Source organism: Pseudoroseicyclus tamaricis (assembly GCF_012070395.1).
GTDB lineage: Bacteria > Pseudomonadota > Alphaproteobacteria > Rhodobacterales > Rhodobacteraceae > Pseudoroseicyclus_A > Pseudoroseicyclus_A tamaricis.
The window spans coordinates 111697-335040 of sequence record NZ_JAAFYS010000002.1; the positions used below are offsets into that span (position 1 = coordinate 111697).

The following is a 223344-nucleotide window of genomic DNA, read 5'->3' on the forward strand; positions in this document are numbered from 1 at the left end:
AACTTCATGCCCGTGCTCGACTGGACGCGCACGGATCTGGCCTGGCCGCTGCCGAGCGGCGCCACCTGCATGCGCTTCGATCATCTCGATTTTGCCGCCTTCGACCTGCACATCCTCGCTCGCCCGGGCGCGCACTACCCCGATGACATCGCCGCCGCCGCCCGCGAGCGCGCGGAGGAGCTGGGGGAGGAGGGGCAGGCCCGCCTGACCCGCGCCATCCTCTTCGGCCTGCCGGGGGAGCCGGAGGGCCTGTCACTGGAGAAGCTGCAGACCGAGCTCGATGCCTATGCCGATCTCGGCGCCGAGGGCCTGCGCGCCCATCTCATCGCCTTCCTCGAGGAGGTGGTGCCGGTAGCCGAGCGCCTCGGCTTGCGGATGTGCTGCCACCCCGACGATCCGCCCTTCGGGCTCCTCGGCCTGCCGCGCGTCATGTCGACGGAGGCCGATTACACCGCCGTGCTCGAGGCGGTCGATAGCCCGGCCAGCGGCATGACCCTCTGCTCCGGCTCGCTCGGCGCGCGGGGGGACAATGACCTGCCCGCGATCATGCGCCGCTGGGGCCATCGCGTGCCCTTCATCCACCTGCGCAACGTGGCGCGGGACGGCACGGAGCTGCCCGGCTCCTTCCACGAGTCGGGGCACCTGACGGGCGATGTCGACATGCTGGCCCTCATCGAGGCCATACTCGCCGAGGAGGCCCGCCGCCACGAGGCCGGCCGGACAGACTGGAACATTCCCTTCCGCCCCGACCACGGGCTCGACATGTCCGACGACGCCCGACGCCGCGCCCAGCCCGGCTACCCGCTCGTCGGTCGCCATGTCGGCCTCGCCGAGCTTCGGGGCGCCATCGCGGCAATGTCTCGGTAAAGCGGGGAGGGGGCGCGAGGCGCCCCTTTAGAAGCATCAGCCAGTGGGGGCTTGGGCGCCCGCCCGCAACGAGCAGGCGCGCCTACCAGTAGGCGGCGCAGTACATGTGCTCGCGCGCCAGCCCTAGCTCCTGCCGGTAGTGGCGACGCATGGCGCGGGCCTCGGCCTGGCTGGCGGCGAACCAGTGGTGCGTCTCGCCCTCCGGTCCTCGCAGGCGCATGGCGGCCTCGACCAGCCCCTCGTCCCGCCCCCGGATCAGCCAGCGCGCTTCGATGGCAGACGCGGTCCGCACCTCCTGCACCGCCCGCCCGTCCGGCGCGACGAGGAGGGCGGTGCCTCGCTGGTCGGGGCGAGCCATCTCCAGCATCCGCAGGATCGCCGGCACCGCCGTCTCGTCGCCGGCCAGCAGCAGTGTCTGCTCCTGCGGCAGCCAGCCGGATCCGGGGCCGGCGAGGCCGACACGCTCGCCGACGGGGCGGGAGAGGCACCAGTCGCAGGTCGGGCTGCCCTCGTGGCGGTAGATGTCCACGAACATGACGCCGGCCTCGGCATCGACATGGCGGGCCGTGTAGGCGGGGTTGAAGGGCGCATCGGGGCCCGAGGGCCAGTCCACCGTGCCGCGGCCCGACATGCGCGGCCAGCGCGGCTCCGTCACGCCGGGGCGCTGGCGATACATGCGGAAATGCATCCCGTCCTTCGTGAAGGGCGTCATGTCGCCGGTCAGCACCATGCGGTGATAGAACGGGTTCAGCGCCCGCATCTCCGCGACCTCGGCGAAGTGGAAGTTGGGCGGCATCTCGCCCGCCAGCGTCTCGCCCGACCAGTCCGGCTCCGCCAGCACCAGATCGAAGCGGCCAAGGTACCAGGCAACGAGGCCACGCATCGTCACAAGGCCGCCGATGTCGCCGCTCTCCACCGCGATGCGCGCCGCCGGACCCTCCAGCTCGATTCTGGCGCGGCCGAGGGACCATGCGGCCTCCAGCCGGCCCGGCGCGGGGCGGGTGAGGCCGAAATCGTCCTCGTCCGCCCGCTCCGCCCAGTAGGCCACGAAGGCCGCAGGATCGCCGATTGTGACGGAGGTGACGCTTTGCAGAACGGTCATGGTGTGCCGACTCCCGAGGGCTCTGTCGCGCTCGGGTTACCCGATCAATTTGGTCGGGAAAAGAGAGCAAACACGACCCGCTTGCAGAGCTGTGGGATTTCGCCACCGCCTCCTGCCAGACGGGCCGCATCCTCGCCCAATGGGTAAGCAGCACCGCTGCGATGAGCGCCGCGGGAGGCGGCTATTCCGGAGAGCTGGCGGCAGACCCCTTACCCCCGACCACGAGAGGGTGCAGCCTCCGTCCCCTCAGCCCTTCACCTTCTGCCCGGCGACATAGGTGGCGCTGACGGCGCGATCGTCGCCCATCATGATTGTGGGAAACACTGCCTCCCAGATATCCTCCGCCCGGCGGGCGCGCTGGGAGATGGCGGGGGTGGAGGCGAGGTCGAGCACGACGAGATCGGCCTCCGCCCCCTCGACCAGCCGGCCGATGCCCGGCTGGTGGAGGAGCCGCGCCGAGCCCTCCGTCGCCAGCCAGAGGAGCTGCGCGGGGTGGAGCGCCGTGCCGCGCAGCTGCGCGATCTCGTAGGCCGCCGCCATCGTGCGCAGCATCGAGAAGCTGGAGCCGCCGCCGGTATCCGTCGCCAGCCCGATCCGCGCGCCCGCCGCCCGCAGGCCCGGCAGGTCGAAGAGGCCGGAGCCGATGAAGGTGTTCGACGTCGGGCAATGGGCGATGCCGGCGCCCGTCTCCACCAGCCGCGCGGTCTCCCGCTCCGTCAGGTGGATGGCGTGGCCGAAGATGGCGCGCTCGCCGATGAGGCCGTGCGCCTCGTAGGTGGCAAGGTAATCCTCGGCGCCGGGGTACATGCCCATGACCCACTCGATCTCGTCGGTCTGCTCGGCGAGGTGGGTCTGCATGAGGCAGTCCGGGTGCTCCGCCCAGAGGGCGCCCAGCGCCTCCAGTTGCGCCTCGGTCGAGGTGGGGGAGAAGCGCGGCGTGATGGCATAGGTGGCGCGGCCCCGCCCGTGCCAGCGGGCGATGAGGGCCTTGGACTCGTCGTAGGCCGACTGCGCCGTGTCGCGCAGCCCGTCCGGCGCCGTCTCCCTGTCCATGCAGGTGCGCCCGCCGGCGACGCGCATGCCGCGCGCGGCGGCGGCGGCGAAGAAGGCATCCACCGAGGCGGGGTGGATGGTGCAGTAGGAGGTGAGCGTCGTCGTGCCGTTGGCGAGGGCGAGATCCAGCGTCGTCGCCGCCACGTCGGAGGCGTAGGCGGGATTGTCGAAGCGCATCTCCTCGGGGAAGGTGTAGCCGTTCAGCCAGTCGATCAGCCGCTTGCCCCATGAGGCGACGATGCCTGTCTGCGGGTAGTGCATGTGCGCATCGACGAAGCCGGGCAGGATCAGCCCCTGCCCGTGATCGGCGATCTGTGCGTCCGGATGCTCGGCCCTGAGCGCCTCCGCCCCGGCGACCGCGATGATGCGCCCGCCCTCGACGAGCACGCCGCCGCGGCTGTCATAGCGGGCCGCCTCCGGCGCGGCGTCGGGGCCGTTCGCGAAGGGGTCGGCGGTGAAGGCGAGGGTCTGACCCAGCAGCAGCAACTTTTCCATGCTGCACTTGTTAGGCTCCCGCGGGGCCGGCGTAAATCTCCGGCGTCCGGGGGCGCGCCATTGCTGCGCCGGGTGCAATCACTATGGTCCGCTGCGACCCAGCCGGAGGGACGAACATGAGCGAGCTGCAGGACCATCCCGTGCCCGACGGCGAGGAGGGCGACGAGTTCGCCCTGCCGCAGAAACTCTTCGACGAGATCCTCGATGCCATCGAGACGGCGGACGCGCCGCGGATCGACGCGATCCTCGAGCCGCTCCATGCGGCCGACATCGCCGACCTCCTGGAACAGCTCGATTTCCGCGACCGCCGCTCGCTCCTCGGCCTCTGGACGGGGATGGACGGCGAGGTGCTCTCCGAGCTCGACGACAACCTGCGCGAGGAGGTCATCAACGAGCTGCCGGCCGACCAGCTGGCCGAGGCGGTGCGCGAGCTGGAATCGGACGACGTGGTCGATCTCGTGGAGGATCTGGAGAGCGCACAGCAGGATGCCGTGCTGCGCGCGCTCGACGCGCCGGGCCGCATCGCGGTGGAGAAGGCGCTCGCCTACCCCGAATATTCCGCCGGCCGCCTCATGCAGGTGGAGATCGTGCGGATGCCGGAGGACTGGAATGTCGGCCAGGCCATCGACTTCATGCGCGGGGAGGAGAACCTGCCCGACCAGTTCTACCACGTGGTGCTGGTCGATGTGCGGCTGAAGCCGAGGGGCTACGTGACGCTCGGCCGCGTCCTCTCCCACCCGCGCGAGATGCCGCTGAAGGACCTCGCGGAGGAGAGCTTCCGCACCTTCCACGTGGAGGACAAGCAGGGCGACGTCGCCTATGCCTTCAACCAGTATCACCTCATCTCCGCCCCCGTGGTGGATGACGAGGAGCGACTGGTCGGCGTGATTACCATCGACGACGCCATGGAGGTGCTCGACGAGGAGGCCGAGGAGGACATCCTGCGCCTCGCCGGGGTGGGCATCGAATCGGAGATCTCCGACTCCACCTGGGGCACGGTGAAGCAGCGCCTGCCGTGGCTGGCGGTGAACCTGCTGACCGCCATCATCGCCTCCGTCGTCATCTCGCTCTTCGACGAGACAATCGCGGCCGTGGTGGCGCTGGCGATCCTCATGCCCATCGTCGCCTCGATGGGCGGCAATGCCGGGACGCAGAGCCTGACGGTGGCGGTGCGGGCCATCGCGACGCGCGACCTCACCGGATCGAACGTCTGGCGGGTGCTCAGGCGCGAGATGATCGTGGGGCTTTTCAACGGGGTGGTCTTCGCGGCGGTGATGGCCGCGGTCGGCATCGTCTGGTTCGGCTCGCCGGCGCTGGGCGGGGTGATCGCGGCGGCCATGGTGATCAACCTCGTGGTGGCGGGGCTGGCGGGGATGGGGATCCCCGTGCTGCTCGACAAGCTGGGCGTCGACCCGGCGCTCGCCTCTGGCACTTTCGTGACGACGGTGACGGACGTAGTGGGCTTCTTCGCCTTCCTAGGGCTGGCGGCCATGGTGCTTCTGTGACCATCGCCGCCGACAAGGACGCCGCCCGCGTTGCCGCCTATGACCGCCGGGCGGAGGCTCAGGCGGCGGCTGGGCCGGGGCAGGGGGCTCGGCTGGCGGAGCTCCTCGCGCGGCACCGGGGCGTGCCGCTGGCCGGCTACCTGCCGATCCGCACGGAGATCGACCCGCTGCCGGCGATGGCGGAGGCCGCCGCCCACGGCCCCGTCGCGGTGCCGATCATCGAGGCGCCGGCGACGCCGCTGCGCTTCGCGCGCTGGGAGCCGGGCATGGCGCTGGTGGAGGGACCCTTCCGCACCCGCCGCCCCGAGGTGATGGACTGGGTTGTGCCCCGGATCCTGATCGTGCCGCTCCTTGCCTTCACCCGCGACGGCTTCCGCCTCGGCTACGGCGGCGGCTTCTACGACCGGACGCTGGCGGCGCTGCGCGCCGAGGCGCCGGTGCTGGCCATCGGCTTCGCCTTCGCCGGTCAGGAGGTGGCGGAGGTGCCGCTGGAGGAGACGGACGAGCCCCTGGACCTGATCGTCACCGAGCGGGAGGTGATCGATACAGCTCCGGGCGGTTATTCAGCGGAGCGCCTGCGGCGCACATGATGCCGGGTAGGGGGGCGACCCCCTCTGCCTTCGGCATTCACCCCCGGTGGCGACGGGTTGCCTCGGCCCCGGGCGCGGGAGGGTGAAAAGCGGGGAGGGGGCTGTCTGCCCCCCGCTGCCGGTGGCAGCCCCCCCGAGGATTTTCGGGACCAAAGACAGGGGGCCCGGGGGCGGGAGGCAGGGCTCAGGTTTCCGCGCGTTCGGCCCAGCCGGCGAAGATGCGCTCCATAGCGACGACGGCGTAATAGAGGACGATGCCGAGGACGGCGAGAGCGATGAGGACGGCGAACATCAAGGGGTAGTTGGAGTTCGTCTGGCCGGAGAGGAACAGGGCGCCGAGGCCGCGGCCATGGGGGGAGACGATCTCCACCAGGTTGGTGCCGATGAAGGCCAGCGTCACGGCGACCTTCAGGGCGCCGAAGAACTCCGGCAGCGTCTTCGGCAGGGCGATCTTCCAGAAGATAGTCATGCGGCTGGCGCCGAGGGCACGCAGGATGTCGCGGTATTCCGGCTCCAGCGTCGACAGGCCAATGGCGACCGAGACGGCGATGGGGAAGAAGGAGATGAGGAAGGCCATCATCACCGTGTTGAAGTTGTGCTGGCCGATGAAAAGGAGCGCCAGCACTGGCACCAGCGTCGCCTTCGGGATGGCGTTGAAGCCGACGAGCAGCGGGTAGAGCCCGTCGCGCACGATGCGGCTGAAGCCCATGACCATGCCGAGGGCGAGGCCGAAGATCACCGCCAGCAAGAGGCCCGCGACCGTGCGCCAGAGCGTCTGCCAGGAGCCGAGGAGGAACAGCTCCCAGAAGCGGGCATAGGCCTCGGGTAGGTCGGAGGGCGAGGCCATGACGTAGTTCGGCCAGCCATTGGCCCAGACCAGCAGCTCCCAGAGCACAAGGAAGATCAGGATGGAGAGGACGGGTACGCCGACCTTGCGCAGGGCGGTGTTCATGCGGCGGCTCCTTCGCCGGGCCCTTCACCCCTCCCCTGGGCGATCTTGATCTGGTCACGCAGGACATGGAGCATCTCGCCCACCTTCGGCGTGTAGAGGATGTCGAGCGGGCGCTCGTCCGGCAGGTCGACGTTCATGACGTATTGCGTCCGCGCCGGGCGGCCGGAGAGGACGACGACCTGGTCGCCGAGATAGACGCTCTCGCGCAGGTCATGGGTGATGAGCACTGCCGTGAAGGGCTCCGCCGCGCGCAGCTGGCGCATCGTCTGCCAGAGATCCTCGCGGGTGAAGTTGTCGAGCGCGCCGAAGGGCTCGTCCATGATCAGCACGTCGGGCTTGTGAACGATGGCGCGGCAGAGCGAGGCGCGCTGGCGCATGCCGCCCGAGAGCTCGGACGGGCGCTTGGCCTCGAAGCCCTCGAGGCCGACCATTGCCAGCAGCTCTTCGGCCCGCGCCACGCGCTCCTTGCGGGGCATGGAGGGGGCGACGATCTCCAAGGGCAGGATGACGTTGTCGAGGATCGAGCGCCATTCCAGCAGCACCGGGTTCTGGAAGGCCATGCCGACGTTCTTGCGGGGGCCGCGGATGGGCGCGCCGTCGAGGCGGACTTCGCCCTTGTCGGGCTTCATCAGGCCCGCCACCAGCCGCGTCAGCGTGGACTTGCCGCAGCCCGAGGGGCCGACGACCGCGCAGAACTCGCCGCGCGGGATGGCGATGTCGAGCCCGTCCAGCACCGGCAGCGGGCCGGAGGGGGTGCGATAGGCGTGGGCAACGCCGCGGATGTCGATGAGATCGCTCATTGGGGGTGGCGCGGGCGAAAGGGCCGCCCGCGCGCCGATCGCTTACTGCAGCATCCGGGCGTCGGCCGCCGGCAGGTAGCTGTCGTCGAAGATCACCGAGGCATCGGGCTCGGACTGGAACTCGTAGACGGATTTCGTCTGCTCGAGCGCGCTGGCGAAGCGCTCGTCATCGACGTCTCCGAAGCCGTTCTCGGTGACCCAGTCGGTCAGCACGTTGTCCTCGACGGAGAGGCCGAGGCGGCGTGTCTCCAGCTCCGCATCCGCGGCCGGGTTGCGCTCCAGCAGCGAGGAGATGGCGGCGTCGGGGTCGTCGATGGCGGCCTGCCAGCCCTGCGCGACGGCGGTGAGGAAGCCGGTGACGGCCTCGGGGTTGGCCTCGGCGAAGTCGGTGTTGACGATGATGGCGTTGCCGTAAAGGTCCACCCCGTAGTCGGCCATGAGCAGCACGACGATATCCTCGGCGTCCACGCCCAGCCGCTCGGTGTTGAGCGTCGAGGTGAAGGAGAAGCCGGTGACCGCGGCGACCTGACCCTCGGCCAGCATCGGCTCACGGGTGGGGAAGCCGACGGGCTCGATGGTGATGGCGTCCATGTCGAGGCCGTTCTCGGCGGCGAAGATCGGGAACTGCGCCCAGGCGCCGTCCGGCGGCGGCGCACCGAGCACCTTGCCTTCGAGGTCCGCCGGCTCGGCGATGCCGAGCGAGGAGCGGCCGACGACGGCGAAGGGGGGCTTGTCGTAGATCATCATGACGGCGGTGACCGGGGCGCCGGGGTTCTGGTCGAGGAAGCGGATGACGGAGTTGATGTCGGCGAAGCCCACCGGGTAGGCGCCGGTGGCGACCTTCGGGATGGCGTCGAGCGAGCCATTGCCCTCGGAGATCGTCACGTCCAGCCCCTGGTCGGCGAAGAAGCCCTCGTCGATGGCGAGCGTGTAGGGCGCGGCCGGGCCCTCGAACTTCCAGTCGAGCGCGAAGGGCATCTCCGTCTGGGCGGAGGCGGCGGAGCCGGCGGCGACGAGCGTGGCGGCGGCGAAGAGGGAGCGGAACATGGGCATCTTCTCGCTGTTACAAATTCCAAGGCAGCCTGCTTGGGCCGCCGCCCGCCATCAACGGCGGGGGCAGGGTGGCCCATTCGCTCGAATTGCTCATATGCGGCGCCGCCCGCATTTTGGGCGCATCGCCTGAACTTTGGGCGTCTTTAGAAGTAAAGCGCGGCGATCACCAGCGAGGCGACGGCGCCCATCAGCACGTTGAGCGGCAGGCCGATGCGCACGAAATCGGAGAACTTGTAGCCGCCGGGGCCGTAGACCAGCATGTTGCACTGGTAGCCGATGGGGGTGGCAAAGCCGAAACTGGCGCCCATCATCACGATGATCATCACCGGCTTGGCGTCGAAGCCCAGCGTCTGCGCGAGGCCGATGGCAACCGGCGTCACCACCACCGCGACGGCGTTGTTGGAGAGCAGCTCCGTGAGGAGGGAGGTGATGGCGAAGATGGCGAAGAGCGTCACTACGGCGGGCAGCCCATCGAGCAGCGGCGCGGCGGCGGTGACGATCAGCTCGACGGCGCCCGAGGCTTCCAGCCCCGCGCCGACGGCGAGCATCCCGAAGAGCATCGCGAGGAGACGGCCGTCGACGTAGGAGAAGGCCTCGTCGGCATCGATGCAGCGGGTCAGCAGCACCACCGCGACGCCGATGAAGGCGAGGATCTCGATCCGCCCCACGCCGATGGCCGAGAAGCCGACGATGGAGGCGAGGACGGCGATGACGATCCACGCGCGGTTGCGGCGAAAGGCCTTCTGCGTCGGGTGGGCGACGTCGACGAGGTTCATCTCCCCCGCGAGGCGCTGAATATCCGCCGGTGCGCCTTCGAGCAGCAGCGTGTCGCCGACCTGCACGACGGTGTCCTCCATCTGCCGGCCGACGTTGCGGTCACGCCGGTGGACGGCGAGGGGGTAGACGCCGAAGCGCCGGCGCAGGCGCAGATCGCCGAGGCGCCGGCCGACCATCTTGCAGTCGGGCGTGATCAGCACCTCCACCGTCGTCGTCTCGACGGCGGAGACCTGGTCGACGCGGCGCAGGTCCTTGTTGCGCTGAAGGGACAGAAGCTCCGTCATCTGCGTGCGCAGCACCACGCGGTCGCCCACCTCCAGCGTCACGCCAGCGAGGTTGCGGCGCAGGGATTCGTCGCCGCGGATCACGTCGATCAGCCGCACGCCCTCGCGCTTGAAGAGCTGCACGCCGAGGACCTCGCGGCCGATGAGGTTCGAGCCCGGCGGGATCACCGCCTCGGTGAAGAAGCGCATGCGGCTGCGGTCTGAGACCATGAGCGCCATGGAATCGCGGGCCGGCAGCAGCGCGTTGCCGAAGAGGCCGAGGTAGAGCAGTCCGGTGATCGCCAGCGGCAGGCCGACGGGCGCCAGCTCGAAGATGTGGAAGGGCTCGACGCCGGAGGCGCGGCCGACGCCGTCTACCACGAGGTTGGTCGAGGTGCCGATGAGTGTGAGCGTTCCGCCCATGATAGACATGTAGGAGAGCGGGATCAGCAGCTTCGACGGCGCGATGTCCAGCTGCTTGGCGAGCTGGATGAAGACGGGCAGCATCACCACCACGATGGGCGTGTTGTTGACGAAGGCCGACAGCGTGACGACGGAGACGGCGATGGCGGCGATGGTCGTCCGCGGCCGGGTCGTCACGCCCCGCGTGGCCAGCTGGGAGAACCAGTCGAGCGCCCCTGTGCGCACCAGCCCGCCGACGATCATGAACATCGCGGCGATGGTCCACGGGGCGGGGTTGGCGAAGACGTCGAAAGCCTGCACCGGGTCGAGGATGCCGAGCACGATCAGCGCCATGGCGCCGGTCAGCGCGACCACCTCGATCGGATATTTCTCGGAGACGAAGGCGACGAACATCGCCAGCATGATGGCGATGGCCAGCACGGCCTCTTCCATCGGCCCGAACTCTACCCCGATCATGGTGCCCCTGCGTTCCCCTCGGCGCCGGAGCATTGCCCGATACCCCCCCGCCGCACAAGTCCGGCGGCGCGGGGCTGTGGCCGGCGGGTCACGCCGGGCCTGTCGCCTCCAGCCGGCCGCCCTGCCGGACGGGGACCGCACGCGTGGCCTTCCCGCTGCGGTCGTCCGTCTCCACGTAGAGGCCGCAGATGGTCGCCTCGCCGAGGGCGGGGGAGAAGCGCTCCTTCGCCATGCCGGTTATGAAGCGGCGCAGCGGCTCGGCCTTCTCCATCCCGATGACGGAGTTGTAGTCGCCGCACATGCCGGCATCGCTGAGATAGGCGGTGCCGCTGGGCAGGATCATCGCGTCGGCCGTCGGCACATGCGTATGCGTGCCAACGACGATGGAGGCGCGGCCATCGCAGAAGTGGCCCATCGCCATCTTCTCGCTCGTCGCCTCGCAATGCATGTCGACGAGGCTCGCCTGCACCAGCCCGCCCATCGGGTGGGCCTTCAGCACCGGCTCGATGGCCGAGAAGGGATCGTCATAGGTGCGCGACATGAAGACCTGCCCCAGCACCTGCGCCACCAGCACCTTCTGCCCGCCGCGCGCGGAGAAGACCTTCGCCCCGCGCCCCGGCGCGCCCTTGGCGAAGTTGATCGGCCGCAGGATGCGCCCGTCCTGCTCGCAGACCTGCAGCATGTCCTTCTGGTCGAAGGCGTGATCCCCGAGGGTGACGACATCCGCCCCCGCCTCGAAGAGCCCCTTGGCATGGGCGCCGTTGAGCCCATGCCCGGAGGAGGCATTCTCGCCGTTGACGACGACGAAATCGAGCCGCCAGTCGTCCCGCAGCTTCGGCAGCCGCTCCGCCACGGCGGCGCGCCCCGCCCGCCCCATGACATCGCCAAGAAAGAGAATGCGCATGGCCCTCTCCTAGGCGGCTCGGCGCGCGGGTGCAATCGGCTCCACCTCGCCCTCCGCGTGCCGACGCTCCCCGGCGCACCTGTCTTTGGTCCCGAAAATCCTCGGGGGGGAGGGGCGGCAAGCGCGGGGGGCAGACAGCCCCCCTCGACACCGGCGACCCCGCTCCCCTTGCCCCCATGCCAGCCGGCGAATATAGAGCCGATCGATCCGCGAAGAAGAGGGCAAGACCCATGGCCGGCCATTCCAAATGGGCGAACATCCAGCATCGCAAGGGGCGGCAGGATGCGGCCCGCTCCAAGCTGTTCTCCAAGTTTTCGAAGGAGATCACCGTCGCCGCCAAGATGGGCGACCCCGATCCCGACAAGAACCCCCGCCTGCGCCTCGCCGTGAAGGAGGCCAAGAGCCAGTCGATGCCGAAGGACGTCATCGACCGCGCCATCAAGAAGGCCATCGGCGGCGATGCCGAGAATTACGAGAGCATCCGCTACGAGGGCTACGGGCCCAACGGCGTGGCGGTCATCGTCGAGGCGCTGACCGACAACCGCAACCGCACCGCCTCCTCCGTGCGCTCCACCTTCGGCAAGAGCGGCGGCAACCTCGGCGAGACGGGCTCCGTCGCCTTCATGTTCGACCGCAAGGGCGAGATCTTCTACAAGCCCGAGGCCGGTGACGCCGACACGATGATGCTGGCCGCCATCGAGGCCGGCGCCGAGGATGTCGAATCTGGCGAGGACGGGCACTACATCTACTGCGCCGATACCGACCTCAACGAGGTCTCGAACGCGCTCGAGGCCGAGCTAGGCGAGAGCGAGACGGCCAAACTCGTCTGGCGGCCGACGACCACCGCGCCGGTGGATCTCGAAGGGCTGCAGAAGCTGATGAAGCTGGTCGAGACGCTCGAAGACGATGACGACGTGCAGAACGTCACCACCAATTTCGAAGCGCCCGACGAGGTGATGGAAGCCTACGAGGCGGCGGAGTAATTGCCTGCGGCCGCCCCTGTCCCGACGGGGGCGTTCATTCCGCCTGAGGCACGGCCGCTGCGCGGCGTTCTCTTCATGGTGCTCTCGGGGCTGAGCTTCGTCTGCATGACCGCCATCGTGAAGACGGTGGGCACCGAGGTGCCCGCCGCCGAGGCGAGCTTCCTGCGCTACATCATGGGCGTGCCGCTGCTTCTGCCGATGCTCGGCGCCGTCCGCCGGGCGAAGCTGACGCCGCGGCTCTGGGCGCTGTTCTCGGCGCGGGCGCTCGTCCATTCCGGCGCCGTGATCCTGTGGTTCTTCGCCATCGCCCGCATCCCGCTCGCCGAGGTGACGGCGATGAATTACCTCAACCCGATCTACGTCACCCTCGGCGCGGCGCTGATCTTCGGCGAACGATTGGCGCTCCGGCGCATCCTCGCGATCGGGGTGGCGCTCATCGGCGTGGTCATCATGCTGCGCCCCGGCTTCCGCGAGCTTGACCCGGGCCATTTCGCGATGCTCGCCGTCTCCGTCTGCTTCGCGGGCAGCTACCTCTTCACCAAGCAGCTGGCGGGGGAGGTGAGCCCGACGGTGATCGTCACCATGCTGTCGCTGCTGGTGCCCATCTGCCTCTTCCCCTTCGCGCTGGTCGACTGGCAGACACCGAGCCTGACGGAACTGGCCTGGTTCGCCGGCACCGCGGTCTTCGCCACGCTTGGCCACTACTTCATGACGGTCGCCTTCGCGGCAGCGCCGATGACCGTCACCCAGCCCGTCACCTTCCTGCAGCTGGTCTGGGCGACAACGCTCGGCTGGCTCGCCTTTGGGGAGAGTATCGACAGCTGGGTCGTCATCGGCGCGCTGCTCATCATGGGTGCCATCGGCTATATGACCTTCCGCGAGGCGCAGCTCAAACGCGCCGCCCGCACCCCGCCGCCCGCGGCGACGCGGCGGTGACCTGCGGCGGGCTCCGGCCTGCTTGACGTTGACGTCATACTCCCTACCAGCAAGAGTGCAGAGCGGAATGAGCAGTGGGAGGTGCCATGGCGCGCATGACCCGGGTGAACCGGTTCACGGTTCCGATCGAGACACGCGAGCGCTTCGTGGAGCATCTTAGGACTATCCGTGACACGCTGCATGAGTGCCCGGCAGCATACAACGTGAGGTTGATGGAGGCCGCCGATGGTGAGCTGGCGCTGATCTACGAGCATGTCGGCCCCGACGGCGCCGCGGAATGCGCCCGCTTCCTCGACAGCCGCCACGTGCCGGAGGAGCGGCACGCCGTGATGCTGACGATGAAGGTCCACATGCAGGTGCGCAGCTATCGCCACATCGGCGGGAGCTCTCCGGGTTAGACCCGGCTGGCCGGGCCCCTTCGCCGGCCGCCTATTCCACCGGGATCACGTCCACCGCCTGGCTGGAGCCATGCGCGCCGGAGAGGCGGATGGCGCCGCGCACGGGGGCGACGTCGGAGTAGTCGCGCCCGATGGCGACCGTCAGATGGTCCCCCCCGACGGCCATGTCGTTGGTCGGGTCGATCTCCACCCAGCCCGTCGCCGCGCCGCACCAGGCGCGCACCCAGGCATGCATGGCATCCGCCCCCTCAAGTCGCGGCTGTCCCTCTGGCGGCTCGGTGCGCAGGAAGCCCGAGACGTAGCCGGCGGGGATGCCGAGCGAGCGGAGCATGGCGATCATGATATGCGTGTAGTCCTGGCAGACGCCGCGGCGGCCCTCGAAAGCCTCCTCGAAGGTGGTGCCGACATGCGTCGCCCCCGCCTCGAACGTCATGTGCCCGTGCAGGGCGCGGCTGACGGCGGCGACGGCTTCCCCCGCGCTGGCGGCATCCGCCGCCGCCTCCGCCGCGAAGGCGGCGATGGCCTTGGGCGCGGCGCCGAGGCGCGGGGAGGGCGGCAGGAAGTGATGGGGCGAGGCGGCGGTGAGCTGCGGCTGGGCGGCGAGCTCGGCGGCCAGACGGGGCAGGGAGGGCGAGGCATCCAGCCGCGCCGCCTGCGCCTGCCGCTCGATCCGGGCGCGCAGGGTGAAGGCCACCTTCGCCAGCGGCGCATCGAAGGCCAGCTCCGTCACCCGGTTGTTGAAGAAGTCCTTGCGCTCCAGCCGCTCGGAAGGGCGGGGGGAGATCTCCAGCCCCGCGGCGATCAGCCTTTGCCCCGGCACGTCTGCCGGGATCATGCGCAGCAGGTGCCGCCCCCCGGTGGCGGGGCTGTCGTAGTTGTAGGCGATGCGCAGCGTCACGTCGTAGAGCATCGGGCTACCGGAAGTAGGCTTCGGCGAGGAGGGTGGAGAGCTGGGCCACCTCCTCGGCGCTGGCGTTGAGGCGCTCCGTCGTCAGCGCCCCCGGCGTCGTGCCCTGCACGGCGGCCTGCGCGTGCAGGAGCGCCCGCTGGAAGGGGCTGAGCTGGCGGTGCCGCTCGGCCCCCGGCAGGTAGCTGACATGCTCGGCCACCTCGGTCAGCTGGAAGGCGACGGCCCGGGGGTTGAGCGCATCGAGCGCCAGCAGGTCGAGCACCGTGGCGCGGGTGGGCGCGGCGGCGTAGCGGCGGCGGTGGCTCATGGTGCTGTCGCCCAGCTCGATGGCGAGGTCCAGCGCGCCGTCCGGCGCCTCCGGGTCGGCAAAGTCGGCCAGCAGGCGGGCAACGGAATGGGCGCGCTCGAGGTCCCGCCCGATGGAGAGGAAGCGCCAGCCGGAGAAGCGGTACATATTCTCGTGCACGAGGCCGGAGAAGGCGGCGATCATGCGTAGCAGGGTCGAGGCGGCACGGACCGTGCCGTCCCCCGGCTCGGCGGCGCTGACCTCGCTGAGCGTGCGCTCCAGATCCGTCAGCGCCAGCCAGCCGTCGAGCGAGAAGCGGTCGCGGACATGGGCGGCCGAGCCGATGGCCGATTGCAGGACGGGCCCCACGGCATCGTCCAGCCCGGCGGAGAGGGAGACGCCGCGCGCCGCCAGATGCGCCTCCAGCGCCGCGAAGAGCGGACCGTCGGCCGCGCCCTGCTCGGCGAGCCGGACGTGCCAGGCGCGCCAGAGCCGCACGATCATCTCGGCGCGCTCGATGTAGCGACCGAGCCAGAAGAGGTTGTCGGCGGCGCGCGAGGGCAGGGCGGAGGGCTGCAGGCGCAGCGGGTCGTCGCCGCTCGCCGGCAGCATCGTCTCCGCCTGCACGGGCTGTTTCGAGACGACCCAGACATCCGCCGCCAGCCCGCCCCGCTGCAGCGCCAGCTCCGCCGGCCGGCTCTCCCGCCCGATGCGGGCATAGCCGCCGGGCATGACCTGCCAGCCGTCCTTCGTGCGGGCGAGGAAGATGCGCAGCGACATCGGCCGGGGCACCAGACGGCCGCCCTCGAAGGCGGGCGTCGTCGACAGGCTCACCGCCTCCTGGCCCACCAGCGCGCCGCCCTGCCGCTCGAGCCAGTCCTCGAAATTGCCCTCGGAGCGCGCCGTCTCCGCCGCCGTCTCGCCGGCATCGAAGAGGGCGCGGGTGGAGAGCGCAGAGGAGACGGTCATTCGCCCGGCATGGCTGCGCACGTAGGCCCGCTCCTCGGCGCCGCCGCACCACCACGTGGCGATGTTGGGCATCCGCAGGGGCCGGCCGTCGATCAGCTCGGAGATGCGGGGCAGGAAGGCGAGCAGCGCCCGCGTCTCCAGCACGCCGGAGCCGAGGGCGTTGACCATGGAGAGGCCGCCGGCGCGGAGCGCGGAGACGAGGCCGGGCGTGCCAATGTGGCTGCGCTCGTCCAGCTCCAGCGGGTCGGCCCAGGTGGCGTCGAGCCGCCGCCAGAGGACGGAGATGGGGCGCAGGCCCGAGACGGTGCGCACCATCAGCTGGCCGCCGCGCACGACCATGTCGTCGCCCTCGAGCAGCGGCACGCCGAGGTAGCGCGCGATATAGGCATGCTCGAAATAGGCGGCGTTGGCGGGCCCGGGCGTCATGATCGCCACCCGCCCCTCGGGCCGTCCCTCGGCGGCGCCGCCCATCTCCATCAGCGCATCGCGGAAGCGGCGGAAGAATCCGGCGAGCCGCTCGACATTGGCGCGGGCGTAATGCTCGGAATAGGCGCGGGCGGTGGCGATGCGGTTCTCCAGCGCGAAACCGGCGCCGGAGGGGGCCTGGCAGCGGTCGCCGAGCACCCACCACGCCCCGCCGGGGCCGCGGCCGATATCGAAGGCGACGTAGTGCAAGTAATGGCCGGAGCGCGGCTGCACGCCGACCATGGGGCGGAGCCACTCGGGGTTGCCCGCGACGAGCGCCGGGGGCAGGTGCCCGCCGGCCACCAGCCGGCCCGGCCCATAGAGATCGGCCATGACCTTCTCCAGCAGGTCGGCCCGCTCGGTGAGGGCGGCGGCGATCTCCTCCCACTCGGCGCGGTCGATCAGCACCGGCATGTGGCTCATCGGCCAGTCGCGGGTGGTGGAGCTTTCCTGCTCGTACTGCCGGTAGAAGACCCCGGCGTCGCTGAGGTAGCGATCCGCCGCCGCGTGGCGCCCCGCCAGCTCCTCCGGCGTCATGGCGGAGAGGGCGGCGATCAGGTCGCCCCAGGCGGCGCGGGGGCGGCCGTCCTCGCCGATCAGCTCGTCAGGGACGCCCTTGAGCGGCTGGTAGCCTTCCAGCAGCGCCCGCCGGCCCGGCGTGGCCCTCGCGTCACGCGTCATGGCTGCCGCTCGCCGCTCCCTCGCGGGCGCGTCTCGCTCCGCGCGCGGGTGCCGGCCTCCTGCCGTTGCGGCGTCGTCTCCGGCATCGTCAACTCCACAGGCCCGGCGGGCGGCGCAGATCCAGCGTCATCGGGAACTCGCCATGCGGGTGCTCCTCCGGCGGCCGGTAGGCCTTGGCGGTGCCGCCATGCGCCTCGAAGCGGGCGAGGCGGCGGGCCTCGGCCTCGTAGGAGTTGACCGGGAAGGTTTCGTAATTGCGCCCGCCGGGGTGGGCGACGTGGTAGGTGCAGCCCGCCAGCGCCCGGCCCGACCAGGTGTCGAAGATGTCGAAGGTCAGCGGCGCATCGACGGGCAGCACCGGGTGCAGCGCCATCGACGGCTGCCACGCCTTAAAGCGCACGCCGCCCACGGCGACGCCGTTGGAGAGGCCGGTCAGCGGCACCGCGCGGCCGTTCACCGCGACGATGTAGCGGGCGGGGTCGGCGCCCGTCAGCTTCACCTGCAGCCGCTCGGTCGAGCTGTCGGTATAGCGCACCGTGCCGCCGATGGCGCCGGTCTCGCCGAGGACATGCCAGGGCTCCAGCGCCTGACGCAACTCGAGGTGGACTCCTTCCGCCTCGATCTCGCCGCAGAAGGGGAAGCGGAACTCGGCCTGGGCCTCGAACCACTCCTCGCGCATCTCGAAGCCGTGCTCGCGCAGGTCGGCCAGCACCTCGCGGAAATCGGCCCAGAGCATCTCGGGCAGCATGAAGCGGTCATGCAGCGCCGTGCCCCAGCGGATGAGCGGGCCGGTGGCCGGCGCATCCCAGAAGCGGGCGATAAGGGCGCGGATGAGGAGCTGCTGGGCGAGGGACATGCGCGGCTCGGGCGGCATCTCGAAGCCGCGGAACTCGACGAGGCCGAGTCGCCCGGTGGGGCCGTCGGGGGAGTAGAGCTTGTCGATGCAGATCTCGGCGCGGTGGGTGTTGCCGGTGACGTCCGTCAGGATGTTGCGCAGCAGGCGGTCGGTCAGCCAGGGCAGGGGGGCCAGCCCCTCTCCCGGGCTCGGCATCTGGTTCAGCGCGATCTCCAGCTCGTAGAGGCTGTCGTGCCGCGCCTCGTCGATCCGCGGCGCCTGGGAGGTCGGCCCGACGAAGAGGCCGGAGAAGAGGTAGGAGAGCGAGGGGTGCCGGTTCCAGTGCAGGATCAGCGAGCGGAGGAGATCCGGCCGGCGCAGGAAGGGCGAATCCTGAGGCGTGACGCCGCCGACCACCACGTGGTTGCCGCCGCCGGTGCCGGTATGCTTGCCGTCGATCATGAACTTGTCGGCGCCGAGGCGGCATTGCCGCGCCTCCTCGTAGACGGCCTCCGTCACCTCGACGCAGCCGGCCCAGTCTTCGGCCGGGTGGATGTTCACCTCCAGCACGCCCGGGTCGGGAGCGACGCGTATGACGTTGATCCGGGGGTCGAAGGGCGGGGCGTAGCCCTCAATATGCACCGGCAGGCCGAGGCGCTCGGCCGCGCCTTCGGCGGCGGCGACGAGCTCCAGGTAATCGTCCACCTTCTCGACCGGGGGCATGAAGACGCAGAGCCGGCCGCCCCGCGGCTCGACCGAGAGGGCGGTGCGGACATGCCCGTCGATGTCAGGGGCGAGCGTCTGGCCCGGCTGCGCCTCCTGCGGCTCGGACGGGGTGAAGCTGGCCACGGGCTGGCCGCGGCGGGCCTGCGCCTCGGCGGGGACGTCGTGATAATCGGGCAGGGGGCCGAGATCCTGCATCGTATCGGCGGGGTTGGTGTAGGGGTAGCGCGAGGCCGGCAGCCACGGCAGGGAGCTGAGCGGAATGCGATAGCCGAGGGCGCTGTCGCCCGGCACGAGGAAGAGCTTGCCGCGCCGGAACTTCCAGACCTCCGACAGCCAGCCGCCGGAGCGCGCCTTCGTCTGCCAGCGCTGGACGGGCAGGACGTAGCCGACCGGCTCCGTCAGGCCACGCTCGAAGACCTTCGCCATGCGGTGGCGCTCTTCGGGGTTCTCCAGCTTGCTGTTCTCGGGCGTGACGTTGGCCGGCAGCTCGGCTTCCTTGAGCAGCCAGTGCGCCGGGTCCTCGTAGGCGGCGGCGATCGTCTCATCCGGCACGCCGAGCTCTTCGGCGATGGCAGCGGTGAGGCGGCCGGCGTCATCGGGGGTGACCTCGCGGGCCTCCGTCTCCTCGGCGATGAGATCGGGGTTGCGCCAGATCGGCACGCCGTCCTTTCGCCAGTAGAGGCTGAACGTCCAGCGTGGCAGCGTCTCGCCCGGGTACCACTTGCCCTGCCCGTAGTGGAGGAAGCCGCCGGGCGCAAAGCGGGCCTGCAGGCGGCGGATCAGCTGGTCCGCCGCGGCCCGCTTGTCGGGGCCGGTGGCATCCTCGTTCCACTGCGGGCTCTCGAAATCGTCGATGGAGACGAAGGTCGGCTCGCCGCCCATCGTCAGCCGCACGTCGCCGTCCTTCAGCGCCGCGTCGACCTTGCGGCCGAGCGTGTCGAGCGCCGCCCAGCTCTCCTCCGAGAAGGGCTTGGTGATGCGCGGGTGCTCGGCGACGCGGTCGACCGTCATGTCGAAGGCGAAGTCCACCTCCGCCGCCGTCGCCATGCCGGAGATGGGCGCGGCGTTGCGGTAATGCGGCGTCGCGGCCAGCGGGATGTGGCTCTCGCCGGTCAGCAGACCGGAGGTCGGGTCGAGACCCACCCAGCCGGCGCCGGGCAGGTAGACCTCCGCCCAGGCGTGCAGGTCGGTGAAGTCATGATCCGTCCCCGAGGGGCCGTCGAGCGCCTCGACGTCGGGCTTCAGCTGGATGAGGTAGCCGGAGACGAAGCGCGCCGCGAAGCCGAGCTGGCGCAGGATCTGCACCAGCAGCCAGGAGCTGTCGCGGCAGGAGCCGGTGCCCCGCTCCAGCGTCTCCTCCGGCGTCTGCACGCCGGGCTCCATGCGGATGACGTAGCCGACGTGGTTGGCGACCAGCTGGTTGAGCTCGACGATGAAGTCGGTGACCGGGCGCTTGCGCCGGTCGACCCGCTTCATGAAATCGCGCAGCAGCGGCCCGGATTTCTCGGGGCGGCGGTAGATCACCAGGTCGGGCGCGATGTCGGCGTGGTAGTTGAAGGGGAAGTCCTTCGCGTCGTCTTCCACGAAGAAGTCGAAGGGGTTGTAGACGGACATATCCGCCACCAGCCCCACCTCGATGCGGAACTCGCGTACCGGCTCGGGGAAGACGAAGCGCGCCTGCCAGTTGCCGTAGGGATCCTGCTGGTGATTGACGAAGTGGTCCTCTGGCGTGACCTTCAGGCTGTGCGAGATCACCCGCGTGCGGCTGTGCGGGGCCGGGCGCAGACGGATGATCTGCGGGCCCAGCGTCACCGGCCGGTCGTACTTGTAGTGGGTCAGGTGGGTGATCGCCGCCTTGATCGCCATGAAATTCGTCCTCGCCTTGCTGCCCCTTACGTTCCACGGCTGGCCGCCGGGCACAAACCCCGGCGGGGCCGCCCGGGCGGATCGGCGGCCAAGCGTTGCCGCGCTGCCGGTTTTTGCGGCTCAGACGGCGGGCTCGCCGCCCAGCCGTTCCCACAGCGCCAGCTCTCGCGCGCCCTTCTTCTTCAGCCGCGCCACCATGCCCGCCTTCAGCGACAGGTCCATCCGCGGGGAGACATTGGCGGGAGGCACCTCGATCCGCTGGCCGAGCCGCTCCTCGAGGAAGGCGTGGAGGCGGTCCATCTCGTCGTAGCGGAAGAGGTGGTCGACGGCGACGTCCTCGCCATCGTTGACCATGTCCCACTGGGTGCCGACGTCGGCCGGGGGCGGGCGTTTCTCCCGGCACCAGGCATCGACGAAGTCGTCGAAGCTCATCCCGGCGGTGGAATTCGGCCGCTCCGGCGGCTGGCGGTAGCGATACCACGAGCCGAGGCACGAGAGCGGCTCGCGGATGACGGCAACCGTCTCCGGCGGGGGAATGTCGCTGACCTTGAGGAGCGGCAGGATACGGCGGCGGTAGCGGTAGAGCGTCATGTGCTTGAGCCGCGGCGGGTTGCGCAGCAGCATGTCGGCGCGGGGGCCGAGCGCCGCCTCCAGCGCCGTCGTCCCCGTCTTCGGCACCGCGAGGATCGCCAACCCCGCCCCGGTGAACACCATCATTTCGCTCACGCTCCCGAAGCGCGCGGTTCAAGCCCGCACGCCATTAACCTATTTTATTCTTGCTTCGTTCTCCATTTGGTCTCATAAAGTGGAGAACACCCGGTGAACACGTTGGGCAATTGCCGGGGGTAGGGCAACATGATTTAAGGGAACAGGGCAATGGCGGCAGCGGAAATTCTTTCGATGAACGACAAGCGCAGCGCGGACAAGCAGAAGGCCCTCGACTCGGCCCTGGCGCAGATCGAGCGGCAGTTCGGCAAGGGCTCCATCATGAAGATGGGGGGCGACAACGCGATGCGCGACATCGAGGCGACCTCCACGGGGTCTCTCGGTCTCGACATCGCGCTGGGCATCGGCGGCCTGCCGAAGGGCCGCATCATCGAGATCTACGGGCCGGAAAGCTCCGGCAAGACGACGCTCACCCTCCACGTGGTGGCCGAAGAGCAGAAGAAAGGCGGCGTCTGCGCCTTTGTCGACGCCGAGCACGCGCTCGACCCGCAATATGCCAAGAAGCTGGGCGTCGATCTCGACGAGCTTCTGATCTCCCAGCCCGACACGGGCGAGCAGGCGCTGGAGATCGTGGATACGCTGGTGCGCTCCGGCGCCGTCAGCATGGTGGTGGTCGACTCGGTCGCCGCGCTGACCCCGAAGTCGGAGCTGGAAGGCGACATGGGCGACAGCTCGGTCGGCGTCCATGCCCGCCTGATGAGCCAGGCGATGCGCAAGCTGACCGGCTCCATCTCCCGCTCCAACTGCATGGTCGTCTTCATCAACCAGATCCGGATGAAGATCGGCGTCATGTTCGGCTCCCCGGAGACGACGACGGGCGGCAACGCGCTGAAGTTCTACTCCTCCGTCCGCCTCGACATCCGCCGCATCGGCTCCGTCAAGGACCGCGACGAGGTGGTGGGCAACACGACGCGCGTGAAGGTGGTGAAGAACAAGGTCGCCCCGCCGTTCAAGCAGGTCGAGTTCGACATCATGTACGGCGAGGGCATCTCCAAGACGGGCGAGCTGATCGACCTCGGCGTGAAGGCCGGTGTCGTCAACAAGTCCGGAGCGTGGTTCTCCTACGGCGACGAGCGGATCGGGCAGGGGCGTGAGAACGCCAAGACCTTCCTGAAGGAAAACCCCGACATCGCCTTCGCCATCGAAGACAAGATCCGCGCCGCCCACGGGCTGGAGTTCGGCGCCGGCGAGGAGGACGACACCGCCATCCTGGAGGATTGACGTCCTTCGGGCGGCGCAGTGAGCGGGGCAACCCGCTCCCCCGCTGGATGGGTCTAGGTGCAGATGGGACTGGTTATCGCCCCCACGCTCCCGGGCGAAGTAGACCAAGAGAAGAGCGGCCAATGGGCCGCTCTTTTTCTTTCCCGGGGTGAGGCTGTGCTCAGCTCCGGCCGGCGGGGCTCAGCACCGGCTGCCCGGGCCTTAGCCCTCCGGCCGCCGCCCGGGCGCCGAATTCCATATGGAATTCGTCTGCGGAAACCATATGGTTTCCGCCCCCTCAGCGGTCCGGGTTCACCGACATGGGCGTCTGCCCGCCCGGCGGCAGGCCGAACCAGCCGCGCACCAGGTCCAGCCAGATCCCGTAGGGCCGCCCCAGCGCCAGCATCATGACCGCCGCACCGAGCGCGCCGCGCCAGAGCTCCGCCCCCTCGGCGCCGCCGGCCCAGATGATCGCCACGTAGATCGGCACCTGGAAGGTGAGGAGCGAGGCCGTGTCCCACACCAGCTTCGAGCCTCGGCCCTCCCCGGCCCGCCGCATCACCAGCCCGCGCCACAGCCCGTAGGGCCGCGCCGTCAGCACCATCAGCGGGGCGCCGATGAGCCGCGCCGTCAGGACCTCGTCCCAGCCCATGCCGACGAAGAACCGCTCGTTGAGCACGCCGGTCAGCGTGAAGAACACCACCAGCGCCGCAGTGTCGGCTATGAAGTCTCTCACGACATCCCTCGCTCTCTGCCTCCCGGACATCAGGTAGACAGGCCGGGGGCGCAAGGCTAAACCGCATTCCGATCACCAGGACGGACCCGCCATGACCAGCCTTGCCGACATTCGCTCCACGTTTCTCGACTTCTACGCCCGCCAGGGCCACGAGCGTGTCGCCGCCTCGCCGTTGGTGCCGCGCAACGACCCGACGCTGCTGTTCACCAACTCCGGCATGGTGCAGTTCAAGAACGTCTTCACCGGCGTCGAGCACCGCCCCTATTCCCGCGCCACGACGAGCCAGAAATGCCTGCGCGCCGGCGGCAAGCACAACGATCTCGACAATGTCGGCTACACCGCCCGGCACCACACCTTCTTCGAGATGCTCGGCAACTTCTCCTTTCAGGACTACTTCAAGGAGCAGGCGATCCCCTATGCCTGGGAGCTGCTGACGAAGGATTTCGGCCTCAACAAGGAAAAGCTACTCGTCACCGTCTACCACACCGACGACGAGGCGGCGGAGATCTGGAAGAAGGTCGCCGGCCTGCCGGACGAGAAGATCATCCGTATCCCGACCGACGACAACTTCTGGATGATGGGCCCCACCGGCCCCTGCGGCCCCTCGTCGGAGATCTTCTACGATCATGGCGAGCACATCTGGGGCGGCCCCCCCGGCTCCCCCGAGGAGGACGGCGACCGCTTCATCGAGATCTGGAACCTCGTCTTCATGCAGTTCGAGCAGTTCGAGGACGGCACCCGCCGCCCGCTCGACGCGCCCTCCATCGACACCGGCATGGGGCTGGAGCGGATCGGCGCGCTCCTGCAGGGCAAGCACGACAATTACGACACCGACCTGATGCGCGCCCTGATCGAGGCCAGCGCCAATGCTACCTCCGCCGATCCCGACGGGCCCGGGAAGGTGCATCACCGGGTCATCGCCGACCACCTGCGCGCCATGTCCTTCCTCATCGCCGAGGGCGTGCTGCCCTCCAACGAGGGGCGCGGCTATGTGCTCCGCCGGATCATGCGCCGTGCCATGCGCCACGCGCACCTGCTCGGCGCGAAGGACCCGGTCATGTACCGCCTCGTCCCCGCGCTCGAGGCCGAGATGGGCGCCGCCTATCCGGAGCTCGGGCAGGCCCGCGCCCTGATCACCGAGACGCTAAAGTCGGAGGAGGAGCGCTTCCGCCAGACGCTCGACCGCGGCCTGAAGCTGCTGGACGATGAGCTGGCAGGCCTGCCCGAGGGCGCCGAGCTGCCGGGCGAAGCCGCCTTCAAGCTCTACGATACCTACGGCTTCCCGCTCGACCTCACGCAGGACGCGCTGCGCGAAAAGGGCCGCAGCGTCGAGACCGCCGGCTTCGATGCCGCCATGGCCGAGCAGAAGGCCAAGGCGCGCGCCTCGTGGTCCGGCTCCGGCGAGGCGGCGGAGGAGGGCATCTGGTTCGACCTCGCCGACAAGCACGGCACGACCGACTTCCTCGGCTACGATACCGAGGTGGCGGAGGGGCAGATCCTCGCTCTCGTCGGCGACGGGGCGGCGATGGTCGATTCCGCCGATCAGGGCGCCGAGGTGCGCGTGGTGCTCAACCAGACGCCCTTCTACGCCGAATCCGGCGGGCAGGTCGGCGACAGCGGCGTCCTCAATACGGAGACGGGCACCGTCACCATCACCGATTGCCGCAAGCTCGCGGGCGTCTTCGTCCATATCGGGCGGGTCAGCGAGGGCCGCGTCGAGCGTGGGCAGGGGGCGGAGCTGCGGGTGGATCACGCGCGACGCACGATGATCCGCGCCAACCACTCCGCCACGCACCTGCTCAACGAGGCGCTGCGACAGGCGCTCGGTGATCACGTCGCGCAGCGCGGCTCGCTCAACGCGCCCGACCGGCTGCGCTTCGACTTCTCCCACAACAAGGCGCTCAGCCGGGAGGAGATCGCGCGCATCGAGGGCGAGGTGAACGAGATGATCCGCCAGAACTCGGCGGTGGAGACGCGGATCATGACGCCGGACGATGCCCGCGGCATGGGGGCCCAGGCGCTCTTCGGCGAGAAGTATGGTGACGAGGTGCGTGTTGTCTCCATGGGCCTCGGGCCGACCGGCAAGGGCCCGAAGGGCGACACCTACTCAATCGAGCTCTGCGGCGGCACGCATGTGGGCCGCACCGGCGATATCGGCCTTTTCGCGCTCCTCTCCGACAGCGCCTCCTCCTCCGGCGTCCGCCGGATCGAGGCGCTGACGGGCGAGGCGGCTTTGGCGGAGCTGCGGCGCCGCGACATGGCGCTGGCGGAGATCGAGACGGCGTTGAAGACCGGCGGCGAGGATGTCGCCGCTCGCGTGAAGGCGCTGATCGAGGAGCGCCGCTCGCTCGCCAACGAGGTCGCGCAGCTGCGCCGCGAGCTGGCTATGTCCGGCGGCGGCGAGGGCACGAAGGCCCGCGAAATCAACGGTGTGAAGCTCGTCGCCCAGGTGCTGACCGGCGTCACCGGGAAGGACCTGCCCTCAATCATCGACGGCATGAAGGGCGAGCTGGGCTCCGGCGCCGTCCTGCTGATCGCCGAGAGCGGCGGCAAGGCGGCGGTGGCGGCGGGCGTGACGGATGATCTCACGGCGCGGCTCTCGGCGGTGGACCTGTTGAAGACCGCCGTGGCGGAGCTGGGCGGCAAGGGCGGCGGTGGCCGGCCCGACCTCGCCCAAGGGGGCGCCGCGAGCGCCGCAAATGCCGAGGGCGCCTTTGCCGCGGCCGAGAAACTGATTGGAGACCTGGCATGAGCGCACTCTGGATTGCCCATGTGAAAGTGACGAACGCCGAATCCTACGGCCGCTATGCCGAGCTGGCGACGGGCGCCATCGAGGGCCATGGCGGCCAGTTCCTCGTCCGCGGCGGCAAGTACGAGCAGCTGGAGGGGGAGGACCACCCGCGCAACGTGGTGGCCCGCTTCCCCTCGCTGCAGGCGGCGCATGATTGCTACAACTCGCCCGAGTATCAGAAGGCGCTCGAGTTCGCGAAGGGCGCGGCCGACCGCTCCGTCGTGATTGTCGAAGAGGTCTCCTAGAGCCCGGCGAGGAAATCGAGGGTGCGGCTGAGGCAAAGCTCCGCCTCCGCCGCGCCGAAGTCCTCCAGCGCCGGGTCGAGGGAGTAGTGGCCGACGCCGTCATAGCGGTAGAGGTCGAGCTCGTAGTCGCCCATGCTGGCTACCCAGTCGGCGAAGTAGCCCTCGTCATCGAACGGGTCGGGGCGGGCGATATGGGCCTGCACCGGCAGCCCCTTCGGCAGTCCAGGCGCCGGGTCGGCGCTGCCGGCGAAGAGGATGGCCCCGGAGATATCTGGCCGCTCGCCCCATGAGGCGCTGACCTGCCCGGCACCCATCGAGACCCCCGACAAGACGGCGCCCTGCGGCGCGTTCAGGATCGCCTCGCGGGCCATGGCCTGCGCGCTCTCCTTGAGCTCCCCCCAGAGGGTGAACCCGTCCTCGTAACTCTCCGCGCTCCGCCCGCCATAAAGGTCGGGCAGGGTGACGCCATGACCGGCCGCCTCCCACCGCGCGGCGATGGAGCGTTCGACGGGCCGAAGGCCGAGAATGGAATGGATGAGAACAATCTGCGCCATTTGGTAACCTCTTGGTAACCGAATGGCGAGAACATTAGGCGAACATGGGCCGGCGTCAAGCCGGCCCGGGCGCGGGTGCCTCAGCTGGCGGCGCGGCTCTGCCGCTTGCGCTCATGCGGGTCGAGGAAGCGCTTGCGCAGGCGGATGGAATTCGGCGTGACCTCCACCAGCTCGTCATCGTCGATATAGGCGATGGCCTGCTCCAGCGTCATGATGACCGGCGTCGTCAGGCGCACGGCCTCGTCGGTGCCGGAGGCGCGGACGTTGGTGAGCTGCTTGCCCTTGAGCGGGTTCACGTCGAGGTCGTTCTCGCGGCTGTGCTCACCGATAATCATGCCCTCGTAGACGGCATCCTGCGGCTCGATGAACATCTTGCCGCGATCCTCCAGCTTCCACAGCGAGTAGGCCACGGCCGTGCCGCCGCCCATGGAGATCAGCACGCCCTGCCGGCGGCCCTGGATCGGGCCCCGGTGCGGCGTCCAGCCGTGGAAAATGCGGTTGAGCACGCCCGAGCCGCGCGTGTCGGTCAGGAACTCGCCGTGATAGCCGATGAGGCCGCGCGACGGCACATGCGCGATGATGCGCGTCTTGCCGGCGCCGGCGGGCTTCATCTCCACCAGATCGCCCTTGCGCTGGCCCGTCAGCTTTTCCACGACCGCGCCGGTATATTCGTCATCGACGTCGATGGTGACTTCCTCGACCGGCTCCATCGTCTGGCCGTCTTCCTGACGGAAGATCACCTGCGGGCGGGAGATCGACAGCTCGAACCCCTCGCGGCGCATGTTCTCGATCAGAACGCCCATCTGAAGCTCGCCGCGGCCGGAGACCTCGAAGGCCTCGCCGCCGGGCGTCTCGCCGATCTTGATGGCGACGTTGGATTCCGCCTCCTTCATCAGGCGGTCGCGGATGACGCGGCTCTGCACCTTCTTGCCGTCACGCCCCGCCAGCGGCGAATCGTTGATGCCGAAGGTGACGGTGATGGTCGGCGGATCGATGGGCTGCGAGGGGATCGCATCCTCGACCTCCAGCGCGCAGATCGTGTCGGCCACGGTGGCCTTCGTCATGCCGGCGAGGGTGACGATATCGCCCGCCACCGCCTCGTCGATCGGCTGCTGGCCGAGGCCGCGGAAGGCGAGGATCTTGCTGACGCGGAACTGCTCGATCTTGTCGCCCTTGCGGGAGAGCGCCTTGACGGTCTCGCCCGCCTTCAGACGGCCGGATTCGACGCGGCCGGTCAGGATGCGGCCCATGAAGGGGTCGGCGGAGAGCGTCGTCGCCAGCATCGAGAAGGGCTCGGTGTCGCGCGACTGCTGCTTCGGCGGCTCGACATGGTCGATGATCAGCTTGAACAGCGCCTCGAGATCCTTGCGGGGGCCGTCCAGCTCCGTATCCGCCCAGCCGGCGCGGCCGGAGGCGTAGAGATGCGGGAAATCGAGCTGCTCGTCGGTCGCGCCGAGGTTGGCGAAGAGATCGAAGCACTCGTCCAGCGCCCGGTCCGGCTCCGCATCGGCCTTGTCGACCTTGTTGAGCACGACGATTGGCTTCAGCCCCAGCGCCAGCGCCTTGGAGGTGACGAATTTCGTCTGCGGCATCGGCCCTTCGGCCGCGTCGACCAGCAGGACGACGCCGTCGACCATGGAGAGAATCCGCTCCACCTCGCCGCCGAAGTCGGCGTGGCCGGGGGTGTCGACGATGTTGATGCGCGTGCCGCTGTGCTCGACGCTCGTGCACTTGGCGAGGATGGTGATCCCCCGCTCGCGCTCGATGTCGTTGGAATCCATGGCACGTTCGGTCGTCGCCTGGTTCTCGCGGTAGGTGCCGGATTGCTTGAGAAGCTCGTCCACCAGCGTCGTTTTGCCGTGGTCAACGTGCGCGATAATCGCGATATTGCGAAGGTCCATGTCCGTGCCTCGAAGGGGGAGTTGCGGCGCGCTTACAATGCAGCCGCAGAAAAGGCCAGCCCCAACGGGCCGGCAGCGTTCATGGCTGATGTAGGCACCTGGCGCGCGGGCGCAAGGGGCGTCAGCGCACCACGTACCAGTCGCGCCGGTGATTGAAGGCGATCACCGCGTTCAGCACCAGCGCCCCCAGCAGCGACCACAGCACCCGCTCGGCGGGGAAGAGGAAGAAGGCGACGAGGAAGATCACCGCGTCGACGATCAGCTGCACGTGCCCGGCGCGGAAGCCCGTCGTGTCCTGGATCAGCACGGCGATGACGCCGAGTCCACCGAGCGAGCCCTTGTGGCGGAAGATCGCCAGCAGCCCCAGCCCGGTCATCGCCCCGAAGAGGACGGCCCCGAAGGCCGGGCTGACATCGCCGAGGTGAAACCAGCCGGGGATGAGGTCGGCCAGTACAGAGAGCGCCGCCACGCAGCCGATGCTTTTCAGCGTGAACTCCAGCCCCATCCGCCGCCAGGCGATCCAGTAGAAGGGCAGGTTGACGAGGAAGAACACGACGCCGAACGACCACCCCGTCAGGTAGGAGATGATGACGGCGATCCCCGCCGTCTGCCCGGTGATCAGCCCGAGATGGGTGAGGATCACCAGCCCCGAGGCGGCGAGCAGCACCCCCATGGCCAGCCCCTGCGCATCCTCCAGGGGCGTGTGGCGGGGCGCGTCGGCGGGGAGGAAGGGGACAGCAGCGGGCATGCGGGCGATGGTATCCGACCGGGCGGCGCCGTCCAGAGGCGACGTGCCTCCCGCTTTCTTTTCAAGGGCCTCCCGGTGGGCCGGCGCAGCCGATGCAGGCAGACGGGCCCCTCCCGCCTCCGCTCGGCGAGACGCGCCCGCAAGGGAGCGGCGAGCGCCGCCCACTCAGTCGTGGCTATGCGTGAGCTTCGGCACGTCATCGGCCCCCGCCGAGCCGCGCCCGGAGAGCGACGGGTTCTGCATGAAGAAGCGGTGGCAGGAGAAGGCCCGCCCGTCCTCCGGCTGCTCCGCCCGCACGAAGGTGCCATCGGGCCGCATCACCCAGCTTTGCGCCACGTCGGCGAGGTTGGCGGCCATGATCTGGTCCATGATCTGCGCGCGCACCGTCGGGTTGAGCACCTCCACCAGCGATTCCACCCGGCGGTTGAGGTTCCGCCCCATCCAGTCGGCGGAGGAGAAGAACACCCGCGCCCGCGCCGAGGGCAGCCCCCGCCCGCCGCCGAAGCAGACGATGCGGCTGTGCTCCAGGAACCGCCCGATGATGCTCTTGACCCTGATCCGCTCCGACAGCCCCTCGATCCCTGGCCTGAGCCCGCAGATGCCGCGGATGACGAGATCCACCTCCACCCCCGCTTGGCTGGCGGCGTAGAGCGCGTCGATCACCTCCGGCTCGATCAGCGCGTTCATCTTCGCCCAGATCTGCGCCGGCCGGCCGGCGCGGGCGTGGCTCGCCTCCGCCTCGATGAGGTCGATCAGCGTCTCCTTCATGCCCAGCGGCGAGAGCGAGATGTTCTCCAGCCCCTGTGGCTCGGCATAGCCGCCGACATAGTTGAAGACCTTCGCCGCATCGCGCCCCAGCCCCTCGTCGCAGGTGAAGAGGGAGAGGTCGGTGTAGATGCGCGCCGTGATCGGGTGGTAATTGCCCGTCCCCCAGTGGGAATAGGTGACCAGCCGGTCGCCCTCGCGCCGCACCACGAGGCTGATCTTGGCGTGCGTCTTCAGCTGCGTGAAGCCGTAGACGACATGCGCCCCGGCCCGCTCCAGCCGGCGCGACTGGCGGATGTTGGCCGCCTCGTCGAAGCGCGCCTTCAGCTCCACCAGCGCCGTCACCGACTTGCCGTCTTCCGCCGCCTCGCAGAGCGCCTCGACGATGGGCGAGTTGCGCGAGGTCCGGTAGAGCGTCTGCTTGATCGCCACCACGTCGGGGTCGCGCGCCGCCTGCTGCAGGAAGCGGATGACGCTGTCGAACGTCTCGTAGGGGTGGTGGAGCAGCATGTCCTTCTGGCGGATCGCGGCGAACATGTCGCCGTCGTGATCCTGCACCCGCTCGGGGATGCGCGGTGTGAAGGGCGGCCAGAGCAGCTCGGGCCGGGCATCATTGACCAGCTCGGTGAGGTCGGCGATGCCGATGACCCCCTCGACGTCGATCACCTCCGCCTCCTGGATGGGCAGCTCCTCCATGATCATCGCCTTCAGCGCCCGCGGCGCGCCGGCGGAGATCTTCATCCGCACGACCTCACCCCGGCGGCGGCGCTTCAGCGCCACCTCGAACTCGCGGACGAGATCCTCCGCCTCCTCCTCGACCTCGAGGTCGCTGTCGCGGAGGACACGGAAGGCGCAGTGGCCGCGCATCTTGTGGCCGGGGAACATGACCTCGATGTGCAGGAGGAGCAGCTCTTCCAGCGGCAGGTAGCGCTGGCGCGTCTCCCCCTCCGCCTCCTCCAGCCGCACGAAGCGGTCGATCTGGCCGGGCACGGGCAGCAGGACGCGCAGCGGCCGCCGGTCCTGCTTGCGCTCCAGCTCCACCGCGAGGGCGAGGCCCTCGTTGGGGATGAAGGGGAAGGGGTGGGCCGGGTCGATGGCCAGCGGCGACACGACGGGGAAGACCTGAGCCATGAAGCGCCGGGCGAGGAAGGGCATGTCGCTCTCCTGCACCTCGTCGCGGGTGAGGAGGTGGATGCCTTCCGCCTCCATCTGCGCCGTCAGGCTGCGGAAGACCTCCTGCTGGCGATCCATCAGCGCGCGGGCGTCGTCATCGATCAGCCGCAGCTGCTCGGCCGGAGTCAGCCCGTCCACCGCCGGCGCGGCGGTGCCGGCCTGGGCCAGCTCGCGCAGGCCGGCGACCCGAACGGTGTAGAACTCGTCGAGGTTGGTGGCGGAGATCGACAGGAAGCGCAGCCGCTCCATCAGCGGCACCCGATCGTTCTCCGCCTCCGACAGCACGCGCCAGTTGAAGCCCAGCCAGCTCAGCTCGCGGTTGAAGAACCGGTGGGGGCCGGTGATGTCACCCTCCGGCGGCGCCGGAGGCGGGAATGGGGTGTCGAGGAAATTTGCCTGCATGGCGCCATTCCTCGGGCCTCGGCCGCGGCTTGTCCAGAGTGCAGGCTGAGGCATGAGGCCGGAAGGGGCTCCGCGCGGCGGCAGGGCAGGGGGCGCGGTCCCCCACATCAGGCGAGGATTGCTGGCGGGGCCCTCGAGGAGCGCGGAGGAGGGCCGGGCGGTAAAAGCCCGGCCCCCGGGCCTCAGGGGGCGATCCAGTCGACGCCGGGCATGGCGGCGATCTTGGTGCAGTCGGCCTCGTAGGCCGAGGTGAGCTCGGCCGCGAGGGCATTGTCGATGCCCGGCAGGTCGACCTCCTCCACCACCTCCTCCTCGACGGCGTACTTGTCGAGGAAGGCGGCGATCACGCGGCGCCGCTGGGCGGTGCCGGTGATGTTGCGCTGCGCCAGATAGGTCCGGAAGCGGCCCATCCCGTCCTCGGTCATGATCGTCTCCATCAGGTCGTACTCGCCCGCGAAGGCGGCATCGGGCGTGCCGGCCATCCGGCGCAGGATGTCGCCCCAGATCAGCGGCGTGTCCTCGTTCGCCCAGAGGACGAGCTGCGCGCGGGGCAGCGCCTCGTGCAGGCGGGCGACGAGATCCGACCAGCGGACCTGCCGCGGGTCCGTCCCGCCCATGAAATCGAGGAAGGCCATGCCGCTCGACTGGGCATAGACATCGGGGATGAAGCTCGCCGGGTTGCGCAGGCCGAGGAAGATGGTGATCTCGTCGCCCGCGAAGATCTGCCCCAGCGCCTTCGCCCGCGTGCCGGCCATGGCGTAGAGCTGGCCCTCCTCGAAGACCCGGTTGGGCGGGCAGAGGAAGGAGGGGTTGGAGAGCACCAGCCGCTCGGCGATGCGCCCGTCGAGCACCGCGTCGAGCAGCAGATCGCGCGTGCCCTCCTTCGGCTCGGCCTCCCCCAGCCCCTCCAGCGTGTCGCGGAAGAGCTTGCGGTAGCGGCCTTGCCCCGGCACGGCGACGTTGTGCTCGGCGAGCATCGAGGCGTCGCGCAGCAGACAGCGCAGAAGGCGCTCATTGTCGGTGCAATGTGCGCCGATGTGGAAGACGATATGCATGTGTGCTTGCCTGTTCCTGCCGGCCTTCGGGCGATGGCCCCCGCCCGCCATGCCAGCCTCGCTGGCGGCGGCGATCATAGGAGCGGCTTTCTTTACAGGCAAACCGGTTTCGGCTAGCGCCTCGCCCATGCCAGACAGCATCGCTCCCGCCGCAGCTCCCGTGGCCGGCCCCCGCCGGCGGTGGGGCGGTCTCTGGACGCCGGGCGCGCTTCTGGTCGCGGCGCTGGTGCTGGGGCCGGTCGTCTCCGTCCTCTGGCTGGCGGCGCATCCGCAGGAGAATATCTGGCCGCACCTCCTCTCCACCACGCTGCCGCGCTACCTTGCCAACACGCTGGTGCTGGTCGCCGGTGTCGGGCTGCTGACGGCGGCGGTGGGGACGGGGGCTGCGTGGCTCGTGACCTTCTACCGCTTCCCCGGTCGGCGCTGGCTGCAATGGGCGCTGCTGATGCCTCTGGCGGTGCCCGCCTATCTCGGCGCCTACGCGCTGGTCGACTTCCTCGAATATGCCGGGCCGGTGCAGCGGGGGCTCAGGGCGCTCTTCGGCTGGCAGAGCCCGCGGGACTACTGGTTCCCCGAAATCCGCACGCGCGGGGCGGCGATCCTTGTCCTTTCCGTGGCGCTCTACCCTTACGTCTACATCCTCGCCCGCGCCGCCTTCCGCGAGCAGTCGGGCGCCACGTTCGAGGTGGCGCGCGCACTCGGCGCCGGCGCCTGGGGGCGGCTCATGCGTGTCGGCCTGCCGCTGGCGCGGCCCGCCGTCGCCGCCGGCGTGGCGGTGGTGGGGATGGAGGTGGTCAACGATTTCGGCACGGTGGATTTCTTCGCCGTGCAGACGCTGACAACGGGCATCTTCTCCGTCTGGCTACAGGCGGGGAACCTCGGCGGCGCGGCGCAGATCGCTACCCTGTCGCTGGGCCTCATCGTGATGCTGGTGGTGCTGGAGAAGCTCTCCCGTGCCCGCGCCCGCACCTTCGGCGCCGCCCGCGCCTTCCGCCCGGTGGAGCCGGAGCGTCTGGCCGGCTGGCGGGGCTGGGGGGCGGCGGCGCTCTGCCTCGCGCCGATGCTGGCGGGCTTCGCGCTGCCGGTGGGGGTGCTCCTCTCCCACGCGCTGGGGACGGAAGCCTGGGCGGCGGCGGGGCTGGGGGAGGCGCTCTGGCACTCGCTGGCGACGGGCGGGCTGGCGGCGGTGATCACGGTGAGCGCCGGGCTCTTCATCGTCTACGCCGCGCGCCTCTCGGGCCGGCGCCTGCCGGTGCTGCTGCTTCCTGTCACGGCCATCGGCTACGCCGCCCCCGGCGCCGTGCTGGCGCTCGGCATCCTCTTCCCGCTGGCGGGGTTCGACAACTGGCTCGCCGACCGCTGGCTGGCGCTGACGGGGAGGGATCCGGGCCTGCTCCTCACCGGCTCCGCCGCCGCGCTGGTCTTCGCCTATTCGGTGCGCTTCTTCGCCATCGCGCAGGGCGCGGCGGACGCGGCGATCGCCCGCGTGCCACCCTCGCTGCCCATGGCCGCCCGGGCGCTGGGGCGGACCAAGGGACAGGTGCTGCGCAGCGTGCACCTGCCGCTGATCAGCGCCTCGATGGGCTCGGCGCTGCTGCTGGTCTTCGTCGACTGCGTGAAGGAGCTGCCGGCGACGCTGCTCCTGCGCCCCTTCTCCTACGAGACGCTCGCCACCCGCGCCCACGCCAAGGCCAGCCTGGAGGACATCGGCGGCGCCGCCGCCCCGGGGCTGATCCTGACGGCGGTGGGGCTGGTGGCCGTGGCCCTGCTGGCGCGGGCGCAGCGGGAGTGACCTGAAGACTTGCGCGGCGCAAGTCGCGCGGCTAGGGGAGGGCAGGCGCCCCTATAGCTCAGCTGGTAGAGCATCTGATTTGTAATCAGAGGGTCGGGAGTTCGAGTCTCTCTGGGGGCACCACCACGTCCGCGCCTTGCCGGTCCTCCAGCCACCCTTCGATGACCGTACCGATCCGCCCCCTAGCCCGTCGCGCAGGGGAAGAGCGGGATCACGCCATCGCCGAGGTGGTTGAAGCCGGCGAGCAGTGCCCGCGTCTGCTCCGCCGGTTGGGGACGGCTGAAGAGGTAGCCCTGCGCCTCGTGACAGCCGAGGCCGCGCAGCAGCTTGGCTTGGAAGTGCGTCTCCACGCCCTCCGCAATGATCTGGATGCCGAGCGAATCCGCCAGCCAGACGACCGACCGGATGATCGAGTTGCTCTCGCCGATGGCCTCGTTATCCGGCGACAGGTCGTCCACGAAGGCGCGGTCGATCTTGATCTTGTCGAAGGGAAAGCTGCGCAGGTAGTTCAGCGAGGAATAGCCGGTGCCGAAATCGTCCATCGAGATGGAGATGCCGAGGTTCCGCAGCCGGTGAAGCGTCTCGATATTCGCCGCCGCTTCCTCCAGCAGCACCGTCTCCGTGATCTCCAGCTGAAGCCGTTGCGCCGGCAGCCCCGTCTTCTTCAGGCAGTCGGAGACCGTCTGGACGAGCGTGTCGGAGGCGAATTGCTTCGGCGAGAGGTTGACGGAGACGGAGACGTCATCCGGCCACTGCATTGCCTGGCGGCAGGCCTCGTACAGCACCCACGGCCCGATCTCGGCAATCGCGCCGGTGCTCTCGGCAACCGGGATGAACTCGGCGGGCGAGATCCGGCCCCGCTCGGGATGCTGCCAACGCAGCAGCGCCTCGAAGCCGCTAATGCGCGAGGTCGTCAGGTCCACGAAGGGCTGGTACTCGACAAAGAGCTCCCCCCGCTCGCCGGCGCCGACCAGATCGCGCTTGAGCTCCTGCTGCTCGCGCACGCGCTCGCCCATCGAGCACTCGTACATGGAGCAGATGCCGCGCCCCGCCGCCTTCGCCTGGTAGAGCGCTATATCGGCGTCGCGGATCACGGAATGGACCTCCGCCCCCGGCTCGGAGACAACCACAAGTCCGGCGCTGGCGCCGATGGTGACCTGCTCGCCGTCGATCTCGAAGGTCGGGCGCAGGGCGGCGAGCACGCGGTCGGCCAAAGCCCTTGCGTCCTCCTCGCCCTTCGTTTCCGCGATGATGGCGAACTCGTCGCCGCCGAGGCGCGCGACGATATCGCCCGATTTGACGTTCTCGCTCAGCCGCGCGGCCACCTTGCGCAGCAGCTCGTCGCCGAGCGGGTGGCCGAAGGAATCGTTGACCGTCTTGAACTCGTCGAGATCGATGATGAGGAAGGCCGTCCGCTTCTCCGGCTTGAAGGTGGCCAGCGCCCGGCCGAGCTGCTCGTGCAGGACGGAGCGGTTGGTGAGGCCGGTCAGCGGGTCATGGCGGGCGAGGTAGAGCAACTGCTCCTGCGAGCGGTGGCTCTCCGTCACGTCCCTGAGGAAGACCGAGAGGCCGTCAGCCGAGGGGTAGGCATTGCCGCTGAGCCAGATCGCGTAGTCCTCGAGAAATTCCTCGAACTCGACGGGCTTCTGCCGCGCGAGAGCCTTTTCGAGCGGCGCCCTCAGCTGGCTGCCCGGATGGCCGGGGAAGGCGTCGGCGAGGGTCAGGCCGATGAGGTCGCGCCCCTTGCCGATGACCTCCCGGGCCTGCGGGTTGAGGAAGGTGATCTTCAGATCCCTGTCGAAGGTGACGACGCTCTCGGTGGTGCTGGCGAGGACGTTGGCGAGGCGGCGGGCCGCGTCCTCCGCCTCTGTCCGTGCGCCTTCGAGCTCCTCGCGCGCCCGCTGCGCATCGGTATCGTCACGCGAGATGACGAGCAGGCGGTCGGGGCCGCCGTCAGGCCCGGCGATGGGGGAGACGGTGACGTGCCACCAGGTGAGGTCCTCGCCGGCCATGAAGCTGCCGGTGAAGGTGCTGGTCTTCCCCGTCCGCGCCACCTTCAGCGACGCGCAGAGCTTCGGGGCGAGCTCCGCCGGCCAGATCAGCTCCCAGCTTTCTCCGTAGCGGGAGGCGGCGTCGCCGAGCTTCATCTCGGCGATGCTGCGCTCGTTCATGAAGCGCACCGAGCCGTCGAGATCGAAGACCTGGATGCTGTTGGGGCTGTTGTCGAGGATGCCGCGGGAGAGTTCCTCGCTGGCCTGCAGCGCCGCCTCGTTCAGCTTGCGGTCCTGCACGTCGTCGAGCGTGCCGTACCAGCGAATGATCTCTCCTTTCTCGTTCCGGCGGGGAGCGGCGCGGCACCTGAACCAGCGGTACTCGCCCGTCGGCTGACGCAGGCGATACTCGACATCGCCGGGCTCGCCGGTTTGCAGGCTGGCATTCCAGGAGACGAGCGTGGGCGACAGATCGTCGGGGTGGACCGCTCTCGTCCATCCCGTGCCGAGGGATGCCTCAAGGTCCATCCCCGTGGCATCGACCCAGCGGGGGCCGGCTTCGAGGATGTTTCCGGCCGCATCGGATGTCCACGCGATCTGCGGACTCAGCTCGACGGCGTAGCGATAATGCTCCTCGCTCTCGATCAGTGCCTCCTGCATGGCGCGCTGCGCGGTGATGTCCTGCGCCGCGCCATAGGCGCTGAAGGGGCGGCCCTGCTTGTCGAGCATGCGCTGGCCGCTGATCCAGCAGACGCGCTCCTCGCCGGCCGCCGAATTGATGCGAAACTCCAGATGCTCGGCGGGTCCGCCCTCCAGCATCCGGCTGAGGAAGAGGCGCAAGCGCCGCCGCTCCTCCGGGCTGAGCATCTCCAGCAGGTTCGGCAGCGTCAGCCGCGTGTCATGATCCTCGCCGAGCAGCTCGTGGAGGACGTCGGAGAGGACGAGCCGGTCGCTCCCCACGTCGTAATGCCAGTATCCCAGCTTTCCGATCCGCTGCGCGGCCTGGAACATCTGCTCGCGCATGGCGAGGTTTCGCCGCTGCGTCTCGATATGATTCACGAGGATCGTCAGGAAGCCGAGCGCCGGGACGGCAATCAGCAGCGCGGCGGTGGCGAGGAGGAGAACGTCGCCGTTATCGAGAACCGATTCCACGGCGGGAAGGGTCTCGAACGCAAGAAGGCCGGCGAGAGCCAGCGACGTCACGAGGCCCGCCACCACGAGTATTGCAGCAGCGGCCTTCAGGGCCATCCGGCCCGTGCCAAACACAGAACTCATCATGACCATCCTCAAGCACGACAGGCTCCATCGGTGCCGGCCTCTGTGCGTCCCGATTGCGGCGAGACAAGGGCAGAAAAGCAATGCCTTATCGAAACAGGCACGCCGATTACCACCTAGGACGGCCTTTCCCGCAATCCATTACCGCATCAACTATTAAGAAGAGGACCAGAATGGGCGCCGTCGCGGCGATATCCATTCCCATCGCCGGCCAAGTCGCGGGCGTTTCGGCATAATTCGCAGGGGGGCCTTCTCGATTCGGCGGCAGCGAGTAGTCCTGCAAGACGCAGCGTCTCGACTACGCCTCCCGCCACTCTCCCGGCGCCAGCCCCTCGACGGACCAGTCGCCGAGCCGCCAGCGCACGAGCCGCAGGACGGGAAAGCCGATCGCGGCGCACATGCGGCGGACCTGCCGGTTGCGGCCCTCGGTCAGCTCGATCTGCAGCCAACGGTCGGGCACCGACTTGCGGAAGCGCACAGGCGGGTCGCGCTCCCACAGGGCAGGGGGCTCGATGAGCCGGCAGGGGGCGGGGCGGCAGGGGCCGTCCTTCAGTGCGATGCCGCGGCGGAGCGGCTCCAGGTCCGCTTCTTCCGGCGCGCCCTCGACCTGCGCGAGGTAGCGCTTGGCGGTCTTGTGGCGGGGCGACGAGAGCTGTGCCTGCAGCGCGCCGTCATCGGTGAGCACCATCAGCCCCTCGGAGTCGCGGTCGAGCCGGCCGGCGGGATAGACGCTGGGGACGTCGATGAAGGCCGACAGGGTCGGGCGGGGCGAGGGGCTCTTCACGTCGGTGAATTGCGAGAGCACCCCGAACGGCTTGTTGAAGAGGATCACCCGCGCCATGCTCGCCATATGCCCCGGCGCCTTGCCGGGTGCAACTTGCGGCCCTCTCGGATGGGTGGGTGGATGGGCGGTCTCATGCAGATCAGGCAGGCGCGTCCGGGGGATGAGGCGCCGATGGCGCGCCTTCGCGATGCGATCGACCGCGCCCGGGGAGAAGGGCGCCCGAACGCACCGGCGCGACTGCGCCGCTTTTATATAGATCATGGGGATCGGCTATCCTGTGTCGTCGCGGAGGAGGCGGGTGGCCTGCTCGGTTTCCAGTCACTGAAGCGGGTTCGCGAGGGGAATGAGTATGACGTGCCAGGGGGCTGGGGCGTGATCGGGACCTACGTGGCGCCAGGCGCGTGGCGGCGAGGGATCGGCCGGGCGTTGTTCGCTGCGAATCTGGCAGCGGCCGAGGGCGTCTCCCTCGCCGTGATCGATGCCACGGTCGGCGCAAAAAATGCTTTGGGGATAGGGTTCTACACGGCCATTGGGTTCCGGCCATGGCGCGTCGTGCCGGGGGCGGTGGGACTGCGGTTCGACCTGTGACACCGGTCTTCCGAGACCCTCCCCAAAAAACTTTCCGCAGGCCCAAAAAATCGCTTGATCCGAATCCGGTTTGGCCCCAAATGCCCGCTCAGGACGCCAACGCACGCGCCTCTGGCCACGACTGGACCCCGGGTTGCCCGGAGCCACTCCAAGCACGCGTTTATGCAGCGACGGTAACGTCTCCTTTGGAACCTGGGGGTTTTCCCCCGTCTGTCGGAGATGACCGATGAACATGCATGTCGCGGGCGCGGTTGCGCCTTCCTTTGATGTCGCCAATCGTCTGGAGGCCTTCGCCGCCGACTTCGAATGCGATCATCCCACGCTCATCCTCGACATCGACCGGGTCGAGGAGCAGTACCGTGGGCTGAAGGCCGGCCTCGGCCGCGCCCACATCCACTACGCCGTGAAGGCCAACCCGCAGCGCGAAGTGCTCGAGCGGCTCATCGCCCTCGGCTCGCACTTCGACGCCGCCTCGAAAGGCGAGGTTGAGCTCTGCCTGTCGCTCGGCGCGCAGCCGCACCAGGTCTCCTTCGGCAACACCGTCAAGCGCGCCCGCGACATCGCCTGGGCGCATGAGCATGGCATCACGCTCTTCGCCGTCGACTCTGCCGAGGAGATCGAAAAGGTCGCCGAGAACGCGCCGGGCGCGGAAGTCTACGTCCGTCTCATCGTCGAGATGTCCCCCGGCGACTGGCCGCTGTCGCGCAAGTTCGGCTGCGACCACGACATGGCGCTGGAGCTGCTGGACCATGCCCGTGAGCATGGCCTGAAGCCCGTCGGCTTCTCCTTCCACGTCGGGTCCCAGACCCGTCGGGCGGAGATGTGGGAGCCCGTGCTGAAGGTCTTCTCCCGCACCTGGGCTGCGGCGCTCGAGAACGGGCACGACCTCAGCCTCCTCAACATCGGCGGCGGCTTCCCGGCCTTCTACGGCGAGCCGATCGAGGCCCCCGCGGCCTACGCGGCCGGCGTGATGGAGCTGGTGGAGAGCTACTTCCCGAACGTGCCCCGCGTGATGGCGGAGCCGGGCCGCGGCATGGTCGCCGAGGCCGGCGTCATCGTCGCCGAGGTCATGCTCGTCTCCCGCAAGTCCGACCGCGACATGCACCGCTGGGTCTACCTCTCTATCGGCCGCTTCTCCGGCCTGGCCGAAGCCGAGGGCGAGGCGATCCGCTACCAGTTCCTGACCGAGAAGGATGGTGAGGCCATGGGCCCCTGCATCCTCGCCGGCCCGTCCTGCGACAGCGCCGACGTGCTCTACGAAAAGCGCCCGGTCATGCTGCCGACGAGCCTGAAGTCCGGCGACAAGGTGCTGATCCGCAACTGCGGCGCCTACACGACGACCTACTCGTCGGTCTGCTTCAACGGCTTCCCGCCGCTGGGCGTCCACATCCTGTGATCGGGCTCTGATCGGTTAGCGGCATACTTCGGTATGCCGCTAATCGATTGAGTTCGAGAAAATATTCTTCTGACATGCGCGGCGGGCGCCTAATCTGCCGCGCATCTCTCATCCCCTGCCATTGCAAGATCATCCCAATCGCGCCGCGCTCGCTGCCGAGCTGCAAGCGCGGCCCTTCCCGCTCGCGGCCTCGCCGGGGTTGGCGATCTACCTTGCCCTCATGGTTTTACGCGCTGGGGATCGTGGGGTATCTCGCGGCGCCCGTGGCGGAGGAAGCCGGTCTGCCGAAGCCGCTCGTCATGTCGGGGCTGTTGCCTCTGGTCGTGGGCGCCGTCTGGCTGAGCATCCGGCAGATCCGCCGACGGTTGGAGAGCTGACGGCAGAGGTTATGGCTTTGCGACGTCGCTTGGCCTAAGACGCGGCGAGAGCCACTGAGGGAGAAGAGGCATGGCCTTCGTGTTCGAGCCGCCGGCGCAGCCGTCCCTCGCCATCGAGAACGTCGGGGAGCGCTTCCCCGTGCGCCGGATCTTCTGCGTCGGGCGCAACTACGCCGCCCATGCCGCCGAGATGGGCAGTGAGGTCGACCGCGAGGCGCCCTTCTACTTCACCAAGTCCGCCCACGCGCTCCTGCCCGAGGGGGAAGACTTGCCGTACCCGCCCGGCACGAAAGACCTGCACCACGAGGTGGAGCTGGTCGTGGCGCTCGGGGAGGGCGGGGCGATCTTCGGACATGCCGTGGGGCTCGACATGACCCGGCGGGACCTGCAGGACGCCGCCAAGGCCGCCCGCCGTCCGTGGGCCACGGGCAAGGATTTCGAGGGCTCCGCCATCATCGGCGCCATCACCCCCGGGCCACTGGAGGGGGACCGCATCGCGCTGAAGGTCAACGGCGAGACCCGCCAGGAAGGGCCGCTGGAGCTGATGGTCTGGGACGTGCCGTCGCTCATGGACCACCTCGCCACGCTCTACACGCTTCAAGCCGGCGACCTCATCATGACGGGCACGCCGGCCGGCGTCGGCCCCGTCGGGCCGGGCGACGTGCTGGAGGCCGAGGTGCCGGGGCTGGCGCCGCTCAGGGTGACCATTGCGACAGGATCATCAGGGAGGATGACATGACTTACCACGTGACGGCGCTTGCCGCCGCCCTCGCCCTCACGGGTAGCGCCGCGGCCGCGCAGGAGGTGACGCTGCGGCTGCACCAGTTCCTGCCAGAGACCTCCGCCGTGCCCGCCAACATCCTGCAGGACTGGATCGACGGGGTGGAGGAGGCCTCGGACGGGCGCATCGAGGTGCAGCACTTCCCCTCCATGCAGCTCGGCGGCACCCCGCCCGAGCTGGTGGACCAGGTGCAGGACGGCGTGGCCGACATCATCTGGACGCTGCCGGGCTACACCCCCGGCCGCTTCCCTTCCCTGGAGGTGATGGAGCTGCCCTTCTTCGTCGAGGATGCCGGCCCCGCCTCCCGCGCGCTCTGGCGGCTGGCGGAGGAGCGGGGGCTCTTCGAGAGCGAGCTGGCGGGGATGAAGGTGCTGGGCCTATGGGTCCACGGGCCGGGGACGATCCACGCCGATGCCGCGGTGCATGAGCCGGCGGACCTCGAGGGGCTGAGCATGCGGGCGCCGACGCGCACGGTGACAACGCTGCTGAGCACGCTCGGTGCCAACGCGGTGGGGATGCCGGTCCCCTCCGTGCCCGAGGCGGTGCAGCGCGGTGTCATCGACGGCGCCGTGATCCCGTGGGAGGTGACGACCTCCATCCACATGGCCGAGCTGGTGGACCATCACACCGAGTTCGAGGGCCCCTATCTCTACGCCGCGACCTTCCTCTTCGCCATGAACGAGGGCGCCTACGACGCGCTGCCCGAAGACCTGCAGGCGGTGATCGACGCCCATTCCGGGCTCGACTTCTCCGGCGAGGCGGGGGCGACACAGCTGGCGCTCGACGCGCCGGGGCGAGAGCTGGCGGTGGAGGCCGGCAACGAGATCCACACCGTCTCCGGCGAGGAGCTGGCCCAGTGGCACGAGGCCGCGGCGCCGGTGGTGGAAGACTGGGTGGCGCAGATGGACGACGCGGGCCGCGACGGCGCCGGCCTGCTGGAGGATGCCCGCCGCCTGATCGCCGACGAAACCGGCGAATAAGGGACTGGGGGCGTTGGCCGAGCGTCAGACCGGGGCGGCGCCGGTGGCCGCCGCCGCGGGCGGCGCGGGGCCGGGGCCCGAGCGCGGGCCCGTGCGAGGGCCGGTCAGTGGCCCCGTGCGGCTGGCCGAGGCGCTGGCGCGCGCCATGGCGCTGGCGGGGGGCGGCCTGCTCGTCGCCCTCGGCCTCTTCATTTGCGTCTCCGTCACCGGCCGGGCGCTCGGCAACCTCGGCGGCGCCGGCTGGATGCCGGAGGAGCTCGGGGCTTGGCTCGGCCGCTTCGGCCAGATCCGCGGCGATTACGAGTTGGTGGAGATGGGCGCGGCGATCTGCGTCTTCGCCTTCCTGCCCTTCGCCGACGTCGCCGGCGCCCATGCGCGGGTCGAGGTCTTCACCGAGCGGATGCGCGGCCGCCTCTGGCTGGAGCGGGGCTGGGCGCTGCTCATGGCGCTGGCGCTGACGCTCATCGCCTGGCGGCTCGGGGTGGGGACGCTGGACAAGCTCGGCAACGGGCAGACGAGCTTCATCTTCGCCGTGCCGCTCTGGATCCCCTATGCCGCCAGTTTCGTGCTGGCCGTGCTCGGCGCGCTTATCTCGTGGGTGCGGCTCGCGGGGCGGGCCACGTGAGCGATCTGGCGCTCGGCTACCTGTCGCTGCCGCTCCTGCTGGGGCTCATCTTCCTGCGCCTGCCGATCGGGCTGGCGATGGCGGCCTGCGGCTTCTTCGGCCTCTGGGTCGCCACCGGCAGCCCCGACATCGCGCTGGCGCGGCTGAAGAGCGAGACCTACTCGACCTTCTCCAATTACAACCTGACCGTGGTGCCCATGTTCCTGCTGATGGGGCAGCTCGCGGCGCTCTCGGGCCTCTCCCGCTCGCTCTTCGACGGGGCGGCGGCGTTCCTCGGCCACCGGCGGGGCGGGCTGGCGCTGGCGGCCATCGGCGCCTCGGCGGGGTTCGGGGCGATCTGCGGCTCCTCGCTGGCGACGGCGGCGACGATGGGGCGGATCGCGCTGCCGGAGCTGCGGCGGCAGGGCTACCCCGGCGGGCTTTCCACCGCCGTGCTGGCGGCGGGCGGCACGCTCGGCATCCTCATCCCGCCCTCCGTCATCCTCGTCATCTACGCGATGCTGACGGAGGCGAACGTCGGCGAGCTCTTCCTCGCCGCCCTCGTGCCCGGGCTGCTGGCGGCGGTGCTCTACATGGGCGCCGCCCGCCTCTCCATCCGCGGCGGTGAGGGGGTGCTGCCTCGCCGCTCCTGGGCGGAGCGTCTCGGCGCCCTCGGCGGGCTCTGGCAGGTGGCGCTGCTCTTCGTCCTCGTGGTCGGCGGTATCTATGGCGGCCTCTTCACGCCGACGGAGGCGGCGGCGGTGGGGGCCATCGTCACCGGGATCTTCGCCCTCGTCTCCGGCCGGCTCACTTGGGCGGCGGTGGCGGACGCGCTGCGCGAGACGGCGGCGGTGAGCGCGATGATCTACCTCATCGTCTTCGGCGCTGGTTTCTACAACGGCTTCCTCGCGCTCGCGCGGCTGCCCCAGCACCTCGCGGAGGTCGTCAGCGGCGCCGGGCTGGCGCCGCTGGTCATCCTCGCGCTGATCCTGCTGCTCTACCTCCTGCTCGGCTGCGTGATGGATTCGCTCTCCATGATCCTGCTGACCATTCCAGTCTTCTGGCCGCTGCTGCTGCAGCTGGACCTTGGGCTGGACGCAGGCAGCCTCGCCATCTGGTTCGGCATCCTCACCCTCTCCGTCGTCGAGATCGGGCTGATCACGCCGCCGGTGGGGCTGAACCTATTCATCATCAACCGGCTGGACCCGACGGTGCCGTTGACGGCCACCTGGCGGGCCATGGTGCCCTTCCTGGCGGCGGACCTGGCCCGGGTGGCGCTGCTCTTCGCGCTGCCGGTGCTGTCGCTCTTCCTGATCGGCTGAGGAGGGGGCTATTTGCTGTAGCGCTCCAGCGCCACGGGGATGGTGGTGTTGGGGGGCTCGCCGTCGAAGTGGTTGGAGGTGATGACGGCCGTCGTCACCTCCGGCAGGTAGAGGTAGCTCAGCTCCATCCCGCCCTCGTCGCCCCAGTCGTAGCGGATGTGGGCCCGCACGGCCTCGTAGCTGCAGCCGGAGAGGTCGAGCGGCGGGGCGTCGCTGTAGCGGATCGTCACCGTCTCGTCCCGGGTGGCGCCGTCGGCAAAGACGTTGGTCGTCGGCCCTTCCCAGGTGATGCCGGGGAGCGGGTCGGGGAGGAGGGCCGGGTCCGTCTTGAAGATCACCTGCAGCTCGGAGCCGGGGGCGAAGCCGCCGCCGGTCGCGGCCTCGCCCTCCTCGACGAAATAGATGCCGCGGTGGGCGCGGAAGAGCATCGGGGTGCTGCCGTCGGAATATTCCTCGCGGATGGTGAGGTAGCCGTCGTTCATCCGGCGCATCAGCGTGGTGTCACCGTTCTCGAAGCGGGCGACGATGCCGCGCGTCAGGTCGGCATCCGTCAGGCACTCGGCGGCCGCGGGGGCGGCGAGGGCCAGGGTGGCGGCGATGGCGGCGGCGGCGAAAACGGGTCTGGTCATGAAAATACTCCTCGTGCCGCGCCATCATGGCGGCGCCGGCGGAGACTGCCAACCTCTCGCCCGACCTAGCGGCTGTTGGCCGCGGCGATGAGGCGGGTGGCGAAATAGCCGAGGCCGCCGCCGAGGACGAGCCAGAAGGGCGAGCCCTCGCTGACGACGGCCAGCAGGACCGCGGCGATGAGCAGGCAGAGGATGAAGGCGAGGAGCCGTTTCTCACCGGGGTGGAACACCACCCGCCCGCGCGCGGCGCGCACCAATGGCTCGGCCAGCGGCTCCTCCGCGTGCGGTGTCAGAAAGCCCGCGACGAGCCCGAACAGAAATGCCAGCATGCCTCTTACCCCCCGGGTGGCTGCGCCCCGGGGCATCATGCCAGCGCGGCGGGAGGGATCAAGTCCTATGGTCAAGGCGGGCGGGCGGCTGTATGCGCGGGGGCCATGAAGCCCCGGCCCGATACACTGACCCTCCGCCAGCCCGACGACTGGCACCTTCACCTGCGCGACGGGGCCATGCTGGCCGCCGTGGCGCCGCAGAGCGCCCGCCATTTCGGCCGGGCGATCATCATGCCCAACCTCGTGCCGCCCGTGGTGACAGGCGACGACGCGGCCGCCTACCGGCAGCGCATCCTCGCAGCACTGCCCGAGGGCAGCCGCTTCCGGCCGCTGATGACGCTCTACCTCACTGAGGCGTCCGACCCCGAGGATGTGGCCCGCGCCCATGCCTCCGGCCTCGCCACGGCGGTGAAGCTCTACCCCGCCGGCGCCACCACCAACTCCGCCTCCGGCGTCCGCGACATCGACAAGGTACGCCCGGTGCTGGAGCGGATGGCCGAGATCGGCATGCCGCTTTGCATACACGGCGAGGTGACGGATCCGGCCATCGACATCTTCGACCGTGAGGCGGTCTTCATCGACAAGGTGCTGAAACCGCTCCGCAAGAAGATCCCCGATCTGAAGATCGTCATGGAGCATGTGACGACGCAGACGGCGGTGGATTACGTGCGCGATTCCAGCCGCAACCTTGCGGCGACGATCACCACGCATCACCTGATCATCAACCGCAACGCCATCCTCGCCGGCGGCATCCGGCCGCATTACTACTGCCTGCCGGTCGCCAAGCGCGAGAGCCACCGCCTCGCGCTGGTGGAGGCGGCCGTCTCCGGCGACCGACGCTTCTTCCTCGGCACCGACAGCGCGCCGCATAGCGACCCGGCCAAGCTGCAGCCCTGCGGCTGCGCCGGCATCTTCACGGCGCCGGTGACGCTCTCCTGCCTCGCCGAGGTGTTCGAGGCGGTGCGCAAGCTCGACAAGCTGGAGGCCTTCGCCTCCCTCAACGGGCCGCGCTTCTACGGCCTGCCGCCCAACGAGGCGCGCGTCACGCTGCGCCGGGGCGCGCCGCTGGAGCTGCCCGAAGCGATCCAGACGGGGGAGGGGCCGGTGACGCTCTTCGACCCCGGCTTCCCCCTGCACTGGCATGTCGAGACGGAGGCGCCATGATTCCCGCCAGCTTTCCCCCGAAGGACGAGATCGCCCGGCTCACCGCCGGCATGCTGCTCGACATCGGGGCGGTGAACTTCAACGCCGCGGAGCCCTTCACGCTCGCCTCCGGCAAGCAGGCGCCGACCTACGTGAACTGCCGGCAGATCGTCTCCTTCCCGCGGGTGCGCTCGCTGTTGATGGATTTCCTCGCGATGACCATCGTGCGCGAGGCGGGGGCGGAGACGTTTCATAACATCGCCGGCGGCGAGACGGCGGGCATCCCCTTCGCGGCCTTCGTGGCCGAGCGGCTGGCGCTGCCGATGACCTACGTGCGCAAGAAGCCGAAGGGCTACGGCCTCAACGCCCGCATCGAGGGGAAGATGACGCCGGAGCAGAACGTGCTGCTGGTGGAGGACCTGACGACCGACGGGGGCTCCAAGGTCTCCTTCGTGGAGGCGATCCGGCAGACGGGGGCGAGCTGCAACTGGACGGCGGTGGTCTTCTACTACGGCATCTTCGAGGGCGTGACGGAAGCGCTGGCGGAGCACCAGATCCAGCTTCTCCACCTGACGACGTGGTGGGATGTGCTGGCAGTGGCCCGCGAGCGCGGCACGTTCGATGCCGGAGAGCTGACGGAGGTTGAGCGGTTCCTGCGCGACCCGAAAGGGTGGCAGGCGGCGCGAGGGTAGGAGGGGGCCACCCCGCCGGCGGTCGCCGCGAAGCGGTGGGTTGAAAACCCAACCTGCGCGGGCCTCCGTAGGGTGGGTTTGCAACCCACCATCCGGCCCTCCACCGGGTGCTTCCCTCTGGAGCGCAGGGCGAGCGCCGGCCCGTGGAGTGGCGCCCCATGGCCCCGCGGCGCCCTTTATGGCTCCACCACCTCCCCGCTCCGGGCGACGCGCTGCCGTCGCCGGAGCGCCAGCCCGTGGGGACGGGCCGGCGCTCGCCCTGCCCCTGCGGCGCGTACCGGGCGGGGGAGGAGCGGAGGCCGCGCGCCGCCTCGTTAATGGTCTCGCCGGGCGTTAACGCCGCCCGACACGCCCTGCCGCACAAACGGGCGGAGACCCGCCGGCCCTCCATCCCCCGCTCCCCGCATCCGGTGCCCATCTCGCCAAGCGCCACAAGATCTGCTAGGCTCCGGGTTATCCACAGCTCATCCACCACTTATACATTTTGCCTCTCCGACCCGCCGTCCGTTAAGACGACAGTCACCGCCGGGCGCGAGGCAGACAATCAGCGCGAAGGGTGGAATCGGGGGCAGCGATGAATGAAGTGACGGCAGTCCGTCCGCAGGCAGGCGCCGGGGACAGCGAAGAGAGCGTTCCGCACTCCATCGAGGCGGAGCGGCATGTCCTCGGCGCCATCCTCACCAACAATGCGCTGCATGACGGGATCTCCACGATCCTTAAGGCGGAGCATTTCTACGAGCCGGTGCACGGGCGCATCTACGACATTGCCGGCCAGCGCATCGCCCGCGGCGCGCTCGCCTCACCGGTAACGCTCAAGGCGTTTCTGGAGGAGGACGAGGGCCTCAAGCTCCTCGGTGGCGCCCGCTATCTCGTTCAGCTCGCCGGCAGCGCCATCTCCTCCTTCGCGGCGCGCGATTACGCGCAGATGATTTACGACATGTCCCTGCGGCGGGAGCTGATGTCCCTCGGGCAGGACATCTCCGCCAAGGCCGGCAAGGTGGACATCGCCTCCGAGCCGACGGAGCAGATCGTCGAGGCCGAAGCGGCGCTCTACCGTCTCGCCGAGCAGGGGGGGACGGAGCAGGGCTTCAAGTCCTTCCTGCGTTCCGCCACCGAGGCGGTGCAGGTCGCCGCCGCCGCCTACCAGCGCGACGGGGGCCTCGCCGGCATCTCCACCGGGCTGGTCGACCTCGACCGCAAGCTCGGCGGGCTCCACAAGTCCGACCTTCTGATCCTCGCCGGCCGCCCCGCCATGGGGAAGACATCGCTGGCGGTGAACATCGCCTTCAACGTCGCGCGCGCCTACCGCAAGGGCCAGCGCCCGGACGGGACGGAGGGGGCGGTGAACGGGGGTGTCGTCGGCCTCTTCTCCCTCGAGATGGCGGCCGACCAGCTCGCTGCCCGTATCCTTTCCGACGCCGCCGAGGTGCCGAGCGAGCTGATCCGCAAGGGCGAGCTGAACGAGGCCGAGTTTCGCCGCTTCGTCGATGCGGCGAAGGAGTTCGAGGCGGCGCCGCTCTTCATCGACGACACGCCCGCCATCACCATTGCCCAGCTCTCCGCCCGGGCGCGGCGGCTGAAGCGGACGCACGGGCTCGACGTCATCATCGTCGACTACCTGCAGCTGCTCAGCGGCGCGGGGCGCAGCGACAACCGGGTCAACGAGATCTCCGAGATCACGCGGGGCCTCAAGGCCATCGCCAAGGAGCTGCACATCCCGGTCATCGCCCTCTCCCAGCTCTCCCGCCAGGTGGAGAGCCGCGAGGACAAGCGGCCGCAGCTCAGCGACCTGCGGGAATCCGGCTCGATCGAGCAGGACGCCGACGTGGTGATGTTCGTCTTCCGCGAGGAATACTACAAGGAGCGGGAGAAGCCCTCCGAGAGCGAGCTGGAGAAGATGGCCGCGTGGCAGGACACCATGTCCCGCATCCACGGCAAGGCCGAGCTCATCATCGGCAAGCAGCGCCACGGGCCCATCGGGACGGTGGAACTCAGCTTCGACGGCCGCTTCACCCGCTTCGGCAACCTCGCCAAGGAATGGCAGCAGGGGCAGGTGGAAGGCGGGTTCGAGTAGAGGCCGGTGGGGGCGGCGCCGGGCTGAAGCCCGGGCTGCTGGCGCATCTAGCCGGGCGCGTTGCGGTACGTCTGAGTTCTTCCCCCGCCCGGTGCGCGCCAAAGGCGCAGGGCGAGCGCCTGCCCGTCCCGGCGGGCTGGCGCTCTGTCTGAGCTTGGTGCAACGCTCCGGCCCGGGGAGGGGCTTGGCGGGCATAATGAGCACCGCGGCGAGATCGGAGCGCCACCCCATGGGCAGGCGCTCGCCCTGCTCCTGTGGTGCCTTTTGAACCGCCTACGCCGCCTCGTGCGCCGTCAGATCCTCGAGCACCCGCTTGTAATACCCCGCATCCCGCGTCGTCACGCCGTGGCGGGCGAGGGCGGCGAGGCGGCGGCGGTGGGCGGGGGCTTCCAGTCGGCGCGAGAGGGCTCGCAGCCAGGAGGGGTCGCTCCGGCGGACGCGCCAGAGGCGGGCGAAGCTCGCCTGGGTCAGCGTGCCGGCCATCGCCTCCTCGATCATCGGCTCGAGGATGCCGAGCCGCAGCAATGTCGCCTCCAGCCCCGCGCCGGCATAACGCGCCCGCAGCGGCAGCGCCGCTTCGCAGCGGAAGAGCGCGGCATGGGCGGCATCGGCGCCGAGGAGCGGATCGTGCAAAATGTAGGCCCGCCGCGCCGCCTCGATCATGTCGGGCGCGAAGCCGTAGCGGGAGGTGAAGTCGAGCCGCCGCGCTGAGACATGCCGCCTGTCCCACCCGGCAACCCCGGGTGTCAGCGTCGCCACCGGACGCACCGCCAGCACCCGCGCGCCCGGCGCCGCCAGGGAATAGGCGGCGGCCGCGTGGCCGCCGGCATGGGCGCCGTAGAAGAGCACCCGGTCGAAATCCTCAAGGAAGCCGTCGTCGCAGATCCGGTCGAAGTAGCCCCAGAGGCGCGGATCGCGGTACCACGTCTCGCCCTCGGCGAGGATCGCGAGGTGAGACCAGCCGGCGCGGGCGGCGAGGCGGTAGCCGAAGGGCAGGGCGCCCGGCGCAGAGCGCGCCGCGTCAAAGCTGGAGAAGGTGATCAGCAGGTCGCGGCCATTGTCGGAGAAGAGCGCCGCATGCTCGCGCCCGATCGGCTCGTAGTGCCCCTGCGCCTCGCCCAGCCGCGCAAGCTCCGCCCGCCACGCCTCTGCCGGTAGCTCGGCGAGGGAGAGGTCGGGGCTGGGGATCTCGTCGTAGTCCGGCATCGTGGCTCGTTGGCAGCGGCGTGGGGCGGCCGGAACGGCAGGCGCCCGACGCCCGCACCATGCCATTCATTCTCATTTTAGCAAAGTCTTAGAGATGGAAACACCGCGTTCTCACCCGCCCCGGAACGGCGGGGAGCGCGGGTAGGATTTTCCCGACCCGGCAGCCTTCGAGGTTGACTCAATTTGTCGCGGGGGAAGATTAGGGGCTTGTTAACACGGTGCCGGTTTTATGGGCGCCATCAGGAGGAAGTACATTATGATCAAGAGATTCTGTGCCGCCATGATCGCGGCTCTGGCGCTGAGTGGTGGCACGGCGATGGCCTGCCCCGACTGGTCTGCGGCGCCCCATTTCGGCGATATCAGCCTCAGCGCCGGCTTCCTGCCGGACCCTCATGTCCGCAATGTCACCGCCGGCGGCACGCAGCTGCTCACCAATTGCGGCTTCAACCTGCCCGGCTACGTGACATCGCGCCCCGACTTCGATCTCTACTGGAGCGGGAGTTCGTCCATGTTGACGATCACCGTGACCTCCGGGGCCGATGCGGTTCTCCTCGTCAACGCGCCCGACCAGCAGTTCTATTACGACGACGATACCGTGGGCACAAACCCGTCCATCACCTTCTACAACCCGCAGCCCGGTCTCTACGACATCTGGATCGGCTCCTACGACGGCTCGCGCCGGAACCCCGCCCAGCTGATCTTCACCGAGATGCAATAGCACCCCCGCAGCGGCGACCCGATCACGGCTCAGTTCGGGATTGGCGGCGCTCCGGCGCCGCCATAGGCTCGGCCCGTTACAATGCCGAGGCCGCCCATGGACAACATCGCCGCCACCGCGCTCGACTGGCACCGCGCCGGACAGGGCGCTGTGCTGGCCACGGTCATGGAGAGCTGGAGCTCCGCCCCCACCCGCGCCGGCGCCACGATGGCGGTGAGCGGCAGCGGGGAGACCTGCGGCGCCCTCGCCGGCGGCAGCGTCGAGGCCGACGTCGTCCCCGCCGCCCTTGCCGCCCTCTCGGCGGGGGAGGCCCGCACCCTCTCGCTCCAGGTCAGCGACGAGCGCGCCCGCGCGGCGCGTCTTGCCTGCGGGGGCAGCATCCGCGTCCTGCTCCAGCCCGTCGGCAGCGCCCTGCCGGAGCCGCTCCTCGCGAAGCTCGCCGCTGCCACCACCGACCGCCGCCCCGTGGCGCTCGTCACGCCACCGGAGGGCGCCCCGCGCCTCGCCACCCCGGAGGATTTCCCCGAGCGCTTTCGCACCGGCCGGTCGGGGGCGGAAAAGGAGACGGGCGCCTTCGTCGCCCTCCATGTGCCACCCCTGCGGCTGATCGTCGTCGGCGCCGGGCAGATCGCCGAGGCGCTGGTGCCCATGGCCCGCGCCTGCGACATGGCCCCCCTCGTGCTCGACCCGCGCCCCGGCTTCGCCGCCGCCTTCCACGCCGCGCCCGCCTCCGCCGATCCCGTCGAGGAGGCCATCGCCGCCGCCGCGCCCGATGCGCGCACCGCCGTGGTGACCCTCACCCATGACCACCCGGTCGACGATGCCGGCCTGCGGGCCGCGCTCGCCTCGCCCGCGTTCTACATCGGCGCCCTCGGCTCGCGCCGCACCCATGCCGCCCGTCTGGAGCGGCTCGCCGCCGCCGGCATCCCGGGGGACACCGCCGCCCGCATCCATGCGCCCGTCGGCCTCGACATCGGCGCCGTTACCCCGGCGGAGATCGCCGCCTCCATCCTCGCCCAGATGATCGCCGCCCTCCGCCGCCCCTGATCTCGCCGCCTTCCTGCGCCTCTCGCCACCCGAGCCCCCGGGTTGACCCATCGGCTCCCGGCACCCAAGGTCCCCCCGAAATCCAACCCCGGGAGGCCCCCCATGTTCAAAGCACTCCTCGTCGAGAAGACGGACGACACCCCCCGCGCCTCGGTGCAGGAGCTGGACGAGTCCCGCCTGCCGGAGGGCGACGTCACCGTCGCCGTCGAGTACTCGACGCTCAACTACAAGGACGGCCTGTGCATCGGCCCCGGCGCTGGGCTCGTGCGCACTTACCCGCACGTGCCGGGCATCGACTTCGCCGGCACCGTCGAGGCCTCTGACGATCCGCGGTATGCCCCCGGCGACAAGGTGGTGCTCACCGGCTGGGGTGTCGGCGAGACGCATTGGGGCGGCTACGCCACCCGGGCCCGCGTCAAGGCCGACTGGCTGGTGCCGCTGCCCGAGGGGCTGACGCCCCGGCAGGCGATGGCGCTCGGCACCGCCGGCTTCACCGCCATGCTGGCGGTGCTGGAGATGGAGTCGCAGGGGTTGGTGCCGGGGCAGGGGCCGGTGCTCGTCACCGGTGCGTCGGGGGGCGTCGGCTCCGTCGCCGTCTCGCTGCTCTCGGCTCTCGGCTACGAGGTCGCCGCCGTCACTGGCCGGCTGGAGCAGGAGGGGTACCTGCGGGGCCTCGGCGCCAGCCGCATCGTGGCGCGGGCGGATCTGGCGGAGCCGACGGAGCGCCCGCTGGAGAAGGCCGTCTGGTCCGGCGCCATCGACAACGTCGCCGGCCCGATGCTCGGCCGCCTTCTCGGGCAGATGCTTCCCGGCGCCACCGTCGCCTCCGTCGGCCTCGCCGCCGGCGCCGCCTTCCCGGGGCAGGTGACGCCCTTCCTGCTGCGGGGCGTAAAGCTGCACGGCATCAACTCCGTCTACCAGCCCTACGAGGCGCGCATGGAGGCGTGGTCCCGCATTGCCAAGGAGCTGCCACTGGAGCGGTTGGAGGAGATGATCGTTCCGGCGACGCTGGAGGATCTGCCGCGCCTCGGCGCCGACATCCTCAAGGGGCAGGTGCGGGGCAGGGTGGTCGTCGACCTCTCCGCCTGACGGGCCCTCGCCGCGCCCCCCGCCGTGGGGCGCGGCAAAAATACGACAGCCACATGTCGCTTTCATTTCCTTCGCCGCGCAGGCGTGTCACACTTGCGCGAGCGGCGCGGTAGGGCTGGGTTCAGCGCCAGAACCGCGCCAAAATCAGAAGGAAGGCCCCGCAGAGGGCCAGTCAAGGGAAGGGAGTAGCATGTTCACCCATATCATGGTGCCCGTTGACCTCGCCCATACGGGCGCGCTCGAACGGGCGCTCGCCGTCTCCGCCGATCTGGCAAAGCAGCATGGCGCCACCGTCACGTATGTCGCCGTTCACGCCGCGACGCCCGGCGCGGTGGCGCATACGCCGGAGGAGTTCTCGGAGAAGCTCGCCGCCTTCGCGGCCGGGCAGGGCAGCGCCCATGGCGTCACGGCGCAATCCCATGACGTCGTCAGCCACGACCCCTCCGTCGATCTCGATGACAAGCTGATGGCCGCCGCCGACGAGATCGGCGCCGACCTCATCGTTATGGCCAGCCATGTGCCGGGCCTTGCCGATCATCTCTGGCCGTCGAACGGCGGCAAGATCGCGCGTCACTTCAAGCGGTCCGTCTTCGTCGTGCGCGGCGAATGATGGCGGGCGCGGGCCTCGTCCTGCCGGGCAGGAGAGGCGGACAGAACAGGAAGGAAGCGACATGACCGACGAGAGTGCCAATCAGGGCATACCGGCACCGGAGGGTGCCTCGGACATCATCGAGACCGATTACGAGATCGGGCAGGACAATATCGAGACGAAGATCGGCCCCTTCGGGCTGGACATCCACAACCCGGTCTTCCTGATCTCGGGGATCTCCATCGTCCTCTTCGTCTTCTACACGCTGGCCCTGCCGGAGCAGGCGGGCGGCGTCTTCACGTGGCTCTTCAATTTCGTCACGCAGCAGTTCGACTGGTTCTTCCTGTCGGCGGGCAACATCTTCGTGCTCTTCTGCCTGCTGCTGATCGTCACGCCGGTCGGCAAGGTGCGCCTCGGCGGCGCGGCGGCGACGCCCGATTACGGCTATGCCGGCTGGTTCGCGATGCTCTTCGCCGCCGGCATGGGCATCGGCCTGATGTTCTACGGCGTCTCAGAGCCGATGAGCCACTTCGGCACCTCCCTTGGCGGCATCGCCGTCGGCGAGGACGGGATGCGCACTGACTGGGCGCCCCTTGGCGGGGCCGAGGGTGACGTCGAGGCGGCCGAGCGGCTGGCCTTCGCGGCGACGATCTTCCACTGGGGCCTGCACCCCTGGGCGATCTACGCGGTGGTGGCGCTGGCGCTGGCGCTCTTCACGTACAACAAGGGGCTGCCGCTGACGATCCGCTCCGCCTTCTACCCGATCCTCGGGGATCGAGTCTGGGGCTGGTGGGGCCACCTGATCGACACGCTGGCCGTTTTCGCGACGCTCTTCGGCCTCGCGACCTCGCTCGGATTCGGGGCGACGCAGGCCAACGCGGGCCTCAACGAGCTCTTCGGCATCCCGGTGGGGCCGACGACAGAGGTGCTGCTCATCTCCGGCATCACCGCCATCGCGCTCATCTCGGTGCTGCGCGGGCTCGACGGGGGGGTGAAGATCCTCTCGGAGATCAACATGGGGCTGGCCTTCGTGCTGCTGCTCTTCGTGCTGCTGGTCGGCCCGACGGTGGCGATCCTCACCGGCTTCGTGGAATATCTCGGCGCCTACCTGCAGTACCTGCCGGCGCTGGCGAACCCGATCGGCCGCGAGGACGTGAACTTCGAGCAGGGCTGGACGAGCTTCTACTGGGCCTGGTGGATCTCCTGGTCACCGTTCGTGGGCATGTTCATCGCCCGCGTCAGCCGCGGCCGGACGGTGCGCGAGTTCATCATCTGCGTGCTGCTGATCCCCAGCCTCGTCTGCGTCCTGTGGATGAGCGTCTTCGGTGGCGCGGCGGTCGAGCAGGTGGTGGCCGACGGCTACACGGCGGCGCAGGATGCCCCGCTGGAGCTGAAGCTCTTCAAGATGCTGGCGGAGCTGCCGCTTGCCGGTCTCACCTCGCTGATCGGCATCATTCTGGTGATCGTCTTCTTCGTCACCTCGTCGGACTCCGGTTCCCTCGTGATCGACACGATCACCGCCGGCGGGAAGGTCGATGCGCCGGTGCCGCAGCGGGTGTTCTGGTGCATCTTCGAGGGCGCCGTGGCCATCGTGCTGCTGCTCTCGGCGGGCGGCCTCGCCTCGCTGCAGAGCATGGTGATCTCCACGGGCCTGCCCTTCACCATCGTGCTGCTGATCATGTGCTGGGCCATCTGGCGCGGCCTGCGGGCAGAACGGAACGCCTGAGGCGAGAGCCCTGACTGAGCTTGAAAGCGCCCGCCCCCCCGGCGGGCGCTTTTTCTTTGCCTGCCGCCTCCCGGAGCCGCCGAAATCAAGTGCCTTGCCCGGAGCTGCATCCCGCCCGGTACACGCCAAAGGCGCAGGGCGAGCGCCTGCCCGTCCCACGGGCTGGCGCTCTGATTGAGCTTGGCGCTCAGCGGGCCGCGGGGAGGGGCTGTGCAGGCATAAAGCGCTTCGCGGGACCGTCGGAGCGCCACACCACGGGCAGGCACTCGCCCTGCGCCTGCAAACCTCGCGCCAGTTGGAAACGCCCACCGGTCGAAGACCCCCGCGCCGTCGTACGCCACGCCCCTCAGACCAAGCCCCCCCGGCGAGCCACCCTCTCCCATCGCCCCCCTGTCTTTGGTCCCAAAAATCCCGGGGGTCCGGGGGCTGGCCCCCGGTCCCGCCCTCTCCACCCCCTCCCTCGGCCCGCCCGCATTGACTCTCCGCCCGCCCCCGGGCCTCCTCCCGCCGACAGCGCCAAGGGAGCACCAGATGACACTCGACGCCGCATGGGTCCGCGCCCAGTTTCCCGCCTTTTCCGAGCCCTCGCTCCAAGGCTGGGCCTTCTTCGAGAATGCCGGCGGCTCCTATGCCTGCGCGCCCGTCATCGACCGGCTCACGCGGTTCTACCGGGAACGCAAGCTGCAGCCCTATGCGCCCTATCCCGCCTCCGAGGCGGCGGGGGCGGAGATGGACGAGGCGCGCAGCCGGCTGGCGGCGATGCTCGGCGTTCAGACGCAGGAGCTCTCCTTCGGCCCCTCCACCAGCCAGAACAGCTACGTGCTCGCCCAGGCGGTGTGCGGCTGGCTCTCCCCCGGCGACGCCATCGTGGTGTCGGACCAGGACCATGAGGCCAATGCCGGCGTCTGGCGCCGCCTTGCAGAGGCAGGGATCGAGGTGCGCGAATGGCGGCTCGACCCCGAGACCCACTCCCTTCAGGCCGACTCCCTGCCGCCGCTCCTCGACGGGGCGAAGCTGCTCTGCTTCCCGCATTGCTCCAACGTCGTCGGCGAGATCAACGATGTCGCCGCGATCTGCGCGCTCGCGCGGGAGGCGGGGGTGCGGACAGTGGTGGACGGTGTCTCCTACGCGCCGCACGGGCTGCCGGATGTGGGGGCGCTCGGCGCCGACGTCTACCTCTTCTCGGCCTACAAGACCTACGGTCCGCACCAGGGCTTGATGGTGATCCGCGAGAGCTTCGGCGCGGAACTCCCCGGCCAGGCTCACTTTTTCAACAACGACACCCTCTACAAGCGCTTCACCCCGGCGGGGCCCGACCATGCGCAGGTCGCCGCCTCCGCCGGCATCGCCGATTACCTCGAGGCTCTCTCCGCCCAGCATTCCGGGCCCGCCACCGGCGCCCCGGCAGCGCGGCATGCGCATGACGTGATGCGGGCGCGGGAGGTGGAGCTGCTGGCGCCGCTTCTAGAGTACCTCTCCGCCCGCAATGACCTGCGCCTTCTCGGCCCCCGCCGGGCGGAGGCGCGGGCGCCGACCGTGGCCGTCTCGCTCCGCGAACCGGCGGAGCCGGTGGCGGCGCGGCTGGCGGCGCACAAGGTGATGGCCGGGGGCGGGGACTTCTATGCCCGCCGCCCCCTCGGCGCGCTCGGCATCGACCCGGAGGTGGGCGTCCTGCGCCTCTCCTTCACCCATTACACCACGCCGGCGGAGATCGAGCAGCTCATTGCCGCACTTGATGCCGAGCTGTGACGGCTTGCTACGGTCTTGGAATGGGGGCAAAATCCGCGCCGGGACCAAGGGGAGGGGATGGGAGCGGGCGAGGCTTCCGGAAGTGTCGCCGGCCCCCGCAAGACGAGGAGTGAGGGAATGCTGACCAGTACCGAGGGGCAACCCGATCTGCCGCGCTACTTCGCCCCGGCCTTCGCCCGCATGAAGGAGGGGCTGGTCGCCGGCTCCTGCACCATTCGCCTGCCCGACGGGCGCTGCTTCCAGCTGGAGGGGGCTAACCCCGGCCGCCATGCCGAGATCACCATCCACAACGACGAGCTCTTCGCGCGGCTGATCCGCGAAGGCGATCTCGGCTTCTGCGAGGCCTACATGGATGGCTGGTGGTCGACGCCCGACCTGCAGAACTTCATGGATTTCATCCACGAGTCGGGGGACGAGGTCTTCGATGGCTTCTCCGCCCGCTCGCTGCCGGCGCTCTACGAGCGGCTGCGCTTCTGGCTGCAATCCAACACCAAGCGGCAGGCGAAGAAGAACATCGCCGCCCATTACGACCTCGGCAACGAGTTCTACCGCCTTTGGCTCGACGAGACGATGACCTACTCCTCGGCGATCTTCGACGAGAGCACGCAGAGCCTCGAGAGCGCGCAGCGCGCCAAGTATGCCTCGCTCGTCGACCAGATGGGCGCGCAGCCCGGGGACCACGTGCTGGAGATCGGCTGCGGCTGGGGCGGTTTCGCCGAATATGCCGCGGCGGAGCGGGGGCTGCGGGTGACGGGGCTCACCATTTCCCGCGCGCAGCTGGCCCATGCACAAGCGCGGATGCAGGTGGCCGGCCTCGCCGACCGGGTGACGCTGAAGCTGCAGGATTACCGTGACGAGGCGGGGGTCTACGACGGCATCGCCTCCATCGAGATGTTCGAGGCGGTGGGCGAGCGCTACTGGCCGACCTACTGGAGCACGGTGCGCGAGCGGCTGAAGCCGGGCGCCAAGGGCACCTTCCAGATCATCACCATCGAGGATCGCCGGTGGGAGGCCTATCGCCGCTCCGTCGACTTCATCCAGAAGTACATCTTCCCGGGCGGCATGCTGCCCAGCCCCTCGGCCTTGCGGGACGAGATCGCGCGCGCGGGGCTCAACGTCTCGGGCGCCATCACCTTCGGGCAGAGCTACAACCAGACGCTGCGGCTGTGGTACGACAGCTTCACCGCCCGCTGGGACGAGATTGCAACGCTCGGCTTCGACGAGCGCTTCCGACGGCTTTGGAGCTTCTATCTCACCGGCTGCGCGGCCACATTCCGAACCGGAAACTGCGACGTGACACAGATGACGGTCAGCCGCCCCGCCTGAGGGAGGCGCCGGGACGGGCCACGCGCACAGGCGGAGCGGGGACGGGACCAGAGGGATGCCCACGGCGGCCAAGTTGGTATCGGCACTCATGTTCGCCGGGTTGGCGCTCATCGTCGCCACCTCCATCGTGCCGCTCTATCCCCCCGGCGTCATCGGCCCCAACTTCGGCTGGTGGAACGCCGCCCTCGCCGTCGTCATCGGCTGGCTGGTGCTGGGGCGGCAGGCCGGGCACGGCTACGTCACCGCCATCGGCATCGGGCTGACCACGTCTGCTGCGCTGGCGCTGTGGTCGCTGTTCCTCTTCTCCTTCGCGCAGATGATCGACCGCTCCTTCCAGAAGGTCTACGACGGGCCGACGGAGGCGCTGGTCGACGTCTTCCGCTACATGTGGGAGAACCTGCAGGCCGTCGCGGTTCAGGAGGTGCTTCTGACGCTGGCGATCGGCGGTGCGGTGATCGGCGTGGTGGTCGAATACGTCTCGCACAGGGCGCGCTGAGGCCCGCCCGGACTGGCCCCGACACACCCCCCCACCAACACTCCCCACGAAACGGAGCGACATGAGCGATCTCTTTCTTTACGGCACGCTGCGCGATGCGGCGCTCTTTGACGCGGTGGCCGGCGAGGGGCCGGGGACGACACGCCCGGCCACGCTGCCCGGCTGGGCGGCCGAGCGGGCGGAGGGCGTCGACCTGCCGGTGCTGGTGGAGCGGGCGGGCGCCGAGGTGGAGGGGGTGCTCGCCGAGGGATTGTCGGAGGCGCAGCGCGCCCGGCTCGACGCCTACGAGTTGCCCTGGGGCTACAGCCTCGGCACCGTCGAGGTGGAGGCGGGGCAGGGGCCCCGGCGTGCCGAGGTCTACCTGCCCCCGGCCGACCAGCTCTCCAGTGGCGAGGCGTGGAGCCTTGCTCACTGGCAGGAGGGCGACGGCCCCCGGTCGCGGCTGGCGGCAGGGGAGATTGAGCGGAACGATCCGCGCCTGAGCCCCGAGGAGCTGCGCGCCCAGTGGCGGATGATGGAGGTGCGGGCCGATGCGCGCCTGCGCGCCGCCGCCGGCGGCCCGGCGACCGTCCGCCACGCCCCGGCGGAGGGGGATTTCTCCGTTCGCCCGACGCGGCCGCTCACCGGCGGCTTCTTCAAGTTCGCCGGGCTGGAGCTGGAGCATCGCCGCTTCGACGGTGGCCGGGAGACCCAGATCCCCCGCGAGGTCTTCACCGGCGTCGACGCCGCCCTCGTCCTGCCGTGGGATCCGGAGACCCGCCTCGTCCTGATGGTCGAGCAGTTCCGCCCGGGCCCCGCCTGGCGGGGCGATCCCAACCCCTGGGTGCTGGAGCCTGTCGCCGGCATCATCGACCCCGGCGAGACACCGGAGGCGTCGGCCCGCCGCGAGGCGGTGGAGGAGGCGGGCATCACCATCGGCAAGATGGAGAAGGCGTTCGGCTACTACTGCTCCCCCGGCACCAACACCGATTTCTTCCATTGCTTCCTCGGCGAGACGCGGCTGGAAAAAGAAGACGTCTGGTACGGCGGTCTGGACGAAGAGGGGGAAGATATCCGCGTCCATGTCATGTCTCTGGAACGGGCGCTCGGGCTGCTCGCGACGGGGGAGATCAACGTCGGCCCGCTTGTCGCCCTGCTTCTGGCCCTGCAACAGCGCACCGCTTGAACCCGGGGCGTCCGAAGCCTAGACCATTAGGCGATCAAAAAGGGCCGCCAACATGAATATTCACGCCGATCTCGCCCACTCGGTGGGCAACACCCCGCTGATCCGCCTGCAAGCCGCCTCCGAGGCGACGGGCTGCGAGATCCTGGGCAAGGCGGAGTTCATGAACCCCGGCCAGTCCGTGAAGGACCGCGCCGCCCTCTACATCATCGAGGATGCCGTGCGCCGCGGCGCGCTGCGCCCTGGCGGCACCATCGTCGAGGGGACGGCCGGCAACACCGGCATCGGCCTTGCGCTCGTCGGCGCCTCGATGGGCTTCAAGACCGTCATCGTCATCCCCGAGACGCAGAGCCAGGAAAAGAAGGACATGATCCGTCTGGCCGGCGCGCAGCTCGTGCAGGTGCCGGCGGTCCCCTACAAGAACCCCAACAACTACGTCCGCTACTCCGAGCGGCTCGCTGCCGAGCTCGCCAAGAGCGAGCCGAACGGCGCCATCTGGGCCAATCAGTTCGACAACACGGCGAACCGCGACGCCCACATCCACGGCACGGGGCCGGAGATCTGGGCGCAGACGGACGGCAAGGTCGACGGCTTCGTCGCCGCCGTCGGCACCGGCGGCACGCTGGCCGGCGTCGGCCTCGCGCTGCAGCCCAAGGGCGTCAAGGTGGCTTTGGCCGATCCCGGCGGGTCGGCGATCTACTCGCTTTATACCGAGGGCGAGGCGAAAGCCGAGGGCACCTCCATCACCGAGGGCATCGGGCAGGGGCGCATCACGGCCAACCTAGAAGGCTTCCGCCCCGACTTCGCCTACAAGATCTCCGACGAGGAGGCCTTGCCCATCGTCTTCGATCTTCTGCAGCACGAGGGGCTCTGCCTCGGCGGCTCGTCGGGCATCAACATCGCCGGCGCCATGCATCTGGCGCGCGAGCTGGGGCCGGGGCACACCATCGTCACCATCCTGTGCGACTACGGCACGCGCTACCAGTCGAAGCTCTTCAACCCCGACTTCCTGCGCAGCAAGAACCTGCCGCTGCCGGGCTGGCTCGAACGGGGGCCGGAATCCATTCCGGGCGTCTTCGAGGACGTGTGAGACGCCTCGCCGCAGGCCGGCGCGCCGGCAGCCTCCTCGCGGGGCTCGTCCTTCTCGTCCTGACACTGCTGGCGCCGCCTCTGGCGGCGCAGGGCCTCGGCACGCTGATCCCCGGCGCCTCCGCCCCGGAGGAGGAAGCGCCGGCGGAGCCAGTGAGCCCGGCGCCGCAGGTCGGCGCCAGCGAGAGCGATGCCCGCGCCGGCCCGCCGGCCCCCGACGCGCGCATCGATGCCGAAGACCTGCAGGCGTGGGAGCGGATCGCCTCCCGCGCCGCCTCCCTCTCCGAGGGCGGATCGGCGAGCGACTTCGCGCTCCGCCAGCTGCGCCGTGAGCTGACCGCCTGGCGCGACCGTTTTCTCGCCGAGCAGACGCTGAACGCCGGCCGCCTCGCCACCATCGACGCGCAGATCGCGGCGCTGGGGCCGGAGGACGCGGATGTCGGCCCCCAGATCGCCGCCCTGCGCGCGCAGCTGCTGGACGAGCGGCGGCGCCTTGCCGCGCCTCGCCTCATCGCCGCGGCCCGTCTGGCGCAGGCCTCCGGCCTTCTCTCCGAGATCGACGCGCTTGCCGGTGTCCGGCAGGCCGAGCAGCTCTTCGCCCGCGGCCGCAGCCCGCTCAACCCCGCCCTCTGGCCCGCCGCCGCGGCGGGGCTGGCGGACGGGGTGCAGGCGGTGACCTCCGAGATCGGCGCGCGGCTGACCAACCCGGCCCGCTGGCAGGAGCTGGGGGACCGGGCCGGAGGACTGGGCCTCGCCCTCCTCGTGGCGCTGCTCTTCCTCTTCCCGACGCGCCACTGGCTGGAGCGGCTCGGCCCGGCGCGGCTGGAGCGCCCGCGCGCCCGGCTCGGCCGGGCGCTGATCGGCTTCGCGCAGCTGCTCCTGCCCATCCTCGGACTGTTGCTCCTTGCCGCCATCCTCGACCAGAGCGGGCTCTTCGGGAACCGCTCCGAAGAGTTGATCGTGCGCATCCCGCAGGCCGGCATCAGCATTATCGCCGCCAACTGGCTGGCCAAGGAGATCTTCGGCCACGGCCCCGCCACCGGCGCCGGCATGGACGAGGCGCAGCGCCACCGAGCTGCCCGCCTCGCCGGCTGGCTGGGCTGGCTCCTCGCCCTCTCGCTCGTCCTGCGTGCCTTCCTGCCCGCGGTGGAGATGGATGGCGAGGTGGCCGCGGTGCTGCGATACCCCATCCACCTGGCGCTGGCGCTGGTGCTCTTCCAGCTCGGCCGGTCCATGTCCGCCGCGCCGGTGGTGGACGAGGAATGGGGCTCGAGCGCCTACCGGCAGGGGCTCCTGCGCTTCCTCGGGCAGGCGGCGATGGCGGCGGCCGTGATCGGCGCCGTGCTCGCCACAGGCGGCTATGCCAACGCCGCCCAGTCGGTCCTCGGCCCGACGATCCTGACGCTGGCGCTGATCGGCTTCGTGGTGCTGCTGCAGCGCCTCGTCGGCGATCTCTACGCCACCCTCGTCGCCGGCGGGGAGGAGACGGGCGACGGCTCCGGCCCGCTCCTGCCCGTGCTCATCGCGCTGATCCTCGCGCTCCTCGCCGTGCCGGTGCTGGCGCTCATCTGGGGCGCGCGGGTGGAGGACCTGATGGACCTCTGGGTGCGCTTCCGCGAGGGCTACACGCTCGGCGAGAGCCGCATCTCGCCGACCGACTTCCTGATCTTCCTGCTCCTCTTCGCCATCGGCTATGCGCTCACCCGGCTCTTCCAGTCGACGCTGCGCGCCGCCGTGCTGCCGCGCACGAGGCTCGATGTCGGGGCGCGCAATGCCATCGTCTCCGGCGTCGGCTACGTGGGCATCTTCCTCGCGGCGCTGATCGCCATCGTCGCAGTGGGGGTGGACCTGTCCTCCCTCGCCATCGTCGCCGGGGCGCTGACGGTCGGTGTCGGCTTCGGCCTGCAGACCATCGTCTCCAACTTCGTCTCCGGCATCATCCTGCTGATCGAGCGGCCGATCTCGGAGGGGGACTGGATCGAGGCGGGCGACCAGATGGGGATCGTGCGCGCCATCTCCGTCCGCTCCACGCGGATCGAGACGTTCGACCGCCGCGACGTCATAATCCCCAACGCCGATCTCGTGGCGGGGCAGGTGACGAACTGGACGCGGGGCAATGCCGTGGGCCGGTTGATCGTGAAGGTCGGCGTCGCCTATGCCGCCGACGCCGGCCGCGTCGACGCTATCCTGCGCGAGATCGCCGAGGCGCAGCCGCAGGTCATCCTCACCCCGCCGCCCCAGATCCTCTTCATGGGCTTCGGGGCCTCGTCGCTCGACTTCGAGATCCGGGTGATCCTGCGCGAGATCGGCACGATCCTGGAGGTGCAGAACAACCTGCACCACGCCATCCACGCCCGCTTCAGGGAAGAGGGGATCGAGATCCCCTTCACCCAGGCCGACCTCTGGCTGCGCAACCCCGAGGTGCTTCCCGGGAATGCGGGGGCGGCGCAGGAGGCAGGGGAAGAGACGCGGTAGGGGGCGGTGCCCGTTCCGTGGGCGTCCGTCGGGGTCGGTTTCCCCCTGCGGTCCTTGGGAGCGGGCGTGGCGGCTGCACCTGGAGCACCTCTGCCCGACCGCCGCCGCTGTTTCCCCCGCGCGGAATCAAGGCCGCAGGCCGCCGCGCGAGCGCCGGCCCGTCCCCGCGGGCTGGCGCTCTGGCTGGTCTTGGTGCCTCGCTCAGAGCGGGGAGGGGCCTGGTTGGCATAAAGCGCTCAGCGGCCAGGTTTGAGCGCCACCCCACGGGCCGGCGTGAGAAGGCAGCCCTGGTTGCGGGAGCAGCAGTGCGTCAAATCACGTCTGTCGTCTGTCGTCTGTCTTCGCAACGGCAACGCGGGGCCGAGCCTAGGGTCTCGCGCGTTTCTCTTGCAACAATTCTTACTGCCGCCATTTGCCGGGCGGGGCGCCAAGCCGTTTGACCTCATATCAGCTCAATAGGAGCTGCAGCCATTCCCGTCCCGCCGCGCCTTGAATTTTCGCCCCGAGCCTGCGAGACGTCGCCCCCATCTTGCGGCACCCCTCCGGCTGTCGCGCTCCGCTGGTGGCTCCGATGCATGTAGGCGACAAACCACAGGTTCTGGACGCGTCCCGCCTCTCCGTCGCCCCCATGATGGACTGGACGGACCGGCATTGCCGCTTCTTCCACCGGCAGCTGTCCTCCCGCGTGCTCCTCTATACGGAGATGGTCACCGCTGACGCCGTCATCCATGGCGACCGCGAGCGGCTGACCGGCTTTCACCCGGCCGAGCAGCCCGTGGCCCTGCAGCTCGGCGGCTCCGAGCCGGCGAAGCTGGGGCAGGCGGCGCGCATAGGCGCCGAGCGGGGCTACCCGGAGATCAACCTCAACTGCGGCTGCCCGTCGGACCGCGTGCAATCCGGCGCCTTCGGCGCGGTGCTGATGACATCGCCGGATCTCGTCGCCGATTGCGCGGCGGAGATGATCGCCGCCGCCCCCGGCGCCGAGATCACCGTCAAGTGCCGCATCGGCGTCGACGAGCAGGAGCCGCGCGAGGTGCTGCCGGACTTCCTCGCCAAGGTCTCCGCGGCCGGCGTCACCCGCTTCACCATTCATGCCCGCAAGGCGTGGCTGCAGGGCCTCAGCCCCAAGGAGAACCGCGACGTCCCGCCGCTCGACTACGCTCTGGTGGACGAGATGAAGGCCGCCTTCCCGGGGCTCCACCTCTCCCTCAACGGTGGCATCGCCTCGCTGGCGGAGGCCGAGGCGGCGCTCGACCGGGGGCTCGACGGCGTCATGATCGGCCGCGCCGCGTATCACAACCCGGCGGAGATCCTCGCCCCCGCGGACCCGGCGATCTGGGGCACCGGGCAGGCGGTGGACCCGTCCGACGCTGTCCGCGCGATGCTCCCCTACATCGAGGCGCATCTCTCCGCCGGCGGCCGCCTGCATCAGGTGACGCGCCACATGCTCGGCGCCTTCCAGGGCCGCCCCGGCGCCCGCGCCTGGCGGCGGATGCTCTCCGAAGGCGCCTCGCGGGAGGGTGCCGGGCCCGAGCTGGTCGAGGCGGCGCTGGCCAGGATCGCGCCCGAGCCGGCCCACGCCTGACGGCAGCCCCTTGGGGCCCGCTGTCTTTGGCCCCAAAAATCCTCGGGGGGCTCCGGGGGGCAGACAGCCCCTTGGTCCCGTCCTCTCCACCCATGCACCGACACCCCATCTGGACCTCCCTGCTCCAACCCGCTTAATGGGGCCGCAACACCGGGGGTACGGGCATGGATATCGGGCTTCTCTTCGCGATGGGCGCGCTGCTGCTCGCCATCGGCGCCTTTGCGGGCCTGCTCGCCGGGCTCCTCGGCGTCGGCGGCGGCATCGTGCTGGTGCCGGCGTTCTTCTATGCCTTCTCTGCGCTCGGCTACGAGTCGGAGGTGCTGATGCAGGTCTGCCTCGCCACCTCGCTCGCCACGATCATCGTCACCTCGATCCGCTCCGTCCTGTCGCACAACAAGCGCGGCGCGGTGGACTGGGGCGTGCTGCGCGGCTGGGCGCCCGGCATCGTCATCGGGGCGCTCGTTGGCGTCTTCGTCGCCACGGCGCTGCGCACGGCGGCGCTGCAGGCGATCTTCGGCATCCTCGCGATGATCGTCGCCGCCTACATGGTCTTCGGCCGGTCGAGCTGGCGGCTGGGGCCGCAGATGCCCACCGGCCCGGCCCGCTGGGCGCTGTCGCCGGGCATCGGGTTCCTGTCGGTGCTCATGGGCATCGGCGGCGGCTCCTTCGGGGTGCCGGTGATGTCACTCTACGGCATGGCCATCCACCGCGCCGTCGCCACCGCCGCCGGCTTCGGCGTGCTGATCGCCGTGCCCTCCGTCGCCGTCTTCCTGCTGACGCCGCTGCCGGCGGAGGTGACGCCGCCCTGGACGATCGGCGCCGTCAACCTCGTCGCCTTCGCCCTCGTCATCGCCATGACGCTGATCACCGCCCCGATGGGCGCGGCGCTGGCGCACCGGACGGACGCGGCCCGCCTCAAGCGCATCTTCGGCCTCTTCCTCTTCCTCGTCGCCGCCAACATGCTGCGAAAGGCCGCCGGCTTCTGACGGCGCCCCTTGCGCGGCGCCCGTGCGGGCCGCAGAGTCCCGCCCGAGCAGGAGGGCAGGGCGATGTTGAAGGTACTCTACCTGGCGGGCGGCGTGGCGGGGGCCATCGGCCTGTCGCAATTCCCCGAATTCTCCCAGCAATACCTGCAGCGCCTCGCCGGGCAGGTGGACGCGCTGACCGTCGTTGTCGCCGATTTCGACGACTCGGCGGTCGAGGCGGGCCTCACCCGGGACGAGGCCATGGCCCAGTACGCCGGCACACCCTTCCTCGACGAGCGGCATGAGGACATGGCAGCAACCTTCGCGCGGCTCGACCGCCTCTCCGCCAACCTCGCCCTCCTGCGCGCCGCCACGCCGTTGGAGCGGCTGGCGATGCCGCACCGCTTCGCCGACCGGGAGCTCCTGGAAGATACCTTCGCCGACTATGCCCCCGCCGTGCCCACCACCACCGCCGGCGCCATCTCCGCCGGGATCGGCTACGCGCTCGGCTGGCTGCTCCTCGCCGGGCTCGTGACGCTGATCCTCTGGCCCGTCCGCCGGATGCGGGGCGCCTCCTCCTCCCGCCAGCGCGCCTGATCCCGCGGTCTTCCCCCGGGGGGCAGTGCCGCCCTCGCGCAGGAGCCGCTTGGCACCCCCCGCCGGGGCGACTAACCTGCGCCGACTTCAACGGGAGGACGACATGAAGGCACTGATCACCTGGGGCGGCTGGCCGGGGCACGAGCCCGACAAGGTCGCCGAACTCTTCCGCGGCATGCTGGCCGAGGCCGGCGCGGAGGTGGAGGTGACGGACAGCCTCACCTGTTTCGACGACGGCGAGGCCTTGCGCGGGCTCGACCTGATCGTCCCGGTCTGGACGATGTCGGACCTCTCCAAGGAGGCGGCGCAGAACGTCTCCGAGGCCGTGGCGCGCGGCACCGGCCTCGCGGGATGCCACGGCGGCATGTGCGATGCCTTCCGCTCCAACGTGCTCTGGCAGTTCATGACCGGCGGCAACTGGGTCGCCCATCCCGGCGGCGACGGCGTGCGCTACCGGGTGCGGATGACCGGCGCCCATGAGCTGACGGAGGGGATCGAGGATTTCGACGTCGAATCAGAGCAGTACTACCTGCACACTGATCCGGCGAACCATGTCCTCGCCGTCACCGACTTCCCGACCGTCAACTGGTACCACGCCGCCAACGGGCCGGTGGAGATGCCGGTGGCCTGGGTGAAGGCCTGGGGGCATGGCCGCGTCTACTACAACGCGCTCGGCCACAAGGCCTCGGTCGTCGCGGACGGGCCGGCGCGGGAGATGCTGCGGCGCGGGCTTCTCTGGGCCGCGGCCGGAAAGCAGGCGTCGGCGGGCGACGTCTCCGACTGGCAGGTGCCCGGAAACCACTACTGACGGGGCCGCCCGGGCGGCGGAAACCATATGGTTTCCGCTCCCGATTTCCATATGGAAATCGGCGCCCGGGGGTCACCGGCGCGCCCTCTGGGCTGGGGGCACGCGGGCCGCAGCCGGGCACGGAAATCGCGCGATTTCCGTGCCGATTTTCGCGCGAAAATCGTGGCCTAGCGGTTGCCGGAGCTGTCGAACTTCGCCGCTTCTTCCGCCGCCCGGCGGATGGCGTTCGATTTGTGCACCGTCTCCATGTACTCGGCCTCGGGGTCGCTGTCGTAGACGACGCCGCCGCCGGCCTGGATGTAGAGCACCTTGTCCTTCAGGATCGCCGTGCGCAGCGCGATGCACATGTCCATGTCGCCATTGGCGCTGAAGTAGCCCACGCCGCCGCCGTAGACGCCGCGCTTCTCGGGCTCCAGCTCGTCGATGATCTCCATCGCCCGCACCTTCGGCGCGCCGCTGACCGTCCCCGCCGGCATGCCGGCGAAGAAGGCCGAGAGCGCATCCTGGTCGTCGGCCAGCTCGCCCACGACGTTGGAGACGATGTGCATCACGTGGGAGTAGCGCTCGACGATGAACTCCTCCGTCGGCCGCACCGTGCCGATCTTCGCGACCCGGCCGACGTCATTGCGGCCGAGGTCGAGCAGCATCAGGTGCTCCGCCAGCTCCTTCTCGTCGCCCATCAGGCTCTGCTCGTTGGCCTTGTCGGCTTCGGGCGTCGCGCCGCGGGGGCGGGTGCCGGCGATGGGGCGGATCGTCACCTCCCGCCCGAAGACCCGCACCAGGATCTCCGGGGAGGCGCCGATCACCTGAAAGCCGCCGAAGTGGAAGTAGAACATGAAGGGCGAAGGGTTGGTGCGCCGCAGGCTCCGGTAGAGCGCGAAGGGCGGCTCGCGAAACTCCTGCGCCCAGCGCTGTGAGGGCACGACCTGGAAGATGTCACCGGCGCGGATGTAGTCCTTCGCCTTCTCCACAGCGGCCTTGTAGGCATCCGGCGTGAAGTTGCTCTGCGGCTCCTCCGCCGGTGCGGCCTCCGCCCAGGTGCGGCTCTCGGAGGCGACGGGCCGGTCGAGGGCGGCGCGGGCATCGGCCACGCGTTCGGCGGCCTGCGCATAAGCGGCGCGGGCGTTCAGGCCCGAGTTCGCCCAGGCGGGTGCCACGAGGATGACGTCGCCCTTCACCCCGTCGAGCACGGCGATGACGGAGGGGCGCAGCATCAGCGCGTCGGGCAGGCCGAGCGGGTCGGGGTTCACGTCCGGCAGGCGCTCCACCAGCCGGATCATGTCGTAGCCGAGGTAGCCGAAGAGCCCGGCGGAGGCGGCGGGCAGGCCCTCCGGCAGGTCGATGCGGCTTTCGGCAAGCACGGCGCGGAGCGCCGTCAGCGGGTCCTCCGCCATCTCCTCGAAGGCCGTCTCGTCATAGCGGGCGGCGCGGTTGATGCGGGCCGTCTCGCCCCGGCACTCCCAGACGAGATCGGGGTTCATCCCGATCATCGAGTAGCGCCCCCGCACCTCGCCGCCGGTGACGCTTTCCAGCAGGAAGGCATTCTTGCCGGCGCCGTTCAGGCGCAGCATCAGCGAGACCGGCGTGTCGAGGTCGGCCGGCAGCCGCATCCAGACAACCTGGTTCTCCCCCTGATCGAATCCGCGGGAGAAGGCGTCGAAGGCGGGCTCTAGCATGGCGAGGTCACTGGACGGAGCTGTTGAGGGAGGCGATGGCGGCCTGGTCGATGGTCACCTCGGTGCGCATCTGCACCGTGTTGTTGAAGATGGTGCTGACATCCTGCGCCAGCGAGGCCTGCATCCGCTCGGTCACGCTGGCGACCTCGGCCTCGTAGGCCTCGCCGCTGCCCTCCGGGCGCTCGATGCGGTCGAGCCGCAGGATGACGACGCCGCTGTCGGAGGCGAGCGGCTCGACGCCGCCCTCCGGCATGGCGAAGAGCGTGTCGACGAAGCCCTCGGGCGCCTCGGCGAGGAAGTCGCGCCGGGTCAGCCCCGCCGTCGTCTCGGCGGCGAGGCCGGCCTCGGCGAAGCTGGCCCCGGCGAGGATCTGCCCGGCCTTTTCGCCGGCGATCTGCGCGAGAGCATCGGCGCGCTGCGCCTGCGTCCAGTCGGTGGCGACCTGCGCGGCCATCTCGTCGAAGGGCCGCAGCTCCGGCTCCAGCACCTCCACGAGGTCGAGCGCGAAGAGCCCGCCATCCTCCAGCTCGCGGATCTCGGGGTAATCCCCTTCGCTCGCGGAGGCAGCGGCGGTGCGGAAGCTCTCGTAGGCGGCGATGCCCTCGGTGCTGCCGGGGAACCAGAGGATCTCCTCCTCCTCCATGGCGGAGTTGGCGGCCAGATCGGCGATCGTGGCGCCGCCGGCGACGAGGTCGCTCAGGCGCTCTCGCTCCTGGTCGATGACGCGGGCGGCGCGGGAGATGGCGAGCTCGTCGCGCAGGTCCGGCATCGCCTCCTCGAAGGTCGTCTCCTGCGCGCCCAGCACAGCGTTGAGGCGGAAGAGGGCGGGGCCAAGGCTCGTCTCCACCGGGCCGACGACATCGCCGGTGTTCGCCGCGAAGACAGGCTCCCCGGCGGCGCCCAGCTGCTCCTGCCCGACATCGCCGAGATCGACGTCCGACAGGCCGAGCCCGCGGGCGGAGACCTCTTCCTCAAAGGTCGTGGAGCCCTCGTCGATGCGGGCGCGGGCGGCGGTGGCGGCCTCCTCGTTGGGGAAGACGAGCCGCTCGACGAGCCGCCGCTCGGGCAGCACGAACTGGTCGATGCGCTGGTCGTAAAGCTCGCGCAGCGCCGCCTCGTCGACCTCAACCTCGTCCGAGATCATGGCGGGCGTCAGCCAGGCGACGGCGAGGCGCCGCCGCTCCGGCCAAGAGTAGCGGTCGGGGTGAGCGTCGTAGTAACTGCGCAGCTCCTCCTCCCCCGGCGCCGGAATGCTGACGCTGTCGGCCGGCACGGTGGCCCACGTGGCGGTGCGCCGCTCCAGGAGCCAGTCGGCGACGCGGGTGCCATAGGTCTGCGGCGGGGCGATGCCGCCATAGACGGCGGCCTGCAGGAGGGTGCGGGACATGTCGTCGCGCAGGCTCTCCTCGAAGGCCTCCTCGTCGAGATTGTTGCGGGCGAGCACGTCGCGATAGGCCTCGCGGTCGAAGCTGCCGGAGAGGTTCTGGAAGGCGGGCACTGCGCGCACCTCCTCCGCCACCCGGTCATCGGGGGCGGAGATGCCGAGCGTGGCGGCCTCGTTGTCGAGCACCCGCTGGGTGACGACCTGCCCGAGCACCGCCTGATCGAGGCCGAGCTGCTGGGCCTGCGCCATGGAAATGTTCGTGCCGAACTGGGCGGAGAGGCTCTGCAGCTGCTCCTGCAGGGCGGCGGTGTAATCCGCCACCGTGATCGGCTTGTCCCCGGCCATGCCGACGCGGCTGGTCCGGCTGGAGAAGCTGGCGCCCCCGAACCCCATGAGACCCACGATGAGCAGGCCGAGGATGATGTAGAGCGCGATATTGCTGCTCTTGCGCTTCGCCATGGCTGGCTCCCTTGCCCGACAGCGCCCCTCCCGGCGCGGCCCGCCATGCATAGGCAAGGGTGGGAGAGGCTGCAAGCGAGGAGAGGGCCGGGATCAACCGGTTGTGGGTCGGAGGGGGCAGGGGCCTTGCCTGCCGTGGGGAGCGGTGGCCATTCCGTCGCCAGCGCCGCGCACCCTAGATCGCCCCGGCAGCCTCTCCGCTAGGCCGCGAACCCCTCCAGCCGGTCGAACAGCACCCCCACCCCCGGCACGTCGAGGTTGGCGAAGGCAATCCGCAGCTGCCGCCGCGCATCCGGGTGGCCCTCCGGCATGAACATCGTCCCCGGCAGCAGCAGCACGCCCGCCTCCTGCGCCAGCCGCTTCGCCAGTGCATCGGAGGCCAGCTCGAACGGGTGCTCCACGTAGGCGAAGTAGGCGCCGCAGCCGAGGAGCGCCCATCCCTTCGCCGCCAGCCGCGGGAAGCCGTCCACGATCGCCTGCCGGCGCGCCAGCACCTCCAGCCGCTCGCCGGCGAGCCAGGGGGCGAGGTTGCGCATCCCCCAGAGCGCGGCCTTCTGGCCGAGCTGGGCGGGGCAGATGGTGACGGTGTCGAGATATTTCTCGACCTCCGCCAGCAGCCGGGCCGAGGCGATCATCGCCCCCACCCGGTGCCCCGTCAGCCGGTAGGCCTTGGAGAAGGAGTAGAGGTGGACGAGCACGTCCGGCCAGTCCGGCCCGGCAAAGAGGTCATGCGGCGCCCCTTCGCCTGAATGGAAGTCGCGGTAGGTCTCGTCGACGATCAGCCGCAGCCCGTGCTCCTTGGCGAGCTCGAAGAAGCGCCGCATCACCTCCGGCGGATATTCCACGCCCGAAGGGTTGTTCGGCGTCACCAGCACGATGGCGCGGGTGCGCTCCGTGATCAGCGCCGCCGCCTCCTCCGGGTCGGGGATCAGGCCCGGGCCTGGGCCGAGCGGCACCGTGCGGATGCCGGCCATGTCGTTGGCCATCTTGTGGTTGAAGTACCAGGGCAGGGGCAGGATCACCTCGTCCCCCTCGCCGCAGAGCGCGGCCATGGCGGCGGTATAGGCCTCGTTGCAGCCCGAGGTGATGGCGACCTGCGCCGGCGCGATGCGCCCGCCGTAGCGGTTGGCGCTCTGGATGGCGACCTCGGCGCGCAGCTCCTCCAGCCCCAACACCGGCCCGTAGAGATGCGAGGAGGGATCGGTCAGCACGAACTCCGCCATCGCCTCCAGCATCGGCGGCGGCGGCGGCGCGACGGGCGCCGCCTGCGAGACGTTGATCAGCGGCGGCTCCTCGGGGCGCCCCTCGACCCAGCGGCGCGCCTCCATGACCGGCGGCGCGAAGGTCTGGGCCGTGCGGGCGGTGGACATCTGGAGCTTCCTTCCGATTTGTGCGCCGGGAGGATGCGGCGCCCGCCCGCCCCCGTCAATCGGCCGCGCCTCCCTCACCCCACGCCCCGTCTCACCGAGCCGCGCGCCGCTTGACCCCGCGCGCCCTGTCTTTGGTGCCAAACATCCCGGGGCCGCCATTGGTGCGCCATTGGTCCGAGCGACAATGGCGATAGGCTGGCCCCCGGTCCCGCCATATCGACCCGCTCCACCGCTCGCTTCCTCGCGCCTATACCGCCGCCGGGGGTCCGGGGGGCGCCTCCCGGCCCCTCAACCCGTGCACCCAGCTTGCCCCCGCGGCGCCACCGTTCCAGTCTGCCCCGACATGGGACCAGTCAAGAGAACCCCGATGAGAGAGGCCGAGATCCTCGCCACCCTCGTGGCCTTCCCCACCGTGACGGACGGGCCGAACGGCGATCTCATCGACTGGGTCTCCGCCCACCTCGCGGATGCCGGCTTCGCCGTCACCCGCATCGCTGCCTCCGCCCCCGGTCGCTCCGGCCTGCTGGCGAAGCTTGGCGCGGGGGAGGGAGGCCTCCTGCTCTCTGCCCATAGCGATGTCGTCCCGCCCGGGGCGGGCTGGTCCACCGATCCCTTCACGCTGACCGAGCGGGGCGGACGGCTGCAGGGGCGGGGGGCGACGGACATGAAGGGATTTCTGGCCTGCGCGCTGGCCCTCGCCGAGCGGCTGAAGAACAGCCCGCCCGCCGCCCCAGTCTCCCTCGCCCTGTCGTGGGACGAGGAGATCGGCTGCCGGGGGATCGCGGAGATGATCGGGCAGGTCGTCCCCGTGCTGGGCCGGCCGGAGCTGGTGGTGGTGGGCGAGCCGACGGGGATGCGGCTGTGCACCGGGCACAAGGGCAAGAACGCCTACCTCGCCACGGCGACGGGGGAGGCGGCGCATTCCTCCCGCGCGCCTTATCACCGCAACGCGCTCCACGGCGCGGCCGAGCTGGTGCTTGCACTGCGGGATGCGCAGGCGCGGCTGCTCGCCGATGGGGCCCGCGACGACGCCTACGATCCGCCCGTCTCGACCATCCATGCCGGCACGCTCCATGGCGGCACGGCGCTCAACATCGTCCCCGACAGGGCCGAGGTGGCGTTCGAGATCCGCCACCTCGCCGCCGAGACGCCTGAGGCGCTGCTCGCGACCATCCCGCTGCCGGAGGGCGTGGAGGTGGCGCCCCTCGGTGCCTATCCCGGCCTCGCCGCCGATGCCTCCGCTCCCGCCATCAAGCGGCTGGCGGGGATGCTGGACGATCCGGCGCCGATCACCGTCTCCTACGGAACGGAAGCCGGGTTCTTCGCCGCCGAGGGGCTCAACACCGTCGTCTGCGGCCCGGGTGACATGGCCGATGCGCACCGGGCGGACGAGAGCATCTCGGCGGCCGATCTGGCCCGTTGCTCGGTGCTTCTGGCGCGTCTTGCGGGGGCGGGCTGAGGCGGGCGAGGGAACTCCCCGGCGGTTGACGCATTGGCTCCCGAAGGCGTGATCGCCCAGACTCAGCCCCGAGGAGCAGCTCGACCATGGCCAACATACTTGATTCCGACCCGAACTCGACCCGCGCGAAGATCCTAGCCAAAACGGATCCAGACGAGTTCGGTTGGGCCGTGAAGTTCATGCGTGCCGGCTATGCCGGGCGCGGGCTCGTCTACCTCGTGGTGGCCGGCTTCGGCTTCTGGTCCGTCGTCCAGGGCGGCGAGGCAGAAGGCACGCAGGACGTGATGGAGCGGCTCGACGGCGGCTGGAGCACGTTCATCCTGCTCCTCATCGCCCTCGGCATGTTCGCCTATTTCATCTGGCGGATCGTCGATGCGATCTGGGATCTCGAGGCCTACGGCTCCGGCGGCAAGGGCATCGTCGCCCGCCTCGGCATGTGCGTGACCGGCCTCGCCCACCTCGGCATCGGCGTGCTGGCTGTGACGGCGCTGATCTCCAGCGCCGGCTCCTCAGGCTCGGGCAGCGGCTCCGGCTCTTCGGGCATCCTCAGCGACATCATGGCGGCGCCGGGCGGCCGCTGGGCTGTCGGCATCGCGGGCCTGCTGACCATCGCAGCCGGCGTCTACTACATCGTGAAAGCGGTGAAGGAGAAATACCGTGAGCACCTGCGGGCCAACCGCTTTACCATGGACTTCAACTGGGCGCTGAAGGCGGGCGTGGCGGCGCAGGGCGTCGTTGTCGGCATCATCGGCCTGCTGATCACGCTGGCGGCGCTCCAGCATGACCCGAGCCAGGCCGGCGGCGTCGGCTCCGCCTTCGACTGGCTCTATGCGCAGCCCTACGGGCGCGTGCTGGTCGGCCTCCTCTGCCTCGGCCTTCTCGGCTTCTCGCTCTTCTGCTTCGTCAACGCGGCCTACCGCATCGTGCCGAAGGCGGCGGACGAGAACATCGAGAGCGTGGCGATCCGCGCCCGCTCCAAGGCCAAGCAGATGACGTCGTAACTGGTGGCCTAACTGGCGGTGACGGGGGCCCTCAGGCCTCCGTCTCCACCTCCGGCAGATGGGCGAAGGCGTTCGTGAGCGCCTCGCTCCACATCTCGGAGATCGCGAGGTAGGTCTCGTCATCCGCCTCGATGCGGCGGATGTCGGTGGGGCGGAAAGAGCCGTTCTCGTAGAGCTGCATGTCCAGCGGAAGGCCAACCGAGAGGTTGGCCTTTATCGTTGAATCGAAGCTCACGTAGAGCAGCTTGGCGGCCTCGGAGAAGGTCATCTCCGGCCGGAAGGTGCGCACGAGGATCGGCCGGCCGTACTTGACCTCTCCGATCTGGAACCACGGCGTGTCCTCGCCGGCCTCGATGAAGTTCCCCTCCGGATAGATCAGGAAGAGCCGCGGCTCGGAGCCGCGGATCTGCCCGCCGACGATGAGCGTGGCGTTGAAGGCGGCATCCGCCCGCTGGCCGGTCTCGGCATGTTCCGCAATCACATCCTTCAGGAGGTTGCCGATCATCCGCGCCACCTGGAACATCGAGGGCATGGAGAGGATGGAGGGCGCCCGGTCCGCCGGGGCCTTCATCCGCTCCTCGAGGTGGGAGACGACCGATTGCGTCGTCGCGAGGTTGCCGGCGGCGAGCAGGGTGACGGCGCAGGCCTCCCCATCGGACCAGGAATACATCTTCCGGAAGGTGGAGATGTTGTCGAGCCCGGCGTTGGTACGGGTATCCGACATGAACACCAGCCCCCGGTCGAGCCGGAGTGCCACGCAATATGTCATTGGATGCCGCCTGACTTTGCCGGGGGTCGCCCGGCGTTACTGTTGCTGCACCTCGACATGGACGGTGAGTCGTTCGCCGCCCGCGCCATGGCGCATGCCAGATACAGGCGCCGCCTCGCCATAGTCCAGCCCGGTCGCGACGCGTACGTAGCGCGTGTCGGGGCACTGGTCGTTGGCGGGGTCGAAGCCGACCCAGCCGAGCCCCTCGACATGCGCCTCGGCCCAGGCATGGGCGGCGTCCTGCTCGGAATTGTCTTCCATGAAGAGATAGCCCGAGCAGTAACGCGCCGGGATCTTCAGCGCCCGGCAGGCGGAAATGAAGACATGCGCCATGTCCTGGCAGACGCCGGTGCCGGCGGCGAGGGCATCCTCCGCCGTCCATGTCACCAGCGACTGGCCGGGCTGGAAGTTCAGGGCATTGTGCACGGCGGTGTTGAGCGCGTGCAGCCGGTCGAGTTCCCCCGCCACGTCGCCGATCTGCGCGGCGAGATGGCGCACGCCGTTGCCGGCGCGGGTGAGGGGGGTGGAGCGCAGGAACATCCACAGGGGCATGAAGCCCCCATGAGCGCCGATGACGCCATGCGTCTCGGTCATCTCGACCTCGCCCGAGCAGCGCACCTCGATGACGTCGGTCCCCGGCTCGAAGGAGATCAGGTCCACCCGGTTGCGGTGGCTGTCCTCGAACCACAGCTCGCGCTTGCCGCCGCTCACCTGCGTCTCCCAGCCGAGGATCGTCTGGCTGGCCATGCTCTTCGGCGTCAGGCGCAGCTGCTGGAGCGCGTAGTTCACCGGCTCCTCGTAATCGTAGCGGGTGATATGCTCGATCTTCAGGCGCATGGGGTTACTCATGGAACCGGTAGTCGCTTTCGATCTGGGCGCCGAGGCGGAAGGCGCGGCCTAGGAAATCCTGGATGAACTCGTGCAGCCCCGTCTCGACCACCTGGTCGACATTGCTGCCGGCGGTGCAGCCGCAGAGCTCCCCGGCGAGGCCGTGGGAGCGGTGCGTCTCGCCGTAGTCCTTCTCGAGGTAGGCGAGGTTGTCGACGAGCTTGCCGGCGCAGAAGGCCAGCGAGCGGGGCATGCGCGTGTCGAAGATCAGGAAGTGGGCGATCTCGCGCGGGCGCACATCCTGCCCGTAGGTCATCCGGTAGGCGCCCTCGGCGGAGACGGAGCGCAGGATGCTCTCCCACTGCACGTTGTCGAGGTTGGAGCCGACGGCGAGGGCGGAGGGCAGCAGGACGTAGTACTTCACGTCGAGGATGCGCGCCGTCGAGTCGGCCCGCTCGATGAAGGTGCCGATGCGGGCGAAGTCGTAGGCGTCGTTGCGTAGCATCGTGCCGTGCATGGCGCCCCGCACGAAGGCGGCACGCTGGCGCACGAGGGCGAGCACGGCGGGCAGGTCCCTCTCCGGCACGCGGCGGGCGAGGGCGCCCTTGAGGGTCATCCACGCCTGGTTCACCGCCTCCCACACCTCGCGGGTGATGGCGGTGCGCACCATGCGGGCGTTCTGCCGCGCCTGCGAGACGACGGACATCACCGAGGAAGGGTTGTCCGGGTCGCGCAGCATCCAGTCGACGGCGAGCTCGCGCGTGACCTCGCCGTATTTCTGGATGTAGCCCTCGTCGCAGGCGGCGGTCTGAAGGATCGAGAGCCATTCGTCCTCATGCGCCGAGCGGGTCAGCGCGATGCGCTGGCCGGCCTCGACGAGGCGAGAGGCGTTTTCGGAACGTTCGAGGTAGCGCGACATCCAGTAGAGGCCGCCGGCGGTCTTGCCCAGCATGCGTGTTATTCCTCTAGCACCCAGGTATCCTTGGTGCCGCCTCCCTGGCTGGAATTGACGACGAGCGAGCCCTTCTTCAGCGCCACGCGCGTCAGCCCGCCGGGGGTGATCGTCACCCCCTCGGGCGAGACGAGCACGTAGGGCCGCAGGTCGACATGTCGCGGCGCCAGCCCCGCCTTGGTGAGGATCGGCACCGTGGAGAGCGACAGCGTCGGCTGGGCGATGTAATTCTCCGGCTTGGCGAGGAGCTTGTCGCGGAAGGCCGCGATCTCCTTCTTGCTCGCCGTGGGGCCGATGAGCATGCCGTAGCCGCCGGAGCCGTGGACTTCCTTCACCACGATGTCGGCGAGGTTGTCGAGCACGTAGGCCAGCGCGTCGGGCTCGCCGCAGCGCCATGTCGGCACGTTCTGCAGGATGGCCTTCTCGCCGGTGTAGAATTCCACGATATCCGGCATGTAGGAGTAGATCGCCTTGTCGTCGGCGACGCCGGTGCCGGGGGCGTTGGCAATGGTGATGCCGCCCGAGCGGAAGACATCGAAGATGCCGGGGATACCCAACGTCGAGTCGGGGCGGAAGTTCAGCGGGTCGAGGAAGTCGTCATCCACCCGGCGGTAGAGCACGTCGATGGCCTTGTAGCCGCGCGTCGTGCGCATGCAGACGCGGCCGTCGACGACGCGCAGGTCGTGCCCCTCCACCAGCTCCACGCCCATCTTGTCGGCGAGGAAGGCGTGCTCGTAATAGGCGGAGTTGTAGATGCCGGGCGTCAGCACCGCGACGACCGGGTTGCTGTCGGCCCCGGCAGGGGCGGAAGCGCAGAGTGAGCGGTGCAGGTTCTTGGGGTAGGTCGAGACCGGCTGCACCCGGTTCTGGCTGAAGAGCTCGGGGAACATCTGCAGCATCGTCTCGCGGTTCTCCAGCATGTAGGAGACACCGGAGGGCGTGCGGGCATTGTCTTCGAGCACATAGAAATCGTCATCGCCGGTGCGGACGAGATCGACGCCGACGATATGGGTGTAGACACCGCCCGGCGGCGTCACCCCGATCATCTGCGGCAGGAAGGCGGCGTTCTGCGCCACCATCTCGATCGGCAGGCGGCCGGCGCGGATGATCTCTTGGCGATGATAGATGTCATGCAGGAAGGCGTTGATCGCCCGCACCCGCTGCTCGATCCCTCGGGAGAGCTTGGACCATTCGCGGCCCGAGATGATGCGGGGGATGATGTCGAACGGGATCAGCCGCTCGTCAGCCTCGGCGCGCCCGTAGACGTTGAAGGTGATGCCGGTGAGGCGGAAGATCTCCTCCGCCTCCCGCTGCTTCTTCTTCAGGCGCGCAGGATCCTCGCCCTGAATCCAGGTGTCGAGGTTCTGGTAAGGGGGGCGGGTGAAGGCCTGGCTCTGGGCCATGTCGCCCATGCTCTGCGTCTGAGCCGTGCCCCACATCTCATCGTAGCCGGATGGGTTGTTCATGCCTTCACCTTAGAGATGTCTCTATTCCCCTTACAACCGCTGCAGAGGCGCGGGCGCGCCGAATTTTTTGCCGTGGTGCAAAAGTTAATCGCGTAGTCGCCGTCCCTGGTTCCCCGACGCTGCGGCAATCGCACCGGCCGTCAGAGCGGGGTGATGCCCTCCAGCGGCGGCAGCGGCGACGGCTGGGTCACCAGTTCGGGCCGCCGCCGCTCGTAGAAGGCGTTGCCGCCGGCCGTCAGCACGTAGTGCATGTTGTTGTAGCCGGCCCGGTAGGACGCGGCGTGGAAGAACTGCGCGTTGCCCACCAGCGGGTGCCGCTCGCCGCGCAGGACGGCGGCCGCCGCCTCGCGCACCAGCGGCATCGAGCGGTCGTTCATCTTGCTGGACATGATCCCAGGGGCGAACTGGTTCTTCTGCGAGACGACATCGCAGACGCTGTCGGGGTAGGCATCGGATTCCACGCGGTTCATGACCACGCTGCCGACGGCGATCATCCCGTCGCGGCTGGAGCGGATGGATTCGAAATACATCGCCCGCTCCATGCACTCCTGCTCGCTATGGCCGCGGAAGAATCCGCAGCCGGCCATCAAGGAGAGGCCGGCGATTGCCACGGCCAGGCGCAGCCTCACCTTGCGATGCGTCATGATGGATCCTGCTGCTCGCGGGGACTTCGCCCCTTTGAAAAAGGAGCCTACCAGCTTCGCGGGGTGTTTCAATCGCCGTGCGCGGGGGCTTGAGCTGGAATGACACATCCAGTATTCATGAAGTATGGATTCGAGAGTCGTGGACAAGCTGACCGCCCTTGCGCATGCCCAGCGGCTGGCGCTCTTCCGGCTGCTCATGCGCCGCTACCCCGATGCCGTCCCGGCCGGGGAGCTGGCGGCGGCACTGGGCGTCGCGCAGAACACCCTCTCGAACTACCTGTCATCGCTCCGTAACGCCGGTCTGATAGCCCAATCTCGCGCTGGTCGCTCGCTGCTCTACCGCATCGACATGGCCGAGGCCGCCGGGCTGATGGGGTACCTCTTTTCCGATTGCTGCCGCGGCCGGCCGGAGCTCTGCCCCCCGATCCCCCGGCCCATGCATCGAGGAAGCGCGGCCATGAATGACCGCAAGTACAACGTCCTCTTCATCTGCACCGGCAATTCCGCCCGCTCGATCTTCGGCGAGTCGCTCCTGCGCCACGAGGCGGGGGATCGCTTCAATGCCTATTCCGCCGGGACCCACCCCTATTCGCAGCTCAACCCGTTCGCGGTCGAGATGCTGCAGGGCAAGGGGCACGACATCTCCCCCCTGCGCGCCAAGACCATCGCCGAGTTTCAGGGGGAGGGCGCGCCGGTGATGGATTTCGTCTTCACCGTCTGTGACGCCGCCGCCAACGAGGACTGCCCCGCCTGGCCCGGCCAGCCGATCAGCGCCCATTGGGGGCTGCCCGATCCGGTGAAGGCCACGGGCACCGACGCGGAGAAGAAGCTGGCCTTCCAGCAGGCCTATGCCGCGCTGCGCAACCGCATCCTCGCCTTCACGGCGCTGCCCATCGACAGCCTCAGCCGCAGCTCGCTGCAAAAGCGCGTGGACGAGATCGCTCAGGACATGGAGACCCAATGACCACCTATGCCCTCAACGGCCTCGGCCGCATCGGCAAGCTCGCCCTCCGCCCGCTGCTGGAGAGCGGCGCCGAGATCGCCTGGATCAACGACGCCGTCGGCGATGCCGCGATGCAGGCCCACCTGCTGGAGTTCGACAGCGTCCACGGCCGCTGGCCGGCGTCCTTCTCGGCGGACGGCGAGAGCCTGAGCATCGACGGCCGCCGCCTGCCGGTGCATGGCGCCCGGGCCATCGGGGATCTGCCGCTCGACGGGGTGGACGTGGTGCTCGACTGCACCGGCGCCTTCAAGAGCGAGGCGGCGCTGGCGCCGTACTTCGAGGCGGGGGTGCAAAAGGTGGTCGTCAGCGCGCCGGTGAAGGACGGAGGGGCGGCGAACATCGTCTATGGCGTCAACGAGGGCAGCTACGATCCCGCCGCCCACCGCATCGTAACGGCGGCGAGCTGCACGACGAACTGCCTCGCCCCGGTGGTGAAGGTCATCCACGAGGGGATCGGCATCCGCCATGGCTCCATCACCACGATCCACGACGTCACCAACACGCAGACCATCGTCGACCGCCCGGCGAAGGACCTGCGGCGGGCCCGCTCGGCGCTGAACTCGCTGATCCCCACGACCACCGGCTCCGCGACCGCGATCACGCTGATCTATCCAGAGCTCAAGGGCCGGCTGAACGGCCATGCCGTGCGCGTGCCACTGCTCAACGCCTCGCTGACCGACTGCGTCTTCGAGGTGGCGCGGGAGACGAGCGTGGAGGAGGTCAACGCCCTCTTCGCCGCCGCCGCCGAGGGGCCGCTGAAGGGCATCCTCGGCTACGAGGCGCGGCCGCTGGTCTCCGCCGATTACGTCAACGACACCCGCTCTTCCATCGTCGACGCGCTCTCGACCATGGTCGTCGCCGGGACGCAGGTGAAGGTCTACGCGTGGTACGATAACGAGATGGGCTACGCGCACCGGCTGGTGGACGTGGCGAGGATGGTCGGGGGCAGCCTGTGACCGAGCGCCGGGAGGGGCTGGCGGCCTACATCGCGGTGACGGCGGCCTACTGGGCCTTCATGCTCACCGATGGCGCGCTCAGGATGCTGGTGCTGCTGCATTTCCACACCCTCGGCTTCTCGCCGGTGCAGCTGGCCTATCTCTTCATCCTCTACGAGATCGCTGGCATCGTCACGAACCTCTCCGCCGGCTGGATCGCGGCGCGTTTCGGGCTGACCTCGACGCTTTATGCCGGCCTCGCCATCCAGGTCGCGGCACTGCTGGCGCTCTCGGCGCTCGATCCCGGCTGGGCGCTCTGGCCCTCCGTCTTCTTCGTGATGGCGGTGCAGGGGGCGAGTGGGGTGGCCAAGGACCTCTCGAAGATGAGCGCCAAGAGCGCCGTGAAGCTGCTGGCGCCGACGGGGCAGGGCGGGCTCTTCCGCTGGGTGGCGGTGCTGACCGGATCGAAGAACGCCGTGAAGGGCGTGGGCTTCCTGCTCGGGGCGGCGCTCTTGGGGCTGATCGGCTTCGTGCCCTCGGTGCTGGCCATGGCGGCGGCGCTGGCGGTGATCCTCGCCGCGGTGCTCTGGAAGATGCCCGCCGGCCTGCCGCGCGGGCGCAAGGGGACGAAATTCGCCGAGGTCTTCTCGAAGGACCACAACATCAACTGGCTCTCCGCCGCGCGGCTCTTCCTCTTCGGCGCGCGGGACGTCTGGTTCGTCGTCGGCATCCCGATCTACTTCTACGCGGTGCTGTCGGACGGGACGGAGGCGGGCGACCGCGCCGCCTTCTTCCTCATCGGCAGCTTCATGGCGCTCTGGACGATCCTCTACGGCGCCGCGCAGGCCTCCGCCCCGCGCCTCCTGCGCGCCGCCAGCCGGCCGGAAGCGGAGCTGATCGGCGAGGCGCGGCGCTGGGCGGGGTTGCTCTTCGCGGTGCCGGCACTGCTGGCGCTGGCGGTCTGGCTCGCTGGCGCCCCGGCCCCCTGGCTGACGGTGACGCTCGTCGCCGGGCTGCTGCTCTTCGGGGGCATCTTCGCGGTGAACTCCTCGCTGCACTCCTACCTGATCCTCGCCTTCTCGACCTCCGAGCGGGTGACGATGGACGTGGGCTTCTACTACATGGCCAATGCCGCCGGGCGCCTCCTCGGGACACTGCTCTCGGGCCTGTCCTACCAGCTCGGCGGGCTCCCGGCCTGTCTCGGCACGGCGGCGCTGCTCGTCGCGCTCAGCTGGCTCGGCGCCGGGCGGCTGGACTCGGGCCGCCGAGCCGGGGTGCCCGCATGAGCCTCTTCGAGCGCTATCTCAGCCTCTGGATCGCCCTCGCCATGGCCGCGGGGATCGCCATCGGCACGCTCGCGCCCGGGCTCGTTGGCGCCGTGGCGGGGGCAGAGGTCGCCTCGATCAACCTCGTCGTGGCGGTGCTGATCTGGGCGATGGTCTACCCGATGATGGTGGGCGTCGATTTCGGCGCCGTCGCCGGCGTCGCTCGCCAGCCGAAGGGCCTGCTTGTAACGCTGGCCGTCAACTGGCTGATCAAGCCCTTCACCATGGCGGCGCTGGCGGTGCTGTTCTTCGAGCATGTCTTCGCCCCCTGGATCGCGCCGGAGGATGCGGCGCAGTACATCGCCGGGCTCATCCTGCTGGGGGCGGCGCCCTGCACGGCGATGGTCTTCGTCTGGTCGCAGCTCACGAAGGGGGATGCGACCTACACGCTCGTGCAGGTCTCGGTGAACGACCTGATCATGGTCATCGTCTTCGCCCCCATCGTCGCGCTGCTCCTCGGCGTGACGGAGATCGCGGTGCCGTGGCAGACGCTGGTGCTGGCGACGGTGCTCTACGTGGCGCTGCCGCTGGCGGCGGGGCTGGTCACCCGGCGCTGGCTCGGCGGGCCGGCGGCGGTGGAGGCCTTCTCGGCCCGCGCCAAGCCGTGGTCGGTGGCGGGGCTGGTCGCGACGGTGCTGATCCTCTTCGGCCTGCAGGGGGAGGTGATCCTTGAGCGCCCGGGCGTGATCGTGCTGATCGCGGTGCCGATCCTGATCCAGAGCTACGGCATCTTCGCGCTGGCCTACGCGGCGGCCTGGGTGCTGAAGGTGCCGCACCGCATCGCCGCGCCCTGCGCGCTGATCGGCACGTCGAACTTCTTCGAGCTGGCGGTGGCCGTCGCCATCAGCCTTTTCGGCCTGAACTCCGGCGCCGCGCTGGCGACGGTGGTGGGCGTGCTGGTGGAGGTGCCGGTGATGCTCTCGCTCGTGGCCTTCGCCAACCGGACGCGGGCGCGCTTCGCCCCGGGCTGAGGCCCGGGGGCCGGGGCCACCTCAGCCGAGGCTGACGCCCTTGCGGCCTGCCAGATCGGTGAAGAACTGCCACGCCACCCGGCCGGAGCGGGCACCGCGCGTCGCCTGCCACTCGATGGCCTCCGCGCGCAGCTCCTCCTCCGGGACGTCCACCCCGTAGGCCGCGCAGTAGCCGGCGATGATGGCGAGGAAGGTGTCCTGATCGGTCGGGTGGAAGCCGAGCCAGAGGCCGAAGCGGTCCGACAGCGACACCTTCTCCTCCACCGCCTCGGCGGGGTTGATGGCCGTGGAGCGCTCGTTCTCGATCATGTCGCGCGGCATCAGGTGGCGGCGGTTGGAGGTGGCGTAGAGCACCACGTTGTCCGGCCGCCCCTCGATCCCGCCGTCGAGGACGGCCTTGAGGGATTTGTAATGCGCATCGTCCTGCGTGAAGGACAGATCGTCGCAAAAGAGGATGAAGCGCTCGGGCGCCCGGCGCAGGTAAGCAAGCAGCCGGCCGATGGAGGGCAGGTCCTCGCGCTGGATCTCCACCAGCTTCAGCCGGGGGAACTCCTCCAGCAGCGCGCCATGGGCCGCCTTGACGAGGCTCGACTTGCCCATGCCGCGCGCCCCCCAGAGGAGCGCGTTGTTGGCGGGCAGGCCGGCGGCGAACTGGCGGGTGTTGGCCAGCAGCGTGTCTCGCGCGCGGTCGATGCCCTTCAGGAGGGGCAGGTCGATCCGGTTGATCTGGCGCACCGGCACCAGCGCTTCCGGCTGGGCGCGCCAGACGAAGCCGGCGGCGGCGGTGAAGTCAGGATCGGCGGCGGGGGGCGGGGCGAGGCGCTCCAGCGCCTCGGCGATCCGCATCAGGGTCTCGTCGCTCACGCCTTGGGATCCGCCTTGTCGTCATCCTCGGGCTCGTCGTCGCCGGGGATGTCGAAGAGGCTCTCGTCCTCGCCGATCACGCCCTCCGCGCGGGCCTCCTCGTCCTTCTTCTTCTCGACGCGGGCGACAAGGAAGATGGAGATCTCGTAGAGGCCGTAGACGACCACGAAGAGGATGATCTGCGTCACCACATCCGGCGGCGTCACCAGCGCGGCGACGACGAGGATGCCGACGACGGCATACTTCCGCGTGCCCCGCAGCCCGCGGGAGGAGGCGAGGCCGGCCTTGCCCATCAGCGTCAGCAGCACGGGCAGCTGGAAGCAGATGCCGAAGGCGACGATCATCTTCAGCGTGATGTCGAGGCTCTCGTTGACCTTGCCCTGAAAGACGATGTCGATTCCGCTCTCGCGCACCGTCTCCACGCCGCCGTTGAAATAGGCGGCGATGACCGAGGGCACGTCGGCGAAGCCGAGGAAGAAGTTCATCGCCAGCGGCACGACGACGTATTGCGCGAAGGCGGCGCCGAGCAGGAAGAGCGCGGGCGAGGCGATGAGGAACGGCAGGAAGGCATTCTTCTCGCTGCGGTAGAGCCCGGGCGCCACGAACCGCCAGAGCTGGTAGGCGATGACGGGGAAGCCGAGCATCAGCCCGCCGACGACGGAGATGCGCACGAGGGTGAAGAAGTACTCCTGCGGCGCGGTGTACTGCATCACCGGGTTCTCGTTGCCGAGCTGCCGCATGGTGTGCTCGATCGGCACGAGCAGGAAGTCGAGGATCTGCCCCGCCACGGTGAAGCAGAGCACCATGCCCACCACGAAGGCGAGCACGGAGTAGATGAGGCGGGTGCGCAGCTCGGCCAGATGCTCGATGAGCGGGGCGGAGCTGTCCTCGATGTCGTCGGCGTTGGTCACGATCTGCTTTCGGCGGGGGGCGGCGTCTCGTCAGCCGGCTCGGAGGCGGCGGAGGTCTCCGCGGAGGTCTCGGGGGCGGCGGCGGGCTTCGGCTGGGCGCCGTCGCCATTTTTCTCGGCCGCCGTGCCGTGCGTGCCCGGCTTCGGGCGGGCGGTCTTGCGGGCGGGCTTCTTGGCGGCGACGGGCTTGGCCTCGGCAACCGGCTTCGGCTCCGCCGGCGCCTTGGTCTTGGCGGCGCGGGTGGTCTTGGCCTTCACCTTGGGTTCGGCAGAGTCCGACTTGGCCTCCGACGTCTTGCTCGCCGTCTTCTTCGGGGCAGCCTTCTTCGGCGCGGCCTTCTTGGGAGCAGCCGTCTTCGGCGCCGTCTTTCTGGCCGCAGGCTTGCTGGCCGTCGTCGGCGTCTCCGGCGCCTCGGCCTCGATGGCGGGGCCTTTCGGGGCCTCCATCTCCGGCACGGGGGTCGATGCAGCGGCGGGGGGCGGGGCGGCCTCCTCCGGTTCCGGCTCGTCGGCGAGCTCCGTCTCGTCGGGCTCCAGCGCCGCGGCCTCGCGGGCCTTGCGCTCCTCGGCCTTCCTGGCGGCCGTCTCGCGGATCTTCGCGGCCTGTTCCTTGCGCTCGCGGCTCAGCCGTTCCGTCTCGCCGCCGGACTTGAAGCTCTGGCCGAGCTTCTTGGTGGCGAACTGCGTCGGGCGGGCGGCGGCCTCGATGGTCTTGGAGATGTCCCGCACACCCGATTCGTCGGCCGCGGCCTCCATGGCGCGGGTGAAATCGCGGGCCATGGCCCGAGCCTTGCCCGTGACCTGCCCGATGGTGCGGAACATGCCGGGAAGATCCTTCGGGCCGACGACGATCAACGCCACGACGCCGATCACCATGAGCTCGGACCAGCCGATGTCTAACATAAGGTACCTGCCGAAGCTGGAGGAATGCCCGCCGGGGCGGGCCGCGCCTGACCGGAGCCTCAGGCTTCCTTCTTGTCGCCCTCGGGCGTGATGTCATGGGCGTGGTCGTGATCGGAGGAGGCGTCCTCGATCTCACGCTTGGAATCGTCCACGCCGCGCTTGAAGGCGGTGATGCCCTTGCCGACTTCGCCCATCAGCGAGGAGATCTTGCCGCGGCCGAAGAGCACCAGCACCACCACGGCGATGAGCAGAAGGCCCGGAAGGCCGATATTGTTGAGCATGTTGCGTCTCCCTATCCGGCCGCCGCCTCGGGCGTGCCGCTCTCGTCGAGGCTTTTATCTAAAGGCCGGGGCAGGGCGGAGGAAGCGGGAAAGGCTGGCGCCCGTCGCATTTTCTGTCAAAAACCTGTCAGGAGCGATGGGGGCGAGATGCGACGCAAGGACAGGCTGTTCCGTCTGATGCAGCTTCTGAAGGGCGGCCGGGTGAGGCGGGCGGAGGATCTGGCCGAGGCGCTGGGTGTCAGCGTTCGGACGATCTACCGGGACATGGACGTGCTGATCGACAGCGGCGTGCCGATCGAAGGGGCGCGCGGCCTCGGCTACCGCGCGACGGAGGAGGTCGCCCTGCCGCCGATGCTGCTGACGCTGACGGAGCTGGAGGCGCTGCACCTGGGGCTCGCGGCGGTGGGCGCGGGCGCGGACGAGGAGCTGAAGGCCGCCGTCCGCAGCCTCTCCGCCAAGCTCGACGCCGCCCTGCCGGAGGATCGGCAGACGACTCCGGCGGGCTTCGGCTTCTCGCTGCACCCCTTCGCGGGGGCGGGGCAGGCCTACGCCTGGCTCCCCCAGATCCGCGCCGCGCTCCGCGCCCGCCAGAAGTTGCGGCTGGCGCCCGAGGAGGGGGCGGAGGCGGAGACGCTGCGGCCCCTGAAGCTGGAATACTGGGGCCGCGTCTGGGTGCTGACCGGCTGGGCGGAGGAGGCGGAGGCGTTCCGCCAGGTCCGCGTCGACCGCATCGCCGAGCTGCGCCTGCTGCCGGAGCTCTTCGTGGAGGAGGAGGGCCGGCGGCTGGTGGATTTCGAGGAGTGAGAGGGCGGGGCGGGCGGTGGGTTGGAACCCCACCTTACGCACGGGCGATCCGTAGGGTGGGTTTGTAACCCACCTGTGCGCCACGCCGCCGCTCTTCCCCCGCCCGGTACGCGTCAAAGGCGCAGGGCGAGCGCCTGCCCGTCCCGGCGGGCTGGCGCTCTGGTAGGGCTTGGTGCTTCGCCCGGAGCGGGGAGGGGTTTGGCTGGCATAATGCGCACTGCTCGATCGTCGGAGCGCCACCCCATGGGCAGGCGCTCGCCCTGCGCCTGCAGATGGCGGTGAGGGGCGGTTGGCGGAGCGGTGGGTTGGAAACCCACCCTACGGGGCGCAGCGCTTGTCTTTGGTGTCGTGGCTCCGGATCGGAGCGTCTTTCCTAGGCTGTCGTTGGCTCCTCGCCGGGATACAAGCCCGCTCTTCGTCTCGACCCAGTCGCCGCTCTTCCCCCGCCCGGGGCGCGCCAAAGGCGCAGGGCGAGCGCCTGCCCGTCCCGGCGGGCTGGCGCTCTGGCTGAGCTAGGTGCTTCGCTCGGGCCGGGGAGGGGCGTGGCATGCATAAAGCGCACCGGAGGCGCCGTCGGGGCGCCACCCCACGAGCAGGCGCCCGCCCTGCGCCTGCGGGCGGTGCGCGCCGGCGCGGTGGGGCGGAGGCCCGTCCGCTGCCGACCCGCCCCTTGCTCTCGGCGGCCCGCCGCAATAGGCCAAGAGCCGTGGGGAGGGATGCGCATGCGCCTCAACGAGATCCGCTATGACAACGCCTTGCCGATCGACGGCTACGGGCCCGGCTTCTGGCGGGTCGGGGGGAACGTGATCGAGGGGCACGCGCTGATCCTGCCCTCCGGCGCCGGGCCGTGGGAGGGGCTGGAGGCGATGGAGCCGATCCTTGCCGCCGCCGACATCCTCGACGTGCTCTTCGTCGGCACCGGAGAGACGATGGCCTACCTGCCGCAGACCTTCCGGACGCGAATGGAGGCGGCCGGGATCGCCGCCGAGCCCATGGCCTCCCCCGCCGCGGCGCGCACCTACAACATCCTGCTCAGCGAAGGCCGGCGCGTCGGCGCGGCGCTGCTGGCGGTCTGAGCCGCGTGACGGGTTCTGCGCCGCGCCCCATGACGGGCCCCGTGCTGCGCGTCGCCGGCCTCTGCGTCGCCCGGGGCGGGCGGCGGCTGGTGGAGGGGGTGAGCTTCGATCTCGCCCCCGGCCACGCCCTCATCCTTCGCGGGCCGAACGGCATCGGCAAGACGACGCTCCTGCGCACGCTCGCCGGCCTGCAGCCGCCGGAGGCGGGAGAGATCACCGGGGCGGAGGAGGCGGCCTATGCTTCCCATGCCGACGGGGTGAAGGCGGCGCTCACCGTCACCGAGAACCTCGCCTTCTGGGCGGAGCTCTACGGGCGGGAGCTGGACAGCGCCGTCCTCACCACCTTCGATCTGGCCGGCCTCGCCGAGCGTCCGGCCGGCACGCTCTCCTCCGGGCAGCGGCGGCGCCTCGGCCTTGCCCGGATGGCGGCGATCGGCCGGCGGCTGCTGCTGCTCGATGAGCCGACCGTCTCGCTCGACGCCGCCTCCGTCGCCCGCTTCGGCCACTGGCTGGCGGAGGCGCATCTCGGCGGCGGGGGCATGGCGGTGATCGCGACGCATATCGACCTCGGCCTCGAGGCGCCGGCGCTGGACCTCTCCGCCTTCCGCGCCTCCGCCGAGGCCGCCCCGGCCGGCGGTGACGAGGCCTTCCTGTGAGGGCGCTGCTCCTTCGTGACCTGCGCCTCGCGGTGCGCGCCGGCGGCGGTTTCGGGCTGGGGCTGGCGTTCTTCCTCATCGTCGTGGTGCTGGTGCCCTTCGGCCTCGGCCCCGACCGGGCGCTGCTCTCCTCCATCGCGCCGGGGATGCTCTGGGTCGCGGCGCTCCTCGCCGCGCTGCTGACGCTCGACCGGCTCTTCGCGCTCGACCATGAGGACGGCGCGCTGCCGCTCCTCGCCACCGCGCCCCTGCCGTTGGAGGGGCTCGTCGCCGCCAAGGCCGCCGCGCACTGGCTGACGACGGGCCTGCCGCTGACGCTGGCGGCACCGCTCCTCGGGCCGCTCCTCGCGCTGCCGCCCGGCGCCTGGCCGTGGCTCCTCGCCTCGCTGGCGATCGGCACGCCGGCGCTGTCGCTCATCGGCACCTTCGGAGCGGCGCTGACTATCGGCATCCGCCGGGGCGGGCTGCTGCTCTCCCTCATCGTGCTGCCGCTCTATGTGCCGACGCTGATCTTCGGGGCGGAGATGGCCCGCCGCGGCGCCGCCGGCCTGCCTATCGGCGCCGCGCTCCCCATGCTCGCCGCCCTTACGCTCGGCTGCCTCGCCCTGCTTCCCTTCGCCGCAGCCGCGGCTCTGCGCGTCAACCTCCGGTGAGGTCGGATGGACGGGGCGCCGGCCAGCGGATAAGGAAACGGACATGTCGCTCTGGGAATATGCCAACCCGAAGAAGTTCACCGAGACGGTGACGCCGCTCATCCCTTGGGTGCTGGGTCTGGCCGCGATCTGCCTCGTCGCCTCGCTGATCTGGGGCGTCTTCTTCACGCCGGAGGATTACCGGCAGGGGGCGACCGTCAAGATCATCTACCTGCACGTGCCGAGCGCGCTGATGGCGATCAATGCCTGGTTCATGATGCTGGTCGCCTCGCTGATCTGGCTGGTCCGCCGCCACCACGTCAGCGCGCTGGCCGCCAAGGCGGCGGCGCCGGTGGGCATGGTGATGGTGCTGATCGCCATCGCCACCGGGGCGATCTGGGGCAAGCCGATGTGGGGCACCTACTGGGCGTGGGACCCGCGGCTGACCTCCTTCCTCATCCTCTTCCTCTTTTACCTCGGCTACATGGCGCTCTGGGCGGCAGTGGACGATGCCGACACGGCGGCGGACCTGACAAGCGTGCTCTGCATCGTCGGCTCCGTCTTTGCGGTGCTGTCTCGCTACGCGGTGCTCTTCTGGAACCAGGGGCTCCACCAGGGCGCCTCGCTCAGCCTCGATGCCGAGGAGCATGTGGCGGATGTCTTCTACTACCCGCTCCTCGTCTCCATCGCCGGCTTCGTGCTGCTCTTCCTCGGCCTCGTGCTGCTGCGCACCCGCTCGGAGATCGCCCTCCGCCGGGCCGCGGCGCTCGACCGGCGAGCCGAGGCGCGGGCGGCCGCGACGACGGGAGAGCCGGCATGACCGGGCTGCTGGGCGACTACGCGGGCGAGGTCATCTCCGCCTATATCGTCTCACTGGCGCTGATCGGCGGGCTGGTCTGGCTGTCGGCCCTGCAGGCGCGGCGGGCGAGGAAGCAGCTCAAGCGCGCGGAGTCGCGGCATGGCTAGGGTCTCGCCTCTGGTCGTGCTGCCGCCGGTCATCTTCGCCGCCGTGGCGGGGCTGTTCCTCGGCGGCATGTTCCGCGGCTCCGACGATCTGCCCTCGCAGTTCATCGGCCAGCCGGCGCCGCCGCTGCCGGAGGCGAGCCTGCCAGGCAAGGCGCCGCTGACGGACGAGATGCTGCGCTCCGGCGAGGTGACGCTGGTCAACTTCTGGGCCTCCTGGTGCCCGCCCTGCCGCGCCGAGCACCCGGTGCTGAAGGAGCTGGCGGCCGAGGGCTACCGCGTCGCCGGCGTCAACTTCCGCGACGAGGAGGGGGCGGCGCTAGGATATCTCGAGGATGAGGGCGACCCCTTCCTCGGCTCCGCCTTCGACCCGCAGGGGCGCACGGCGGTGGACTGGGGCGTGACCGCGCCGCCGGAGACCTTCATCGTCGATGGCGACGGCACGGTCCTTTACCGCTATGTCGGCCCGCTGGTGGGCAGCCAGTACGAGCAGCAGTTCCTGCCCGCGTTGGCCGAGGCGATGGGCGAGGACCTCACGCGATAGGCTGCGGCCGGGGGCGGAAACCATATGGTTTCCGTCTTCGATTTCCATATGGAAATCGGCGCCCTGCGGGGCTGGTGGGCCAGGTTGATCACCCGGTGCTCGGGCTGCCGCCGGGCAACGGAAATCGCGCGATTTCCGTGCACGAATTCCGCGCGGAATTCGTCCCCGCTCAGTCCGCCGGTTCGAGCCGGATGATCCCCGTCGCCGCGGCGCGGGCGAGGCCGGCGTCCAGCGACATCGGGATGTACTCGCCCCGGCGCCAGAGGTCGCCCAGATCGTCGTAATGGCGGCTGAGGGGGTGGCCGGACTGGCCGGTGGAGATGACGAAGACCGAGGAATCGGGGTCGGCGAAATCGTAGACGCCCCGGTAGGCGGCGGCATGGACATTGGCGAAGGGGTGCTCGCCCGTGCCCGGCGTCAGGCCCCGGTTGAGGGTGAAGTCGCCGCCCGAGGTCGACTGGCGGATGTTCACGAACCACGACAGGATCGGCACGTTGCCCATCACCTGGTGGTCGTGCCGCGCCACGTGCGCGTCGCCCCAGCGCAGGGACTGCAGGTCCTGCCCGTAATGTTCGCCGATCCAGACCAGCGCATCGTCCAGCGCCATGCGGGAGAGGTCGGTGCAGCTTTCCACCGGCGCCGATTGCTGGACGTCGCACCAGACGGCGGCGCCGCCGATGTCGCGGAAGACCCGCTCGATGAAGAGCGGCTCCACATGCGGGAACTCGGCGGCGAAGGGGCCGAGCTCGTCCTCGATCAGACGGTTCTGAAGCGCCCGGAGCCAGGCGGCGTAGATCAGCGGCTCGGGCAGATGCTCGTTCATCTCACCGTTCCACTCCGCCAGCAGCGCCAGCGCCTCCTGCCGCTGCCGCTCCGGCGTGCCGTCCGGCGCCGCCTCGCCGGTGAACCACAGGTCCGCCCCGATCAGCGGCAGGAGGTTCCGTGCCGCCTGGCTGATCGTGTCGAGCTGCGCCTCGATGAAGCTGTCGCGGGTATGGACCTCGCGCTCCTGCATCAGGAACTCCCAGCGCTGCACGCGCTGCGTGTCGCCCCAGTGGAAGGCGAGGTGCTCGGGGAAGGGGCGGTCGGTGATCTTGTTGTTGGTGTTGCCGAGGATGCCGCCGGCGGGATCGTTGAAGGAGGGGTTCTCCCCATAGGGGAAGGTGCCCTGCCAGCGGTTCTCCTCTATGTAGCCGAGGGTGGGCAGGCGCCCGCGGCTCTGGTGATCCGCATCGCGCCGGGGCAGGACGCCGGCGACCTGCAGGGCGATGTTGTTGCGATCCGCCAGCGTCACGGTCGTGGGCGGGGCGACGAAGCGGGAGAGGGCGCGCTGGCCCTCCTCGACCGAATGGGCGCGCATGAGGTCGAGCCCGGCGGCGACGGAGGTGTCCTCCCGGCTCAGGCCCGTCCAGTTGGCGGTGGTGACATGGCCCGGCGGGCGGATGTAGGGCAGGCCGAACTGCTCGGGCGGCAGCACCGGCCCGTTGGCGGACCATTGCAGGTTGATGGTCACGGGCGCGGCGCCCGCGACGTTGATGATCGTCTCGCGCTGGACGAACTCCTCCCAGCCGTCGGGGCCGCGGTACTGGTCGGCGTTGGCGGGGTTCACCTCCTCCTGGTAGAGGTCGACGTCGTCGACATAGGTGGTGGTGATCCCCCAGCCGAGGTCCGCCGAGCGGCCGGTGAGGATGTTCGGCATCCCCGGGACCGTCGCCCCGATGACACCGCCCGACTGCAGCTCCAGCTGGGCGAGGTACCAGATGGAGGGCGCCGTCAGCCCCAGGTGCGGGTCGTTGGCCAGCAGCGTCGAGCCGGTGGCCGAGCGGCTGACCGACGCCGCCCAGGCGTTGGAGGCGCCGCCGAGCGACGGCGGGTTGATGGGCGAGAGCGGCCCGTATTCGGGGTGATCCGCCTCGGCGAAGCTGGTCGCGGGCGCGTTCGGAACAAGGGCGGCATATTCCGGCAAGGCGGCGAGGCCGGCGCCGGGGGTGGCGGGCATCAGGTCCTCCACCCGCTCGGACGGCAGGGCGAGCGAGAGGCGGGCGCGCAGCACCTCGTCCTGGAAGTTGGTGGTCAGCTGCAGGGCCATGATCTTGGCGATGGCCAGCGAATCCGCCGGCTGCCAGGGGGCGATGGCGTGGTTGAAGAGCCACATCTCCGGCGCCCCGCGCCCGCGCGCGCCGGCATTCACCTCGGTGATCCACGCGTTGACGCCGGCGGCATAGGCTTCCAGCGCCGAGAGGGCGTATTCGTCCTGCACGGCGACGGAGGCGGTGGCGGCGCCGTAGATATCCAGCCGGCGCAGCAGCACGTCGGTGGAGAGGGTGCGCGCCCCGAAAAGCTCGCTCAGCCGCCCCTGCGCGGTGCGGCGCAGCGTGAGCATCTGCCAGAAGCGATCCTGCGCATGGGCGAAGCCGAGCGCGTAGTAGACGTCGTCATCCGTGGCGCCGAAGATATGCGGCACGTCGGCATTGTCGCGCACGATCTCCACCGGGGCGCTGATCCCGGCGACCTCGAAGGTGCCCGAGTAATCGGGCAGCGAGCGGGAGGCGAAGTAGTAGACGAGGGCGACGGCGCCGAGCGACAGAACAACGAGCCCGACCGCGATGCGGAAGAGCCAGCGAAATGCGGTGCCCATGCTATGTCCCCTTGCGCTCCTGCCACCGGGGGGCGGATTGACGCGCCGGCCCCGGCTTCTAGGGTCAGCTACCAAATCTCTCGGGCAGAAGGAATGTGGAGATGGCCAAACTGGCGTTTCTGGGATTGGGCGTGATGGGCTTTCCCATGGCCGGGCATCTGGTGGCGGCGGGGCACGAGGTGACCGTCTACAACCGCACGCCCGCCAAGGCGGAAGCCTGGCTCGATGCCCATGGCGGACGCAGCGCCGCCACCCCACAGGAGGCGGCGGCGGGGGCGGAGTTCGTCATGGCCTGCGTCGGCAATGACGATGACCTGCGGGCCGTCTGCCTTGGCGAGACCGGCGCCTTTGCCGGCATGGGCAAGGGGGCGGTGTTCGTCGATCACACCACCGTCTCGCCGGGTGTGACCCGCGAGCTGGCGGCGCACGCTGGCGAGGCGGGTCTCGGCTACGTCGACGCCCCCGTCTCCGGCGGGCAGGCGGGGGCGGAGAAGGGGCAGCTCTCCGTCATGTGCGGCGGGGCAGAAGCCGATTACGCCGCCGCCGAGCCGGTGATCGCCGCCTATGCCAAGATCTGCCGGCGCATCGGCGAGGTCGGCGCCGGTCAGGTGACCAAGGCCGCCAACCAGATCGCCATCGCCGGGCTCGTGCAGGGGCTGAGCGAGGCGCTGCATTTCGCCGAGAAGGCGGGGCTCGACGGGCGCGCGGTGGTCGAGGTCATCTCGCAGGGCGCCGCCGGCTCCTGGCAGATGGAGAACCGCTACGAGACCATGCTGGACGACGCCTTCGAGCATGGCTTCGCGGTGGACTGGATGCGCAAGGACCTCGCCATCTGCCTGAAGACCGCCGATGAGACGGGCGCCTCGCTCCCGGTCACGGCGCTCGTCGACCAGTTCTACAAGGACGTGCAGAAGATGGGCGGCGGGCGGTGGGACACCTCCTCGCTCTTCAAGCGGCTGAGGAGGATCGACGGCGACTGACCGGGCGCCCGGGCGGGGAGGCGGAAACCATATGGTTTCCTTGCACGATTTCCATATGGAAATCGGTCCTCCGCGGTGACGGCAGCGCGGGACGTCTGGGCTGGGAGGGGGGCTGTCTGCCCCCCGCCGCCGGTCGCGGCCCCCCCCGAGGATTTTTCGGGACCAAAGACGGGAGGCCTTAGCGCTCGGGGAGGAGGCCCCGCGGGCTGAAGCGCAGGACGAGGAGGAGGACGACGCCCATCGTCAGCAGGCGCATGTGGGCGGCGGCGTCCTGCAGGTGGCCGCGCAGCCACGAGCCCTCCGACATGCCCGAGGTGATGACATCCATCAGCCACAGGCCCATCGGCTCGACCATCACCCAGAGCCACCAGATCAGCAGGCCGCCGAGGACGGACCCGAAATTGTTGCCCGAGCCGCCGACGATCACCATCACCCAGACGAGGAAGGTGTAGCGCAGCGGCTGGTAGGTGCCGGGGGTCAGCTGGCCGTCCAGCGTCGTCATCATCGCGCCGGCGATGCCGATGACGGCGCTGCCCAGGATGAAGACCTGCAGATGGCGGCGGGTGACATCCTTGCCCATCGCCTCCGCCGCGACCTCGTTGTCGCGGATGGCGCGCATCATGCGCCCCCAGGGCGAGGCGAGGGCGAGCTGGGCGAGGATGAGCAGCACCGCCAGCACCACAACGAAGAGCCCGGCATAGGCGAGCTTCACGGTGAGCGAGGAGGCGGTGATGGCATCGATCCCCCAGCTCGCGGCGCGCTCGAGGAAGACCGGATCCTGCTGCAGATCCACCTCGTAGGGCACGGGGCGGGGCAGGCCGGCGACGTTCTTGACGCCGCGGGCCAGCCAGTCCTCGTTCTTCAGGACGGCGATGATGATCTCGGCGATGCCGAGCGTGGCAATGGCGAGATAGTCGGAGCGCAGGCCGAGGGCCGTCTTGCCGATGGCCCAGGCGGCACCGGCGGCGAGGACGCCGCCGAGCGGCCAGGCGAAGATGATCGGCAGGCCGAGCCCGCCGAGATAGCCGGTCGAGGCGGGGTTCACCGCCTCCACCCGCTCCACGGCGCCGTCGAAGACCCAGCGGTAGAGGAAGAAGCCGGCGAGCAGGTAGGCTAGCAGGATCAGGCCGGACGACTTGCCCTTCGGCAGCCGCCGCCAGAGCGCGATGGGCCCGGCGATGATCGCCGCCCCCAGCGCCAGCGCCCCGATCAGGCGGGCGCCCCCGGCGCTCCACGCCTCGGCCACGGGCGGCACGGAGGTGAGCACGGCGGCCAGCCCGCCGAGCGCCACGAAGCCCATGACGCCAATGTTGAAGAGCCCCGCGAAGCCCCATTGCAGGTTCACCCCCAGCGCCATGATCGCCGAGACGAGCCCGTAGTTGAGGATGGTGAACGTCACGCTCCACCCCTGCGTCAGGCCGGTGACGAGGAGGAGCAGCGCCATCAGCGCGTAAAGGATCAGGCCGCGCGTCATACCGACTGCCCCCTAAAGAGGCCCGTGGGGCGGAAGAGAAGGACGATGATCAGGATCGCGAAGGAGACGGCGAACTTGTAATCCGTCGACATGAGTTGGACGAGGCCGTCCGGCTCCAGCGCCTCGGGCGCCATGTAGCCCAGCACCTTCTTCCAGGCATAGGTGATCATCACCTCCGAGAAGGCGATGACGAAGCCGCCCGCGATGGCGCCGATGGGGCTACCGAGGCCGCCGACGATGGCAGAGGCGAAGATCGGCAGGAGGAGCTGGAAGTAGGTGAAGGCCTTGAAGCTCTTGTCGAGCCCGTAGAGCACGCCCGCCGTGGTGGCGAGCGCGGCGACGATGATCCAGGTGATGGCGACGACCCGCTCGGGGTTGATGCCGGAGAGGAGCGCCAGATCCTCGTTGTCGGAATAGGCGCGCATCGACTTGCCGGTGCGGGTGCGGTTGAGGAACCAGAAGAGCAGGGCGACCGCGATGGCGGCGGTGACCAGCGTGATCACCGTCGTGGTGCGGACCGCGAGGCCTTCCTCCAGCCCCGTCATGTCGCGGAAGTCGCGGGCATTGATGATGAAGCGCTCGCCGTCGGCGAAGCCGATGTCATCCACGCCGATGACGAAGCGGACGATGCCGTTCATCACGAACATCACCCCCATGGAGACGATGACGAGGATCACCGGCGCCGCGCGTTGCTTGCGGTAGAAGGCGTAGATCGTGCGGTCTGTCAAAAGCAGGAACAGCGCCGTGCCGAGGATGCCGAAGGGCAGGGCGAGCAGGGCGGTGGGCAGCACGCCGAAGGAGACGCCCATGCCCTGCAGGCCCCAGGTGGAGAGGATGGTGATCATCGTCCCGAAGGCCATCGTGTCGCCATGCGCGAAGTTGGAGAAGCGCAGGATGCCGTAGATCAGCGTCACCCCGAGCGCGCCGAGGGCGAGCTGCGCCCCGTAGGCGAGCGCCGGGATCAGCACGAAGTTGGAGAGCGCGACGATCGCGTTCAACGGGTCCAAGGGGCGACCTTTCTGCTGAGAGGACGACGGGCGATCACTGCGTCACCGCGCAGGTCATGAAGGCAACCGAGGCATCGGCGCGCGCCGTATCGAGAATGTGCCATAGAAGACTGGTTTCACTGGAGATCAACAGCGTATGGCGGTCGTCGCCATCGGCCCAGAGGAACGGCCCGAAGCTGCTGTCCGCCCACATCTCGGCAATCTCGCCGGCCCATTCGATGCGGTACATCCCGCCGCCATCGGCCTCCGTCTCCTCGGGGAGGAGCGTGAAGGTCACATCATCGCTGCCCGGGGCGCAGGCGCCCGTGTCACCGCAGCGCTGGGTGATCGTGCAGTCGAAGACCTGCCGCGCGCCCTCGGCATGGGCCGGGGCCGCGAGGAGGAGCAGGGCGAAGAGGGGGACGGGTTTCACTGGGGCCTCCATGGCTCACACATGCCGGCGAAGGCGATGACGAGAGGCGCCTTGGTGGCCGGGGCGTCATCGTCGTAATCGATCTGCCAGAGAGCCTCGCCACCCGCGCCGATCGTCATCGTCTCCGTCGCCGGCGTGGTGTGGAAGACGAGGATGTCGGCGCCGCCCGTCGTGCTGCGGGTGCCATCCCATTCGCCGCTGCCGACGACGCGGATGCGCGCGGTCTTGTCGGAGGCGGCGATGATCACCTGCCACTCCGCCGGCTCCACGCCGCCATCCTGGAAGTACGCCTGCTCGAAGAGGCAGGTGCGCTGGTCGGCGGCGGCGGCGACGCCGGCGGCGAGGAGGGCGGGCACGAGCGGGATCAGGATGCGCATCATCGTCCTCCCAGGAAGGTGCGGCGCACCTCTTCGTTGGCCAGAAGCTCCTCGCCGGTGCCCTCGTAGGCGTTGGCGCCCTGGACGAGCACGTAGCCCTTGTGAGCGATCTCAAGGGCTTGCCGGGCGTTCTGCTCCACCATCAGGATGGTAATGCCGGTGCGGGCGATCTCGATGATGCGGTCGAAGAGCTCGTCCATCACGATGGGCGAGACGCCGGCTGTCGGCTCGTCGAGCATCAGCACCTTGGGCTGGGTCATCAGCGCGCGGCCGACGGCGACCTGCTGGCGCTGGCCGCCGGAGAGCTCGCCCGCGGCCTGTCGGCGCTTGTCCTTGAGGATCGGGAAGAGGTCATAGACCTGCGCCATCGTCCCCTTGATGTCGTCACGGCGCAGGAACGCGCCCATCTCGAGGTTCTCCTCCACCGACATGGAGGTGAAGACGTTCTGCGTCTGCGGCACGAAGGCCATGCCCTTGGCGACCCGGTCCTGCGGGGAGAGGCCGGTGATGTCGTCGCCGTCGATCTTCACGGCGCCCTCGCGGAGCTTGAGCATCCCGAAGATGGCCTTCATCGCCGTCGACTTGCCGGCGCCGTTGGGGCCGACGATCACCGCGATCTGGCCCGCCTCGGCGGCGATGGTGCAGGAATGGAGGATATCCGCCCCGCGACCGTAACCGCCGGTCATCGCCTCACCGATCAGGAAGGGCGCCGAGGCGTCTCGGGGCGTGCCCCGCGGCTCCGAGCGCTGGGGCGGCGCGGTGAGCCGGTCGCTGGACTTTGTGATCGAGCGGTCCTTGTTACCGCGGCTGCCATAATCGCTCATCGGGCATCCTCCGCCGGGCGGAACAGGGCCGCGAAGGCCTGCTGCGCGTCAAGTAGGCCGTCCGTCGGCTCCGGGCCGGGCTGCCAGGCGAGGAGCTGGATGGCCTCGTCTTCCGTCATCACCAGCGTGTTGACGAAGCCCAGCGTGCCGCCGGGGCCCTGCGGCATGCGGTAGGCGAGGGTGGTCGAGGGGTGGCCGAGCGTCTCGCCCTCCAGCGCCCGGCGGAAGCCGAGGATCTCCTCGTCGATACCGGCGCCCGTCTCTGCCGTCTCCACGACGAGGCGCACGAAGTCCTCCAGCGTCACGCCGCGGCTGAGGCCGGCCGTCTCCGCCATCAGGCCGAAGGTGATGTCGCTGCCGCCGGTGGGCCGCCAGACGCCGGTGAAGGCGGTGCCGGCCGGGTCCATCGCCGTCAGGCTCTCGGGCGCGCCGCAGAAGGCGAGCGTCTCGGTGACGGGGGCGCAGGGGCCCTCGGTGATCTCGGGAGCGGCGGCGCGCGCGGCCGGTGCCTCCTCCACCAGCGGGCGCCAGGAGCCGTCGGAAAGGAGCTCGACGTCCTGCCCCTCGATCACGGCGGTGCCGATGACTTCGGGGGCGTCCTGCGCGGCGGCGGGCAGGGCAAGGCAGAGGCTCGCCGCGGCGATGAGCAGCCTCATGCGGCCCCCTTGTTCTTCAGCCCGCGGCCCAGGTAGGCCTCGATGACCGCCTCGTTCTCGAGGATCTCGCTGGAGGTGCCGGTGGCCAGCACCTTGCCCTCGGCCATGACGATGACCGGATCGCAGAGGCGCGAGATGAAATCCATGTCGTGCTCGATGATGCAGAAGGTGTAGCCGCGCTCGGCGTTCAGCCGCTGGATGGCGTCGCCGATGGTGCCGAGGAGCGTGCGGTTCACGCCGGCGCCGACCTCGTCGAGGAAGACGATCTTGGCGTCGACCATCATGGTGCGGCCGAGCTCCAGCAGCTTCTTCTGGCCGCCGGAGAGGTTGCCGGCCTTTTCGTCCGTCAGGTGAGAGATGGTCAGGAAGTCGAGGACTTCCCTCGCTTTTTCCGCCAGAGCCTTCTCTTCGGCGCGGATGCGTCCGCGGTGGACCCAGGCGCTCCAGATGCTCTCACCCGTCTGCGAGCCGGGGACCATCATCAGGTTTTCCAGCACCGACATCGAGGAGAACTCGTGGGCGATCTGGAAGGTGCGCAGGAGCCCCTTGTGGAAGAGGTCATGCGGCGGCAGGCCGGTGATCTCCTCGCCATCCATGAAGACGGCGCCGGAGGTCGGCGGCAGGCGCCCGGCGATGACGTTGAACAGCGTGGTCTTGCCGGCGCCGTTCGGCCCGATGAGGCCCGTGATGGAGCCTTCGGCGATCTCCAGCGAGGCGCCGTCGACGGCATGGAAGCCGCCAAAATGCTTGTGCAGGTTGTCGACCCTGATCAACGCCCGTCCCCTCAGGCTTGCCCGTTCGGGCTTGTTGTTGGTGGCCGGGCCCGCGCGGCGGCGGGCCCGGCGATCGTCAGATCAGCGGAACTGCACTGTCTCGATGGTGCCGTCCTGGATCTCGATCTCGCGGTAGTTGCCGGCGCTCTCGCCGGGGCCGATCAGCTCGACGGCGGTGGCGCCGACGTAGTCGATGTCCTCGCCCGCGGCGATCAGCTCCAGCGCCTTGCCAAGCTCGCCCGGCAGGATCGGTTCGCCCGGGGCGTTGGCCAGATCCATGATGACGGCGGAGACCTCGGCGCTGTCGGTGCTGCCGGCCTTCTCCATGCCCAGCATGATCAGCGCGGCGGCGTCGTAGCTTTCCGGCGCGAAGGCCGAAGTGCCGTCGAAGCCGGCAGCGGTCGCCATCTCCTGGAAGATCTCGGCGCCCTGGCTGTCAGTGCCCGGGTACTGGCCGAAGGAGCCGTCGAGGCCGGAGCCGATATCGTCGACGAGCTGCTGGCCGACCATGCCGTCGGGCAGGACGAAGGTGTCGAAGGCGCCCGAGTCGAGGCTGGACTGGATGATGCCCTTGCCACCCTGGTCGGTGTAGCCAGCGACGACGAGCACCTCACCGCCCGCGGCGGCCAGCGAGGCGACCTCGGCAGAGTAGTCGGCCTTGCCGTCCTCATGCGCGGCGTTGATCGTGACCGTGCCGCCCATCTCGGTGAAGGCCGCCTCGAAGCTGTCGGCGAGGCCCTTGCCGTAGTCGTTGTTCGTGTAGGTCAGCGCCACTTCGGAGATGCCGCGATCCATCAGGATCTCGCTCATCACCACGCCCTGGCGGGCGTCGGAGGGGGCGGTGCGGAAGAAGAGGCCGTCATCCTCGGCCGTGGACAGGCCAGGGGAGGTGGCCGACGGCGAGATCATCAGGATGCCGTTGGGGCGCGCGACGTTCTGCAGGATGGCGCCGGTGACGCCCGAGCAGTCGGCGCCCATGATGGCGGCAATGCCGTCGGAGGTGACGAGGCGCTCGGCGGCGGCCGTGGCGGCGGCGCTGTCGATGCAGGTGTCGTCGGCGCGCACGCCTTCATAGGTGTTCATGGCGGAGCCGGTAGCGTTCATCTCTTCGATGGCGGCTTCGGCGCCCGCGGCCATGGCCGGGGTGATCGATTCCAGCGGCCCGGTGAAGCCGAGGATGATGCCGATCTTGACGTCTTCCGCCGAGGCAGCCCCGGCCAGCAGCGCCGCGCCGGCCGTGGCGAGCATGAGCTTTTTCATTTGTGTCTCCCTGTCATGGACTTTCGGTCCTGCGGGGAGGCTAGACTGGCAATTTTGGAAATGAAAGGTGGTTGCCGCGCAAGACGCGGCGTCTGAGGGCATTTGCCCATCCCTTGGGCGCGGGAGACACGCCCCCGGAGCGCGCAGCCTGGGCAGATGTCTAGGCACGCGGCGGTTCGAAGGCGAGGCGGAGGAGATTGCGCAGCACCAGCACCTGCGTCGCCAGCACCCGCCGCTCGCCCAGCGCCTTGGCCATGACGATGCCGCCTTCCAGAACGGTGTTCACCGTGTCGGCGAGGTCCGCCATCTCCACCGAGGTGCGGGGCGGGTAGCTCTCCGCCAGCTCCTCGAAGACGGCGATGAAACGGTCACGCCAGGCGGCGACGGCGCGGCGGTTGGCCTCGCGCACGTCGGAACTGAAGAGCCTGTCCTGGAAGGCCGCGGTGGCGACGATGCAGCCGGGATAGTCGCGCTCGACGTTCTCCACCGTCTCCGCCAGCAGCTTCATGGCGATGAGCACGCGCTGCAGCGGGTCGTCGGACAGCTCGGCGGCGCGGGCGAAGATGCCGTCCAGCATCTCGCGCTCCTCGTCGGCATGCTGGTCGATCAGCGCGACGGCGAGGGCGTTCTTGTCGGGGAAATGGTAGAAGAAGCCGGAGCGAGTGAGCTCCGCGCCGGCGACGATCTCGTCGATCGAGGTCGCGTCGAAGCCCTTCCAGAGAACGGCCTCGCGCGCGACGGAAAGGATTCTCGCCCGGGTCTCGACCCCCCTGGCCATGGCCCCCGTGCCCCCAGCTACTGGACTGCCGGTACAGTGAAAAGCTCGACGCGCAAGGCTCTGATTTTACGGGGGAAGCGCCATCTGAACCTTCCGTACCAGAGCTCGACTAGCTCGGGCGGCGCCGGACGCGGCATAGGGGCGGCGCTTTCAGATGACAGGAGAATTTATCATGACCAAGTCCGATCACCTCTCGAAACTGCTCGCTGCGACGCGCCCCTGGCTGGCCGATGGCGGGCTTGAGACCTCGATGATCTATCACGAGGGGTTCGACCTTCCGGGCTTCGCGGCCTACCCGCTGCTGGACGATGCGCGGGGGCGTGCGGCGCTGACGCGCTACTATGCCGGCTACGTCGACCTCGCCGCCCGGGCAGGCACCGGCTTTTTCTGCGACACCGCCACCTGGCGCGCCAATTCCGCCTGGATGGCGCGGCTGGGCCACAGCGACGTGGCCGGCGTGAACACGCGCGCCGTCGCCTTCGCGCAGGAGCTGCGGGACGCCTACGAGACGCCGCTCATGCCGGTGCTCATCAACGGCGCCGTCGGCCCCTCCGGCGATGGCTACGTCATCGAGGAGGCGCTGAGTGCGCCTGCCGCCGAAGAGGTGCATTCCGCGCAGGTGCAGGCGCTCGCCGAGGCTGGCGTGGATCTCGTCACCGCGGTGACGATGACCTATCCGTCCGAGGCCATTGGCGTCGTGCGCGCCGCGCAGGCGGCGGGAGTGCCGGTCGCCGTCTCCTTCACGGTGGAGACGGACGGGCGGCTGCCGAACGGGCAGGGCATCGGCGGGGCCATCGCCGAGGTCGATATCTCGACGGACGGCGCGCCGGTCTACTACATGGTGAACTGCGCCCACCCCGATCACTTCTCCTCTGCTCTCTCGGGCGGCTGGCTGAAGCGGATCGGCGGGCTCCGGGCCAACGCCTCACGGATGAGCCATGCCGAGCTCGACGTCTCGGAGGTGCTCGATGACGGCGATCCTGCCGAATACGGGCGGCTGCACGCGGCGATGATGCCGCTCCTGCCGAACCTCAAGGTCCTGGGCGGCTGCTGCGGCACCGACCACCGCCATCTCGGCGCCGTCGGGGCCTGCTGCCTGTCGGCCGAGGCGGCCTGATCCAGAGACAGCGAGACCGGGGCGGGCGCCGCGGGGCGCCCGCCCTTTGCTTTCGTATCAGACGGGCCGCGAGGCCCGATTTCCAAGGAATTTTCAGATGACCAGAGAGATGTTCTTCTTCACCGCCCTCATCAGCGGCAGCGTCGCGCTCGCGGGGACCACGGCGCGCGCCGAGCCCTGCACCTTCGCGGATCCCGCCCATATCGACGGCCACTCGCCCGGCCAGCAGCCGGTGGCGGAGACGCCTCGGACCACAGGCGTCAAAGCCCGTCTGACGTTCCGCGACGTGGCCCATATCGACGGGCACAGCGACATGGCGGAGGCGCGGGCCGCCTGTGCTGCCCTCGGACCGGAGGCCCGGGCGTGGTGCACGGTCGCACTCGGCAAAGGCTCGTGACCGGCGCAAGGGCAGGCTCCTGAGCCTGCCCGGCGCCCCCTCAGACGGAGAGGCGCGCCGCGTGGCTGCCACGCTCGCGGTAGGGCGTCGTGTCGTAATGCGCGCGGTAGCACTTGGAGAAGTGCGAGGGCGAGGTGAAGCCGCAGGCGAGCGCCACGTTGATCACGCTCATATCCGTCTGCATCAGCAGGTTCCGCGCCTTCTGCAGGCGCAGCTCCATGTAGTAGCGCTTTGGGCTCTTCGAGAGGTAACGGCGGAAGAGCCGCTCCAGCTGGCGGGTCGACATGCCGACCTCCGCCGCGAGGGCGGCGGGGGAGATCGGATCCTCGATCGCCTGCTCCATCCGCTGGATGACGCGGGAGAGCTTGGGGTGGCGCACGCCGATGCGGGTGGGAATCGACAGACGCTGCGTATCCTGGTCCGTGCGGATGGCGGAGTAGATGAGCTGGTCGGCGACCGCGTTGGCGAGATCCTCGCCATGGTGATCGGCGATGAGCTTGAGCATCAGGTCGATGGAGGCGGTGCCGCCGGCGGTCGTGATCCGGTTGCCGTCGACCACGAAGACGCTCTTGGTGAGCGTGACGTCCTCGAACTCCTCCGCGAAGCTGTCCTGGTTCTCCCAGTGGATCGTGGCGCGCTTGCCGTCGAGCAGGCCGGCCCGGGCCAGCGTGTAGGAGGCGGTGCACAAGCCCCCCATCGTCACGCCCCGCCGCGCCTCGCGCCGAAGCCAGGAGAGGACCTTCTTGGTCGTCGCCAACTGCACGTCGATCCCGCCGCAGAGCAGGACGATGTCGTCGCGGGCCAGCTCGGCCAGATCGCTATCGAGGCGGAACTCGGTGCCGGCCGAGCAGCGCGCGAACTCACCGCCCTCGCCGGCCAGCGACCAGGAGTAGAGCTGGCGGCCGGCCATGCGGTTGGCGATGCGCAGGGCTTCGACCGCGCAGGAGAAGCAGAGCATGGTGAAATTGTCGAGCAGCACGAAGACGAAGCGGCGGGGCCGCTCCGGCGCGTTCTCGATCTCGACGATCTGTGGTTCGATATGCGTGATGGTCATGCGGGCCAAACCGGGTTTTGAGAGCCTCAGCAGGTTTGCCCCGCCGCCGCAAGGGCAATCGAACGCGACATGCGCAGGTCGCTTTTCTCTGCCGCCTTCGGTGGCGGTCTGGGGATGGCGCGAGCTTTCGGGCCGGGGAGGGGGCTGTCTGCCCTCCACTGCCCTTGGCAGCCCCCCGAGGATTTGGGGGACCAAAGACGGGGCAGGGCGGGCCTTGCCGCGCTGCAGCGGGGGTTTCCCTTGGCCTGAGGGCGCGGCGCCGCTATACGAGCGCCCTGCGGCGCGCGCCAGGACAGCGCGACATGACAGACGGCCGCACGGATGGAGGACGAGATGAGCAATTGGACGAAATCGGATTGGCGGCAGAAGCCTCGGGTGCAGATGCCCGATTATACCGATGCGGCGGCCCTCGGGGCTGTCGAGGCCAAGCTCTCCTCCTATCCCCCGCTCGTCTTTGCCGGCGAGGCGCGGCGGCTGAAGACGGCGCTTGCCGCCGCCCAGCGGGGCGAGGCCTTCCTGCTGCAGGGCGGCGACTGCGCCGAGAGCTTTGCCGAGTTTTCCGCCGACGGCATTCGCGACACGTTCAAGGTCATGCTTTCCATGGCCATGGTGCTGACCTACGGCGCCAAGGTGCCGGTGGTGAAGGTGGGCCGCATGGCGGGCCAGATGGCCAAGCCGCGCTCGGCGCCGACCGAGGTGGTGAGCGGGCAGGAGCTGCCCTCCTACCGCGGTGACATCATCAACGGCTTCGAGTTCACGCCCGAGGCGCGCATCCCAGACCCGCGGCGCATGGAGCAGGCCTACCTGCAGGCGGCGGCGACGCTGAACCTGCTGCGCGCCTTCTCCACCGGCGGCTATGCCGACGTGCACAAGGTGCATGCCTGGACGCTCGGCTTCGTGGAATCGCCCGAGGCGGAGAAGTACCGCGACATGGCGAACCGCATCTCCGACACGCTGGACTTCATGGCCGCCGCCGGTGTCGGCGCCGAGGCCCGGCACGCGATGGAGACGGTGGATTTCTACACCTCCCACGAGGCGCTGCTGCTCGAGTACGAAGAGGCGCTCTGCCGGCTCGATTCGACCTCCGGCAAGTGGCTCGCCGGCTCCGGCCACATGCTGTGGATCGGCGACCGGACGCGCCAGCCCGATGGCGCCCACGTGGAGTTCTGCCGCGGCGTGCAGAACCCGATCGGCCTGAAGTGCGGCCCGTCGATGACCACCGGCCACCTCAAGGCGCTGATCGCCAAGCTGAACCCGGCCAACGAGGAGGGGCGGCTGACGCTGATCTCCCGCTTCGGCGCCGGCAATGTCGGCGAGCATCTGCCGCGCCTGATCCGCGCGGTGGAGGAAGAGGGCGCCAAGGTCACCTGGGTCTGCGACGCGATGCATGGCAACACCATCAAGTCCGCCTCCGGCTACAAGACGCGGCCCTTCGAGTCGGTGCTGCGCGAGGTGCGCGAGTTCTTCGCCGTCCATGCCGCGGAGGGGACGATCCCCGGCGGCGTGCATTTTGAGATGACGGGCCGCGACGTGACCGAGTGCACCGGCGGCGTCCGCGCCGTGACGGACGAGGATCTGTCGGACCGCTACCACACGGCCTGCGATCCCCGGCTCAACGCCTCCCAGGCGCTGGAGCTGGCGTTCCTCGTCTCCGAGGAGCTGGTCAGCCGCCGCAGCGCCATCCAGGAGGCGGCCGCCGCCTCCTGAGCCTCGCGCCGGAAATCGCTTGCAGGGAAGGGGCCTTTCGGGGCCCCTTTCTTCTTGTCCGGATTGGAGGTCGTCATGGGCGAGGCACCCGCACTGGAGGGGCGCTGCATCTGCGGCGGGGCCGGCTGGTGGCTGGCCGAGCGGCCGCAGGACGCGACCACCTGCAACTGCACCTTCTGCCGCCGCTTCGGCGTCATGATGGCCTATGCCGAAGACGGGCCGGGCGGGACGATCACCGGGGAGACGCGGCTCTACCTGTGGGGGCCGAGGGCGATCGCCCTCCATCTCTGCCCGACCTGCGGGTCCTACCTGGGCTGGACGGAGGTGGCACGCGGCGGGCCGCGGCGCTTCGCCGCCAACCTCCGGCTTGCGCTCGATCCTGACTCGGTGGCGGACATCCCGGTGCAGCCCTTCGAGGGGCTGGTCAGCTTCGAGGACCTGCCGAAGCGCGGCCAGTGCCTCGCGGATCTCTGGGCATGAGCGCCGCTGTGGAGGGGAGCTGCCATTGCGGCGCCGTCCGCTGGCATTGGGCCGGTGCGCCGGAGAGCGCGACGGCCTGCAATTGCGGGCTCTGCCGCCGCGCCGCCGCGCTCTGGGCCTACGGGTGGGAGGGGGAGGCGATCACGGTGTCGGGGCCGACGCGGAGCTTTCTGCGCGGCGACCGGGAGATCGAGTTCCACCATTGCCCCACCTGCGGCGGGCTCGCCTACTGGCGGGCCGTGGCGGTGCAGCCGGACGGGCGACGGCGGATGGCGGTGAACCTGCGGATGGCGGAGCCGGAGGCGGTGGCGGATCTGCCGGTCCGCCATGTCGATATGCTCCGCGGCGAGGTGCCGGGATACGTCAAAGGCCGGGTGGCCGATCTCTGGTTCTGAGAGGGGATCGGCGCGGGGCGGAGGTCACCTCCGCCCCGCGCCGCCCAAGGTGCCGCCGGCGCGCGCCCCCGCGCCCGGAACGGGCCGCTGCCCCGGCCCCGGCACCAAGAGTCCGCGCCTATTGCCCGCCGGAGACGAGCCGCAGCTGCGGGCGCCCCTCGCGAAGGGGGCGCTGGTGCGGCGGCTGGGCGGCGACGGCATCCTCCGCGCGCACGAGGCGCGGCGTGAAGGCCTGCCGCATCGCCGGCTCCCAGCGCAGCGATTCCGCCGGGCCGATGGCGAGCCGCCGCGGGCTGCGCCCGGCCGGCGTGTCGAGCACGAGAGCCCCCAGCGCCCGCGTCGTCTCCCCCGCCTCGTCTGAGAGGGGCAGGAGCAGCAGGCGCCCGTTGGCCTTCGGCCGGCCGATGGAGCGGGTCGAATGGACGGGGATGTCCACAAGGGCCGGCACGCTCCACAGCTGGTTGAGCCACATGCGCAGGGCGCCCCGCGCTTCCGGCAGGAAGAAGGCGGAGATGGGCATCCCCCGCGCCTCCATCCCCAGCTCGGCCTGCAGGGCGTGCCCGGCCACCCGCATCCGGCCGATGCCGGGCGCCACCTTCTCGAGGATGAAGGCATGGGGGAGGGCATCGTCGATGCGGTTGGGGTCGATCTCGCCGCGGGCGGGGAGCTTCTGTGGACGGGCAAGGCTGCGCCAGTACCGCTCGAGCCGCACCAGCGGGCCCGTTGCCTCGGCCAGATCACCCATGTTGCTGTCGCCTGCCATAACCGACTCCGTCTTTCTCAAACTTCTTGGGCCGATCCTAGTCGGTTTGATGAAAATTGTTTTCAATAAAGTTACGAAACGGTTAATTCGTGCCGGTCTTGCTCAGACTTTCCCAATCTTCTAACCGGGACGGACCATTCACCAGCGAAGGGCGCCCATGATCGCCTCGATGACCGGATTCGCCAGCCGCCCGGGCCGCGCCAGCGAGGACGCCCGCGGCCGGGGCGGCGCAGGGGAGTGGTCGTGGGAGATGCGGGCCGTCAATGGCCGCGGGCTCGACCTGCGGCTGCGCCTGCCGGAGGGGATCGACGGGTTGGAGGCGCGGCTGCGCGCGGCGCTGACCGGCGCCGTAACGCGCGGAAACGTCTCCCTCACGCTTCGCCTCGGTCACGGGGCCGGTGACGGCGCCATGGAGGTTGACGAGGCGGCGCTGGAAGCGGTGCTGGCGCAGGTGCAGGCGGTGCGCGCCCGGGCGGAACGCGTCGGCCTCGCGCTCGGCCCCGTCTCTCCCGCCGATCTCCTCGCCCAGCGCGGTGTCCTCCGCTCGCCCACGCCCGCCTCGGCCCGGCCGCTGCTGGAGCCGCTGATGGCGGATTTCGGGGCGTTGCTGGCGGAGTTCCTCGCCATGCGAGCCCGCGAAGGGGCGGCGCTGGCGGAGCTGATCTCCGCCCAGCTGACCCGGATCGAGGCGCTGGTGGCCGATGCCGGTGCCGCCGCTGCCGCCCGCGCCCAGACGGCGCGCGAGACGCTGAAGGCACAGGTGGCGCGGGTGCTGGAGGAGACGCCGGTCGACCCGCAGCGGCTGGCGCAGGAGCTGGCGCTCCTCGCCGTGAAGGGCGACGTGACGGAGGAGCTGGACAGGCTGACCGCCCATGTCACCGCCGCGCGGGAGCTGCTGGCGGAGGGCGGCGCCGTGGGGCGGAGGCTGGACTTCCTCGCGCAGGAGTTCAACCGGGAGGCGAACACGCTCTGCGCCAAGTCCGGCGATGCGGCGCTCACGCGCATCGGGCTGGACCTCAAGGCTCTGATCGACCAGATGCGCGAGCAGATTCAGAATGTGGAATAGGACGTAGATGGCCGACCTGACGCGCGGCGCCCGGCGGGGCCTGCTGATCATCCTCTCCTCCCCCTCCGGGGCCGGCAAGAGCTCCCTCGCCCGGGCGCTGAGGGAATGGGATCCGACGATCCGCTTCTCCGTCTCCGCCACGACGCGCGCGCCGCGCACGGGCGAGCAGGACGGGCGGGAATATCACTTCGTCAGCCACGAGGATTTCGAGGCGATGGTGGCGCGGGGCGAGATGCTCGAGCACGCCCGCGTCTTCGGCAACCTCTACGGCACGCCCCGCGCGCCGGTGGAGGCGGCGATGGCGGCCGGGCAGGACACGCTCTTCGACATCGACTGGCAGGGCGGCCAGCAGATCAAGGAATCGGCGCTCGGCCACGACGTCGTCTCGCTCTTCATCCTGCCGCCTTCCATCGAGGCGCTGGAGACGCGCCTGCGGGCGCGGGGGCAGGACAGCGAGGAGGTGATCCGCGCGCGGATGGAGAAGAGCCTGGCGGAGATCAGCCACTGGGCGGAATATGACCACGTGCTGGTCAACGACGACCTGGCAACCTGCGCCGAGCAGGTGAAGACCATCGTCGCCGCCGAGCGGCTGCGCCGGGGCCGGCAGCCGTGGCTGCGCGATTTCGTCCGCGCTCTCGGCGAGGAGAAGGAGGAACGGGCATGATCTACGATCTGGGCAGCCGCAAGCCGGTGGTCGACAGCTCCGCCTGGGTGGCGCCGGGCGCGCATGTCATAGGCGCGGTGGTGCTGGGGGCGGATGCCTCCGTCTGGTTCGGCGCGGCGCTGCGGGGCGACAACGAGGCGATCATCGTCGGCGCCGGCACGAACATCCAGGAGAACGCCGTCCTGCACACCGACATGGGTTTCCCGCTGACCATCGCCCATGGCTGCACCATCGGCCACCGGGCGATGCTGCATGGCTGCACGATCGGCGAGAACTCCCTGATCGGCATGGGGGCGACGGTGCTCAACGGCGCCAGGATCGGCCGCAACTGCCTGATCGGCGCCGCGGCTCTGGTGACCGAACGCACGGAGATCCCCGACGGCAGCCTCGTCATCGGCGCGCCCGGCAAGGTCGTCCGCACGCTGACGGAGGCGGAGATCGAGGGGCTGCGCGTCTCGGCCCGCCACTACCAGGAGAATGCCCGCCGCTTCGGCCTGGAGCTGACCGCCTGGGAATAGGCCCCGGGCAGGGCGGCCTCGCCTGCGGCGTGCGCCCGCCCGCCCGGGGATCCCCGGCGGCGATGGGGCGGACGTGTTGGAGGGTGGCTGGTGGAGGAGGGGGGCTGTCTGCCCCCCGCTGGCTGCGCCAGCCCCCCCAAGGATTTTTCGGACCAAAGACAGGGGCGGCGGGTTGGGCGGGTGGCGCGTAAGCGGCCGGCTTTTTCAAGGGCGGTGACTTGGGGGCGGGGGGTCGGCATGGTGGAGGGGCCAGGGCTTCGGGGCGCTGGGGAGAGACGGGGGCGGTATGGCTGTATTCGTGGCCTTGTTGCGCGGCGTGAATGTCGGCGGCGTGAAGGTGGAGATGGCGCGGCTGAGGGCGCTGGCCGAGGGGCTCGGCTGGGGCGACGTGCGCAGCTACATCGCCTCGGGCAACGTCGTGTTTTCCGCAGAGGGTGACCCGGCAGAGCTGGCGAAGGCGCTGGAGGCGGCCATCGCGGCGGAGTTCGGGCGGGCTGTGCCGGTGCTGGTGCTGACCGCTGGCGAAATGCGGAAGGTGGCCCAGAACTGCCCCTTCGAGGTTGAGAGCGGCAACAAGGTGCATTGCTTCTTCTGCTGGGAGACGCCGCGGATCGACGAGGCGCGCTACCGCGAGCTGAAGCGGGAGAGCGAGGCGCTGCAGGTCGTCGGCCGCCATGTCTGGATGCTGCATCCCGAGGGGATGGCGGGCAGCCGGCTCGGCGAGCGGATCGGCCGCGTCGTCGAGGGAACGGAGCTGACCGGGCGCAACCTCAATACCGTTCGCAAGCTCGCCGGAATGGTGGACGCGGGCGCGGGGGCGTGATAGGCGGGGCCCATGAAGAGCATCTGCATCATCTGCTGCATTATTTCCTGCTGACAATCGTCGCGGGCCGCTCTTTCACACCCTGATCGTCTGAGATAGCCACCCCGCGACCCCTCGCGCGAGGCCGCCATGACGACACTCCACTTCTGGAACAGCAAGAGCCGGGCGAAGGAGCCGTTCGCCCCGATCCGCGAGGATGATGTGCGCATCTATCTCTGCGGGCCGACGGTCTATGACCGCGCGCATCTCGGCAATGCCCGGCCGGTGGTCACCTTCGACCTGCTCTTCCGGCTGCTCCGCCATGTCTACGGCGAGGGTGCGGTGAGCTATGCGCGCAACTTCACCGACGTCGATGACAAGATCAACGCCCGCGCGCAGGAGCGGGCGGAGGAGACCGGCGAGAGCGTGCAGGAGGCCATCGGCGCGATCACCGAGGAGACCATCGGCTGGTATCACGACGACATGGAGGCGCTGGGCACGCTCCGCCCGACGCACGAGCCGCGGGCAACGGGGCACGTGGGCGAGATGATCGCGATGATCGAGGGTCTGATCGAGACGGGTCATGCCTACGAGGCGGAGGGGCACGTGCTCTTCTCCGTGGGGTCCTACCCGGAGTATGGCGCCCTCTCCGGCCGCTCGGTGGATGACATGATCGCCGGGGCGCGGGTCGAGGTGGCGCCCTACAAGCGCGACCCTATGGACTTTGTCCTCTGGAAGCCGTCGGACGAGTCGCTGCCGGGCTGGGAGAGCCCATGGGGGCGCGGTCGCCCCGGCTGGCATATCGAGTGCTCGGCGATGAGCGACGCGCTCTTCGGGCCGAGCTTCGACATCCATGGCGGCGGCACGGACCTGACCTTCCCGCACCACGAGAACGAGCTGGCGCAGAGCATGTGCGCCCATCCCGAGGGGGAGTTCGCGCGCGTCTGGCTGCACAACGAGATGCTGCAGGTCGAGGGGCGGAAGATGTCCAAGAGCCTGGGCAACTTCTTCACCATCCGCGATTTGCTGGACAAGGGCGTGCCGGGCGAGGTGATCCGCTTCGTGCTGCTCTCCACGCATTACCGCAAGCCGATGGACTGGACGGAGACGAAGCGGGAGGAGGCCGAGGGCACCCTGCGTGACTGGCGTCGGCTGGTCGCCGGAGCTGAGCCGGGGGCGCCCGACGCGCAGGTGCTGGCGGCGCTGGGCGACGATCTCAACACCGCCGGCGCCATTGCCCGGCTGCACGAGCTGGCGCGGGCCGGGGAGGCCGGGGCGCTGCTGGGATCGGCGCAGCTGATGGGGCTGCTGACGGACGAGCTCGCCGGCTGGGAGGGCGCCGGGGATGCCGGCGCGAAGATCGAGGCGCTGCTCGAGGAGCGGCATGCGGCGCGCAAAGCCAAGGACTTCGCGCGGGCGGACGAGATCCGGGCGCTGCTGACCGAGGCGGGCGTCGAGGTGATGGACCGGCCGGACGGGGCGGACTGGGCGCCCGGGCCGGGGTTCGATGCGGGGAAGTTGGTATGAGTCCTTTTGCAATAGAGGGGGGCTCTGCCCCCCGTCGCCCCGAGGGGCGACTCCCCCCGCGGTATTTTTGGCCAGATGAAACGGGGGCCGTGCGCTCCGGGGAGGCGGTGCGATGAGCGAGCGGCTTTATCTTTACGACACCACGCTGCGCGACGGGGCGCAGACCCAAGGGGTGCAGTTTTCCACAGCCGAGAAGCTGAGGATTGCGGCGGCGCTCGACAGGCTCGGCATCGACCAGATCGAGGGCGGCTGGCCGGGCGCCAACCCGACCGACAGCGCCTTCTTCGATGAGGTGGAGCCGGGGCGCGCCGTGGTGACGGCTTTCGGCATGACCAAGCGCGCCGGGCGCTCCGCCGAGAACGACGACGTGCTGGCGGCGGTGATGAATGCCGGCACCGCCTCCGTCTGTCTCGTGGGCAAGACGCATGATTTCCACGTTACCACCGCGCTCGGCATCACGTTGGAGGAGAACGTGGAGAACATCTCCGCCTCCATCGCCCATCTCGTGGCGAGCGGGCGGGAGGCGCTGTTCGACGCCGAGCACTTCTTCGACGGCTTCAAGCAGAACCGGGCCTATGCGCTGGAGTGCGTGCTGGCCGCCTACGAGGCCGGGGCACGCTGGGTGGTGCTCTGCGACACCAACGGTGGCACTCTGCCGGGGGAGATCGCGGGGATCGTGCGCGAGGTGATCGCGGCCGGCATCCCGGGAGATCACTTGGGCATCCATTGCCATGACGACACGGGGCAGGCCGTCGCCGGCTCCCTCGCGGCCGTCGATGCCGGCGTGCGGCAGGTGCAGGGCACGCTCAACGGGCTCGGCGAGCGCTGCGGCAATGCCAACCTGACGACGCTGATCCCGACGTTGCTGCTGAAGGAGCCCTACGCCAGCGCATACGAGACCGGCGTGACGCTGGAGGCGCTGCGCGGCCTGCGGCGGGTGAGCCGGATGCTCGACGACATCCTCAACCGGGTGCCGCAGAAGCAGGCGCCCTACGTCGGCGCCTCGGCCTTTGCACACAAGGCGGGGCTCCATGCCTCCGCCATCGCCAAGGACCCGCGGACCTACGAGCATATCGAGCCGGAGGTGGTCGGTAACGCGCGCATCGTGCCGATGTCGAACCAGGCGGGGCAGTCGAACCTTCGCGCCCGGCTCGCGGAGGCGGGGATCGAGGTGGAGAAGGGCGATGCGGCACTGCCGCTGATCCTCGACAAGGTGAAGGAGCGCGAATCGCGCGGCTACGCCTATGACACCGCGCAGGCCAGCTTCGAGCTTCTGGCGCTGGAGGAGCTGGGGCCGGCCTCCCGCTTCTTCGAGCTGGAGCGCTACCGGGTGATCTCCGAACGCCGGCGGAACGCGCGTGGCGAGGTGGTCATCGTCTCGGAAGCGGTGGTGACGATTGCCATCGGGGGCGAGCGCATCACTTCCTTCTACGAGAACCCCTATGGCGACGAGATGCAGGATGCCGGCCCGGTCAACGCGCTCTGGAACGCGCTGGCCAAGGACCTCGGCCGCTATCAGGCGCTGGTGGACGACATGCGCCTCGTCGACTTCAAGGTGCGAATCACCGGGGCGGGGACGGAGGCCGTCACCCGCGTCATCATCGACAGCGAGGACAGCGAGCAGCGGCGCTGGTCGACCGTTGGTGTCTCCGCCAACATAGTGGACGCCTCCGTGGAGGCGCTGGTGGATGCCGTGCGCTGGAAACTGATGCAGGGGCAGGCGGCGGGCGCTGCGGCCGGCGAGGCGGCGGAATGAACGGCGCCTTCTTCGCCGTCCACTCGGGCCTGGAGCGCGAGGGACCGGGCGAGCCGGCGGACGTGGCGCGGGCGGCCGAGGTGCTGGGCCTCGCGCGGGACGCCCGCATCCTCGACGCCGGCTGCGGGCCCGGGGCGGACATCGCGGCGCTGCTGGAGGCGGCGCCCGAGGGCCACGTCACCGCCCGCGATACCCACGCCCCCTTCGTGGCGCGGGTGAGCGAGGCCTGGGCGGGCGACCCGCGCGTCGCCGCCGAGGTCGCCTCGATGACGGAGCCGGGCGGGCCGTTCGACCTGATCTGGTCTGCCGGCGCGCTCTACAATCTCGGCCTGCGCGACGGGCTCGGCGCGCTGCGGGAGCTGGTGGCGGAGGGCGGCGCCATCGCCTTCTCCCACCCCTGCCTCTTCGAGCCGGACCCGAACTTCGACCCCGCCGAGATGTGGGGCGACGAGCCGGTGGGCACCAAGAGCGACATCGCCGACGCCGTCGCCGCGACGGGCTGGGAGTCGCTGGAGACGTGGCGCCTCTCCGATGCCGCCTGGGAGCGCTACTACCAGCCGCTGGAGGCCCGCTGCGACGCGCTGGAGCGGGAGGCCTCCGACGACCTCCTCGCCGCCATCGGCGCGTCCCGGGCGGAAATCGCGGCCTGGCGGCGCTGGCGGCGGCAGACAGGCTACCTCCTCACCGTGGCGCGCGCGGCATGAGCCTGCAGGCCTGCGCAGAAACCGTGAAGGCCGGCGACGCCGACCGCTTCCTCGCCGCCATGTCGGTGCCGCCGGAGGCGCGGGCGGTGCTCTTCCCGCTCTATGCGCTGAACGTCGAGCTCAGCCGCGGCGCCTGGGGCACCTCGGAGCCGATGATCGCCGCGATCCGACTGACATGGTGGCGCGAGGCGCTGGAGGAGATCGAGAAGGGCAAGGTGCGCCAGCACGAGGTGGTGCAGCCGCTCGCCGAGCTGATGGGGCGCACCCCCATCACCGCCGCGCTCCTCACCCCGCTGGTCGAGGCGCGGATGACCGAGGCCAACCGCGAGCCGATGGAAAGCCGGGCGGCGCTGGAGGCGCATCTCGACGCCACCGCCGGCACGCTGGCCTGGGCCTCTGCCCTGGGAATGGGCGCCCGGCCCGAGCAGGAGGCGCCGGTGCGCCTCGCCGCGCGGGCCGGGGGGCTGGCCAACTGGTTCCTCGCCGTGCCGGCGCTCCGCGCCGCGGGGATGGAGCCCCTGCCGGAGCCGCCGGGAATTGTCGCGCCCGTCGGGCTGGAATGGCTGGCGCGGGCGCGGCAGGCGGACCTCTCGGGCGTCGCCCCGGCGCTGCGCGCCCATTGGCAGGCTCGCGCCATCCTCACCCGGGCGACGAAGGCGCCGGAGCGGGTGGAGGAGGGGCGGCTGGAGGGCTCTCCCTTCGCCAAGCGCCTGTCTCTGATCGCGAAATCCGCCAGCGGCGGCTGGTAGGCGCCTCCCGTCTCGGGTCGCCTCAGGCCGTCTTCGGCCGCATCGCCAGCCAGATGAGCGCCCCGCCGGCCAGCGTCAGCAGCGGGATCATGGCAAGGTTCACCGCGTTCCACCCCTGCACGACGTCGCCGCCGGAGCAGTTCATCAAGCCGCCCGAGGCGAGGCTCGCCAGCGTCACGCAGCCGAAGACGATGGCATCGTTCAGCCCCTGCACGCGGCCGCGCTCTTCGGGCGCATGGTGCGCGGCGAGCATGGTCGTGGCGCCGATGAAGCCGAAGTTCCAGCCGAGGCCGAGGAGGACGAGGGCGCCGAAGAAGTTCTCCAGCTCCACCCCCGCGAGGCCAACGACGCCGGCGCCGGCGAGCAGCGCCAGCCCGATGCCCATAATCCGCGCCGTGCCGAAGCGGGCGATCAGATGGCCGGTGAAGAAGGAGGGGGCGAACATGGCGAGCACGTGGGCGGAGACGACATCCGCCGCGTTGCCACGCGTGAAGCCGCAGCCGACGACGGCGAGGGGCGTCGACGTCATCACGAGGTTCATCAGCGCGTAGGAGACCATGGCGACGATGATGGCGACGAGGATCGGCGGCGAGCTGAGGAGCTCTCGCACGTTGCGCCCGCGCGGTGCGCCCGGCACCGGGGCGTGGGCGGGCAGGTCGAGAAACCAGACGAGGCCGAGGCCGACGAGGTTGATCGCGGCTGCGGCGAGGTAGGTGCCGATGAAGGGGATCGCCGTCGCCTCCGCCGTCACCTTCACCAGCTGCGGGCCGACGAGCGCCGCCACAAGCCCGCCGGCCATGACGTAGGAGATGGCGCGGGGGCGGAACGCCTCGGAGGCGCGGTCGGTCGCGGCAAAGCGGAAGAATCCCTGCGCGGACATGTAGATGCCGGTCAGGTAGCTGCCGACGAGCAGCAGCCCGAAGGAGCCGAGTGAGATGCCCCAGGCGGCGACGAGCGCGCCGATGGCGCCGCCGAGGCAGCCGATCATGAAGCCGGCGCGGCGCCCGGCCTTCGCCATGAAGGGCGAGATCCACGGCGCCGTGGTCATCGAGCCGAAGACGATGAGCGAGATGGGCAGCGTGGCGAGGCAGGCGTTCGGTGCCAGCATCTGCCCGGCGAGCCCGCCGATGGTGAAGATCATCGGCATCTGCGCGCCGATCAGCGCCTGCGCCGCCACCAGTACGGCGACATTGCGCCGCGCGGCCCGGTCGTTGATCTGGGGGTCGATCGTCTCGGTCATGAAGCTGCGGTAGCGGCAGCAGCAGCCGGGGGCAAGCGCCGGTCGATCAGGTGCGCGAAGGAGCCGCAGACCCGGCCCGCGCGCAGCCCCATCGGGGGCAGGACGGTGCCTTCGGCGTCGGTGGCCTCGAAGAGCGGCATTCCCTTTTCGTAGAGGGTGGTTGCGTAGTGAAACTCATGCGCCGCCCAGTCGCCGGCCATCGGCCCGGCGCCGGCGCGCACCTCCCGGTAGCCCAGATGCAGCCGGCGCTCGGCAAAGGACGTCTCAAGCCGCAGGAGCCCCACCATGGCGTGGCGGAGCCCCTCGGCATCGACGAGCCCGTCACCGAGGGTCATGTATCCTCCACATTCCCCATAAATATCAGATGTTTCTGCAGCATTCCTCAAGCTATTAATAAACTTCGGCGCTCCCGCCAGCCGCCCCGCATGTAGCTCCGGGTACCCGCCCGGCAGGAAGACGACATCCGCCGCCGGCACCGCCTCGTCCGCCAGCGGTGAGAAGAAGGCCAGCTCCGCCCCCGCCGCCCGCCAGTCTTCCAGCACATGCGGATAGGCGAAGGCGAAGGCCTCGTCCCGCGCCACGGCGATCCGCTGGCCCGGCGGCGTCAGCCGCGGCGCCTCTCCCGGAACCAGCTCCTCCGCAAGTGCCTCCAGCGCCGAAAGGTCCACCGCCGCCGACACCGCATCGGCGGCGCGCTCCAGGAACGCCTCGAGATCCGGCCGCTCCCCCGCCTGTACCAGCCCCAGATGCCGGGAGGGATGCGCCAGTCCTGTGTCCCTTCGCAGTGCCCCCAGCACCGGCACACCCAGCGGCGCCAACGCCCCACGCAGCATCCGCTCGTGTCGGTCCGAGCCGACGCGGTTCAAGATCACTCCCGTAACCCGTACCCCCGGATCGAACCCCGCGAAGCCGCTCACCAGCGCCGCCACCGAGCCGGCCATCCGCCCGGCATCCACCACCAGCACCACAGGCGCACCCAGCACCTTCGCCAGCTCCGCCGCCGATCCGCGCCCCTCCGGCGGCGCCCCGTCGAAGAGCCCCATGGCCCCCTCGATCACCAGGAGCCCGCCGCCCCCGGCGCGGGCCCTCAGCCGCCCCGGCGCCATCGCCCAGGCATCGAGGTTCCCGCAGGCCCGCCCCGTCGCCGCCGCGTGGAACGCCGGGTCGATGTAATCCGGCCCGGATTTCGCCCCCCGCACCTCCACGCCCGCCCGCGCCAGCGCCCTCAGCATTCCCAGCGTCACGGTCGTCTTGCCCGCGCCTGAGGAGGGCGCCGCGATCAGCAGCCCGCGCGTCACCAGCTCTCGCTTTTCTCGAAATATCCCGGGGGGAGGCGAAGCCGGGGGGCAGCGCCCCCCTCCGCCCGCGCAGCTCTCACGACCCCAGCCAATTCAGCACGGCCCGCTTCTCCACCACGCGTCCCACGCAGATGATCGCCGGCGGCGCGAGGCCCGAGGCGGCCAGATCTGCCTCCAAAGCCCCCAGCGTCGTCTCCAGCACCCGCTGCTCCGGCAGCGTCGCGTCGCAGACCACCGCCACGGGTTCCTCCGCCGGGCGCCCGGCCGAGAGTAGCGCGCCGGCGATCTGGCCGACATGCTTCATGCCCATGTAGATCACCAGCACCTCGGAGGCGCGCGAGATCGCCTCCCAGTCGAGCTTGTGGGGCGCGGCAGCGCTCTGGTCATGGCCGGTGATGAAGGTGACGGACTGGTTGACGTCCCGGTGCGTCACCGGGATGCCGGCATAGGCCAGCCCGCCGATCCCCGCCGAGATGCCGGGGATGATGCGCATGGGGATGCCGGCAGCCTTCAGCGCCGCGCCTTCCTCGCCGCCGCGGCCGAAGACGAAGGGGTCGCCGCCCTTCAGCCGCAAGACCCGCTTTCCGGCCTGCGCCAGCTCCACCAGCCGCAGCGAGATGTCGGTCTGTTTCGCGGAAGGCTTGCCGCCCCGCTTGCCGGCATGGATCAGCTCGGCCTGCGGCGCGAAGCTCAGGATCTCCGGCCCCACCAGCGCGTCATGGACGACGACATCGGCCTGCCGCAGCCCGTTGAGGGCGTGCAGCGTCAGCAGGCCCGCGTCGCCGGGGCCCGCGCCGCAGAGCCAGACCCAGCCGGGCAGGAAATCTGGCCAGTGATGCGAAGGCAGGTCCATGCCGCGCTATATCGCGCCGATCGCGGCGCTTTTGAAGCCCCGGCGGCGGCGCTCCGCCCTGCAGAGACGACATGGCGCCCGGGGCCGGCGGCGCTTATGCTCCTTTCCATGAGCGAGCCCCCCCTCCGCCGTGGCTGGACGACCGGCGCCTGCGCCACCGCGGCGACGAAGGCGGCGCTCGCGCGCCTCTGGGGCGGCAGCTTCCCGCAGGAGGTCTCCATCCTGCTGCCGAAGGGCGAGCGCCCGGTCTTCCCGCTCGCTCACATGGCGGCGGGCGAGGGCTGGGCGGAGGCGGGCATCGTCAAGGATGCCGGAGACGACCCCGACGTGACCCACGGCGCGCTGATCATCGCCCGGGTGAGCGCCAGCCCGGGCGGCGTCACCTTCCACGCCGGCGAGGGGGTCGGCATCGTCACCAAGCCGGGCCTGCCGATCCCGCCGGGGGAGGCGGCGATCAACCCGGTGCCGCGCAAGATGATGGAGGAGGTGGTGGCCGATATGGCGGCCGAGCACGCCGCGACGCCGGACATCGCCATCACCGTCTCCGTCCCCGGCGGGGAGGAGATCGCGCTGAAGACGTGGAACCCCCGCCTCGGCATCGCCGGCGGGCTCTCCATCCTCGGCACCACCGGCGTCGTGCGCCCCTTCTCCTGCGCCGCCTGGATCGCCTCGATCCACCGGGGGGTGGACGTGGCGCGCGCCACCGGTGCCGCCCATGTCGCCGGCTGCACCGGGGCGACGAGCGAGCGGATCGTGCAGGCGCGACTCGGCCTGCCCGACCACGCCATGCTCGACATGGGGGATTTCGCCGGCGGTCTCCTCAAGTACCTCCGCCGCCACCCCGTCCCCCGGCTGACGATCGGCGGCGGCGTCGGCAAGCTGGCCAAGCTGGCGCAGGGCGCGGTGGACCTACACTCCTCCCGCTCGCAGGCGGACATGGGCCTCTTGGCGGAGTGGGCCGGAGATGCGTCCCTCGCCGGCGCCAACAGCGTGCTGGAGGCGGTCACCCGCGCCGGCCCGCCGCTGGCGGAGGCCATCGCCACCCGCGCCCGCGCGCAGGCGGAGGCGATGCTGCAGGGCGCGCCGGTGGCGGTGGACATCGTCGTCATCGACCGGGCCGGCAATGTGCTGGCGACGGCATGATCCTGCTCCTGGCCGGCACGGCGGAGGCGCGGGTGCTCGCCGGCCTCCTGCAGGCGGAGGGCCTGCCCGCGCTGGCCTCCTTCGCCGGCGCCACGGCGGCGCCCGGGGGTCTCGGCCTCCCCACCCGCACCGGCGGTTTCGGCGGCGAGGCGGGCTTTCTCGCCACCCTCCGCGAGGCCGGCATCACCGCAGTCATCGACGCCACGCACCCCTTCGCCGCCCGTATCGGCCCGCGCACCCGCCGCCTCTGCGCCGGGGCAGGGGTGCCCTACCTGCGCCTGCTGCGCCCCGGCTGGTCCCCCGGCCCGGGTGACGACTGGCGCGTCATCGACAGCCCCGAGGAGGCGATGGACCACATCCCGCCCGGCGCCACCATCTGGCTCTCCGTCGGCCCCCGGGCGCTGCCCTCCTTCGCCGCGCTCGCCCCGCACCGCCTGCTGGTGCGCCGGATCGACCCCACGCCGGAGCCCTTCCCCTTCCCGAACGGCCGCTGGATCATCGGCCGCCCCTCGCCGGACCCGTCGGCGGAGGCTGCCCTGATGCAGGCCCACGGCGTCACCCACCTCGTCACGAAGGATTCCGGCGGCGCGGGCGGCGCCGGCAAACTGGCCGCCGCCCGGGCCCTGTCCCTGCCGGTGATCCTGCTCCGCCGCCCGCCGGCCGGCCCGCATGTCAGGGCGCCCGCCGAGGCGCTCGCCTGGGCGCTGCGCGAGGCGCGCCCGCAAGGGAGCGACGAGCCATGAGCCGCATCGACAGCGAAGACGACCTCCGCGCCGGCATCGCTGCCCTCTCTGCCCGCGAGCCCCGCTTCGCCGCCGTCCATGCCCTCACCGGCGATCCGCCGCTCCGCCGCCGGCCGCGCGGCTTTGCGACTCTGCTGCACATCATCAACGGGCAGATGATTTCCACCGCCGCCGCCGATGCCATCTGGTCCCGAATCAAGGCCGCCGGCCTCCATGACCCCACCGCCATCGCCGCCGCGGAGGAGGCGCTCCTCCTCTCCCACGGCTTCTCCCGGGCCAAGGCCCGCTCGGCCCGCGCCATCGCCGCGGCCGCCCCCGATTTCGAGGCGATGGCCCGCCTGCCGGACGACGAGCTCCTCCGCGCCCTCACCGCTCTCCCCGGCGTCGGCCCGTGGACGGCGGAGCTCTACGCCCTCACCGCCGAGGGCCGGGCGGACGTGCTGCCCGCCGGCGACCTCGCCATGCAGGAGGCGGCGCGCCTTCTCTTCGATCTGCCATCCCGCCCCGATGCGAAGGCCCTCCGCCATCTCGCCGAGAGCTGGTCGCCCTGGCGTGCGGTTGCGGCGCGGCTCCTCTGGTCCTATTACCTTCACCACAAGGGCAGGGCGGGGATCTCATGACACGAGGCTTGCGGACGGAGCGGGTCGAGCCCCGCAGCGGCGAGATGCGCTCGGCGCTCATCTTCCTGCACGGCTACGGCGCCAGCGGCGCCGATCTCATCTCGCTCTCCGAGCCGATGGCCGAGCACATGCCCGACACGCTCTTCCTCGCCCCCGACGCGCCGGAGGCCTGCGCCGCCGCGCCCATGGGGCTGCAATGGTTCCCGATTCCCTGGATCGACGGCTCCTCCGAGCTGGAGGCGCAGGAGGGGCTCCTGCGCGCCGCCGCCGACCTCAACGCCTTCCTCGACGGCGTCATGGTGGAGGAGGACCTGCTGCCCGAACAGGTCGCCGTGCTCGGCTTCAGTCAGGGCACGATGATGGCGCTCCACGTCCTGCCCCGGCGGGACGATCCGGTCGCCGCGCTCGCCGCCTTCTCCGGCCGCCTGCTGGAGCCGGAGCTGCTGACCGACGAGGTGGTCAGCCGCCCGCCGATCCTGCTCGTCCACGGCGATGCCGACGAGGTGGTCCCGCCGCAGTCTCTCCCGGCCGCCGCCGAGGCGCTGCAGGAGGCAGGGTGGAGCGAGGTCTTCGCCCATGTCGACAAGGGGATGGGCCACGGCATCGCCCCCGAGGGCCTCTCCGTCGCGCTGGCCTTCCTGCGCGAGCGGCTCGGCTACCGCGGCGGAGATTGACACCCGCGGGCCGGAGCGGGCCGCCGGGGGGCAGGTCCCTCGCCGCAGCTCGTTAAAATTTGCATGAATTGTCGCGCTCCCGCCCGTATTCCGCCTCGACAGGGGCGGCCGCATGGTGAGTTTGGCGTCAGGAGTTACGAGTGACATGCTGGACAGACTGGTCGATCTGATCGCGCCGCGCCGCCGCGCCGATTTCATCCTGCGCGCGGCGAGCGTGATGGTGGTGGTCAATGCCGTCAACGTCGCGGTCAACGTCTGGGTGAAGGGGATGGAGAGCGTGCCGCCGCTCGAATACCTCGTCGCCAGCACCGTCGCCTTCCCCTTCATCATTCTCGCGCTCGCGCTGCTGCAGCGCCAGCGGCGCCTGCAGGAACAGCTCGCCGCGCTGGCGATGACGGACATGCTCACCGGTCTGCCCAACCGCCGCGGCTTCGAGGCGGCGGCGGCGCGCACCCCGCCGGCGGCGGTGATCGTCGCCGACATCGACCACTTCAAGCGCATCAATGACAGCTTCGGCCATGCCGCCGGCGATTCCGGGCTGCGGCAGGTCTCCGAGCGGCTGCGCACCTCTCTGAGGCCGGGCGAGTTCGTGGCGCGCATCGGCGGCGAGGAGTTCGGCATCCTCATCACCGCCGACGAGGAGGAGCGTGTCGCCGCAATCGCCGCGCGCCTCGTCAATCCCTTCTCGCTCGACCTCGGGGGCGACCTGCCGGGGCCGGAGCTGACCCTCTCCTGCGGGGTCGCCTACGCGCGGGACGGTGATGAGGTGTGCAAGCTGGTCAATTCGGCCGACCGGGCGCTCTACCGTGCCAAGTCCGCCGGCCGCGCCCGCCTCGTCGTCGACGGAGAGCCGGAGCCCATCCGGCCCATGGCCATCGTCTGCTAGACCGCAAGACACCGTAAAGGCCTTTGGGGCATCCTGCCCCGGGCGCTATGCTGATCCGCACCTGACCTGCAACGCCACGCTCAGGAGACCGGGGTGACGAAACTGATACGCATCCTCGCGCCACAGAGCCGGCTGGGGTTTGTCATGAGGCTCCTTGCGCTGCTGGCCGCGATCGTCGCGTTGAACCTGCTCGTGGACCTCTCCATCACGGGGCTCGACGGCTACAACCTCTACGGCGACGTGCTGCTGCCGGTCCTTGTCGCGACGCCCTTCACCGTGCTGGCGCTCCTGCTGGTGCAGCATCTCGTGCGCCTGCAATCCAGCCTCGCCGAGCTGGCGGGGACGGACATGCTGACGGGCCTGCCCAACCGCCGCCAGTTCTTCGCGCTGGCGGAGGGCGAGGGGGAGCTGCAGGGCACGCTGATCCTCATCGACATCGACCACTTCAAGCGCATCAACGACACCTACGGCCACCAGGTGGGGGACCTCTGTCTGGGCGCCGTCGGCCGCCACCTGCGCGCCACGGTGCGCGAGCGCGATCTCGTGGCGCGGATCGGCGGCGAGGAGTTCGCCGTCTACCTCACCGGCGCCGGGATGGAGATGGCGGAGCGGATTGGCCACCGCGTCATCGCCGAGCTGCCGGTGGAGACGGATCTGGCGGCCGGCATCGTCCTCACCGCCTCCGCCGGCGCGGCGGAGAGCTGGCCGGGCGCCACCCTGTCGGAGCTGATGAGCGCCGCCGACGGGGCCCTCTACCGCGCCAAGGCAGAGGGCCGCGCCCGGCTCGTCTTCGCCGTCGCGCCGGGGCCCGCCCCGGGGTGACGCCGCAGGGGCCGCGATCTGCGCCAGCGCCTGTCATCCGGGCGACATATCGCCATGGCAAGGCAGGTCCCATGCCCCGCATCATGTTGGGCTTGCGCGGAAAGAGGCGCCAGATATAGTCCCACTGACGGGCCGCGACGCCCCCCGGCGGAGTGAGCGCAGTCAGGCGGTCAGAAGGGGTGCGTGACATGGATGTGGAGTTCAGAACCAACTTCGTCCGCAGCCCCGGCGCGCTGAAGCAGCATCCCGCGCTCGTCCTCAATGCCGATTATCGCCCGCTGAGCTACTACCCCCTTTCCCTCTGGCCGTGGCAGGAGGCGGTGAAGGCGGTGTGGCTCGACAGGGTCGATATCGTCGCCGAGTACGATGAGAGGGTTCGAAGTCCGTCGACCTCGCTCAAGATCCCCTCGGTCGTCGTTTTGAAAGATTACGTCAAACCCCAGAAGCGCGTGGCTTTCACGCGCTTCAATCTTTTTCTGAGGGACGAATTTCGCTGCCAGTACTGCGGCAGCCGGGGCGACCTGACCTTTGACCACGTCGTGCCCCGCGCCCGCGGCGGCGTGACGAGCTGGGAGAACGTCGTCGCCGCCTGCGGCAGCTGCAACCTGCGCAAGGGCTCCAAGAGCCTGCGCCAGAGCGGCATGGGCCTGCGCAAGCCCCCGCGCCAGCCGGGCGCGGAAGAGCTGCGCAACCAGGGCCGCAAGTTCCCGCCGGGGCACCTGCACGAGAGCTGGCTGGATTTCCTCTATTGGGATGCCGAGCTGGAGGCCTGAGGGCCGTCTGGACCTCATTCGCTCCGCTGCCGCTCCTTCCCACCGCGCGGAATCAAGGCCGCAGGCCGGCGCGCGAGCGCCGGCCCGTCCCCACGGGCTGGCGCTCTGGTGAAGGCAGCGCCTAGCCCACCGCCGGGAAGGGTGTGGCGGCATAAAGCACACCAGCGGCGCCACAGGAGCGCCACCCCACGGGCCGGCGTGAGACGTGGGCGCATGTTGCAGGCCAGGGCTGCCCTACTCCCTAAACCAGTATCGCCTCCACCATCTCGATGGCACGGCGCACTGGCGGGTCGTGGCGGGCCTCGTGGTGGGTGACGAGCCATTCGTCATGGCCGATCTCGGCGATCTCGTCCGACTGGCGCTGCAGCCCCGGCTCACCATCGCCCACGAAGCACGGCAGCACGATCCGCCCCATCCCCGCCAGCGCCAGATCGAGCCCCAGCGGGATGTCGGAGACGGAGGTCAGGATCTCGCCGCCATGGTTCGCCTTCACCCAGCGGTCCGACGGCGTGGTCGCCGTGCCCTCCGGCAGGGCGATGAAGCCGGGCACATCGGCCGAGGCCGCATAGACCGCGTAACCCACTCGCCGCGTGACCTTTCCGGCCAGCCAGCTCTGCTCAGGCCTGCGGTTGCGGATGCCGATATCCGCCTCGCGCCGGGCGATATCCACCCGCGCGTTCGAGGCCAGCAGCTCCGGCACCCAGCCCGCCCCCGCGCTCCAGCGCCCCGCGAGACCCCGCGCCACGTACCGCGCCGTCCATGAGCCGGCGGTGATGCGCACGCGAGGGGCGGGGCTCTCCGCCGCGGCCCAGCGGTCGAGCCTCTGGGCCGCGTCGCGGAGCGCCGCCGCCTCCTCCAGAAGCGCCCGCCCCTCGGCGGTGAGCGCATAACCGCGCTTGCCGCGCACGAAGAGGCGGCGGGAGAGGGCCCGCTCCAGCGCCGTCATCCGGCGCGAGAGTGTGGCGAGGCTCGTGCCGGTGCTCCGCGAGGCCCCCGCGAGGCCGCCGGCATCCGCGACGGCCACGAAGAGGCGCAGGTCGTCAAGCGAGTATCGTTCCATTCCTGCAAGTCCTGTTGCGGCATTCGCGGCTGATAACGTGTCGCCAGGCTGGCTAGCTTCCCCCTCATCCTATCAAAAATGAGAGGGCCCGCCATGACCATCCTTCCCGTCACCATCCCGAAGCCGCCCACCAACGACCCGCTCACGGAGCGGGAGATCATCGAACGCCGCATCGCCCGCGAGCGTCGCAACGCCGGCCGCCGCCGCAGGATTGGGCTCTATCGCCGGCTTCGGCGCCTCATATCGGGGCAGAGGGCGCGGCCACGGGTTGAAATCCACCTCCCGAAGGGCCAGTGCTAGACGGGCAGGGACGTCGCCCGTATCAGGGCCCCGCTAGCGCTAACGAAGCGTTGCCCGAGGCCGCCGGCCCGGGCCGCGCGCACGCCCGGAGTTCGCATGGTATCTCGCGTCATTCCCGTCGACCCGTTCGACCTCGTCATCTTCGGCGGCACGGGCGATCTCGCCCGCCGCAAGATCCTTCCCGGCCTCTTCCGCCGCTTCCGCGCCGGGACCATGCCCGAGGAATCGCGCATCATCGGCTCCGCCCGCTCCGAGCATACGGACGAGGAGTACCGGCAGATCGTCTCTGACGCGATTGCCGAGTTCGGCGGCGACGAGAAGGACGACAAGACCAACCTCGACGCCTTCCTCGGCCGGCTGCACTACGTGCGCGTCGATGCCGCCGGCGACGAGGGGTGGGAGGATCTCTCCGCCCTGATGCGCGACGGCGTCATCCGGGCCTTCTACTTCTCCGTCGGCCCGTCGCTCTTCGGCGCGCTGGCCGAACGGCTGCACCGCCACGGCGTGGCGGATGATGACAGCCGCATCGTGGTGGAGAAGCCGTTCGGGCGGGATCTCGCCTCGGCCCGCGAGCTCAACGAGACGCTGCGCAGCCATTTCGACGAGCACCAGATCTACCGGATCGACCATTATCTCGGCAAGGAGACGGTGCAGAACCTGATGGCGATCCGCTTCGGGAACGTCCTCTTCGAGCCGCTGTGGAACAACCACTATATCGACCACATCCAGATCACCGTCGCCGAGACGGTGGGCGTGGAGGGGCGCGGCGCCTATTACGACAAGTCCGGCGCCATGCGGGACATGGTGCAGAACCACCTGATGCAGCTGCTCTGCCTCATCGCCATGGAGCCGCCGGCGATGTACGAGGCCGACGCGGTGCGCGACGAGAAGCTCAAGGTCATCCGCGCCCTGCAGCCGGTGGATTACCACCATCTCGTCCGTGGCCAGTACGACCAGGGCACCGAGGGCGAGCCGGGCTACCGCGAGGATGCCGGTGATCCGCGCAGCTTCACCGAGAGCTTCGTGGCGCTGCGCTGCCATATCAACAACTGGCGGTGGGCCGGCGTGCCCTTCTACCTGCGCACCGGCAAGAAGCTGAAGGCGCGCACCTCCGAGATCGCCGTCGTCTTCCAGGATCTCGGCCATTCGATCTTCGAGGGCGACGAGAAGCGCCACCGCAACATCCTCGTCATCCGCCTGCAGCCCAACGAGGGGATCGACCTGCAGGTGACCATCAAGGAGCCGGGGCCGGGGGGGATGCGCCTGATCGACGTGCCGCTGGACATGACCTTCGCCGATGCCCTTGGGCCGGAGGCCGAGGACGTCCCCGACGCCTACGAGCGGCTGATCATGGATGTCTTCCGCGGCAACCAGACGCTCTTCATGCGCGGCGACGAGGTCGAGGCCGCCTGGGCCTGGACCGATCCGATCATCGCCGGGTGGGAGGCGCGGGGCGACGTGCCCAAGCTCTACGAGCCCGGCACCGCCGGCCCCGACGATTCCGCCATGCTGCTGCATCGCGACAACCGTCGCTGGCGCGACATCAAGGCCTGAAGACATGGAACTCGTGACCTATCCCGACGTCGAGATCATGATGATCTCTCTTGCCGACCGGCTGGCCAGCGAGCTGCGCCGCGGGCTGGAGCAGAATGACCGCGTCTCTGTCGCCGTGCCCGGCGGCACCACCCCCGGGCCGGCCTTCGATGCGCTGTCGGATACCCAGCTCGACTGGGGGCGCGTCGACGTGATGCTTACCGACGAGCGCTGGGTGGGCGAGGATTCGCCCCGTTCGAACACAAGGCTGCTGCGCAAGCGGCTGCTGACGGGCCGGGCCGCGGCGGCCAACCTCGTGCAGCTGCGCGCCGATACCGAGACACCGGAGGAGGGGCTGCCCGCCCTGATCGAGGCGGTTGAGGCGGCGCTGCCGCTCACCTCCGTCGTGCTCGGCATGGGTGAGGACATGCACACCGCCTCCATCTTCCCCGGCGCCGACCGGCTGGAGGAGGCGCTGCACGGCAAGGCGACGCTGCTGCCGATGCGCGCGCCGGGCGCGCCGGAGCCGCGGATCACGCTGACCGCCCGGGTGCTGAACGACGCGATGAACCGGCACATCCTCATCCGCGGCGCCGCCAAGCGCGAGGCGCTGGAGAAGGCGCGCCACATGAGCGCGGACGAGGCGCCTGTGGCGGCGATCCTTCGCGGAACCGTCGTCCACTGGGCCGAAGACTGAGCCGGCGGAGAGGGCCGGATCGCGGCCGGGCCTCCCGCCCACCCACCCCGGCCCGCCCGCGATCCGGCGCGCGAGGCCACGAGCGAACAGGAGAGACCCCATGTGGGATGAACTGAAGGCCCATCACGAGGCGGTCGCCGGGCGGCGGATCGAGAGACTGTTCGGGGCCGACGAGGCCCGGGCGGAGACCTTCTCCCTCACCGCGCTGGACATGCTCTTTGATTACTCGAAGACCAACATCGACGCCGCCGGCCTCGGCCTGCTGATCGACCTTCTGGACAAGGCGAAGGTCGCCGAGCGGCGCGACGCCATGTTCTCCGGCGCGAAGATCAACGAGACCGAAGGGCGGGCGGTGCTGCACACCGCGCTGCGCAACCTCGACGGCGACGCGGTGATTGTGGACGGGCAGGACGTCATACCCGGCGTCCACGAGGTGCTCTCGCGCATGGAGGCCTTCGCGGGTGATGTCCGCTCCGGCGCCTATGCGGGGCAGGGCGGCAAGATCACCGATGTCGTCAACATCGGCATCGGCGGCTCCGACCTCGGCCCCGCCATGGGCTACCGCGCCCTGTCGCCTTATGCCGACGGCCCGCGCTGCCACTTCGTCTCCAACGTCGACCCCGGCGACATCGCCGAGGTGCTGCGCGCCTGCGATCCGGCAACGACGCTGGTCATCGTCGCCTCCAAGACCTTCACGACCATCGAGACGATGACCAACGCCCGCACCGCCCGCGCCTGGATGGGCGAGACGGTGAGCGAGCCGGCGGCGCAGTTCGCCGCGCTCTCCTCGGCCGTCGACAAGACGTCGGACTTCGGCATCGACCCCGCCCGCGTCTTCGGCTTCGAGGACTGGGTCGGCGGCCGCTATTCCATGTGGGGGCCGATCGGCCTCAGCCTGATGATCGCCATCGGGCCCGAGGCCTTCCGCGCCTTCCTGCGCGGCGGGCAGGCGATGGACCGGCACTTCCGCGCCGCCGAGTGGCACGAGAACATGCCGGCGCTCCTCGCGCTCGTCGGCATCTGGCACAACCAGATCTGCGGCCACGCCACGCGGGCCGTCCTGCCCTATGACAACCGTCTTGGCCGGCTGCCGGCCTACCTGCAGCAGCTGGAGATGGAATCGAACGGCAAGAGCGTCGGCATGGACGGCAAGCCGCTGACGACCGACAGCGGCCCCATCGTCTGGGGCGAGCCGGGCACCAACGGCCAGCACGCCTTCTACCAGCTCATCCACCAGGGCACCCGCGTCGTGCCGGCTGAGTTCCTCATCGCCGCCGAGGGCCACGAGGAGGAGCTGCACCATCAGCACCAGCTTCTGGTGGCCAACTGCCTCGCCCAGTCCGAGGCGCTGATGAAGGGCCGCACGCTGGACGAGGCGCGCGAGAAGGTTGCGGCCAAGTTCGAGGGCGACGAGCTGGAGCGTCAGGCCGCCCACCGCGTCTTCCCCGGCAACCGCCCCTCCACCACGCTCGCCTACCCGAAGCTGACGCCGGAGATGCTGGGCCAGATCGTGGCGCTCTACGAGCACCGGGTGTTCGTGGAAGGCACCATCCTCGGCATCAACTCCTACGACCAGTGGGGCGTGGAGCTGGGCAAGGAGCTTGCGACAGCCCTGCAGCCCATCGTCGAGGGCAAGGAAGAGCCGGCGGGCAAGGATGGCTCGACGGCCGGGCTCGTCACTTTCCTGCGCAAGAACGGTACCTGACCGGGGCCCTTCATCTGGCCCCAAATATGCCGGGGGCCCCGGGGGTCGGGCCCCTGGTCCCGTACTCTCAATTCTCGAACCGCCAGCGAAATGCAAAGAGGGGCGCCGACATCCCGGCGCCCCCCTCGCTTTTCGTCAAATATCCCGGGGGGTGCGGGGGGCAGCGCCCCCCGCCTGTCGGCGCTCAGGCGGCGGCCTGCCCGCCGGAGGGGCGAGCCCGCTCCCAGACGGAGTTGGGGAAGGGCACCAGCACCTTCTTGTCCTCGTCCCAGAGCTTCAGCGTGAAGCAGTAGAGCGCCTCGCGCGGCTCGATCGTCGGCAGGTGGAACTGCTCGCGCGCCGCGAGGTGGCACTTGCGCAGGCGGTAGGAGGGGACGTTGGCGTTGAAGTGGTGGATGTCGTGATAGGCGATGTTCGCCGTGGCGATATCCCACCAATGGCCGAAATCGAGCGCTGAGGAGCCCTTCAGCGCGGCGATGCGCGGCTTCAGCGTCGGCTTGCGGTCCCAGTAGGTGTGCTCGAAATTGTGCTGCAGGTAGACCTGCGCGACGCCGAGCACCGCCGCCACCACCACCGTCATCCCGTAGACGGCAAGGCCGGTCCAGCCGCTCACCCACCAGATGAAGCCGAGCCAGATCGCCAGCCCGAGGTTCTGCACCATCACGCCCTTCCAGCCGACCTTCATGGTGTTCTTGGGCCAGCGGTAGCGGAGGGCATAGGTGAGCGTGCCGCCGATGGGCAGCAGGAAGAGCGGGTTGCGGAGCGTGCGGTAGGCGATCCGCTTGAGGGGGCCGGCCTCCTCCCACTCGCGCACGGTCATCGTGTAGATCTCGCCGGTATCGCGCATGTCGAGGTTGCCAAGGTGCGCGTGGTGGCGATTGTGGTTGTACTGCATGGCCCGGTAGGGCGTCAGCGTGAAAAAGCTCAGCGCGATGCCGGCGATGTCGTTTTGCCGGCGCGTCTCGAAGAGCGTGTAATGGCCGCAGTCATGCTCCAGCACGTAGAGGCGGACGGCGGCGAAGGCGTTGACGACGACTATTGCCGCCACCAGCCACCACGCCCCCTCCAGCGCCGCCCAGACGGCGGCGAAGAAGGTCGCGAAATAAGCGATGAGGTTGCCGAAGTAGGAGAGGGCGGCGATGCGATTGTCCCGCTCGCACCATTGCCGCGTGAATTCGCGGAGGGCGCGCTCCTGGGCTTCCTGAACGTCGGTCATGGGTCTGTCCTCGGGCCTTTCGGCGAAAGGTTAATCGAGGCCGGAGGGGGAATGCAATTCCTTGCCCGGCGGCAAGGCGCGCTGCCCTGATCAGTCTGGAAAGGGGAGTGGAGCGGGTAGCGGGAATCGAACCCGCGCGTTCAGCTTGGGAAGCTGACAGGCTACCATTACATCATACCCGCCGCAGGAGCGTGGACTACGCCGGGCGCGGGGCGCCGTCAAGAATGTCCGTGCGGCGTGGCGGGCAGGGTGGGCCTCCGCCCGGCCCCTCAGCCCCGGCGGCGCCGCCGTCCGCCGCCCTCGCCGCCGCCGCCCCCGGCGTTGAAGTTGACGTTCGGCAGGCTCGCCACGGTGGCGAGGTTGGGGAAGGGGTCCACCGCGTGGGGAATCGCGTTGGCGTTCACGAAATGCTCCTGGAAGCGCGGGGCGATGGCCGTCTCGACCTTGACGATCTTGCGCGCCAGCGCCTCGATCTCCGCCCGGGCGGAGACGTTGCAGAGCGCGATCCGCGCGCCCGTGCCGGCGGCGTTCCCGGCGGAGGTGACCTTCTCCAGCGGCGCATCGGGGATCATGCCGAGCACCATCGCGTGCTTGGGCGAGATATGCGCCCCGAAGGCCCCCGCGAGCACCACCTTGTCCACTTTCTCCACCCCGCGCTCGTCCATCAGCAGCCGGGCGCCGGCATAAAGCGCGCTCTTGGCCAGCTGGATGGCGCGGATGTCGCCCTGCGTGACCAGCACCCTCGCGCCGCCCTCGGCACTGCCGTCATGAATCAGGTAGCCATGCGTGCGCCCCTGCGGCTCGGACCGCGCCGTCCCCGTCGCCTCGGCGGAGCCGATGAGCCCGCGCGCGTCGAGGAGGCCGGCCATCCGCATCTCCGCCACAGCCTCGATGATGCCCGAGCCGCAGATGCCGGTGACGCCGGTGGCGGCCACAGCCTCGGTGAAGCCCGGATCGTCGGACCAGAGGTCGCAGCCGATCACCTTGAACCGCGGCTCCTTGGTCTGCGCGTCGATCTCCACCCGCTCGATGGCGCCGGGCGCGGCGCGCTGGCCGGAGGAGATCTGCGCCCCCTCGAAGGCGGGCCCGGTGGGGGAAGAGCAGGCGAGGACGCCGTCCTTGTCGCCGAGCAGGATCTCGGCATTGGTGCCGACGTCGACGATCAGAGTCAGCTCCTCCGCCCGGTCCGGCCGCTCGGCCAGCGCCACGCCGGCGGCATCGGCGCCCACGTGGCCGGCGATGCAGGGCAGCAGGAACAGCCGCGCCGCCTCCGCCATGCCGGTCAGCCCCAGCTCGGCAGCGTCGAGCGAGAGCGACTCGGAGGTGGCGAGCGCGAAGGGCGCCTGGCCGAGCTCCACCGGGTCGATGCCGAGGAGCAGGTGGTGCATCACCGGGTTGCAGACGATCACCGCCTCGAGGATGTCGCGCGGGGTGATCCCCGCCTCCTCCGCCAGCGAGGCCGCGAGCTCGGAGAGCGCGGCACGCACGACGCGGGTCATCTCGGCGGCGCCGCCTTCGTTCATCATCGAGTAGGAGACGCGGGACATCAGATCCTCGCCGAAGCGGATCTGCGGATTCATGACGCCGACGGAGGCCTTGACGGAGCCGTCCCGCAGGTCGGTCAGGTGCGCGGCGATGGTGGTGGAGCCGAGGTCGATGGCGAGGCCGTAGAGCCGCCCTTCGTAGAAGCCGGGCCAGATGTCGAGGATGCGGTGCGCCTCGTCCCGGTGCCCCTTGTGGAGCGCCACGGTCACCGCCCAGCCGCCCTTCCGCAGCGCCGGCTGCAGGCGCGCCATGAGGGGCAGGGGGGCCGTGACACGCTCGACGCCCCATTCGCGCTGCAGCGCCTCTACGAGGCGCTGAAAGTCGCCCGAGGGCTCGTGCATGTCCGGCTCAGGGACCTCGACATAGGCGAGCTTCGTCGCCGGGTCCATGACGATGGCGCGCGCGTCGGCTGCCTTGCGGACCACCTGCCGGTGGACCTGGCTCTCCGGCGGCACGTCGATGACCATGTCGCCCTGTACCTCGGCCTGGCAGCCGAGCCGGCGGCCGGGCTTCAGCCCGCGCACCCGGTCATAGCGCTCCTCCACGGCGTTGATCCCGGAGAGCGCGCCCTCACGCGCCGTCAGGCCGAGCTTGGGGAAATCGCCGAAGCTGGGGCTCACCTGACACTTGGAGCAGATGCCCCGCCCGCCGCAGACGGAATCGAGGTCCACCCCCAGCTGCCGGGCCGCCGCCAGCACCTTCGTGCCGGCCGGCACCCGCCCCCGCTTGCCGGAGGGCATGAAGACGACGAGGGGGTCCTGGGACATGACGTTCTCCTGCTGCGCGCCTCTCACTAAGCACCGGCGCGCCGGCCCGCAATCGCCCGCCAGCGGCACCCCGCCTGCCGATCCCGTCAGGAACACCGGCCCGCCCCTCGCTTTTCCCGAAGTATCCTCGGGGGGGCTGGCGGAGCCAGCCGGGGGGCAGACTGCCCCCCTCCGCCGCCGCCCATCGAAGCGCCATCTTCCATTCCCCGCCCCCCGCACCTACCTTCCCACCCATGCGAGGCATGGGCCGGCTCCAGAAAACAGACGCCAACCTCTCCGGGCAGCCCGTCGACGGCTGGGCGGTGATCCGCCGTGTCATCCCCTATCTCTGGCCGAAGGGCGAGACGGAGGTGCGCGTGCGCGTCGTCGCCTCGCTCGCCATGATCCTGCTCTACAAGCTGATCAGTGTCGCCACGCCCCTCGTCTACAAGCTGGCGGTCGACACGCTCTCCGGCGACGCGACCTCCACCGGCATGCTCGTCGCCTGGGGCGCGGTGGGGCTGACGGTGGCCTACGGGCTCGCCCGGCTCTTCACGAGCGGTTTCCAGCAGGTGCGCGACGTGATTTTCGCCAAGGTTGGCCAAAGGGCGCTGCGCCTGCTGGCGCTGGAGACGTTCCAGCACATCCACCAGCTGTCGCTGCGCTACCACATCACCCGCCGCACCGGCGGCCTCTCCCGCGTCATCGAGCGGGGGACGAAGGGGGTGGAGTTCCTGCTGCGCTTCGTCCTCTTCTCCATCGGCCCGCTCATCCTCGAGCTGATCATGATCGCCGTGGTGCTGGCTGTCCTGTTCGACGCGTGGTTCCTTGCCGTCGTCGCCGTGGTCATTGCGCTCTACACCGCCTTCACCTTCAAGGTGACGGAGCTGCGCGTGAAGATCCGCAAGGAGATGAACGACCAGGACACCGACGCGAACCAGAAGGCGATCGACTCGCTCCTCAACTTCGAGACGGTGAAATACTTCTCCGCCGAGGCGCGGGAGGCCGGTCGCTACAACATCGCGATGCAGGCCTATGCCAGGGCCGCGGTGCGCACGCAGCAATCGCTCGCCTTTCTCAACTTCGGGCAGAGCTTCCTCATCACCGCCGGGCTCGTCGTCGTCATGGTCATGGCCGCCATCGGCGTGCAGCGGGGCGACATGACGGTCGGCGATTTCGTCGCCGTCAATTCCTACATGCTGCAGATCACCATGCCGCTGAACTTCCTCGGCACCGTCTACCGGGAGATCCGGCAGGCGCTGATCGACATGGCCGACATGTTCGGCCTGCTCGACCAGCCGCCGGAAGTGAAGGACAAGCCCGGCGCCCCGGCGCTGCAGGTCCGCCAGGGTGTCCTGCGGTTTGAGGATGTTGAGTTCGGCTACGGGGATGGGCGGCAGATCCTCAAGGGTGTCTCCTTCGAGGTGCCGGCCGGCGGCACGCTCGCCATCGTCGGCGCCACGGGGGCGGGCAAGAGCACCATTGGGCGGCTGCTCTTCCGCTTCTATGACGTCACCGGCGGGCGGATCACCATCGACGGGCAGGATCTGCGCGAGGTCACGCAGCAGAGCCTCCACGAGGCCATTGGCGTGGTGCCGCAGGACACGGTGCTCTTCAACGACACCATCCGCTACAACATCGCCTATGGCCGCGAGGGCGCCAGCCAGCACGACATCGAGACGGTCGCCCGCGCCGCCTCCATCCACCGCTTCATCGAGAGCCTGCCGGAGGGCTACGACACGCAGGTGGGCGAGCGGGGGCTGAAGCTCTCCGGCGGCGAGAAGCAGCGGGTGGGCATCGCTCGAACCCTCCTGAAGAACCCGCCGATCCTGCTGCTCGACGAGGCGACCAGCGCGCTCGACACCGGAACGGAGCGGGAGATCCAGGGAGAGCTGAAGGCGATGGGGCACGGCCGCACCGTCATCTCCATCGCGCACCGCCTCTCCACCATCGCCGATGCCGACCAGATCATCGTGCTGGATGAGGGCGAGATCGCCGAGGCGGGCACCCATGCCGACCTTCTGGACAGAAGCGGGCTCTACAACGCGCTCTGGAGCCGGCAGGCGCAGGACGTCGGCTCACTGGCGGCGGAGTAGGGGGGCGGGGCCTCATCCAGAGCTTCAGCCGGGGCCTCAGGTCGTGATCTGCAGGCCGGCGGCGTAGATGATATGCGGCCGGTCGAAGCGCAGCTGGTAGAGCTGCATCGCTTGCTCCGCCTCGCGGGTGATGAACGTCCCCTCCACCAGCCGCGCCGCGGGGATGGCGGCGCCGGGATTGCCGAAGATCGCCTCCGCCCGCCAATCGCGCAGATGCACCAGCGTGCCGGCGCCGAGCAGCACGTCGGCTTCGGGCCGAAAATGGCCGAGGGAGCCGGCGCGGATGCAAACGGGCGCGTGCGTCAGCTCGGTCATCGAGACCTCCTTCAGCCGGGCCATGCCGCTGTCGAAGGTGATGATCCGCGAGCCGGGCGCGAGGGTCTCGATAGGGGCCTCGCCGTCCAGAGTCAGCACGAGCGCCCCCGCGGGCAGCCCCGCAGCGTCGTCGCCTTGCGCGACGTGCATCGCTTCGCTCCGGCTCGTGGCCTGGCGCATCGGCTCCCCATCCATGGACGCTGCGCCATCTTTGCCCTGAATGTGGCGAATTTTGGGGCGGCGGCCGGCCGGCCCCCGTGCCTTTTGGCTCGCATCCCTCCCGGGCCTTTGCTAGATCGTTTGAGGTTTCGGCCGGGCGACGCCCGGCCCGGGACAGGCGGGTGTGGCGGAACCGGTAGACGCACCAGATTTAGGTTCTGGCGCCGCAAGGCGTGGGGGTTCAAGTCCCTCCACCCGCACCAACCCCGAAAGACAGGGAAATTTCTGCTTTTATGCGGCTGCTCAGGCCGGGTGCCACCCCAAGTTTCGCAATTTGTTTCGCACATTCACGTTCTGGACTTGCTCTGTTCTGAGGCAGCTTCTGTTCTCGGGCAGCCTTGACGGTCGTTACCTCACTCTGGAAGAACCGTTCGGTCGATATCGGCCCCTAGCGGCCCTTCGAGACTCGGGTGGAGCTTTCCGCGCTTGGTCCACAGCGGAAGTTCGTCCGTCAGTCGGCGATACCCGCCGCCAATCAGCGAGTGCCGTGGGACGCTTCTCGCGGCGTGGCGCTATGAAGCTTGGGCAATCTCCTTCGGCCCATCTGGCGTATCGTGAAAAGGCGTCAGAACGAGGTGCGGCAGCCCGTCCGATGTCGCCTCCATTGTCCGCCCGTCCGCCAACAGGACGCCGCGCAGGCGCCGTCGGACCACCGGCACCCGGGCGAAGCGCGAGACGTCGAGCGGCGCGTCGAGCTGGATGGCGAGCCGAGTTCCCGCCTCCTCGGCCGCGGCCCCCACCACCGTCCCGATGAAGGGCCGGTCGAGATAGCGGCCTGCGACCCGGTCGCCGGGCCGCAGGCCCGCCGGGTCCACCGCCTCGGGCAGCGCCGCGAGGCGGGCACGGTGAGCGTTCCAGTCCCGGGCACCGGCGGCATGGGCGACTTGCTCCAGTGCCTCGGAATGGGTCACCAGCGTGCCGGCCTCGGCGAGGCGCACGCGCAGCGCACGCGCCGCCGTCTTGGCCGCTTCGATCGCCGCCGCGCTCATGCCGGCACCAGCGCGGGGCGCCGCGACACGACGAGGAAAGCAAGCCCTGCCAGAAGGAGGCTCGCCGCCGGCCAAGCCAGCCAGATCGCCTCCGGGCCGACCACCGAGGCGAAGGCGACGATCCCCATTGGCAGCACCAGAAAGGGCCTTGCCAGGGTCAGCACCGCCGCCTCCGCCGCTCGGCCTTGCGCCTGGAGCCACATCGCAGCCGCCAGAACCGGCGGAACCAGCGACCAGGCGGCGACGGTGAGGCGCAGCTGGCGCACGGCCTCGGCCACCACCGCCGGCTCGGCCACGAACAGGCGCACCAGCGGCACGGGGGCAAGCTGGACCGCCGCCTCCACCATCAAGCCCCAGCCCAGGGCGGCCAAGAGCGCGATGTGCAGGGCGGCGCGCACGCGATCCTGGCGGCCGGCCCCGGCATTGCGCCCGGCGACCGTCTGCACCGCGAGTCCAATCGCCATTGCCGGCAGGAAGGCAAGTGCCAGCAGGCGGTTCACCACGCCATAGGCAGCCAGCGGCTCTGCCGTGCCGCCGATCACGGCGAGGACGACGGCCGAGACCAGCGCCATGCCGACGAAGGAAAGGCTCACCGGCAGGCCCAGCGCCACGATCCGCGGAGCCAGTGCCAGAACGGCCCGTGCGCCGGCCGGCCGGGCGCATCCGCGCACCCGGATCGCGAGGACCAGGGCCAGCGCCTGCGCCGCCACAGTCGCAACTGCCGAGCCGGCGACGCCCCAGCCGAGACCGGCGACGAACCACAGATCCAACGTCCCGTTCGCGGCCGTCGCCGCCAGCATGATGCCGGCCACCGCACCCGCGCGGCCCTCCGTCCGCGCCGCGTCGCCCCACGCGGCGCCGAGGAGCTGCACCGGCAGGCCGACAGAGGTGATCCAGAGGTAGTCCCAGGCCATCCGACCGATCGGATCGTGGGGCAGCAGCGCGGCCCCGCCGAGGATAAGGAGCCCGGCCGCCACCACGCCCAGCGCCAGCGCCAGCGTCTGGGCCGCGGCGAAGACAGCCCGGGATTGCCTGACGTCACCGCCTCCCAGCGCCCGGCCCATCAGGCTCGCCGCACCGGCGCCGGCCAGCGTCGACAATGCCACCGCAACCATCGCCGCCGGAAAGACCATCGCCACGGCCGCAACGGCTTCGGCGCCGACCACACGGCCGAGGATGGCGGCGTCGATCACGCCGTGCAGGCCGGACAGGGTGAGGACCGCGGCCATGGGCACCGCGGTGGTTAGGAACACGCGCCCCACGGGGCGGTCGAGAAAGGGGTCTTCGGTCGACGGGATAGGGCCCGACATGACACATCGCTCCGCTCTGGCGGTCCTGTCGAGACGGGGGCCTGCATTGCCCATCAGTGGACCGCGCCAGAAAGGATATCGCGATGTCGTCAGGCCGGCTTCACCAAGGCTTGCGCCCGCAGGCGGCAGGTGCCGGCAACCTGCGAGCCCGCTACACCCACGCCGGCCGCCGCGTCAAGCGCGACAAGCCGCGCAACGAGGGTGGCAGGCCACGGACGAGCCGGAGATCGCGGTCAGCTTCGTGCCGATGCCAGCCCGGATGTGCCCGACTGGGCAAGGTGCGGGGTGGCCATCAAAGCTGCCATTGGCGCGGCCACGAAGCGTTCCGTTCCCGATGAAGGTCCGCTCTGCGGAGCTTCGTGCCGTTCGCTGCGGCCGCCTGATTTACACTCCACTCGCAAAGGCCTTCGGCAGGATGGTCGCGCATGGGACGTTTACCGCGTCTCGCATGAATGCCCGACTTGCCACTGTCGTTGGAAAGCCGTCAGCTTCGTAGTCTTTTGGTCGCAGTCTGCCGCCGAAGGTCGTGAAGATGCGCTTCCACGGCGGGGTCCGTGGTGAGCGACAGCGCCATCCCGAGGCTCGCGTCGGCCTCCTCTGCCTGGCCTGCGAGCGTGGCGACGCGCGCGCGGGCGACAAAGAAGGGTTGGTGCCGCGCCACACGGTCCGCAGCCAGGGCGTCGAGTCCGGTGAGCGCGCGTGCCGCGTCGCCTCGTTCGGCCATCACCACCGCCTGGTCGATGCGAGCGCCGATACCATCGGTGTGACCGACGAGAAGATCGTAGAGCGTGGCCAGCGCGTCGAGGTTCAGCCGCCCGGTCATCGGGCGTTGGACATGCACCGACTGGATTGCGGCCTCGCACTGGAACCGCCCAAAGCGCGCCGTTTGCGCGGCGCGGATCAGGAGCCCCTCGGCCTCCATGATCATGCTTCGGTCCCATAGTCGGGTATCCTGCCGGTCGAGCGGCACGAACGCGCCCGCCTTATCGCGTCTGGCCGCACGGCGGGATGAGCAGTAGATCATGAGGGCGAGGAGGCCCTTGGGCTCAGGCTCCTGAGGCATCAGGGCAACGATGAGCCGGGCGAGCCAGATTGCCTCGTTTGTCAGGGATTCGGGCGCTTCGGGACGCTCAAGGTCGTCCCAGCCCCGGCCGAAGGCCGCGTAGACCGCGTCGAGCACGGCGCCGAGCCGCTCCTCGAGGTCCGCCGGCTCCGGCAGTTCGAACCTGAGCCCGGCATCGCGAATGCGTGCCTTGGCGCGGACGAGCCGCTGGGACATTGCGGCAGGTTCCACGAGGAAGGCCTGCGCGATGCGCGCCGCATCGATCCCCAGGACGGCCTGGAGCATGAGGGGCGTGCGCGCCGCCGGGGCGATCGCGGGGTGCGCACAGACGAAGAGAAGTCGCAGGCGGGGGTCGGGGAGGTCGTCACCGCTGTCATCGGGAAGAGCGCGCAACGCGATCTCGGGCTCGGCCGAGCGGCGCACATGACCCGCGCGGGCGGCGTTCTTCAGGCGGTTGCGGGCGGCGGTGAGAAGCCACGCCTCCGGGTTTGCGGGCACCCCCCGCCGCGGCCCGGCAGAAAGCGCGGAAACCAGAGGCTCCGACAGCGCGTCCTCGGCGGCCGCGATGTCGCGCGAGCGGTGCGCGAGGATCGCCAGGAGCTTGCCGTAGCTGGCCCGGGCCGCCTCCTCGGCGATCCGGGCCGTGTCAGAGCTGTCAGGGCCCGCGCTCACGAGGGCGGCGCGGGCATCGGCAGGATCGGGCGCACCTCCACCGAGGCCGAGTGCGCAGAGGGCGCCTGAGCCGCCCAGTCGAGTGCGGCATCGAGATCCGGGGCCTCGATCACGAAATAGCCGCCGAGCTGCTCCTTGGTTTCGGCAAAGGGGCCGTCTTCCACCCGGCGTTTGCCGTCTCGGATACGCAACGTGGTCGCCATCGCAGGCCCCTGGAGACCATCTCCCTTCACGATGACGCCGGCCTGCGCCATGGCGCCGATGAAGGCATTCCAGCCGCCCCAGTATTCCTGCGCCTGGTCGGGGTCGGCCCGGCGGGCGAAATCCTCAGGCGTCTCGTTGAGAATCAGCATGAACTGCATGTGTCTTCTCCTCGTTGTGTGAATTAGCACAGCCCGGTGTCAGGTACGCGCATCAGGATGGCGGCTCGTCGCGAAAAGCGCGGCTGCGACAGCGACGACGAAGGTGATGATGACGATCTGCGGCGCGCCGATGGCAGCGAAGACTCCGTGGATGGCATCGCCGACCCAGAGCGCGACATAGGCCAAGAGCGAGGCGGCGAGCACCGGCTGCGCCAGCGCGTGCCGGAAGAGGAGAAGGACGCTCCCCAGGAGACCGCTGACGACCCCGATGCCGAAGGCGAACGTCATCCAGCCTGGATAACCCATCATTACATCGGCCTGTTCGGGCGTGAGCCCCGCGGCCAAAAGGCTCTCGGCCGTCGCGGTGGTGGAGCCGACAAATTGGGCAACTCCGAAGAGGTTCCAAGCCACTCCGCCAACTGCGGCGACCGAGAGCCAAAGCGGGGCGTGCAAGGCACGCGGGGAAAGGGAAAGGGCGGGCATCGGTATCTCCTTGCGTTCAGAAAGGACGCCGGAATGGCGGCTTCTGACGCAATGACACCTTGGCTCGGACAATTTCGACAAACTGGGTGAATTTCTCTCACCCAGATGCCTGCGGCTCCTATTCGATGCGTCGCACCAAGGTCGCGCAGACATAATGGATGACGTGCAACCTGCGCGGTGCACCTGCTCGGGCACATTGAGCGTCGCACTGAAAGAAACCGTGCTCGGAGCGACTGCCGCAAGCCAGAAAGCAAAGTCAGGTCTCGACATGTCTGGACAAGACAACATCGAAGAAGCGATCGGCCCATGCACCATCGAAATCAGGGCGTGGAACGCTCCGCACTCATCCCGGCTGGAACAACTCCACGAGCATCCCCTCGTTGTCGCGGATGAAGGCGAAGCGCGCTCCGCTGCCGTCGGGAACGTCGCGGGGCGGGGCGACGATCTCCACCTGCCGGTCCCGCAGTTCGGCGACCGCCGCGTTGAGATCGGCCACGGCCAGCGCCAGATGCCCGATCCCGCCGATCCGGAGGTTCGTGTCGGGGCGGCGCCGGTCGTCGCTCATTGGCGCGGCCGCCTCGTCCTGGAAGAGCTCGATCCGGATGTCCCCGCGACCGATGAAGGCCGCCCGCACGCCGGGCCAGCCGTAGGTGGAGAGCAGCTCGAAACCGAGCGTCTCGCGATACCAGGCGATGCTTGCGTCGAGGTCGCTCACGGTGGCGCCTACATGGTGAAGGCCGGAGAGGGCGATGGTCTGTGTCATGTCTTCGATTTCCGTGTTGATGAGTTTGTCCGTCAATGGACGTTGGATGATCGCTCTCCGGGCACTGGACGTGGTCGAGCGATTGCCGCCACGAATGGTGGCATCAAGGCTTCCGATCCGCCGGACCGCCCGCGACCTCCTCAGAGCGCCGCTGAGGCCAGCACGTCCCGCATCGGCACCGGGTCGCGGCCGAGAAGGCGGGTGAGCGTCGGGTCGGTGGCGGCGAAGTCGCCGTCGCGGGCGGCGCGAAAGGTTCCCAGGAGCATCTCGGCGTAGATCTTCGGGATCCCGGCGGAGATCCTCTCGTTCACCCAGTCCTCGTCGGAGAGGACGGTGTGGCGCACCTCGTGCCCGAGGACCTCGGAGGCCATCGCGGCGATCTCGGCCATCGTCACAGCCGCGGTTGCGGTCAGGGGCGGAGTGATACCGTCCCACTCCCCGTCCGATGCCAGGATCGCGGCGTCCGCCTCGGCAAGGTCCGCCCGCGCGGTCCAGCTCACCGGCCCGTCCGCGGGCACCCGCAGCTCGCCGCTCTTCAGTCCATCGCCGATCATGTGCAGGCAGCTTTCGGCATAGAAGCCGTGGCGAAGAGAGGTGAAGGACACGCCGCTGGCCTCGAGATCCCGCTCGGTCTCCCAGTGCTGCGCAGCCGGCGAGAAGGACGAACCCGGCCGCGCGCCCATGTGGCTGGTATAGAGAATGCGCCCTGCGCTTGCGGCCCTGGCCGCATCGATCGCGGCGCGATGCAGGGCGCGTGCCTCGTCGCCGAGCTTGTCGGCCGATACGATCAGGACCTGCGCCCCGCCGGCGAACGCAGCTTGAAGGGTTTCGGGCTTTGCGAAGTCGCCGTGACGGACTTCGACACCGAGATCGGCGAGGCCGGCGGCCTTTCCCGGATCGCGCACGCTGCCGACGATCTGCCCGACCGGTCGGCGGGTCGAGAGAAAGCGGACAATGTCCTTTCCGAGATGTCCGGTCGCGCCTGTGACGATAAGCATATCGGTCTCCTCTGAGCAGTGCGGCGGGCTGGTCCATCCAGCGCCGCCGTGACAGGGATCTGGCTGTTCTTGATGCCGGTGACTACAGGTCAGATTTCGAATATGGTGTTCTCCATGCAGAACAGCGGCTCCCTCGACGACCTCGCGATCTTCCACACCGTCGTCCGCGAGGGGGGCTTTCGCGCCGCCTCAAGGCGGCTCGGCCTCGCGCCCTCGAAGATCAGCACCACGGTCGCGCGGATGGAGGCGGCCTTGGGCGTGCCGCTCCTGCGGCGGACGACGCGCAGCGTCTCGACCACCGATGCCGGCCGCGCGCTGGCGGACCGGATCGGTCCCCTTCTCGCCGGGCTCGACGCCGCCCGCGCCGAGGCGGCGGAGGGCGCGGACCGGGTGCGCGGGCGTCTCAGGCTGAACGTGCCCGGGGCCGTCATGCCCGACGTGCTGCCGCCGATCCTCGCCGCGTTCCACGCCCGCCACCCGGAGGTGGAGGTCGAGATCATGGTCGAGAACGGCGTCGTCGACATCGTGGCCGCAGGCTGCGATGCCGGCATCCGCTACGACGAGATCCTGGCGCAGGACATGGTGTCGGTGCCTCTGGGCCCGCGCACGCAGCAAATCGCACTCGCCGCCGCGCCGGACTACCTTCTGGCACGCGGCACGCCGGCGGCGCCGCGGGATCTGACCGAACACCAGGCGATCCGCTACCGCCTCCCGGCCGGCCCGCTCCTGCCCTGGCAGCTCGTGGAGGATGGCAGGACGATCACGGTCGAGCCGATCCCGCGCCTGATCCTCGGCGTGAACGCCATCGACACCGGCCTGAGCTTTGCCCGCGCCGGCATCGGCATCATCGCGACCTTTCGCAGCTGGCTGGAGCGGGACTTCGCGGCCGGCACGTTGATCCCGGTTTTGCCGGACCGCTGGCCCACCCGCACCGGTCCTCGCCTCTATTACCCAAGCCGTCACGCCCCTAGGCCCCTGCGCGCTTTCATCGAGATCTGTCGTTCAGAGACAGTTCCGTCAGGCACCTTGGGATACCAAAACCAAGCCTAGTACTCCGCCTGGCAGGTCTTCCGGGGACGCCGAGCGCCTCACCCGGCGCCCTGACATTTCCAGCATCGAGGGTCTCACGCGTGGACGCCCGCCGCAGATCTGCGGCGGGCGTCCGGTCGCTCCGATGGGCCCGGCAGGGGGCGCGCGTGCCCGCCAAGGGGCGGAGACGAGTGCCGGCCGGGGTGCGAGTGTCAGGCCCCGGTCTCGCCGAGGACCTCTTCGCCGACGTCGTAGCTGGCCACGTCGTAGATCAGCATGTCGCCCGAGCCGTCGGCGTAGTCGCCGCTGCCGACGGTGCCGCTCACGGCGACGTTGAGCATGGGAAAGAGCTGCCCGCCGTCATCGAGCATGTTGCGCTGGCAGCCGACCTCGGCGCCGTCGATGAACCAGTAGATCAGGTCCGGCGTCATGAGGCTGGCATACTCCACCACACCCGCGACATCCGCGTCGATCCGGATCGTCGAGACGGCCTCGCGGTAGTTCTTGCCGCGCGGGCCGGCGTGCTGCCCGAAGCTGGTCATCTCGCCGATGGGCCAGTCGGTGCCCCAGTTGAACTGCTCCATGATGTCGTTCTCCGGCGGCCACTGCCCGCGGCCCTCGTCGTCACAGCCGATCATCCAGAAGGCCGGCCAGGAGTGCTTGCGGTTCGGCGTCTTGACGCGCGCCGTCCAGAGGCCGGTCGCGCCCCGCCACTCCGGCATGTGCCGGGCGTTCAGCATGGCGGCCTGGTAGTGGAAGGTCTGGCCATCGTAGGTCACCGGGGCCGGCAGCTTGCGGCTGCGCAGGCGCACGAACGGGCCAGTGGCATCCTCGCCCCTGGTGATCGGATCCACCGCGCCGGGGCAGGAGTCGTCCATGTAGAGGCCGCGTTCCTTGTTGTCGCTCTGCGTGCGGCCATGGGGCAGGCGGCTCTCCCACACGGCGGTGCCGTCCGCGGCCACCCCGTTCGGCGCATGCGCCATCGTCTGCGGATCGAGGCGCGCGCGCGGCGTCACGCCGCTGACGTCGAAGCAATAGGCGCCGCGGTGAATCGGCAGCTCCGCCGGCAGCTCGTTGACGGCGCCGTCCTCGAACCTGACCTTCACCCAGACGTCGGTCTCGCTGGCGAAGCCGCGCGGCTTGAGGATCACGTGAAAGGAATTGCCCGCCGCGCGCCCGCCGGTGTGGACGTTCACCTTAATGTAGTGACGGCGGTCGTCCCCGGGGCGCCAGACCGGCCTGGGATCGGGAAAGAAGGCCTGCTGGGACGGCCAGTCGCCGACGTTGATGCCGCCGCCGGAGATGTTCTTCACGCCATGGCCGAGGTAGCAGGTCGCGTCGATGTCGCGGTCGGTGTCGACGGGGATGTAGACGATGGCCTGCCCGGGCGGGGCGAGAACGATGTCCGGCGCGAGCAGCTTCGGCTTCTGGAGCCGTTCCCACGGCAGGACCTCTGGCGCGTCCAGCACGACGGGCTCGAAGGCCGGGGGCTCGTCGCGCGTCATTACCTCGAGCTTCGTTCCAAGCTCGGACACCCGGGCGATGCGCAGCCCGTCCTCGACCGGTTGGCCGTTACTCTCGTAGACAATCTTCATCACTGGTACTCCTTGACAGACCTGCCGGCCGATCGGGGGCGCCCGGGCCGAACAGCCGCTGCCGCCCGCCTGACCTCGCCTTCCAACCGCGCCGATCCGGTGAGGCGGAGGTCTAGGCACCGGGGGTCCACGAACTCCTAGGGGTGCGTCCCGGGGAAGAGGTGCGAGGCAACACTGGAGCCCATGCCCCTCGGGTGGTCGGCGCGAGGCTCCGTCGCGCTCAGGGGGGAGCCCCGTGAGAGGAGCGCCCGGAGCGGCCGGGGCCTTGTCCGCAAGGTCGAAAGCGGCCGAACGGGGGCTTGGGCTGGACCTTCGGGCCAGACTCGGGTAGCCGCCATCGACGACGCGGGCGGGGTTTCGCACGGATCCCCTTCGTTCACGCTATGTCTGGCGGAGTTTTCGGGCTAGAAGCCTGTCGCTGGCGCAGCTGCGTGACCTCGGGGGTTCCGGCGCCGCAAGGGCTTGGGGGGCAGGTCCCTCCACCCGCACGATGGATTGGAGTAGAAGGACGGACCATGCAAGTCACCGAAACGCTCAACGACGGGCTGAAGCGCGGCTATCAGATCACCCTGACCGCCTCCGAGCTTGACGAGAAAGTGTTGGGCAAGCTCAAGGAAGCGCAGCCCGAGATCCAGATGAAGGGCTTCCGCAAGGGCAAGGTGCCGATCGCGCTTCTGCGCAAGCAGTTCGGCCCCCGCCTGATGGGCGAGGCGATGCAGGAGAGCATCGACGGCGCCCTGAGCGAGCACCTCGAGAAGAGCGGCGACCGCCCGGCCATGCAGCCCGACGTCAAGATGACGAACGAGGACTGGAAGGAAGGCGACGACGTCGAGGTCACCGTGGCCTACGAGACGCTGCCCGAAGTGCCGGACGTCGATTTCTCCAAGATCAAGGTCGAGCGGCTCGTGGTCGAGGCCGACGAGGCCGGCATCCAGGAGACGCTGGAGAGCCTCGCCGGCTCCGCCCAGAACTTCGAGGATCGTCGCAAGGGCTCCAAGGCCAAGGACGGCGACCAGGTGGTCATCGACTTCACCGGCCGCGTGGACGGCGAGGAGTTCGAGGGCGGCGCGGCGGAGGATTACCCGCTCGTGCTCGGCTCCAACTCCTTCATCCCCGGCTTCGAGGAGCAGCTGGTCGGCGTGAAGGCCGAGGAGGAGAAGGACGTCACCGTCACCTTCCCCGAAGATTACCAGGCCGAGCACCTTGCCGGCAAAGAGGCCGTCTTCTCCGTCACCGTCAAGGCGGTGAAGGAGCCGAAGCCGGCGGAGATCGACGACGAGCTGGCCAAGAAGTATGGCGCCGATGACCTCGAGGCCCTGAAGACGCAGGTGCGCGAGCGCCTCGAATCCGAGTACAATGGTGCCGGCCGCGCCGTCGCCAAGCGGGCGCTGCTCGACGAGCTGGACAAGGCGGTCGAGTTCGACCTGCCGCCGAGCCTGGTGGATGCCGAGGCCAGCCAGATCGCCCACCAGCTCTGGCACGAGGACAACCCGGAGCACCAGGGCCACAACCACGGGGACATCGAGGTGACCGACGAGCACAAGAAGCTCGCCGTGCGCCGCGTCAAACTTGGGCTGCTGCTGGCCGAGATCGGCCAGAAGGCCGAAGTGAAGGTCACCGACAGCGAGCTGACCCAGGCGATCCTCAACCAGGCGCGCCAGTACCCGGGGCAGGAACGTCAGTTCTTCGAATACGTCCAGCAGAACTCCGGCGCCCGCCAGCAGATCCAGGCGCCGATCTTCGAGGACAAGGTGGTGGACCACATCTTCACCGAGGCCGACGTGACCGAGAAGACCGTCACCAAGGAAGAGCTGCAGACGGCCGTCGAGAAGCTCGACGACGACATCTGAGGCGGAGTGCCTTGGCAGATATGGGGGCCGGGAGGGGAAACCTTCCCGGCCCTTTTTTGCGTTTGGGGGCTTTGCTCTCCGGCCCTGCCGGGCCGGCTCGCGGAGCGCGAGAGTTCGGGGCGCGCGCGGGCGGAGAGGGCGGGACCCGGGGGTTTTCCACCCCCGGACCCCCGGAGAGGTATTTGAAAAAGGGCGAGAGCAAGGGGGGGTGGGGGCGGAGGCCCCCACGAAAAAGCGGGAGCCCGGGGGCGGCAGCCCCCGCGGCGTCAGGCGCCGGCGACCCGCCAGATGACGTTGCCCACGTCGTCGGCCATCAGCAGCGACTTGCCGTCCGCGCCCACCTGCACGCCCACGGGGCGGCCGTAGGAGAACTTCTCGTCCTCCGAGAGAAAGCCGGTGAGGATGTCCCGCGGCGGGCCGGAGGGGCGACTGCCCTCGAAGGGCACGAAGATGAGCTTGTAGCCGGATAGGGTCGCGCGGTTCCACGAGCCGTGCTGGCCGATGGCCATGCCGGCGCCGAAGCCGGGCAGGGTGCCGTCGGGGACCCAGGTCAGCCCGAGGGAGGCGGTGTGGCCGCCGAGCGCGTAGTCCGGCTGGCGGGCGGTGGCGACGAGCTGGGCGTTCTGGGGGACGCGGTCATCGACGATCTGCCCCCAGTAGCTGTAGGGCCAGCCGTAGAAGCCGCCGTCCTCGACGCGGGTGAGGTAGTCGGGCGGGGTCTCGTCGCCGAGCCCGTCCCGCTCGTTCACCACCGTCCAGAGCGAGCCGTCGGGGGCGAAGGCGGTGCCGACGGGATTGCGCAGGCCGGAGGCGAAGATGCGCTGCGCACCGGAGGCGAGGTCGATCTCGTGGATGGCGGCGCGGCCTTCCTCCGCCGCCATGCCGTCATCGCCGATGTTGGAGAGCGAGCCGACGCCGGCATAGAGCTTCGTGCCATCGGGGGAGAGGATGAGCGACCGCGTCCAGTGGCCGCCGGGCTTGAAGTTGGCGACGGGGCGGCCGGGGCCTGTGAGGGAGGTGGCGCCGTCCGCATAGTCGAAGGCGATGACCCCGTCGGTGTTGCCGACGTAGAAGGTGCCGTCCTTCAGGGCCATGCCGAAGGGCTGGTTCAGCCCGGTGAGGAAGTCGTGCCGATCGGCCGCGACGCCATCCGTCAGGCCGCGGAAGAGCGTGATGCGGTTGGCGGAGACGCCCATGGCGCCGGCGCGGCCCATCGTCACCTTCGCCGCGTAGTCGAAGGCGGAGGTGGGCTTGCCGCGGGGCGGGATCGCCTCGGCCACCAGCACGTCGCCGTTCGGGAGCACATGGATCCAGCGGGGGTGCTTGAGGTCGCGCGCGAAGGGCGTGACGGTGAGGCCCGGCGCCGGGGTGGGGCGGTGATCGCCCTGCCAGCCCTTGGCCGTCGGCATCTTCAGCGTCATCACCTTCTGGGCGCGCGCCTCGGGGATCTGCGGGGCGCCGCCCATGGCGGCCGGGCCCTCGTGGGCCGAGAAGCGGCGCATCATGATGGCGCCGGCCCCGACGGCGGCGACGACGCGGGCGGCAATGCTGTTGAGGCTCATGGCGGTCCCTTCCTGGCAGACCGGCGGAGCATCGCCCGGCAAGGCGCGGAAGGGAAGGGCGGGGCGTGATTTAGATGAAAGGCGGAGGCGGAAACCACGTGGTCTCCGCCTCCCCTTGTTGCTTGGTCCGGTTCAGAACTGGATGCGGTAGCGGCCGAAACCCTCCGGAGTCGTCTCCTCCGTCGGCTCGATGGTGACGCCCGGCACGCCCTCGGCATAATCGGCGCCGGCGGGGCCGGTGTCGAAGAGCACCGAGGTGCCCTCGGCCATCGGCGCGAAGGACCAGTTGCCGTCGGCGGAGGGGCTGATCGTGCCCTGGTCGACGATGTAGCGGACGATCACGTCGCGGTTGGTGTCCGGCCCCTCGAAGATGATCGTCGAGCCGTCGGCGCCGGGGAAGGAGCCGCCGCCGGAGGCGCGATAGTTGTTCGTCGCCACGACGAACTCCTGCGCCGGGTCGATCGGGGCGCCGTCGTATTCCAGATTGACGATGCGGTTGGCCTCCGGGTTCACGACCACGCCCTCACGGTCGAACTTCGAGGGCTGCGAGAGGTCGATCTGGTAGGTCACCCCGTCGATCACGTCGAAGTTGTAGGAGGGGAAGTCGGGGTTCAGGAGAACCTGACCTTCCTCACCGGGGGTGATCTGGTTGAACATGCCCGCCGAGCGCTCCAGCCAGTCCTTCACCTCGGCGCCGGTGATCTTCACCGCGCGGACGGTGTTGGGGTAGAGGTAGAGGTCCGCCACGTTCTTGATGGCGACGGGACCGGCGGGGACGTCGGTGTAGTACTCCGCGCCGCCACGGCCACCGGCCTTGAAGGGGGCGGCGGCGGAGAGCATGGGCAGGCCGGCATACTCCGTCCCGGCGAGCTGCTGCTCGAGGTACCACATCTGCGCGTTGGAGACGATCTGCACGGAAGGATCGTCGGCCACGAGGGCGAAGTAGGAGTGCAGCGGCGCGTCGGTGTCGCCGACGGCGCGGCGGATGTACTCCAGCGTTTCCTCGTGCTCCTGCTCGACCGCCTCCAGCACCGGCTCGAAGCTCTCAACGGTGGGGACGATGTCGCCGTCTTCGTTGCGCATCGAGATGGGGCGCACCTCGACGCTGCTGCCGGCGATGCGCCAGGTGTTGCCGTCCCGCTCCAGCATCAGGTCGACGAGGCCCATGTGGCTGCCCCAGAAGCCGGCCATGACGCCGGGCTTGCCGGAGATGGTGCCGGCCTCGACATCCACGCCCGGCCACTCGGCGTAGTCGGGGCCCGGGAAGACGAGGTGGGAGTGGCCGGTCATGATGGCGTCGATACCGTCCAGCTCGGCAAGCGGGATGGCGGCGTTCTCCATCATCTCCTCCCACTCAGGCGCGCCGATGCCGCTATGGGCGAGGGCGACGATGATCTCGGCGCCTTCTTCGCGCATCTTGGGGATGTAGGCCTCGGCCGTCTTGACGATGTCGCGCACCTCGACCTCGCCCTCGAGGTGGCCGCGGTCCCAGCGCATGATTTGCGGGGGGACGAAGCCGATGAGGCCGATGCGGATCGGGAAGGTCTCTCCCGAGCCATCGGTGATCTCGCGGTCGAGGATCACGTAAGGAGGGATCAGCGTCTCGTCCTCGGTCGGGGTGGCGCCCATGGAGGTGACGACGTTGGCCGTCACGATCGGGAAGTTGGCGCCGGCGACGGAGCTCATCAGGAAGGGCAGGCCGTAGTTGAACTCGTGGTTGCCGAGCGTGGCGGCGTCGAAGCCGAGCGTGTTCATCGCCTTCATGATCGGGTGGACGGTGTCCCCCTCCATGCCCTTCTCGTAGGCCATGTAGTCGCCCATCGGGTTGCCCTGCAGGAAGTCGCCGTTGTCGACCAGCAGCGAGTTGGTCGATTCGGCGCGCACCGCCTCGATCAGGCTGGCCGTGCGGGCGAGGCCGGCCGTGTCGATGGGCCGGTCGGCGTAGTAATCGTAGGGGTAGATGTGCATGTGGATGTCGGTCGTCTCCATCAGGCGCAGGTGCGCCTGTCCCGCTTGGGCGCGGGCGGAGAAGGGGTGCAGCGCGGCGAGGCTGGCGGTGCCGGCGATGAAGCCGCGGCGTGTCAGGCGGATGGGCATGGGGGTGTCTCCCTGTTGGTCTTCTTGACGGGCCATGCCGTACGGCGCCCGCATGACAACTTTACCGCGCCTTCGGTCATCGCGCGACTTGACGTTACGAAGGCCCGCGCATATTGCGCGCGCCTTTCGGCAAGGCGGCAGGAGGTGCATGATGAATGCGCAAGAGGTGACTCTCGGCATCGATTTCGGGACATCGAACTCCGCCGCCGGCGTCATCCGCGGCGGCAAGGCGCACCTGATCGAGGTGGAGCCGGGGGAGACGACGCTGCCGACCGCGTTCTTCTTCGATTTCGACCGGCGCGAGACGCTCATCGGCCACGCCGCCGGCGCGGCGCTGATCGAGGGGCGCGAGGGGCGCTATATGCGGGCGCTGAAGCGGGTGCTGGGCACCAGCCTCATGCATGAGAAGCGGCAGATCCTGAACGAGCGGCTGACCTTCGTGGAGATCATCGGCCGCTTCCTTGAGCGCCTCCGCCTCGCCGCGGAGGCGGAGCTGGGCGTGGAGGTGCGCCGCGTCCTCTCCGGCCGGCCTGTGCACTTCCATGAGAGCGACCCGGCCCGAGACGACAAGGCGGAGGCGGACCTGCGCCTCGCCTACGAGGCTGCGGGGTTCTCGGAGGTCTCCTTCATGGCCGAGCCGGAGGCGGCGGCCATCGCCGGAGGCCCACCGGAGCGGGGGCTGGGGCTGGTCGTCGACATCGGCGGCGGCACCTCGGACTTCTCGCTCTATGAGGCGGGGCAGGGCGGGGTGACGATCCTCGCCAATCACGGCGTGCGCATCGGTGGCACGGATTTCGACCGCGCGGTGAGCTTCGAGCGGGTCATGCCGCTCCTCGGCCGGGGCGGTATGCTGCGGCGGGAGATGGGCGAGGGGCTGCTGGAGGCACCGACGGCCATCTATGCCGACCTTGCCACGTGGGAGAAGATCCCCTTCCTTTACACGCCGCAGAGCAAGCGCATGGTCAAGGACATGCGGGTGCTGGCGGAGGCGCCACGCCCCTTCGAGCGGCTGGAGGAGGTGCTGGAGAGCGAGCTCGGCCACGACATCGCCTTTGCCGTCGAGGCTGGCAAGATCGCCGCCAACGGCGAGGCGGGCCAAGGCGCGGCGGAGCTCGGCTTCATCGAGCCGGGGCTGGCGGCGGGGATCGACGCGGCTGCGCTCGGCGAGATCCTCGCCCCCTTCGCGGCACAGATCGGCGAGGCGGCAGCTGAGACGCTGCGGATGGCCGGCGTCGGGCCAGAGGCGGTGACGCGCGTCACCTATGTCGGCGGTTCGTCGCTGCTGGCGCAGGTGAGCGAGACGATGCGGGAAGCGCTGCCGGAGGCGGAGCACGTCTTCAGCGAGGTCTTTACCGCCGTCGCCGAAGGCCTCGCCATCGCCGCCGACCGCCGGGACTGAGCGGGCGCTATCCGCCCAAGAGGCGGCCGCCTCGCGGCGGCTCAGACGACCTGCGTCTGTCCGTCCGCCGGGTTGCCGAGGGGGGCGTCGAGCGTCATCACCAAGCCCTTGGGGCGGTAATCGACATGCACCTTGCCGCCGAAGGAGCGGGGCAGCACCTCGCCGATGATGCGGCTGCCGAAGCCCTTTGATGTGGGCGGGGTAACGGCGGGGCCGCCACTCTCGCGCCACTCGAAATGCAGGACGGGGCCGGTTTCCTCCCGCGCCACCTCCCATGAGACGTCCACCGCGCCGCCATCGACGCCGAGCGCGCCGTACTTGATGGAGTTGGTGGCCAGCTCGTGCAGGGCGAGGCTCATCGTCGTCACCTGGTCCTGCCCGATGACGACCTCCGCGCCGGTGAGGCGGATCCGCTGGAAGACATCGTCGAAGGGCAGGAGCGCCTGACGCGCGACCGTCTCGACGGTGCCGAGGGAGGACCTGTCCTCCATCAGCATGTCCTGCGCACGGGTCAGGGCGCCGATGCGCTTTTGCAGCTCGACGCGGATCTCCTCGGCCGGGCGGTTGCCACGGACGGTCTGGCTGACGAGGGCGGAGACGAGGCCGTAGGCGTTGCGCGAGCGGTGCACCAGCTCGCGGTTGCGCAGGGTCGCCAGTGCCTCCGCCTTCACCTTGGAGGTGGTCTCGATGACGGTGTTCAGCATCCCCTTAACGTCGCCGTTCTCGTCGCAGATGGGGCTGTAGCAGAAGGTGAAATAGGCCGTCTCCATCGTGCCGTTCCTGTCGGTCTCGATGGGAAAGTCCTCGACGAAGGTGGGCTCTCCGGCCATCGCGGCCTCGGCGATGGGGGCGATGGAATGCGCCGTCTCCTTCCAGACCTCGAGGAGGGGCTGGCCGAGGGAGGGATGTTTGCGGGCGAGGAGCGGCACGAAGGCGTCGTTGTAGACCGTCGTCAGCTCATCGCCCCAGCCGATGCACTTGGGAAAGGCGGAGTTGATCATGGTCGACACCGCGATCTTTAAGACCGGCGGCCAGCTGCTGATCGGGCCGAGGGGCGTAGCGCCCCAGTCATGGCCGGCGATGGCGGCCGCCATGGCGCCGTTGGCACGCAGGAACGGCGGATGGATCGGAGTCAGACTGTCCACGAAAGGGGGCCTTTTCGGGTGGCGCAACGACAGTTGCGCTCAGGAGGCTTGACGCCAAGGCCGGAACGATGACCCGAACGCATATGTCACTTGACACTCTTAACCAATAACGAACGTCGTGTCGAGAATTCCCGGGGCCTGCGCGGGAATCTGCGCAAGCTGCCGGGGGCAGGAGGCCCGCCCCCGCCAAAGGCAAAGGCCGCGCTCCGATGTGGAGCGCGGCCTCGCCTGCACCTGGAACCCCGGGGTGCTTACTCTTCTTCGCCCGTCTGGGCGGGCTGGCTGTCGCGCGGGTCGCCGTACTCGTCGTCGGACCCGGCAGAGCCGATGTCGTCGAACAGTTCGGCGATCTCGAACTCGGCGGCGGCTTCTTCCTCGGCGGCAAGCTCCTGGATGGATTTGCCGGAGGCCTGAAGCTCGGCCTCTTCGGGCGAGCGGGCGACGTTGAGCTTGATCGAGACCTCGACCTCGGGGTGCAGCACCACGGTGACGGTGTGCAGGCCCAGCTCCTTGATCGGCGCCGTCAGCGCGACCTGGCGCTTGTCGACGGTGTAGCCGGCCGCGGTGGCAGCCTCGGCGGCGTCACGCGGGGTGACGGAGCCGTAGAGCGCACCGCCATCGGAGGCGGAGCGGATGATGACGAAGGCTTCGCCATCGAGCTTCTTGCCGAGCGCTTCGGCTTCCTTGCGGGTCTCGAGGTTCTGGGCCTCGAGCTGCGCCTTCTGCTCGTCGAAGCGGGCGAGGTTCTCGGGGTTGGCGCGCAGCGCCTTGCCCTGGGGGAGAAGGTAATTGCGGGCGTAGCCCTCTTTCACCTTCACCACTTCGCCCATCTGGCCGAGCTTGGCGACGCGTTCCAGAAGAATGATGTCCATGCCCTGCTCCTTACTTCACGGCGTAGGGGAGCAGCGCCAGGAACCGGGCGCGCTTGATCGCCTGGGCGAGCTTGCGCTGGTTCTTGGCGCCGACGGCGGTGATCCGGGAGGGGACGATCTTGCCCCGCTCGGAGATGTAACGCTGCAGAAGACGCGTGTCCTTGTAGTCGATGACGGGGGCGTTCTCACCCTCGAACGGATCGGTCTTGCGGCGGCGGAAAAACGGTTTGGCGGCCATGTGTCAGGCTCCTTTCACACAGATCAGCGGCGTTCGCGGCGGTCGCCGCGGTCACGGTCGTCACGCTTTTGCATCTGCACCGAGGGACCTTCCTCGTGGGCGTCGACCTTGATCGTCAGAACGCGCATGACGTCGTCATGCAGCCGCATCAGGCGCTCCATCTCCTGCACGGCGTTGGCCGGGCTGTCGGTGCGCATGTAGGCGTAGTGGCCCTTGCGGTTCTTGTTGATCTTGTAGGCCATCGTCTTGATGCCCCAGTACTCGGTCTCGATGACCTTGCCGCCATTGTCGGACAGCACGGTCCCGAAATGCTCGACGAGGCCCTCGGCCTGCGCGTTGGACAGGTCCTGACGCGCGATAAAGACATGCTCGTAAAAAGGCATGACTCTCCACTTCTCTGATTTCGGCGCATTTCAAAGGGGGGCCTTGAACCTTCCGCGGGCCACCCCACGAGAGACTGCGCGGTTTGCAACATCTCGCGGAAGGAATGGCGCCTTATAACGACGTGGCCGGCGCTGGCAAGGCCGGGGGGCGCGGCCCCTGGGGATGCCTGAGACGTTGCGGCAGATTCCCCGCCCTGACCACGGCGCTGCCCGCTTTCGGCCCGAATTCATCGGGAAACCTTCAGGCAACCACGAATAAGCGACGAGACGAGTACATGACCGCGTTCCCGAACACCCCCGCCGCCCCGGGCCGCCGCAGCCAATCCGCCCGGCGGGTTGCGCCGGCCGACCACCGGGTGGAGGAGGCATACTGGGGCTATGTCGTGCGCCCGCTGGCGCCTCTGTCGCGGCTCACGGCGGTGATGCAGGTCGCGGCGACGGCGGGCGGCGTGGTGGCGCTGGCCTTGACGGCCGGTCTCTGGCTGGTGCCGCTCCATGACGACAGCGTCACACTTCTCGCCTTCCGCCTCGCCGCGTCGCTGGTGCTGGCGGCGGCGGGGACGCTCCTGCTCTGGGTCGGCAATCGCGGCACGCGGCGCGAGCTGCAGGTGGATATCGCCATGGGCGAGGTGCGCGAGGTGGTGCGCAACCGCTCCGGCCTGCCGACGCTGCTCGGCCGCCATGCCTTCAACGCGGTGGGCGGGGTGTTCCTCGCGCGGGGGCCCGATGGGCGGCGCGGCCGCGCGAGCCTCGTGATCCGGCTCGGCAACAGCCCGCAGATCGTCACCGTCGCCAGCGGCCCGGAGGAAGCGCTGCTGCCCCTGCGCGACCGTCTGGGGCAGGACCTGATGATCCGCCCCCGCACCCCGGCGCCGGAGCCGGACGCCCCGCAGAGCCGGCGCTCGCGCCTGCCGCCGCTGGCCGAACCGGCGCTCTGAGCCGGCGGGGGGCCGCCACCCCCAGTCAACGCCAACCCTCGGCCACCGCTCCCTCCGGCGGTGGCCCTTTCTTGCCCGCCGCCATGGCATCGGGTAAGGGGCGCGGACGTATCGACAGGGAGGAACCTCATGCGCGCGTTCGTCTTTCCAGGGCAGGGCGCCCAGGCCATTGGCATGGGCCGGGCTCTCGCGGAGGCCTATCCGGCCGCCCGGGCCGTCTTCGACGAGGTGGACGACGTGCTGGGGGAGCGGCTCTCCGCCCTCATCTGGGAGGGCGAGGCCGAGACGCTGACCCTCACCCGCAACGCCCAGCCGGCGCTGATGGCGACCTCCATGGCCGCCTTTCGCGCGCTGGAGGCGGAAGGCGCCGGCATTGAGGCCGCGAGCTTCGTCGCCGGCCACTCGCTCGGCGAATATTCCGCGCTCTGCGCAGCCGGGGCGCTGAGCCTCGGCGATACCGCCCGGCTCCTGCGCATCCGCGGCGATGCCATGCAGGCCGCGGTGCCCGAGGGCGAGGGGGCCATGGCTGCCATCGTCGGCCTCGATTTCGAGACGGTGGCAAAGATCGTCGCCGATGCCTCAGAGGCCGGCGCCGTCTGCGAGGCAGCCAACGACAATGACCCGACGCAGGTCGTCATCTCCGGCCACAAGGCGGCCGTCGAGCGGGCGATGGAGCTCTGCAAGGAGGGCGGGGCGCGCCGGGCGCTGCCGCTGCCCGTCTCCGCGCCCTTCCACTCTTCGCTGATGTCCCCCGCGGCCGAGCGCATGGCCGCGGCGCTGGCGGAGGTCACCCTTAACGCCCCCGCCGTGCCGGTGGTGGCCAATGTCACCGCCCGGCCGGTGAGCGACCCGGCCGAGATCCGCGAGCTGCTGGTGGCCCAGGTCACCGGCTCCGTCCGCTGGCGCGAGAGCGTGGCGTGGATGGCCGAGGCCGGCGTGACGGAGAGCTGGGAGATCGGCTCGGGCCGGGCGCTGACCGGCATGATCCGCCGTATAGCGAAAGAGATGGAGACGCGCACCATCGGCACGCCCGAAGAGGCAGCCGCGGCGGCGCAGAGCCTGACAGAGAAAGGAACGGCCGATGTTTGATCTCACCGGCAAGGCGGCGCTGGTCACCGGCGCCTCGGGCGGCATCGGTGCCGCCATCGCCCGCGCCCTGCACGGCGCCGGCGCCACAATCGGCCTCTCCGGCACCCGCGAGGCGCCGCTTCAGGCGCTGGCGGAGGAGCTGGGCGAGCGGGCGCATGTGCTGCCCTGCAACCTCTCCGACCCCGCCGCCGTCGCCGCGCTGCCCAAGCAGGCGGTAGAGGCGATGGGCGCCGTCGACATCCTCGTCAACAACGCCGGCATCACGCGCGACAACATCTTCATGCGCATGAGCGACGACGAGTGGAACGACGTGCTGGAGGTGAACCTCAACGCCGCCGTCCGCCTCTGCAGGGGCGTCACGCGCGGCATGATGAAGGCCCGCTGGGGGCGCATCGTCAACGTTTCCTCCGTCGTCGGCGTCATGGGCAATCCAGGGCAGACCAATTACGCCGCCGCCAAGGCCGGCATGATCGGCTTCGGCAAGTCGCTGGCCTACGAGGTGGCGAGCCGCGGGATCACGGTGAATGCCGTGGCGCCGGGCTTCATCACCTCGCCCATGACCGACAAGCTGAGCGAGGAGCAGCAGGGCGCTATCCTCACCCAGGTGCCGCTGGCGCGCATGGGCTCGGCCGAAGAAGTGGCGGCGGCGGTGCTCTACCTCGCCAGCCCGGAAGCGGGCTACGTCACGGGCAGCGTGCTGCACGTGAACGGCGGCATGGCGATGCTCTGATAGCGCTCGCGGAGGGCGCGGATTGGCCGCAGGGAAAGCGTTTGCCTGCCCCTGAAACTCTGCTATAGGCCGACGAGATTTGCCGGAGCGGCCGCCCGTCGCTCCGCAGGGGAAGCCCTTTGAGGGCTGTCGAAACGGCCCGGCAAGGGCTATAGAGCAGGGCGATAGCCCAAAGAGAATGAGGGATTGATATGAGCGACGTCGCTGACCGCGTGCGCAAGATTGTTGTGGAGCACCTCGGTGTCGAAGAAGACAAGGTGACCGAGAATGCGTCCTTCATCGACGATCTCGGCGCCGACAGCCTCGACACCGTCGAGCTGGTCATGGCCTTCGAGGAAGAGTTCGGCATCGAGATCCCGGACGACGCCGCCGAAACCATCCAGACCTTCGGCGACGCGGTGAAATTCATCGAGGGCGCGCAGTAAGCACGCCCCCGTGGTAGCGATTGGTCGCGGCGCCCTTTCGGGCGCCGCTTTTGCGTTTGGGGGTGAGTTGGCGGTCCGCTTGTAGCGATGTGATCCAGTCTGAGTTACCGCAGGTTCCACGGTGCATTTGGGTCCCCGTTGCCACAAGCGCTCCCCTCGCACGCCGGCCCGTGGGGTGGCGCCGCACCATGGCCGCCGGCGCGCTTTATGCCAGCAGAACCCCTCCCGGATCCGAGCGACGCACCGAGCCCAGCCAGAGCGCCAGCCCGCGGGGACGGGCCGGCGCTCGCGCGGCGGCCTGCGGCCTCGATTCCGCGCGGGGGAAGAGCGGCGGCCGGGTCTCCGGAGCCCCCGCCCCGAGCGAGACCCCGTAGGGTGGGTTTCCAACCCACCATCCCCCGACCGCCACAAGCGCCACACTCTCACGCCGGCCCGTGGGGTGGCGCTGCAACGGTCGTGCGGCGCGCTTTATGCCAGAAAAACTCCTCGTCGCGTGGAGCTGAGCACCAAGCCCAACCAGAGCGCCAGCCCGCGGGGACGGGCCGGCGCTCGCGCGGCGGCCTGCGGCCTTGATTCCGCGCAGGGGGACAGAGCAGCGGCGGTGAGCGCCTCTTGCCTCCGCTGTGCCGCCGGAGCGGGCCTCGCCAGCTCATCGGAACATCCGGCCGCCCAACGCCCGGCACCTGGCCGCCCGAAGAACCCGCCACAAGCATCCAGATGCCGCCGAGCCGGGCCGGAGGCGGCCACCGCCTCTTGCCCCTCCATTTCGCCCTGCGGTAGAGGTCGCCCAACGAAAGAGGTGGGAGAAAGCAGATGCGTCGTGTCGTGGTTACCGGGCTTGGCCTTGTCACACCGCTCGCCGATGGCGTCGAGCCGAGCTGGGAGCGCCTGCTCGCCGGCCAGTCCGGCGCCGGGCCGATCACCCGCTTCGATGCCTCTGGCGTCACCACGAAGTATGCCTGCGAGGTTCCCCGCGGCGACGGCTCCGATGCCACCTTCAACGCCGATACCTACATGGCCCCGAAGGACCAGCGGAAGGTCGACGACTTCATCCTCTTCGGCATGGCCGCCGCCCAGCAGGCGGTGCAGGATTCCGGCTGGATGCCCGAGGACGAGGAGGACCGCCTGCGCACCGGCGTGCTCATCGGCTCCGGCATCGGCGGGCTGAACTGGATCGCCGAGACGGCCGTCCTCATCAAGGAGAAGGGGGCGCGCCGCGTCTCGCCCTTCTTCATCCCTGGCTCGCTGATCAACCTGATCTCCGGCCAGGTCTCCATTCGCTACGGCTTCAAGGGGCCGAACCACTCCGTCGTCACCGCCTGTTCCACCGGCGCCCACGCCATCGGCGACGCGGCGACGATGATCAAGCTTGGCCGGGCCGACGTGATGGTCGCCGGCGGCGCCGAGGCGGCGATCTGCGAGATCGGCATCGCCGGCTTCAACGCCTGCAAGGCCCTCTCCACCAAGCGCGAGGACGACCCGCAGGCCGCCTCCCGCCCGTGGGACGCCGACCGTGACGGCTTCGTCATGGGCGAGGGGGCCGGCATGGTGATCCTCGAGGAATACGAGCATGCCAAGGCGCGCGGCGCCAAGATCTATGCCGAGGTGCTGGGCTACGGCATGTCGGGAGATGCCTACCACATCACCGCGCCCTCCGAGGATGGCGACGGCGGCGAGCGCTCCATGAAGGCGGCGCTGGCCGATGCGGGGCTGGAGCCGGCGCAGATCGACTACATCAACGCCCACGGCACCTCGACGATGGCCGATGTCATCGAGCTCGGCGCCGTCGAGCGGCTGCTGGGCGAGGCCAAGCGCAAGGTGACCATGTCCTCCACCAAGTCGATGACCGGCCACCTCCTCGGCGCAGCCGGCGCTATCGAGGCGATCTTCTCCATCCTCGCCATCCGCGACCAGGTCTGCCCGCCGACGATCAACCTCGACGATGTCGCGGTGGAGACGGAGGTGGACCTTGCCCCCAATGCCAAGGTGGAGCGTGAGGTGACCTACGCGCTCTCCAACTCCTTCGGCTTCGGCGGCACCAACGCGAGCGTGATCTTCGGGAAAACCGCCTGATGTGGAAGGCCATCGCGTCGAACGCGCTGACGCTCTTCATCGTCATCCTCTTCCTCGTCGCCGGCGTCATCTCCTGGGGCGCCAAGCAGTATCGCGACGAGGGCCCGCTGGAGACCGCGATCTGCCTGAGGGTGCCCTCGGGCAGCAACATGCGGCTGGTCAGTGAGGATCTGGCCGGGCAGGGGGCGATCACCTCCGCCTCCATCTACCGGATCGGCGCCGATTACACCGAGCTGGAGGATCAGCTGAAGGCCGGCGCCTTCCTCATCCCCGCCGGCGCGACGATGGAGGAGATCCTCGACATCGTCACCCGCGGCGGCCAGTCCACCTGCGGCACGGAGATCGTCTACCGCGTCGGCCTCACCGGCCTCCTCGCCGAAGTGCGTGAGCTGGACCCCGAGACCAACCGCTTCGAGGAGCTGGTGGAATGGGACCCGGCGGTGGAGCCCGAGGCGCCGGAGGATTACACCCGCGTCCGCGAGGCCGCCGACACCCGCTACCGCGTCGTCCTGCCCGAGGGCCTGACCTCCTGGCAGGTGGTGCAGGGGCTGAACGCGGTGGAGATCCTCGCCGAGCCGGTGGAAGACATCCCGCCGGAGGGCATGCTCGCCCCCGACAGCTACGAGGTGCAGCCCGGAACGACTGTCGCCTCCATCCTCCAGCGGATGCAGAGCGCTCAGGCTGCCATCCTCGCCGCCGCCTGGGCGGAGCGGGAGGAGGGGCTGCCGCTGGCGAGCCCGGAGGAGGCGCTGATCCTCGCTTCCATCGTCGAGAAGGAGACGGGCCTCGCCGAGGAACGCCCGCTCGTCGCCTCCGTCTTCGAGAACCGGCTGATCCAGGGCATGCGCCTGCAGACGGACCCGACGGTGATCTACGGCGTCACCGAGGGGCGCGGTGTCCTCGGCCGCGGGCTGAGGCAGAGCGAGCTAAGGGGCGAGACGCCCTACAACACCTACGTCATCGACGGGTTGCCGCCGACGCCCATCGCCAACCCCGGCCGCGCCTCCATCCAGGCGACATTGAACCCGGCCGACAGCGACTACATCTTCTTCGTCGCCGATGGCACGGGCGGCCACGCCTTCGCCGAGACGCTGGCCGAGCATAACGAGAATGTCGCCCGCTGGCGGCAGATCGAGGCCGAGGCGGCCGAATGATGGTGAATGGGCGGTAAGCGAACCCGCCCGCACCTCACCGCGCAACACGTTGACTTTTCGGCGTTTTTGCGCGATATATGCCAGCACAACAAGAAGCAGACGGGGGCCGGAGACGGCCCCTTTTTCATTGAGGTTGGCCCCGGCCCAGGCCGGGATGCGAGGCAAATCCCATGCATGACGGAACACCCCCGGCGCTGGTGCCGGAGGGCGGCCTTCAGGCGGAGACGGCGCGCACGCTCAAGACATTGATCAAGACGCGCCAGCAGCTCGAAGCGGCTGTCGACAAGATGGACCCGGACGAGGACGACGCGGCGGCGAAGGAGATCGCCGCGCTCGGTCGTAAACTGGCAGAGGCCCTGGCCTACGCCTACGAAACGGAGAGACGGTACAATGAGTGGGTTGCAAAGCAGGCTGGAGACGGCACCGCCGGAGAGCTCGATCTCGCCGATATCCGCACTCAGGTCGGCTGCCGGCTGGCTCGCCTCCGGTCCTGCTGCACGGGCGGATGAGTTCCTGGACTCGCTGACCGAGCCGGAGCTGAGGGCGCTGCCGTGGCTCTTCGAGTTCTGGGCGATGGAGCATCAGGCGGAGGAGGCGACGGCGCGCTCGGCGCTGCAGGTGCTGATGCTCGCCCACGGCTTCGACGCGGTGGAGCGGGACGGGGCGCTCGCCTTCATCTCCCGCACGGGAACGGGGGGCGTGACGCTCGACCCGGTCAGCTTCGTCGTCGACCCCGAGGCGGAGGCGACGCGGGAGGATACGCGGGCGGCGGAGGCCGAGAAGGTCGGCCGCGTGCGGCTGAGCTACATCGAGGGCGAAGGCGACTACCAGCCGGGCGCGGCGGAGGCGGTGTTCGCCGACGACCCCTCGCTGATGGTTTCCGAGTCCGAGGTGCCGCTGGCGCTGACCCGGGGCGAGGCCCGCAACATGGCCGAGCGCTGGCTGGCCGAGGCGCGGCTGACGCGCGAGAGCGTCAGCTTCGCCCTGCCGCCCTCTGCCGGAGCCCTCGCGCCGGGGGATATCGTGCGCCTCGGCGAGCGCCGCTTTCGGCTCGACCGGCTGGAGGATGTCGGCTTCCTGCGCGCAGAAGCGGTGCGGGTGGAGCCGGAGAGCTACCTCGGGCAGGAGGCGGCGGACGAGCTGCCAGGCTCGGCCCCGGTGGTGGCGCCGGTGCCGGTGGAGGCGATCGTCATGGACCTGCCGCTCCTCACCGGCGCCGAGATCCCCCACGCCCCGCATGTCGCCGCCACCGCAAGGCCCTGGCCGGGAGACGTGGCGGTCTACGCCGCCAATGACGGCAAGAGCTTTGGTGCCCCCCTGATGCTGCCGAAGGCGGCGACGGTGGGGCAGCTGCTCTCTCCGCTGGCGGAGGGGGAGCCGGCGCGGTGGGACAGGGGGCCGGCGCTCCGGGTCAAGCTGGTCTCCGGCTCGCTCCTCTCGGTGACGGAGGAGGCGCTGCTGCAGGGCGCGAACCTCGCCGCCATCGGCAACGGCTCCGGCGGCGACTGGGAGGTGATCCAGTTGCGCGATGCCGAGCTGGTCGGCCCGCGCACCTGGGACCTGTCGCTGCGGCTGCGCGGGCAGGCGGGCAGCGCGGTGCAGGTGTGGGACGAGGGGGCGCTCTTCGTGCTGCTGAACGGGCGGGCCAGGCAGATGGACCTGCTGCAGGATCTGTGGGGCCTGCCGCGCACCTATCGCTGGGGGCCCGCGAGCCAGCCGCTGGGCCACGCCAGCTACCGCGAGACAGACGTGTCTGTCTTCGGCGTCGGCCTGCGCCCCTATGCCCCCTGCCACCTCCGCGCCGGGCCGGAGGCGGGCGGCACCGCCTTCACCTGGCTCCGCCGGACCCGCATCGAGGGCGACGGCTGGGAGCAGGAGGAGGTGCCGCTCGGCGAGGCCTACGAGCGCTATCGCCTGCGCGTGCGGCTCCTCTCCGGCGGTGACCCGGTGCGGGTGGTGGAGGTGACGGAGCCGGCGTGGACCTATCCTGCCGCCGCGCAGGCGGAGGACGGGGCGGCGGCGGGCTACCAGCTGGAGGTGCAGCAGCGCTCCGACCGCTGGGGCTGGGGCGCAGTTGCCAAGCTGCGGATGCCCTGATGCGGCCGGTCACCATCACCGATCTGGACCTTGCCGCCCGTGCCCTGCTCGCCGCGCCGCCCGAGGCGCGGCCGGCGCTCGCCGCCACGATGCTGGCGGAGGCGGATATCGCGGATCGCTACCGCAAGCGCCTCGGCCGCCTGCACGCCTACGGCGGCGGCAGCCTCACCCATGCGGCCCTCCTCCGCCCGCGCGCGCCGGGGCCGGGGCTCGACGACGGGCCCTATCTGGGCGCGGTCGCGACGCTCCTCAGCGCCATCGCGGCCCGGCGGACCCATCGGTCTTCCTGATGACCCCGATCACGGGTTTCTGCTTGTCCCAAGGGGTCGCCCCTCCTAAGTCTTTCCAAAGACCAGCCAGGAGCGGCCCCATGCCCAAGCTTCAGCCCAAGCTCGCCGAGATCGACCCGGTGTGGAGCCGTATTCGCGACGAGGCGCAGACCGCCATCGCGGACGAGCCGCTCCTCGGCGGGATGATTCACACCTCGATCCTGCACCATGCGACGCTGGAGCGGGCGCTTTCGCATCGCATCGCCCTGAAGCTCGCCAATGGCGAGATGGGCGAGCAGATCCTGCGCGAGATCGTCGAGGAGGCCTACGAGGCCGAGCCCGATCTCGCCGCCAGCGCCCGCGCCGATATCGCCGCCGTCTACGAGCGGGACCCGGCGTGCCACAGGCTCCTGCAGCCGCTGCTCTACTTCAAGGGGTTTCAGGCCGTGCAGGCCTACCGGATCGGCCACTGGCTCTTCAGCCAGGGCCGGCAGGACCTCGCCTTCTTCATCCAGATGCGCACGTCGGAGGCCTTCGGCGTCGACATCCACCCGGCCGCCCGCATCGGGCGCGGCATCATGATCGACCATGCCCATTCCATCGTCATCGGTGAGACGGCGGTGGTGGGCGACAATTGCTCCATGCTCCACTCGGTGACGCTCGGCGGCACCGGGAAGGACACGGAGGATCGTCATCCCAAGATCGGCAATGGCGTGCTGATCGGCGCCGGGGCGCATGTGCTGGGCAATATCCACGTGGGCAATTGCAGCCGCATCGCCGCGGGCTCGGTGGTGCTGCACGACGTGCCGCCCTGCAAGACCGTTGCCGGCGTGCCCGCGAAGATCGTCGGCGAGGCAGGCTGCGACCAGCCGTCTGTGGCGATGAACCAGCTTCTCGGGCGCTGAGGCCCGGACGGGCGCCGGTCAGCCGGCGTCCTCCACCTTCCCGAACCAGCTTGCCAGCATCAGCCCCATCGACAGCGCGCCGAGGCCGAACGCCAGCGCGTCAGCGGGAGACGTGAGGTCCAGCGGGCCGGGCAGGGCGAGGAGCAGCCAGGCCACCACGGCATTGGCCGCGCCCCAGCCGACATTGACCATCGGGCGAGAGAGGCCGCGTCCGGGCGGCTTGGCGAAGGGCGAGGGAAAGGGGCGGCCCTGCACCCCGGCGACGAAATGCGGGATGGCATTGACGGCGAACATGCCGCCGAAGAGGTGGGCGAGTGTTATCAGCAGCTTTGGCGCCTCCACTTTTGGCCTCCCTCAAGCGTGGCGCCGGCCGGGGCGCCGTGCAAGCGCCCCGATTGTGGTCGTGGTGCCTTCGGCTCAGGCGACGGTGGGCTCGATCACCAGCGAGTTGCGCGTGGCGTCGGAGTAGGGGCAGACATGGTGCGCGCCGGCGACCAGATCCTGCGCCGTCTCCTCGTCGATCCCCGGCAGGTGGGCGGCGATCTTCACGTCGAGGCCGAAGCCCTTGTCCTCGCGCGGGCCGATGCCGACGGTGACCGTCACCGTGGCGTCCTCGGGCACCGTCACCTTCTTGCTGCGGGCATAGGCCTTCAGCGCGCCGAGGAAGCAGGCCGCGTAGCCGGTGGCGAAGAGCTGCTCGGGGTTCACGCCCTCGCCGCCGGAGCCGCCCATCTCGGTCGGGGTGACCAGTTTGACGTCGAGCGCGCCATCGGCGGTGGCGGAGCGGCCGTCGCGGCCGCCCGTGGCGGTGGCGGAAGTGGAATAGACTACTTTGCTGGCAGGCATCTGTCGGCTCCTTGTTGCGTGTCGTTGAAATTTAGGTAGTGCGCGATAGAAATTTCGCAAGCTTGCGATTGCATCGCGTGCGACTTATTTCTGTGGCAGGCGGCGACAGGAGATCTCGATGCCCCGCGAACCCAATCTCGACGCGCTGGTCTGCTTCGACATCTACTCAGCGAACCTGGCGATCGGGCGGCTCTACAAGCCGCTCCTGGAGCCGCTCGGCCTGACCTATCCGCAATACCTCGTCCTCAAGGTGCTCTGGGAGACGGATGCGCAGAGCCTCGGCACCATCGGCCGGCGGCTGGGGCTGGAGAGCTCGACGCTGACGCCGCTGGTCAAGCGGCTGGAGGCGCGGGGGCTGGTGACGCGGCTGCGCGACACTGGCGACGAGCGGCGCGTGGTGGTGAGCCTGGCGGAGGCCGGCCGGGTGCTGGAGGCGCGGACGGAGGGCTTCGCCCGCTGCCTGATCGAGGGGACGGGGATGAGCGTCGCGGAGATGGAACAGATCCACCGGCTCATGCGCAAGCTGACGGCCGGGACGGTCCAGCAGGCGTGAAGCCCGGGGTAGGGGCCGGCGCCAAGGGGCTGGCGCCGGCGAAAGGCATGACTCAGGCGAGCATGACCATCGGGTTCTCGAGGTTCTCGACGATGGCCTTCAGCAGCTCCGCCCCCAGCGCGCCGTCGATGACGCGGTGATCGACGGAGAGCGTGACGCTCATCACCGTGGCGACCGTCAGCTCACCATCCGCGCCGACCACCGGCTTCTTCACCCCGGCGCCGACCGCGAGGATCGCACCATGCGGCGGGTTGATGACAGCGTCGAAGTTGTCGATGCCGTACATGCCGAGGTTGGAGACGGCGAAGCTGCCGCCCTGGTACTCGTGCGGGGCGAGCTTCTTGTCGCGGGCCCGGGTGGCGAGATCCTTCATCTCCGCCGAGAGGGCGGAGAGCGACTTCTGGTGCGCGTCCTTCAGGACGGGCGTGAAGAGCCCGCCCTCGACGGCGACAGCCACGGCGACGTCGGAGGGGGTGAGCTGCAGGATGCGGTCACCGGCCCAGACGGCATTGGCCTTCGGCACCTGCTGGAGGGCGAGGGCGCAGGCCTTGATGATGAAGTCGTTGACGGAGAGCTTGACGCCCCGGCCTTCCAGCTGGGCGTTGAGCTGGCTGCGGAATTTCATCAGCGCGTCGAGCTTGATGTCCCGCCGCAGGTAGAAGTGCGGGATGGTCTGCTTCGCCTCGGTCAGACGCTGCGCGATGGTGCGGCGCATCCCGTCGAGCTTGATCTCCTGCGTCTCGCGGCCCTCGTACATCTTGAGGATCGCATCGGAGCTCGCACCGGCCGGAGCCGCGGGGGCGACGGGCGCCTTGTCGGCGGCCTTGCCCTCGGGCTTGGGCGCCTCGGAGGCAGGGGCGGCGGCCTTGCCGGGCTCGGCATTCTCGACATCCGCCTTGACGATGCGGCCGCGGGGACCGGAGCCCTTGATCTGGGAGAGGTCGAGGCCCTTGTCGGCGGCGATGCGGCGGGCGAGGGGGGAGGCGAAGATGCGCTCGCCGTCGTTGGCGCTGTCCTTCTGCGCGGGGGCGGCCTGCTCGCCGCTCCCTTGCGGGGGCGTCTCGCTCTTCACGGCGCCGTCCTTCTGGCTGCCGTCGCGGCCATAGCCCTCTGCGGGGTCGGCGGCGTCCTGCTTGTCTTCGGGCGGCGTCTCCTTCGGCGCGGAGGAGGTCTCGCCGATATCGTCGGCGCTCTCGCCCTCCGCGAGGAGCACGGCGATGGGCTGGTTGACCTTCACGCCCTCGGAGCCTTCGGAGACCAGGATCTTGCCGATCACGCCTTCATCGACGGCCTCGAACTCCATCGTGGCCTTGTCGGTTTCGATCTCCGCCAGAAGGTCGCCGGAGGAGACGGTGTCGCCCTCCTTGACGAGCCACTTGGCGAGCGTGCCTTCCTCCATCGTGGGGGAGAGAGCGGGCATCAGGATTTCGGTGGGCATCAATCGACCTCCTCGACCAGCACGCGCCCCCAGGGCTCGTGGACGAAACCGCCGTTCATCTTGGCGGTGTAGGCTTGCAGGATTTGCGGCAGGTGCGCCTCGATCCAGGCGAGGCGATCCCCGACGGGCTCGCCTGCCTCGGCATCGATCAGCGCGTCGGGGATGACGATACGATAGCGCTCGCCGACATCCTCGCCGCGGATGACATGGGCCTCGCGGGCCGCATCGTAGATCACGTCATTCGGCATCAGCGGTAGGTCACGTCGTGGACGGCCTTGATAACCTCGTCGGCGGTGATCAGCGCCAGCTTCTCGAGGTTCGCCGCGTAGGGCATCGGAACGTCTTTCCCGGTGCAGGAGATGACCGGCGCGTCGAGGTAGTCGAAGGCCTGCTGCATGATCTGGCTGCCGATGTAGGAGCCGACGGAGGGCTGGGGCCAGCCTTCCTCCACCGTCACGCAGCGGTTGGTCTTCTTGACGCTCTCCAGCACCGTGGGAAGATCCATCGGGCGGAGGGTGCGCAGGTCGATCACCTCGGCGTCGATGCCGTCTTCTGCCAGCTTTTCAGCGGCTTCGAGCGCGTATTGCATCCCGATGCCGAAGCTGACGATTGTGACGTCGGAGCCCTCGCGAGCGATGCGGGCCTTGCCGAAGGGGACGGTGAAATCGTCCATCACCGGCACGTCGAAGCTGCGGCCGTAGAGGATCTCGTTCTCGAGGAAGATCACCGGGTTCGGGTCACGGATCGCGCTCTTCAGCAGCCCCTTGGCGTCGGCGGCGGTATAGGGGATCGCCACCTTGAGGCCGGGGATCTGCATGTACCAGGCCGAGTAATCCTGGCTGTGCTGGGCGGCCACACGGGCGGCGGCGCCGTTGGGGCCGCGGAAGACGATGGGGCAGCCCATCTGCCCGCCGGACATGTAGAGCGTCTTGGCGGCGGAGTTCACGATCTGGTCCATCGCCTGCATGGCGAAGTTGAAGGTCATGAACTCGACGATGGGTTTCAGCCCCCCGAAGGCCGCGCCGACGCCGATGCCGGCGAAGCCATGCTCGGTGATCGGCGTGTCGATCACGCGCTTGGCGCCGAACTCGTCGAGCAGGCCTTGGGTGATCTTGTAGGCGCCCTGGTACTCGGCAACCTCCTCACCCATGACGAAGACGTTCTCGTCGCCGCGCATCTCTTCGGCCATCGCGTCGCGTAGGGCCTCGCGCACGGTGGTGGACTTCACCTCCGTCCCCTCGGGCCAGTCGGGGGAGCGGTCGGGCTTGGCCGGCTGGGCGGCGGGAGACGCGGCGACGGGCGCGTCGGTGGGGACCTCGGCGTCTTCCTTCGTCTCTTCCTTGACCTCGGTCTTGACCTCTTCGCCGCCGGAGGAGCTGGCGGTGTCGATATCGTCGGCGCTCTCGCCCTCTTCGAGGAGGACGGCGATGGCGGTGTTCACCTTTACGCCCTCGGTGCCTTCCTCGATGAGGATCTTGCCGATGGTGCCTTCATCGACGGCCTCGAACTCCATCGTGGCCTTGTCCGTCTCGATCTCGGCGAGGATGTCACCGGAAGAGACGGTGTCGCCCTCCTTGACCATCCACTTGGCCAGCGTGCCCTCCTCCATCGTCGGGGAGAGGGCGGGCATCAGAATCTCGGTCGCCATTTAAACCGCCTCCCCCTGCGGGATGTCCTTGGAATAGATGTCCGTCCACAGCTCGTCGAGCTCCGGCTCGGGGCTGTCCTTCGCGAATTCGGCGGACTCGTTGATGATGTCCTTGATCTCCTTGTCCACCGCTTTCAGATCCTCCTCGGAGGCGTGCTTGCCGGTTAGCAGCAGCTGGCGGACATTCTCGATCGGGTCGCGCTCTTCGCGCATCTTCTGCACCTCGTCGCGGGTGCGGTATTTCGCAGGGTCGGACATGGAGTGGCCGCGGTAGCGATAGGTCTTCATCTCGAGGATGTAGGGGCCGTTGCCTCCGCGGCAGTACTCGACCGCCTTCTTGCCGGCGGCCTGCACGGCGAGCACGTCCATCCCGTCGACCTCTTCTCCTTCGATGCCGTAGGCGGCACCGCGCTGCCAGTAGGTCGGCGACTTGGTGGAGCGCTTGGTGGAGGTGCCCATGGCGTACTGGTTGTTCTCGATCACGAAGACGACGGGCAGGTCCCAGAGCTCGGCCATGTTGTAGGTCTCGTAGACCTGGCCCTGGTTGGCTGCGCCGTCGCCGAAATAGACGAAGGTGACGCGGTCGTTGCCGAGATACTTGTCGGCGAGCGCGAGGCCGGCGCCGATCGGCACCTGGGCCGCGACGATGCCGTGGCCGCCGTAGAAATGCTTCTCGCGGCTGAACATGTGCATGCTGCCGCCCTTGCCCTTGGAATAGCCGCCCTCGCGGCCCGTGAGCTCGGCCATGACACCCTTCGGGTCCATCCCGCAGGCGAGCATGTGGCCGTGGTCACGGTAGCTGGTGACCCGCTTGTCCCCCTCTTCGGCGGCGGCCTCGAGGCCGACGACCACGGCCTCCTGGCCGATGTAGAGGTGACAGAAGCCGCCGATGAGGCCCATGCCGTAGAGCTGGCCGGCCTTTTCCTCGAAGCGGCGGATGAGAAGCATCTCGCGGTAGTGGTGCAATAGCTCCTCGGCGGAGACGTTGGGCTTGGCCGCGGCCTTGCGTGTCGCCATGAGACCTCCTCGGGCGTGCGGGGCGTAGTTAAGATAGTTTAACGTTGAACAATAGACTAGCAGAGCTGAAAGCGGGCTGCATCCCCCAAAAGAGCTAGGCTGCCATGCACCCCCGGCAACCGGGAACCTCGCCCGCCCGGCGCCTCTTCACAAGGCATGCAGACACAGATTCTCCTCTCCCTCCTCGCCGCCGGCCTCTTCTCCGCTGTGCACCTCGCCGCGCCGGCGCTCTACCGGCTGGGGCACGTGCCGCGGGCGTGGTGGGTCTCCGCCGCCGGGGGCGTGGCGGTGGCTTACGTCTTCCTGCACCTGATCCCCGATCTCGCGTCGCACGAGGAAGCGCTGATGGAGGCGGAGAGCCGGGGAGAGCTCGTCTACGTGCTGGCGCTCGCCGGGCTCGCCGCCTTTTACGGGCTGGAGCGGCGGGTGCGCCGGGCGCGGCCGGAGGGCGGGGCCGATCCGGCGAGCCGGGATGCGGCCTTCTGGATCCATATCGGCTCCTTCAGCCTCTACAACATGCTGATTGGCTATCTGCTGCTGCACCGGGAGGAGGATACCCTGTCCTCCCTGCTGATGTATGTCGGCGCCATCGGGCTGCACTTCGTCACCGCCGATATCGGCCTGCGGCACGATCACCGGCGGCTCTACGACGGCGTCGGCCGCTGGCTGCTGGTCGGCGGGGTGCTGGCCGGGGCGCTGCTGGGGCTGGTGGCGGAGCTGCCCGAGCAGGCGATCATCGCGCTCTCCTCCTTCCTCGCCGGGGGGATCGTGCTCAACACGCTGAAGGAGGAGCTGCCGGAGAACCGCGAGAGCCGCTTCGCCCCCTTCGCGCTCGGCGCCGCCGGCTACGGAGCGATCCTGCTGCTGCTCTCGTCAGGCTGATGGCCTCGAGATCGACCGGCGCTTGACCGGCGGCGCGCGGGGGAGGATAGGGGCGCCATGGCTCTGTGGTATCGCCTCACGCTGCTTCTCGCCGCGGTCGCCTTCGCGGCCGCGAGCCTCGGCGCGGCGGAGCGCATGGCGCCGGAGGATCCGGCGCTGGCCGCCTACGTGGCGGCCGGGGGCGACCTCGCCGATATCTGCGGCGACGTCTCCGGCGGCCATGCCAGCCATTGCCCCATCTGCCACGGCCTGCCCGATGCCCCCGGCTGCCGTTTCGACCCCGCCGAGCGGCGGGTCGCGCTGCTGCCGCTTTGGCCGGGCGCCATGGCCGAGCTCGGCCTCGCGCCGCAGCGGGGCCACCCGAACCTCTCCGCCCGGGCGCCTCCGGCCCGCGCCTGACCGGACCTTTTCCCATTCCAGCCGGCCGGCTCCGCCCGGCCCGTTCCAGACCTATCGCATCGCGCGCGGGCAAGGCCCCTGCGGTGCACCTAGGGAGGCTCACATGCCCAACGTCACCCGCTCTTCGGCGGCCCTCGTCGCCCTGATTCTCGGCCTCGCCAGCCAGGCCAGCGCCCATGTCACCCTCGCGCTGCCCGAAGCCCCCGCCGGCAGCCCCTACATGGCCACCTTCCGCGTGCCGCATGGCTGCGAGGGCGCCGCCACCGACACGCTGCGCGTGACGCTGCCCGAAGGCTTCTATGCCGCGAAACCCATGCCTAAGGCCGGCTGGTCGCTGGAGATCGTCTCCGGCGCCTACGAGGAAAGCTTCTCCAACCACGGCACCGAGATGACCGAAGGGCCGCGGCAGATCGTCTGGTCCGGCGGGCAGCTGGAGGATGCGTGGTACGACGAGTTCACCGTGCGGGGCACCATCGGCCCCAGCGTTGAGCCCGGCACCGTCCTCTCCTTCGAGGCCGTGCAGACCTGCGGCGATGCCGTCGAGGAGTGGACGGGCGAGATGGCCCCCTCCGTCACCGTAACCCCGGCGACGGCCGGTGACGGCCATGGAGACCATGCGGAGGCCGCGGGCGAGTGGCAGGCGGGCGATCTGACGCTCACCGGCGCCTTCTCACGCGCGACGCTGCCGAACGCACCCGTGGGCGGCGGCTTCCTGACCATTGCTAATGACGGGGCGGAGGATGACCGGCTGGTCGCGGCCGCCTCTCCTGTCGCCGGGCGGACCGAGATCCACGAGATGCTCATGGACGGCGACGTGATGCGCATGCGCGAGCTGGAGGACGGCCTGCCCATCCCGGCGGGAGAGAGCGTGTCGCTGGAGCCGGGGGGCATTCACCTCATGCTCATGGAGCTGGGCGACCCTCTCGTCGAGGGCACGCAGGTGCCGATGACGCTGACCTTCCAGCAGGCCGGCGAGGTGGAGATCCTGCTCGACGTCGGCGCCATCAATGCCCGGACCGCTGGCGGTGACATGGATCACTCAGGCATGGACCACGGCGACATGGATCACGCACACAGCGATGAGGAGGCCACGGAATGACCACGCGCACGTTGAACATCCTGCTCTGGGCGGCTGTGGCGGTGGCCCTGCTCGCCGGCGGCAGCGCCTGGTACCTGCTGAGCCGGGGGAGCGATCTGCCGGTGGCCGGCACTCTCGGACAGGGCGATTACGCCCTGACAACCACCGACGGCGCCCCCTTCACGGAGGAGGTGCTCGCCTCCGGCCAGCCCTCCGCCGTGTTCTTCGGCTTCACCCATTGCCCGGATGTCTGCCCGACGACGCTCGGCGACATCCTCACCTGGCAGGAGGAGCTGGGCGACGAGGCGGAGGACCTGCGGGTCTACTTCGTCACCGTCGATCCCGAGCGGGACGACCCGGAGGTGCTGGGCGACTACGTCTCCTGGGTGCCGGGCGTCGCCGGCGTCACCGGCCCGCGCGCGGAGATCGACAAGGCCACCCGCGCCTTCGGCGTCTACGCCTCTCGCGTGCCGCTGGAGGGCGGCGACTACACGATGGACCACTCCGCCTACGTGCTGCTCTTCGACGGGAACGGCAACTTCGTGGAGCCGATCACCTACCAGGAGCCGCTGGAGAGCGCGCTGCGCAAGCTGCGCCGGGCCATCGGGGCCTGAGGGGAGACGGGCCTGAGGGAAAACCGGGCGGCGGCGGGTCAGCCGCCGCTGCCGCTCCGGGCCGCCTTTTCCGCGCGCCATTCTGCCAGCGGGAAGAGGCGGTCGTAGGCCCAGTTGAAGGCCAGCGCGTATAGCAGGTAGAAGGCGGCGAAGGAGATATCCATCAGGAACGCCTGCCAGAGCGAGATGCCGAGGTACCAGGCGATGAAGGGCATCAGCACCGCCAGCAGGCCGATCTCGAAGAGGATGGCATGGGCGACGCGCAGGCGCCCCGTCTTCAGTGTCGTGCCGCTCCGCCGTTTCATGATCCGGTCGAAGACCTCGTTGAACACCACGTTCCAGCCCATGGCGATTAGCGCGCTGACGATGCCGACGACGCCGATCTCGTGCATCGGCTGATCGAAGGCGAGGGCGCCGAGCGGCACCACAAGGATCAGGGCGATGATCTCGAAGCTCAGGGCGTGACGCAGCCGGTCGAGGGGCGTGCGCATGGCAACCTCCAAAGGGGGTGGCCGGGCCGTCCCGGCGGAATGCGAAAGGTGAGGCCGTTCTCGGGGGCGGGCTATCGCAGCTTCGCGGGGGCCGGGCAAGGGCGGCCCGTCAAAGGCAGTCTGGGGCGAGGCGTCAGCGGATGATGATCTCGTCGTTACGGATCAGGCCGAGCACGTCGCGGGCCTGCTGGTCGAGCAGGTCGAGATCGAGATAGCTGTCGGAGAGGCGGCGGGTGAGGTTCTCCATCCGCGCCACCTCGGCGGTGAGCTCGTCCAGCTCGGTGCGCAGGCTGCGCTCCTCCGCCTCGACTTCCGCGCGGCGGAAGAGGCCGTAGTCCCCCTGCACGGCGGCGAACATGAAGTAGGCGCCGAGGAGGACCATCGCGGAGATGTAGAAAAGGGGCGCCAGCGGCGGGCGGCTCATGCGGACCATGTCTGCTCGTCTCGATCGGGCGCCTCTTGGCGGGCGCGGGTGGAGGCAGCATCGCAGACGGGGCGCGGAGGGCAAGGGGGCAGGGGTGCCGCAGGCGCGGGCGCGGCGGATTTGCCATAGGGGAAGGCATCGAACCGGGCTGCATCAGGGCGCCGTTTCACTTGGCTCGAGCTAATCCCCCGCCCGGTGCGCGCCAAAGGCGCAGGGCGAGCGCCTGCCCGTCCCGCGGGCTGGCGCTCTGGTGAAGCTTGGTGCCTCGCTCAGGGCGGGGAGGGGTTTGGCGGGCATAAAGCGCTTTAGCGGGGCCGTTGCAGCGCCACCCCCCGGGCAGGCGCTTGCCCTGCGCCTGCGGACGGAGTGCGGGCTGAGAGGGGAAGGTGGGTTGGAAACCCGGCCTATGGGGGGCGTCGATGCCGGGCGCCGTTGCACCCGGCTCGAGCTTTGTCCCCCGCCCGGTACGCGCCAAAGGCGCAGGGCGAGCGCCTGCCCGTCCCGGCGGGCTGGCGCTCTGGTGAGGCCTGGTGCTCCGCTCGGTGCGGGGAGGGGCGTGGCTGGCATAAAGTGCGCCGCAGGACCGTAGTGGCGCCACCCCACGGGCAGACGCTCGCCCTGCGCCGGCGAGGGGGCGCCCGGCGCAGTGGGGGAAGGTGGGTTGAAACCCACCCTACGAGCACCGCTTTGGCTGGCAGGGGCGGGGGAGGACCCCGCCCCACGGCCGTCAGTCGTTGCCGAGGTAGATGTCGACCATCTGGTCGAGGAGGCGCATGGCCTCGTCGCGGGGGCGCTGGAAGCAGTTGCGGCCGATGATGGAGCCGTTGCCGCCGCCGTCGCGGATGGCGCGCGCATCGTCGAGCACCGAATCGCCGCCCTTCTTGGCGCCGCCCGAGAAGATGATGATCCGCCGGCCGTTGAAGGCCGACTTCACGCAGTCCGCCACGCGCGCGGCCTGGGTGGAGATGTCGATGCCCTCGTCCTCGTAGACGGCCTTGGCCGCCCCGAGCTCCAGGTGGTCCGTCGAGAGCTTCACTTTGATGATGTGCGCCCCGAGCATCGCCGCGATGTGGGTCGCGTAGGCACCGATGTCGATTGCCGTCTCGCCGTCCTTGGAGATGGCCTCGCCGCGGGGGTAGGACCAGATGACCGTCGCGATCCCGACCGACGCCGCCTCGCGGCGCATCTCAGCGATCTCCTCGAACATGCCGAGCGCCATGTCGGAGCCGGGATAGATGGTGAAGCCGATGGCCGCGCAGCCGAGGCGGAGCGCGTCGTCCACCGTCGCCGTGATCGCCTGATCCTTGCCGGCGGTGCCGGACATCAGCGAGTTGGCGGAGTTCACCTTCAGGATCGTCGGGATCTGCCCGGCGAAGGTGTCCGCCCCCGCCTCCAGCGGCCCGAGCGGGGCGGCATAGGCCGAGAGCCCGGCGTCGATGGCCAGCTGGTAGTGGTAATGCGGGTCATAGGCCGGCGGGTTGGGGGCGAAGGAGCGGGCGGGCCCGTGCTCGAACCCCTGGTCCACCGGCAGGATGATCAGCTTGCCGGTGCCGCCGAGCCGCCCCTGCATCAGGATCCGGGCGAGGTTGCCCTTCACGCCGGGGGTCTCCCCCTCGTACTTGGCCAGGATATCTCGCACGATCTGGGTCATCGCCATCAGGTCAGTCCTCCTTGTTGCAACAAGGGGATAGAGGGCCGGGCGGGGCGGTTCAATTATGTTAACGCCACCAGCCCCCCGGCCATCTGCAGATGGCTCAGCCGAGCGCCGCCACACCGGGCAGAGCCTTGCCCTCCATCCATTCGAGGAAGGCCCCGCCGGCGGTGGAGACGTAGGTGAACTCCTCCGCCGCCCCCGCCTGATTGAGCGCCGAGACGGTGTCGCCCCCGCCGGCGACGGAGACGAGCCCGTCGTTCACAGTCAGCTTGCCGGCGATCTGCGCCGCCGACTTGGTGGCGCTGTCGAAGGGCGGGATCTCGAAGGCGCCGAGCGGGCCGTTCCAGATCAGCGTCTGCGAGCGGCCGAGGGCGGTGGCGATGGCGGCGACGGCGATGGGGCCGGCGTCGAGGATCATCATGTCATCGGGGACGGAATCGGCATGGACGATCTTGCTCGGCGCGTTGGCCTTGAACTCCGTCGCCACGACGACGTCCTCCGGCAGGAGGATCTTGCAGCCGGTCGTCTCCGCCTTGGCCATGATCTCCCGCGCCGTGCCGAGAAGATCGTGCTCGCAGAGCGACTTGCCGACGCCGTGCCCCTTCGCCGCGAGGAAGGTGTTGGCCATGCCGCCGCCGATGACCAGCGTGTCGACCTTCGCGACGAGGTTGAGCAGCAGGTCGAGCTTGGTGGAGACCTTGGCGCCCCCCACCAGCGCCATCACCGGGCGCGCCGGGTTGCCGAGCGCCTTCTCCAGCGCCGTCAGCTCTTCGGCCATCAGCCGGCCGGCGCAGGCGGGGAGCAGGCGGGCCAGCGCCTCGGTGGAGGCGTGGGCTCGGTGGGCTGCCGAGAAGGCGTCATTGCAGTAGACATCGCCCAACTTGGCCATCTGCTGCGCCAGCTCGGGATCGTTTTTCTCCTCTCCCGCATGGAACCGGGTGTTCTCCAGCAGAAGCACCTCGCCGTCGCGCAGCTCGGCCGCGGCTTTCTCCGCCTCCGGCCCCACGCAATCGGGGGCGAAGCGCACCTGCACGCCGAGCGCCTTCTCCAGCACCGGGCGGACGCGCTTCAGCGACATCTCCTCCACCACCTTGCCCTTGGGGCGCCCGTAGTGTGCGAGGAGGATCGGTTTGCCGCCCCGCGCCAGAATATCCTTCACCGTCGGGACGATACGGTCGATCCGCGTCGTGTCCGTCACCCGGCCGTCCTCCATCGGGACGTTGATGTCCACGCGCGTCAGCACGCGCTTGCCCTTGAGATCCATGTCGTCAAGCGATGTCCATGCCATGCCGGCCTCCCGCATTCGTGTCTGCCTTGTGGTGGCCCCCCCCGCTGATGGCGTCAAGCGCGCCTTGGCATTCGGGGCCATCCCGCATAGCGTCCGCGCCGAATGAGAGAGGAGTGGCCCATGGCCGATTTCAAGGACCCCGAGAACACCATCCTGATGGAGCTGAAGGGCGGCGTGGTCGCCATCGAGCTGCTGCCGGATGTGGCGCCGCAGCACGTGGCGCGCATGAAGGAGCTGGCCCGCGCCGGCGCCTATGACAACGTCGCCTTCCACCGCGTGATCGAGGGCTTCATGGCGCAGACGGGCGATGTCGCCCATGGCAACATGGAGAAGGACTTCAACATCAACATGGCCGGCCGCGGCGGCTCCGACCTGCCCGACCTGCCGGCGGAATTCTCCGGCGTGCCGCATGATCGCGGCACCCTCGGCGCGGCGCGCTCTGCCAGCCCCGACAGCGCCAACTCGCAGTTCTTCATCAACTTTTCCGACAACCACTTCCTCAACCGGCAGTACACCGTCTACGGCCGCGTCATCGAGGGGATGGAGCATGTCGATGCCATCACCCGGGGCGAGCCGCCTGCCAGCCCCGACCGCATGATCTCCGTCAAGGTGGCCGCAGATGCGTAACCTCGTTCTCTCCTCCATCCTGGCGCTCGCCGCCTCTCCCGCGCTGGCCGTCGGCCTCGACATCGACGTCGAGGGCGAAGCGAATGGCACTATCCATATCGAGCTCTTCGAGGATACCGCCCCCGCCCATGTCGAGCGTCTGACGATGCTGGCCGAGCAGGGCGCCTATGACGACGTGGTCTTCCACCGCGTCATCGAGGGCTTCATGGCGCAGACGGGTGACGTCGAGTACGGGCGCATGGGCGGCGACATGTCGATGGCCGGCATGGGCGGCTCGGACATGGCCGACCTGCCCGCCGAGTTCTCCGACGAGCGCAGCTTCCAGCGCGGCACCGTCGGCATGGCCCGCAGCCAGAGCCCGGACAGCGCCAATTCGCAGTTCTTCATCATGTTCGAACCGGCGCCGCATCTCGACGGGCAGTACACCATCGTCGGCGAGGTGACGGAGGGTCTGGATGTGCTCGACGCCATCAAGCGCGGCGAGGGGCCGAACGGCGCCGTCATCGGCCAGCCGGACGTCATGGCGGACGTGACGGTCACCGAGTGACGATGGCCTGAGCAAAGGGCACCGCCGCGTGAAGAAGGATCACATCGACACCTTCGGCGCGGCGGCGCTCATCGGCTTCTCGCTGCTCCTGGCGGTCAACCAGGTGGTGACGAAGCTGACCTACACGGGCATCCAGCCGGTATTCTTCGCCGGCATCCGCTCGCTCGGCGCGGCGCTCTGCATCTGGGCGTTCTTTCGCCTGCGGGGGAGGCCCATCGCGCTGGGGAGGGGGCGCGTTGCGTGGGCTGGGGCGATCTGCGGCGTCGTCTTCGCGGTCGAGTTCCTCGCGCTCTTCCTGGCGCTGGATCTGACGAACGTCACCCGCACCTCGATCCTCTTCTATTCCATGCCGGTCTGGACGCTGCTGGCTGGCCATTTCATCCTGCGGACCGAGCGCATCTCCGGCTCCGCCGCGCTGGGGCTGCTCGCCGCGATGGCGGGCGTGGCGCTGGCGCTGGCCGAGCGCGGCGGGCAGGCGGCGAGCCTCGCCGGGGATCTCTGCGCCGTTGGCGCCGGCATGGGCTGGGCGGCGACGCTGCTGATCGCCAAGCACTCGGCCCTCCGCGAGCTGCGCCCCGAGGGGCAGCTTTTATGGCAGGTGGCCGTTTCCGCGCCGATCCTGCTGCTGCTGGCGCCGCTCTTCGGCCCGCTGATCCGGGACTTCGCGCCGATCCACCTCGCCGGGATCGGCTTTCAGATCGTCGTGGTGGTGAGCTTCGGCTTCATCTTCTGGCTCTGGCTGCTCTCCATCTACCCCGCGGGCGGGGTGGCGAGTTTCTCCTTCCTTGCGCCGGTCTTCTCCGTCGGGCTGGGATGGCTGGTGCTGGGCGAGAGGCTCACCTGGCGGCTCTTCGCGGCGCTGGCGCTGGTGGCGCTCGGGATCGTGCTGATCAACCGGCGCAGGCCCGTGCCGCCGCCGGACGCCTAGGGCGGAAACCATATGGTTTCCGCCTTCGATTTCCATATGGAAATCGGCACCTAGAGTCGGGCGAGGCGCTCCGTCAGCAGCTCGAAGAACCCGTCCGCATCGACGTCACCGAGGAAGAGCGCGTTCTTCTTGCGATCCGTCACGCCCCACCAGTCGGCGACGGTCATGCCGCGGGTCAGCTCGCTGAGGGTCTCGATCTCCACGTTGACCTCGCGGCCGGAGAAGAGCTCGGGCTTCAGCAGCCAGGCGATCACGCAAGGGTCATGCAGCGGCGCGCCGGCGGAGCCGTATTTGGCCACGTCGAACCGCTCGAAGAAGTCTGTCCAGGCCGCCACCGTCTCGCCGACCTTGCCGAGCCCCCGGAAGCGGTCGATCCGCGCCTTCGTTGTCAGCACCTTGTGGGTGACATCGAGCGGCAGCACGGTGATCGGGATGCCGGAGGCGAAGACCGCCGCCGCCGCCTCGGGATCGACATAGATGTTGAACTCGGCGGCGGGCGTGATGTTGCCCACCTCGAAATAGGCGCCGCCCATCAGCACGATGGCGGCGATCTTTTGGGCGATGTCAGGGGCGCGCTCGAGCGCGGTGCCGATGTTGGTGAGAGGGCCGAGGGGGCAGAGCGTGATCTCCCCCGGCGCGGCCCGCACCGCCTCGATGATGGCATCGACGGCGTGGCCCTCGGCGAGCGGCATCCGCGGCTCGACGATCTCCACCCCGTCGAGGCCGGTGCCGCCATGCACATGCTCGGCGGTGAGGAGGGGGCGGGACATCGGCGCGTCGCAGCCGGCATGGACGGGGACGTCGGGTCGCCCGGCCAGTTCGCAGACGATGCGGGCGTTGCGCTGGGTCAGGGCGAGCGGGACGTTGCCGGCGACGGCGGTGATGGCGACCACCTCCAGCTCCGGCGAGGCGAGGGCGAGGAGGATGGCGACGGCGTCGTCCTGGCCCGGGTCTGTGTCGATGATGATCTTGCGTGCCATGGGGCCTCCTGCGCTTCGGGCGGGAGGTAACCAGAGCGGCGCGGGGATGGCCAGCGGGTCGGGGCGAAGAGGGCAGGGGCTGTGGGCGCCTTGTCGGCCTCAACCTGGCGCGGTGCTCTCACACCGGCCCGTAGGGTGGCGCTGCAACGGTGTTGCGGCGCGCTTTATGCCAGCCGCGCCCCTCTCCAGCCCCCCCGCTAAGCACCAAGCTCAGCCAGAGCGCCAGCCCGCCGGGACGGGCCGGCGCTCGCGCGGCGCCTGCGGCTTGATTCCGCGCGGGGGAAGGAGCGGGGACCTTGGTCTCCGGAGCCCTCGCCCCGAGCGAGCCCCGTAGGGTGGGTTTCCAACCCACCTTCCCCGGACCGCCACAAGCGATGGCCTCGCAAGCCGGCCCGTGGGGTGGCGCCGCCACATGGCCTCCGAAGCGCTTTATGCCGGCCAAGTCCCTCCCCGCCCCGAGCGAAACACCAAGCTCAGCCAGAGCGCCAGCCCGCCGGGACGGGCCGGCGCTCGCGCGGCGGCCTGCGGCCTTGATTCCGCGCGAGGGGGAAGAGTGGCGGCGTGGGGCGAGGGGCAGACTGAGTGGACCCGCCCAAGGAAGCAGGGCCCATCGGAAGACCAGCGGGCGAGCCCCGACGGTCCCTTGCCCCCTCCGCCCCTCAGCCCTGACCGCGCGCCAACGCAGCCACGCCGGTGCGGGCCAGCTCCTTCAGGCCGAGGGGGCGCATGAGCTCGGCGAAGGCGTCGATCTTCTCCGGCGTCCCGGTCACCTCGAACACGAAGCTCTCCAGCGTCGAATCCACCACGTTGGCGCGGAAGATCTCCGCCAGCCGCAGCGCCTCGATCCGCTTGTCGCCGCTGCCGCGCACCTTGAAGAGCGCCAGCTCGCGCTCGACGGACTGCGCCTCGACCGTCAGGTCGATCACCTCCTGCACCGGCACGATCCGGCCCAGCTGGGCCTTGATCTGCTCGACGATGTGATCGGTGCCCGAGGTGACGATGGTGATGCGCGAGGTATGCCCCTCGTGATCCACCTCGGCGACCGTCAGGCTGTCGATGTTATAGCCGCGGCCGGAGAAGAGCCCGATGACCCGGGCGAGGACGCCCGGCACGTTCTCCACCAGCACCGCCAGCGTGTGCTTCTGGATCGTCTCGTCCGACGTATCGCGAAGGTTGTAGACGGAGTGGCTGGAGGAGCCTTTTTCAATCTTGAGGGCGTTCATGCAGTCGGACCTTTGGTGCGAGTATCCGCCCCGGCCAGTGGGCTCGGGGCTGTGAGGGTCATCCGGGCGTCGGGACAAGGCGTGGGCGGGGGAGCCGGGCGCGCCCCCCCTCAGGAGCGCGTGCCCGGCCCGCCCCGTCACACCAGCGCGCCGCCTTCGACGAAGGCATCCTTCTCGGCGGCGAGGAGCATCTCGTTATGCGCCTTGCCGGAAGGGATCATGGGGAAGCAGTTCTCGTGCTTCTCCACCAGGCAGTCGAAGACCACCGGCCCGTCGTGATTGATCATCTCCATGATCGCGTCGTCGAGATCCGCCGGATCCTTGCACTGGATGCCCTTAGCGCCGAAGGCCTCTGCCAGCTTCACGAAATCGGGCAGCGATTCCGACCAGCTGTGCGAGTAGCGCTCGCCGTGCAGCAGCTCCTGCCACTGGCGGACCATGCCGAGCCGCTCGTTGTTGAGGATGAACTGCTTCACCGGCGCGCGGAACTGCATGGCGGTCCCCAGCTCCTGCATGTTCATCAGCCAGCTCGCCTCGCCGGCGACGTTGATGACGAGGCTCTCGGGGTGGGCCACCTGCACGCCGATGGAGGCGGGGAAGCCGTAGCCCATGGTGCCGAGGCCGCCGGAGGTCATCCAGCGGTTCGGCGCCTCGAAGCCGAGGAACTGCGCGGCCCACATCTGGTGCTGGCCGACCTCGGTGGTGATGTAGCGGTCACGATCCTTCGTCAGCGCCTCGAGCCGCTGCAGGGCGTATTGCGGTTTGATGACCGAGGTGGAGTTCTCGTAGGTCAGGCAGTCCGAGCGCTTCCACGCCTCGATCTGCCGCCACCAGCCGGCCAGCCCGTCGCGCGAGGTCTTGCGGCCGCGCGACTTCCAGATCGTCAGCAGATCCTCCAGCACGTGGGCGACATCGCCGATGATCGGGATGTCGACGCGGATGATCTTGTTGATCGAGGAGGCGTCGATATCGATATGGGCCTTCAGCGAGCCGGGGGAGAAGGCATCGGTGCGCCCCGTGATCCGGTCGTCGAAGCGGGCGCCGATGCAGATCATCAGGTCGCACCCGTGCATGGCCATGTTGGCCTCGTAGAGCCCGTGCATCCCCAGCATCCCCAGCCAGTGCTTGCCGGAGGCGGGGTAGGCGCCGAGGCCCATCAGCGTCGACGTGATGGGGAAGCCGGTCGAATCCACCAGCTCGCGCAGCAGCTGGCTCGCCTGGGGGCCGGAGTTGATGACCCCGCCGCCGGTATAGAAGACCGGCCGCTCGGCCGCCTCCATCGCCGCGACGAGCGTCTCGATCGCCTCGCGGTCCCCCTTCACCTTGGGCTGGTAACGGGGGCGCAGGTCCTCGCGCCCCGTGTAGGTGCCGGTGGCGAACTGCACGTCCTTGGGGATGTCGATCAGCACCGGGCCGGGGCGGCCGTGGGTGGCGACGTGGAAGCCCTCGTGGATGGTCTTCGCCAGCGTCTCGGGCGTCTTCACCAGGTAATTGTGCTTGGTGCAGGGCCGCGTGATGCCGACCGTGTCGGCCTCCTGGAAGCCGTCGGTGCCGATCATGAAGGTGGCGACCTGGCCGGAGAGGACGATGATCGGGATCGAATCCATCAGCGCGTCCGTCAGCCCGGTCACAGCGTTCGTGGCGCCGGGGCCGGAGGTGACGAGGGCGACCCCGGGCTTGCCGGTGGAGCGGGCATAGCCCTCGGCGGCATGCACAGCGGCCTGCTCGTGGCGGACGAGGATGTGGCGGATGTCGTTCTGCTGGAAGATCTCGTCATAGATGGGCAGAACGGCGCCCCCCGGATAGCCGAATACGGTGTCGACGCCCTGATCCCTCAGCGCTTCGACGACCATTCTGGCTCCGGTCATTTCCCTAGACATGTGCCTCGTCCTTTTCTCGGGCTGTCGCATCGTTCGGTCTGGATAACGTGGTTATGGAAACAAAAAACCCCCGGCGGGGACCGGGGGCGCATGGGATCGGATCTGGGCGTGCCTTTACGGCCCCATGCGCCTTTCTCCGATAAGTACGACGATCGACATCAAACTCTCCAGACTTCTGAGGGGACCATAGGAGCGGGATTCGGGGCGGTCAACCGCAAAAGACGACATATTCGGCATACCGGCGGCCTGCGGGCGCAACTTTCTATAATCTGAAGCTGCCTTCCCGCAAGTTTCCGCCGCCAGGGCCTCTCTCACCCCTTCGCGGTCGCCCGCCCGGCGGCGAGCGGCACCACCGCGACGAGGAGGGTGAGCATCCAGAACGCCGCCGGCAGCGACGTGGCATGGGAGACGAAGCCGATGGCCGCCGGCCCGAGGAGGACGCCGGCATAGCCCGCCGTCGTCACCGCGGCGACGGCGAGGCCGGAGGGCATCGACGTCTGCCGCCCGGCGAGGGAGAAGACGACGGGCACCAGATTCGCGGCACCGAGGCCGATCAGCACGAAGCCGAGGAAGGCCACCGCCGGCCACGGCGCGAGGAGGAGCAGCGCCAGCCCGCCCATGGCGACGAGCCCGCCGCCGATCAGCACCTTGCGCTGGCCCAGCGCCGCGACGACCCGGTCTCCCGTCAGGCGGCCCGCCGTCATCGCGAGGTTGAAGAGCATGAAGCCCAGCCCCGCCCGCTCGACGGAGGCGATGCCCCGCTCGACGGAGAGGAGCGCGCCCCAGTCGAGCATGGCGCCCTCGACGAGGAACATGATGGCCGCCAGCAGCGCCAGCAGCAGCACCAGCCCGCGCGGCAGCGCGAAGGGCAGGGGCTCGCCCCCCTCGGCCCGGATCAGCCGCGGCGCGGCAAGTGCCATGGCGGCGAGGGTGAGCAGGCCCCCGGCGACGAGGCAGAAGGTCGGGCCGGCGCCGAGCGCGAGCAGGCCGGTGACGCCGCCGGCACCGACGAAGCCGCCGACCGAGAACAGGGCGTGAAAGCCCGACATGAGCGGCACGTCGGCGCGCTTCTCCACCTCGACCGCATGGACGTTCATCGACACGTCGAGCGTGCCGAGCGAGGCGCCGAGCAGGAAGATGACGACGCCGAGGAGCAGCGCCGTCGGCGCCAGCGCGAGGAGCGGCAGCATCAGGGCAAGGCCGAAGCCGCCGAGCAGGATCATCGGGCGCGCCCCGTGCCGGGCGGAGACCCAGCCGGTGATCGGCATGGCGATGACAGAGCCGATGCCGAGGCAGAGGAGCAGGAGGCCCAGCTCCGCTTCGCTGGCGCCGATCCGCTCCTTGGCGAAGGGGATGATGGGCGCCCAGCACGCCATGGCGAAGCCGCCGGCGAAGAAGGAGAGGCGCGTTGCGAGGCGCGGGCCGGCTGTCCCGTCTGCGATGTCGGTCATGTCTGTCTTTCAGCTGCGGGGTGGGGCGGCGCGCAGCGGGTCTGGCGCGCCGGTGGAGGCGAGGGCGGCGAGCTGCTCCGCCGGGGCGTCGTGCTCGAGGATCAGGTGCGTCAGCGCCCGCGCGGCGCCGAATGGGAAGGGCGCGCGGGTGCCGAGCTTGTCGGAGGTCATCATCAGCGCGGTCGCGCCGCTGGCGGTCAGCAGCGCCTGCTTCATGTCGCTGTCCGCCCGGTCGAATCCGGCGAGCGTGCCGTCGGGGCTGAGAGCACAGGCGCCGAGCAGGCAGAGGTCGATGGCATAGCGCGGCAGCTCCGCCAGCGCCCGCCCGTCGACGCAGCCGCCGATGGACGGATCGACGGCGCCGCCGAGGAGAAAGAGGGAGATGTCCTGCCGGCTGGAGAGTGCAGTGGCGGCGGGAAGCGAGTTGGTGACGACCCGCAGGCCGCTTCCCTGCGGCAGGTGGGCGGCGAGATGCGACGCGAGCCGGGCGGTGGTGCTGCCGCAATCGAGGAAGATGGTCTGTCCGGGCTGCACCAGTTCCGCCGCCCGCGCCGCCAGCGCCGCCTTGGCGGCCGGCTGCTCCTCGGCACGCGAGGCCAGAGGCGCGCCGGCGGGAGAGAGGGGCAGGGCGCCGCCGTAGACACGCTCGCACAGCCCCTCGGCAGCGAGGGCGCGCAGGTCACGCCGGATGGCATCCTCCGAGACTCCGAATTCGCGCGCCAGCTCGCCCGAGGAGACGGGCTGGCCCTGGCGAAGGCGGCCGGCGATCTCGTGGCGGCGTGAAAGGGGAAGGGAATCGTGCATGAACGTGCATTATCAGGCACGAATGGGGGAGCTCAAGCGGTATTCTGCGAAGAACTCGGGGTAGGGCGGCGGGAGGGGGAACGCCAGCGGGGCAAAATGAAAGCGGTGGGCTGGTGCGCTGGTCTCCCTCGTCGAGACGACCGGCGACATCACGAACAACCCTAATGGGACGGACAGGATATTCCCCGGCAAGCCGACGCGCTCCTGGCCCAGCCAGTCACGGCTGCGCATCCTCGGCGGAATGGAGACAGGGACGAGGCTGACGGAGGAGGAGATTTGCGGCCGATGCGACAGGCTGGCGGCGCCGCGGGGCGAGATCCTGAACGAGGCCCGCGGGCTCTGCTCAGCCTCCGCTAGAGCTTCCGCTCAGCGGCGCCGCGGCGCCGGCTGGGCGTCAGGCAGCTGGATGCGCGCCACCTGCTCGGCGATGGGCGCGACGGAGAGGGGGTGCGTCTCGGCGCTGTGCTCCTCGGGGTCACGCAGCAGCTGCCAGCGGCCCCGGGAATAGACCTCGAGACCCTTGTAGCGGGCCTTGTAGCCCATCTTCGGCGAGCCGGGCACCCAGTAGCCGAGGTAGACGTAGGGCAGCCCCATGTCCCGCGCGATCTCGACATGATCGAGGATCATGTAGTTGCCGAGCGAGTCCGCCTCGAAGTCGGGATCGAAGAAGGAATAGACCATCGACAGCCCGTCATCGAGCAGGTCCGTCAGGCAGGCGGCGCGCAGCGGCTCGCCGTCGGCGGCATATTCGATGAGGCGCGAGCGGATCGGCGTCTCCTCGATCATGGCGGAGAACTCGAAGACGTCCATGTCCGCCATGCCGCCATCGGCGTGGCGCGAGTCGAGGTACTTGCGAAAGAGCTCGTACTGGGCGTCCGTCGCCCAGGGCGAGGTCGCCCGGCGGCGCAGCGGCGCGTTGCGCTTGAGGACACGCTTCTGGCTCTTGGAGGGCGCGAAATCCGAGACGCGGATGCGCGCCGAGAGGCAGGCGGAGCAATCGGCGCAGGTCGGCCGGTAGAGGACGTTCTGAGAGCGGCGGAAGCCCTGCTTGGAGAGCGCGTCGTTGAGCTTCTCCGCCTCCTCGCCCTGCAGGGCGGTGAACAGCTTCCGCTCCATCCGGCCCGCGAGGTACGGGCAGGGCTGCGGAGCCGTCACGTAGAACTGGGGAGCGATGGGGAGGGAGTGGCGCATGTCGGCGGAGGAGAGGACTCGGGAGAGGGTGAACGTCGCCGGAGAGCCTAGCAACCGTGCTGCCCGGCGCCAAGCCCGTCCGACCCGACCATTTTCGGGGGGGCAATGTGTCGCTTGTCTTTGGGTGAGGTCCCCTTCCAAGGGATAGATCGGAAGGCGAATGGTGGAGGCATCCCCATGCTCGGTCCCCGTAGTGTGAGGTTCTACCCCCCCACCGCGTGACATCTCCGCCTTCCCTCGCCCGGTACGCGCCAAAGGCGCAGGGCCAGCGCCTGCCCGTCCCGGCGGGCTGGCGCTCTGGTGAAGCTGGGTGCTCCGCTTGGGCCGGGGAGGGGTGTGGCTGGCATAAAGCGCGCAGCTGGGCCGTAAATGCGCCACCCCACGGGCAGGCGCTCGCCCTGCGCTGGCGGTCGGTGTGCTTTGGGGAGGGCGGGGAAGTGGGTTGGAAACCCACCCCACGGGCTCCGGCGGGCGCTGGCTCTCCAACTGCGGGGGGAGCCGCGGGGGTCGGGGGGCACCGACGCCGGGGCGCCGGTACCCCCTGCCGCAATCACACCGGGCGGTTGATGGCGGCGGTGCCGAGGAGGTGGTCCGTCAGCCCCTGACGGCGGTCGGTGATGAGCATCAGCGCCACCGAGATCAGCTGCAGGGGCGCCATGGCGACCGAGACGGTGTAGCCCAGCGTGTGCAGGAAGGCGGAGCCGCCGCCCATCTTGCCGCCGTCGGCCTCGCGCAGCTGGATGCCCCAGAAGGCCATGCCGGGTGTCGCCGAGAAGGCGGCGATGGTGCCCCAGCGGTAGAGGAAGGAGACGGTCAGCCAGAGCGCCCCGAAGAAGAACACGCCGACGAAGGCGGTGAAGGGCAGCGCCAGGCATGTCAGCAGGAAGGTCGCCACGCCGTCGCCGATCCAGGCGAGCAGCCGCCGGCCGGGAACGCCGGCGTAGAAGTCGGGGCGGCGCTCCGGGTCGGGCAGGGCGGAGGCGAAGGCGTAGGATTGATCGGTCATGTCATCTGTCCGGGGTGGGGCGGCGGGCCCGGTCTTCGGGCCGCGCCGGGTGTCATCGATGGCTCAGGCGCCGTGCGGCTGGTTGCCGGACCATTGCCCTGCCTGCCAGCCGGGATCGCGCGCCGGCTCCTCGGTGGTCACGGGGCCGGTCACTGGGGCGGTCACGGGGCCCGCGACCTCCTCGGCATCCTCCACCTCGGCCGTGTGCGCCACGCGGGGCGCCTGCGGCTCGGGAGGCACGGCGATCACCTCTCCGTCACGGGCGGCCGGGGGCTGCGGCGCGGCGGCCGGCTGCGAGGGCTGCCGGCGCGGCGCGATCAGCGCCATGGGAGAGGCGGCGGCCCGACGCTGGGCGGCGGCACGCTCGGCGCGGCGCTCCATGAAGTTGTCGAACTCCGACTGGTCCTTGGAGGCGCGCAGGCGAGCGAGGAAATCCTCGAAGGCGCGCTGCTCCTCCTCCAGCCGGCGCATCATGTCGGCCTTGTAGGCATCGAAGCTTGCGTTGCCGCTGGGGCGCCCGGTCGAGCCGCGGGCCCAGTCGTCGGTCTCCGCCTCGGGGGCGACGTCCGCCACACCGGGGGCGCGGGAGCTGGCCCCTTGGCTGGCACCCACGGCGAGCCCGTTGAAGCCCTGCCAGATGAGCGCGCCGGCGAGCACCAGCCCGGCCAGGGCCTCATGCGCGAAACCGACGGAGATGGCGACGATGGCGTAGCCGGTGAAGAAGATCAGCGACAGCACGCGGAGCGCAAACTCCCGGTGCGGCCCGTAGAGCCCGCCGTTGAAGCCTTTCCAGGCGACGAGCAGCCCCAGCGCGAGGCCGGCGGGCCAGAAGGCGACGAAGGCCAGCACCGTGGCGACGATGGCAAAGGCCGTGAAGAAGATGATGGAGAGGACCTTCAGGGGGAAGGCCCCCTCGAACTCGGCCTCGTCAGGGGTGTGCTTGCGTCGCGACATGGGGAAATGCTCCAAAAAATGTCGGGGTGAGGGAACGCGGGCCGGCGCTGTGGCCGGCCCGCTCCTGGCTCAGTAATTCTGGCCTTGCGAGCCCTGGTCGTAGCCGCCGTCCTGCGGGGGCTGATAGGCTTGGCCCTGGTTCTGGTTCTGCCCCTGGGCGGACTGGCCGTTGCGGGCGCGGTCGCTCATGAACTGGTCGAACTCGGACTTGTCCTTGGCTTCACGCAGACGCTCGAGGAACTCCTCGAAGGCGCGCTGCTCGTCCTCGAGGCGCCGCAGCATGTCCTGCTTGTAGGCGTCGAAGGCGGAGTTGCCGGACGGGCGCATTGCGGCCCGGGCGGCGGACATCGAAGAGGTACGGCCGCGGTTGCAGGATTTGTTGAACATGCGCTTGCTCCAGATCATGTAGGCGAGAACGGCCAGGCCGACGGGCCAGAAGAAGACGAACCCTAGGACCATGACGGCGATCCAAGCGCCCTTGCCCTTGTCGTCGAGCCAGGCTTCCGCCTTGCGGAACCAGCTCAGATGCGTGCCCTCGGATTGGCGGGGCGGGGTGATATCGATCGAACTCATGTGTCGCTCCTCGCGTTTGCTGTAGATGTAAATCGCTTTCACATCTGGGATATGGGAACGCACGGGGCCCGGTCAAGACGCGATGTGAATGTTTTTCACATATGGGAGGAGGGGCCCGGTTTTCCCCCCTCTCGCGCGCCAAGGCGCTCGCGGAGCCCGATCAGGCTACGCCCGGCCTGCCCCTGCGGCAAGCGGCTAGGTGAAGTCGCCGGGCACGGCGCCGGAGAGGCGCAGGAGGTCGTCGGGCGCAATGGGGAAGATGTGCCGCGGCGTGCCGGCGGCGGCCCAGACCTCTTCGAACTCCGCCAGGCGCGGGTCGAAGAAGGCGTTGACGGCGGAGAGGTGGCCGACGGGCGAGACGCCGCCGATGGCGAAGCCGGTCTGAGCCCGCACCTCCTCCCCGCTCGCCCGCCGCAGCGGCTCCCCGGCGAGACCGGCGGCCTTCTCGGCGCTCACCCGGTTGCCGCCGGCGGTGAGGAAGAGATAGACGGCGCCGCTTTCCTCCCCCGCGAAGATGATCGACTTGGCGATCTGGTCGAGATGGCAGCCGGCGGCCTCGGCCGCCTGCTCCGCCGTCCGCGCCTCGCCCACCTCCACCGGGCGGCCGGGCAGACCGGCCTCTTCGAGGATGGCGGTGACGCGCTTGAGGCTCTTGCTCATGGGATTCTCCGTGGGTTTGCGGGGAGGGTCGCGCGTTTGGTTGGCGGAGGGAAGGTGGAGTGGGCGAGACCGGGGGCCAGCCCCCGGACCCCCGAGGTATTTCGGGCCAGATGAAAAGGGGGCGTGGGAGAGGTCGGGGTGGACGGCGAGACTTGGCTTGCCCCCCGCCTTCGCATGCGGAGGATCGCGATATGGTTCTCGATGGCTTTCTCAAACTGGAGCGGCAGGTGTGGGAGGCCCTGGTGGCCGGGGATGCGGCCGCCGATGCGGCGCTGCTGGCGGAGGAGTTTCTGGGGGTCTATTCCTCCGGCTTCTCGGACAGGGCGGGGCATGCGGCGCAGCTTGAGGGCGGGCCGAGCGTTGCGGACTACCGGCTCAGCGAGGCGCGGCTGATGGAGCTGGGGCCGGGGCGGGTGCTTCTGGCCTATCTCGCGACCTTCCGAAAGGTGGGCGAGGCGCGCGAGGAGGCGATGTATGTCTCCTCGATCTGGGAGGAGCGCGGCGGGACGTGGCTGAACGTCTTCAGCCAGGACAGCAGCACCGCCGATCCCGCGCCGGTCTGAGGGCAGCTGGGCGCGCAGCCGGCGCGGCTTGACCCTGCCGGCCCCGCCCGCGCAGAAAGGCCGCCATGAACCTCTCCGACAGATTGACCCGTACGCCCCGCCCCTTCGATCCCGACCGGGGCGCGGAGGTGCTGGAGGCGCTGCCGGGCCTTCCGCCTGAGCTGCGAGAGCTGGTCGCCGGGGCGGCCGGGTGCAGCCCCTACCTGCACGGGCTGATCCGGCGGGAGGCGGCGTGGCTCGTCGAGGCCGTGGAGGCGCCCGAGGCGGCGCTGGAGGCGGTGCTGAACGGCGTGCCGGAGGTGGCGCCGGAGGCACTCTCCGCGGGTCTGCGGCAGGCCAAGCGGCGGCTGGCGCTGATGGTGGCGCTGGCCGATCTCGGCGGCGTCTGGGCGCTGGAGGAAGTGACGGGCTGGCTGACGCGCCTCGCCGACGCGGCCTGCGAGGCGGCGCTGGCGGCGGAGGTGGCGCGGGCCGTGCGGCGCGGCAAGCTGCCCGCCAGCGCGGCGGAGCGCAGGGGCGGCGGGCTGACGCTCTTCGCCATGGGCAAGATGGGGGCCGGGGAGCTCAACTACTCCTCCGACATCGACCTCATCGCGCTCTTCGACGAGACCGCCCTGCCGGAGGCCGACTTCGACGAGGCGCGCGCCGGGCTCGTCCGCATCACGCGGGCGGCGGCGAAGATGCTCGGCGAGATGACGGCGGAGGGCTACGTCTTCCGCACCGACCTGCGGCTGCGGCCTGATGCCTCGGTGATGCCGGTCGCGCTGTCGATGGGCGCCGCCGAGCAATATTACGAGAGCGTCGGCCGCTCGTGGGAGCGCGCCGCCTGGATCAAGGCGCGCCCGGCGGCGGGGGACCGGGAGGCGGGCGAGCGCTTCATCGAGACGCTGCGGCCCTTCATCTGGCGCCGGCACCTCGATTTCGCCGCCATCGAGGATGCCCATGACATCCGCCAGCGCATCCGCGACCACAAGGGCCTCGGCGGGCCGCTGACGCTGGAGGAGCATGACGTCAAGCTGGGGCAGGGCGGCATCCGGGAGATCGAGTTCTACGTGCAGACCCGCCAGCTCATTGCCGGCGGGCGCGACCCGTCACTCCGCGTGCGCGGCACCGTCGAGGGGCTGGGCCGGCTGGTCGCCGCCGGCTGGATCCCGCAGGAGACGGCGGAGCGGCTGGCGGCACATTACCGGGCGCACCGGGAGGTCGAGCACCGGCTGCAGATGCTCCACGACACGCAGACGCACGCGCTGCCCGGCTCCGCCGAGGGCTTCGCGCGGCTGGCGGCCTTCATGGGCCGCGAGGTGGGGGAGCTGCGGGCGGAGCTGGAGGCGCGCTGCCGCGAGGTCTCCGAGCTGACGGAGGGGTTCTTCGCGCCGGGCGCCACGCCGCCGCCGCCGCCGTTGCCCGACTACGCGCGGGAGATCGTGGCGCGCTGGCCCTCCTACCCGGCGCTGCGCTCGCCGCGCGCCGGGCAGATCTTCCGCCGCCTGCAGCCGGAGCTTCTGGCGGCGCTGGCAGGTGCCGCCCACCCGCAGGAGGCGCTGGGCTCCTTCGATGCCTTTCTCAACGGCTTGCCGGCTGGGGTGCAGCTCTTCTCGCTCTTCGATTCCAACCCCGAGCTGACGCATCTGATCGCCGATATCGCCGGCACCGCGCCGGCGCTGTCACGCTACCTCTCCGCCAATGCCGGAGTGCTCGACGCCGTGATCGGCGGCAGCTTCTTCGCGCCCTGGCCGGGGGCGGCGGGGCTGACGGAGCTGTTCTCCGCCACCTTGGCGCGGGGGGCCGACTACGAGACGGTGCTCGACCGGGCGCGGGTGCTGGCGAAGGAATGGCACTTCCGCGTCGGCGTCCACCACCTGCGCGGGCTGGTGACGGCCGAGGAGGCGGGGGCGCAATATGCCGACATCGCCGAGGCGAGCCTCTCCGCGCTCTGGCCGCACGTGGTGGCGGAGTTCGCCGCCAAGCATGGGAGCCCGCCGGGGCGGGGGGCGATGGCGCTGGGGATGGGCAGCCTCGGGGCAGGGCGGCTGAATGCCGGATCGGACCTCGACCTGATCGTCATCTACGACGCGGCCGGGGTGGAGGAATCGGAGGGCAGGCGCCCGCTGCCGGCGCGAACCTTCTACGCCCGCCTCGCCCAGGCGCTGGTAACGGCGATGACGGCGCCGACGGCGGAGGGCAAGCTCTATGAGATCGACATGCGCCTTCGCCCCTCCGGCCGGCAGGGGCCGGTGGCGACGGCGCTCTCGGCCTACAAGGCCTATCAGGCGGAGGAGGCCTGGGTCTGGGAGCATCTGGCGCTCACCCGCGCCCGTGCGGTGGCCGGGGAGGCGGAGCTCGGCGCAGAGATCGAGGCCTTCCGCGAGGCGCTGCTGGGCCGGCAGGCGGATTCCGCCGGCATCGCCCGGGAGGTCGCCGAAATGCGCGCGCGGATCGCCGCGGCCAGGGGCGCCGGGGCGCTGTGGGACGCCAAGACGGGCCCCGGCCGGCTCCTCGACATCGAACTGGCGGCGCAGATGCTGGGCCTGATGGCGGGCTCGGCGGAGCGGACGACGGCGGGCCAGCTGGAGGCCGGGCAGGCGGCCGGGCTGATCGAGCCGGGCGAGGCGGAGGTGCTGGAGAGTGCCCACCGCCTCTTCTGGCGCCTGCAGGCGACGGGGCGGCTCCTTACCGGGGGCCGGCCGGAGCCGGAGGAGCTGGGCGAGGGCGGGCGGCGGATGCTGCTGCGCGAGACGGCGGAAGATGCTATGGAGGATCTGGAGGCGACGATGCGGGCCCGCGGCGCGGCCGCGGCGGAGATCATCGACGCCCTGATCGCCCGGGCGGGCCAGACATGAGAGGACAGGCGCATGGCTGAGACGGCACAGAACGATCCGCAGGGTCTGATCCGGGAATCCTACCGGATCGAGGGGATCACCATCGAGCAATGCCGCTCGATCTTCTTCGACTGGGCGATGTCCCTGCCCGAAGGGGCCGAGGCGCGCCGCGTCATCCCGGGGCTGCTGGAGCAATACGGCGACGAGGGCCACCCGATGACGGCGGTGCTTCGCGACGGCCTCGAAGCCCCGCCGGAGCCGAAGCGCCGCGGTGGCCGCTCGGCCCGGGTCGAGTAGGGGGTCACTTCCCCCGGGGCCACGTAGGGTGGGTTTCCAACCCACCTCCCCCTCTCCACCGGGCGCACCCCTCTCACGCGCAGGGCGAGCGCCGGCCCGTGGGGTGGCGCTCCGACGGTGGAGCTGCGCACTTTATGGTGCAATCACCTCCCCGCTCCGGGCGGAGCACCTGGCTCAACCAGAGCGCCAGCCCGCGGGACGGGCCGGCGCTCGCCCTGCGCCTTTGGCGCGCACCGGGCGGGGGAGAAGCTCGGGCCGGTCACCTCCGTATGGCGAAGGTGGGTTACAAACCCACCCTACGAGACGGAACCTACGGCGCCCGTAACCCTACCGGGAGAGCGCCGCCGCTTCGGCCGCGAGCGCCTCGATCCCCGCCCAGTCCTCGGCGGCGATCATGTCCTTCGGGGCCACCCAGGAGCCGCCGACGCAGAGCGTGTTGGGGAGCGCCAGGTAGTCGGGCGCGTTCTTCAGGCTCACCCCGCCCGTCGGGCAGAAGCGGATCTGCGGCAGCGGCGAGGCGAAGGAGCCCAGCGCCTTGGCGCCGCCCGCGGCCTCGGCCGGGAAGAACTTCATCGTCTTGTAGCCGCGCTCCAGCAGCGCCATCGCCTCGCTCGCCGTGGCGGCGCCGGGCAGGAGCGGCAGGTCGTTGGCCTCGCAGGCCTCCAGCAGCCGCTTCGTGGCGCCCGGGGAGACGCCGAAGCTGGCGCCCGCCTCCTTGGCCTTCTCGACATCCTCGGCCGTCAGCAGCGTGCCGGCGCCGACGACGCCTCCGTCGACCTTGGCCATCTCGGCGATGGCCTCCAGCGCGGCGGGGGTGCGCAGCGTCACCTCCAGCGCCGGCAGGCCGCCGGCGATCAGCGCGCGGGCGAGGCCCTCGGCTTTCGAGGCATCGTCGAGCACCAGCACCGGCACCACGGGGGCGAGCTGGCAGGTGCGGGCGGTGAGTTCGGAGGCGTGTTCGGGGGTCATCAGGATATCCTCAGAGAAGGGAGCAGGCGCCGGTCGTGGCGAGCCCGGCATTGCGGCGGAACACCTCGAAGAGCTCGCGCCCGAGGCCGGTCTGGTTGGCGGAGAGGTCCGGCTCGGCCGGGCTGCGCCCCGTCAGGTCGGCCAGCACCTCCAGCGTTCCGGTCGAGGTGTCGAGGCGCATCGGGTCGCCGTCTTGGATCAGCCCGATCGGGCCGCCATCGGCCGCCTCGGGCGAGACATGTATCGCCGCCGGCACCTTGCCGGAGGCGCCGGACATGCGCCCGTCCGTCACCAGTGCCATCTTCAGCCCCCGGTCCTGCAGGACGGAGAGCGTCGGCGTCAGCGAGTGCAACTCGGGCATGCCGTTCGCCTTCGGCCCCTGAAAGCGGACGACGACGATGGTGTCCTCGGTGAACTCCCCGGCGCGGAAGGCGGCCTTGACGCTCTCCTGGTCGTGGAAGACCCGCGCCTTCGCCTCGATCACCCGCCGCTCCGGCGCCACGGCGGAGACCTTGATGACTGCCCGGCCGATATTGCCCTCCAGCTGCACCAGCCCGCCCGTCTTGGCGAAGGGGTCGGAGACCGGCCGCAGGATCTTGTCGTTGTGGCTGACGCCCTCGCCCGGCTCGTAGGTCAGCCGGCCGTCCTTCAGCTTCGGCTCCTCGGTGTAGCGGGAGAGGCCGGTGCCGGCGACCGTCTCGACCTCCTCATGGAGGAGGCCTTCCTCCAGCAGATCGCCGATCATGTACTGTAGCCCGCCCGCGGCATGGAAGTGGTTCACGTCCGCCAGACCGTTGGGATAGACCTTCGCCATCAGCGGCGTGATCGCCGAGATGTCGGCGAAGTCCTGCAGGTCGAGGATCACCCCGGCCGCCCGCGCCATCGCCGGCAGATGGAGGACGAGGTTGGTCGACCCGCCCGTCGCCATCAGCCCGACGATGCCGTTCACGAAGGCCCGCTCGTCGAGGATGTGCCCCACCGGGCGGTAGTCGTTGCCCAGCGCCGTGATCTCGGCGGCCCGCGCCACGCCGGCGACCGTCAGCGCCTCGCGGAGCGGGGTATTCGGGTTGACGAAGCTGGCGCCCGGCATGTGCAGGCCCATGAACTCCATCAGCATCTGGTTGGTGTTGGCCGTGCCGTAGAAGGTGCAGGTGCCCGGCCCGTGGTAGGAGGCCATCTCGGCGGCCATCAGCTCCTCCCGCGTCGCCTCGCCGGAGGCATAGCGGTTGCGCACCGCCGCCTTCTCGTCGTTCGGCAGGCCGGAGGTCATGGGGCCGGCGGGGATGAAGACGCCGGGGATATGCCCGAAGGAGGCGGCGGCGATGATCAGCCCGGGGACGATCTTGTCGCAGACGCCGAGGTAGAGCGCGGCGTCGTAGGTGTTGTGGCTGAGGCCGACGGCCGCGGCCATGGCGATGACATCGCGCGAGAAGAGCGACATCTCCATCCCCGTCTGCCCCTGCGTGACGCCGTCACACATCGCCGGCACCCCGGCGGAGACCTGCGCCGTCGCCCCCACCTTGCGGGCCGCCTCGCGGATCACCTGCGGGAAGGTCTCGAACGGCTGGTGCGCCGAGAGCATGTCGTTGTAGCTGGTGATGATGCCGAGGTTCGGCGCCCGCCCATCGGCGAGGCTCTCCTTGTCATCGCCCATCGCGGCATAGGCATGAGCCTGGTTGCCGCAGGCGAGGTGGCCGCGGTTCGGCCCCTGGGCGCGGGCGGCCTCCAGCCGGGCGAGGTAGGCGCCGCGCGGCCCTTCGGAGCGGGCGCGGATACGTTCGGTGATGTCCGTGAGTTTCGGATGGAGCGGCATGGGGCTTGTCCTTTCCGAGGAAGAGATGCGTCGGGCGGATCCCTAGCAAATGACGTTAGCGCTAACAAGGCGCTCAGGCTTTCGCGCCCGCCAGTGGCGGGGTAGGAGGGCGCATCATGGAAGATCTTACATCTGTCTACCCTACCGTCCGGCTGATGCCCAAGGCGGAAGCGCGCGCCATCCGCCACGGGTTCCCCTGGGTCTATGGCAATGAGCTGGTTCTCGACCGGCGGACGAAAAATCTGGCACCCGGCAGCTTCGCGGTGCTGGAGGATGCCAACCGCACGCCGATGGGCGTGGTGACGGTGAACCCCGAAAGCCGCATCGCCGCCCGGATGATGGACATGGACCCGGCCGCCGAGATCGGACCCGCCTGGCTGCGCGAGCGGCTGGCGGTGGCGCTGGCCCACCGGGCGCGGCTCTACGAGGCGCCCTTCTACCGGCTCGTCCATGCCGAGGCCGACCGCCTCCCCGGCCTGATCGTCGACCGTTTCGGCGACATCGCCGTCATGCAGCCCAACGCCGCCTGGACGGAGACGATGGCGGAAGAGATCGCCGCGGCCCTGGTGGAGATCGCCGGCGTCACCACGGTGATCAAGAACGGCACCTCGCGCGGCCGTGCGCTGGAGGGGCTGGCGGAGGAGACGGCGGTGCTCGTCGGCACCGCGCCGGCCGCGCCCGTCCCCGTGCCGATGAACGGCGCCACCTATCTCGCCGACCTGATGGAGGGGCAGAAGACTGGCCTCTTCTACGACCAGCGGCCCAACCATGCCTTCGCCGCCGGGCTGGCGCGGGGCGGCCGGGTGCTCGACGTCTTCGCCCATGTCGGCGGCTTCTCCCTCGCGGCGCTCGCCGCCGGGGCCGAGGCGGCGCTCGCGGTGGACTCCTCCGCCCCCGCGCTGGCGCTGGCGGGGCAGGGGGCCGAGGCCTCCGGCACCGCAGCCCGCTTCGCGAGCCGCCAGGGCGAGGCCTTTGCGGTGATGGAGGCGCTGGCGGCCGAGGGCGAGCGCTTCGACCTCGTCGTCTGCGATCCGCCCGCCTTCGCGCCCAATAAGGCGGCGCTCGACAAGGGCCTGCGCGCCTACGAGCGGGTCGCCCGGCTCGCGGCGCCGCTGGTGGCCGAGGGCGGGTATCTCTGCTGCTGCTCCTGCTCCCATGCCGCCGATCTGGCCAACTTCCGCGCCGCCACCGCGCGCGGCATCGGCAAGGCCGGCCGGCGCGGGCAGCTGATCCATACCGGTTTCGCGGGGCCGGATCATCCGCAGCTCCCACAGCTGGCGGAGAGCGGCTACCTGAAATCCGTGGTCTTCCGGCTCTAGATGGTGCGCGCCGTCCTCGACGCCTGCGTCCTCTATCCGACGGTCATGCAGCGCATGCTGCTCGGCGCCGCCCGCGCCGGGCTCTACGAGCCGCGCTGGTCGCCCCGGATCGAGGAGGAATGGGCCCGCGCCGCCGCCCGCAAGGGGCAGGAGGCCGCCGCCCGCGGCGAGATCGCCCTCGCCGCCGCCGCCTTCCCGCGCGCCCGCGTCAGCTGGCCGCCGGAGCTGGAGCGCCGCCTCTGGCTGCCCGACCCGGCGGACGTGCATGTCCTCGCCGCCGCCATCGCCAGCTCGTCGGATGTCATCGTCACCTCCAACGCCAAGGACTTCCCGCGCAACGTCCTCGCCGACGAGGGCCTCTCCCGCGCCGACCCCGACGCGCTGCTCCTCGGCTTCCACGAGGCCTCGCCGGAGCCGATGCGTGCCGTCGCCGAGGAGGTCCTCGCCGAGGCCCGCCGCCTCTCGGGCCAGGAGTGGCAGATGCGCGCGCTCATGAAAAAGGCGCGTCTCCCCCGTCTCGGCAAGGTACTGACCTAGCCGCCGGGGCCCACCGCCCCCCTGTCTTTGGTCCAGAAAATCCCGGAGGGCTCCGGGGGGCTGGCCCCCCGGTCCCTCAATCTCAGCTCTCGCGACACTCGGCCTTGTCAGCCCCGCCGGTTCAGCCCAACCGGCTCAGCCCCGGTGGATCCAGCCCCCGCCGAACACCCGCGTGCCCTCGCCGGCGTAGAAGACGCAGGCCTGCCCCGGGCTCACGCCCTCCTCGGCGAGTGCCAGCTCCACCTCCGCCTCGCGCGGCCCGGTCGGGCGGACGATGGCGTCCACCGGTGCCTTGGTGGAGCGCACGCGCACCCGCAGGTGATACTCGGCCTCATCGGTGAAGGCGCCGTCACCGAGCCAGTTCACCTCCTTCACCGGGATGCGCCGCACCGCGAGCATGTCCCGCGAGCCGACGACCACCTGCCGGCTGTCGACATCCAGCCGGACGACGTAGAGCGGCTCCGACAGGCCGCCGATGCCCAGCCCGCGCCGCTGGCCGATCGTGTAGTGGATCACGCCCTCATGCGTGCCCAGCACCCGCCCGTCGGCATGGACGATCTCTCCCGGCTGCGCCGCCCCGGGGCGGATCTTCTCGATCAGCTTGGCGTAATCGCCGTCGGGCACGAAGCAGATGTCCTGGCTGTCAGGCTTGTCGGCGACGCCGAGCCCGTAGCGCTGCGCCAGCGCCCGCGTCTCCGCCTTGCTCTTGAGGTGGCCCAGCGGGAAGCGCAGGTAGGCCAGCTGCTCCTTCGTCGTCGAGAAGAGGAAGTAGCTCTGGTCGCGCGCCTCGTCGGCGGCCATGTGCAGCTCCGGCCCCGCCGGCCCGTCGAGGCGGCGGATGTAATGGCCGGTGGCCATGCAGTCGGCCTCGAGGTCCTTCGCCGTGCCAAGCAGATCCTGGAACTTCACACGTTCGTTACAGCGGATGCAGGGCACGGGCGTGGCCCCGCCAAGGTAGCTCTCGGCGAACTCGTCGATCACCGCCTCGCGGAACATGTTCTCGTAATCGAGCACGTAATGCGGAAAGCCCATCGCCTCGGCGACCCGGCGGGCATCGTGGATGTCCCGCCCGGCGCAGCAGGCGCCCTTCTTGGCCAGCGCGGCGCCGTGATCGTAAAGCTGCAGCGTCACGCCGACGACGTCGAACCCCTCCTCGGCCAGCTGGGCGGCGACGACGGAGCTGTCGACGCCGCCGGACATGGCGACGACCACGCGGGTGCGGGCAGGGGCGCGGGCGAAGCCCAGCGCGTTGGGGGCGGTATCAAGCGGCATTTCGGAATCCTTGGCAATGGCCCGGAATATAGGAAAATCCTCTTTATCTACAAGCGCACCATTTACGACCCGTTAACGCTCTTTCGACGAATGTCCGCCCTGCAAACGATCCACGGAGGGGTGAGATATGTATTTGCGCAAGGTGGACGGCCCCCGCGCCGTCCAGCTGCCGGATGGCAGCTATCTGTCGCGGGCGGATCTGCCGCCGCCCGACACGCGGCGCTGGGTGGCGTCGCGCAAGGCTGCGGTCGTCAAGGCGGTCAAGCACGGCCTCATCGGAAGGGAGACGGCGATGGAGACGTACGCCCTCTCGGACGACGAGTTCGAAAGCTGGGTCCGCGCCGTCGAGGTCCATGGCGAGGCGGCGCTGAAGGCGACTGCCCTCAAGCGGTATCGACAGGCTTAAAAGGTCGACCTGTGGCGGTTCTTTCGGTAACGTAGGGTTAACCATATACGGTTTACTCTCCTCGTGCTGCTGAAGGAACGGAGGGCTGCATGCGCGTGTTACTAGTTGAGGACGATCCTACCACGTCCAAGTCTATCGAGTTGATGCTGACCCACGCCAACCTCAACGTCTATGCGACCGACATGGGCGAAGAGGGGATCGATCTGGCGAAGTTGTACGACTACGACCTGATCCTCTTGGATCTGAACCTGCCGGACATGACCGGGCACGAGGTTCTTCGCCAGTTGCGCGTGTCCCGCGTGGACACGCCCATTCTGGTGCTCACGGGCGACGATGCGACTGAAAGCAAACTGAAAAGTTTCGGCTTCGGCGCGGATGACTACCTGACCAAGCCCTTCCACCGTGAAGAGCTGATCGCGCGCATCCACGCCATCATCCGCCGCTCCAAGGGGCATGCGCAGTCGATCATCAAGACCGGCCGCATCACGGTGAACCTCGATGCCAAGACGGTCGATGTCGACGGCAGCCCGGTGCACCTGACCGGCAAGGAGTACCAGATGTTCGAGCTGCTCTCTCTGCGCAAGGGCACCACCCTGACGAAGGAGATGTTCCTGAATCACCTCTACGGCGGCATGGACGAGCCGGAGCTGAAGATCATCGACGTCTTCATCTGCAAGTTGCGGAAGAAGCTCTCCCAGGCCACCGGCGGCGAGAACCATATCGAGACGGTCTGGGGCCGCGGCTACGTGCTGCGCGATCCCGATCCGGCCAACGCCGGCGAGACGCAGCTGGCCGTCGGCGCCTGATCCGCGGCGCCGGGCGCGCTCTGCACATCCCTCGGGGCCCCATGTGCAGACGCGCCCGCGCCCGCCGAGACGCACCGGAAGGTGCGGCGAGGGCCACCGCCACGGGCCGGCCACCCTCAGCAGCGCGAGTCTGGACGGCCCGCCGGCCCCGGCCTAGACCTTCCCCGGAAGGGGCCATTCCTGGCCGGACGTCGGAGGGATCATGACGAAGGCGGAGGCAGGCGCTGAGGACTGGCCGGGGCGCGAGACGCCGCAACTCCCGGTCGCGGATCTCTCGGCCGACCAGGCCGCCGAAGAGCTCGCCCGCCTCGCCGATCTCCTCGGCCAGGCCAACGCCGCCTATCACGGCGCCGACGACCCGGTCATAGACGACGCCGCCTATGATCGTCTCAAGCGCCGCAACGCCGAGATCGAGGACGCCTTCCCCGAGCTCAAGCGCACCGATTCCCCCACCGAACAGGTGGGCGCCGCCCCGGCGGAGGGCTTCGGCAAGATCACCCACGAGATGCGCATGCTCTCGCTCGGCAATGCCTTCACCGACGAGGACATCGCAGATTTCGACCGTTCCGTCCGCCGCTACCTCGGCCTGGCCTCTGACGCGCCCCCGCTCAGCTACACCGCCGAGCCCAAGATCGACGGCCTCTCCCTCTCCCTTCGCTACGATAAGGGCCGCCTCGTCTACGCCGCCACCCGCGGCGACGGCACCACCGGCGAGAACGTCACCGAGAATGCCAAGACCATCGACGAGATCCCGCAGCAGCTGACGGGCGCTCCGGATGTCCTTGAAGTGCGGGGCGAAATCTACATTCGCCACGACGATTTCGCGGCCCTCAACACCCGCCTCGCCGAGGCTGGCCAGCGCACGCTCGCCAACCCGCGCAACGCCGCCGCCGGCTCCCTCCGCCAGCTCGACGTCTCCGTCACCCGGGACCGCCCCCTGCGCTATTTCGCCTATGCCTGGGGCGTCACCTCCGAGCCGCTGGCGGAGACGCAATCCGCCGCCATCGAGCGCCTGAAGGCGCTCGGCTTCCAGACCAACCCGCTGACCCGCACCTGTGCGGGCCCGGAGGAGATGCTGGCTGCCTATGCCGAGATGGTCACCGCGCGCCCCGACCTCGGCTATGACATCGACGGCGTCGTCTACAAGGTCGACGATCTCGCCCTGCAGGCCCGCCTCGGCTACCGGTCCACCACGCCCCGCTGGGCCATCGCCCACAAGTTCCCCGCCGAGCTGGCGTGGACGCGGCTCGAGGCCATCGACATCCAGGTCGGCCGTACCGGCGCCCTCTCCCCCGTCGCCCGGCTCGCGCCCGTCACCGTCGGCGGCGTCACCGTCTCCAACGCGACGCTGCACAACGAGGATTACATTGCCGGTCGCGCCTCCTCCGGCGAGGAAATCCGCGGCGGCAAGGATATCCGCCCCGGCGACATGGTGCAGGTCTACCGCGCCGGCGACGTGATCCCCAAGATCGCCGATGTCGACCTGACCAAGCGCGCGGGTGACGCGAAACCCTACCGCTATCCCGAAACCTGCCCCGAATGCGGCTCCCCCGCCGTCCGCGAGCCGGGCGACGCCATCCGCCGCTGCACTGGCGGCCTCATCTGCCCGGCACAGGCGGTCGAGAAGATGCGTCACCTCGTCTCCCGCGCCGCCTTCGACATCGAGGGCCTCGGCGCCCGGCAGGTGGAACAGTTCTTCGCCCTCGGCTGGATCCGCGAGCCGGCCCACATCTTCACGCTGGAAGAGCGGGACGGGCAGGGCGACAAGGCCGTCACCGACATTTCTGAGAGCCTGGGGCGGCAGGTCTCCAGCAGCGGCGAGCCCGGCGCGGAGGCGGCGGTCATCGAGCGCTACCGCACCATCCTCGCCCCCCTCGGCGAGCCGGTGATGGAGGAGAGCCTTTCGGGCGTGGCCGAGGCTGTCCGCCGCCTCTCCACCCGGCCGCTCGCGAAGACGAAGGGCTGGGGCGAGAAGAGCACCGCCAACCTCTTCGCCGCCATCACCCAGCGGCGCACCATAGAGCTGGCGCGCCTGATCTTCGGGCTCGGCATCCGCCATGTCGGCGAGGTCGCCGCCGGCGATCTCGCCCGCCACTACGGCACATGGAAGGCGCTGGTCGAGGCGATGGACATCTCCCGCCCCGCCGCCCGCACCCACCGCAGCGCCGACGAGGCGGAGCGGGAGGAGCGCGTCGCGGCAGACGCGGAGGGCCGCCGCGCCCGCATCACCGAGGCGCGCGAGAAGGCGGCGGCGGAGGCCGAGGCAGCCGTGGTCGCCCGCGCCGCGTGGGATGACCTGAAGGATGCCGACGGCATCGGCCCCGTGCTCGCCCTCTCCCTCTCCGACGCCTTCGCCAATGCCGACGAACGCGCCTCCATCGACCGGCTGGCGGAGCTTCTGGAGATCCTGCCGGCCGCCAAGCCCACCTCCGACAGCCCGGTTGCCGGAAAGACGCTCGTCTTTACCGGCACGCTGGAGAAGATGACCCGCGCCGAGGCCAAGGCCCGGGCGGAGAGCCTCGGCGCGAAGGTCGCCGGCTCCGTCTCCGCCAAGACAGACCTGTTGGTCGCGGGCCCCGGTGCCGGCTCCAAGGCGAAGAAGGCGGCGGAGCTCGGCGTCGAGGTGATCGACGAGGATGGCTGGCTGGCGCTCATTGGCGATGGCTGAGGAGAGCGCGCCCGCCAAGGCCCCTGCGCGGGGCCGGCCGGAGGTGCTCTGGCCGCTTTTCGCCAGCCTCACCACGCTCGACGGGATCGGCGACAAGACGGCCGCGCTCCTCGCCCCCGCGGGCATCGAGAAGCCGCGCGACATGCTCTACACCCTGCCGCATACCGGGGTGGACAGGGCCATGCGGCGCACAGTCCGGGGCCTGACCTTTCCCACCACCGCCACGCTGCAGGTGCGCATCGGCGCCCACCACGCCCCCCGCGTGAAGGGCCGCCCGCATCTCGTGGAGGTGGAGGACGAGGAGACGAGCTTCCACCTCGTCTTCTTCCACGCCGGCAGCGGCTGGCTGATGCGCCAGCTGCCCCCCGGCGAGACGCGCGTCGTCTCCGGCAAGCTGGAGCTCTACGACGGCGTGGCGCGCATGGTGCATCCAGACCACATCGTCTCCCCCCGCGCGGCGGAGACGATCCCCCCATACGAGCCGGTCTACCCTCTGGTGCAGGGGGTGACGCAGAAGCTGATGTTCCGCGCCACCCGCTCCGCCCTCGGCCTCGCGCCCGACCTGCCCGAATGGGCGGACAAGGCGCTGGTGGCGCGCGAGGGCTGGCCGAGCTGGCGCGCGGCGATTGGCCTCGCCCACAGCCCCGTCGGGGCCCAGGCGCTCGACCCGGCGGATCCGGCGCGCCGGCGCCTCGCCTATGACGAGTTCTTCGCCCACCAGATGACGCTGGCCCTCGCCCGCGCCAAGGCCCGCCGCGGCAAGGGCCGCCCCTCCACCGGCGACGGCCGCCTGCGGGAAAAGGTGCTGGCCTCGCTGCCCTACACGCCCACCGGCGCCCAGCTGCGCGCGGGGGAGGAGATCGCCGCCGACATGGCCTCCGGGACGCGGATGAACCGGCTCCTGCAGGGCGACGTCGGCTCCGGCAAGACGCTGGTCGCGCTCCTTGCGCTGCTCAACGCCGTGGAATCGGGCGGGCAGGGGGCGCTGATGGCCCCGACGGAGATCCTCGCCCGCCAGCACGCCGCCGGCCTCGCCCCGCTGGTCATGGCCGCCGGCGTGCGGATGGAGCTGCTGACGGGGCGCGACACCGGGCAGGCGCGGGCGGAGAAGCTCGCCGCCCTCGCCGAGGGGCGCATCCAGATCCTCGTCGGCACCCACGCCATCTTCCAGGCGGAGGTGACCTTCCGTGACCTGCGCCTCGCGGTGGTGGACGAGCAGCACCGCTTCGGCGTGCGCGAGCGGATGGGGCTGGGCGCCAAGGGACGCGCCGCCGACATGCTGGTGATGACGGCGACGCCGATCCCCCGCTCGCTGGCGTTGGCGCAATACGGCGACATGGATGTCTCGGTGCTGGACGAGAAGCCCCCGGGCCGCAAGCCGATCACCACGGCCATGGTCTCCACCGGTCGCCTGGGCGAGGTTCTGGAGCGGCTGACGACGGCGCTGGACGAAGGCCGGCAGGTCTACTGGGTCTGCCCGCTGGTGGAGGAGAGCGAGACGTCCGATCTCGTGGCGGCGGAGCAGCGCTTCACCTGGCTGCGGGCGCGGCTGGGGGAGGGGCGCGTTGGCCTCGTCCACGGCCAGCTCCCCCCGGCGGAGAAAGACGCCGCCATGGCGCGCTTCGCCGCCGGCGAGACGGGCCTCTTGGTAGCGACGACCGTCATCGAGGTCGGCGTCGACGTGCCCAATGCCTCGATCATGGTCATCGAGCAAGCGGAGAGCTTCGGCCTCGCTCAGCTCCACCAGCTGCGCGGCCGGGTGGGGCGGGGTACGGCGGAGAGCACCTGCCTGCTCCTCTACCGCGCGCCCCTCAGTGAGACCGCCCGCCGCCGGCTGGAGATCCTGCGGCAAAGCGAGGATGGCTTTCGCATCGCGGAGGAGGATCTCGCCATCCGCGGCTACGGCGATCTCATCGGCACCGCCCAGTCCGGCATGCCCCGTTTCCGCATCGCGGACCCGGAGCGACAGGGCGCCCTCATGAAGCTCGCGCAGGACGATGCCCGCGCCCTTCTCGCCGGCGATCCGGAGCTGACGAGCTCCCGCGGAGAGGCCGCCCGCACCCTCCTTTGGTTAACCGAACAAGACCGGGCGATCCGCCTGCTAGGAGTTGGTTAACGGTTCTGTGCCTCTTTGTTCTCCGATGTTCTCACAAAGTTCTTTACAGAATCAGAACAATGTGAGAACAAGTTTCCAGCAAGGGGTTGGGAGAGCCGAAGATGGCACAGCGCGTGAAGCAGATGATCACCCGTGCGGAGCAGAGCTGGCTCGGCGACGCGGTCGGGGCACTCGGTCTTTTCGCGCTGCTGTTCGCGGCACTCTTCCTCTCCGGCACCTGAGTTTTCTGCCTGGCGAGTCTCGCAGGAAGACCTGGATCCAAGCGGCGCACTGCCTTGCGCCGCGCCTGAAGCTGCCTCTTCGGGTCCTGTCCCCCGGGTCTTTCGTCCCCACGAGATCGCTGCCTGCCGCCGCCGCCCCCTGCCCGGGCGGCGGCGGTTTTTTCATCCGCCGGGGCCCGATCCCCCGGATCCCTCTTCATCTGGCCAAAAATACCCTCGGGGGTGTGGGGGCAGCGCCCCCACGCGAGGCCGGAAACCCCGCGCCCCCGTCAGAGCTTCTGCGCGATCCCCCGCGCCAGCACCGCCAGCACCAGCACGCCCAGTCCCAGCGGCACCGGTGTGCCGTTGAAGGCCAGCCCGATCGGCCCGGCGATCAGCGTCGCCGCCACCGTGCCGAAGGCGGTGATCATCGAGGCCGCCATGCCGGCGACATGGCCGAGCGGCTGCAGCGCAAGCGCGTTGAGGTTGCCCATGCAGAGCCCCATCTGGAAGAAGATGGAGATCAGCCAGAGGTAGAAGAGCGGGAAGTGCCAGCTTTCCGGCGCCCAGAGCCAGCCCGCCAGCATCAGCGCCACCAGCCCGATCTGCGCCCACATCATGCCGCGTACCACGTTGCCCATGCCGACGCGCCCGACGATCCGGGCGTTCAGCGGCCCGCCCATGGAGGCGATTACCGCCACGCCGCCGAACCAGAGCGGAAAGCTCTCGCCGAGGCCGAAGGAGGCCTCGAAGAGCTGCTGGATGGAGGAGAGCGTGGCGAAGAGCATCGCGAAGATCAGCGCCTGCAGCGCGGTGGAGCGGCGGGCGAGTGGCTCGCGCACCACTTCGAGGAAGGCGGTCTTCAGCGGTGTGAAGCGCAGCTCCCGCCGGCGGTCCGCGGGGAGCGTCTCCTCGAGGCGGCTGACCATCCATATCGTGGTGGCCAGCGAGAAGATCGCGAGGAAGGCGAAGATGCCGCGCCAGTCGGCGAGGAAGAGGATGCCGGTGCCGAGGAGCGGCGCCAGCGCGGTGAGCAGCGCGAAGATCATCATCACGAAGGAGAGGAGGCGCGCCATCTCGTTCCCCTCGAAGCGGTCACGCACGCAGGCCAGCGCGATGACGCGGGGCGCCGCGGCGCCGAGGCCCTGCAGCACGCGCGCCGCCAGCATCCAGCCCAGCGAGTGGGACATGGTGGAGAGGAAGGCGCCGGCGAGGTAGAGCCCGGCGCCGATCAGCATCGCCGGCTTGCGGCCGATGGAATCGGAGAGCGGGCCGGCGAAGAAGGTGCCGAGCCCCATGCCGAAGAGGAAGAAGGTGACGATCAGCTGCGCCTTGTTCGGCTCGCCGGGCGACAGCGTCTCTGCGATGTAGGGCAGGGCGGGCAGCATCGAATCGACCGACAGGGCGACGGTCGCCGTCAGCGCCGCCATCAGCGCGATGAACTCGAAGCGGCCCATGCCGGTGCGCCGGGCGACGGATGCCTCGGAGGTCACGACGCCTCCGTCCCTTCGATCTCGGCGATGACCTGGCGCCAGAGGTCCGGCGGCTGCGCACCGGGGACGACATGGCGCTCGGCGACGATGAAGGTCGGCACGGCGGTCACGCCCATGCCGCGGGCCTGCACGTCGAGATCGCGGATCTCCGCCTCGTCGGCGCCGGAGGCAATGAGGCGCAGGATCATCTCCCGATCCATCCCCCACTCGGCGCCGATATCGGCCAGCACCTCGGCATCGCCGATGTCGCGCCCGTCCTGCCAGTAGGCGGTGAAGAGGCCGGAGACGACCGGGGTCGCCCGCCCCTCCAGCGTCGCCCAGTGGATCAGCCGGTGCGCGTCGAGCGTGTTGGGGATGCGCGTGATCTTGTCATGGTTCAGCGACACGCCGGCCTTGGCCGCATGCTCATCGATCACGGCGTAGGAGCGGGCCGCCGCCTCCTTGCCGAACTTCGCCTCGAGATAGGCGCGCCGGTCGGCGCCCTCGCGGGGCATGTCGGGGTTGAGCTGGAAGGGCCTCCACGTGAGCTCGAATGGGTTCAGAACCCCCTCCAGAGCTTTGAAGAGGTTGGCCTTTCCGATGTAGCACCAGGGGCAGACCGGGTCTGAGAAGATGTCGAGCCGAACCATGGGCGGCCTTTCCGGGCTTGAGAATGTGGGGGGCACCCCGCGCGGCTGGCCGCCGGGGCGCGCTTCGCCCTGTTTAGGCGCGGGCGCGGGGGCTGTCCAATGCGTGCCATTGCCTCAGGGGCAAGCCGCGCCCTATAGAGACGGCCATGACCCTCGAAGAGAACGGCTCGATCCTGCGCCTTGCGCGCGAAGGCGGCGGCGACGAGCACGCGCTGCCGCTCGACCTCGGCGCGCGCGTGCGAGAGCTGCGCAAGGCCCAGGGCTGGACGCTGGAGCAGGCGGCGAGCCAGGCCGGGCTGGCCCGCTCGACGCTCTCCAAGATCGAGAACGGGCAGATGTCCCCTACCTACGATGCTCTGAAGAAGCTGGCGACGGGGCTGCAGATCTCCGTCCCCCAGCTCTTCACGCCGCCGTCGCGCGGTCAGGTGACGGGGCGCATGGTGACGACCCGCGCCGGGGAGGGGACGGCGCATCCGACGGCGACCTACGAACACGAGCTCCTGTCCGCCGGCATGACCCGCAAGCAGATGCTGCCTTACCGGGCCCGGGTGCGGGCGCGGCGGATGGAGGAGTTCGACGGCTGGGTGCGACACGACGGAGAGGAGTTCCTCTACGTGCTGACGGGGGTGATCCGCCTCTACACCGAGTTCTACGAGCCGGTGGAGATGAAGCGCGGCGACAGCGCCTATTACGACGCCTCGATGGGCCACAACGTGGTGTCGGTGAGCCCGGAGGACGCGACGATCCTGTGGGTGACGTCGCTCGGCTGAGGCTGCCGCGGGGAGCGGAAACCATATGGTTTCCGCCTGCGGGAAATCGCCGCCCGCCCGGCCTCACTCCTCGTCTTCGGGGTCGTCGAGCTCGCCCGCGATCTCGCGCTCGTCCATGTTCTCAAGGAAGTCGCCCAGCTCCTCCTCGGCCTCTTCCTCGTCGAGGCTCTCAACCTCGGCGAGGTAGGCAAGGAAGCCCGCCTCGTCGCCATCCATCTCTTCCAGCTTCTCCTCGTCCATGTCGGGCCAGCGAGCGAGGATGAAGGGAATGGATTCCTGCCAGTTCTCTTCGATGCGTGTCCATTTCATCGGGATGTCTGCCTTGGCTGCGTTTGAACAGGAAGAAACCGGGAGCGAGCCCCCGGTTCCATGGCATTGCATTGATTCTGGAGCGCCGGCCAGAGGGGGCGCCGCGGCGCCTATTCGGCGGCTGCCGCTTCCGACCACCAGACATCCGGCAGCCAGCCCGGCCAGTCCCCGAAGAGGGGAATGCGGTCGGGGTGAGCCAGCTCCGCGTTGTAGGCGATATACGTGTTGTTCCACTGGTAGATCGGGATCACGTAGCGCCCGGCCATCAGCGCCCGGTCCAGCGCCTTGGCGGCGGCGTAGAAGTTGTCCTGGCTCTCGGCGTTGAGCAGCTCGTCGATCATCGCGTCCACCGCCGGGGAGGCGACGCCCATGGCGTTGCGCCCGCCCGTCTCCGCCTGCTCGGAGCCGAAGTAGAGGTACTGCTCGTTGCCCGGGGAAAGCGACAGGCCGACCCGGTAGTAGGTCATGTCGAACTCGTATTCCTGCGTGCGCTCGGTGAACTGGGCGCTGTCCGCCTGCTCGACGCTGACGTCGATGCCGATCCCCTCGACCGCCTGCTCGAAGATATCGACCATCGCCTGCTGCTCGGTCACACCCGTCTGGGTGAGGATCTCGAAGGAGAAGGGCTCGCCGTCAGGCCCGGTCATCACGCCGTCCTGCACGGTGTATCCGGCCTCCTCCATCAGCTCCAGCGCCCGCGCCACGCCGGGGCGGTTGCGCTCCGTCCCGTCGGAGACGGGCAGGGCGTAGCCTTCCAGCGCGCCGGGATAGAGCTCTTCGGCGAAGGGCTCCAGCAGTTCGGCAACCGTGCCCTCGGCGGGGGTGCCGGGGGTCATCCCGAGGGGAGAGTTGGAGAAGTAGGAGGTGATGCGCGGCTGCTGGGCGCCGGTCATCGTCTCGTTGATGAACTCGAAGTTCCACAGCTCGATCATCGCCTGCCGCACGCGCCAGTCCTCGAAGGGCTCGCGGCGGGTGTTCATGACGAAGCCGGTCATGCCCGAGGGGCGCGAATGGGTGAAGGTCTCCTTGGTGACCTCGCCACTCTCGACACGCGGGAAGTCGTAGTTGCTCTCCCAGCGGGCGACGTTGAACTCGCGGGTGAAGGTCACCTCGCCGGTCTTGAAGGCTTCGAAGGCGGCCGTCTCGTCCCCGAAGAACTCGATGCGGTAGCTGTCGAGGTTGTACGTGCCGCGCCGGAACGGGATGTCCCAGCCCCAGTAATCGGGGTTGCGCTCGAGCTCGAGATACCGGCCCGGCTCGAAGTCACCGATGATGTAGGGGGAGGAGACGATAGGCACGATATCCGTGCCGCCGGTCTCGGCAAAGTCCACGCCCTCCCACTGCGCCTTCTTCAGGATCGGGCGGAGGCCGGCGAGCAGCGGCAGTTCGGGGTTCTCCTCCGAGAAGGTCAGGCGGACGGAGCGCTCGCCCGTCTCCTCGATGCTCTCCACCTGGCTCCAGAAGCCGGCGTAGCGGCCGTGACCCTCCGTCCCAAGCGTCTCGAAGGACCAGATGACATCCTCCACCGTGACGGGGGAGCCATCCTGGAATTCGGCGGCGGGATTGAGGGTGAATTCCACCCAGTCGCGATTCGGTCCGACCTCGATCGATTCGGCGAGAACGCCGTAGAGCGTGAAGGGCTCATCGAGCGTGCGGCCCATCAGGCTCTCGCCGATGACATAGCGCAGCTGCCACGGCACGTTGCCCTTGCGGACCCACGGGTTGAGGGAATCGAAGCTGCCCACGGTCGCCTCCACGAGGCTGCCGCCGATGGGCGCCTCGGGGTTGGCGTAGGGCAGGGCCTCAAAATCCTGTGGCAGGGCCGGCTCGCCATACATGGATATGCCATAGCTCGGCTCGGCCACGGCTGCGCCGGACCCGGCCACGAGGCCGCCGGCGATGGCCGCCGCCGCGAGGTTGCTGAAAAGTCGCCTGTCGATCATGTCGCCCGCTCCGGCTTGTTCAGGTTCGTTGACGGGAGCCTAGGACGGCCCTCCTTTAATTACAAACTTTTAGCTTGGAGAGCGGCGCGAGATTGCCTATAAGAGGGTCACTGCTCGATAGGTTTCTTGCCTGTATGAAACCTGCCTCAATAACTCAACGCCCGCCTCGTGCGGGCGTTTTTTTATTGGGGTTTTAGGAATTGCAGCGGGCCTCTCGCCGCCTGCGGGGAATCGGCCCCCCGGGCGGAAGTCGCCAAAGGCCCCATTCCCCCGCCACAGGCAACCGGGCGCGTCCTCACATTGAGGCGAGCGGCGCGGCATTGAGCGGGACTGCGCAATAGGGCGGGTCGGGAAAGTCCCACTCGCCGGGGCGGCCAGCCTTACTGGCGGCCACTCTCTCCTCGCGGAGGGTTCGGCGCTTTGGCACCCTGTCTTTCCGCCTCAGTGGGATTATCCTTCAGGGCAACCAGATCAAGAAGGACACACCCATGACGCTCAAGGGCAGGCGAGCCATCGTCACCGGCTCGAACTCCGGCATCGGCCTCGGCATCGCGCGGGAACTGGCGAAGGCCGGCGCCGAGGTGGTGCTGAACTCCTTCACCGACTCGGCGGAGGATCACGCGCTGGCGGAGGACCTCTCCGCCGAGACGGGCAGCGCCGTCCGCTACATCAAGGCCGACCTCTCCAAGTGCGAGGAGGCGCGGGCGCTGGTGGAGGCGGCGGGCGGCTGCGACATCCTCGTCAACAATGCCGGCATCCAGCACGTCGCCAAGGTGGAGGAGTTTCCGACCGCCAAGTGGGACGCGATCATCGCCATCAACCTCTCCAGCGCCTTCCACACCACCGCCATGGCCCTGCCGGTGATGAAGGAGCGGGGCTGGGGGCGGGTGATCAACGTCTCCTCCGCGCACGGGCTGACCGCTTCGCCCTTCAAGAGCGCCTATATCGCCGCCAAGCACGGGCTCGTCGGGCTCACCAAAACGGTGGCGCTGGAGGTGGCGGGGCAGGGGATCACCGCCAATGCCATCTGCCCCGGCTACGTGCTGACGCCGCTGGTGGAGGCGCAGATCCCCGACCAGATGAAGGCCCACGGGATGGACCGGGAGACGGTCATCCGCGAGGTGATGCTGGATCGGCAACCCTCCAAGGAGTTCGCGACGGTGGAGGAGATCGGCGGCACCGCCGTCTTCCTGTGCTCCGACGCGGCCCGGCAGATCACCGGCACGACGCTCTCCGTCGATGGCGGCTGGACGGCGTTGTGAGCTGGTTCCGCCGGGGCGACGACCGCGAGGAGGCGAGGCAGCCGCAACGGGAGCAGACGCCCGAAACGGTGCCCCCCGCCGCGGAGGCGCCGCCCGTTCCGCCGAAGGAGGAGCTCCACATCGCGGACGGGCGGATCCGCGGCGGCGATGCCACGGCGGCGAGCATCGCCGGTGTCGACTTTTCTGCCGCGCGCTTCGTCGATTGCAACTTCAGTGGCGCCGCCTTCTGCGCCTGTAACGTCACGGGGGCGGCGATGGAGAAGGTGACGCTGGCCGGCGCCTCGCTCAGCGGCTCGAACCTCGCCGGAGCGCTGGTGCGGGGCGGGGACCTGACGAATGTCACCATCGCGGGTGCCGAGATGGAGGGGATGACGATCGACGGGGTGCTCGTCAGCGACATGCTGGCGCTCTGGCGCCGGAGCCGCGGCTGAGGGTCGGCAAGAATATTCTCAAGCGGCCCGCGCGCGCAGATGTGCGTGGACATTCCGGGTGTTCCCCGCTCCAACCGGGCCAACAACGAGCAGAAGGATCAACTCATGACCAAGCTGATCGCCGCCGCCTTCGGCGCCGCCATCGCCCTCACCGCCCATGCCGCCGCCGCGCAGGACGCCCCCCAGATCACGCTACCCGAAGGCGCCCAGCTCCTCGAGCTGCCGGGCGGGGCGTGCGGCCTCTACGGGATCGTCGTGATGGCCGACGGCTCTCAGCAGGTGATCACCGCCGAGGGCGAAGTGCGCCCGGTCGGCGAAGAGGACGTCACCTGCCTGACGCAGCTCGTCACGAATTGACGCGGAAGGTGGGTTAGGAAACCCACCCTACGAGGCCGGGAACGGAGTTCGCGCTGGCGGTGAGAGTTTTTCACCCCACCGCCGCGCACCGTCGCCACTCCTTCCCCCGCCCGGTACGCGCCGAAGGCGCAGGGCGAGCGCCGGCCCGTCCCGCGGGCCGGCGCTCCGGTGCCGTTGGCGCTGAGCACAGGGCGGGGAGGTAGTGGAACGATAAAGCGCACCGCTCAGCCGTCGGGCGCCACCCCACGTGCCGGGGTTCGCCCTGCGCCGGCCGGTGTTTCGCCAGGTGCCTCAGCCCCATAGCTCCCAAAGCAACGTCCCCGCGATGGCCCACATGACGAGGGCGATGGTCGCGTCGAGCAGGCCCCAGGCGCGTGGGCTGCGCATGACCGGGGCCAGCGCCCGGGCGCCGTAGCCGAGCGAGAAGAAGAAGGCGAAGGAGGCCGTCATCGCCCCCAGGGCATAGGCCAGCCGCTCCGACCCCTCGAACTGCAGCGAGACCGCGCCGACGAGGCCCAGCGTGTCGAGATAGACATGCGGGTTCGCCCAGGTGAAAGCGGCGGCCATCGCCAGCACCCGGCCGAGGCTCTGCGCGCCTCCGGTCGCCGCCATCCCTTCCGCCGGTCCGAAGGCGGCCCGCATCCGCATCGCGCCGTAGACGATCAGGAACCCGGCCCCGGCAAGCGCCATCGCCGCCGGCAGCCAGGGCAGGGCGGCCGTCGCCGCGCCGAAGCCGGCCACGCCGGCGGCGATCAGCACCGCGTCGGAGAGGGCGCAGAACAGCACCAGCGGCAGCACATGCGCCCGCATCAGCCCCTGGCGGAGGACGAAGGCGTTCTGCGCCCCGATGGCGAGGATCAGCGACAGGCCGGTGGCGAAACCGGTGAGGGCTGGGCCGAGCACGCGGCGCCGATCAGGAGGCGCGGCCGCGCACGGGGAGGGGGATGGCGGCGCGGCCCTCGGGCTCCCTGTCCGCCGGGTAGACGAGCCCGGCGGAGATGACGAGCTTGGCGGCATCCTCGACGCTCATGTCGAGCACCACGAGGTCGCGCCGCGGCACGAAGAGCAGAAAGCCGGAGGTCGGGTTCGGCGTCGTCGGCAGGAAGACGGTGACGATATCTTCCTCCTCGCCGAAATGGCTGCGGATCTCGCCCTTGGCCTTGGTCGAGATGAAGGCGATGGCCCAGAGGCCGCGGCGTGGATATTCCACCAGCACCGCCTCCTCGAAGCTCGTCTCCGTCTGCGCGAAGACCGTCTCGGCGATCTGCTTGACGCCGTTGTAGACGGAGCGGACGACGGGCATCCTGTCCACCAGCTGCTCGCCCCAGGAGATCAGGCTGCGCCCGATCAGGCCCTTGGCGACCCAGCCGATGATCATCGTGAAGATGAGGAAGAGCACGACGCCGACGCCGTGGATGTTCACGTGCACGTAGTCGGGCAGCGACGGATCGGCCTGCCCGAGGGCGTTCACGTGTCCCAGGGCCCGGTTGAAGATCGATTCCGGCGTCCAGGCATTGGGCACGAAGGGCAGCACCCAGCCGTCGAACCAGCCGATCACCGTCCAGATCAGCCAGACGGTGAGGCCGATGGGGGCGATCACGACAACCCCGGCGAGGAAGTTGTTCCTCAACCGGTTGAACAGCCCGGAGCGCGGTCTCGGTGGCTGATCAGACATGTCGCGGGGCCTTTTCGGGTGGTGCCGCACCAACTTAGGGGGCAGGAGGGCTCACCGCAATCTGGCGCGCCGCGATGGCGGCAAATTCAGCGTGAGCGCACCAGTTCGCCCGCGATCTCGGCAGCCAGCCGCGCGTTGTTCTTCACCAGCGCGATGTTAGCCGTCAGTGATCGGCCCTCCGTCAGCTCGAAGATGCGCTGCAAGAGGAAGGGCGTGACGGCCTTGGCGGCGATTCTCTGGTCCTCCGCCTCGCCGAGCGCCTGCAGGATGACGGGGAAGAGATCGTCGACGGGGATCTCGTCGGCCTCGGGGATAGGGTTGGCGATGAGCTGCCCGCCCGGCAGGCCGAGGGCGGCGCGCATGCGGTGGGCGGCGGCGATCTCCGCGGCGCTGTCCATGCGCAGCGGCGCGTCGATGCCGGAGCTGCGCGACCAGAAGGCGGGCAGCTCGTCCTGACCGTAGGCGATGACGGGCACGCCCAACGTCTCCAGCACTTCAAGCGTCTTGGGCAGATCGAGGATCGCCTTCGGCCCGGCAGCGACGACCGTCACGGCGGTCTTGGAGAGCTCCTGCAGGTCGGCGGAGATGTCGAACGTCTGCTCCGCCCGGCGGTGCACGCCGCCGATGCCGCCGGTTGCGAAGGTCTCGATCCCGGCGAGGTTCGCGGCGATCATCGTCGCGGCGACGGTGGTCGCGCCGGTGCCGCCGCGGGTGAGATGCACGGCGAGGTCGGCGCGCGACAGCTTGGCGACATGCGTCGCCTCGGCGAGCTGGGTCAGCTCGTCCTCCGTCAGGCCGGCATGAAGCGTGCCGCCGAGCACCGCCATGGTGGCCGGCACGGCGCCGCCGGCGCGCACCTCCGCCTCGACGGCGCGGGCCGTCTCGATGTTCTGCGGGTAGGGCATCCCGTGGGTGATGATCGTCGATTCCAGCGCAACGACGGGGGTGCCGGAGGAGAGGGCGTCAGCGACCTCGGGGGAATGGGTGAGCGGGATCAATGGGGGTTTTCTCCGGAGACGTAGGTTGCAGCGGCCCTGAGGGCCCGGGCGAAGGCGGCCTCCGGCGCCATGCCGGCGCGTTCGGAGGCGATATGGGCGGCCATGAAGGTGTCGCCGGCGCCGGTGACGCGGGTGACGAGCACTTCGGGGGGGCGAAGTCGGGTGAGCCCGCCTGGCGAGGCCTCCGCCGCCTCGGACCCGCCATGTGTGACGAGGGCGCGGGCGACACCGATGCCGCGCAGAGCCTCGGCCGCCTCGGCGGCGCTGGCGAAGTCGCACTGACAAAGGAGGCCGGCCTCCTCGAGATTGACATAGAGGCAGGCGGAGGGATGGCCGACGAGGGCCATGAGCCGCTGCGCCTTGCCGGGCGAGGCGGGCGCGACGCGCAGGTCGGCCTCGGCCATCAGCGGCGAGGCGGCGATGCGGGAGAGGAGCGATTCCGTCAGGTTGCCGTCGAGCGCCACCGGGCCGTCCCAGGGGCGCTCGGCGGTGGCGAGGCGTCCGTCGGAGAGCGGCGCGAGGATCTTCTCGCCCGCCGCCTCAAGGCTGTGGGCGTCGGCGATGGCGGCGATGAGGCCGTTGGCGCCCTCGCAGGCCATGTAGATGTCCGTCGGCAGGTCCGCCGAGCGGTAGGCATGGGCGGTGGAGACGCCCAGCTCCTCGGCCCGCTCGGCGAGCTCGTCGCCCGCCGGGTCCTGCCCGATGGCGGTGAGGACGGCGGGCTTCAGCCCGAAATGGGCGAGTGTCATGGCGATGTTCATCGCGACGCCGCCGGGCAGGCGGGTGATGCGGCCGGGGACGTCGGCGCCCAGCTTCATGTGGCTGGAGGAGCGGCCGATGATGTCCCAAAGGACAGCGCCGATGCACAGGATGTCGGGCCGGCTCATGCGGGCCGCCCCTGGGGGAGCGGGGCAGGGGAGATGTGCACGGGGGCGCCGGGAGGGCGGCGCATAAGTGCCCGCTCCGCCTTGACTTCCTGCCCCGGCATGAGCGCTATGCGGCCGACCGAAAAGAAGAGATTCATGAGAGATTTGCCCAGCATACCCTCCCTAAAGGCCGGCCTCGCGGCCGGCTTGTCAATGGCCCTCGCCCTCCTCCTGCCCTCCATGGGCCTTGCCCAGGAGACGGCGGAGGCCACCGGCGCCGCGGCGGCCTCCGGTGGCCTCCTGTTCTGGGAGTACATCCCGGTGGGCTTCCGCCACATCCTGCCTTTGGGGATCGACCATATCCTCTTCGTGCTTGGGCTCTTCTTCCTGTCGACGAAGCTGAAGCCGCTCCTGTGGCAGGTCACCGCCTTCACGGTGGCGCATTCGATCACGCTGGCGCTGGCCGCGACGGGATACGTCTCGGCGCCGCCGCAGATCATCGAGCCCCTGATCGCCGCCTCGATCACCTTCGTGGCCATCGAGAACATCGTCATCCAGCGGCTGACGCCGTGGCGACCAGTGATCGTTTTCGCCTTCGGGCTGCTGCACGGGCTCGGCTTCGCCTCGGTACTGGGCGAGTTCGGCCTGCCGCAGGGCGGGCTGCTGCCGGCGATCCTCGGCTTCAACGTCGGGGTGGAGCTGGGGCAGCTGACGGTGATCGCCGCCGCCTTCCTCGCCGTGGGCCTGTGGTTCGGCGGCAAGGCCTGGTACCGCCGCCTGATCGCGACGCCGGCCTCCGTCGCCATCGCGGTGACGGGCACCATCTGGGTGGTGCAGCGGGTGGCGGGCTGAGGGCTGGGAGACACGGCGAGACCGGGGCTCACCAGTCAGAGGCGCCGCGCTCTCACGCCGGCCTGTGGGGTGGCGCAGCAACGGAGCCGCTACGCGATTTATGCCAGCCAAACCCCTCTCAGCGGCCCGCTGAGCAACCAGCCCATCCAGAGCGCCAGCCCGCCGGGACGGGCCGGCGCTCGCGCGGCGGCCTGAGGCCTTGATTCCGCGCGGAGGGACAGAGCGGCAGCGCTGACCCGTGGAGCAGCACGTAGGGCAGGGCGCCGCACCCCTTGAACATCTCGCCGCCACCTCCCACCTATCCAGCCTTGCAGCCCCGGCCGCGCCCTGCTAGACGCGCGCCACTTTACATCTCAGGCGGAGGCGGGTCCTTCGGGGAGACATCCCGAACGGGTCCACCGGTTGGAGCGATCCTTATCCCTCCGCCCAAGGCATGAAACCGGAAAGGAAAGAGGCATGGCCCTCCCTGAATTCTCCATGCGCCAGCTGCTTGAAGCGGGCGTTCACTTCGGCCACCAGACCGCGCGGTGGAACCCCCGCATGGGGCCGTACATCTACGGCGCCCGCAACGGCATCCACATCATGGATCTCACGCAGACCGTCCTGATGCTGGACCAGGCTCTGCATGTCATCCGTGAGACCGTCGCCCGTGGCGGCCGCATCCTCTTCGTCGGCACCAAGCGCCAGGCCTCCGCGGCCATCGCCGATGCCGCCGAGAAGTCCGCGCAGTTCTACATGAACCACCGCTGGCTCGGCGGCACGCTGACCAACTGGCAGACCGTCTCCCAGTCGATCAACCGCCTGAAGGCGATCGACGAGGCGGCCGAGCAGGGCTTCGAGGGCCTCACCAAGAAAGAGCGCCTCGGGATGGAGCGTGAGCAGGCCAAGCTGCAGGCCTCCCTCGGCGGCATCCGCGAGATGGGCGGCGTGCCGGACCTGCTGTTCGTCATCGACGTCAACAAGGAAGACCTCGCGATCGCCGAAGCCAAGAAGCTCGGCATCCCGGTCGTGGCCGTGGTCGATACCAACTGCACGCCCGACGGCGTCGACTACATCATCCCCGGCAACGATGACGCCGCCCGAGCCATCGCGCTCTACTGCGACCTCGTCGCCCGCGCCGCGCTCGACGGCATGTCGGCCCAGCTCGGCGCCGCCGGTGTCGACCTTGGCGAGATGGAAGCCGCGCTGGCCGAGGAAGGCCTCGAGGCCGACGCTGCCGCCGCCGAGGCCGAGGCTGCCCCGGCCGAGCAGGAAGCGGCCCAGAGCTGAACGGCGCGCGGCAGGGCAGGGGCCTTGGGCCCCTCCCCGCCGCGAGACGTCACACGGCATTCACCTCGCGCCCCATGATGGGCGCGGGGCATGACTTCCCGAAAGGAGATTTGAGATGGCTGTCACCGCTGCGATGGTGAAAGAGCTGCGCGACTCGACTGGCGCCGGCATGATGGACGCCAAGAAGGCGCTGACCGAGACCGACGGCGACATGGACGCCGCCGTTGACTGGCTTCGCACCAAGGGCCTCGCCAAGGCCGCCAAGAAATCCGGCCGCACCGCTGCGGAGGGCCTCGTCGCCGTCGCCATCGACGGCGGCAAGGGTGTTGCCGTCGAGGTGAACTCCGAGACCGATTTCGTCGCCAAGAACAACGAGTTCCAGGCCATGGTCACCGGCATCGCCAACGCCGGCCTCGGTGTCGACAGCGTCGATGCGCTGGCCCAGGCGCCGGTCAACGGCAAGCCGGTCGCCGACGTGCTGACCGATGCCATCGCCAAGATCGGCGAGAACATGACGCTGCGCCGCATGGCGAAGGTCGAGGGCGAGAAGGTTGTCTCCTACGTCCACAACGCCGCGGCCGAGAACATGGGCAAGATCGGTGTCCTGGTCGCGCTGACGGGCGACGAGAGCTTCGGCAAGCAGGTCGCGATGCACATCGCCGCCGCGAACCCCGCCGCGCTGGGTGAGGACGACCTCGACCCCGCCGTGGTGGAGAAGGAGCGCCAGATCCAGATGGACATCGCTCGCGAGAGCGGCAAGCCGGAAGCTGTCATCGAGAAGATGATCGTCGGCCGGATGAAGAAGTTCATCGCGGAATCGACGCTGCTCGGCCAGGCCTTCGTGATCAACCCCGACCTGACGGTCGAGGAAGCGGCCAAGGAAGCCGGCTCCACGATCACCGGCTTCGTCCGTCTCGAGGTTGGCGAGGGCATTGAGCGCGAGGAGAGCGACTTCGCCGCCGAAGTCGCCGCCGCCGCCAAGGGCTGATCGCCGCAACACGGCTGAGATGAAACGGGCCGCCCCAAGGGGCGGCCCGTTTTTGTTGCCGGGGGGAGAGAGCCCGGCTTAGGGAAAAGGGGTGACGGCGCCGCCCGTGGGGATACGGCCTGACGCCGCCGGGCGCGCATCCAAGGGGATGAGGAGAGCGCACCATAGATTTGCCTTGGCCCGGCAAACACCCGGGCATGGGGCACTCGGGCAGGGGCCCGAGATGCGGACCGGCTGATCCGATAATCGTCGGCAGACCGGCCCGCTGCTCCTTGGCCTTAGGCCACCACTCACGGAACAGTTAAATTATGCCAAACGCGTGAGGTGTCCCACAGTAAGGGAATCCTGACCGCTTCTCGCAATGACCTGTCTCGTGACGGAACGTCCCGCGACAGATCGTTACGCGTCGGCCAGCACGAACATCTGGTTGTAGAACGCGGCCTTGAGCACCGCCTGTGCCGTCGTCTCGACGTCCAGCGCCTCGCGCGCCAGCCGCAGGTGCTTCTCCACCGTCGCGGCGGTCAGCCCGAGGATCAGCGCGATGTCCTGCGTCGTCTTGCCGTCGCCGACCCATTGCAGCACCTCGATCTGCCGCTTGGTCAGGCTGCGGTTGCCCGACCACGGCAGGGTGAGCAGCTTGAGGTGGAAGACGTTATTGGCGACCATGATCGCCGGGCCTTGCTCCTCCCAGATCCGGTCGACCTCCGCCTGGCTCATGCCGGGTGCGCCGGTGAGGGCGATGGCGCCCTTGGTGCGCTGCGAGACGGAGCGGAAGGAGAGCGTGTAGCCCGCCGTCACGCCCATCTTGCGGTTGAACTCCACGACCTTCGTCTCCGCCGGCGTCAGCCCGTCGGTCCGGTACATCTCCTGCAGCCAGCTCCAGGAGCAGGCGCCGTCATTCTCCAGCGCCCAACGGGTCATGGGGGCGTTGTGGAAGAGGCCATCCTCGAGGAAACGGTTGATGTACTCCGGCGCATGGTTGGTGAGCATCACCCAGTCCTGCGGATCGCCCAGACTGTTGGTGGAGCGGTAGCGGGTGTAGCCGTAGAGGACCCGGGTGAAGCCGCGCCGCGCCATTTCGTCTGTGTGCAACGCCCAGAGATCCTCCACGCGCGGCGCGTTGGTGATGGCCTCGAGGTGGGACAACAGGAACTGACTCATGCCCGGAAATTGACCAGATGGTCCATTTCTGTCAAAGCAAATGTTAACTTTGGGGCACGGGCGAGTGCCTGCAACGCCCGGTTTGCCCGATCTGGCTGCAGCCGTTCTTTACATAATACATATTATGCGGCATTCGGGTGGGGCCTTGAGCGGCCCCTCAGGCGGCGGAAACCACATGGTGTCCGCACCCGCTCTCCATATGGAAAGCGGTGCCGGCTCAGGTCTTTATGAGCAGTCCCGGCGGTGTCGCGGCCAGACGCTCGGCCCCTGCCTCGGTGATGAGGATCGGCTCCGTCGTCTCGATGCAGCCATCGTCGAGCCAGAGCGCCGGCATGAAGTGGAAGCACATCCCTGCCTGCAGCACCGTCTCGTCGCTTTCGCGGAAGCTCATGGTGCGCTCGCCCCAGTCCGGCGGATAGCTGAGGCCGATGGGATAGCCGCAGCGGCTCTTCTTCTCGAAGCCATGGGCATTGAGCGCCACGTAGAACGCGTGGGCCACGTCGCAGCAGCGGTTGCCCGGGCGCGCCTCGGCCAAGGCCGCCTCCGTCGCCGCCTGCACGGCGATCTCGGCCTGCAGGAAATGCGCCGGCGGCTCGCCGAGAAAGAGCGTGCGCGATTGCGGCACATGGTAGCGGCGGTAGACGCCGGCGATCTCGAAGAACGTGGATTCCCCGCCTCTTAGCGGCTGGTCGTTCCATGTCAGGTGCGGCGCCGTGGCATCCATGCCGGAGGGCGCCATCGGCACGATGGCCGGGTAATCGCCCCAGGCTCCTTCGACACCGAGGATGCCGGCGCGGGTGATTTCCGCCACCAGCACGTTCTTCGGCAGGCCCGGCTCGGCCATCTCGGCGATGACCTCGTGCATCCGTGTGACGATGGCCCCAGCCTTGCGCATGAAGGCGATCTCGGCCGCCGACTTCACGGCGCGCGCCCAGTTGACGAGACCCGTGGCATTGACACGGTCCGCCTCCGGCGCGCCGGTGAAGAGCGCCTCGCAAGCCGCTGCGGAAAAATAGTAATTGTCCATCTCCACGCCGATGCGGCCTTGCGCGAGGCCTCGCTCGGCCAGCTTGGCGGCGAGATCCTCCATCGGGTGCTTCTCGGGGTTCTGGACGAAGCTGTCGTCGTAGGTGAGGATGCACTCCTCCCCCATCCAGACGGTGCGGCGGGCCCCTGCCCCGTCCATCGAGCGGCCCCACCAGAGCGGCGGGCCCTCGGGGGGGACGATCACCCCCTGATGGACGTAGAAGGACCAGCCGTCATAGCCCGTGAGCCAGGCCATGTTGCTGGGGTCGGTGATGTAGAGCAGGTCGAGCCCCGCTGCTGCCATCCGCCGGCGCACATCCGCCAGACGGTCCGCGTATTCCTCGCGGGTGAAGGCCGGATCGGGGTTCGCCACGGGTTACTCCGCTGCGGCCGCAGCGCCGGAATCGCCCTGCGCCTCGCCCTGATCCTGCTGCTCGGCCTTGGGCTTGCGGCGACGGCGCGGCTTGGGGGGCGCCTGCTCGGCCTTGTCCTCGGGCGTCTGCACGAGGCCGCTGTCGCTCTCCTGAGCGGCCGCGTTGCCCTGCTGGTTGCCGCCACCGTTGCCGCCGTTGCCATCCTCGCCGTTGGCGGCGTTTTCCTGCGCGCGCAGACGCTCGTTGCGCTCGCGGTCCCGCTCGGCCTGGCGATCACGCTCGGCCTGACGGTCGCGCT

The 223344-nt window shown here is 69.8% G+C and carries 212 protein-coding genes, 3 tRNA genes and 1 pseudogene (2 of these 216 cut by a window edge); 114 read left to right on the forward strand and 102 right to left on the reverse strand.

Annotated features, from left to right (window positions below; all coding sequences use genetic code 11):
- Window positions 1–867, forward strand: partial view of a mannonate dehydratase gene (uxuA, locus tag GY170_RS06890; RefSeq protein ID WP_163891416.1) — the 3' portion only. Its footprint begins 306 nt before the window's first position; 867 of the gene's 1173 nt are visible here — the last part of the coding sequence; its start codon lies beyond the left edge, outside the window; it ends in the stop codon at window positions 865–867.
- Between the two features lie 82 nt (window positions 868–949).
- Here uxuA and GY170_RS06895 read toward each other — a convergent pair whose 3' ends face one another.
- Window positions 950–1969 carry a siderophore-interacting protein gene (locus GY170_RS06895; RefSeq protein ID WP_163891418.1) on the reverse strand — a complete coding sequence of 340 codons (1020 nt, stop codon included), beginning with the start codon at window positions 1967–1969 and terminating at the stop codon, window positions 950–952.
- Between the two features lie 246 nt (window positions 1970–2215).
- A complete protein-coding gene (guaD, locus tag GY170_RS06900) occupies window positions 2216–3517 on the reverse strand; it encodes a guanine deaminase (RefSeq protein WP_163891420.1) in 1302 nt (433 codons plus the stop codon).
- A gap of 116 nt (window positions 3518–3633) precedes the next feature.
- Between guaD and mgtE the strand changes: the two genes are divergently transcribed.
- Window positions 3634–5022: a magnesium transporter gene (gene mgtE / locus GY170_RS06905; RefSeq protein ID WP_163891422.1), complete on the forward strand. Its 1389-nt coding sequence runs from the start codon at window positions 3634–3636 to the stop codon at window positions 5020–5022.
- The gene (locus GY170_RS06910; RefSeq protein WP_163891424.1) at window positions 5019–5612 is read left to right on the forward strand and encodes a 5-formyltetrahydrofolate cyclo-ligase; all 594 of its coding nucleotides are present in this window, start codon (window positions 5019–5021) and stop codon (window positions 5610–5612) included. Before mgtE ends, GY170_RS06910 begins: the two co-directional genes overlap by 4 nt.
- 184 nt (window positions 5613–5796) lie before the next feature.
- Here GY170_RS06910 and GY170_RS06915 read toward each other — a convergent pair whose 3' ends face one another.
- From GY170_RS06915 to GY170_RS06935, 5 genes are all read right to left on the reverse strand, one after another.
- Window positions 5797–6564: an ABC transporter permease gene (locus tag GY170_RS06915; RefSeq protein ID WP_163891425.1), complete on the reverse strand. Its 768-nt coding sequence runs from the start codon at window positions 6562–6564 to the stop codon at window positions 5797–5799.
- Window positions 6561–7364 carry an ABC transporter ATP-binding protein gene (locus GY170_RS06920; protein ID WP_163891427.1) on the reverse strand — a complete coding sequence of 268 codons (804 nt, stop codon included), beginning with the start codon at window positions 7362–7364 and terminating at the stop codon, window positions 6561–6563. Before GY170_RS06920 ends, GY170_RS06915 begins: the two co-directional genes overlap by 4 nt.
- A 42-nt stretch (window positions 7365–7406) precedes the next feature.
- Window positions 7407–8411 carry an ABC transporter substrate-binding protein gene (locus GY170_RS06925; RefSeq protein ID WP_163891429.1) on the reverse strand — a complete coding sequence of 335 codons (1005 nt, stop codon included), beginning with the start codon at window positions 8409–8411 and terminating at the stop codon, window positions 7407–7409.
- A gap of 149 nt (window positions 8412–8560) precedes the next feature.
- Complete coding sequence (locus GY170_RS06930) at window positions 8561–10336, reverse strand: SLC13 family permease (protein ID WP_163891431.1); 1776 nt, start codon at window positions 10334–10336, stop codon at window positions 8561–8563.
- Between the two features lie 88 nt (window positions 10337–10424).
- On the reverse strand, window positions 10425–11240 hold the full coding sequence (locus GY170_RS06935; RefSeq protein WP_163891433.1) for a TIGR00282 family metallophosphoesterase: 816 nt from the start codon (window positions 11238–11240) through the stop codon (window positions 10425–10427).
- 230 nt (window positions 11241–11470) lie between these two features.
- Here GY170_RS06935 and GY170_RS06940 point away from each other — a divergent pair, with 230 nt between their 5' ends.
- The 3 genes from GY170_RS06940 (at window position 11471) to GY170_RS06950 (ending at window position 13557) form a co-directional block, all read left to right on the forward strand.
- The gene (locus GY170_RS06940; protein ID WP_163891435.1) at window positions 11471–12223 is read left to right on the forward strand and encodes a YebC/PmpR family DNA-binding transcriptional regulator; all 753 of its coding nucleotides are present in this window, start codon (window positions 11471–11473) and stop codon (window positions 12221–12223) included.
- 36 nt (window positions 12224–12259) lie between these two features.
- A complete protein-coding gene (locus GY170_RS06945) occupies window positions 12260–13159 on the forward strand; it encodes a DMT family transporter (RefSeq protein ID WP_268960237.1) in 900 nt (299 codons plus the stop codon).
- 86 nt (window positions 13160–13245) lie between these two features.
- Window positions 13246–13557 carry an NAD(P)H-binding domain containing protein gene (locus GY170_RS06950; protein WP_163891439.1) on the forward strand — a complete coding sequence of 104 codons (312 nt, stop codon included), beginning with the start codon at window positions 13246–13248 and terminating at the stop codon, window positions 13555–13557.
- A gap of 31 nt (window positions 13558–13588) precedes the next feature.
- Here GY170_RS06950 and GY170_RS06955 read toward each other — a convergent pair whose 3' ends face one another.
- From GY170_RS06955 to GY170_RS06970, 4 genes are all read right to left on the reverse strand, one after another.
- Window positions 13589–14467 (reverse strand): transglutaminase family protein, encoded by an 879-nt coding sequence (locus GY170_RS06955; RefSeq protein ID WP_163891441.1) that lies wholly within the window; start codon window positions 14465–14467, stop codon window positions 13589–13591.
- 4 nt (window positions 14468–14471) lie between these two features.
- On the reverse strand, window positions 14472–16868 hold the full coding sequence (locus GY170_RS06960) for a circularly permuted type 2 ATP-grasp protein (protein WP_163891443.1): 2397 nt from the start codon (window positions 16866–16868) through the stop codon (window positions 14472–14474).
- 88 nt (window positions 16869–16956) lie between these two features.
- A complete protein-coding gene (locus GY170_RS06965; protein ID WP_163891445.1) occupies window positions 16957–20295 on the reverse strand; it encodes a transglutaminase family protein in 3339 nt (1112 codons plus the stop codon).
- A gap of 120 nt (window positions 20296–20415) precedes the next feature.
- The gene (locus tag GY170_RS06970) at window positions 20416–21012 is read right to left on the reverse strand and encodes a gamma-glutamyl kinase (protein WP_163891447.1); all 597 of its coding nucleotides are present in this window, start codon (window positions 21010–21012) and stop codon (window positions 20416–20418) included.
- 159 nt (window positions 21013–21171) lie between these two features.
- On the opposite strand from GY170_RS06970, the gene recA reads away from it, so the two are divergent.
- Window positions 21172–22242: a recombinase RecA gene (gene recA / locus GY170_RS06975; protein ID WP_163891449.1), complete on the forward strand. Its 1071-nt coding sequence runs from the start codon at window positions 21172–21174 to the stop codon at window positions 22240–22242.
- Between the two features lie 277 nt (window positions 22243–22519).
- On the opposite strand, the gene alaE is transcribed toward recA, so the two are convergent.
- The gene (gene alaE / locus GY170_RS06980) at window positions 22520–22957 is read right to left on the reverse strand and encodes an L-alanine exporter AlaE (RefSeq protein WP_235937811.1); all 438 of its coding nucleotides are present in this window, start codon (window positions 22955–22957) and stop codon (window positions 22520–22522) included.
- Between the two features lie 91 nt (window positions 22958–23048).
- Between alaE and alaS the strand changes: the two genes are divergently transcribed.
- Together alaS and GY170_RS06990 are read left to right on the forward strand one after the other, a co-directional pair.
- Window positions 23049–25709, forward strand: a complete 2661-nt coding sequence (alaS, locus tag GY170_RS06985) for an alanine--tRNA ligase (RefSeq protein ID WP_163891453.1) — start codon at window positions 23049–23051, stop codon at window positions 25707–25709.
- Window positions 25706–25993: a DUF1330 domain-containing protein gene (locus GY170_RS06990; RefSeq protein WP_163891455.1), complete on the forward strand. Its 288-nt coding sequence runs from the start codon at window positions 25706–25708 to the stop codon at window positions 25991–25993. Before alaS ends, GY170_RS06990 begins: the two co-directional genes overlap by 4 nt.
- Here the strand turns inward: GY170_RS06990 and GY170_RS06995 are convergent.
- The 5 genes from GY170_RS06995 to GY170_RS07015 form a co-directional block, all read right to left on the reverse strand.
- Window positions 25990–26631 (reverse strand): dienelactone hydrolase family protein, encoded by a 642-nt coding sequence (locus tag GY170_RS06995; RefSeq protein ID WP_268895072.1) that lies wholly within the window; start codon window positions 26629–26631, stop codon window positions 25990–25992. The two genes, GY170_RS06990 and GY170_RS06995, sit on opposite strands and share 4 nt — an antisense overlap.
- On the reverse strand, window positions 26628–28448 hold the full coding sequence (gene typA / locus GY170_RS07000) for a translational GTPase TypA (RefSeq protein WP_163891459.1): 1821 nt from the start codon (window positions 28446–28448) through the stop codon (window positions 26628–26630). The genes GY170_RS06995 and typA overlap by 4 nt, the downstream gene beginning before the upstream one ends.
- Before the next feature lie 121 nt (window positions 28449–28569).
- Window positions 28570–29196, reverse strand: a complete 627-nt coding sequence (locus GY170_RS07005) for a YitT family protein (protein ID WP_163891461.1) — start codon at window positions 29194–29196, stop codon at window positions 28570–28572.
- 165 nt (window positions 29197–29361) lie between these two features.
- The gene (locus tag GY170_RS07010) at window positions 29362–31536 is read right to left on the reverse strand and encodes an RNA degradosome polyphosphate kinase (RefSeq protein WP_163891463.1); all 2175 of its coding nucleotides are present in this window, start codon (window positions 31534–31536) and stop codon (window positions 29362–29364) included.
- 182 nt (window positions 31537–31718) lie between these two features.
- On the reverse strand, window positions 31719–32591 hold the full coding sequence (locus tag GY170_RS07015; RefSeq protein WP_163891465.1) for a hypothetical protein: 873 nt from the start codon (window positions 32589–32591) through the stop codon (window positions 31719–31721).
- A 127-nt stretch (window positions 32592–32718) separates the two neighbouring features.
- Between GY170_RS07015 and GY170_RS07020 the strand changes: the two genes are divergently transcribed.
- Both GY170_RS07020 and GY170_RS07025 read left to right on the forward strand, forming a co-directional pair.
- Window positions 32719–34383, forward strand: a complete 1665-nt coding sequence (locus GY170_RS07020; RefSeq protein WP_163891467.1) for an ABC transporter permease — start codon at window positions 32719–32721, stop codon at window positions 34381–34383.
- A gap of 47 nt (window positions 34384–34430) precedes the next feature.
- A tRNA-Thr gene (locus GY170_RS07025) sits at window positions 34431–34506 on the forward strand.
- A gap of 59 nt (window positions 34507–34565) precedes the next feature.
- On the opposite strand, the gene GY170_RS07030 is transcribed toward GY170_RS07025, so the two are convergent.
- Both GY170_RS07030 and GY170_RS07035 read right to left on the reverse strand, forming a co-directional pair.
- A complete protein-coding gene (locus tag GY170_RS07030) occupies window positions 34566–37649 on the reverse strand; it encodes an EAL domain-containing protein (protein ID WP_163891469.1) in 3084 nt (1027 codons plus the stop codon).
- Between the two features lie 298 nt (window positions 37650–37947).
- Complete coding sequence (locus tag GY170_RS07035; protein WP_163893742.1) at window positions 37948–38490, reverse strand: pseudouridine synthase; 543 nt, start codon at window positions 38488–38490, stop codon at window positions 37948–37950.
- Window positions 38491–38565: 75 nt separating this feature from the next.
- Between GY170_RS07035 and GY170_RS07040 the strand changes: the two genes are divergently transcribed.
- The 7 genes from GY170_RS07040 (at window position 38566) to GY170_RS07070 (ending at window position 44481) form a co-directional block, all read left to right on the forward strand.
- A complete protein-coding gene (locus GY170_RS07040) occupies window positions 38566–39021 on the forward strand; it encodes a GNAT family N-acetyltransferase (protein WP_235924077.1) in 456 nt (151 codons plus the stop codon).
- Between the two features lie 226 nt (window positions 39022–39247).
- The gene (locus GY170_RS07045) at window positions 39248–40417 is read left to right on the forward strand and encodes a type III PLP-dependent enzyme (RefSeq protein ID WP_163891471.1); all 1170 of its coding nucleotides are present in this window, start codon (window positions 39248–39250) and stop codon (window positions 40415–40417) included.
- Window positions 40418–40629: 212 nt separating this feature from the next.
- Entirely contained in the window at window positions 40630–40794 is a 165-nt protein-coding gene (locus GY170_RS07050) for a DUF3422 family protein (protein ID WP_163891473.1), read from the forward strand.
- A 70-nt stretch (window positions 40795–40864) separates the two neighbouring features.
- Window positions 40865–41533, forward strand: coding sequence for a fumarylacetoacetate hydrolase family protein (locus tag GY170_RS07055; protein WP_163891475.1), 669 nt, complete (start codon window positions 40865–40867; stop codon window positions 41531–41533).
- On the forward strand, window positions 41530–42555 hold the full coding sequence (locus GY170_RS07060; RefSeq protein WP_163891477.1) for a TRAP transporter substrate-binding protein: 1026 nt from the start codon (window positions 41530–41532) through the stop codon (window positions 42553–42555). The genes GY170_RS07055 and GY170_RS07060 overlap by 4 nt, the downstream gene beginning before the upstream one ends.
- 13 nt (window positions 42556–42568) lie before the next feature.
- A complete protein-coding gene (locus GY170_RS07065) occupies window positions 42569–43180 on the forward strand; it encodes a TRAP transporter small permease subunit (protein ID WP_163891479.1) in 612 nt (203 codons plus the stop codon).
- Window positions 43177–44481: a TRAP transporter large permease gene (locus tag GY170_RS07070; RefSeq protein ID WP_163891481.1), complete on the forward strand. Its 1305-nt coding sequence runs from the start codon at window positions 43177–43179 to the stop codon at window positions 44479–44481. The genes GY170_RS07065 and GY170_RS07070 overlap by 4 nt, the downstream gene beginning before the upstream one ends.
- A gap of 8 nt (window positions 44482–44489) precedes the next feature.
- On the opposite strand, the gene GY170_RS07075 is transcribed toward GY170_RS07070, so the two are convergent.
- Window positions 44490–45110, reverse strand: a complete 621-nt coding sequence (locus GY170_RS07075; protein ID WP_163891483.1) for a hypothetical protein — start codon at window positions 45108–45110, stop codon at window positions 44490–44492.
- Window positions 45111–45175: 65 nt separating this feature from the next.
- Window positions 45176–45439, reverse strand: a complete 264-nt coding sequence (locus tag GY170_RS07080) for a hypothetical protein (RefSeq protein ID WP_163891485.1) — start codon at window positions 45437–45439, stop codon at window positions 45176–45178.
- Window positions 45440–45544: 105 nt separating this feature from the next.
- Between GY170_RS07080 and pyrC the strand changes: the two genes are divergently transcribed.
- The 3 genes from pyrC to GY170_RS07095 all read left to right on the forward strand — a co-directional run bounded on the left by pyrC (window position 45545) and on the right by GY170_RS07095 (window position 49348).
- Window positions 45545–46603, forward strand: a complete 1059-nt coding sequence (gene pyrC / locus GY170_RS07085; protein ID WP_163891487.1) for a dihydroorotase — start codon at window positions 45545–45547, stop codon at window positions 46601–46603.
- Window positions 46600–47274 carry an orotate phosphoribosyltransferase gene (locus GY170_RS07090; protein ID WP_163891489.1) on the forward strand — a complete coding sequence of 225 codons (675 nt, stop codon included), beginning with the start codon at window positions 46600–46602 and terminating at the stop codon, window positions 47272–47274. The genes pyrC and GY170_RS07090 overlap by 4 nt, the downstream gene beginning before the upstream one ends.
- Before the next feature lie 574 nt (window positions 47275–47848).
- Entirely contained in the window at window positions 47849–49348 is a 1500-nt protein-coding gene (locus tag GY170_RS07095; RefSeq protein WP_163891491.1) for a replicative DNA helicase, read from the forward strand.
- Window positions 49349–49621: 273 nt separating this feature from the next.
- On the opposite strand, the gene GY170_RS07100 is transcribed toward GY170_RS07095, so the two are convergent.
- Window positions 49622–50554, reverse strand: coding sequence for a hypothetical protein (locus GY170_RS07100; RefSeq protein ID WP_163891493.1), 933 nt, complete (start codon window positions 50552–50554; stop codon window positions 49622–49624).
- 256 nt (window positions 50555–50810) lie between these two features.
- Between GY170_RS07100 and GY170_RS07105 the strand changes: the two genes are divergently transcribed.
- The 15 genes from GY170_RS07105 (at window position 50811) to GY170_RS07175 (ending at window position 67975) form a co-directional block, all read left to right on the forward strand.
- Complete coding sequence (locus GY170_RS07105) at window positions 50811–51272, forward strand: peptidase S1 (protein WP_163891494.1); 462 nt, start codon at window positions 50811–50813, stop codon at window positions 51270–51272.
- Window positions 51273–51368: 96 nt separating this feature from the next.
- Window positions 51369–52319 (forward strand): XdhC family protein, encoded by a 951-nt coding sequence (locus GY170_RS07110; RefSeq protein WP_163891496.1) that lies wholly within the window; start codon window positions 51369–51371, stop codon window positions 52317–52319.
- A gap of 102 nt (window positions 52320–52421) precedes the next feature.
- Complete coding sequence (locus GY170_RS07115) at window positions 52422–53408, forward strand: MDR family oxidoreductase (protein WP_163891498.1); 987 nt, start codon at window positions 52422–52424, stop codon at window positions 53406–53408.
- Between the two features lie 190 nt (window positions 53409–53598).
- Window positions 53599–54018: a universal stress protein gene (locus tag GY170_RS07120; protein ID WP_163891500.1), complete on the forward strand. Its 420-nt coding sequence runs from the start codon at window positions 53599–53601 to the stop codon at window positions 54016–54018.
- Window positions 54019–54079: 61 nt separating this feature from the next.
- Entirely contained in the window at window positions 54080–55723 is a 1644-nt protein-coding gene (locus GY170_RS07125; RefSeq protein WP_163891502.1) for a BCCT family transporter, read from the forward strand.
- A gap of 531 nt (window positions 55724–56254) precedes the next feature.
- Entirely contained in the window at window positions 56255–57472 is a 1218-nt protein-coding gene (locus tag GY170_RS07130) for an aminotransferase class V-fold PLP-dependent enzyme (protein WP_163891504.1), read from the forward strand.
- Window positions 57473–57589: 117 nt separating this feature from the next.
- Window positions 57590–58798 (forward strand): SAM-dependent methyltransferase, encoded by a 1209-nt coding sequence (locus GY170_RS07135; protein ID WP_163891506.1) that lies wholly within the window; start codon window positions 57590–57592, stop codon window positions 58796–58798.
- A 55-nt stretch (window positions 58799–58853) separates the two neighbouring features.
- The gene (locus GY170_RS07140) at window positions 58854–59294 is read left to right on the forward strand and encodes a TrgA family protein (RefSeq protein ID WP_268895056.1); all 441 of its coding nucleotides are present in this window, start codon (window positions 58854–58856) and stop codon (window positions 59292–59294) included.
- Window positions 59295–59355: 61 nt separating this feature from the next.
- On the forward strand, window positions 59356–60459 hold the full coding sequence (locus tag GY170_RS07145; RefSeq protein WP_163891510.1) for an NUDIX domain-containing protein: 1104 nt from the start codon (window positions 59356–59358) through the stop codon (window positions 60457–60459).
- Window positions 60460–60511: 52 nt separating this feature from the next.
- Window positions 60512–61546, forward strand: a complete 1035-nt coding sequence (locus GY170_RS07150) for a cysteine synthase A (RefSeq protein WP_163891512.1) — start codon at window positions 60512–60514, stop codon at window positions 61544–61546.
- Window positions 61543–64020, forward strand: a complete 2478-nt coding sequence (locus GY170_RS07155; protein ID WP_163891514.1) for a DUF3772 domain-containing protein — start codon at window positions 61543–61545, stop codon at window positions 64018–64020. Before GY170_RS07150 ends, GY170_RS07155 begins: the two co-directional genes overlap by 4 nt.
- Before the next feature lie 571 nt (window positions 64021–64591).
- Window positions 64592–65605 carry a tRNA dihydrouridine(20/20a) synthase DusA gene (gene dusA / locus GY170_RS07160; protein WP_163891516.1) on the forward strand — a complete coding sequence of 338 codons (1014 nt, stop codon included), beginning with the start codon at window positions 64592–64594 and terminating at the stop codon, window positions 65603–65605.
- 164 nt (window positions 65606–65769) lie between these two features.
- A complete protein-coding gene (locus GY170_RS07165) occupies window positions 65770–66591 on the forward strand; it encodes a sulfite exporter TauE/SafE family protein (RefSeq protein ID WP_163891518.1) in 822 nt (273 codons plus the stop codon).
- Between the two features lie 63 nt (window positions 66592–66654).
- Window positions 66655–67167, forward strand: a complete 513-nt coding sequence (locus tag GY170_RS07170) for a DUF2937 family protein (protein WP_163891520.1) — start codon at window positions 66655–66657, stop codon at window positions 67165–67167.
- A 103-nt stretch (window positions 67168–67270) separates the two neighbouring features.
- Window positions 67271–67975, forward strand: a complete 705-nt coding sequence (locus GY170_RS07175) for a ThuA domain-containing protein (RefSeq protein ID WP_163891522.1) — start codon at window positions 67271–67273, stop codon at window positions 67973–67975.
- 167 nt (window positions 67976–68142) lie between these two features.
- On the opposite strand, the gene trpE is transcribed toward GY170_RS07175, so the two are convergent.
- The 3 genes from trpE to GY170_RS07190 form a co-directional block, all read right to left on the reverse strand.
- Window positions 68143–69651, reverse strand: a complete 1509-nt coding sequence (trpE, locus tag GY170_RS07180; RefSeq protein WP_163891524.1) for an anthranilate synthase component I — start codon at window positions 69649–69651, stop codon at window positions 68143–68145.
- Window positions 69652–69658: 7 nt separating this feature from the next.
- A complete protein-coding gene (locus GY170_RS07185; protein WP_163891526.1) occupies window positions 69659–71494 on the reverse strand; it encodes a peptidylprolyl isomerase in 1836 nt (611 codons plus the stop codon).
- A 200-nt stretch (window positions 71495–71694) separates the two neighbouring features.
- The gene (locus tag GY170_RS07190) at window positions 71695–72864 is read right to left on the reverse strand and encodes an aminotransferase (protein WP_163891527.1); all 1170 of its coding nucleotides are present in this window, start codon (window positions 72862–72864) and stop codon (window positions 71695–71697) included.
- Window positions 72865–73231: 367 nt separating this feature from the next.
- Between GY170_RS07190 and argE the strand changes: the two genes are divergently transcribed.
- Together argE and GY170_RS07200 are read left to right on the forward strand one after the other, a co-directional pair.
- Window positions 73232–74323, forward strand: coding sequence for an acetylornithine deacetylase (gene argE, locus GY170_RS07195; protein WP_163891529.1), 1092 nt, complete (start codon window positions 73232–73234; stop codon window positions 74321–74323).
- A gap of 86 nt (window positions 74324–74409) precedes the next feature.
- Window positions 74410–75324: a DUF1206 domain-containing protein gene (locus GY170_RS07200; protein WP_235924078.1), complete on the forward strand. Its 915-nt coding sequence runs from the start codon at window positions 74410–74412 to the stop codon at window positions 75322–75324.
- 31 nt (window positions 75325–75355) lie between these two features.
- Here GY170_RS07200 and GY170_RS07205 read toward each other — a convergent pair whose 3' ends face one another.
- The 5 genes from GY170_RS07205 to GY170_RS07225 all read right to left on the reverse strand — a co-directional run bounded on the left by GY170_RS07205 (window position 75356) and on the right by GY170_RS07225 (window position 79983).
- Entirely contained in the window at window positions 75356–76093 is a 738-nt protein-coding gene (locus GY170_RS07205) for a proteasome-type protease (RefSeq protein WP_163891531.1), read from the reverse strand.
- Window positions 76094–76129: 36 nt separating this feature from the next.
- Window positions 76130–76930 carry a transglutaminase family protein gene (locus tag GY170_RS07210; RefSeq protein ID WP_163891533.1) on the reverse strand — a complete coding sequence of 267 codons (801 nt, stop codon included), beginning with the start codon at window positions 76928–76930 and terminating at the stop codon, window positions 76130–76132.
- Window positions 76931–76934: 4 nt separating this feature from the next.
- A complete protein-coding gene (locus GY170_RS07215) occupies window positions 76935–77873 on the reverse strand; it encodes an alpha-E domain-containing protein (RefSeq protein WP_163891535.1) in 939 nt (312 codons plus the stop codon).
- A gap of 5 nt (window positions 77874–77878) precedes the next feature.
- Window positions 77879–79276, reverse strand: coding sequence for a circularly permuted type 2 ATP-grasp protein (locus GY170_RS07220; protein WP_394351491.1), 1398 nt, complete (start codon window positions 79274–79276; stop codon window positions 77879–77881).
- A 203-nt stretch (window positions 79277–79479) separates the two neighbouring features.
- The gene (locus tag GY170_RS07225; protein ID WP_163891539.1) at window positions 79480–79983 is read right to left on the reverse strand and encodes a cell wall hydrolase; all 504 of its coding nucleotides are present in this window, start codon (window positions 79981–79983) and stop codon (window positions 79480–79482) included.
- Window positions 79984–80107: 124 nt separating this feature from the next.
- Here GY170_RS07225 and GY170_RS07230 point away from each other — a divergent pair, with 124 nt between their 5' ends.
- The 4 genes from GY170_RS07230 to arsB are packed head-to-tail and all read left to right on the forward strand — an operon-like array spanning window position 80108 to window position 84217.
- A complete protein-coding gene (locus tag GY170_RS07230; protein ID WP_163891540.1) occupies window positions 80108–80947 on the forward strand; it encodes an arsenate reductase/protein-tyrosine-phosphatase family protein in 840 nt (279 codons plus the stop codon).
- The gene (locus tag GY170_RS07235) at window positions 80944–81942 is read left to right on the forward strand and encodes an ArsJ-associated glyceraldehyde-3-phosphate dehydrogenase (RefSeq protein WP_163891542.1); all 999 of its coding nucleotides are present in this window, start codon (window positions 80944–80946) and stop codon (window positions 81940–81942) included. Before GY170_RS07230 ends, GY170_RS07235 begins: the two co-directional genes overlap by 4 nt.
- Window positions 81943–82001: 59 nt before the next feature.
- Complete coding sequence (gene arsJ, locus GY170_RS07240; protein ID WP_235924112.1) at window positions 82002–83207, forward strand: organoarsenical effux MFS transporter ArsJ; 1206 nt, start codon at window positions 82002–82004, stop codon at window positions 83205–83207.
- Window positions 83204–84217 carry an ACR3 family arsenite efflux transporter gene (gene arsB, locus GY170_RS07245; protein WP_163891546.1) on the forward strand — a complete coding sequence of 338 codons (1014 nt, stop codon included), beginning with the start codon at window positions 83204–83206 and terminating at the stop codon, window positions 84215–84217. Before arsJ ends, arsB begins: the two co-directional genes overlap by 4 nt.
- 21 nt (window positions 84218–84238) lie before the next feature.
- Here arsB and GY170_RS07250 read toward each other — a convergent pair whose 3' ends face one another.
- Genes GY170_RS07250 through GY170_RS07265 form a run of 4 tightly spaced genes read right to left on the reverse strand, consistent with a single transcriptional unit; the run spans window position 84239 to window position 87175 of the window.
- Window positions 84239–85063 (reverse strand): ATP-binding protein, encoded by an 825-nt coding sequence (locus GY170_RS07250; RefSeq protein ID WP_163893748.1) that lies wholly within the window; start codon window positions 85061–85063, stop codon window positions 84239–84241.
- Between the two features lie 14 nt (window positions 85064–85077).
- On the reverse strand, window positions 85078–85992 hold the full coding sequence (tatC, locus tag GY170_RS07255) for a twin-arginine translocase subunit TatC (RefSeq protein ID WP_163891548.1): 915 nt from the start codon (window positions 85990–85992) through the stop codon (window positions 85078–85080).
- On the reverse strand, window positions 85989–86894 hold the full coding sequence (gene tatB / locus GY170_RS07260; protein ID WP_163891549.1) for a Sec-independent protein translocase protein TatB: 906 nt from the start codon (window positions 86892–86894) through the stop codon (window positions 85989–85991). Before tatB ends, tatC begins: the two co-directional genes overlap by 4 nt.
- A gap of 59 nt (window positions 86895–86953) precedes the next feature.
- A complete protein-coding gene (locus tag GY170_RS07265; RefSeq protein WP_163891551.1) occupies window positions 86954–87175 on the reverse strand; it encodes a twin-arginine translocase TatA/TatE family subunit in 222 nt (73 codons plus the stop codon).
- A 147-nt stretch (window positions 87176–87322) separates the two neighbouring features.
- Here GY170_RS07265 and GY170_RS07270 point away from each other — a divergent pair, with 147 nt between their 5' ends.
- From GY170_RS07270 to GY170_RS07300, 7 genes are all read left to right on the forward strand, one after another.
- The gene (locus GY170_RS07270) at window positions 87323–87979 is read left to right on the forward strand and encodes a helix-turn-helix transcriptional regulator (protein WP_163891553.1); all 657 of its coding nucleotides are present in this window, start codon (window positions 87323–87325) and stop codon (window positions 87977–87979) included.
- Between the two features lie 722 nt (window positions 87980–88701).
- Window positions 88702–89055 (forward strand): Mth938-like domain-containing protein, encoded by a 354-nt coding sequence (locus GY170_RS07275; RefSeq protein ID WP_163891556.1) that lies wholly within the window; start codon window positions 88702–88704, stop codon window positions 89053–89055.
- Between the two features lie 41 nt (window positions 89056–89096).
- Entirely contained in the window at window positions 89097–89711 is a 615-nt protein-coding gene (gene ccmA, locus GY170_RS07280; protein ID WP_163893750.1) for a heme ABC exporter ATP-binding protein CcmA, read from the forward strand.
- Complete coding sequence (ccmB, locus tag GY170_RS07285) at window positions 89708–90364, forward strand: heme exporter protein CcmB (RefSeq protein ID WP_163891558.1); 657 nt, start codon at window positions 89708–89710, stop codon at window positions 90362–90364. The genes ccmA and ccmB overlap by 4 nt, the downstream gene beginning before the upstream one ends.
- A 43-nt stretch (window positions 90365–90407) precedes the next feature.
- The gene (gene ccmC, locus GY170_RS07290) at window positions 90408–91163 is read left to right on the forward strand and encodes a heme ABC transporter permease CcmC (protein ID WP_163891567.1); all 756 of its coding nucleotides are present in this window, start codon (window positions 90408–90410) and stop codon (window positions 91161–91163) included.
- Window positions 91160–91309: a heme exporter protein CcmD gene (gene ccmD / locus GY170_RS07295; protein ID WP_163891568.1), complete on the forward strand. Its 150-nt coding sequence runs from the start codon at window positions 91160–91162 to the stop codon at window positions 91307–91309. Before ccmC ends, ccmD begins: the two co-directional genes overlap by 4 nt.
- Complete coding sequence (locus GY170_RS07300; RefSeq protein ID WP_163891571.1) at window positions 91302–91850, forward strand: DsbE family thiol:disulfide interchange protein; 549 nt, start codon at window positions 91302–91304, stop codon at window positions 91848–91850. The genes ccmD and GY170_RS07300 overlap by 8 nt, the downstream gene beginning before the upstream one ends.
- Window positions 91851–92019: 169 nt before the next feature.
- On the opposite strand, the gene GY170_RS07305 is transcribed toward GY170_RS07300, so the two are convergent.
- Entirely contained in the window at window positions 92020–94488 is a 2469-nt protein-coding gene (locus tag GY170_RS07305) for a penicillin acylase family protein (protein WP_163891573.1), read from the reverse strand.
- A gap of 101 nt (window positions 94489–94589) precedes the next feature.
- Between GY170_RS07305 and GY170_RS07310 the strand changes: the two genes are divergently transcribed.
- Window positions 94590–95468, forward strand: coding sequence for an NAD(P)-dependent oxidoreductase (locus GY170_RS07310; protein ID WP_163891576.1), 879 nt, complete (start codon window positions 94590–94592; stop codon window positions 95466–95468).
- Window positions 95469–95646: 178 nt separating this feature from the next.
- On the opposite strand, the gene GY170_RS07315 is transcribed toward GY170_RS07310, so the two are convergent.
- The 9 genes from GY170_RS07315 to GY170_RS07355 all read right to left on the reverse strand — a co-directional run bounded on the left by GY170_RS07315 (window position 95647) and on the right by GY170_RS07355 (window position 103029).
- Window positions 95647–96942, reverse strand: coding sequence for a branched-chain amino acid ABC transporter permease (locus GY170_RS07315; RefSeq protein WP_163891578.1), 1296 nt, complete (start codon window positions 96940–96942; stop codon window positions 95647–95649).
- Window positions 96939–97949 (reverse strand): branched-chain amino acid ABC transporter permease, encoded by a 1011-nt coding sequence (locus GY170_RS07320; protein WP_163891580.1) that lies wholly within the window; start codon window positions 97947–97949, stop codon window positions 96939–96941. Before GY170_RS07320 ends, GY170_RS07315 begins: the two co-directional genes overlap by 4 nt.
- A gap of 34 nt (window positions 97950–97983) precedes the next feature.
- Complete coding sequence (locus tag GY170_RS07325; protein WP_163891582.1) at window positions 97984–98361, reverse strand: hypothetical protein; 378 nt, start codon at window positions 98359–98361, stop codon at window positions 97984–97986.
- Window positions 98358–98738: a hypothetical protein gene (locus tag GY170_RS07330; protein ID WP_163891584.1), complete on the reverse strand. Its 381-nt coding sequence runs from the start codon at window positions 98736–98738 to the stop codon at window positions 98358–98360. The genes GY170_RS07325 and GY170_RS07330 overlap by 4 nt, the downstream gene beginning before the upstream one ends.
- Entirely contained in the window at window positions 98738–99562 is an 825-nt protein-coding gene (locus GY170_RS07335; protein ID WP_163891587.1) for an ABC transporter ATP-binding protein, read from the reverse strand. The genes GY170_RS07330 and GY170_RS07335 overlap by 1 nt, the downstream gene beginning before the upstream one ends.
- Window positions 99559–100218 (reverse strand): hypothetical protein, encoded by a 660-nt coding sequence (locus GY170_RS07340; RefSeq protein ID WP_163891589.1) that lies wholly within the window; start codon window positions 100216–100218, stop codon window positions 99559–99561. Before GY170_RS07340 ends, GY170_RS07335 begins: the two co-directional genes overlap by 4 nt.
- Complete coding sequence (locus GY170_RS07345; RefSeq protein WP_163891590.1) at window positions 100215–100991, reverse strand: ABC transporter ATP-binding protein; 777 nt, start codon at window positions 100989–100991, stop codon at window positions 100215–100217. The genes GY170_RS07340 and GY170_RS07345 overlap by 4 nt, the downstream gene beginning before the upstream one ends.
- Window positions 100992–101072: 81 nt before the next feature.
- A complete protein-coding gene (locus tag GY170_RS07350) occupies window positions 101073–102251 on the reverse strand; it encodes an ABC transporter substrate-binding protein (RefSeq protein ID WP_163891592.1) in 1179 nt (392 codons plus the stop codon).
- A 160-nt stretch (window positions 102252–102411) separates the two neighbouring features.
- A complete protein-coding gene (locus GY170_RS07355; protein ID WP_163891594.1) occupies window positions 102412–103029 on the reverse strand; it encodes a TetR/AcrR family transcriptional regulator in 618 nt (205 codons plus the stop codon).
- A gap of 172 nt (window positions 103030–103201) precedes the next feature.
- Here GY170_RS07355 and GY170_RS07360 point away from each other — a divergent pair, with 172 nt between their 5' ends.
- Window positions 103202–104146: a homocysteine S-methyltransferase family protein gene (locus GY170_RS07360; RefSeq protein WP_163891596.1), complete on the forward strand. Its 945-nt coding sequence runs from the start codon at window positions 103202–103204 to the stop codon at window positions 104144–104146.
- Between the two features lie 97 nt (window positions 104147–104243).
- Window positions 104244–104543: a hypothetical protein gene (locus tag GY170_RS07365; protein WP_163891598.1), complete on the forward strand. Its 300-nt coding sequence runs from the start codon at window positions 104244–104246 to the stop codon at window positions 104541–104543.
- Between the two features lie 40 nt (window positions 104544–104583).
- On the opposite strand, the gene GY170_RS07370 is transcribed toward GY170_RS07365, so the two are convergent.
- A complete protein-coding gene (locus GY170_RS07370; protein WP_163891600.1) occupies window positions 104584–105597 on the reverse strand; it encodes a GlxA family transcriptional regulator in 1014 nt (337 codons plus the stop codon).
- Between the two features lie 333 nt (window positions 105598–105930).
- On the opposite strand from GY170_RS07370, the gene GY170_RS07375 reads away from it, so the two are divergent.
- Genes GY170_RS07375 through GY170_RS18460 form a run of 3 tightly spaced genes read left to right on the forward strand, consistent with a single transcriptional unit; the run spans window position 105931 to window position 108179 of the window.
- The gene (locus tag GY170_RS07375; protein ID WP_163891602.1) at window positions 105931–107304 is read left to right on the forward strand and encodes a class II 3-deoxy-7-phosphoheptulonate synthase; all 1374 of its coding nucleotides are present in this window, start codon (window positions 105931–105933) and stop codon (window positions 107302–107304) included.
- A 54-nt stretch (window positions 107305–107358) separates the two neighbouring features.
- Window positions 107359–107784: a GFA family protein gene (locus GY170_RS07380; RefSeq protein WP_167803304.1), complete on the forward strand. Its 426-nt coding sequence runs from the start codon at window positions 107359–107361 to the stop codon at window positions 107782–107784.
- Window positions 107781–108179: a GFA family protein gene (locus GY170_RS18460; RefSeq protein WP_163891606.1), complete on the forward strand. Its 399-nt coding sequence runs from the start codon at window positions 107781–107783 to the stop codon at window positions 108177–108179. The genes GY170_RS07380 and GY170_RS18460 overlap by 4 nt, the downstream gene beginning before the upstream one ends.
- A gap of 118 nt (window positions 108180–108297) precedes the next feature.
- Here the strand turns inward: GY170_RS18460 and GY170_RS07390 are convergent, their stop codons facing one another.
- Window positions 108298–108942, reverse strand: coding sequence for a PAS domain-containing protein (locus GY170_RS07390; protein ID WP_163891608.1), 645 nt, complete (start codon window positions 108940–108942; stop codon window positions 108298–108300).
- Between the two features lie 169 nt (window positions 108943–109111).
- Here GY170_RS07390 and GY170_RS07395 point away from each other — a divergent pair, with 169 nt between their 5' ends.
- The 8 genes from GY170_RS07395 to GY170_RS07430 all read left to right on the forward strand — a co-directional run bounded on the left by GY170_RS07395 (window position 109112) and on the right by GY170_RS07430 (window position 116728).
- The gene (locus GY170_RS07395; protein ID WP_235924079.1) at window positions 109112–110008 is read left to right on the forward strand and encodes a YicC/YloC family endoribonuclease; all 897 of its coding nucleotides are present in this window, start codon (window positions 109112–109114) and stop codon (window positions 110006–110008) included.
- 7 nt (window positions 110009–110015) lie between these two features.
- Window positions 110016–110672, forward strand: coding sequence for a guanylate kinase (gene gmk, locus GY170_RS07400; RefSeq protein WP_163891613.1), 657 nt, complete (start codon window positions 110016–110018; stop codon window positions 110670–110672).
- The gene (locus tag GY170_RS07405; RefSeq protein WP_163891615.1) at window positions 110669–111190 is read left to right on the forward strand and encodes a gamma carbonic anhydrase family protein; all 522 of its coding nucleotides are present in this window, start codon (window positions 110669–110671) and stop codon (window positions 111188–111190) included. The genes gmk and GY170_RS07405 overlap by 4 nt, the downstream gene beginning before the upstream one ends.
- Before the next feature lie 286 nt (window positions 111191–111476).
- Entirely contained in the window at window positions 111477–112013 is a 537-nt protein-coding gene (locus GY170_RS07410; RefSeq protein ID WP_163891617.1) for a DUF1697 domain-containing protein, read from the forward strand.
- Window positions 112014–112142: 129 nt separating this feature from the next.
- A complete protein-coding gene (gene cysS / locus GY170_RS07415) occupies window positions 112143–113519 on the forward strand; it encodes a cysteine--tRNA ligase (RefSeq protein ID WP_163891620.1) in 1377 nt (458 codons plus the stop codon).
- Between the two features lie 112 nt (window positions 113520–113631).
- On the forward strand, window positions 113632–115275 hold the full coding sequence (cimA, locus tag GY170_RS07420; protein ID WP_163891622.1) for a citramalate synthase: 1644 nt from the start codon (window positions 113632–113634) through the stop codon (window positions 115273–115275).
- Window positions 115272–115979, forward strand: a complete 708-nt coding sequence (locus GY170_RS07425) for a class I SAM-dependent methyltransferase (protein WP_163891624.1) — start codon at window positions 115272–115274, stop codon at window positions 115977–115979. Before cimA ends, GY170_RS07425 begins: the two co-directional genes overlap by 4 nt.
- Window positions 115976–116728 (forward strand): squalene/phytoene synthase family protein, encoded by a 753-nt coding sequence (locus GY170_RS07430; protein WP_163891626.1) that lies wholly within the window; start codon window positions 115976–115978, stop codon window positions 116726–116728. The genes GY170_RS07425 and GY170_RS07430 overlap by 4 nt, the downstream gene beginning before the upstream one ends.
- A 22-nt stretch (window positions 116729–116750) precedes the next feature.
- Here the strand turns inward: GY170_RS07430 and GY170_RS07435 are convergent, their stop codons facing one another.
- The 3 genes from GY170_RS07435 to cobA form a co-directional block, all read right to left on the reverse strand.
- Entirely contained in the window at window positions 116751–117968 is a 1218-nt protein-coding gene (locus tag GY170_RS07435) for an MFS transporter (protein ID WP_163891628.1), read from the reverse strand.
- Complete coding sequence (locus GY170_RS07440; protein WP_163891630.1) at window positions 117965–119266, reverse strand: cobyrinic acid a,c-diamide synthase CobB; 1302 nt, start codon at window positions 119264–119266, stop codon at window positions 117965–117967. The genes GY170_RS07435 and GY170_RS07440 overlap by 4 nt, the downstream gene beginning before the upstream one ends.
- Window positions 119267–119342: 76 nt before the next feature.
- Window positions 119343–120119: a uroporphyrinogen-III C-methyltransferase gene (gene cobA, locus GY170_RS07445; RefSeq protein ID WP_163891632.1), complete on the reverse strand. Its 777-nt coding sequence runs from the start codon at window positions 120117–120119 to the stop codon at window positions 119343–119345.
- 108 nt (window positions 120120–120227) lie between these two features.
- Between cobA and GY170_RS07450 the strand changes: the two genes are divergently transcribed.
- The 7 genes from GY170_RS07450 (at window position 120228) to GY170_RS07480 (ending at window position 125780) form a co-directional block, all read left to right on the forward strand.
- Window positions 120228–121262: a cobalt-precorrin-5B (C(1))-methyltransferase gene (locus tag GY170_RS07450; protein WP_163891634.1), complete on the forward strand. Its 1035-nt coding sequence runs from the start codon at window positions 120228–120230 to the stop codon at window positions 121260–121262.
- Window positions 121259–122005: a precorrin-6A/cobalt-precorrin-6A reductase gene (locus GY170_RS07455; protein WP_163891636.1), complete on the forward strand. Its 747-nt coding sequence runs from the start codon at window positions 121259–121261 to the stop codon at window positions 122003–122005. The genes GY170_RS07450 and GY170_RS07455 overlap by 4 nt, the downstream gene beginning before the upstream one ends.
- The gene (locus GY170_RS07460) at window positions 122002–122625 is read left to right on the forward strand and encodes a DNA-3-methyladenine glycosylase family protein (protein ID WP_163891638.1); all 624 of its coding nucleotides are present in this window, start codon (window positions 122002–122004) and stop codon (window positions 122623–122625) included. Before GY170_RS07455 ends, GY170_RS07460 begins: the two co-directional genes overlap by 4 nt.
- Window positions 122622–123299 carry an alpha/beta hydrolase gene (locus GY170_RS07465; protein ID WP_163891640.1) on the forward strand — a complete coding sequence of 226 codons (678 nt, stop codon included), beginning with the start codon at window positions 122622–122624 and terminating at the stop codon, window positions 123297–123299. The genes GY170_RS07460 and GY170_RS07465 overlap by 4 nt, the downstream gene beginning before the upstream one ends.
- Before the next feature lie 145 nt (window positions 123300–123444).
- Window positions 123445–124185 carry a GGDEF domain-containing protein gene (locus tag GY170_RS07470; RefSeq protein ID WP_163891641.1) on the forward strand — a complete coding sequence of 247 codons (741 nt, stop codon included), beginning with the start codon at window positions 123445–123447 and terminating at the stop codon, window positions 124183–124185.
- Between the two features lie 93 nt (window positions 124186–124278).
- Entirely contained in the window at window positions 124279–125007 is a 729-nt protein-coding gene (locus GY170_RS07475; protein ID WP_163891643.1) for a GGDEF domain-containing protein, read from the forward strand.
- Window positions 125008–125195: 188 nt separating this feature from the next.
- Entirely contained in the window at window positions 125196–125780 is a 585-nt protein-coding gene (locus tag GY170_RS07480) for an HNH endonuclease (protein ID WP_163891645.1), read from the forward strand.
- 241 nt (window positions 125781–126021) lie between these two features.
- On the opposite strand, the gene GY170_RS07485 is transcribed toward GY170_RS07480, so the two are convergent.
- A complete protein-coding gene (locus tag GY170_RS07485; protein WP_163891647.1) occupies window positions 126022–126840 on the reverse strand; it encodes a LysR family transcriptional regulator in 819 nt (272 codons plus the stop codon).
- Between the two features lie 93 nt (window positions 126841–126933).
- Here GY170_RS07485 and GY170_RS07490 point away from each other — a divergent pair, with 93 nt between their 5' ends.
- From GY170_RS07490 to pgi, 4 genes are all read left to right on the forward strand, one after another.
- Window positions 126934–127140, forward strand: coding sequence for a hypothetical protein (locus GY170_RS07490; RefSeq protein ID WP_163891649.1), 207 nt, complete (start codon window positions 126934–126936; stop codon window positions 127138–127140).
- 96 nt (window positions 127141–127236) lie between these two features.
- Entirely contained in the window at window positions 127237–128694 is a 1458-nt protein-coding gene (gene zwf / locus GY170_RS07495) for a glucose-6-phosphate dehydrogenase (protein WP_163891651.1), read from the forward strand.
- A 4-nt stretch (window positions 128695–128698) separates the two neighbouring features.
- A complete protein-coding gene (pgl, locus tag GY170_RS07500; protein WP_163891653.1) occupies window positions 128699–129370 on the forward strand; it encodes a 6-phosphogluconolactonase in 672 nt (223 codons plus the stop codon).
- Window positions 129371–129470: 100 nt separating this feature from the next.
- Window positions 129471–131075 carry a glucose-6-phosphate isomerase gene (pgi, locus tag GY170_RS07505; RefSeq protein WP_163891655.1) on the forward strand — a complete coding sequence of 535 codons (1605 nt, stop codon included), beginning with the start codon at window positions 129471–129473 and terminating at the stop codon, window positions 131073–131075.
- A gap of 184 nt (window positions 131076–131259) precedes the next feature.
- On the opposite strand, the gene GY170_RS07510 is transcribed toward pgi, so the two are convergent.
- The 3 genes from GY170_RS07510 to GY170_RS07520 all read right to left on the reverse strand — a co-directional run bounded on the left by GY170_RS07510 (window position 131260) and on the right by GY170_RS07520 (window position 134603).
- The gene (locus GY170_RS07510) at window positions 131260–132291 is read right to left on the reverse strand and encodes a fatty acid desaturase (protein WP_163891657.1); all 1032 of its coding nucleotides are present in this window, start codon (window positions 132289–132291) and stop codon (window positions 131260–131262) included.
- A 108-nt stretch (window positions 132292–132399) separates the two neighbouring features.
- Window positions 132400–132473 (reverse strand) — tRNA-Gly (locus GY170_RS07515).
- 87 nt (window positions 132474–132560) lie between these two features.
- On the reverse strand, window positions 132561–134603 hold the full coding sequence (locus GY170_RS07520) for an ASKHA domain-containing protein (RefSeq protein ID WP_163891659.1): 2043 nt from the start codon (window positions 134601–134603) through the stop codon (window positions 132561–132563).
- Window positions 134604–134845: 242 nt separating this feature from the next.
- On the opposite strand from GY170_RS07520, the gene GY170_RS07525 reads away from it, so the two are divergent.
- Entirely contained in the window at window positions 134846–136678 is a 1833-nt protein-coding gene (locus GY170_RS07525) for an ABCB family ABC transporter ATP-binding protein/permease (protein ID WP_163891660.1), read from the forward strand.
- Between the two features lie 36 nt (window positions 136679–136714).
- Here GY170_RS07525 and GY170_RS07530 read toward each other — a convergent pair whose 3' ends face one another.
- On the reverse strand, window positions 136715–137143 hold the full coding sequence (locus GY170_RS07530) for a Hint domain-containing protein (RefSeq protein ID WP_163893752.1): 429 nt from the start codon (window positions 137141–137143) through the stop codon (window positions 136715–136717).
- 187 nt (window positions 137144–137330) lie between these two features.
- On the opposite strand from GY170_RS07530, the gene GY170_RS07535 reads away from it, so the two are divergent.
- Window positions 137331–137415 (forward strand) — tRNA-Leu (locus GY170_RS07535).
- A gap of 309 nt (window positions 137416–137724) precedes the next feature.
- Here GY170_RS07535 and GY170_RS07540 read toward each other — a convergent pair.
- The 7 genes from GY170_RS07540 to GY170_RS07570 form a co-directional block, all read right to left on the reverse strand.
- Window positions 137725–138201 (reverse strand): glyoxalase superfamily protein, encoded by a 477-nt coding sequence (locus GY170_RS07540; RefSeq protein ID WP_163891663.1) that lies wholly within the window; start codon window positions 138199–138201, stop codon window positions 137725–137727.
- On the reverse strand, window positions 138198–139511 hold the full coding sequence (locus tag GY170_RS07545) for an MATE family efflux transporter (protein WP_163891665.1): 1314 nt from the start codon (window positions 139509–139511) through the stop codon (window positions 138198–138200). Before GY170_RS07545 ends, GY170_RS07540 begins: the two co-directional genes overlap by 4 nt.
- 484 nt (window positions 139512–139995) lie before the next feature.
- The gene (locus GY170_RS07550; protein ID WP_163891668.1) at window positions 139996–141246 is read right to left on the reverse strand and encodes an RNA polymerase sigma factor; all 1251 of its coding nucleotides are present in this window, start codon (window positions 141244–141246) and stop codon (window positions 139996–139998) included.
- Window positions 141243–141608 carry a YciI family protein gene (locus GY170_RS07555; RefSeq protein WP_163891670.1) on the reverse strand — a complete coding sequence of 122 codons (366 nt, stop codon included), beginning with the start codon at window positions 141606–141608 and terminating at the stop codon, window positions 141243–141245. The genes GY170_RS07550 and GY170_RS07555 overlap by 4 nt, the downstream gene beginning before the upstream one ends.
- Before the next feature lie 39 nt (window positions 141609–141647).
- Complete coding sequence (locus GY170_RS07560) at window positions 141648–142091, reverse strand: hypothetical protein (RefSeq protein WP_163891672.1); 444 nt, start codon at window positions 142089–142091, stop codon at window positions 141648–141650.
- A 343-nt stretch (window positions 142092–142434) separates the two neighbouring features.
- On the reverse strand, window positions 142435–142854 hold the full coding sequence (locus GY170_RS07565; RefSeq protein WP_163891674.1) for a VOC family protein: 420 nt from the start codon (window positions 142852–142854) through the stop codon (window positions 142435–142437).
- Between the two features lie 140 nt (window positions 142855–142994).
- Window positions 142995–143852 (reverse strand): NmrA family NAD(P)-binding protein, encoded by an 858-nt coding sequence (locus tag GY170_RS07570; RefSeq protein ID WP_163891676.1) that lies wholly within the window; start codon window positions 143850–143852, stop codon window positions 142995–142997.
- A 114-nt stretch (window positions 143853–143966) separates the two neighbouring features.
- Here GY170_RS07570 and GY170_RS07575 point away from each other — a divergent pair, with 114 nt between their 5' ends.
- Window positions 143967–144902, forward strand: coding sequence for a LysR family transcriptional regulator (locus GY170_RS07575; protein ID WP_167803305.1), 936 nt, complete (start codon window positions 143967–143969; stop codon window positions 144900–144902).
- Window positions 144903–145093: 191 nt separating this feature from the next.
- On the opposite strand, the gene GY170_RS07580 is transcribed toward GY170_RS07575, so the two are convergent.
- A complete protein-coding gene (locus GY170_RS07580; protein WP_163891678.1) occupies window positions 145094–146476 on the reverse strand; it encodes a glycoside hydrolase family 16 protein in 1383 nt (460 codons plus the stop codon).
- A gap of 515 nt (window positions 146477–146991) precedes the next feature.
- Here GY170_RS07580 and tig point away from each other — a divergent pair.
- A complete protein-coding gene (gene tig / locus GY170_RS07585) occupies window positions 146992–148326 on the forward strand; it encodes a trigger factor (RefSeq protein WP_163891680.1) in 1335 nt (444 codons plus the stop codon).
- A 266-nt stretch (window positions 148327–148592) separates the two neighbouring features.
- Here the strand turns inward: tig and GY170_RS07590 are convergent, their stop codons facing one another.
- Together GY170_RS07590 and GY170_RS07595 are read right to left on the reverse strand one after the other, a co-directional pair.
- Complete coding sequence (locus tag GY170_RS07590) at window positions 148593–149888, reverse strand: PQQ-dependent sugar dehydrogenase (RefSeq protein WP_163891682.1); 1296 nt, start codon at window positions 149886–149888, stop codon at window positions 148593–148595.
- Between the two features lie 132 nt (window positions 149889–150020).
- Complete coding sequence (locus GY170_RS07595; protein ID WP_163891684.1) at window positions 150021–151985, reverse strand: bifunctional 2',3'-cyclic-nucleotide 2'-phosphodiesterase/3'-nucleotidase; 1965 nt, start codon at window positions 151983–151985, stop codon at window positions 150021–150023.
- Between the two features lie 151 nt (window positions 151986–152136).
- Between GY170_RS07595 and GY170_RS07600 the strand changes: the two genes are divergently transcribed.
- Window positions 152137–153384 (forward strand): Hsp70 family protein, encoded by a 1248-nt coding sequence (locus GY170_RS07600; protein ID WP_163891686.1) that lies wholly within the window; start codon window positions 152137–152139, stop codon window positions 153382–153384.
- A 41-nt stretch (window positions 153385–153425) separates the two neighbouring features.
- Here GY170_RS07600 and GY170_RS07605 read toward each other — a convergent pair whose 3' ends face one another.
- The 4 genes from GY170_RS07605 to rpsF form a co-directional block, all read right to left on the reverse strand.
- Entirely contained in the window at window positions 153426–154529 is a 1104-nt protein-coding gene (locus GY170_RS07605; protein ID WP_163891688.1) for a sensor histidine kinase, read from the reverse strand.
- 251 nt (window positions 154530–154780) lie between these two features.
- Window positions 154781–155401 carry a 50S ribosomal protein L9 gene (gene rplI, locus GY170_RS07610; RefSeq protein ID WP_163891690.1) on the reverse strand — a complete coding sequence of 207 codons (621 nt, stop codon included), beginning with the start codon at window positions 155399–155401 and terminating at the stop codon, window positions 154781–154783.
- Window positions 155402–155411: 10 nt separating this feature from the next.
- The gene (gene rpsR, locus GY170_RS07615; protein ID WP_163891692.1) at window positions 155412–155639 is read right to left on the reverse strand and encodes a 30S ribosomal protein S18; all 228 of its coding nucleotides are present in this window, start codon (window positions 155637–155639) and stop codon (window positions 155412–155414) included.
- A 23-nt stretch (window positions 155640–155662) separates the two neighbouring features.
- On the reverse strand, window positions 155663–156022 hold the full coding sequence (gene rpsF, locus GY170_RS07620; protein ID WP_163891694.1) for a 30S ribosomal protein S6: 360 nt from the start codon (window positions 156020–156022) through the stop codon (window positions 155663–155665).
- Between the two features lie 275 nt (window positions 156023–156297).
- Here rpsF and GY170_RS07625 point away from each other — a divergent pair, with 275 nt between their 5' ends.
- From GY170_RS07625 to cysE, 10 genes are all read left to right on the forward strand, one after another.
- Entirely contained in the window at window positions 156298–156960 is a 663-nt protein-coding gene (locus GY170_RS07625) for a hypothetical protein (RefSeq protein WP_163891696.1), read from the forward strand.
- 129 nt (window positions 156961–157089) lie between these two features.
- Window positions 157090–158049 carry an ACP S-malonyltransferase gene (gene fabD, locus GY170_RS07630; RefSeq protein ID WP_163891698.1) on the forward strand — a complete coding sequence of 320 codons (960 nt, stop codon included), beginning with the start codon at window positions 157090–157092 and terminating at the stop codon, window positions 158047–158049.
- Window positions 158042–158779 carry a 3-oxoacyl-[acyl-carrier-protein] reductase gene (fabG, locus tag GY170_RS07635; protein WP_163891700.1) on the forward strand — a complete coding sequence of 246 codons (738 nt, stop codon included), beginning with the start codon at window positions 158042–158044 and terminating at the stop codon, window positions 158777–158779. Before fabD ends, fabG begins: the two co-directional genes overlap by 8 nt.
- A 191-nt stretch (window positions 158780–158970) precedes the next feature.
- Window positions 158971–159204 carry an acyl carrier protein gene (locus GY170_RS07640; protein WP_163891702.1) on the forward strand — a complete coding sequence of 78 codons (234 nt, stop codon included), beginning with the start codon at window positions 158971–158973 and terminating at the stop codon, window positions 159202–159204.
- A gap of 813 nt (window positions 159205–160017) precedes the next feature.
- Window positions 160018–161277, forward strand: a complete 1260-nt coding sequence (gene fabF / locus GY170_RS07645) for a beta-ketoacyl-ACP synthase II (RefSeq protein WP_163891704.1) — start codon at window positions 160018–160020, stop codon at window positions 161275–161277.
- The gene (mltG, locus tag GY170_RS07650) at window positions 161277–162431 is read left to right on the forward strand and encodes an endolytic transglycosylase MltG (protein WP_163891706.1); all 1155 of its coding nucleotides are present in this window, start codon (window positions 161277–161279) and stop codon (window positions 162429–162431) included. Before fabF ends, mltG begins: the two co-directional genes overlap by 1 nt.
- 170 nt (window positions 162432–162601) lie before the next feature.
- Window positions 162602–162940, forward strand: a complete 339-nt coding sequence (locus tag GY170_RS07655; protein ID WP_163891709.1) for a hypothetical protein — start codon at window positions 162602–162604, stop codon at window positions 162938–162940.
- A complete protein-coding gene (locus tag GY170_RS07660) occupies window positions 162822–164528 on the forward strand; it encodes a phage tail protein (protein WP_163891710.1) in 1707 nt (568 codons plus the stop codon). Before GY170_RS07655 ends, GY170_RS07660 begins: the two co-directional genes overlap by 119 nt.
- Window positions 164528–164818 (forward strand): DUF7742 family protein, encoded by a 291-nt coding sequence (locus tag GY170_RS07665; RefSeq protein ID WP_163891712.1) that lies wholly within the window; start codon window positions 164528–164530, stop codon window positions 164816–164818. The genes GY170_RS07660 and GY170_RS07665 overlap by 1 nt, the downstream gene beginning before the upstream one ends.
- Window positions 164819–164898: 80 nt before the next feature.
- The gene (gene cysE, locus GY170_RS07670) at window positions 164899–165702 is read left to right on the forward strand and encodes a serine O-acetyltransferase (RefSeq protein ID WP_163891714.1); all 804 of its coding nucleotides are present in this window, start codon (window positions 164899–164901) and stop codon (window positions 165700–165702) included.
- Window positions 165703–165720: 18 nt separating this feature from the next.
- Here the strand turns inward: cysE and GY170_RS07675 are convergent, their stop codons facing one another.
- Together GY170_RS07675 and GY170_RS07680 are read right to left on the reverse strand one after the other, a co-directional pair.
- A complete protein-coding gene (locus GY170_RS07675) occupies window positions 165721–166044 on the reverse strand; it encodes a hypothetical protein (RefSeq protein ID WP_235937812.1) in 324 nt (107 codons plus the stop codon).
- Window positions 166045–166119: 75 nt separating this feature from the next.
- Window positions 166120–166548, reverse strand: a complete 429-nt coding sequence (locus GY170_RS07680) for an organic hydroperoxide resistance protein (RefSeq protein ID WP_163891716.1) — start codon at window positions 166546–166548, stop codon at window positions 166120–166122.
- 118 nt (window positions 166549–166666) lie between these two features.
- On the opposite strand from GY170_RS07680, the gene GY170_RS07685 reads away from it, so the two are divergent.
- Window positions 166667–167101 carry a MarR family winged helix-turn-helix transcriptional regulator gene (locus GY170_RS07685; RefSeq protein WP_163891718.1) on the forward strand — a complete coding sequence of 145 codons (435 nt, stop codon included), beginning with the start codon at window positions 166667–166669 and terminating at the stop codon, window positions 167099–167101.
- A gap of 52 nt (window positions 167102–167153) precedes the next feature.
- Here the strand turns inward: GY170_RS07685 and GY170_RS07690 are convergent, their stop codons facing one another.
- Genes GY170_RS07690 through pdhA form a run of 4 tightly spaced genes read right to left on the reverse strand, consistent with a single transcriptional unit; the run spans window position 167154 to window position 171204 of the window.
- Window positions 167154–168539 (reverse strand): pyruvate dehydrogenase complex dihydrolipoamide acetyltransferase, encoded by a 1386-nt coding sequence (locus tag GY170_RS07690; RefSeq protein ID WP_163891720.1) that lies wholly within the window; start codon window positions 168537–168539, stop codon window positions 167154–167156.
- Entirely contained in the window at window positions 168539–168787 is a 249-nt protein-coding gene (locus tag GY170_RS07695) for a hypothetical protein (RefSeq protein WP_163891722.1), read from the reverse strand. The genes GY170_RS07690 and GY170_RS07695 overlap by 1 nt, the downstream gene beginning before the upstream one ends.
- Entirely contained in the window at window positions 168787–170187 is a 1401-nt protein-coding gene (locus GY170_RS07700) for a pyruvate dehydrogenase complex E1 component subunit beta (protein ID WP_163891724.1), read from the reverse strand. Before GY170_RS07700 ends, GY170_RS07695 begins: the two co-directional genes overlap by 1 nt.
- Complete coding sequence (gene pdhA / locus GY170_RS07705; RefSeq protein WP_163891727.1) at window positions 170188–171204, reverse strand: pyruvate dehydrogenase (acetyl-transferring) E1 component subunit alpha; 1017 nt, start codon at window positions 171202–171204, stop codon at window positions 170188–170190.
- A 156-nt stretch (window positions 171205–171360) separates the two neighbouring features.
- Here pdhA and GY170_RS18465 point away from each other — a divergent pair, with 156 nt between their 5' ends.
- The 4 genes from GY170_RS18465 to GY170_RS07725 all read left to right on the forward strand — a co-directional run bounded on the left by GY170_RS18465 (window position 171361) and on the right by GY170_RS07725 (window position 174177).
- Window positions 171361–172086 carry a hypothetical protein gene (locus tag GY170_RS18465; RefSeq protein ID WP_163891730.1) on the forward strand — a complete coding sequence of 242 codons (726 nt, stop codon included), beginning with the start codon at window positions 171361–171363 and terminating at the stop codon, window positions 172084–172086.
- Window positions 172087–172143: 57 nt separating this feature from the next.
- Window positions 172144–172485 carry a hypothetical protein gene (locus GY170_RS07715; protein WP_163891733.1) on the forward strand — a complete coding sequence of 114 codons (342 nt, stop codon included), beginning with the start codon at window positions 172144–172146 and terminating at the stop codon, window positions 172483–172485.
- A gap of 103 nt (window positions 172486–172588) precedes the next feature.
- On the forward strand, window positions 172589–173584 hold the full coding sequence (locus GY170_RS07720) for a copper chaperone PCu(A)C domain-containing protein (RefSeq protein WP_163891735.1): 996 nt from the start codon (window positions 172589–172591) through the stop codon (window positions 173582–173584).
- Window positions 173581–174177, forward strand: a complete 597-nt coding sequence (locus GY170_RS07725) for an SCO family protein (protein WP_163891740.1) — start codon at window positions 173581–173583, stop codon at window positions 174175–174177. Before GY170_RS07720 ends, GY170_RS07725 begins: the two co-directional genes overlap by 4 nt.
- Before the next feature lie 38 nt (window positions 174178–174215).
- Here GY170_RS07725 and GY170_RS07730 read toward each other — a convergent pair whose 3' ends face one another.
- The 4 genes from GY170_RS07730 to GY170_RS07745 form a co-directional block, all read right to left on the reverse strand.
- Window positions 174216–174668, reverse strand: coding sequence for a PACE efflux transporter (locus GY170_RS07730; protein WP_163891744.1), 453 nt, complete (start codon window positions 174666–174668; stop codon window positions 174216–174218).
- Window positions 174669–174801: 133 nt separating this feature from the next.
- Entirely contained in the window at window positions 174802–175101 is a 300-nt protein-coding gene (locus tag GY170_RS07735) for an FtsB family cell division protein (RefSeq protein WP_163891747.1), read from the reverse strand.
- 718 nt (window positions 175102–175819) lie between these two features.
- Complete coding sequence (locus GY170_RS07740) at window positions 175820–176749, reverse strand: class I fructose-bisphosphate aldolase (RefSeq protein WP_163891750.1); 930 nt, start codon at window positions 176747–176749, stop codon at window positions 175820–175822.
- Between the two features lie 97 nt (window positions 176750–176846).
- Window positions 176847–178034 carry a phosphoglycerate kinase gene (locus GY170_RS07745; RefSeq protein ID WP_163891754.1) on the reverse strand — a complete coding sequence of 396 codons (1188 nt, stop codon included), beginning with the start codon at window positions 178032–178034 and terminating at the stop codon, window positions 176847–176849.
- Between the two features lie 120 nt (window positions 178035–178154).
- Here GY170_RS07745 and GY170_RS07750 point away from each other — a divergent pair, with 120 nt between their 5' ends.
- Genes GY170_RS07750 through GY170_RS07760 form a run of 3 tightly spaced genes read left to right on the forward strand, consistent with a single transcriptional unit; the run spans window position 178155 to window position 180136 of the window.
- Complete coding sequence (locus GY170_RS07750; protein ID WP_163891756.1) at window positions 178155–178661, forward strand: peptidylprolyl isomerase; 507 nt, start codon at window positions 178155–178157, stop codon at window positions 178659–178661.
- Window positions 178654–179208, forward strand: coding sequence for a peptidylprolyl isomerase (locus GY170_RS07755; protein WP_163891759.1), 555 nt, complete (start codon window positions 178654–178656; stop codon window positions 179206–179208). The genes GY170_RS07750 and GY170_RS07755 overlap by 8 nt, the downstream gene beginning before the upstream one ends.
- 28 nt (window positions 179209–179236) lie before the next feature.
- Window positions 179237–180136: a DMT family transporter gene (locus tag GY170_RS07760; protein ID WP_163891762.1), complete on the forward strand. Its 900-nt coding sequence runs from the start codon at window positions 179237–179239 to the stop codon at window positions 180134–180136.
- A 50-nt stretch (window positions 180137–180186) separates the two neighbouring features.
- Here the strand turns inward: GY170_RS07760 and GY170_RS07765 are convergent, their stop codons facing one another.
- The 5 genes from GY170_RS07765 to GY170_RS07785 all read right to left on the reverse strand — a co-directional run bounded on the left by GY170_RS07765 (window position 180187) and on the right by GY170_RS07785 (window position 186474).
- Window positions 180187–181116, reverse strand: a complete 930-nt coding sequence (locus GY170_RS07765; RefSeq protein ID WP_163891764.1) for a nucleoside hydrolase — start codon at window positions 181114–181116, stop codon at window positions 180187–180189.
- Window positions 181117–181775: 659 nt separating this feature from the next.
- Entirely contained in the window at window positions 181776–182339 is a 564-nt protein-coding gene (ilvN, locus tag GY170_RS07770; protein ID WP_163891767.1) for an acetolactate synthase small subunit, read from the reverse strand.
- Between the two features lie 137 nt (window positions 182340–182476).
- A complete protein-coding gene (locus GY170_RS07775; RefSeq protein WP_163891770.1) occupies window positions 182477–184219 on the reverse strand; it encodes an acetolactate synthase 3 large subunit in 1743 nt (580 codons plus the stop codon).
- 311 nt (window positions 184220–184530) lie between these two features.
- On the reverse strand, window positions 184531–185670 hold the full coding sequence (locus GY170_RS07780; protein ID WP_163891773.1) for an MFS transporter: 1140 nt from the start codon (window positions 185668–185670) through the stop codon (window positions 184531–184533).
- 9 nt (window positions 185671–185679) lie between these two features.
- Complete coding sequence (locus tag GY170_RS07785; RefSeq protein ID WP_163891776.1) at window positions 185680–186474, reverse strand: DeoR/GlpR family DNA-binding transcription regulator; 795 nt, start codon at window positions 186472–186474, stop codon at window positions 185680–185682.
- Between the two features lie 118 nt (window positions 186475–186592).
- Between GY170_RS07785 and GY170_RS18705 the strand changes: the two are divergent.
- Window positions 186593–186706, forward strand: a pseudogene (locus GY170_RS18705) (NAD(+)--rifampin ADP-ribosyltransferase); the annotation flags it as partial.
- 134 nt (window positions 186707–186840) lie between these two features.
- Here GY170_RS18705 and GY170_RS07795 read toward each other — a convergent pair.
- The 5 genes from GY170_RS07795 to GY170_RS07815 all read right to left on the reverse strand — a co-directional run bounded on the left by GY170_RS07795 (window position 186841) and on the right by GY170_RS07815 (window position 190858).
- A complete protein-coding gene (locus GY170_RS07795) occupies window positions 186841–187665 on the reverse strand; it encodes an arginyltransferase (protein ID WP_163893758.1) in 825 nt (274 codons plus the stop codon).
- Window positions 187666–188215: 550 nt separating this feature from the next.
- The gene (locus tag GY170_RS07800) at window positions 188216–188671 is read right to left on the reverse strand and encodes an RDD family protein (RefSeq protein ID WP_163891779.1); all 456 of its coding nucleotides are present in this window, start codon (window positions 188669–188671) and stop codon (window positions 188216–188218) included.
- A gap of 63 nt (window positions 188672–188734) precedes the next feature.
- Window positions 188735–189625 (reverse strand): DUF2852 domain-containing protein, encoded by an 891-nt coding sequence (locus tag GY170_RS07805; protein ID WP_203531238.1) that lies wholly within the window; start codon window positions 189623–189625, stop codon window positions 188735–188737.
- Between the two features lie 69 nt (window positions 189626–189694).
- Window positions 189695–190198, reverse strand: a complete 504-nt coding sequence (locus tag GY170_RS07810; protein WP_163891781.1) for a DUF2852 domain-containing protein — start codon at window positions 190196–190198, stop codon at window positions 189695–189697.
- Window positions 190199–190393: 195 nt separating this feature from the next.
- Window positions 190394–190858: a YbaK/EbsC family protein gene (locus GY170_RS07815; RefSeq protein ID WP_163891784.1), complete on the reverse strand. Its 465-nt coding sequence runs from the start codon at window positions 190856–190858 to the stop codon at window positions 190394–190396.
- 191 nt (window positions 190859–191049) lie between these two features.
- On the opposite strand from GY170_RS07815, the gene GY170_RS07820 reads away from it, so the two are divergent.
- From GY170_RS07820 to GY170_RS07830, 3 genes are all read left to right on the forward strand, one after another.
- The gene (locus GY170_RS07820; protein WP_163891787.1) at window positions 191050–191421 is read left to right on the forward strand and encodes a DUF4440 domain-containing protein; all 372 of its coding nucleotides are present in this window, start codon (window positions 191050–191052) and stop codon (window positions 191419–191421) included.
- 65 nt (window positions 191422–191486) lie between these two features.
- Window positions 191487–194261, forward strand: coding sequence for a [protein-PII] uridylyltransferase family protein (locus GY170_RS07825; RefSeq protein WP_163891790.1), 2775 nt, complete (start codon window positions 191487–191489; stop codon window positions 194259–194261).
- 12 nt (window positions 194262–194273) lie between these two features.
- Window positions 194274–194537, forward strand: coding sequence for a hypothetical protein (locus GY170_RS07830; protein WP_163891793.1), 264 nt, complete (start codon window positions 194274–194276; stop codon window positions 194535–194537).
- A 327-nt stretch (window positions 194538–194864) separates the two neighbouring features.
- Here GY170_RS07830 and eda read toward each other — a convergent pair whose 3' ends face one another.
- Entirely contained in the window at window positions 194865–195506 is a 642-nt protein-coding gene (eda, locus tag GY170_RS07835) for a bifunctional 4-hydroxy-2-oxoglutarate aldolase/2-dehydro-3-deoxy-phosphogluconate aldolase (RefSeq protein WP_163891797.1), read from the reverse strand.
- Window positions 195507–195516: 10 nt separating this feature from the next.
- Entirely contained in the window at window positions 195517–197319 is a 1803-nt protein-coding gene (gene edd / locus GY170_RS07840) for a phosphogluconate dehydratase (protein WP_163891799.1), read from the reverse strand.
- A 116-nt stretch (window positions 197320–197435) separates the two neighbouring features.
- Here edd and GY170_RS07845 point away from each other — a divergent pair, with 116 nt between their 5' ends.
- Together GY170_RS07845 and GY170_RS07850 are read left to right on the forward strand one after the other, a co-directional pair.
- Window positions 197436–198638: an RSP_2647 family RNA methyltransferase gene (locus GY170_RS07845; protein WP_167803306.1), complete on the forward strand. Its 1203-nt coding sequence runs from the start codon at window positions 197436–197438 to the stop codon at window positions 198636–198638.
- A 3-nt stretch (window positions 198639–198641) separates the two neighbouring features.
- Window positions 198642–199175 carry an RSP_2648 family PIN domain-containing protein gene (locus GY170_RS07850; RefSeq protein ID WP_163893761.1) on the forward strand — a complete coding sequence of 178 codons (534 nt, stop codon included), beginning with the start codon at window positions 198642–198644 and terminating at the stop codon, window positions 199173–199175.
- A 135-nt stretch (window positions 199176–199310) separates the two neighbouring features.
- On the opposite strand, the gene mnmA is transcribed toward GY170_RS07850, so the two are convergent.
- Window positions 199311–200447: a tRNA 2-thiouridine(34) synthase MnmA gene (gene mnmA, locus GY170_RS07855; protein ID WP_163891802.1), complete on the reverse strand. Its 1137-nt coding sequence runs from the start codon at window positions 200445–200447 to the stop codon at window positions 199311–199313.
- A gap of 127 nt (window positions 200448–200574) precedes the next feature.
- On the opposite strand from mnmA, the gene sciP reads away from it, so the two are divergent.
- The 4 genes from sciP to recG all read left to right on the forward strand — a co-directional run bounded on the left by sciP (window position 200575) and on the right by recG (window position 206443).
- Window positions 200575–200853 carry a CtrA inhibitor SciP gene (gene sciP / locus GY170_RS07860; protein WP_163891805.1) on the forward strand — a complete coding sequence of 93 codons (279 nt, stop codon included), beginning with the start codon at window positions 200575–200577 and terminating at the stop codon, window positions 200851–200853.
- Between the two features lie 89 nt (window positions 200854–200942).
- A complete protein-coding gene (gene ctrA, locus GY170_RS07865) occupies window positions 200943–201659 on the forward strand; it encodes a response regulator transcription factor CtrA (protein ID WP_163891807.1) in 717 nt (238 codons plus the stop codon).
- A gap of 202 nt (window positions 201660–201861) precedes the next feature.
- Window positions 201862–204327: an NAD-dependent DNA ligase LigA gene (gene ligA, locus GY170_RS07870; RefSeq protein WP_163891809.1), complete on the forward strand. Its 2466-nt coding sequence runs from the start codon at window positions 201862–201864 to the stop codon at window positions 204325–204327.
- On the forward strand, window positions 204320–206443 hold the full coding sequence (gene recG, locus GY170_RS07875) for an ATP-dependent DNA helicase RecG (protein WP_163893763.1): 2124 nt from the start codon (window positions 204320–204322) through the stop codon (window positions 206441–206443). Before ligA ends, recG begins: the two co-directional genes overlap by 8 nt.
- Window positions 206444–206933: 490 nt before the next feature.
- On the opposite strand, the gene GY170_RS07880 is transcribed toward recG, so the two are convergent.
- On the reverse strand, window positions 206934–208136 hold the full coding sequence (locus GY170_RS07880) for a multidrug effflux MFS transporter (protein WP_235937813.1): 1203 nt from the start codon (window positions 208134–208136) through the stop codon (window positions 206934–206936).
- Entirely contained in the window at window positions 208133–208765 is a 633-nt protein-coding gene (locus GY170_RS07885; RefSeq protein WP_163891812.1) for a DsbA family oxidoreductase, read from the reverse strand. The genes GY170_RS07880 and GY170_RS07885 overlap by 4 nt, the downstream gene beginning before the upstream one ends.
- A gap of 146 nt (window positions 208766–208911) precedes the next feature.
- On the opposite strand from GY170_RS07885, the gene GY170_RS07890 reads away from it, so the two are divergent.
- Complete coding sequence (locus GY170_RS07890) at window positions 208912–209535, forward strand: helix-turn-helix domain-containing protein (RefSeq protein WP_163891816.1); 624 nt, start codon at window positions 208912–208914, stop codon at window positions 209533–209535.
- Window positions 209536–209598: 63 nt separating this feature from the next.
- On the opposite strand, the gene GY170_RS07895 is transcribed toward GY170_RS07890, so the two are convergent.
- On the reverse strand, window positions 209599–209844 hold the full coding sequence (locus tag GY170_RS07895; protein WP_163891819.1) for a hypothetical protein: 246 nt from the start codon (window positions 209842–209844) through the stop codon (window positions 209599–209601).
- 110 nt (window positions 209845–209954) lie between these two features.
- A complete protein-coding gene (locus GY170_RS07900; protein WP_394351484.1) occupies window positions 209955–211787 on the reverse strand; it encodes an extracellular solute-binding protein in 1833 nt (610 codons plus the stop codon).
- Window positions 211788–212275: 488 nt separating this feature from the next.
- Here GY170_RS07900 and GY170_RS07905 point away from each other — a divergent pair, with 488 nt between their 5' ends.
- The 3 genes from GY170_RS07905 (at window position 212276) to GY170_RS07915 (ending at window position 213837) form a co-directional block, all read left to right on the forward strand.
- Window positions 212276–213049 (forward strand): 3-hydroxybutyrate dehydrogenase, encoded by a 774-nt coding sequence (locus tag GY170_RS07905; RefSeq protein WP_163891824.1) that lies wholly within the window; start codon window positions 212276–212278, stop codon window positions 213047–213049.
- The gene (locus GY170_RS07910) at window positions 213046–213480 is read left to right on the forward strand and encodes a pentapeptide repeat-containing protein (protein ID WP_163891827.1); all 435 of its coding nucleotides are present in this window, start codon (window positions 213046–213048) and stop codon (window positions 213478–213480) included. The genes GY170_RS07905 and GY170_RS07910 overlap by 4 nt, the downstream gene beginning before the upstream one ends.
- A 105-nt stretch (window positions 213481–213585) precedes the next feature.
- Window positions 213586–213837, forward strand: coding sequence for a hypothetical protein (locus GY170_RS07915; protein WP_163891830.1), 252 nt, complete (start codon window positions 213586–213588; stop codon window positions 213835–213837).
- Between the two features lie 291 nt (window positions 213838–214128).
- On the opposite strand, the gene GY170_RS07920 is transcribed toward GY170_RS07915, so the two are convergent.
- The 4 genes from GY170_RS07920 to GY170_RS07935 all read right to left on the reverse strand — a co-directional run bounded on the left by GY170_RS07920 (window position 214129) and on the right by GY170_RS07935 (window position 217397).
- Complete coding sequence (locus GY170_RS07920; RefSeq protein ID WP_235937814.1) at window positions 214129–214740, reverse strand: LysE/ArgO family amino acid transporter; 612 nt, start codon at window positions 214738–214740, stop codon at window positions 214129–214131.
- A 10-nt stretch (window positions 214741–214750) separates the two neighbouring features.
- Window positions 214751–215512, reverse strand: a complete 762-nt coding sequence (locus GY170_RS07925; protein ID WP_163891836.1) for a DUF502 domain-containing protein — start codon at window positions 215510–215512, stop codon at window positions 214751–214753.
- Between the two features lie 86 nt (window positions 215513–215598).
- On the reverse strand, window positions 215599–216510 hold the full coding sequence (locus tag GY170_RS07930; RefSeq protein WP_163891839.1) for a pseudouridine-5'-phosphate glycosidase: 912 nt from the start codon (window positions 216508–216510) through the stop codon (window positions 215599–215601).
- Window positions 216507–217397 (reverse strand): PfkB family carbohydrate kinase, encoded by an 891-nt coding sequence (locus GY170_RS07935; protein WP_163891842.1) that lies wholly within the window; start codon window positions 217395–217397, stop codon window positions 216507–216509. Before GY170_RS07935 ends, GY170_RS07930 begins: the two co-directional genes overlap by 4 nt.
- A 192-nt stretch (window positions 217398–217589) precedes the next feature.
- Between GY170_RS07935 and GY170_RS07940 the strand changes: the two genes are divergently transcribed.
- From GY170_RS07940 to tsf, 3 genes are all read left to right on the forward strand, one after another.
- Entirely contained in the window at window positions 217590–218228 is a 639-nt protein-coding gene (locus tag GY170_RS07940; RefSeq protein WP_408003754.1) for a HupE/UreJ family protein, read from the forward strand.
- 456 nt (window positions 218229–218684) lie between these two features.
- Window positions 218685–219497: a 30S ribosomal protein S2 gene (rpsB, locus tag GY170_RS07945; RefSeq protein WP_163891847.1), complete on the forward strand. Its 813-nt coding sequence runs from the start codon at window positions 218685–218687 to the stop codon at window positions 219495–219497.
- Between the two features lie 115 nt (window positions 219498–219612).
- Window positions 219613–220485 (forward strand): translation elongation factor Ts, encoded by an 873-nt coding sequence (gene tsf, locus GY170_RS07950; RefSeq protein ID WP_163891851.1) that lies wholly within the window; start codon window positions 219613–219615, stop codon window positions 220483–220485.
- Between the two features lie 399 nt (window positions 220486–220884).
- Here the strand turns inward: tsf and GY170_RS07955 are convergent, their stop codons facing one another.
- From GY170_RS07955 to GY170_RS07965, 3 genes are all read right to left on the reverse strand, one after another.
- Window positions 220885–221646, reverse strand: coding sequence for a LuxR family transcriptional regulator (locus tag GY170_RS07955; protein ID WP_163891854.1), 762 nt, complete (start codon window positions 221644–221646; stop codon window positions 220885–220887).
- Window positions 221647–221863: 217 nt separating this feature from the next.
- Window positions 221864–223045, reverse strand: a complete 1182-nt coding sequence (locus GY170_RS07960) for a M24 family metallopeptidase (protein WP_163891857.1) — start codon at window positions 223043–223045, stop codon at window positions 221864–221866.
- 3 nt (window positions 223046–223048) lie between these two features.
- On the reverse strand, window positions 223049–223344 hold the 3' portion of the coding sequence (locus GY170_RS07965; protein WP_235937815.1) for a DUF4167 domain-containing protein. The gene runs 208 nt beyond the window's last position; only the last 296 of its 504 coding nucleotides appear in the window; the start codon falls outside the window, past its right edge; it ends in the stop codon at window positions 223049–223051.

Excerpts from the sequence above, each read along its gene's own strand:
- GY170_RS07055 (WP_163891475.1), top strand. The coding sequence starts at position 40,865 with ATGGCCTTCGTGTTCGAGCCGCCGGCGCAGCCGTCCCTCGCCATCGAG.
- GY170_RS07370 (WP_163891600.1), bottom strand. The coding sequence starts at position 105,597 with ATGACCATCACGCATATCGAACCACAGATCGTCGAGATCGAGAACGCG.
- GY170_RS07805 (WP_203531238.1), bottom strand. The coding sequence starts at position 189,625 with ATGTCGCGACGCAAGCACACCCCTGACGAGGCCGAGTTCGAGGGGGCC.
- GY170_RS07830 (WP_163891793.1), top strand. The coding sequence starts at position 194,274 with ATGGCTGAGACGGCACAGAACGATCCGCAGGGTCTGATCCGGGAATCC.
- eda (WP_163891797.1), bottom strand. The coding sequence starts at position 195,506 with ATGACCCCCGAACACGCCTCCGAACTCACCGCCCGCACCTGCCAGCTC.
- GY170_RS07105 (WP_163891494.1), top strand. The coding sequence starts at position 50,811 with ATGATCAAGAGATTCTGTGCCGCCATGATCGCGGCTCTGGCGCTGAGT.
- GY170_RS07095 (WP_163891491.1), top strand. The coding sequence starts at position 47,849 with ATGAATGAAGTGACGGCAGTCCGTCCGCAGGCAGGCGCCGGGGACAGC.
- GY170_RS07750 (WP_163891756.1), top strand. The coding sequence starts at position 178,155 with ATGGCCGATTTCAAGGACCCCGAGAACACCATCCTGATGGAGCTGAAG.
- GY170_RS07270 (WP_163891553.1), top strand. The coding sequence starts at position 87,323 with ATGCGACGCAAGGACAGGCTGTTCCGTCTGATGCAGCTTCTGAAGGGC.
- cysE (WP_163891714.1), top strand. The coding sequence starts at position 164,899 with ATGCCCAAGCTTCAGCCCAAGCTCGCCGAGATCGACCCGGTGTGGAGC.
- GY170_RS07590 (WP_163891682.1), bottom strand. The coding sequence starts at position 149,888 with ATGAGCCTCAACAGCATTGCCGCCCGCGTCGTCGCCGCCGTCGGGGCC.
- GY170_RS07735 (WP_163891747.1), bottom strand. The coding sequence starts at position 175,101 with ATGGTCCGCATGAGCCGCCCGCCGCTGGCGCCCCTTTTCTACATCTCC.
- GY170_RS07250 (WP_163893748.1), bottom strand. The coding sequence starts at position 85,063 with ATGCGGATCGCCGAGGCGCTGGAGCGCCTCGCCCCGCCCCCCGCCGCC.
- GY170_RS07545 (WP_163891665.1), bottom strand. The coding sequence starts at position 139,511 with ATGTCGGGCCCTATCCCGTCGACCGAAGACCCCTTTCTCGACCGCCCC.
- GY170_RS07185 (WP_163891526.1), bottom strand. The coding sequence starts at position 71,494 with ATGGCGAAGCGCAAGAGCAGCAATATCGCGCTCTACATCATCCTCGGC.
- GY170_RS07375 (WP_163891602.1), top strand. The coding sequence starts at position 105,931 with ATGAGCAATTGGACGAAATCGGATTGGCGGCAGAAGCCTCGGGTGCAG.
- argE (WP_163891529.1), top strand. The coding sequence starts at position 73,232 with ATGAGAGAGGCCGAGATCCTCGCCACCCTCGTGGCCTTCCCCACCGTG.
- GY170_RS06935 (WP_163891433.1), bottom strand. The coding sequence starts at position 11,240 with ATGCGCATTCTCTTTCTTGGCGATGTCATGGGGCGGGCGGGGCGCGCC.
- GY170_RS06915 (WP_163891425.1), bottom strand. The coding sequence starts at position 6,564 with ATGAACACCGCCCTGCGCAAGGTCGGCGTACCCGTCCTCTCCATCCTG.
- GY170_RS07720 (WP_163891735.1), top strand. The coding sequence starts at position 172,589 with ATGCCCAACGTCACCCGCTCTTCGGCGGCCCTCGTCGCCCTGATTCTC.
- GY170_RS07890 (WP_163891816.1), top strand. The coding sequence starts at position 208,912 with ATGACCCTCGAAGAGAACGGCTCGATCCTGCGCCTTGCGCGCGAAGGC.
- cobA (WP_163891632.1), bottom strand. The coding sequence starts at position 120,119 with ATGGACCTGCCTTCGCATCACTGGCCAGATTTCCTGCCCGGCTGGGTC.
- GY170_RS07080 (WP_163891485.1), bottom strand. The coding sequence starts at position 45,439 with ATGCTGGCATTTCTGTTCGGGCTCGTCGCGGGCTTTCTGACACCGCAC.
- GY170_RS07395 (WP_235924079.1), top strand. The coding sequence starts at position 109,112 with ATGACCGGATTCGCCAGCCGCCCGGGCCGCGCCAGCGAGGACGCCCGC.
- GY170_RS07480 (WP_163891645.1), top strand. The coding sequence starts at position 125,196 with ATGGATGTGGAGTTCAGAACCAACTTCGTCCGCAGCCCCGGCGCGCTG.
- GY170_RS07695 (WP_163891722.1), bottom strand. The coding sequence starts at position 168,787 with ATGCCGAATGACGTGATCTACGATGCGGCCCGCGAGGCCCATGTCATC.
- GY170_RS07555 (WP_163891670.1), bottom strand. The coding sequence starts at position 141,608 with ATGCAGTTCATGCTGATTCTCAACGAGACGCCTGAGGATTTCGCCCGC.
- GY170_RS07810 (WP_163891781.1), bottom strand. The coding sequence starts at position 190,198 with ATGAGTTCGATCGATATCACCCCGCCCCGCCAATCCGAGGGCACGCAT.
- GY170_RS07820 (WP_163891787.1), top strand. The coding sequence starts at position 191,050 with ATGGTTCTCGATGGCTTTCTCAAACTGGAGCGGCAGGTGTGGGAGGCC.
- guaD (WP_163891420.1), bottom strand. The coding sequence starts at position 3,517 with ATGGAAAAGTTGCTGCTGCTGGGTCAGACCCTCGCCTTCACCGCCGAC.
- pyrC (WP_163891487.1), top strand. The coding sequence starts at position 45,545 with ATGAAGCCCCGGCCCGATACACTGACCCTCCGCCAGCCCGACGACTGG.
- GY170_RS07045 (WP_163891471.1), top strand. The coding sequence starts at position 39,248 with ATGAACATGCATGTCGCGGGCGCGGTTGCGCCTTCCTTTGATGTCGCC.
- GY170_RS07700 (WP_163891724.1), bottom strand. The coding sequence starts at position 170,187 with ATGGCGACCGAGATTCTGATGCCCGCCCTCTCCCCGACGATGGAGGAG.
- GY170_RS18465 (WP_163891730.1), top strand. The coding sequence starts at position 171,361 with ATGCAGACACAGATTCTCCTCTCCCTCCTCGCCGCCGGCCTCTTCTCC.
- GY170_RS07925 (WP_163891836.1), bottom strand. The coding sequence starts at position 215,512 with ATGTCTGATCAGCCACCGAGACCGCGCTCCGGGCTGTTCAACCGGTTG.
- GY170_RS07485 (WP_163891647.1), bottom strand. The coding sequence starts at position 126,840 with ATGGAACGATACTCGCTTGACGACCTGCGCCTCTTCGTGGCCGTCGCG.
- GY170_RS07020 (WP_163891467.1), top strand. The coding sequence starts at position 32,719 with ATGCCAGACAGCATCGCTCCCGCCGCAGCTCCCGTGGCCGGCCCCCGC.
- mnmA (WP_163891802.1), bottom strand. The coding sequence starts at position 200,447 with ATGCCGCTTGATACCGCCCCCAACGCGCTGGGCTTCGCCCGCGCCCCT.
- rpsB (WP_163891847.1), top strand. The coding sequence starts at position 218,685 with ATGGCCCTCCCTGAATTCTCCATGCGCCAGCTGCTTGAAGCGGGCGTT.
- GY170_RS07540 (WP_163891663.1), bottom strand. The coding sequence starts at position 138,201 with ATGAGCGCGGCGGCGATCGAAGCGGCCAAGACGGCGGCGCGTGCGCTG.
- pgi (WP_163891655.1), top strand. The coding sequence starts at position 129,471 with ATGTGGGATGAACTGAAGGCCCATCACGAGGCGGTCGCCGGGCGGCGG.
- GY170_RS07900 (WP_394351484.1), bottom strand. The coding sequence starts at position 211,787 with ATGATCGACAGGCGACTTTTCAGCAACCTCGCGGCGGCGGCCATCGCC.
- GY170_RS07390 (WP_163891608.1), bottom strand. The coding sequence starts at position 108,942 with ATGGCAGGCGACAGCAACATGGGTGATCTGGCCGAGGCAACGGGCCCG.
- GY170_RS07220 (WP_394351491.1), bottom strand. The coding sequence starts at position 79,276 with ATGGCCCAGAGCCAGGCCTTCACCCGCCCCCCTTACCAGAACCTCGAC.
- recG (WP_163893763.1), top strand. The coding sequence starts at position 204,320 with ATGGCTGAGGAGAGCGCGCCCGCCAAGGCCCCTGCGCGGGGCCGGCCG.
- GY170_RS07075 (WP_163891483.1), bottom strand. The coding sequence starts at position 45,110 with ATGACCAGACCCGTTTTCGCCGCCGCCGCCATCGCCGCCACCCTGGCC.
- GY170_RS07235 (WP_163891542.1), top strand. The coding sequence starts at position 80,944 with ATGACCACCTATGCCCTCAACGGCCTCGGCCGCATCGGCAAGCTCGCC.
- GY170_RS07215 (WP_163891535.1), bottom strand. The coding sequence starts at position 77,873 with ATGCTGGGCAAGACCGCCGGCGGCCTCTACTGGATGTCGCGCTACCTC.
- GY170_RS07455 (WP_163891636.1), top strand. The coding sequence starts at position 121,259 with ATGATCCTGCTCCTGGCCGGCACGGCGGAGGCGCGGGTGCTCGCCGGC.
- GY170_RS07405 (WP_163891615.1), top strand. The coding sequence starts at position 110,669 with ATGATCTACGATCTGGGCAGCCGCAAGCCGGTGGTCGACAGCTCCGCC.
- rplI (WP_163891690.1), bottom strand. The coding sequence starts at position 155,401 with ATGGACATCATTCTTCTGGAACGCGTCGCCAAGCTCGGCCAGATGGGC.
- GY170_RS07940 (WP_408003754.1), top strand. The coding sequence starts at position 217,590 with ATGGCCCTCGCCCTCCTCCTGCCCTCCATGGGCCTTGCCCAGGAGACG.
- ilvN (WP_163891767.1), bottom strand. The coding sequence starts at position 182,339 with ATGAACGCCCTCAAGATTGAAAAAGGCTCCTCCAGCCACTCCGTCTAC.
- GY170_RS07725 (WP_163891740.1), top strand. The coding sequence starts at position 173,581 with ATGACCACGCGCACGTTGAACATCCTGCTCTGGGCGGCTGTGGCGGTG.
- GY170_RS07140 (WP_268895056.1), top strand. The coding sequence starts at position 58,854 with ATGCCCACGGCGGCCAAGTTGGTATCGGCACTCATGTTCGCCGGGTTG.
- GY170_RS07915 (WP_163891830.1), top strand. The coding sequence starts at position 213,586 with ATGACCAAGCTGATCGCCGCCGCCTTCGGCGCCGCCATCGCCCTCACC.
- GY170_RS07035 (WP_163893742.1), bottom strand. The coding sequence starts at position 38,490 with ATGGCGCGGGTGATCCTCTTCAACAAGCCGTTCGGGGTGCTCTCGCAA.
- GY170_RS07365 (WP_163891598.1), top strand. The coding sequence starts at position 104,244 with ATGACCAGAGAGATGTTCTTCTTCACCGCCCTCATCAGCGGCAGCGTC.
- GY170_RS07800 (WP_163891779.1), bottom strand. The coding sequence starts at position 188,671 with ATGACCGATCAATCCTACGCCTTCGCCTCCGCCCTGCCCGACCCGGAG.
- typA (WP_163891459.1), bottom strand. The coding sequence starts at position 28,448 with ATGGACCTTCGCAATATCGCGATTATCGCGCACGTTGACCACGGCAAA.
- zwf (WP_163891651.1), top strand. The coding sequence starts at position 127,237 with ATGGTATCTCGCGTCATTCCCGTCGACCCGTTCGACCTCGTCATCTTC.
- GY170_RS07130 (WP_163891504.1), top strand. The coding sequence starts at position 56,255 with ATGACACTCGACGCCGCATGGGTCCGCGCCCAGTTTCCCGCCTTTTCC.
- fabF (WP_163891704.1), top strand. The coding sequence starts at position 160,018 with ATGCGTCGTGTCGTGGTTACCGGGCTTGGCCTTGTCACACCGCTCGCC.
- GY170_RS07935 (WP_163891842.1), bottom strand. The coding sequence starts at position 217,397 with ATGAGCCGGCCCGACATCCTGTGCATCGGCGCTGTCCTTTGGGACATC.
- GY170_RS07450 (WP_163891634.1), top strand. The coding sequence starts at position 120,228 with ATGAGCGAGCCCCCCCTCCGCCGTGGCTGGACGACCGGCGCCTGCGCC.
- cimA (WP_163891622.1), top strand. The coding sequence starts at position 113,632 with ATGAGCGAGCGGCTTTATCTTTACGACACCACGCTGCGCGACGGGGCG.
- GY170_RS07490 (WP_163891649.1), top strand. The coding sequence starts at position 126,934 with ATGACCATCCTTCCCGTCACCATCCCGAAGCCGCCCACCAACGACCCG.
- GY170_RS07120 (WP_163891500.1), top strand. The coding sequence starts at position 53,599 with ATGTTCACCCATATCATGGTGCCCGTTGACCTCGCCCATACGGGCGCG.
- dusA (WP_163891516.1), top strand. The coding sequence starts at position 64,592 with ATGCATGTAGGCGACAAACCACAGGTTCTGGACGCGTCCCGCCTCTCC.
- GY170_RS07435 (WP_163891628.1), bottom strand. The coding sequence starts at position 117,968 with ATGACCGAGACGATCGACCCCCAGATCAACGACCGGGCCGCGCGGCGC.
- trpE (WP_163891524.1), bottom strand. The coding sequence starts at position 69,651 with ATGCTAGAGCCCGCCTTCGACGCCTTCTCCCGCGGATTCGATCAGGGG.
- GY170_RS07005 (WP_163891461.1), bottom strand. The coding sequence starts at position 29,196 with ATGCCCGCTGCTGTCCCCTTCCTCCCCGCCGACGCGCCCCGCCACACG.
- mltG (WP_163891706.1), top strand. The coding sequence starts at position 161,277 with ATGTGGAAGGCCATCGCGTCGAACGCGCTGACGCTCTTCATCGTCATC.
- ccmD (WP_163891568.1), top strand. The coding sequence starts at position 91,160 with ATGACCGGGCTGCTGGGCGACTACGCGGGCGAGGTCATCTCCGCCTAT.
- tsf (WP_163891851.1), top strand. The coding sequence starts at position 219,613 with ATGGCTGTCACCGCTGCGATGGTGAAAGAGCTGCGCGACTCGACTGGC.
- GY170_RS07580 (WP_163891678.1), bottom strand. The coding sequence starts at position 146,476 with ATGAAGATTGTCTACGAGAGTAACGGCCAACCGGTCGAGGACGGGCTG.
- GY170_RS07225 (WP_163891539.1), bottom strand. The coding sequence starts at position 79,983 with ATGACGCATCGCAAGGTGAGGCTGCGCCTGGCCGTGGCAATCGCCGGC.
- GY170_RS07470 (WP_163891641.1), top strand. The coding sequence starts at position 123,445 with ATGCTGGACAGACTGGTCGATCTGATCGCGCCGCGCCGCCGCGCCGAT.
- GY170_RS07040 (WP_235924077.1), top strand. The coding sequence starts at position 38,566 with ATGCAGATCAGGCAGGCGCGTCCGGGGGATGAGGCGCCGATGGCGCGC.
- GY170_RS07460 (WP_163891638.1), top strand. The coding sequence starts at position 122,002 with ATGAGCCGCATCGACAGCGAAGACGACCTCCGCGCCGGCATCGCTGCC.
- GY170_RS07785 (WP_163891776.1), bottom strand. The coding sequence starts at position 186,474 with ATGCACGATTCCCTTCCCCTTTCACGCCGCCACGAGATCGCCGGCCGC.
- GY170_RS07200 (WP_235924078.1), top strand. The coding sequence starts at position 74,410 with ATGGCCAACATACTTGATTCCGACCCGAACTCGACCCGCGCGAAGATC.
- GY170_RS07845 (WP_167803306.1), top strand. The coding sequence starts at position 197,436 with ATGGAAGATCTTACATCTGTCTACCCTACCGTCCGGCTGATGCCCAAG.
- GY170_RS07740 (WP_163891750.1), bottom strand. The coding sequence starts at position 176,749 with ATGGCGATGACCCAGATCGTGCGAGATATCCTGGCCAAGTACGAGGGG.
- cysS (WP_163891620.1), top strand. The coding sequence starts at position 112,143 with ATGACGACACTCCACTTCTGGAACAGCAAGAGCCGGGCGAAGGAGCCG.
- GY170_RS07230 (WP_163891540.1), top strand. The coding sequence starts at position 80,108 with ATGGATTCGAGAGTCGTGGACAAGCTGACCGCCCTTGCGCATGCCCAG.
- GY170_RS07300 (WP_163891571.1), top strand. The coding sequence starts at position 91,302 with ATGGCTAGGGTCTCGCCTCTGGTCGTGCTGCCGCCGGTCATCTTCGCC.
- GY170_RS07715 (WP_163891733.1), top strand. The coding sequence starts at position 172,144 with ATGGCTCTGTGGTATCGCCTCACGCTGCTTCTCGCCGCGGTCGCCTTC.
- GY170_RS07425 (WP_163891624.1), top strand. The coding sequence starts at position 115,272 with ATGAACGGCGCCTTCTTCGCCGTCCACTCGGGCCTGGAGCGCGAGGGA.
- GY170_RS07570 (WP_163891676.1), bottom strand. The coding sequence starts at position 143,852 with ATGCTTATCGTCACAGGCGCGACCGGACATCTCGGAAAGGACATTGTC.
- GY170_RS07015 (WP_163891465.1), bottom strand. The coding sequence starts at position 32,591 with ATGCATATCGTCTTCCACATCGGCGCACATTGCACCGACAATGAGCGC.
- GY170_RS06930 (WP_163891431.1), bottom strand. The coding sequence starts at position 10,336 with ATGATCGGGGTAGAGTTCGGGCCGATGGAAGAGGCCGTGCTGGCCATC.
- pgl (WP_163891653.1), top strand. The coding sequence starts at position 128,699 with ATGGAACTCGTGACCTATCCCGACGTCGAGATCATGATGATCTCTCTT.
- GY170_RS07165 (WP_163891518.1), top strand. The coding sequence starts at position 65,770 with ATGGATATCGGGCTTCTCTTCGCGATGGGCGCGCTGCTGCTCGCCATC.
- GY170_RS07430 (WP_163891626.1), top strand. The coding sequence starts at position 115,976 with ATGAGCCTGCAGGCCTGCGCAGAAACCGTGAAGGCCGGCGACGCCGAC.
- GY170_RS07100 (WP_163891493.1), bottom strand. The coding sequence starts at position 50,554 with ATGCCGGACTACGACGAGATCCCCAGCCCCGACCTCTCCCTCGCCGAG.
- tatB (WP_163891549.1), bottom strand. The coding sequence starts at position 86,894 with ATGTTAGACATCGGCTGGTCCGAGCTCATGGTGATCGGCGTCGTGGCG.
- GY170_RS06960 (WP_163891443.1), bottom strand. The coding sequence starts at position 16,868 with ATGACGCGTGACGCGAGGGCCACGCCGGGCCGGCGGGCGCTGCTGGAA.
- GY170_RS07745 (WP_163891754.1), bottom strand. The coding sequence starts at position 178,034 with ATGGCATGGACATCGCTTGACGACATGGATCTCAAGGGCAAGCGCGTG.
- GY170_RS07795 (WP_163893758.1), bottom strand. The coding sequence starts at position 187,665 with ATGCGCCACTCCCTCCCCATCGCTCCCCAGTTCTACGTGACGGCTCCG.
- GY170_RS07465 (WP_163891640.1), top strand. The coding sequence starts at position 122,622 with ATGACACGAGGCTTGCGGACGGAGCGGGTCGAGCCCCGCAGCGGCGAG.
- GY170_RS07330 (WP_163891584.1), bottom strand. The coding sequence starts at position 98,738 with ATGCGCATCCTGATCCCGCTCGTGCCCGCCCTCCTCGCCGCCGGCGTC.
- sciP (WP_163891805.1), top strand. The coding sequence starts at position 200,575 with ATGTATTTGCGCAAGGTGGACGGCCCCCGCGCCGTCCAGCTGCCGGAT.
- GY170_RS07730 (WP_163891744.1), bottom strand. The coding sequence starts at position 174,668 with ATGCGCACGCCCCTCGACCGGCTGCGTCACGCCCTGAGCTTCGAGATC.
- GY170_RS07410 (WP_163891617.1), top strand. The coding sequence starts at position 111,477 with ATGGCTGTATTCGTGGCCTTGTTGCGCGGCGTGAATGTCGGCGGCGTG.
- GY170_RS07560 (WP_163891672.1), bottom strand. The coding sequence starts at position 142,091 with ATGCCCGCCCTTTCCCTTTCCCCGCGTGCCTTGCACGCCCCGCTTTGG.
- GY170_RS06925 (WP_163891429.1), bottom strand. The coding sequence starts at position 8,411 with ATGTTCCGCTCCCTCTTCGCCGCCGCCACGCTCGTCGCCGCCGGCTCC.
- GY170_RS07895 (WP_163891819.1), bottom strand. The coding sequence starts at position 209,844 with ATGAAATGGACACGCATCGAAGAGAACTGGCAGGAATCCATTCCCTTC.
- GY170_RS07595 (WP_163891684.1), bottom strand. The coding sequence starts at position 151,985 with ATGCCCATCCGCCTGACACGCCGCGGCTTCATCGCCGGCACCGCCAGC.
- GY170_RS07350 (WP_163891592.1), bottom strand. The coding sequence starts at position 102,251 with ATGAAAAAGCTCATGCTCGCCACGGCCGGCGCGGCGCTGCTGGCCGGG.
- GY170_RS06950 (WP_163891439.1), top strand. The coding sequence starts at position 13,246 with ATGGCGCGCATGACCCGGGTGAACCGGTTCACGGTTCCGATCGAGACA.
- alaS (WP_163891453.1), top strand. The coding sequence starts at position 23,049 with ATGACCAGCCTTGCCGACATTCGCTCCACGTTTCTCGACTTCTACGCC.
- GY170_RS07145 (WP_163891510.1), top strand. The coding sequence starts at position 59,356 with ATGAGCGATCTCTTTCTTTACGGCACGCTGCGCGATGCGGCGCTCTTT.
- GY170_RS07685 (WP_163891718.1), top strand. The coding sequence starts at position 166,667 with ATGCCCCGCGAACCCAATCTCGACGCGCTGGTCTGCTTCGACATCTAC.
- GY170_RS07575 (WP_167803305.1), top strand. The coding sequence starts at position 143,967 with ATGCAGAACAGCGGCTCCCTCGACGACCTCGCGATCTTCCACACCGTC.
- fabD (WP_163891698.1), top strand. The coding sequence starts at position 157,090 with ATGCGCGCGTTCGTCTTTCCAGGGCAGGGCGCCCAGGCCATTGGCATG.
- GY170_RS07125 (WP_163891502.1), top strand. The coding sequence starts at position 54,080 with ATGACCGACGAGAGTGCCAATCAGGGCATACCGGCACCGGAGGGTGCC.
- recA (WP_163891449.1), top strand. The coding sequence starts at position 21,172 with ATGGCGGCAGCGGAAATTCTTTCGATGAACGACAAGCGCAGCGCGGAC.
- GY170_RS07175 (WP_163891522.1), top strand. The coding sequence starts at position 67,271 with ATGAAGGCACTGATCACCTGGGGCGGCTGGCCGGGGCACGAGCCCGAC.
- GY170_RS07600 (WP_163891686.1), top strand. The coding sequence starts at position 152,137 with ATGAATGCGCAAGAGGTGACTCTCGGCATCGATTTCGGGACATCGAAC.
- GY170_RS07665 (WP_163891712.1), top strand. The coding sequence starts at position 164,528 with ATGCGGCCGGTCACCATCACCGATCTGGACCTTGCCGCCCGTGCCCTG.
- GY170_RS07310 (WP_163891576.1), top strand. The coding sequence starts at position 94,590 with ATGGCCAAACTGGCGTTTCTGGGATTGGGCGTGATGGGCTTTCCCATG.
- GY170_RS07885 (WP_163891812.1), bottom strand. The coding sequence starts at position 208,765 with ATGGTTCGGCTCGACATCTTCTCAGACCCGGTCTGCCCCTGGTGCTAC.
- pdhA (WP_163891727.1), bottom strand. The coding sequence starts at position 171,204 with ATGGCGACACGCAAGGCCGCGGCCAAGCCCAACGTCTCCGCCGAGGAG.
- GY170_RS07150 (WP_163891512.1), top strand. The coding sequence starts at position 60,512 with ATGAATATTCACGCCGATCTCGCCCACTCGGTGGGCAACACCCCGCTG.
- GY170_RS07360 (WP_163891596.1), top strand. The coding sequence starts at position 103,202 with ATGACCAAGTCCGATCACCTCTCGAAACTGCTCGCTGCGACGCGCCCC.
- mgtE (WP_163891422.1), top strand. The coding sequence starts at position 3,634 with ATGAGCGAGCTGCAGGACCATCCCGTGCCCGACGGCGAGGAGGGCGAC.
- ctrA (WP_163891807.1), top strand. The coding sequence starts at position 200,943 with ATGCGCGTGTTACTAGTTGAGGACGATCCTACCACGTCCAAGTCTATC.
- GY170_RS07905 (WP_163891824.1), top strand. The coding sequence starts at position 212,276 with ATGACGCTCAAGGGCAGGCGAGCCATCGTCACCGGCTCGAACTCCGGC.
- GY170_RS06990 (WP_163891455.1), top strand. The coding sequence starts at position 25,706 with ATGAGCGCACTCTGGATTGCCCATGTGAAAGTGACGAACGCCGAATCC.
- GY170_RS07625 (WP_163891696.1), top strand. The coding sequence starts at position 156,298 with ATGACCGCGTTCCCGAACACCCCCGCCGCCCCGGGCCGCCGCAGCCAA.
- GY170_RS07520 (WP_163891659.1), bottom strand. The coding sequence starts at position 134,603 with ATGTCCCAGGACCCCCTCGTCGTCTTCATGCCCTCCGGCAAGCGGGGG.
- GY170_RS07565 (WP_163891674.1), bottom strand. The coding sequence starts at position 142,854 with ATGACACAGACCATCGCCCTCTCCGGCCTTCACCATGTAGGCGCCACC.
- GY170_RS07170 (WP_163891520.1), top strand. The coding sequence starts at position 66,655 with ATGTTGAAGGTACTCTACCTGGCGGGCGGCGTGGCGGGGGCCATCGGC.
- GY170_RS07265 (WP_163891551.1), bottom strand. The coding sequence starts at position 87,175 with ATGCTCAACAATATCGGCCTTCCGGGCCTTCTGCTCATCGCCGTGGTG.
- GY170_RS07315 (WP_163891578.1), bottom strand. The coding sequence starts at position 96,942 with ATGACGCGCGGCCTGATCCTTTACGCGCTGATGGCGCTGCTCCTCCTC.
- GY170_RS07205 (WP_163891531.1), bottom strand. The coding sequence starts at position 76,093 with ATGACATATTGCGTGGCACTCCGGCTCGACCGGGGGCTGGTGTTCATG.
- GY170_RS07955 (WP_163891854.1), bottom strand. The coding sequence starts at position 221,646 with ATGAGTCAGTTCCTGTTGTCCCACCTCGAGGCCATCACCAACGCGCCG.
- GY170_RS06940 (WP_163891435.1), top strand. The coding sequence starts at position 11,471 with ATGGCCGGCCATTCCAAATGGGCGAACATCCAGCATCGCAAGGGGCGG.
- GY170_RS07660 (WP_163891710.1), top strand. The coding sequence starts at position 162,822 with ATGAGTGGGTTGCAAAGCAGGCTGGAGACGGCACCGCCGGAGAGCTCG.
- GY170_RS07110 (WP_163891496.1), top strand. The coding sequence starts at position 51,369 with ATGGACAACATCGCCGCCACCGCGCTCGACTGGCACCGCGCCGGACAG.
- GY170_RS07655 (WP_163891709.1), top strand. The coding sequence starts at position 162,602 with ATGCATGACGGAACACCCCCGGCGCTGGTGCCGGAGGGCGGCCTTCAG.
- GY170_RS07775 (WP_163891770.1), bottom strand. The coding sequence starts at position 184,219 with ATGTCTAGGGAAATGACCGGAGCCAGAATGGTCGTCGAAGCGCTGAGG.
- GY170_RS18460 (WP_163891606.1), top strand. The coding sequence starts at position 107,781 with ATGAGCGCCGCTGTGGAGGGGAGCTGCCATTGCGGCGCCGTCCGCTGG.
- GY170_RS06965 (WP_163891445.1), bottom strand. The coding sequence starts at position 20,295 with ATGGCGATCAAGGCGGCGATCACCCACCTGACCCACTACAAGTACGAC.
- GY170_RS06970 (WP_163891447.1), bottom strand. The coding sequence starts at position 21,012 with ATGATGGTGTTCACCGGGGCGGGGTTGGCGATCCTCGCGGTGCCGAAG.
- GY170_RS07530 (WP_163893752.1), bottom strand. The coding sequence starts at position 137,143 with ATGCACGTCGCGCAAGGCGACGACGCTGCGGGGCTGCCCGCGGGGGCG.
- GY170_RS07755 (WP_163891759.1), top strand. The coding sequence starts at position 178,654 with ATGCGTAACCTCGTTCTCTCCTCCATCCTGGCGCTCGCCGCCTCTCCC.
- GY170_RS07510 (WP_163891657.1), bottom strand. The coding sequence starts at position 132,291 with ATGACCGACGTTCAGGAAGCCCAGGAGCGCGCCCTCCGCGAATTCACG.
- rpsF (WP_163891694.1), bottom strand. The coding sequence starts at position 156,022 with ATGCCTTTTTACGAGCATGTCTTTATCGCGCGTCAGGACCTGTCCAAC.
- arsB (WP_163891546.1), top strand. The coding sequence starts at position 83,204 with ATGAGCCTCTTCGAGCGCTATCTCAGCCTCTGGATCGCCCTCGCCATG.
- GY170_RS06920 (WP_163891427.1), bottom strand. The coding sequence starts at position 7,364 with ATGAGCGATCTCATCGACATCCGCGGCGTTGCCCACGCCTATCGCACC.
- GY170_RS07825 (WP_163891790.1), top strand. The coding sequence starts at position 191,487 with ATGAACCTCTCCGACAGATTGACCCGTACGCCCCGCCCCTTCGATCCC.
- GY170_RS07640 (WP_163891702.1), top strand. The coding sequence starts at position 158,971 with ATGAGCGACGTCGCTGACCGCGTGCGCAAGATTGTTGTGGAGCACCTC.
- GY170_RS07525 (WP_163891660.1), top strand. The coding sequence starts at position 134,846 with ATGGGCCGGCTCCAGAAAACAGACGCCAACCTCTCCGGGCAGCCCGTC.
- GY170_RS07010 (WP_163891463.1), bottom strand. The coding sequence starts at position 31,536 with ATGCAGGCAAATTTCCTCGACACCCCATTCCCGCCTCCGGCGCCGCCG.
- GY170_RS07355 (WP_163891594.1), bottom strand. The coding sequence starts at position 103,029 with ATGGCCAGGGGGGTCGAGACCCGGGCGAGAATCCTTTCCGTCGCGCGC.
- GY170_RS07690 (WP_163891720.1), bottom strand. The coding sequence starts at position 168,539 with ATGCCCACCGAAATCCTGATGCCCGCTCTCTCCCCCACGATGGAGGAA.
- GY170_RS07335 (WP_163891587.1), bottom strand. The coding sequence starts at position 99,562 with ATGAGCGATTATGGCAGCCGCGGTAACAAGGACCGCTCGATCACAAAG.
- edd (WP_163891799.1), bottom strand. The coding sequence starts at position 197,319 with ATGCCGCTCCATCCGAAACTCACGGACATCACCGAACGTATCCGCGCC.
- GY170_RS07090 (WP_163891489.1), top strand. The coding sequence starts at position 46,600 with ATGATTCCCGCCAGCTTTCCCCCGAAGGACGAGATCGCCCGGCTCACC.
- gmk (WP_163891613.1), top strand. The coding sequence starts at position 110,016 with ATGGCCGACCTGACGCGCGGCGCCCGGCGGGGCCTGCTGATCATCCTC.
- GY170_RS07060 (WP_163891477.1), top strand. The coding sequence starts at position 41,530 with ATGACTTACCACGTGACGGCGCTTGCCGCCGCCCTCGCCCTCACGGGT.
- GY170_RS07340 (WP_163891589.1), bottom strand. The coding sequence starts at position 100,218 with ATGAGGCTGCTCATCGCCGCGGCGAGCCTCTGCCTTGCCCTGCCCGCC.
- GY170_RS07815 (WP_163891784.1), bottom strand. The coding sequence starts at position 190,858 with ATGAGCAAGAGCCTCAAGCGCGTCACCGCCATCCTCGAAGAGGCCGGT.
- arsJ (WP_235924112.1), top strand. The coding sequence starts at position 82,002 with ATGCTCACCGATGGCGCGCTCAGGATGCTGGTGCTGCTGCATTTCCAC.
- tig (WP_163891680.1), top strand. The coding sequence starts at position 146,992 with ATGCAAGTCACCGAAACGCTCAACGACGGGCTGAAGCGCGGCTATCAG.
- GY170_RS07680 (WP_163891716.1), bottom strand. The coding sequence starts at position 166,548 with ATGCCTGCCAGCAAAGTAGTCTATTCCACTTCCGCCACCGCCACGGGC.
- GY170_RS07135 (WP_163891506.1), top strand. The coding sequence starts at position 57,590 with ATGCTGACCAGTACCGAGGGGCAACCCGATCTGCCGCGCTACTTCGCC.
- ligA (WP_163891809.1), top strand. The coding sequence starts at position 201,862 with ATGACGAAGGCGGAGGCAGGCGCTGAGGACTGGCCGGGGCGCGAGACG.
- GY170_RS07765 (WP_163891764.1), bottom strand. The coding sequence starts at position 181,116 with ATGGCACGCAAGATCATCATCGACACAGACCCGGGCCAGGACGACGCC.
- ccmC (WP_163891567.1), top strand. The coding sequence starts at position 90,408 with ATGTCGCTCTGGGAATATGCCAACCCGAAGAAGTTCACCGAGACGGTG.
- rpsR (WP_163891692.1), bottom strand. The coding sequence starts at position 155,639 with ATGGCCGCCAAACCGTTTTTCCGCCGCCGCAAGACCGATCCGTTCGAG.
- GY170_RS07190 (WP_163891527.1), bottom strand. The coding sequence starts at position 72,864 with ATGTCCACCGCCCGCACGGCCCAGACCTTCGCGCCGCCGGTCATGGAG.
- GY170_RS07210 (WP_163891533.1), bottom strand. The coding sequence starts at position 76,930 with ATGCGCCTGAAGATCGAGCATATCACCCGCTACGATTACGAGGAGCCG.
- GY170_RS07780 (WP_163891773.1), bottom strand. The coding sequence starts at position 185,670 with ATGACCGACATCGCAGACGGGACAGCCGGCCCGCGCCTCGCAACGCGC.
- GY170_RS06895 (WP_163891418.1), bottom strand. The coding sequence starts at position 1,969 with ATGACCGTTCTGCAAAGCGTCACCTCCGTCACAATCGGCGATCCTGCG.
- GY170_RS07115 (WP_163891498.1), top strand. The coding sequence starts at position 52,422 with ATGTTCAAAGCACTCCTCGTCGAGAAGACGGACGACACCCCCCGCGCC.
- fabG (WP_163891700.1), top strand. The coding sequence starts at position 158,042 with ATGTTTGATCTCACCGGCAAGGCGGCGCTGGTCACCGGCGCCTCGGGC.
- GY170_RS07275 (WP_163891556.1), top strand. The coding sequence starts at position 88,702 with ATGCGCCTCAACGAGATCCGCTATGACAACGCCTTGCCGATCGACGGC.
- GY170_RS06955 (WP_163891441.1), bottom strand. The coding sequence starts at position 14,467 with ATGCTCTACGACGTGACGCTGCGCATCGCCTACAACTACGACAGCCCC.
- GY170_RS07305 (WP_163891573.1), bottom strand. The coding sequence starts at position 94,488 with ATGGGCACCGCATTTCGCTGGCTCTTCCGCATCGCGGTCGGGCTCGTT.
- GY170_RS07030 (WP_163891469.1), bottom strand. The coding sequence starts at position 37,649 with ATGAGTTCTGTGTTTGGCACGGGCCGGATGGCCCTGAAGGCCGCTGCT.